This window comes from Pseudomonas protegens (assembly GCF_013407925.2).
GTDB classification, from domain to species: Bacteria; Pseudomonadota; Gammaproteobacteria; order Pseudomonadales; family Pseudomonadaceae; genus Aquipseudomonas; species Aquipseudomonas fluorescens_AP.
This window is the reverse complement of record NZ_CP060201.1, coordinates 1,238,668-1,463,551: the sequence shown is the minus strand read 5'-3', so window position 1 is coordinate 1,463,551 and position 224,884 is coordinate 1,238,668. Positions and strand designations below refer to the sequence as shown.

Sequence of the window (224,884 nt, the reverse complement as noted above, 5' to 3'; positions counted from 1 at the left end):
GTGTGCCTGAAGGGGTTTTGTATTGCGTGCGCGCGGCTTTGCAGTCGGAGTTTGAAATTTGAGGGGGTGCGTCAATGTTGTAACGATTCAGTCCCTTACAGGCCTTGCCTCCGGGCAAGGGGCATGCTTAGCTGACTAATAATTAGGTTTTCTTTATTTTCAGTCTGATCATGAGTGTTTTATGCCGTTAACCGATGAACACCGTTTTGGTATGCAGCTGGCGCATATGTCTCGCGGCTGGCGTGCCGAACTGGATCGCCGCCTGGCCGGGCTCGGCCTGTCCCAGGCCCGTTGGCTGGTGCTGTTGCACCTGGCCCGTTTCGAAGACGCGCCAACCCAGCGTGAGCTGGCGCAAAGCGTTGGCGTGGAAGGTCCAACCCTGGCCCGTCTGCTGGACAGCCTGGAAACCCAGGGTCTGGTTCAACGCCAAGCAGTAATGGAAGATCGTCGGGCGAAGAAAATCGTCCTCTGTCCTTCCGCCCGGCCCCTGATCGAACAGATCGAAACCATTGCTACCGCCCTGCGCCATGAATTGTTCATTGGCGTCGACGATGAAGACCTGCGGGTCTGCATGCGCGTTCATGGGCGCATCCTGGCCAATCTGGAAAAGTCCTGACGCCTTGCGCCGGGGTTGCCTGACCCCGGTTCGTCCTGTTTTCGCCTACCCCTGAATATTGCTGATGGTGCCACCCGGTGCGGCACTTGCGCGTCTATCAGAAAGTCTGGCCGAGGTTCAGCGACAGGGCCTTCTGGTTGTCGTCATTGAAGCCGTAGCTGAAATTCAAGGGCCCCAGCGGCGTGTCAAACCCGAGGAAGATGCTCGCGGCGTTGATATAGCCGCTGTCGAAGGCGTTGTCGTTGTTCCATACCCGGCCACGCTCCAGCGAGCCCCCCAGGTACAGCGGGAAGTCCAGCGGCAGGTAGGAGCGTGGCGTGAGCCGGCGCAAGTACACCGCGCGGGCCAGGGTGAGGTTCTGCCCGGACAACGCGTCCTGGCGGAAGCCCGACAACTGCCTGGCGCCACCCAGGAGGAAGCTGGATGTCACCACCTCGGCGTTGTCCAGGGTCCGGCCGTAGCGTCCGCCCAGGACGAAGGTGTTGGGGCCGCTGCTCAGGGCCTTGTCCAGCTTGAATTCCCACTGACGGTAGCGGTTGTCCGAGCCCAGGCTGGGTTCGAACTGGCGCAGGGTCAGTCCGATGTCCTCACCGGAGTGCGGGAAGTAGACGTTGTCCAGTGAGTCGAAGGAATACTGCAACTGGTAATAGCCTTCGTTGAAGTGCTCGCTGGGCAAGTCGTGATCGCCGATGCGCACATCGGCCTTGCCCCAGGCCTCGCCGACACCGAAGCGGACTTCGCCGCTGTTGCCGATCTGTCGTCCCAGGTTGAGGCCGAGGCCGTAGCGTTCCACGCGATACTCGGCGATCGGATCGTTATCCAGCACTGCTTCAACGTTCTGGGCTTCGGCGGCGATGAAGGGCGCAATGAAGTAGCGCGAGCCGGCGTCCAGTGGCTGGTAGAACTCGCTGTAGATTTCCTGCTGGTCGCCAAGTTGCACGCGGGTCAGCCACTCCGCGCCGAGGCTGTTGATTCCGTTCATGCGGTAGCTGGCGCCGATATTGAAGGCGCTGTCGCCACGCATGTCATCGGACAGGTTCAGGCCCAGGCGCAGGTAGTCGGTGCCGCTGCGCTTGCCGCGGGCACTGATCACCAGGGTGTTGTCCTGGCCCTTGTGGGTCACGCGATACTGCACCTGCTCAAAGAAATCCAGGCCGTACAGGGTGCCCATGTCGGTCTCCAGACGGCCCAGGTCCAGGGGCTCGCCGATCCGCTGGCGGATGTAGTAGCGAATGACTTCATCGCTGACCTTGGAGTCGTTCTCCACCTTGATCGCGCTGATGATCGGCGTGCGCTGGCTGGGCTGGCGCGCGGCCGTCAACTGCGCGTCCTGCGGCTCGGCGGGGCGCAGGCGAGCCAGGCGTGCGTCGAGGATGCGGGTGGCGCGATAGCCGGCGTCGATCACTTCCTGGGCGCGACCGAAGTCGGTGACGCCGAAGCTCGACAGCGAAGGTTGGATCAGCACGTCGTCCTTGTGCAGGGTCGCCAGCTGTTCTTCGGAGTTGCGTCGAGTCATCAGGGTGATGGACTGATTGAGCACATCCACTACGGTATTGAGTTGCTTGCGCGAGCGCAGCGGGGTGCCGATGTCCACCACAATGGCAATGTCGACCCCCATGTCACGGGCCACATCCAGGGGAATGTTGTCGGTCATGCCGCCGTCCACCAGCAGTCGGCCATCCAGTTCCACCGGGGCGAATACTGCCGGAATCGACATGCTGGCGCGGATGACCTGGGGCAGGTGGCCTTTGCGGAACACCACCTTTTCGCCGCTGGCGATGTCAGTGGCCACGGCCCTGAAGGGGATCGGCAGCTTGTCGAAGTCCCGGGTGTCACTGGCGTGGGCCAGTTTGCTTTCCAGCAGCAACGCCAGGTTCTGGCCCTGGATCACCCCCAGGGGCAGGCCGAGACTGCCGTCGTCACGGAAGCTGAGTTTCTGCTTGACCAGAAAATCCCGATCGTCCTGCTTGCGCCGAAAGGGCACGTCTTCCCGGGGCGGGGCATCGGACAGGGCCTGTTTCCAGTCAATGTTCAGAGCCAGTTTCTCCAGCTCGTCGATCTTGTAGCCCGACGCGTAGAGCCCGCCAATCACCGCGCCCATGCTGGTGCCGGCGATCGCGTCGATGCGGATGCCTTGCTCCTCCAGGGCCTTGAGCACGCCGACGTGGGCCAGGCCACGGGCCGCGCCCCCTGACAGCACCAGGCCGATTTTCGGTCGCGGCGCTTCACTGGATTGAGCGATCAGGGGCAGCAGACAGAGCAACAGGCAGGACAGCAGGCGGCGCATCGTGGATCTCGGGACAGGCGATAAAGCCGGCTATTATAGCGACGCCCTTGAACCCAGGAGTCCGCCGTACCATGACTGAACGTAAACCCGAAGTGGTCATCACCTATTGCACCCAATGCCAGTGGCTGCTGCGGGCGGCCTGGCTGGCACAGGAGCTGCTGAGCACCTTCAGCGACGATCTGGGCAAGGTGTCCCTGGTGCCTGCTACCGGGGGAACCTTTCATATCAGCTGCGATGGCGTGCAGATCTGGGAGCGCAAGGCCGATGGCGGCTTTCCCGAAGCCAAGGTGCTCAAGCAAAGGGTTCGCGACTGCATCGATCCCGAGCGCGACCTGGGACACAACGATCGGGGTCAGTGAGAGCCGACCGGCGCCGTGGTGGCCTGCTTGTTTGAACCGGTCGAGAGTCGGCTCGACACCACGATCGCGACGATGATCAAGGCGCCGCCCATCAGCATGCGCAGCGTCGGATTCTCGCCGAACAGCAGCCAGGCCAAGGTAATCCCGTAGACCGGTTCCAGGGCGAAGACCACCGCCGCGGTGCGCGCCTTGATCACCGCCAGGCTGGCGACAAACAGGCTGTGGGCCAGACCGGTGCAGAAAATCCCCAGCAGACTGATCCACAGCCAATCCATGGCCCGCACCTGAGCAAGCTCGGGGGCCGCCACCGGCAACAGGCACAGGGCGACCACCAGGTTCTGGCAGAGGGCCGCCTGCACCGCAGGAATGCGCCCGGAGCTGGCGCGGTTGTTCAAGGACAGTAGGGCAAACAGCAGACCCGAACCCACGGCCCAGAGCAGGCCGGTGGTGGCCTGGCTGGCCAGATCGAAATCCGGGGTCACCAGCACCAGTCCGACACTCACCAGCACCACCAGCAGCATCTCATTGAGGCGGATCCGCTCGCGGAAGATCAGCCCTTCGAGAATCACCGTAAAGGCCGGAAAACTGGCAAAGCCCAGGGTCGCGATGGCCACGCCGGCGACCTTCACTGCAACGAAAAAGCTGACCCAGTGTCCGGCCAGCAACAGGCCACTGAGCAGCAGGCGCCGGCAATCGGTGGCGGCCAGTTTGTGCCAGGGCGTGGCGCGGGCCAGGCGCGCGAAGCCAGCCAGGGCCAGCACGGCAAAGGCCGCGCGGCCGAACACGATAACGGCAGGCGAGGCGACGGCCAGTTTGCCGAACACGCCGGTCAGGCCGAACATCAGGGCGCCGATATGCAGGGCACCAAGGGCGGTACGCGGAGTCATCTTGATCCTTGGGTAAAAGACGGTGATGGCCTTGAAGGGCTGCGGCTGAGTTTAAGAAGGGCCGGTGCCTGCGTCTGTCGCGATCCTGGGTTTTTTTGTCGAGAGATTAGCCTGGGCTCCCTGCCTGAGCCGGCGCGGGGAGTGACCGAATTGGCGCAGCATGGCGGCGGCGAAGGCGCTCTGTGAGCTGTAGCCCACCCGACTGGCGATCTCACCGACTGGCAGGGTCGAGCCGCGCAGCAGTTCCAGGGCCATGTGCAGGCGTCGTCGCCGCACGTACTCCATGGGCGTGTCGCCACACTCGGCGATGAACCGTGCGTGCAAGTGGGCGCTGGAAAGACCGACCACTCGTGCCAGATCGGCCACCTGCAGCGGATGGGCGGCGTGGCGCTCTATGTGGGCGTTCATGGCGGCGTAGGGCAACCGTCGCTCGCCAGGGTTAACCGATGTGCAGTGGTTGAGACTGGCCAACAGCAGCACCGCGCCCTGCTCGGCGATCAACGGGTCGTCCACCGGGCTGTCCGCCAGCCAGTTGACCAGGCGGCTCTGGCTTGGCCCAAGGGTCAGGCGCCCGGGCTGGTCGAGCAAGCGCTGGCTGGCTTCGGCGTGTTGGCCCAGGGACTGGCGCAGCCATGGCTCGCCGGGCACGTCCAGTACCAGGCACTGGCTGCCACTGGGGCTGCCGCAGACATGCCGTGCGCCTGCCGGGACCACCATCAGGCTCTGTTGCTGCACCTGGCCGCCTTGCCCTTCGACTTCGAAGTCGAGCTTTCCGCACAGGCCAAACACCAGTTGCGCGTGCTCATGGCTGTGGGCGATCAGGTCGTGAGTGTAATGGCGCAGAGTGAGGATAGATCCCATCACGGTCTCCTTGGCAGAGGCGCAGTCTACACCGCCAGTCGGGCGGTTCGGGCTGTCATTGCATTGCCGCATTTTTGTCATGGGCTATTAATCGCTGGGGCGCAAGCTCGCAAAAAATCCCGGAGAGCGTCCATGACCCATGTCGAACTCGCCAAGCCCAGCCGCAAGCAACGGGTACGCACCTTATGGATTTCCGATGTGCACCTGGGGACCCGGGATTGCCAGGCAGAGCACCTGGCGCAGTTTCTCAAGGGCTACCAGGCCGATCGCATCTACCTGGTGGGGGACATTATCGACGGCTGGAAGCTGCGCGGCGGCATGTACTGGCCCCAGGCCCATACCAATGTGATCCGCCGCCTGCTGACCATGAGCAAGCGCGGCACCGAGGTGATCTACGTCACCGGCAATCATGACGAGTTCCTGCGTCGTTACTCCAAGCTGATCCTGGGCAATATCCAGCTGGTGGACGAAGCGGTGCATGTCACGGCGGACGGTCGCCATTTGCTGGTGATTCACGGCGACCAGTTCGACGTCATCACCCGCTATCACCGTTGGCTGGCCTTTCTCGGCGACTCGGCCTACGAGTTCACCCTGACCCTCAACCGCTGGCTCAATCACTGGCGGGCGCGTTATGGCTACGGTTACTGGTCGCTGTCGGCCTACCTCAAGCACAAGGTCAAGACCGCGGTGAGCTTTATCAGTGACTTCGAGGAGGCCATTGCCCACGAGTGCGTCAAGCGCGAGCTGCACGGGGTGGTCTGTGGCCACATTCACCATGCCGAGATCCGCAAGGTCGGCGAGGTGGACTATCTCAATTGCGGTGATTGGGTCGAGTCCTGCACCGCCTTGATCGAACATTGGGACGGCAGCATCGAACTCTATCGCCTGGCCGACGCCCAGGCCCGGGAAGCCCAACTCAAGGCCGAGCTCACGAAAATGGCGGAGCCGGCCTGAGCAAGAGCGGTCGGGCCTCAGTCGGCGGCGGACTGTTCCATGGCGGCCTTGTAAAGGGACTGCCGGGGCTTTGCGAACAGCCGTTGCAGCATGGGTTCGAAGAAGCTCAGGGGCAGGCTTTCATAGGCCGGATCGAAGGCTGCGGCATCGTATTTGGCGCAGAATTCGGCAGTGCGCTGGTACAGCGGATGCTCGCAGAATTGCTCGCGCAGATGGCGGTCCATGCCCAGATGGTGGAAGAAGTAGTAGCCCTGGAAGATTCCGTGCTTTTCCACCATCCACAGGTTCTCCGGGCTGACGAAGGGCTTGAGGATGGCGGCGGCGATATCCGGATGATTGTAGGAGCCCAGGGTGTCGCCGATGTCATGCAGCAGGGCGCAGACCACGTACTCCTCGTCGCGCCCGTCATGCCAGGCGCGGCTGGCGGTCTGCAGTGAATGGGTCAGACGGTCCACCGGGAAACCGCCAAAGTCGCCTTCCAGCAGTTGCAGGTGGGCGAGGATTCGGGCGGGCAATTGCTTGGCGTAGGCACTGAAATCCGCGGCGATGATCGCCCAGTCTTCTTGGGTGCCGTCCTGCATGTGGGTGAAGCGCGCGTGAGCCTTCATCGTTCGGCCTCTGGTTATCAGGGGAAGTCGAGCCTGGCCATGGCAGTGGCCGCAGGGTCGCGGGGACGGATGGCCGGTCGGCTCTAGAACGGCACCTTGCCCAGGATTATGTCGCGGTACATGACGAAGTCCCCCAGCAGGCTGTACAGCGGATGCTGAAAGGTGGCCGGGCGATTTTTCTCGAAGAAGAAATGCCCGATCCAGGCAAAGCCATAGCCGGCCACCGGCAGCGCCAGCAACAGCAGCCAGGCTCCCTTGCCGATGGCCAGGGCCAGGAGGAAGATCACCAGGCTGGTGCCGATAAAGTGCAGGCGACGGCAGGTGCTGTCGCTGTGTTCGCTCAGGTAATAGGGGTAGAACTCGGCGAAGCTGCTGAACTGTCTGATGTTTTCCATGGCCGCGATCTCGGTTGTTTGTTGTTGTGCGGGCGCAAGTTCTGCGGAAGCTTAGGTGAGTCTAGAGTCCCTGGCAGCGCTGGCCAGTGACAATAGGCGCCACTTTAGTATCCTTGGAAAATCGGCCGTAGCATGCGGCTTGTCATGTAAGAAACCCTCATGAGCGAACGAACGACTTCTGCAAGCTGGGCCTTGGGAATAGTCAAGGCTCTGGAGATGGATGGCCTGGACTGCCGCGCTTTGTTCAAGCAGTTGGGGCTCGACTACGGCGCTCTCGAAGATCCCGACGCGCGCTTCCCCCAGGATTCGATGACCCGGCTCTGGCAGCGCGCCGTCGAGTTGTCCGGCAACCCGGCGATTGGCCTGAACATGGGCAAGGTGGTGCGTCCTGCGTCCTTTCATGTGGCCGGTTACGCCTTGATGTCGAGTCGGACCCTGGTGGAAGGCTTTCAGCGTCTGGTGCGCTATCAGCGGATCATCGCCGAAAGCGCCGACCTGAGCTTTCGTCTTTTACCTGAGGGTTATGCGCTGATTCTGACCGTGCATGGTGATCATCTGCCGCCCACCCGGCAAAGCGCGGAGGCCTCGCTGGCCTGTGCGCTGGCCCTGTGCAGCTGGTTGACCGGACGTGCGCTGCAGCCACGCAAGGTGCTGCTGCAGGGCGAGCAGCCCGAGAACGTGCAGCCTTACAAGGAGATGTTCCGTGCTCCGCTGGCATTCGCCGCGCCCTTTGATGCGCTGATCTTCGAACCTGCCGACATGGAGGCGCCGCTGCCCACGGCCAACGAGGCCATGGCCTTGCTGCACGATCGTTTCGCCGGCGAGTACCTGGCGCGCTTCTCGGAAAGCCGGGTGACCCACAAGGCGCGGCAGGTGCTGTGCCGCCTGTTGCCCCAGGGCGAGCCCAAGCGCGAGGTGGTGGCGCAGACCCTGCACCTGTCCCAGCGCACCTTGCAGCGTCGCCTGCAGGAGGAGGGCACCAGCTTCCAGACCCTGCTGGATGACACCCGCCGGGAGTTGGCCGAGCAGTATCTGGCGCAGCCGCGCATGACCTTGCTGGAAATTGCCTACCTGTTGGGGTTCGCCGATCCGAGCAATTTCTTCCGGGCGTTCCGCCGCTGGTTCGACATCACACCCGGTGAGTACCGGGCACGCCTGCTGGCGCTGCCGGGCTCGGTCAATGACGCCAGAACGCCGGAATGCACAACACGAACACCGTGATGATCTCCAGTCGGCCCAGGAGCATGCCCAGGGACAGGATCCACTTGGCGGCATCCGGCAGGGTCGAGAAGTTGCCCGCCGGGCCGATGGTTTCGCCCAGCCCCGGGCCTACGCCGGACACGGTGCTGGCGGCGCCGGTCAGGGCGGTCATCCAGTCCAGGCCCAGCAGCGACAGGGCCAGTGCAATCATGCAGATGGTGATGGCGAAGAAGAACGAGAAGGTCAGGATCGAACGGACGATTTCCTCGTCCAGGCGGTGGCCGTTGTACTTCTGCTTGATCACCGCCCGGGGGTGGATCAGCTGATTGAGGTTGGCCTTGAGCAGGATGTAGGCCACCTGGAAGCGGAAGATCTTGATTCCCCCGGCCGTGGAGCCCGAACAGCCGCCGACGAACCCCAGATAAAAGAACAGCATCAGTGAGAAATTGCCCCAGAGGCTGTAGTCACCCAAGGCGAAGCCGGTGGTGGTGACCACCGAAGTCACGTTCAGCGCCACGTGGCGCAGGGCGTCCAGCCAGTGCAGGTCGGTGGTCCACCAGTACCAGGTGCCCAGCACCAGCCAGGTCACCAGCAGCATGCCGAGCAGGCCCTGGACCTGCTGATCCTTGATCAATGCCTTGCGGTTGCCGCGCAGCGTTGCCACATAGAGGGCGAAGGGCAAGCTGCCAAGAATCATCACCACCACCGCCACCCAGTGCACCGCCGGCTGCTGCCAGTGGGCCAGGGAGTCATCCGAGGTGGAGAAACCGCCGGTGGAGATGGCCGACATGGCGTGGTTGATGGCGTCGAACACGTTCATGCCGGCCCACCAGAACGCCAGGCTGCCGAAGATGGTGATGCCGACGTAGGTGGCGACGATCAGGCGCGCCACCATGTGCGAGCGCGGCATGACCTTTTCCGAGCGGTCCGAGGACTCGGTCTGGAACAGGCGCATGCCACCAATGCGCAGCAGCGGCAGGATCGCCACCGCCATGCCGATAAAGCCGATGCCCCCCAGCCAGTGCAGCATCGAGCGCCAGATCAGGATGCCCGGGGACATGCTGTCCAGGCCGCTGAGCACGGTGGCACCGGTGGCGGTGATGCCGGACATGCTTTCGAAGAACGAATCGGTGTAGCTGATGTGCTGGGTCAGCAGGAACGGCAGGGCGGCGAAGATGCACACCACCACCCAGCTGGACACCGTCAGCAGGTACATGTCTCGCGGGCGCAGGTGGATGTGCTCGGGGCGCCCCGGGATCACCAGGGCCAGCCCGGCGATGAAGGTGATCATGCTGGCCCAGAGGAAGGACGGCAGGTCGCCGGTGCGTTCGAAGATCACCAGTGTCGCCATCGGTACCACCATGGCGATGGCCAGGGTGATGAGGAAGATGCCGATGATGAAGCCAATGATTCTTAAAGTCGGCAACGCCATGTATTGCGCTCGGGCTGGTAGCTGAAGGGCGCTCATTCTACCTGCGGGGCAGGGCATGTAAACCGGCACCCCGGCGGCAGATGCCGTTAGAATGGCCGGACATTTTTTTCAGGAGGTGGCCGATGGAGGCTCTCGACGCTTTGCTCAACCGTGTTTCCGTGCCGCGCCTGGTGGAGCCCGCGCCCAGCGCCGCGCAGCGCGAGGCACTGTTCGCCGCCGCCCTGCGGGCGCCGGACCACGGGCAATTGCGCCCTTGGCGGTTCCTCACCGTCGAAGGCCAAGCCCGTGAGCAGTTGGGCGAGCTGCTGGTCGAAGCGGTACAGCAGCAGGGCGGCGAGGTGACTCAGGCCGCCTTGGACAAGGCCCGGGCCATGCCCCTGCGTGCACCGCTGGTGGTCGTGGTCGTGGCGCGGTTGCAGGAACACTTCAAGGTGCCCAAGTCCGAGCAATTGCTGGCGGCGGGCTGTGCAGCCCACGGCATTTTGCTGGCGGCCTATGCCCAGGGCATTGGCGCGGTGTGGCGCACCGGCGAGTTGTCCTATTCGCCGCACGTGGCCAAGGGGCTGGGCCTGACTGAAGGGGAAGAGATCATTGCCTTCCTGTACCTGGGGACGCCGCTGAATGAGCCTCGGGTGGCTCCGACAGTCGATACCAGCGAGTTTGTCAGCGCCTGGACCGCCAAAGCCTGATTGGCTCCAGCAGCCTCTTTGTGGCATCGCGGGCAAGCCCGTTACCGCCGGACCTGGCGTTAGCGGCTTGCCCGCGCTGGTTTCAGGCTGGCGCTGGGGCGCCGGGCAGCAGCGGCAATTCCAGGGTGGCGATGAAGCCGCCCTGGGAATGATTGTCCAGTAACAGGCTGCCACCGTGACGCTCCGCCGCCCGGCGGGCAATGGCCAGGCCCAGGCCGTGACCGGGCGCGCTTTGCCCTGGCGCGCGGAAGAACGGCTCACCCAACTGTTTCAGGTGTTCGGCGTCCACCCCCGGCCCGTGGTCGCGCACGCTGATCAGGATCCTGTCGCCCTGACGCCGGGCCTGTACCTGGATCGGCTGTCCTGCGGGGTTGAAGCGCTGGGCGTTGCGCAGCAGGTTGTCCACCGCCCGTTCCAGCATGGTCGGCCAGCCCCGCAGGCTCAGCTGCGGCTGGGCGTCGATCTGCACCTGTTGCTCCGGACAGGCCAGTTGCGCGTCTTTTTGCAGGGTCAGCAACAAGGCATTGAGGTCCACGTCCTCGGCACTGGCGTTGTCCGCGTCGACCCGGGCCAGCACCAGGATCTCGCTGATCAGCGCCTCCAGGCGATCGCATTCCCGGGTCAATCGGGGCCAGAGCCTTTCCCGCTCTTCGGGGGCGGCCCGCTCGGCCAGGGCCAGGGCGATGCGCAGCCGTGCCAGGGGGGAGCGCAGTTCGTGGGACACATCCCGCAGCAACTGGCGCTGGCTGCCAATCAGGCTTTGCAGGCGCGAGCCCATGCGGTTGAAGTCCCGGGCCAGGACGCCGAACTCATCGCGCCGATTGGCCAGGCGCGCCAGGCTGTTCTGCTGATAGCTGGCCTGGCCCAGATCGTGTACCGCGCCGCGCAGGCGGCTCAGCGGGCGGGTGATGGACAAGGTCACCAGCAGGCTGAACAGGGTCAGCACCACCAGGGCGATGGCCAGGGCGCTGAGGGGCCAGGTCAGGCTGTCGCGGTGCCAGGCGTCCAGCTCCGGATGGGGGATGCGGTAGATGAACAGGTAGGTGTCGCCGGTGGTCGGGCTGGTGTATTCCGCGGTCAGGCGGCGCCAGGGCAGGTGCCGGTCGTCATTGTTCTGCCGAGCCTCGAAGGCCGCCGCGCGGCGCGGGAAAGTCCCGCGGACCACCGGGTCGCCGCTCTCATTGAGGACCTGAACATCGATGTGGTACTGGCGCTTGCGCTGCTGGAGGATGTCCTGGGCGGCGTCTTCGCCCTGAGTTTCGTAGGTTTGCGTCCACTCCGAGGTGAGGCTGTTGAGCCCCGGATGGCGGCTGAGGATCCAGGCGTCCTGATTGAGCATGTGCCCGAGCAGGATCGACAACCCGGCAACCAGGGTGATGGCCAGCCAGAAGCTGGCCAGGATGCGCCAGAACAATGAACGCACAGAGACTCCTCGAACGCGAAAGCCCAGTGGCGCGGGCCACTGGGCTGGGGGATGAACGCTAACGCATTATTGCGCTTTTTGCGGTTGTTGCGCTTTCCAGGCCTTGAACTCGGCCCATTCGGCGCGACGTTCCTCTTGTTTCTTGACGATGGCGTCGAACTCTTTCTGCTGCTCGGGCTTGAGCAGGGCGCGGATGTCGGCCTGGGTCTTCTGCTGTTTGGCGGCCAGTTCGTCTTTCATGGCTTTCTGGTCGGCTGGCGAGAGTTTCTCCAGGTATTTTTCCACCACGGCCTTGCGGTCGTGCATTTGCTCGCCCATCAGCTTGCCGATCTGCTGACGTTGCTCACGGCTCAGGTCCAGTTGACCGAAGGGGCCTTTGCCGCGCATGTGCTCGCTGTGCCGAGGGCCGTCCATCGGCCCCATCGGGCCGTTGCCTTCAGGCATGGCCATGGCCACGGTTGGCAGGGCGGCGGCGAACAGCAGGGCGATCAGGGTCTTGCGCATGGTGTGTCTCCTTGTCTCATTCCCGGTAAGTTCCGGATGAGTTCAGGTTACCCAGATCAAGGTCAGCGGCGGTCAGTGGAGGGTAAAGCTTGGGTAAAGACGCCGGGCCGGCGCCCTGACAATGGCGTCGGGACGCGGTTACAGGCTGTAGTAGTAGCCGCGGCTGCGCAGGGCAACGATGCGCGGGCGACCATCGGGATGGGGGCCGATCTTCTTGCGCAGGTTGCTCACGTGCATGTCCAGGCTGCGGTCGTACAGGGTCAGCTTGCGGCCCAGCGCGATCTGCGCCAGTTCCTGCTTGTCCAGCGGCTCGCCGGGTTGCTTGAGCAGGGCCTCCAGCAGGCGACTTTCGGAAACCGTGAGGCTGATGTCCTGTTCGTCGATGGTGGCCACGCCGCGAATCGGGCTGAAGCACAGGTCGCCCAGTTCCAGCTGGCTGGAGGCCGCCACCGGGTGGCTGCGGCGCAGGACGGCGCGCAGGCGGGCGGTGAGTTCGCGAGGGTCGCAAGGCTTGGCCAGATAGTCGTCGGCGCCCAGTTCCAGGCCAAGTATGCGGTCCAGGGGCTCGCCGCGGGCCGAGAGCATCAGCACCGGCAGGTCGGGGTGGTCGTTGCGCAGTTGCTTGAGCAGTTCCAGGCCGCTGCCGTCGGGCAGCATGACGTCCAGCACCACGGCTGCCGGGGCCGCTTCGGCCAGGGCCCGGCGTGCGCTCAGGCCGTCGTGGCAGGCACGTACTTGAAAGCCTTCCTGGCCGAGCCAGCTGCTCAGGAGCTCGCACAGCTCCTGGTCATCATCAATCAGTAACAGGTCGCTCATGAATCACTCAATTTAGCCATTGTCGACGCTTGCGATGCCCACCACTGGCGAAGATACCGCAGAGCAGGGCGATGAGGGCCACGCCGCCGCCGGTGACGAACCATTGCTGCTGATCGGTCAGCAGTCGCGGCACCGGGTTGGCCTGGGCCTCTTTGAGCTGCAGCTTGAGGCGCTGGTTCTCCTGGCGCAAGCGGGCCAGCTGTGGGCTTTCCCGTTCAGCGTCGGCGCTTTGCAATTGTTTGCTCAGCTCTTCTCGCAGGCGCTCGCTTTCTTTCAAGCGTTGCTGCAACTCGGTGATCTGACTGCCGGCGCTCAGGGACAGCGGCGTCGAATGACCGGTTTCCTGGGTTTCTTCGGCAAGGGCCGGAGCCCCGATCGACAACATGACCAACAGCAGACACAGCGGACCTTGGCGCATCGAAACTCCTGATTCCAATCGAGTGTTGGGCAGGTTGTCGGCCGTCAAACGAGAATAATGAGCGATTGAGAACGCGATGGACCCTGAAGGTTCATCGCGCCGGGGAGGATTTACGGCATCGATTGCCTGAACGGCTTGACCAGCACATTGGCGTAGACGCCAGCGCTCACGAAGGGGTCGGCCTCGGCCCAGGCCTGGGCGGCTTCCAGGGATTCGAACTCGGCCACGATAAGGCTGCCGGTGAAACCGGCGGCGCCAGGGTCATTGCTGTCGATCGCTGGGTGCGGGCCGGCCAGCACCACACGCCCTTGCTCCTTGAGTACTTGCAGTCGCTCCAGGTGCGCCGGGCGCGCGGCCAGGCGTTTTTCCAGGGAATTGGCGACGTCTGTGGCAATGATTGCGTAAAGCATGTCAGTCCTCGGTTTTCGGGGTGGTGGGATCGGCGTCATGCAGGTGGCGCGACAGGTAGATGCCCTGGCCCACCAGGAACAATACGGTCATGCCCAGGCTGCCGAAGACCTTGAAGTCGACCCAGATGCTCTGGAACGTGAAGGCGACGAACAGGTTGGCGGCGCCGCAGAACAGGAAGAAGGCGATCCAGGCGATGTTCAGGCGGGTCCATACCGGCTCAGGCAGGGTCAGGGCGTGGCCCATGATGCGCTTGATCAGCAGGCGGTCGCCGATGAAATGGCTGCCGATGAAGGCCAGGGCGAACAGCCAGTTGACCACCGGGGCTTTCCATTTGAGGAAGGTTTCGCTGTGGAAGGCCAGGGTCAGGCTGCCGAAGACCAGGCAGGCGACCAGGGTCAGCCACTGGCTCTTTTCCAGTTTGCGCTGGGAAATGAACAGCGCGCCGTACACCACCAGGGAACTGATGATCAGCACCGCCGTGGCGCTGTAGATGCCGCCCACGCTGACTTCGTGCCCAGCCAGGTCGACGACTCGGGGATCAATTTTGTAGACGATGAAAAACAGGAACAGCGGGATGAAGTCGATGAATTGTTTCACAGTGGCAGCCAGAAGCAGGATGTGGCGGCATAATAACAAACATCCTTGGTCGCGAAAGCGCCAGCTGACTTGAGGTTTTAACATCCTGTGAATGTCGATTTGCACTGCCATAGCACGGCCTCCGACGGCGCCCTGGCGCCCGCGGTTCTGGTTGCGCGTGCGTACGAGAGAGGCGTGCGAATCCTGTCCCTGACCGACCACGACACCCTCGAGGGGCTGGACGAGGCTCGTCAGGCAGCGGCGCAACTGGGCATGCAGTTGGTCAACGGCGTCGAGCTGTCCTGCACCTGGGGCGGCGCCACTATTCATGTGCTGGGCTACGGATTCGATACCCGAGCCCCGGCCCTGGTGACCGCCATCGAGAAACTTCACGCGGGGCGCTGGCTGCGTTCCGAGGAGATCAGCCGCAAGCTGGCCCTCAAAGGCATGCCGGGCGCCTTGGAAGGCGCCCGGGCCATCCAGCAGGAACTGGGCGACAGCGGCAACGCCCCGGCGCGGCCGCATTTTGCCGATTACCTGGTGCGTGCCGGCTTCGTCAAGGACCGCGCCGAAGCCTTCCGCAAGTGGCTGGGGGCGGGAAAGCTGGGTGACGTCAAGCTGCACTGGCCCACCCTGGAGGAAACGGTCGGCACCCTGCGCGAGGCCGGTGCCTGGGTCAGCCTGGCCCATCCCTGGCACTACGATTTCACCCGCAGCAAGCGTCGCCGTCTGATTGCCGACTATATTCAAGCCGGTGGTCATGCCATTGAAGTGGTCAATGGCCATCAACCTGCGGAGCAAGTGGGCAGTCTGGCTATTCTTGCTCGTGAATTCGGACTGCTGGTCAGCGCCGGCAGTGACTTTCATGGTCCAGGAGGCTGGTCCGAGATCGGCGAATACCGTCCGGTCCCCGAGGATCTGCCGCCGCTATGGTGTCGCTTCAAACATGAGCCAATTATTGCCGCCTGAACAGGTAGAGACAGTGAGTCAATTTTTCCAGATCCACCCGGAAAACCCCCAGCCGCGCCTGATCAAACAGGCCGTCGAGATCATCCGTGGCGGTGGCGTGGTGATCTATCCCACCGATTCGTCCTACGCCGTCGCCTGCCAGATGGGCGACAAGGCCGCGATCGAGCGGGTGCGCCGCTTGCGCCAGCTGGACGACAAGCACAACTTCGCGCTGATCTGCAGCGACCTCTCGCAGTTGGGCCTGTTCGCCAAGATCGACACCGGCACCTTCCGCCTGCTCAAGGCCCATGTGCCGGGGCCCTATACCTTTATTCTCAACGCCACTCGGGAGGTGCCGCGCCTGCTGTTGCACCCCAAGCGCCGCACCATCGGCCTGCGGGTGCCGAGCAACCCGATTGCCCTGGCGCTGCTGGCCGAGCTGGGCGAGCCGCTGATGAGCGTCAGCCTGATCATGCCCGGCGACACCGAGGCCCTGAGCGATCCCTACGAGATGCGCCAACTGCTGGAGCACCAGGTGGACCTGATCATCGACGGCGGCTTTGGCAGCACCGAGTCGTCCACGGTGATCAGCCTGGCCGACGGTGAGCCGGAAGTGATCCGCGTCGGTTGCGGCGACCCAGCGCCGTTCATGGCCGAGGCCTAGATGTCCGCAGTAGAAACCGTCGACGAACAGGCCGGCGCCCAACAGGAGCTGCCCTTCGCCATGGTCTACGGCCAGGCGGTCATGGAAATGCCCCTGGACCTGTACATCCCCCCGGATGCCCTGGAAGTCTTCCTCGAAGCCTTCGAAGGCCCGCTGGACCTGCTGCTGTACCTGATCCGCAAGCAGAACATCAACATCCTCGATATCCCGGTGGCGGAAATCACCCGCCAGTACATGGGTTATGTGGAACTGATGCAGTCGGTGCGCCTGGAGCTGGCCGCCGAGTACCTGGTGATGGCGGCGATGCTGGCCGAGATCAAATCGCGCATGCTGCTGCCGCGTTCCGCCGAGGTCGAGGAAGAAGAGGACGATCCGCGCGCCGAACTGATTCGCCGCCTGCAGGAGTACGAGCGCTTCAAGGCCGCCGCCGAAGGCATCGATGGCCTGAGCCGGGTCGGCCGCGACGTGGTGGTGCCCAAGCTCGATGCGCCCGAGGCCCGGGTGCGCAAGCTGTTGCCGGATGTGGCCCTGGAAGAGTTGCTGATGTCCATGGCCGAGGTGCTGCGCCGTGGCGACATGTTCGAAAGCCATCAGGTCAGCCGCGAGGCCTTGTCCACCCGCGAGCGCATGAGCGATGTGCTGGAGCGGCTCAAGGGCGGCGGTTTCGTGCCCTTTGTCGAGCTGTTCACCGCCGAGGAAGGGCGCCTGGGGGTGGTGGTGACCTTCATGGCGATCCTCGAACTGGTCAAGGAATCCCTGGTCGAGCTGGTGCAGAATGAGCCCTTTGCGGCCATCCACGTACGGGCACGCGCCGAATAACGAGCTTAAATCATGAACCTGAATGAACCCCGCGAGCTGGCTTCCCTGCTCGAAGCCTTTCTGTTGGCCTCGGGAAAACCCCAGTCCCTGGAACGTCTGTTCGAGCTCTTCGAAGAAGCCGAGCGGCCGGACCCGGCCGTCTTCAAGAAGGCCCTGACCCTGCTCGGCAAATCCTGCGAGGGGCGGGCCTTCGAACTCAAGGAAGTGGCTTCCGGCTATCGCCTGCAGATCCGCGAAAAGTTCGCGCCCTGGGTCGGCCGCCTGTGGGAGGAGCGCCCGCAGCGCTACTCCCGTGCCCTGCTGGAAACCATGGCCCTGATCGCCTACCGCCAGCCCATCACCCGCGGCGAGATCGAGGACGTGCGTGGCGTGGCGGTCAACAGCAACATCGTCAAGACTCTGCTGGAGCGCGAGTGGATTCGGGTGGTGGGCTACCGCGATGTGCCGGGCAAACCGGCGATGTTCGCCACCACCAAGGCCTTTCTCGACCATTTCAACCTGAAGAACCTCGACGACCTGCCGCCCCAGGCCGAACTGCGGGAGATCGAGGCCGAGCCGGTGCTGGAGTTCGATGACGCCCCCGTGCCCGAGCACCTGCAGCAACTGGCCGACGCCAGCGCCGAGCAGGAGGAGCCCAAGGAGGAAACCAGCTTCCATACCCTGTTGCTGGAGCTGGATTCGATGGAAGAGGGGATCAAGACCGACTTCGACGACCTGCATCGCGATGCTCCGGTAGCGCTGGAACAGGGGGAGCAGCAAGAACCGGTGCTGGATCTCCCCCAGGAAGAGGTTCAGGCCGAAGCTGACATCCCCGTTGATGAAGCCGATGAACTCCCGGTCGAGCCCGAGGATGAGCCGCTGCTCGACGCGCAGGACGATGTGCTGGGTGTCGCCGAGGCCCGGGCCAAGTTGCTGGCCGCGGTAGCCGCGCTGGAACCTTCTGCACCGGAGCTGAGTGAAGAAGAGGCCGAAGCCCTGGCCGAAGCCATCGAAAACGAACGCCGCCTGCTGGACGACTGATCTTGTAGGAGCTGGCTTGCCAGCGAAGGCGTCAACCGGTTCGGTGCAAGGCCTGCGGCCTTCTTCGCCAGCAAGCCGGCCCTGCGCTGCATCACCGGTGGGCGGAAAAAAAACGGGCGGCGACTTATCAACTAGTCTGTGATGCGCAATCGCCGCCATGAGCGTATGATTCGCGACCCTTTGGCGATCCCTTCGCCACAGAACCTGTTTTCACGTCTTCAGGCCGCTCAAGCCTGAAGCGCTACACCGGGAGGTGCCCAGATGAGCGATACCGATCAGAACGACCAGGAAATCCGTCCAGCCGGCGAGAAACTGCAGAAAGTCCTCGCCCGCATCGGCGTCGGCTCGCGCCGCGACGTCGAGTCCTGGATCAGCCAGGGCCGGATCAAGGTCAACGGCAAAGAGGCCACCCTGGGCCTGCGCGTTGACCTGCATGACGCCATTTCCATCGATGGCAAGGTGATCAAGCGCGAAGAGGCCGCCGAATCGGTGCGCCGCGTGATCATGTACAACAAGCCCGACGGCGAGATCTGCACCCGTGACGACCCGGAAGGCCGTCCGACCGTGTTCGACAAGCTGCCGCGTCCGCGCGAAGGCCGCTGGATCAACATCGGCCGCCTGGACATCAACACCACCGGCTTGCTGATGTTCACCACCGACGGTGAGCTGGCCAACCGCCTGATGCACCCGTCCTACGAGATGGACCGCGAGTACGCGGTGCGTGTGCGCGGCGAAGTCGACGACGAGATGATCGAGCGCCTCAAGGCCGGGGTCATGCTCGAAGACGGCCCGGCCAAGTTCACCGACATCCAGCAGGCGCCCGGTGGCGAAGGCTTCAACCACTGGTATCACTGCGTGGTGATGGAAGGTCGCAACCGTGAAGTGCGTCGCCTGTGGGAATCCCAGGGCCTGGTGGTCAGCCGCCTGAAGCGCGTGCGCTTCGGTCCGGTGTTCCTCAACTCCGACCTGCCGATGGGCCGCTGGCGCGAAATGAGCCAGTACGAAGTCGACGTGCTCAGCGCCGAAGTCGGCCTGACCCCGGTGGCCTTGCCGCAGCTCAACGCCAAGTCCAAGGACAAGCTGGAGCGCATGCAGCGTAAATCCTCGCGTCCGGTGGGCAAGAGCGAGCGCGTGCGCACCCTGCGTCCGGCCAACGGTGCAGCGGCCAACCCGCGTGTCTCCCGTGAGCCGCAGATCGAAGGCGAGCGCCCAGGGCGCAAGCCGGCGGCCCGTCAGGATGGCGAGCGCGCTCCACGCGCGCCGCGCCCGGCCACTGGCCGTGGCACCCCGGTAGCCGAGCGTCCGGCGGACACCAAGCGCCCGGCCAAGCCGGCATCGAAGTCCAAGCGTCCCAGCCTGGTGCTGGACAAGGACGCGCCGTCCGGCAAGCGTCGTGGCGCCCCGGCCGGCACGGGCCAGCGTCCTGGCTTCGGTCGTCGCAAGCCGGAGTAAGCTTCGGCCCGCCGACAAGAACGCCAACCCTCGGGTTGGCGTTTTTTTTTTGCCTGCAACTGCGTAGCAGCCAGCTTGCCGGCGAATAGGCTCTCACCTCCTGGGCAAGGCTTGTGATCGCCTTCGCTGGCCAGCCAGCTCCGACACAAGCCAGCGTCTACGCAAGGAGGGTTAAAAGGCGAACTGGCCGTCGAACACCGGCTTGTTGTCCACCGCCAGCACTCCTGAGCTGAAGATCAGATCCAGGTGGTGGCTGCCCTTGGCGCTGCCTCCCAGCCCCAGGTGCAGGCCGCAGTGGCGTTCCTCGAAGCCGGAATTGCGCCCGTAGAGGGACTTGATGCCCTCGTTGGTGCCGATGCCCAGCTCCTCGATGCGCCGGTTGGACGGGTTGGCATCCAGGTATTTGTTGAAGTCATTGGCCAGCCCGGGCACCTCGGTGGCAACGCGGGTGATGGTCGAGTTGTCGATCCACAGCTCCAGCGGTGCCTGCAGTACCCCGTATTTGCGGGCAAAGGGGATGGTGCTGAGGAAGGTCCCGAGAAACTTCACATGACCGTTGATGGCCTCGCTGTGGGTCGCGATTTCCCCGGGTGCCAGGTCGTAGTTGCCGACGCCGTTGATGTCGGTCCATTTCTTCACGCTGCTCAAGGGCGCTTCGAAATAGGAGCCCTGGGGGTCGCTGAAGCTCAGGATCGAGGCCTGGGACAGGCGGCGGATCAAGGTGGCGTTGAGGTCGGCGATACGCTGCGGCTCGACGCTGAAGGTGTCGTAGAAGTACTCGCCGTAATCCTTGAACAGCAGCGACTTCTTCCAGTGTTCGGCCATCAACCCGTGCAGCGGGCGGAGAAATTCCGGGCCGTCGGGGCGCGGCTGGGCCAGGGTCGAGGAGTCGTAGAAAAAAATGTACAGGTCGCAGTCGATGATCGCCCGGGCCAGGCGTTCGGCCGGCTCAAGGTCCAGGCGCAGGGCGCTGAGCGCCAGCGGCGTGGCCTGGTGCGACTGTTCGATGATGGCGCTGACCATGGCCTGGTAGTCGGCGGTGTGGCCGATCACCACCTGCGGCGCCCGGGCGTTGCTCAGGGCCGGGTGGCGTTCGAGGTAGTACAGGAAATGGCGGATGGCGCGGCTCTGGTCCATAAAACCTCCCTGGAGGACAAAGGTGACCGGAGCAGGCGCACGGCCCGCTCCGGTCCGGGCGCCTTACATCGGCCACATCGCCGTGCCGAACGGCACCACGGCGTCGGCCTGCATCATTTCCACGGCCGCATCATGAGTGGCCGCTTCGAACCACTCGTCCAGTTGCAGTTCGGTTTCCAGGTCTTGTTCCAGTGTTTGCATGGTGACTCTCCTAGATGACATAGCGCATAGCAGTCCATTGGCGGAGCGGTTCAACAGCGCTGAACGGGATGCTTGCAAAGGCTGCCCAGCCGCTCCTCGTACCTGTCGGACGAGGCATCCGGCAAGTGGCTGGAAACCTAGTTCAGGGCATTTTGAAGTGCAAAAAAATAATTAGATTATTTTCTACTGAACTTTATTTTCTATTTTTTGCGCGGAATATTTTTCGCCTGAAAACAAAAAGCTGAGGCCTTCCCGGGGCCGCCGTGGCCAGCGCGTCAATTTGCAGTCGCGGGGCCGGATGATCTGTCCCGGCAAGTTGGCGTTACGCGTTGTAAAGAAAAAATTACGAAATGTTGCGTGTTGCGCCCTGAAACCGCGCAGGTCACGGCGCTGTAAGGAAAAGCTGCCGCCGGGCCGTGAGCTTCCCGCTTGCCGAGGCTCTGGCCCGCTTGTTCCAGAGCGCCAAGGCGGGTGAGATGCACACCTGCCTGCGTACAGGTGCATAACAAGAAGGAGGCGCAATGAACGCCGTAACCGACTTTCACCGACACCCTTCGAAGGGCGATGGTCATCGCACCTTCATCGACGACCCCACGCGGTCCGTCCCATGTTCCGCCGCCGATGTCGAGCATCGAGCAGGCCCCGCAAGATCCCGGTTACCGGCACGCTGATACAGCAGTGTCTGGCGGCAGGGGGTCAGGGGTGTACAATGCGCGGCGTTTTAACTGTGACCCAACTGCGTACCCGCGCATTTTGCGTCTGCGCCGCGCGTTTCAGCCTGCCCCGAGGGCGCTGAAAGCACCGCTGCCGGGCCAATAAACTCAAGGTTATCCACCTTGTTCACTCCGCCGCGTCACGAGCGTGGTGGGTTCGATTTCGTCACAGATAAAAACAAACAGGTGACGCATGACCGTTAGAAAAACGCTGAATTTCGGGTGCCTGCGCTGGGGTTTGCTCCGCGCCGCTTAAGCCTCACCGGGCGGCAACGTCTTGCAAACATCATCAAACCTTGCGTGAGAACCTTTTCATGAGTGGACAAAACTCGCATTCGGGCGAGCTGAAACGCGGCCTGAAAAATCGTCATATTCAACTGATCGCCCTGGGCGGCGCGATCGGCACCGGTTTGTTCCTGGGCTCGGCCGGGGTACTCAAATCCGCCGGTCCGTCGATGATCCTCGGCTACGCCATCTGCGGTTTCATCGCCTTCATGATCATGCGCCAACTGGGCGAGATGATCGTCGAAGAGCCGGTGGCCGGTTCTTTCAGCCACTTCGCCCACAAATACTGGGGCGGCTTCGCCGGTTTCCTTTCCGGCTGGAACTGCTGGATTCTCTACATCCTGGTGGGCATGTCGGAGCTGACCGCGGTCGGCAAGTACGTGCACTACTGGTGGCCGGACGTCCCGACCTGGGCCTCGGCGGCGGTGTTCTTCGTGATGATCAACGCCATCAACCTGGCCAACGTCAAGGTGTTCGGCGAGGCCGAGTTCTGGTTCGCCATTATCAAGGTGGTGGCCATCGTCGGCATGATCGCCCTGGGCAGCTACCTGCTGGTTAGCGGTAACGGCGGCCCGCAGGCCTCGGTGAGCAACCTCTGGTCCCATGGCGGCTTCTTCCCCAATGGGGTCAACGGTCTGGTGATGGCCATGGCGATCATCATGTTCTCCTTCGGCGGCCTGGAAATGCTCGGCTTCACCGCCGCTGAAGCCGACAAGCCGAAGACCGTGATCCCCAAGGCGATCAATCAGGTGATCTACCGCATCCTGATTTTCTACATCGGCGCCCTGGTGGTGCTGCTGTCGCTGACGCCATGGGACACCCTGCTGGTGACCCTGAACGCCTCTGGCGATGCCTATAGCGGCAGTCCGTTCGTCCAGGTGTTCTCGATGCTGGGCAGCAACACCGCGGCGCACATCCTCAACTTCGTGGTCCTGACTGCAGCGCTGTCGGTGTACAACAGCGGCACCTACTGCAACAGCCGCATGCTGCTGGGCATGGCCGAGCAGGGCGATGCGCCGAAAGTCCTGGCCAAGATCGACAAGCGCGGCGTGCCGGTGATGTCGATCCTCGCCTCGGCGGTGGTGACCTTCGTCGCCGTGGTGCTCAACTACCTGATCCCGCAGCACGCGCTGGAGCTGCTGATGTCCCTGGTGGTGGCGACCCTGGTGATCAACTGGGCGATGATCAGCTACTCGCACTTCAAGTTCCGCCAGCACATGAATCGCACCGGCCAGACCTCGTTGTTCAAGGCCTTGTGGTACCCCTATGGCAACTACATCTGCCTGGCGTTCGTGGTGTTCATCCTCGGCATCATGCTGATGATCCCGGGCATCCAGATTTCGGTGTACGCGATCCCGGTATGGGTGGTGTTCATGTGGGTCTGCTACCTGATCAAGAACAAGCGCAGTGCCCAGCAACCGCTGCAGGCGGCCAGTGCTTCGCTGAAGTAAGTGCGGCCCTGGCCATGACTAACCCGGCTGCGGCCGGGTTTTTCATGCCTGTGATTTTTCTGCGGGTTGAGATCGCTTGCGCCGGCCAGCGAAGAGGCCCGCCAGAGCCGGGGGAATGGGGGTATCCTGTGCGCCCTGAAGACGGATTCCTGTTCCATGCTGGTGATTTCCAACAACGTGCATCTGCCGGATGCCGAGATCGAGCTGACCGCCATCCGCGCCCAGGGCGCCGGTGGGCAGAACGTCAACAAGGTGTCCAGCGCGGTGCATCTGCGCTTCGACATTCCGGCCTCGTCCTTGCCGCCGTTCTACAAGGAGCGGCTGCTGGCGCTGCGCGACAGTCGCATCACCAGTGATGGCGTGATCATTCTCAAGGCCCAGCAATACCGCACCCAGGAGCAAAACCGCGCCGATGCCCTGGAGCGTCTCACCGAGCTGATCCTCAGCGCCATCAAGGTGGAAAAGAAACGCCGCCCGACCAAACCGACCCTGGGTTCGAAGAAGCGTCGGCTGGAGAGCAAGGCCAAGCGCGGCAACATCAAGGCCGGTCGCGGCAAGGTGGACTTCTAGCCGAGCGCGCGTTCCTTGCGTTGCCTGGGTGCCTGACGGTACAGGTACAGGCTCAGTACCAGGCCGCTGCAGGCGGCGATGGCGGCGAAGAGGAAGATCGAGGCAAAGCCGAAGCCGGCGGCAATCGCCCCGGCCAGGGGCCCGGTGATGCCCAGCGACAGGTCGATGAACAGCGAGTAGGCGCCCACCGCCGCGCCACGGCTGGAGGCCGGCACCAGGTTCACCGCTTCCACCCCCAGCGCCGGGAACACCAGAGAGAAGCCGAAGCCGCTCAAGGCCGCGCCAGCCAGTGCCCAGTGGGCGTCGGGGGCCTGCCACAGCAGCAACAGGCCGAGGGTTTCCACCGACAGGCAGGCGATCGCCACGCGAAAGCCGCCGAGGCGGTTGATCAGGTTGCCGAACAGCAAGCGCGCACCGATGAAGCTGGCGCCGAACAGGCTCAGGCACAGCACCGCGTTGTCCCAGTGCTGGGTGGCGTAGTACAGGGTGATGAAGGTGGCGATGGTGCCAAAGCCTATGGAGCCCAGGGCCAGGCCGCAGCCGTGGGGAAAGACTTTGCCCAGCACATGGATGAAGGGCAGGCGTTCGCCGGCGACGATCGGCGCCGCGAGTTTTGGCCAGGCCAGCAGCAGGCCGAGCACGGCCAGCAGGATGATGCTCACGCCCATGCTCCACAAGCCGAGATGATCGACCAGCCAGGCGCCCAGGGGCGCGCCGATGGCCAGGGCGCCGTAGCTGGCGATGCCGTTCCAGGAAATTACCTTGGCGGTGTTGGCCGCGCCGACCCGACCGATGCCCCAGCCAATCGAACCCGAGCCCACCAGGCTTTCCGCGCTGCCCAGCACCAGGCGGCCAGTCAGCAGGCTGAGCAGGCTCAGGATCGGCAGGTGTTGCAGCCAGGCCGAGAGCAGCATGAACACGCCGCTTAGTCCGCAGCCGGCCAGGCCGTACATGACTGCGCGCTTGCTGCCCAGGTTGTCGATGATGCGTCCGGCGTAGGGGCGGCTGAGCAGGGTGGCCAGGTATTGCACGCTGATCACCAGGCCGGCGATCACCGCGCCAAAACCCAGATCGCTGTGCACATAGCCCGGCAGCACCGCCAGGGGAATGCCGACATTCAGGTAGCCGATAAAGGTGAACAGGACGATGGAGACGACTTGCAGCGTGACCGCCAAGGGGCGCTGGGAATCTGGCATGGGGATGGGTCCACGGCGACAGCTGAATAGATAGGCTGCTTATGATACCGATGTGGACGCTGGCGCAGGGGGAGAATTCGACGCGTTGTGCAGATCTTTCGGGCCAGGGTTTTGACTCAGGCGTCGTTGTCTTGCAGCAGGCGCGTGGTGACCAGGGCGGCGATAGCGTTTTCCTGGGTGCCGAAACGGGCCAGCAGGGCGGCCTGTCTTGGCGCGCTCAGGCGGTTCCACACCTCGATCATTTTTTCCGCGGTGCCGATCAGCACGCTGGCCTGGGTTTCGCTGAAGGAGTCGGTCATGGCTGGGTAGGGCTCGGGGGGGGGAGGTTTCAGGCGGTGTGGAAAGCGCTTGAGTAGCGCTTTCCACACGGTCTGGTTACAGCGTTTTTCAGTCGTCGCTGTCGGCCTTGCGGCTGTCGGCGGCTTCTTGCACTACAGGCTTTTCAGCGCTGGCTTGGGGCGGGGTGGTCTGCTCAGTTTCGTGCAGGCTTGGGAAGGGGAGATTCGGGATCTCATGCATGTCGTTGCTCCTCGCAAAGTCTGTTTTTTAAATCGCTGGGTAGGTCCGCGCTTTTAAAAAGCCTGGGCAGGATACAGCAGTACAAATGACAGAAAGATTTTTATTTCCCCTAGGTTGAGGGTTATTGGTCGGCTTTCGTGTGCTTTGGCGGCCCATGAACCTGCACTTGCGCGCCGGCCACGGCGGCCCTGTGCGGCGCCGCACAGGGCGCGGCACTGGGCTGGTTGCCTAGGGTTGTGGTGGGCTGACGATGATCTTGCCGATCATCTGTGGGTGCAGGACGCAGAAGTACTGGTAGGTGCCGGGGGTATCGAATTGGTAGGAAAAACGGTCGTTGGTGTCCAGTGCCGCGGAACGGAACAGCTTGTGGGTTTCAGTCACCGTGTGCGGTATCTGGTCGTCATTGACCCAGGTGACCCGGGTGCCCGCGGTGATTTGCACATCCTGGGGGTTGTACATGAACGCGCGGATATCGATCGTCACCTCCTCGGCCCAGGCGGGTGTTGCCAGGCAGCCCAGAAGCAGCAGTGTGAGCCATGTCTTCATCGCACGAGGACCTCAGACCAGGGTGGAGTCGAGCAGGGCCAGGGGATGCTCGCCCTGGGTCGCGCGGACATCGGTGATGCCCAGGTAATTGCGCAACTGGTCGGCGGCCACGGTCATCGGCCCGGGGTTGGCCGCGGCGCCGGGAGCCGGTTGCGGGTAGGCCGTGCCGCGAGCGGTATGGAAAGTGATGTTGCCCTCGACCTTTTGGATGACCTGGTGGATATGGCCGTTGAGGACGGTCACCGAGCCGAAGCGGCGCAACAGGGCGATGGCCTGGTCGCCGTCTTCGGTGCCCCAGCCCCAGGGCTGGTAGATGGTCCACAACGGGATATGGGTGAAGACCACGATTGGCGTGCTGCTGGCCACTGCCCGCAGGTCATCCGCCAGCCAGGCCAGTTGCTCGGCGCCCAGGCTGGCTTCATGACCGGGCTGCAGGTTGAAGACATTCACCAGGGCAATGAAGTGCACGCCTTGCTGGTCGAAGCTGTACCAGCCGTTACCCCGGGTGCCCTTGCCATAGCGTTGCAGGTAGAGCTGGCCGCCGCCTTCATCCAGGGTGTCATGCTCGCCCGGTACGTAGTGCACGGTGGACGGCAGGCCCTTGAGCAATTGGGCGGCGGTGTCGAACTCTTCGGCTCGGGACAGGTGGGTGATGTCCCCGGTGTGGAGGATCAGCGCGGGCCGCTTGGGCAGGGCAATGACCTTGTCGATGGCTACTTGCAGGGTCTTCACCGGTTCCGGGTTGGCTTCCTTGTTGAAGCCGATATGCGAATCGCTGATCTGCACGAAATGAAAGCTGCTGTTCAGGACGCTGGGGTCGCTCGGTTGGCCTGCCTGGTCCAGGGCGAAGGCACGAGGAATTCCTCCGCTCAAGGCCCAGATGACGCCGGCGCCGGCCCAGGCCGAGCACTTGAGCAGGGTGCGCCGGTCGGGATTCTGCGGGCCTTCGGTGGCTTGGGTATGCGATGTGGCAGGAGTGTCCATGGTGCGCCCTCGGTAGCGGTCTACAGTGATGGGTCTCACATCTGTAAAACCGCGCGGTGCCGGGCTTTATTCCGGGGAAGGCGAATTTTTATTTCGGGAATAAAACGCCGGCTTTCACCGTTATAGGCTGCAAAGGAAACGGAGCCACCATGACGCGATTCGAGGAACTGTTCCTGCCGCATCTGAAGGCGGCCTATAACCTCGCGCGCTGGCTGACCGATAACGACAGCGCGGCCCAGGACGTGGTTCAGGAAAGCGCGTTTCGCGCGGTGAAGTTCCTCCATCGTTTTGACGGCGGCAATCCCAAGGCATGGTTTCTGACCATCGTGCGCAACGAAAGCTACAACTGGCTCAAGGCTGCGGCGCGCCAGGGGGCGGTGGCTTTCGACGAGGCCTGTGGCGAGGACGAGCCGGCCCTGGCCGATGGGCGCACCCCGGAATGGCAACTGATCCAGGGGCAGGAGGCGGCGCAGTTGCAACAGGCGTTGCTGGCCCTGGCTCCGGTGTTTCGTGAGGTGATAGTGCTCAAGGAGTTGGAAGACATGCCCTACAAGGACATTGCGAAGATCGTCGACATCCCCCTGGGGACGGTCATGTCGCGCCTGGCCAGGGCTCGCGCCATGCTCCGGCAGCAACTGCAGAAGTCCCGGCCATGATCCACGCCATCGACTGCAAGACCTGTCGGGCCTGGCTGCATGGCTACCTCGACAACGAGTTGGAAACCAATGCCGCCGCCGAGGTGGCCGAGCACCTGCATCACTGTGCCGAATGTGCCGGTGAATATGCCGATGCCCGGCGCCTGGTGGCGCAGCTCAAGGCTCACCTGCCCTATCACCAGGCGCCGGCAGGCTTGGCCCGGCGCCTGCGGGCCAGTATCGAGGCCCCGGCGTCGCCTCCTGCGGGGTTGCTCCAGCGCTGGCTGGGACCTGGCGGCCGGCGCTGGCTGGCCCCGGGATTTTCGACCCTGGCGCTGGCCCTGTCCCTGGTGCTCTACCTGGCGGCGCCTTCTGCCGAGCGGCCATGGCTGGATGAGGCGGTGTCCAGCCATGTGCGTTCGCTGATGGTCGATCACTTGAATGACGTGGTGTCCTCGGACCGGCATACGGTCAAGCCCTGGTTCACCGGCAAGCTGGATTTTGCCCCGCCGGTCTTCGACTTCAGTCAGCAGGGCTATGTGCTGTTGGGCGGGCGCCTGGACTACCTGCAGCAGCAAAGTACGGCGGCCCTGACCTATGGCCATGGGCGGCATTTGATCAACCTGTTCATCCTGCCTACGGCGGATGCCGATGCAGCGGCGCAAAACCTCTCCTTGCGCGGTTATAACCTGGTGGCCTGGCGGCGCAATCACCTGCGCTTCATCCTGGTGTCGGACCTGGAGCAGGGCGAGCTGGCGGCGCTGGGGCAGTTGATCCAGAAAGATCTTTGAGGCGGGGGCGTTGTTGCGAGGGTGGAGCCAGGGCTTGCGAACTGGGGCAGCAAGCCCGGCCTCGGCACCGCGGTGCAGAGGCCGGGCATGCCGGCAGAGGGATCAGCCCTTGCAGACGCTGGCGATGGCGCGGGCCAGCAGGTCCAGGCGGGTGGCGTCGATCCCGGCCACGTTGGCGCGGCCGGAGCTGACCATGTACACGCTGTGCTGTTCACGCAGCGCCTGCACCTGAGCCGGGCTCAGGCCGGTGTAGGAGAACATCCCGCGTTGCACGCCGATATGGGCGAAGCGCTCGGCCAGACCATGGGGTTGCAGGGCTTCCACCAGACCAGCGCGCAGTTGCGCGATGCGTTGGCGCATGGCTTCCACTTCGTCGATCCACAGGCGCTTGAGCTCGGCATCGCCGAGGATGGTGGCGACCACTGCGGCGCCATGATCCGGTGGCGTGGACCACAGGTTGCGGGCGATGTGGGCCAGCTGGCTGCGCACGTCGAGCAGCTTCTCGGCATCCTGGGTGCAGACGATCAGGGCGCCGGTGCGATCGCGGTACAGGCCGAAGTTCTTCGAGCAGGAACTGGTGACCAGCACTTCCGGCAGTTCGGCGGCGAACAGCCGCACGGCCCAGGCATCCTGCTCCAGGCCGTCGCCAAAGCCCTGGTAGGCGAAGTCGATCAGCGGCAGCAGCTGGCGGCGGCGCACCACCTCCAGCACCCGTTGCCAGTCGGCCTGGCCGAGGTCGAAGCCGGTCGGGTTGTGGCAGCAGGCATGCAGCAGCACCACATCGCCCTCTGGCACCTGATTCAAGGTGGCCAGCATGGCCTCGACGTCCAGGCGGTTGTCGCTGCCCACGTAAGGGTAGTGACTGACCTTGACCCCGGCCGCGGCGAAGATGGTTTCGTGAATCGGCCAGGTCGGATCGCTCAGCCACACGCCACGGCCCGGCAGGCAGTGGGCGATGAAGTCGGCGCTCAGGCGCAGGGCACCCGTGCCGCCCGGGGTCTGGGTGGCGCCGGCGCGCTGGCTGGCGATCAGTGGCGAATCGCTGCCCAGCACCAGTTCATTGATCACCTTGCCGAAGGCCGCATCGCCGTGGCCGCCGATGTAGATCTTGGTGTCCTGGCGATCCACCAGGCGCTGTTCGGCCAGCTTCACCGAGCGCGGGATCGGCGTCAGGCCCTGGGCGTCCTTGTAGACCCCCACGCCGAGGTCGAACTTGTTCGGGTTGGGATCGCTGGCGTAGGCCCCCATCAGGCCGAGAATCGGGTCGCCGGGTACCCGGCCGATGGCGTCGAAATGCATTACTTGCGTCCTTCTGCGGTCTTGGCCACTTCGTCGGTACGAGCCGCCATGATGAAGTCGTTGCGGTGCAGGCCCTTGATCGAGTGGCTCCACCAGGTCACGGTGACCTTGCCCCACTCGGTGAGCAGGCCTGGGTGGTGGCCTTCGGCCTCGGAGATCTCGCCCATGGCATTGGTGAAGGCCAGGGCGAACTTGAAGTTCTTGAACAGGAAGACTTTCTCCAGCTGCATCACGCCGTCGCGAACTTCGATGTTCCAGTCAGGGATCTGCTTGATCAGTACCGGCAGTTCTTCGTCGCTGACTTGTGGGGCATCGGCGCGGCAGGCTTCGCAATGGGCTTGGTTCAGAGCGGTCATGGTGTGTTCCTGAGTTCGATTCTTGTTGGAAGTTACTATCTTTCGCAGCGGCTCGCGAGTGCGAACCGCTCAGGCCGCCTTGGGTTTTGGCGGGAACTTGGGCGCGTGCAGGCCCAGCTGCATGCCTTGGTGGACCAGGGCCATGATGTCTTCATGGGCCAGGTCGAACAGGCGCTTGAGGTTGGGCAGGACGAAATAGATCGGTTGCAGGATGTCGATGCGATAGGGCGTGCGCATGGCTTCCAGCGGGTCGAAGGCCTGGTGTTCCGGCGCTTCGGAGAGGCTGTACACGGTTTCCTTGGGCGAGGAGAGGATGCCGCCGCCATAGATGCGCCGACCAGCCGGGGTTTCTACCAGGCCGAACTCGATGGTCATCCAGTACAGGCGCGCCAGGTACACCCGCTCTTCCTTGGTGGCTTGCAGGCCGAGCTTGCCGTAGGTGTGGGTGAATTCGGCGAACCAGGGGTTGGTCAGCAGCGGGCAGTGGCCGAAGATCTCGTGGAAGATGTCCGGTTCCTGCAGGTAGTCCAGCTCTTCAGGGGTGCGAATGAAGGTCGCCACTGGAAAGCGCTTGCTGGCTAGCAGTTCGAAAAAGGTCTGGAAAGGAATCAGCGCCGGCACCCGAGCCACTTGCCAGCCGGTGGTTTCGCCGAGGACCTTGTTGATTTCGCTCAACTGCGGGATGCGGTCGTGGGGCAATCCGAGCTTGTCGATGCCATCCAGGTACTCCTGGCATGCACGACCCTCGATGACTTTCAGCTGACGCGTGATCAGGGTGTTCCACACCGCGTGTTCTTCGGGTGGATAGTCGATAAAACCTTGCGCGTCGGGCTCGCGGGCCACGTACTGCGTCTGCTTCATGCTGCTCTCCTGCCAGGGGATGCGTTCTTGTTATGTGTGACCCCAGTGATACCCGAGGGTGCGACGCTTTGCAGCAGGCGGCGGGTGTCTGTGAGGGGCCACTCGGCGCCTATTCGTAAAGTATTCGTTACGAATTTGCCCGAATGGCCGGCATGTTGTGGGTTTCCAGGTTTGAAAAAGCCCATGGCTGTCACATAATCTTGACGATTATCTGCATCACCCAGCAGAAACTTTGCAAGTGTCGACGTCAAAAGCGTCGGCTTTCGGCGTTTATGCCTTCCCTTATCCGTTTCGGGCCTTTCTTCATGCGCATCAAAGTTCACTGCCAGAACCGCATCGGCATCCTGCGGGACATTCTCAATCTGCTGGTGGAGTACGGGATCAACGTGGCCCGGGGCGAGGTGGGCGGCGAGCATGGCAATGCCATCTATCTGCATTGCCCGAACCTGATCAATCTGCAGTTCCAGGCGCTGCGCCCCAAGTTCGAGTCCATCGCCGGGGTCTTCGGTGTGAAGCGTGTCGGGCTGATGCCCAGCGAGCGCCGGCACATGGAACTCAACGCACTGCTGGGCGCCCTGGAGTTCCCGGTGCTGTCCATCGACATGGGCGGTTCCATCGTGGCCGCCAACCGGGCGGCGGCGCAGTTGCTGGGGGTACGGGTGGATGAGGTGCCGGGGATTCCCCTGTCGCGCTACGCCGAGGATTTCGACCTGCCGGAGCTGGTGCGGGCCAATCAGTCGCGGATCAATGGGCTGCGGGTCAAGGTCAAGGGCGATGTGTTCCTGGCGGACATCGCCCCGCTGCAATCCGAGCACGACGACAGCGAGGCCATGGCCGGCGCGGTATTGACCCTGCACCGGGCGGATCGGGTCGGTGAGCGCATCTACAACGTGCGCAAGCAGGAGTTGCGCGGTTTCGACAGTATTTTCCAGAGTTCGAAAGTCATGGCGGCGGTGGTGCGTGAGGCGCGGCGCATGGCGCCGCTGGACGCGCCGCTGCTGATCGAGGGCGAAACCGGCACCGGCAAGGAACTGCTGGCCCGCGCCTGCCACCTGGCCAGCCCGCGGGGGCAGTCGCCACTGATGGCCCTCAATTGCGCCGGGTTGCCGGAGTCCATGGCCGAAACCGAGCTGTTCGGCTACGGCCCCGGGGCCTTCGAAGGGGCGCGGGCGGAGGGCAAGCTCGGGCTGCTGGAGCTGACCGCCGGTGGCACCCTGTTTCTCGACGGCGTGGGGGAGATGAGCCCGCGTCTGCAGGTCAAGTTGCTGCGCTTTCTGCAGGATGGCTGCTTCCGCCGGGTGGGCAGCGATGAAGAGGTGTACCTGGATGTACGGGTCATTTGCGCGACCCAGGTCGACCTGTCCGAGCTCTGTGCCCGGGGCGAGTTTCGCCAGGATCTCTATCACCGGCTGAATGTGCTGTCGCTGCACATACCGCCCTTGCGTGAATGCCTTGATGGCCTGACCCCGCTGGTGGAGCATTTCCTCGATCAGGCCAGCCGGCAGATTGGCTGCCCGCTGCCGCGGCTGGCGCCGGCCGCCATGGAGCGTCTGAGTCACTACCACTGGCCGGGCAACGTCCGGCAGTTGGAGAACGTGCTGTTTCAGGCGGTCTCGTTGTGTGATGGCGGCGTGGTCAAGGCCGAGCACATCCGCCTGCCGGACTACGGTGCCCGCCAGCCCCTGGGGGATTTCTCCCTGGAAGGCGGCCTGGAGCAGATCGTCGGGCGTTTTGAAAAGGCCGTGCTGGAAAGCCTGTACGCCGAACATCCCAGCAGTCGGCAGTTGGGCAAGCGCCTCGGGGTGTCCCACACCACCATTGCCAACAAGCTGCGCGAATACGACGTCGGCAAGCCGTAATCCTTGCCGCAGCCTTGAGTAGCGGTGGCAGCCGGGCATGTATCCGGGCCGTTACTTGCCGTTTGCGGCATAAGGCCGCCGTTTTTCCGTCTCCGCTACCACCCTCTGCATTCCCTGTGGACCGGGCAAAGCCCTGTCCCGCCTGGGGATAAACCTTCTCGAAAAAACTTGGTGCGCTTATTGCTTATGGCTTCGCAGTACAGCGGTGGGCGGCAAACGTCCGGCAGATGAGGAACGATTGTGGACAAGTACCTTTATGTGGCAATGACCGGCGCCAGCCAGAATGCACTGGCGCAAAAGGCTCATGCCAACAATCTGGCGAACATCTCCACCAACGGTTTTCAGCGCGACCTGGAGCAGGCGCGTGCGATGCCGGTGTTTGGTGACAGTTTTCCGGCGCGGGCCTTTGCCATGGGCGAGCGGCCGGCGACGGATTTTACTCCCGGCTCCATGGTGGAAACCGGTCGTGACCTGGACGTGGCCGTCAGCGGCAAGGGCTGGATCGCCGTGCAGAGCCCCGATGGCAGCGAAAGCTATGTGCGCACCGGCAGCTTGAACGTCGACGCCCTGGGTGTGCTGCGTGCCGGCAACGGCATGCCGGTCATGGGCAATGGCGGTCCGATTGCCGTGCCGCCTGAGCAGAAGATCGAAGTGGGCCAGGACGGCACCATCAGCATCCGGGCCATGGGTGAGGGGCCGCGTGTCATGGCCGAGGTCGATCGCATCAAGCTGGTCAATCCGGACATCAAGAACCTGACCAAGGGGCTCGATGGCTCGATCAAGACCAAGGACGGCCAGCCGGCGCCAGCCGATGCCAATGTGCAGCTGGTGTCGGGGTTCCTGGAGTCGAGCAACGTCAATGCCGTGGAAGAGATGACGGCAGTGCTGGCCTTGTCCAGGCAGTTCGAATTGCACATCAAGATGATGAACAGCGCCAAAGAAGACGACCAGGCCATGGCTCGGGTCTTGCAGATCAGCTAATTACCAGTACCTAGCGCCGTAAAACAGGCGCGAGAGGAGAATCGAATGCTTCCGGCTCTATGGGTTGCCAAAACCGGTCTGTCCGCCCAGGACACCAACCTGAGTGTGATTTCCAACAACCTGGCGAACGTCTCGACCACGGGTTTCAAACGTGATCGCGCCGAGTTCCAGGACCTGCTGTACCAGATCAAGCGTCAGCCGGGTGCCCAGTCGACCCAGGACAGTGAACTGCCAACCGGCCTGCAGGTCGGTACCGGTGTGCGCATCGTCGGCACCCAGAAGAACTTCACTGCCGGCAGCCTGCAAACCACCGAGCAGCCGCTGGACCTGGCGATCAACGGCCGTGGTTTCTTCCAGATCCTGCAGCCCGATGGCACCACGGCCTATACCCGTGACGGCACCTTCCACCTCAATTCCAATGGCCAGATCGTCACCGCCAGCGGCTTTGCCCTGGAGCCGGCGATTGTCGTGCCCAACGACGCGCAGACCTTCACCGTGGGTCAGGACGGCACGGTGTCCATCACCATCGCCGGCAACCCGGCGTCCCAGGTGATCGGCAACTTGCAAACCGCCGACTTCATCAACCCGGCCGGCCTGCAGGCCCAGGGCAACAACCTGTTCCTGGAAACCGCCGCCAGCGGCGCGCCGCAGATCGGCACCCCGGGTCTCAACGGTTTCGGCACCACTCTGCAGAACACCCTGGAAGCGTCCAACGTCAGCACGGTCGAGGAGATGGTCAATATGATCACCACCCAGCGTGCCTACGAGATGAACTCCAAGGTGATCTCCACCGCCGACCAGATGCTCTCGTTCGTAACGCAGAAGCTGTAATCAAGTCTTGAGGTCGCCACGGGTCTGACGTGGCGTGCCGGCAACATCGTGAGGAAGGGTCATGAATCGGTTTATTTGTGTTCTAGCGCTGAGTGGGAGTGCCGTGCTTGCGGGCTGTGTTGCCCCGCCGCCCAAGCCCAATGACCCTTACTACGCGCCGGTATTGCCGCGCACGCCGCTGCCTTCCGCGTCCAACAACGGTTCGATCTACCAGGCCGGCTTCGAGCAGAACCTGTACAGCGACCGCAAGGCGTTCCGGGTCGGTGACATCATCACCATCACCCTCAATGAGAAGACCGCGGCCAGCAAGGGCGCCAACTCGGCGCTGACCAAGACCAGCTCCAACAGCGTTGGCCTGACCTCGCTGTTCGGTGCCGTGCCCAATACCAACAACCCCCTGGGCAGCGGTGACCTGACCCTGAACGCCGGCTACAGCGGCAACCGCGCCACCAAGGGCGACAGCAAGGCCGCCCAGAGCAACAGCCTGACCGGTTCGATCACCGTCACCGTGGCCGATGTATTGCCCAACGGCATCATCGCGGTACGCGGCGAGAAGTGGATGACCCTCAACACCGGCGACGAGCTGGTGCGGATCGCCGGCCTGGTGCGGGCGGACGATATCGCCACCGACAACACCGTGTCCTCGACCCGGGTCGCGGATGCGCGCATCACCTACTCGGGCACCGGCTCCTTCGCCGATGCCAACCAGCCTGGCTGGTTCGACCGTTTCTTCCTCAGTCCGCTGTTCCCTTTCTAGGTGATGAGAAGCCTCATGTTCAACTTCAAGCACCTGATGGCGGCGGCCTTGTTGCTGTCCACTTCCCTCGGCGTTCAGGCCGAGCGGCTGAAGGACATCGCCAGTATTTCCGGCGTGCGTTCCAACCAGTTGATCGGCTACGGCCTGGTGGTCGGGCTTAACGGCACCGGCGACCAGACCACCCAGACCCCGTTCACCCTGCAGACCTTCAACAACATGCTGTCGCAGTTCGGCATCAAGGTGCCGGCCGGTTCCGGCAACGTGCAGTTGAAGAACGTTGCGGCAGTGTCGGTGAGTGCCGATCTGCCGGCGTTCGCCAAGCCGGGCCAGCAGGTGGACATCACTGTTTCGTCCATCGGTAACTCCAAGAGCCTGCGTGGCGGCACCCTGTTGCTGACGCCCCTGAAGGGGATCGACGGCAACGTCTATGCCATCGCCCAGGGCAACCTGGTGGTGGGTGGTTTCGACGCCGAAGGGCGCGATGGTTCGAAGATCACCGTCAACGTTCCATCGGCCGGGCGGATTCCCGGCGGCGCTTCGGTGGAGCGGGCCGTACCCAGCGGTTTCAACCAGGGCAACAGCCTGACCCTGAACCTCAACCGTTCGGACTTCACCACCGCCAAGCGCATCGTCGACAAGATCAACGACATGCTCGGCCCGGGCGTGGCCCAGGCCATCGATGGCGGTTCGATTCGGGTCACCGCGCCCCTGGACCCAAGCCAGCGCGTGGATTACCTGTCGATCCTGGAGAACCTGGAAGTCGATCCGGGGCAGGCGGTGGCCAAGGTCATCATCAACTCCCGGACCGGCACCATCGTCATCGGCCAGAACGTCAAGGTGTCGCCGGCGGCGGTGACCCACGGCAGCCTGACCGTAACCATTACCGAGGATCCGATCGTCAGCCAGCCCGGTCCGCTGTCCAATGGACAGACCGCGGTGGTGCCGCGTTCGCGGGTCAATGCGCAGCAGGAAGCCAAGCCGATGTTCAAGTTCGGCCCGGGCACCACCCTGGATGAGATCGTTCGCGCGGTGAACCAGGTGGGCGCGGCCCCGGGCGACCTGATGGCGATTCTCGAAGCCTTGAAACAGGCCGGCGCGCTGCAAGCCGACTTGATCGTGATTTGAGGTGGCGGCCATGGATATACGTAAGAGCGGATTGATTGGCAGCGGCGATTCCGGGTCCTATTCCGACCTCAATCGCCTGCAGCAACTCAAGGTCGGTGACAAGAACGGCGAGGCCAACGTGCGCAAGGTGGCGCAGGAGTTCGAGTCGCTGTTCCTCAACGAAATGCTCAAGTCCATGCGCAAGGCCACTGATGTCATCGCCCAGGACAACCCGCTCAATACTCCGGCCGCCAAGCAGTATCAGGACATGTACGATCAGCAGCTCGCGGTGTCCCTGTCGCGCGAGGGCGGCGGTATTGGCCTGGCCAATGTGCTGATGCGCCAGATGATGAAGAACAAGCCGGCCACGCCGGGTGCCACGCCACCCGCGGCGGCTGCGCCGGTGGTGGCAGCGACGCCGACGCCGATTGCCGCGGGCACCAGCGCCCAGGATGGTCCCTTGAGCCGGTCCAACGGCCAGCGGCCGTTGTGGGCTTCGCGAGCCCATGATCCGTTGCGGACCAGCGTGGCCCATAACGACATGGTCCTGCTCAACCAGCGTCGCCTGTCGCTGCCAAGTAAGCTGACCGATCGCCTGTTGACCGGGATCGTGCCGTCGGCCGGCGGTGTTGCCGATGCTTCCACTCAGAACGCTGCGCCGAGTCGCACCACGGCGGCCGCGGATGCGGTGCTGCGCGGCGAATGGCGGGTCAACCAGGGCTATGCCGCGTCCCAGGGCAAGATGCGCGTGTATGGCCGGGCCATGGCTCAGCCGCCGCTGGCACCTGCCAAGCGTGCCTTCAGCTCCGCCGACGACTTCGTCGCCACCATGCTGCCAATGGCGCAGCAGGCGGCGCAGCGGATCGGCGTCGATCCACGCTATCTGGTGGCCCAGGCCGCGCTGGAGACCGGCTGGGGCAAATCGGTGATGCGCCAGCAGGATGGCACCAGCAGTCACAACCTGTTCGGCATCAAGGCCGGCAAGAGCTGGCAGGGCGCTCAGGCCCGGGCGATCACCAGCGAGTTCCGCGATGGGCAGATGGTCAAGGAGACGGCGGCGTTCCGTTCCTACGATTCCTATCAGGACAGCTTCCACGATCTGGTGACCTTGTTGCAGAGCAACAATCGCTATCAAGAAGTGCTGAAGGTGGCCGATAAACCAGAACAGTTTGTTCGCGAGTTGCAAAAAGCCGGGTATGCAACGGACCCGGATTACGCTAGCAAGATTTCGCAGATAGCCAAGCAGATGAAGCATTACCAGAACTACGCTGCGGCGGGCGTTTCCACGAATTTATAAGGTCTGAATCATGAGTTTGCTCAATATCGGGATGTCGGGGCTGGCCGCCAGCCAAACGTCGTTGATGACCACGGGTAACAACATTGCCAACGCCGACACCGCCGGGTACTCGCGCCAGCAGACCGTGCAGGGCACCAAGGCCTCCGCTCAATTCGGCAATGTCTTCATCGGCACCGGTACCACCCTGGCCGACGTGCGCCGGGTGTACAACAGCTTCCTCGATGCCCAGTTGCGCACCGCCACGTCCCTCAACAGTGACGTCGCGGCCTACCAGGGCCAGATCAGCCCGATCGACCAGTTGCTGTCGGACAACGGCACCGGCATGAACGGCGCCCTGACCAAGTTCTTCGCCTCGCTGCAGAACCTCAACGCCAAGCCCACCGACGAGGCCTCCCGACAGTTGCTGCTCAGCGATACCCAGGCCTTGAGCAACCGTTTCAACTCGGTGTCCAGCCAGCTCAACGAGCAGAACAGCAACATCAATGGCAACTTGGCGAGCATGGCCGACCAGGTCAACAAGCTGGCCAACACCGTGGCTCAGCTCAACCAGAAGATTTCCGAGCTGTCGACCAACGGCAACGGCATGCCCAACGACTTGTTGGATGCTCGTAACGAAACCGTGCGCCAGCTTTCGACGTTCATCGGCGTTCAGGTGTCGGAGCGCGGCTCGAGCCTCGACCTGTACCTGGGCAGCGGCCAGCCGCTGGTGATGGGCAACTCCGCCAACACCCTGGAAGTGGTGCAGGGCAAGAATGATCCGACCCGCTCCATGCTGCAGATCAATCGTGGTACCAGCACCGCGGACATCACCAACGTCACCACGGGTGGCGAGATTGGTGGCCTGTTGCGCTATCGCAGCGAAGTGCTGGACCCGGCCATGAATGAACTGGGGCGCGTGGCCCTGGTGGTTGCCGACCAGATGAACAGCCAGATGGCCCAGGGCATCGACAAGAACGGTGAGTTCGGCGGCAACCTGTTCAACGACATCAACAGCTTGCGGATGATCAGTCAGCGCAGTATGGCCAGCGCCGCCAACAGTGCCGGCTCGGGCAACTTCAATGTGACGATCAAAGATACCGGCAAGCTGAGCACCAGTGACTACACGGTGACCTTCAGCAGCGCCACGGATTACAGCGTCAAGCGTTCCGACGGTACCGACATGGGCAGCTTCAGCACGACCACCAGCCCTGCGCCGGTGATCGACGGTTTCTCGCTGAACCTCACGGGTACGGTGGCCGCCGGTGACAGCTTCAAGATCATCCCGACCCGCAATGCCGCGGCCACCATCCAGACGGAAATGACCGACTCCAAGCGCCTGGCTTTGGCTGCACCGTTGAAGGCCGAGCTCGGCGCCGGGGTCAAGAGCTCCCTGAGCATTTCTGCGCAGCCGTCCCTGGCGGTGCCGATCGACAACTCCGATGCCGCCAGCAAACTGGAAATGCAGACCGCCCTGAAGAACTCCGGCCCGGTCAAGGTGGTGTTCAATACGGCGTCCGGCGGCAGTCAGACCTACGACTACTTCGACGCCAAGGGCGTCAAGATGGGCAGCGGCTCCATCGTGCCGGGGCAGAGCAATGTCCTGAACCTGCAAGTCAATATGCTCGACGCCAGCGGCAACCCGATCACCGACGGCGGCACGCCACCGGTGACCAAGACCTTCACGGTGCAGATGACCGTTGCCGGTTCGCCCAATGCTGGCGACAACATGAGCATCTCGGTGAATGGCGCCGGCTCTTCCGATAACCGCAACGGCCTGGCGTTGTCGGGCCTGCAGACCAAGCAGACCGTGGACACCGGCTCGGCGAGCAAGGGCATCACCCTGGTGGATGCCTACGGCAAGCTGATCGAGAACGTCGGCGCCAAGGCCAGTCAGGCCAAGCTCGACACCGCTGCCAACGGATCCATCCTGGCCAACGCCAAGGGCGCCCGGGACTCGTTGTCCGGAGTCGACCTGGATGAAGAAACCGGCAATCTGGTCAAGTTCCAGCAGTACTACACCGCGTCTTCGCAGATCATCAAGGCTGCGCAGGAAACCTTCAGCACGCTGATCAACAGCCTTTAAGGAGCCGTAGCCCATGCGCATTTCTACCGCCCAGTTTTACGAGTCTTCGGCTGCCAACTACCAGAAGAACTTCTCCAACGTAGTCAAGAGCAGCGAAGAGGCCAGCAGCCTGGTCCGGGTCAAGACCGCCGCCGACGATCCGGTGGGTGCTGCCCGCCTGCTGCAATTGGGTCAGCAGGCCTCCTTGCTCGATCAGTACAAGGCCAACAGCAACTCGATCAAGGCCTCCCTGGGCCAGGCCGAGTCGGTGATGACCAGCATCAACAACGTCCTGGCCCGGGCCAAGGAACTGGCCACCGGCGCGGGCAGCGCCGGTTACACTGATGCCGACCGGCAGGCCAATGCTTCCGAGCTGGGGCAGATCGAAGAGCAGCTGCTGAGCCTGATGAACTCTCAGGACGAAAACGGCAAGTACCTCTTCGGTGGCTCCAAGGACGATGTTCCGCCGTTCAGCCGCAACTCCGATGGCACCTACAGCTACAACGGTGACCAGAGCAGCCTGAAGCTGCCGGTGGGCGACACCATGATGATGGCGGCCAACAGTACCGGTTGGGATGTGTTCCAGCAGGCGCTCAACACCAGTCGTAGCCAGGTCACCATGACCTCGCCGGCGGTGGATGATGGACGGGTTTCCCTGTCCAACGGCCAGATGAGCAACAGTGGCGCCTACAACAGCCAGTTCCGCGCTGGCGAGCCCTATACCGTGTCGTTCGTCAGCGGTACCCAGTTGAAGATCCTCGATGGCAGCGGCAACGATGTGACCGCTGAGGCCAGCAAGGGCGGCGTGGTGGATACTTCGCCGAATCAGACGGTGAGTTTCCGTGGTGTCGATCTGACCCTGAACGTCAACCTCAAGTCCGGCGATGTCGCTAACACGGTGCTGCCGGGACACAGCTTCACCTTGGCGTCGAAACCGGACACCTTCAACGTTGCGCGTTCTCCGGGCAACCCGAGCATGACTCAGGTTTCAGCCACCAGCGTGACTGATCCGGTGGCCTACAACTCGACATTCCCGAGCGGCAATGCGGTGCTCAAGTTCACCAGCGCCACCAACTTCGACCTGTATGCCGCGCCGCTGACCGCTGACAGCAAGCCAGTGTCCTCGGGGGTGGTCGGTCCGGGCAATATTGCCACTGCGGCAGGCGTGAGCTTCACCCTGACGGGCGCTCCTTCGCCGGCTGCCAACGATCAGTTCAGCGTGGCGGTTAACAATCACGAAACCCAGAACGTCCTGGACACCGTGAGTCAGTTGAAAAGCGCGTTGAACACGCCCACTGACGGTAACCTCCTGGCGACCCAGAAGCAGTTGGCCGACCTCGCCTCGGGGATAGCCAACCTGGCCAGTGGTGTCGATCAACTGTCCATCGGTATCAGCTCCATCGGTGGTCGGGGCTCTGCGTTGGCCACCCAGAACGAAATCAACGAAAGCCTGGCGTCAGCCAACGCCACCACCCGTTCTGCGATCAGTGATTCCGATCCGGCCGAAGTCATGACCCGCCTGACCCTGCAACAGACCATGCTGCAGGCCTCGCAGTTGGCCTTCAGCAAGATCACTCAGCTCGGCCTGTTCAACAAGGTCTGAGTGCACGGCGTTCGAGCCCCGCCTCGAATGCCGTGATCGTCGAGCCGTCAGCCGTCTTTTTTAAGCGGTTTTGCAGCCCTGGTCTTTCTGGCCGGGGCTCGCCGCTCGAGAGTTTGCAACCGTGAACCAAGCCCCTCTTGTCAGCATCGTTATCCCCGCCTTCAACCCACGCTTCTTCAGTCAGGCTCTGGACAGTGCCCTGGCGCAGACCTACCAGCCGCTGGAGATCGTCATCTGCGATGACAGTGCCGACGATGAGATCCAGCGGATAGTCGAAGCCATCGGCGAGCCTGTGCATCCCGTGCGTTACCTGCGCAACCCGCAACGCCTGGGTTTGCAGAAGAACATCCTGCGTTGCGTTGAGGAGGCTCGTGGCGAGCTGATCAAGGTCTTGTGCGATGACGACCGGCTGTTTGCGCCGAGTGTTGCCTTGCAGGTTCCCGTGCTGCTGGAGAACCCCGATGTCAGCCTGGTGTGTGCGTTGCGAGTGTTTGGCGATGCGGGAAACTTCATCCTGCCGTCGCGAATTGAAAACTGCCGTTTCACCCGAGAGGATGCATTGCTCAAGGGAAGTGACTTGCTGGCACTCTTCGAGGGTACTCGGAAAAATTTCCTGGGTAATTTCAGTGCTGCCTTGATGCGCCGTGCCGACGTGCTGGAGTTGCTGCCGGCGTTGATTCAGGACAGTGGCGGATTTGTTGCCTTGCTGGACCTGGCGCTGTTCATCTGCCTGATGCGCCGTGGCAATTTCGCCGCGCTGACCAGTGTGTTGAGCTGCGAACGGCTCTACCCAGAACGGCTTAGCAGCACCCCGGAAATGCTCAGTCTTGCCACGACTGAATGGCAATGGCTGGCGCAGATGCTGGCGGTACGCAGTGGCGAGTCCGCCCCTGCCTCAGGCTGGGTGCGCTATGTCGATCTGCTTCAGGCTCATGAGCGGCCACGTCAGTGGCAAGAGTTGTTCGTGGCTCGGGTTCTGGGCAATCGCAATACTGTGGTCAACGGGCGGGTGGGTGGCGAGAGCCAGAGCTACGATGAGTTCTATCGAGAATGGCTGGCGGTGCGCAAGTTTTCGGTGTCGGAGCAGCGGCTGATGGCACAGCGCATCGACAGTTGGCCGCGCCGGGTGCGTATCGTTCCGGTGATCATCGACTACCAGGTGGACAGTGCCGCGCTTCGGCTAACCCTGGACAGTCTGGACAATCAGCTCTACGCGCCCCAGGCCGTGGTGGTTCTGTCCGAGGCCGAGTGTGGCGTCCGCGAGCGGGTTCTGCAGCAGCCGCTGCGCGCCGATTGGGCTGGACAGCTGAACGAACTGGTGCCGCAACTGGAGGGATGTGACTGGTTCTATTTGCTGCAGGCCGGTGATCGTCTGCGGGATTCCGCCCTGCTGGTGCTGGCCGAGCGGATCGCCAATACCCCGGCCATGCTCTGTGCCTACAGTGATGAAGGTGCCTTGCTTCGGGGGGAGTCCTGCGAGCCGGTGTTCAAGCCCGACTTCAATCTCGACTTGATGCGCACTTATCCCTATGTCGGACGTGCCCTGGCGTTTTCCCGTGAGCGTTTCATGCTTGAGGGCGGGTTCGATTCGGTGCGCGGCGAGCTGGCTCCCCATGATTTGCTGTGGCGGTTGGTGGAAGCCGCTGGCCCGCAGACCATCGAGCATATTGCCGATATCCAGCTGGAATCCGAGTTCAGCTTTGCTCAGTGGTTGTCCCGGCCACAGGTGATCGAGGCCAGTGAAGGCCTGGTGGCTGCGCATTTGCGCCGTATCGGCGTGCAGCACCAGATCGGTCATGATGACTTGCCCTTGCTCAACCGAATCGACTACTTGCACGAGACGCGAGCGCTGGTGTCGATCGTGGTGACCTGTGGTGACTCCCTGGCGGCCTTGCAGCTCTGCATCGAAGGCCTGATAGAGCAGACCGCCTACAACCATTATGAAATTCTTCTGGTGGATGGCGGCAGCCGAGACCCGGCCATGGCTGACTGGCTGGTGGCCATGGCGCAATTGGGCGGCTCCATGTTGCGGGTGCTGCCGTATCGCGGTCCTGACAACCGGGCAAGTCTGGTCAACGCTGTTGCAGCGCACGCGCGTGGTGAATACCTGCTGCTGCTCAGCCATCATGCGCGGATCTGCAGCGGGGACTGGCTGGACGAGCTGCTCAATCAGGCCCAGCGCCCGGAGGTCGGTGTGGTGGGCGCGCGGATTCTGAGCACTGACGGTTCCGTCCTGCATGCCGGACATATCCTGGGCTTGGCCGGTCCCGTGGGTTCGCCCTTTGTTGGCGAGGCACTGGGTGTCCGGGGGTATATGCAGCGGTTGCAAGTGGTGCAGAACTGGAGTTCGGTCAGCGGCGATTGCTTGATGGTGCGCAAGGAGGTATTCGACAGCCTTGGTGGCCTGGACGAGCAAGGGATCAATGGCGAACTCAGTACTGCTGACCTGTGTCTGCGGGTCGATCGAAATGGCTATCTGGTGGTCTGGACGCCACATGCCATCTTGATGCTGGCGCAGGCCGACACGCCGCCGGAGGCGATCGAACAGCAGGCCGTGGAGGCCGAGCATGAAGCCTTCTACCGTCAGTGGTTGCCGAAGATCGCTCGCGACCCGGCTTACAATCCGGCCCTCAGTCTGGGTTTCTCCAGCTTCAGCCTGGAGCCGAGCCTGCGTGACAACTGGAGTCCGTTCTGCGCCCGCAACTTGCCGTTGGTGCTGGGCTTGCCGGTCAATACCAGCGCGGTTGGGCACTACCGGGTCACTGGGCCTCTGAGTGCGCTCGAGGCAGCGGGCAGGGTCATCGCGCGGGTAGCCTATGAGTCGCCATCGACGGTGGAAATCGAACGTCTGTCTCCCGATACCATCGTCCTTCAGGGGCGTTATAGCGAAGGTGCCGTCGGCGATATCCTGCGGATGAAAAAGTACTCCCGGGCGCTGCGCATCTTTGAGATCGACGACTACATCGTCAGCGCGCCGAAGAAGAACGTCCACACGCGAAACCAACCGCTCAATACCGAACAACTGCTGCGCGAGGGCATTGCCTTGTGTGATCGGGTGGTGGTCACCACTCAGCCGCTGGCCGAGGCCCTGTCCGGTATGCACGGTGATATTCGGGTCGTGCCCAACATGCTGGCGCCGGATCCATGGGCCACGCTCAGCAGTCGTCGAGGCACTTCCAGCAAACCGCGGGTTGGATGGGGGGGCGGTACCAGTCACACCGGCGATCTGGAGATCATCGCCGAGGTGGTGCGCGAGCTGGCCAATGAAGTGGAGTGGGTGTTCTTCGGCATGTGCCCGGATGCATTGCGCCCCTACGTGCATGAGTACCATCCGGCGATTGGCCTGCGAGGCTATCCCTTCAAGCTGGCCAGCCTGAACCTCGATCTGGCTCTGGCTCCCTTGGAGTTCCATATCTTCAACGACTGCAAGAGCAACCTGCGGTTGCTGGAATACGGGGCCTGCGGTTATCCGGTGATCTGCACCGATACCGAGGCCTATCGTGGCTTCCTGCCTTGTACCCGGGTCCGCAGCAATAGCACCGAGGAGTGGTTGCAGGCGATCCGCATGCACCTGGCCGATCCGGTAGCCAGCTATCGCATGGGTGATGAGTTGCGTGAGGCGGTGCATCGCGACTTCATGCTGCGCAGTGACAACCTGCAGCACTGGTTATGGGGTTGGTTGCCGGACTGATTCCATCGCTGGCCGGGACGTTCCGTAAGGTGACCGGCTGCTCTGCCAAGCCCCTGTCGCAGGTAACGGCCAGGGGCTTTCTTTTGCCGCGTCCCAAGGCGTCGCCTGCGCAATTGGCGCACTTCCTGCAAGTCCCTCGCATATCGCCATAAAACCTTCGCAGCGAGGCTGTGCAAGGTATCTGGCTGCGAATGAATGATCTGCGGCTGGTGCTCAGCCAGGTCTCAGGAGGGCTGATTCAGCCCGCGAAGAGCAAGAGGACAGCGATGAAGGCCGTAATTCTGGCTGGTGGACTGGGTACGCGAATCAGCGAAGAGTCCCACCTCAAGCCCAAGCCCATGATCGAGATCGGCGGCAAGCCAATTCTTTGGCACATCATGAAGCAGTATTCCGCTCACGGGATTCATGATTTCGTGATTTGCCTGGGCTACAAGGGCTACGCGATCAAGGACTTCTTTGCTAACTACTTCCTGCATACCTCGGACGTAACCTTCGACATGCGCAACAACCGCATGGACGTGCATCAGAACTACAGCGAGCCCTGGAGCGTGACGCTGATCGATACCGGCGAGGAAACCATGACCGGCGGTCGTCTGCGCCGTGCCGGGCGCTACCTGCAGGATGAAGAGGCGTTCTGCTTTACCTACGGCGATGGTGTGTCCGACCTGAACATCGGCGCCCTGGTGGATTTTCATAAGGCCCACGGCAAGCTGGCCACCGTCACTGCAGTCCAACCGCCTGGCCGTTATGGCGCCCTGGAGCGTGATGGCGACCGGGTCCTGGGGTTCACTGAAAAACCCCGTGGCGACGGCGGCTGGATCAATGGCGGGTTCTTCGTGTTGTCGCCCAAGGTGCTGTCTTACATCGATGGCGACAGCACCACCTGGGAAGCCGAGCCGCTGATGCAACTGGCCAGGAACCAGCAATTGCGTGCATTCGAGCACGGTGGGTTCTGGCAGCCGATGGACACCCTGCGCGACAAGAACCATCTGGAACAGCTCTGGCAAAGCGGGGAGGCCCCGTGGAAGCAGTGGGACTGAGTCCGGAGTTCTGGCGCGGCAAGCGGGTCCTGCTGACCGGCCATACCGGCTTCAAGGGCAGTTGGCTGAGCCTGTGGCTGCAGAGCCTGGGCGCAGAGGTCAGCGGTTTCGCCCTGGACCCGAGTACCGAGCCCAGCCTGTTCGAACTGGCCCGGGTGGCCGAAGGGATCAATGATCATCGTGGCGACCTGCGGGACCTGGGCAGCCTGCTGGAGCTGATCGCCCAGGTCGAGCCGGAAATCGTCCTGCACCTGGCGGCCCAGCCCCTGGTGCGTGAAGCCTATCGTGATCCGCTGGGAACCTACTCGAGCAATGTCATGGGCACCCTCAACCTGCTGGAGGCGATCCGCCAGGTCGGTGGGGTGCGCGCCTGCGTCCTGGTGACCACCGACAAGGTCTACGCCAATCAGGAATGGCTGTGGCCCTATCGGGAAAACGAACCCTTGGGTGGCCATGATCCCTACAGCAGCAGCAAGGCCTGTTGCGAGCTGCTGGCCCAGTCCTATGCCTCCTCGTTCTTTGCCGCCGAGCGTTACGCCGAGCACGGCCTGGCCCTGGCCACGGCCCGCGCCGGTAACGTCCTGGGTGGGGGCGACTTCGCGCCCGAGCGGCTGATTCCCGATGTGCTCAGGGCCTGGTCCGCCGATGAACCTGTGACCCTGCGTTTTCCCCAGGCGGTGCGCCCCTGGCAGCACGCCCTGGAGCCGTTGGCCGGCTACCTGCAACTGGCGGCTGGTTTGTATGAGCAAGGTCCGCAATACGCGGGGGCCTGGAACTTCGGCCCCGGCGAGCAGGACATGTGCAGCGTCGGTGACGTGGTGGGGCTGCTGGCCCGGCACTGGCCCGAAGCCCCGGGGCTGCTGATCGAGCCCAGTGAGTTGCACGAAGCCGGCCTGTTGCGCCTGGACAGCAGTCGCGCCCGCCAGTTGCTGGGCTGGATGCCACGCTGGACCCTGGAGCAGTGCCTGGTGCAAACCCTGGACTGGCACCTGGCCTGGAAGAGCGGCGCGGACATGCGCGCCGTGACCCTCGGGCAATTGAATCTGTACCGGGGGGCGCTGTGAGCGAGTTCCAGGTACTGGCCCTGCCATTGGCCGGGTTGTTCGAGGTACGCCACAAGCGTTTCGAGGACCAGCGTGGGCACTTTTCCCGCCTGTTCTGCGAAGGCAGCCTGAGTGCCTTCGGCCAGCCGTTTCATATCCGTCAGATCAACCACTCCTGCACCCGGGAACGGGGCAGTGTGCGTGGCCTGCACTATCAAACCGCCGCGCGTCCCGAGGCCAAGCTCATCACCTGTCTGCGGGGCGAGGTCTGGGACGTGGCAGTGGACCTGCGCCCCGAGTCGCCGACGTTCCTCCACTGGCACGCTGAGCACCTGAGGGCGGGCGACGGCCGCAGCCTGTTGTTGCCGGCGGGCTTCGCCCATGGTTTCCAGACCCTGAGCGAGGATGCCGAACTGCTCTACCTGCACAGCGCCGACTACGCCCCCGAGCACGAGGCCGGGTTGTCGGTGCTGGACCCGCGCCTGGCGATCAACTGGCCGTTGCCTGTCAATAATCTGTCGACCCGGGATGCCAGCCACCCCTTGCTCGATGCTGCTTTCGCTGGAGTGAGTCTATGAATTGCCGCGGTTGTGGCGCCTGCCTGAGCCTGCCTCTGATCGACTTGGGCACTTCGCCGCCGTCCAACGCTTACCTGCGGGCCGAGCAATTGGATCAGGCCGAGCAATGGGTGCCGCTCAAGGTCCAGGTCTGCCAGCAATGCTGGCTGGTACAGACCGAGGACTACACCCGCGCCGACCACTTGTTTGACGCCGACTACGCCTATTTCAGCTCGTTCTCCAGTACCTGGCTGCAGCATGCCCGGGACTACGTGGCGCAGATGGTCGAGCGTTTCGGCCTGGATGCCCGGAGCCGGGTGGTGGAAGTGGCGGCCAATGATGGCTACCTGCTGCAGTACGTGGCCCAGCGTGACATCCCTTGCCTCGGGGTCGAGCCGACCCACAGCACCGCCCAGGCGGCGCGGGCCAAGGGCCTACAGATCCGTGAGCTGTTCTTCGGCCGTGGCACTGCCGCGCAGTTGCTGGAGGAGGGCTGGGCTGCGGACCTGATGGCGGCCAACAACGTGCTGGCCCACGTGCCGGACATCAACGATTTCCTCTGCGGTTTCGCTACTTTGCTCAAGCCGACGGGCGTGGCGACTTTCGAGTTTCCTCAGCTGCTGACCCTGATGGCCGGGCAGCAGTTCGACACCCTGTACCACGAGCACTACTCCTACCTGTCGCTGACCGCGGTCCAGGGCTTGTGCCAGCGCAACGGCCTGGAAATCTTCGATGTCGAAACCCTGTCGACCCATGGCGGCTCGCTGCGGGTGTTCGTGCAGCGTGTCGATGGCCAGCGCCGTCCCGTACTGGACAGCGTGGCGCGTCAGCTGCAGCTGGAACAGCAGGCCGGGGTGAGTACCCCCGAGTACTACCAGACCCTGGCGCCGGCCGCCGAGCGGATCAAGCACGAGCTGCTGCGTTTCCTGCTCCAGGCCAAGGCCGAAGGCAAGCGCGTGGTGGGTTATGGCGCGGCGGCCAAGGGCAATACCTTGCTCAATTACGCCGGGGTCAAGCCCGACCTCCTGGCCTGGGTTGCCGATGCCAGCCCGCACAAGCAGGGCAAGTACCTGCCGGGCAGCCGTATTCCCGTGGTCGCGCCCGAGCGTATCGATCAGGAGCGTCCGGACTATGTGCTGGTCCTGCCGTGGAACCTGCTCGGCGAAGTCAGCGAGCAATTGGCCCAGGTGCGGCAATGGGGCGGGCGCTTCGTGATCGCCGTGCCCGAGTTGCAGCTGCTGTGAAGGGCAGGACGGTGCTGGTCACCGGCGCCACCGGCTTTGTCGGTCGGCATCTGGTCGCGGCCTTGCTGGCCCGGGGATGCCGCGTGCGCGCGGTGGCGCGGGATGCTGACAAGGCGCGACAGCTGTCCTGGTTCGACGCGGTGGAGTTTCGCGCCCTGGACGTGCACGCCCCACAGCTCGATATCGCGGCGCTGGTGGATGGCGTCGATGCCTTGGCCCATCTGGCCTGGCCGGGGCTGCCCAACTATCAGGCGCTGTTTCATCTGGAACACAACCTGATGGCCGACTACCGCTTTATCAAGGCGGTGGTCGAGGCCGGGGTGAGCCAGGTGCTGGTCACCGGCACCTGCTTCGAGTACGGCATGCAGAGCGGGCCCTTGAGTGAAGAGGTCGAGGCGCGCCCGAGCAATCCCTACGGTTTGGCCAAGCACAGCCTGCATCTGTTTCTGCAAGCTCTGCAGCAGCAGTTGCCCTTCAGTTTGCAGTGGGCGCGGCTATTCTACCTGCATGGCCCGGGGCAGAACCCCAAGAGCCTGCTGGCGGCGCTGGACCGAGCGATCGATGCCGGTGACGAGGTTTTCAACATGTCCGGCGGCGAACAACTGCGGGACTACCTGGCCATCGAGGCGGCCGCCGGCTACCTGGCGGCGTTGCTCGAGCAGCGAGGATTTTCCGGGGTGGTCAATTGCTCCAGTGGCCGGCCGATAGCCGTGCGTTCCCTGGTGGAGCAGCGTATTGCTCAGCGCGGCGCGGCGATCCGCCTGAACCTGGGGCATTACCCGTATCCGGACTACGAACCCATGGCGTTCTGGGGCTTGAACCAGCGCTTGTTGGACATAACAGGAGCCGAACATGGCGCATGAGTTGTATCGGGTTGCCGACTTGCCGGTGCTGCAGAACCGCACCTTCGCCGATGCCCAGAGTGCCCGGGCCTCGGCGTCTGCGGACATCGTGCTGGTGCAGGACCTGCAGAGCGGGCTGATCTTCAATCAGGCCTTCGATGCCGACAAGCTCAGCTACGACAGCGACTATCAGAACGAGCAGGCTCACTCGGCGCAGTTCCAGCAGCACCTGACGGACGTCGAGGGCATCATCGCCCGCCACTTCAAGGGCCAGGAACTGATCGAGGTCGGTTGCGGCAAGGGCTATTTCCTTGAGCTGTTGCGCGGCAAGGGCTATGCCATCACCGGCATTGACCCGGCCTACGAGGGGAGCAACCCCGAGGTGATCAAGGCGCCGTTCACCCGCGGCCTGGGGCTGGCGGCCGAGGCCATCGTGCTGCGGCATGTGCTGGAGCATATTGCCGATCCGCTGGCCTTTCTGGCGGAGATTGCCGATGCCAACCAGGGCGGGCAGATCTACATCGAAGTGCCGTGTTTCGACTGGATCCTTGAACATCGCGCCTGGTTCGACGTGTTCTATGAGCACGTCAACTACTTCCGTCTAGAAGACCTGCAGCGCATGTTCGGCACCGTGCATGAAGCCGGGCATCTGTTCGGCGGCCAATACCTGTATGTGGTGGCGGACCTGGGCAGCTTGCAGTCGACATTGCCGGCGCCGCTGCAGCCGCTGCAGATGCCGGCGGATTTCACCGCCAGCATCGAGTCTGCCAAGCGCATCATCCAGTCGGCGCCGCACACCGCCGCCGGGATCTGGGGCGCATCGTCCAAGGGCGTGATCTATTCGCTGTTTTTGCAACGCGCGGGCGTGGCAGTGGATCAGGTCGTCGATATCAACCCGGCCAAACAGGGCCGCTACCTGCCGCTCAGTGGCATGCGCGTGTCCTCGCCACAAGAAGCCATGCAGGCACTGCCGGCGGGCGCCAACCTGTTCGTGATGAATTCCAACTACCTCGAAGAAATCAAGCGCATGACCGACGGCCGTTATGTCTATCACGCCGTTGACAGCGCTTCGTTCAGCTAATTTGCCATTGAGAACCGAACATGACCGAGCACAACGTCATTCAAGCCTTTGAACAAGAATGCCAGGCGCAGATCAGCGCCCAGGGCCAGGATGAAAAGCTCAAGGGCCTGGCCCGCGATTTTTTCAATGAATCCGCGGCGCACAAGTACAGCTATCACTTTTCCTGGATGGGCCGGCCGATCATCCAGCTGCCCCAGGACATGATGGCGATGCAGGAGATCATCTGGCGGGTCAAGCCGGACCTGGTGATCGAATGCGGCATCGCCCATGGCGGTTCGATCATCTACTACGCCTCGCTGCTGGAGCTGCAGGGTCATGGCGAAGTGCTGGGCATCGACCTGGACATCCGCCCGCACAACCGCGAAGCCATCGAGCAGCATCCGATGAGCAAGCGCATCCGCATGATCGAAGGCTCGAGCATCGATCCGGCCATCGCCGAGCAGGTGCGGGCCGCGGCGGCGGGCAAGAAGGTGATCCTGGTTCTGGACTCCAACCACACCCACGAGCACGTGCTCGAAGAGCTGCGCCTGTATGCGCCGCTGGTGTCGGTCGACAGCTACTGCGTGGTCATGGACACCGTGGTCGAGGATATGCCGCCGGAGTTCTTCCCGGATCGTCCCTGGGGCCCGGGCGACAACCCAAAAACCGCGGTCTGGGCCTATCTGGAGGAGAACCGCGATTTCGAGATCGACCAGCAGATGCAGAACAAGCTGCTGATCACCGTGGCACCGGACGGTTACCTGCGTCGGGTTCGCTGAATATCAATGGTTGCAGTTCCGGACGTGTGGCCGGTGGTGGGGAAGGTTTTATGTGGGGTGAAGACAAAGTGATGAACAACAGCGCAACGCCGATGAGCGAACGTTTCACCCTCGTGGTGATGACCCACAACCGCAAGGCGTTCCTGCAACGCACCTTGCAGTACTACAGTACTTACCCCTGTTCGATCCTGGTTCTGGATTCCTCCCTGGAGGCGAATCAGGCATTGGCCGAGCGCTACCCTCAGGTCGACTACCGGCACCTTCCGCAGTTCAACTACAAGGGGTTGCAGGACAAGCTCACCTACGGTGTGAACCAAGTCACTACCCCTTACATGGTGTTTGCCGCCGATGACGACTTCCTGATCCATGATGCGCTGACCGCATCGGTGGAGTTTCTCGAAGCCAACCCGGATTACGGTGTGTGCCATGGGTACGGAATGATGTACCTGGCTCGGGCTTCGGAAACCAACTTCTACCGCCGCGATCGTCGGGTGATGGAGGACTACGCCTCTGATGATCCCGAAGATCGGGTGATGAGTTTCATGGGGCAGTTCCTGCCGCCGTTCTATGCGGTGACGCGCACCGATCTGCTGCGCCAGTGGTACAACCAACTGCCGCCGGGAGTCAGTTTCGAGTGGCAGGAAATTGGCCATAGCTTCTACCTGCTGGCCTGCGCCAAGGCGCGTATCCTGCCAATTCCCTTTGCCGTGCGGGAAGCCAATTACGGGGTTTCGGATCACGACACCGATGTGTTGACGGTGCTGGCCTACCAGGACGCCCGGTCGATGGCGCAACGCGAGGCTTTTGCCGAGTTCCTGGCCTCGCTGCCCACGGGCTTCAGTGGTCGTGACCCGCAGCAGGTGAAGCAGATCGCCCTGGACAGTTTTGCCGCCTTGGCCGATTGCCTGCTGTCGAGACGCTCCCTCAAGGGCGCGATCATTTTCCGTTCGGCCTGGGTCGAGGTGGGGGCTGAGCCGATACGTTCTTTCGCTCCTGAGCAGTTCGTCGAGATGCCGTTCTATAACCAGCCGATGTTCGATCTGTTGACCCAGTTCGAATTCCTCATGCATGCCATGCCGGCGGGTCGGGTTCAGCTTCAGGAGCTGGAAGGCGTGCTACTGCGTCAGGAAGAGCTGATGCGCGAGCACCCCAATGACACCGTGCAGACCCTGCGCAGTCGGCTCTGGGAAGCCTTGACCCTGAATCTGTTCAATCGCCGGGTTGTAAAGCGCCTGGCCGAATCGATGCGCGACAGTGACGAACCCGATGAGGCACGCAAGCTGCAGGCCTGGGCTGAGCGTCTGGAGTCGGTGCCGGGACCGGACAGCCTGGAACTGCTCAGTGCTACCCAGTCGGGCCGACTGCTTGAATGGCTGCAGGCGCGTGAGCCGCAACCAGCTCAGTTGAAGGCCATCAATGCTCATCTGGCGCGCCATGCTGGCGGCCCTCAGGTGCAGATCCTGCTGCTCGACCTCGATGCCGACATGGTCAAGCTGCAAGCCACGTTCGACAGCCTGGTAGCCAGCCATTTCAGGGCGTTCAAGCTGGTGGTGCTGACCACCGGCGACTTGCCGGCGACCACCCGGGCCGAGGACACCCTGCACTTCGTCAAGGTGACCGAGAGCAACTACGTCGAGCGGCTTAATCAGATCGTCGAGCAGTCCCGCGCCGACTGGGTGCTGCTGGCCGAAGCAGGTGATCAGTTCACCCGCAGCGGGTTGTTGCGAGCCAGCCTGGAACTGTTGGGCGCTGAAGGCATCCGTGCGGTGGCGATGGATGAGGTCCAGCGTCGAGAGGATTTCACCTTGAGTGCGGTGTTCCGCCCTGGGGTCAATCTGGATCAGCTACAGAGTGCCCCGTCGCTGATGGCGCGGCACTGGCTGCTGCAGCGCGAAGCTTTGCAGCAGGTCGGTGGCTTTTCCCGGGATCTGAAGCAGGCGCTGGAGTTCGATCTGTTGTTGAAACTGATCCAGGACGGCGGCCTTGGTGGATTGGCGCATCTGGCCGAGCCGTTGCTGATCTGCCGGGAGCCGGGGCGCGCAGCCGCGGCTGAAGAGGCTCAGGTGCTGACCCGGCATCTGGCCGCGCGGGGCTACCGCGCCCAGGTCAGCTCGGCGCAGCCGGGCACCTATCAGATCGATTATCAGCATGCCGAGCGGCCGCTGGTGTCGATCATCCTGCCCAGCCAGGACAACTTCGCCGAACTGCAGCGCTGCCTGGTCAGCGTGCTGCAGCGTACCCGCTACCAGCGCTACGAAGTGCTGATTGCCGAGAACCACAGTCAGAATGTCGCGCTTGATAGTTGGCTGACCAGCCTGGAGAACCGTGGCGAGCGCATTCGCGTGCTGCGCAGCGGCCAGCGCCTGAGCACGTCGGCCCTGCACAACCTGGCTTGCCAGGAAGCGCGTGGCGAGTACCTGGTGCTGCTCTCGGCGGAGGCTGAAGTGGTCAATGCCAATTGGCTCGAAAGCCTGCTCAACCAGGCCCAACGGCCGGAAGTGGGGATTGTCGGCGCCAAACTGGTGAATGCCAGCGCAGAGACCACCCAGGCTGGCTTGATCCTCGGCCTCAATGGTCACCTGGGCGCAGCTTTTGCCGGCGAGGCCAAGGACGCCGCGGGCTACATGAACAGCCTGTGGGTGGAGAAGAACTACTCGGCGGTGTCCGGTGCCTGCCTGATGATCGCCAAGACCCTGTTCGAGGCGGTGGGCGGACTGGACGAAGAGCATTTCGACCAGGCCTTCGCCGATGTCGACCTGTGCCTGAAAGCCTCCGATGCCGGATACCTCACCGTAGTGACTCCCCAGGCGCAGATTCAGCATCCGGGCACCCTGGCGCAGGATCCACAAGCCGCAGCGGCGCTGCGGGACAAGTGGGCGGCGCGCTTTGCCCAGGATAGTGCCTATAACCCGAACCTTTCATTGAGCGGCAAGGGCTTTGCCCTGGGCGTTGCTGGCGCGGTGAACTGGGCTCAGTTGCTCGGATAAGGATTCAGTCATGTTCAACGGTAAGTCGATTTTCATTTCCGGTGGCACCGGTTCGTTCGGGCGCAGCTTCATTCGACGTCTGCTGGAGCAGTACCAGCCCAAGCGGGTTGTGGTGTTTTCCCGCGACGAGCTCAAGCAGTACGAAATGCAGCAGACCTTCAATGCGCCCTGCATGCGTTACTTCCTTGGTGATGTGCGCGATGCCGAGCGTTTGCGCCAGGCCATGCGCGGCATCGACTATGTGGTGCATGCCGCAGCACTGAAACAGGTGCCGGCCGCCGAATACAACCCCACGGAATGCATTCGCACCAACGTCAATGGTGCGGAGAACATCATCGCCGCGGCCATCGACAACGGGGTGAAAAAGGTCGTGGCCTTGTCCACCGACAAGGCGGCCAGTCCGATCAACCTGTACGGCGCCACCAAGCTGCTGTCGGACAAGCTGTTTGTGGCGGCGAACAACATCGCCGGTGAGCAGCCAACCCGGTTTGCCGTGGTGCGCTACGGCAATGTCGCCGGCTCCCGTGGTTCGGTCGTGCCGTTTTTCAGCAAGCTGATTGCCGAGGGAGCCAGGGAACTGCCGATCACCGATGAGCGCATGACGCGTTTCTGGATCACGCTGGATCACGGTGTGCAGTTTGTTCTGGATAGCTTTGCCCGCATGCACGGCGGTGAGATCTTCGTGCCCAAGATTCCTTCGATTCGCATTGTCGACCTGGCGTCAGGCATGGCCGCCCATCTGCCGCACAAGCAGGTCGGCATCCGCCCAGGAGAGAAGCTCCATGAGTTGATGGTGCCGCTGGATGATGCGCGCATGACCCTGGAGTTTGCCGATCACTACACGATTCAACCGTCCATTCGCTTTACCAGCGTCAATGTCGACTTTGCCGTTGATGGCGTGGGGGAGCGGGGCGTTTCGGTCGCCGAGGATTTCGAGTACCGCTCCGATACCAATCCGCACTTTCTCTCGGTGGGGCAGATTGCCGAGTTGCATGACGGAATTTCGGCATGATTCCTTACGGTCGCCAGAGTATCGACCAGGCGGATATCGATGCCGTCGTGGCGGTTCTGCAGTCCGACTGGCTGACTCAGGGGCCGGCCATCGAAGCCTTTGAGCAGGCCATGGCCGCGCGCTGCGAGGCGGCCCATGGCGTGGCCGTCTGCAATGCCACGGCGGCTTTGCATATCGCTTGCCTGGCGGCCGGCCTGGGGCCAGGTGATTGGCTGTGGACCAGCCCCAATACCTTTCTGGCGTCGGCCAACTGTGGGCGTTACTGCGGCGCGGATGTGGATTTTGTCGATATCGATCCGCAGACCTGGAATCTTGATGTCGAGGCCCTGGCCGACAAGCTGCAGGCTGCCCAGGCTTGTGGGCGGTTGCCCAAGGTGGTGGTGGCGGTGGCTTTTTCCGGGCAGAGCTGCGACATGCGCCGGTTGGCGCAGTTGGCTGAGCGATATGCCTTCACCGTGATCGAGGATGCCTCCCACGCGGTGGGCGCGCGCTATGCGGGCCGGCCAGTCGGTTGCGGTGAGTTTGCCGCGATGACCGTGTTCAGCTTTCATCCGGTGAAGATCATTACCAGCGCCGAGGGCGGGATGGTTCTGACCAATCGCCCCGAACTGGCGGATCGCCTGCGACGCCTGCGCAGCCATGGCATGACCCGTGATCCGGCACAGATGAGCGAGGCCAGTCATGGTCCCTGGTACTACCAGCAGGTGGAGCTGGGCTTCAACTATCGGATGACCGATCTTCAGGCTGCGCTGGGTTTGTCCCAGTTGAACAGGCTGGATGACTTTGTGCGCCGCCGCCAATATCTGGCGGCTCGCTATCAGCGCCTATTGCAGGACCTGCCATTGACGCTGCCCCAGGCCGATGCACAGTCGGCCTGGCATCTGTATGTGGTGCGGTTGCAGCTCGAAGGACTGAAGCACTCTCATCGACAGGTTTTCGAGGGGCTGCGTGAGTCGGGAGTTGGGGTCAATCTGCATTACATTCCGGTGCATCTGCAGCCGTATTACCAGGCGCTGGGTTTTGCTCAAGGGGACTTTCCCCAGGCCGAGCGCTATTACGCAGAAGCCATCAGCCTGCCGATTTATCCCGGGTTGAGTGACAGCGAACAGGATTTCATTGTCCAGCAGGTACGGCGTTGGGTGCAGGAGTCGTTAGCATCGTGAGTGCGGTTGCCATCATTCCTGCCCGAGGCGGCAGCAAGCGTATTGCACGCAAGAACCTCAAGGCCTTCGATGGCGTGCCGATGCTCGCGCGCTCCATCGACAAGGCGCTGAGTTGCGGGTTGTTCCGGCAGGTGGTGGTCAGTACCGATGACCCGGAGATCGCGGAGTTGGCGCTCGCCTGTGGGGCCGAGGTGCCCTTTATCCGGCCGCAGGCCCTGGCGGATGACTTCACGGGCACCGCGGCGGTGATTGTCCATGCCTTGCAGGCGTTGCGGGAGCTGGGGCGGGAATTCGAGTACGCCTGTTGTATCTACGCCACGGCGCCCTTGCTGCAGGCGCGTTATCTGCGTCAGGGGCTGGAGATATTGATGCGGCACCCGGACAAGGGGTTTGCCTTTTCGGTGTGCGGTTTCGGCTTTCCCGTGCAACGGGCTTTGATCCTCGATGAGCAAGGGGCGCTCGATGCGCTGTACCCGCAGTTTCGCCAGAGCCGTTCCCAGGATCTGCCAGCGGCCTATCAGGATGCGGCGCAGTTCTATTGGGGGCGGAGCCAGGCCTGGCTGCAAGGTGAGGCGCTGTTCTCGCCTCGCAGCCTGCCGGTGATCCTGCCCCGGCACCTGGTGCAAGACATCGATACCGAAGAGGACTGGCGGCGCGCTGAATACCTGTACGCCGCGCTCAAGGCCGGGGGAGAGCTGGAGTGAGGGTGCTGATTCGCGCCGACGCTTCGCCGGCCATCGGCAGTGGCCATGTGGCCCGCTGCCTGACCCTGGCTCAGGAGCTGCGCCGCCAGGGCGCCAGCGTGGCATTTGCCTGTCGGCGTCTGCCCGGGCATCGCCTGGAGGCGCTGCAGGCCGAGGGGTTCCAGACTTTCGAATTGCCAGAACGCTATGCCGACGAGCATCCCGAGTTGGGGATCGAGACGCCCTTGCCCTGGCAGGCGGACATCGCCGCGTTGCAGCAGGCACTGGCCACTGAGCCAGCCTTCGATTGGGTGCTGGTGGACCATTACGGCCTTGATCATCAATGGCAGTGTGCGGCTCGGCAGTGGGCGCCGAGGATCGCCGCCATCGACGACCTGGCCAACCGTAGGCACGCCGTGGACCTGTTGCTGGACCAGAATTTCAGCGGCAGCGCCCAGGCTTATGCCGGGTTGCATGACGAGCACTGCCGGACCCTGTTCGGCCCGCATTTCGCCTTGCTGCGTGACGAGTTCCGACGTCCCGCTATCCCGATTCGCCCCCAGCCGCGGCGGGTGCTGGTGAACTTCGGTGGCTTCGATGCCGCCGGCCAGACCCACAAGGCCATGTTGGCGCTGGCGGATTTCCACCAGTTGCAGGTGGATTTCGTCGCCGGCAGCGGCAATCCGGACTGGCAGGCCATGCAGGCCTTGGCCGCCGAGCGGCCGCACTGGCGCCTGCACAGCTATGTGAAGAATTTTGCCGCTCTGCTGGCCGAGGCCGATCTGTGCCTGGGCGCCGGGGGCGGTACCAGTTGGGAACGCGCGGTGCTGGGCGTGCCCACGCTGTGCATCACCGTGGCCGGCAACCAGGAGCTCAATGCGCGCTTGCTGGCCGAAGCCGGCGCCCACTTGTATCTGGGGCCTTGTGAGCAGGTCAGTGTGGAGCAGGTGCGGCAGGCCGTGAGCCTGCTGCTGGACAACCCATGGTTGCGTCATAGCCTGGCCCGGCGGGCCCGCGAGCTGGTGGATGGCCTGGGCGTGCAGCGCGTGGCGGCGGCGTTGTTTGCCGCCGCGCTGCGCTTGCGTCCGGCGACCCTGGATGATGCCCGCCTGCTGTTCGACGGGCGCAATGCCGAGCTTGTCAGGCGTTGGTCGCAGCAGCCCGGGACGCTTGAGTGGCCGGACCATCTGCGTTGGCTGGAGGCTTGTCTGAAGGATCCGCAGCGCTTGTTGCTGATTGCGCAAGTGCCCGAGGGGCCGGTGGGGGTGCTGCGTTATGACCGCCAAGGCGTCCAGGCCGAAGTTTCGATCTACCTGTTTGCCGAGCGCCTGGGGCTGGGCTGGGGGGCTGCGTTGCTGGAGCAGGGCGAGGCTTGCCTGGTGCGCCATTGGCCTGATGTACGGCGCCTGCGGGCGCAGGTCATGGCAGAGAATCAGGTGTCGCTGCATTTGTTTCGCCGAGCCGGCTATCACCAGGGCATCTGCGAATTCACCCGAGTATTGAAGGAACATCTAGATGACTAGCTTCAAGATCGGTTCGCGCCCTGTGGGCGCCGGCCATGCGCCGTTGATCATCGCCGAGATGAGCGGCAACCATAATCAGTCACTGGATGTGGCCTTGCAGATTGTCGAGGCGGCGGCCAAGGCCGGTGCCCATGCCCTGAAATTGCAGACCTACACTGCGGACACCATGACCCTGGATCTGGATCAGGGCGAATTCTTCATCAAGGATGCGGATAGCCTCTGGGCTGGCTCATCGTTATACAACCTGTACCAGAAGGCCCATACGCCCTGGGAATGGCACCAGCCGATTTTTGCCCGGGCCAAGGCCCTGGGCATGCTGGCGTTTTCCACGCCGTTCGATGAAAGCGCGGTGGATTTTCTTGAAAGCCTTGACGTTCCTGCCTACAAGATCGCCAGCTTTGAAAACACCGATCTGCCGTTGATTCGCCGGGTCGCCGCCACCGGCAAGCCGCTGATCATCTCCACCGGCATGGCCAGCATCGCCGAGCTGGACGAAAGTGTCCGCGCTGCCCGTGAAGCAGGCTGCCGTGACCTGGTGCTGCTCAAGTGCACCAGCACCTACCCGGCCTCGCCGGAGAACAGCAATCTGCTGACCATTCCCCATCTGCGGGAGCTGTTCGGCTGCGAAGTGGGGTTGTCCGACCACAGCATGGGGGTTGGCGTCTCGGTGGCGGCGGTGGCGCTGGGTGCCACGGTGATCGAAAAGCACTTCACCCTGGATCGCGCCGCTGGCGGGGTCGATGCCAGCTTCTCTCTGGAGCCTGCGGAACTGGCCAGCCTGGTGCTGGAAACCGAACGCGCCTGGCAGGCCATGGGGCAGGTGCGCTACGGCGCCACCCAGGCCGAGAGCAAATCACTGGTTTACCGTCGGTCGCTGTATGTCACCCGCGACATGCAGGCCGGAGAGCTGTTCAGCGCCGACAATGTACGGGCCATCCGTCCCGGGCTGGGGCTGGCTCCCAAGCACTACGACGCGCTGCTTGGCCGTCGCGCGCGTCAGGCCCTCAAGCGCGGTACCGCACTGGACTGGGCATTCGTCGAATAGGTCTTTGTGGGGCTGATTCGGCAAAATGGCGTGACCTGTGAGTCATAACGTGCATCTTCACTGTATTGTATTGCCCGGGAAGATGGCGCCAGCCCTGCGTGACAGGACCCGTGACAGCCCTTGGTTCTTCCCGATGCCGTTGTGTTCGGCGCAAGTATCTGTATTTTTTTCGGCAGCCCCTGCTCAGTGACTGAGCGGGGGTATTGAGCTGTTTATTATTGGGAAGCCGTAATGATTGGCATAAAAAGCATTGCGAGCTACGTGCCTGTAGCCGGCGTGGACAATTACGCACAAGGTGCAAAATTCGCCAAGGATGAAGACTTCATCCTGGGCAAGATCGGTTCTGCTTTTCTGCCGCGCAAAGACGCCGGACAAGAAACCTCCGATCTGTGTGTTGAAGCGGTCAATGCCCTGTTCGCCAGTAACCCGGATCTCAAGCGCGAAGCCGTCGACGTATTGATCGTGGTCACCCAGAACGGTGACGAGGAAGGGTTGCCCCACACCGCCGCGATCGTGCAGGACAAATTGGGCCTGCCGACCACCGTCGCCGCTTTCGATATCTCCCTGGGCTGTTCCGGGTATGTCTACGGCATCTATGCCATCAAGGGCTTCATGGAAGCCGCGGGCCTGAAGAACGGCCTGTTGGTCACCGCCGATCCCTATTCGAAGATCGTCGATCCCGAAGACCGCAACACCACCATGCTGTTCGGCGATGCCGCCACCGCCACCTGGCTCGGCGAGGGGGCGACCTGGCAATTGGGCAAGGCCAAGTTCGGCACCGACGGTTCCGGCGCTCCGCACCTGAAGGTCAGCGATGGCGTGTTCTTCATGAACGGTCGTCAGGTGTTCAACTTCGCGTTGCTCAAGGTGCCGGCGCATCTGCATGAGTTGCTGGCCGAGTCGGGCTTGCAGCCGGACGACATCGATGCGTTCTGCATTCACCAGGGCAGTGCGGCCATTGTCGATGCCGTGGCCCGGCGCTTTGAGGGCGATCCGGACAAGTTCATCAAGGACATGGTGGAAACCGGCAATACGGTTTCCTCGAGCATTCCGCTGTTGCTGGAAAAACACATGTTCGATTCCAGCTGGAAGCGCGTGGCCTTGAGTGGTTTCGGCGTTGGCCTGTCCTGGGGCTCGGCGATCATCTATCGCGCCTGAGTTGCCGTTCCCGGCGGTACATATAGCGCTCAAGGTGTAATCTTGAGCGCTATTTTTTTGCGCGAGTGATAAGCGAGGCAGCATGAGCGATAGCTTGGAAGACAATGCCCAGGTACTGAGGGAGCGCTGGCCGGCCCTGCTGGAGCGGCTGTTGGCTGAGGACAGCGCTGCATTGCAGGCGGACCTGGTGGAAGGCCTGGGGTCGACCCTGAGCGTCGCCGGTATCCAGCTCACCAGTCGCCATGATCGCGCTCGTGAGGCTCGTACCCAGGCGGCCAGTCTGCCCGAGGCGCCGGTCCTGCATCTGTATGGCTGTGGCTTGGGGGATCTGCAACAGGTGTTGCTTGAGCGGCCGGGGCTGACGCGACTTTACGTGCATATTCTCAACGGCGCGCTGTTCAAGCTGGTGCTGCAGTTGCTCGATCAGCAGTTCTGGTTGACCGATCCGCGGGTCGAGCTGCTCTATGCCGGCGACCTGTCGGAGATTCAGTTGCCGTTCTTTGCCCTGCCGGCCGAGTTGGTGCTGGCCGATGACTACAACGCGAAGATCCGCGACCGCTTGGTCAGTGAAACTCATGTGTCGTTCAACAACCGCCTGTTCACCGAGGAGGCGGGTGTCGCCGAGCGCCTGGCTGCCGTTGAGCCCTGGGTGCGGGCTGATGCCGATGTCGCCGAGTTGTTTGGCCGCGACAGTGGGCGCGAGGTTTTTGTGATCGCGACCGGTCCGAGCCTGGAGCAGCATTTTGCGGCCTTGCAGGCGTTGCGCGAGCGACCGCAACGACCGTTGCTGATCTGTGTCGACACCGCTTATCAGCCCCTGCAGCGCCACGGTATTGAGCCGGACGTGGTGGTGAGTATCGATCAGCGTATTTCCAGCCGGCATCTTCCGGCTCAGGGGAGTGCCAACACGACCCTGGTGTATATGCCTCTGGCGGATCCGCTGGTGCTTGCAGGCTGGCAAGGGCCGCGTTACGTCGCTTACTCGGCCAGCCCGGTCTTTGCGCCTATGCGCCAGCGATGGCCGAAGGCGCTGTTGCACGCTGGAGGTAGCGTGATCCATCCCGCGGTGGACCTGGCGGTGAAGATGGGGGGGCGGCGGATCACGTTGTTCGGTGCGGATTTTGCCTTTCCGATGGATCGAACCCATGCCGGCTGGCAGGACGGCGACCTGGGGCCGCAACTCAAGGCCGCCAAGCATTGGGTGCTGGACGGCAACGGGCAGCGAGTCAAGACTCAGCTCAATTTCCGCAGCTACCTGTGCGAGCTGGAGCGCTACATTCAGAGTCAGCCCGAGGTCAGGTTTTTCAATACCAGTCGTAGCGGCGCAATGATCGCGGGCACCACCTTCCATGAGGATTTTGTTCAATGAGCCGGCTTGAGTCTTTGATTGCCCGTGCCCGGGAGGTTGCCGATCTGTTCCGCCTGGGACGGGATGTCGAAGCGGCGGTAAACATGATCGAGCTGTTCGACCCGGTGCAAGGCCTGGTCGATGTCGCGCCCCTGGAGGTTCAGCAGGATTGGGCTGGGTTGCTGAGTCTGATGCTCAAGTGTCAGGAGTCGCAGGACTGGCTGGGGTTGGCTGACTACCTGGAGTATGAGCTGGTGGAGTGGCTGTCCATGGCATTTGGAGACTGAGGAGCGGATGCATCAAGCGGGTTCTGGTTGGGGTTTTTCTGGCGTCATTTTTTAGTTGGGCAGGGGTTTAAGCCCTTGTTTTTCAAGGGGTGGCAGGGTGATGGCAAATATTTTTGAAAAAGCCCTAAAGCAACTTGCATTACCGACGATAACTATTACGAAGGTTCTCTAGGCCATTACCCGGCGGTTGCCAGGGCCGGAAGCCGCAGTACCCAACCAACGAGGAATTCGTCATGGCTTTAACAGTAAACACTAACGTCACGTCGTTGAACGTTCAGAAAAACCTGAACCGCGCTTCCGACGCTCTGTCGACTTCGATGACTCGCCTGTCTTCCGGCCTGAAAATCAACAGTGCAAAAGACGACGCCGCCGGCCTGCAGATCGCTACCCGTATGACTTCGCAGATCCGTGGTCAGACCATGGCGATCAAGAACGCCAACGACGGTATCTCCATCGCCCAGACCGCTGAAGGCGCGATGCAAGAATCCACCAACATCCTGCAGCGTATGCGTGAACTGGCTGTTCAGTCGCGAAACGACTCCAACGGTACTCAAGACCGTGTTGCTCTGAACAAAGAATTTGCTCAGATGTCGGACGAGCTGACTCGTATCGCCAAGTCGACCAACCTGAACGGCAAGAACCTGATCGACGGTTCCGCTGGCACCATGACCTTCCAGGTTGGTTCCAACACTGGTGCTACCAACCAGATCACCATCACCCTGGCTAGCGGTTTCGACGCTACCACCCTGGGTGTTGCTTCCGGCACCATCAACATTACCGGTAACGACTCCGCTACTGCTGAAACCAACACTTCGGCTGCAATGAACGCGATCGACACCGCTCTGGCTACCATCAACTCCAGCCGTGCTGACCTTGGTGCTGCCCAGAACCGTCTGACCAGCACCATCTCCAACCTGCAGAACATCAACGAAAACGCCAGTGCTGCACTGGGTCGCGTACAAGATACCGACTTCGCTGCTGAAACTGCCCAGCTGACCAAGCAGCAGACTCTGCAACAAGCTTCGACCGCAGTTCTGGCCCAGGCCAACCAACTGCCATCCGCTGTACTGAAACTGCTTCAGTAATAGCTGGCTAAGCTTTGGCGGGGGAGTGCGCTGGTCGTGCTCTCTCGCTTTTTTACTTTAAGAGGTGGTGGACATGGATATGAGCGTGAAGCTGAACTTGTCTTATCCTGCGGCCAAGCCGGTGACGCCAGTCACTGACAAGCCCGTCGAGAAGCCTCGAGAGGTGGTCCCGGCTGTGGTCGAAACCACCAGTCAGGACAGTAAGAAGGAAGCTCGGACCGAGCAGGAAAAGTTGAAGATGGCCGTCCAGGAAATCGAAAAATTCGTCCAGTCGGTCAAGCGTAACCTGGAGTTCTCTATCGATGAGCCCTCCGGCCAGGTTGTGGTCAAGGTCATTGCCAGTGATTCGGGTGAGGTGGTTCGTCAGATCCCCAACGAAGAAGTGCTGAGATTGGCTCACAGCTTGAATGACGCCAGTAGCCTGCTGTTCAGCGCGAAAGTCTGATAGCTGGCATGAAATTTGTTGCTGGGTTCTTTTGGGCGCTCTAGTGGTCAAAAGACTGGCGGCACTATGAAGGGAGACACACATGGCAAGTCCAATTCTACCGGGTACTGGTTTGGGTTCTGGTCTCGACACAGGTGCTATCGTCAAGGCGCTTGTGGCGTCTGACAAAGCGGCCAAGCAGGGTCAGATCGATCGTGCGACCACCACCAATAGCGCCAGTATTTCTGGTATCGGGACCTTGCAGTCGCTGCTGTCGACCTTTCAGAGCACCTTGTCGGTCGCCGGATTGGGAAGTGCTGTCAATCCTGCCTTTGCCGGCTTTGCTGCAACCTCCAGCGACAGCAAGACCGTGGATGCCACGGCGGACAACTATGCGGTTGCCGGCAAATACACGGTTACCGTTAAAAATCTTGCAACCTCCTCAAAAGTGGCCAGCGCTGCTTTTTCCGGAGGCAATACCAGTGCCATTCCGAGTGGTACGTTAAACATCACTCAAAATGGCATTAACTATCCGCTGACCATCGGCGCCAATGCGACGTTGCAGTCGGTGCGCGATTCGATCAACGCTGATTCGAAGATGAACATGGCTGGGCTCAGCGCGAACATCGTGACTGATTCGTTCGGTTCACGACTGGTGATCGGCTCCGACAAGACGGGCGTCGGCTCTGATATTTCGGTCAGCGGTATTGCCGGGCTGGAGATCGATGGCACCCAGTCCATGTCGACTGATGCCAATCCAGCCACGGCAACCTCGTCCGGTAATATCGGCGGGTTGGCCAAGGACGCGGTTTTCACCGTCGACGGCATGCAGCTGACCAGTAAAACCAATACGGTGACCCAGGCCATTTCCGGTCTGAAGCTTAACCTTGTTGCTCCGACCGCGGCTAACACGCCTATCACCGTGACGGTCGCGACCAACACCGAGGGTTTGAAAACCTCGATCCAGAAATTTGTCGATGCCTACAACGCTGTGGCCAACGGTATTACTACTCTGACCAAGCCTTCTCTGGACGACAGCGGCAACCCGACAGTACCGGCGCAGTTGACTGGTGACTCGCTGCCTCGCTCGATTCTGTCAGCCATTCGTGCGCCGCTGTCCGAGACCGGCGCAGGCGATAAGCTCACCGTACTGGCGCAGTTGGGGATTACCACCAACCAGAAGACCGGTGCGCTGGATTTCGACGACAAGAAGTTCACTGCCGCCATGACCGACAAGAAGCTCGGTGGTGAAGTGCAGAAGCTGTTTACCGGTGATGGCACCAACCCGGGCCTGCTGGACCGCATGACCAAGGCGATCAAGCCGTTCACTGAGGGCGTAGGCGGTAAAGAGGGGATCTTGACCACTCGGAGCAAGACCCTGGATCTGACCAAGAAAAAGCTTTCTGATCAGCAGGATGCTCTGGATCGTCGAGTAGCAACACTGACGGCGGTGCTGACCAAGAAGTACAACGATATGGATACCCTGGTGGGCAAGTTGAAGGCCACTGCCAGCAACATCACGTCGATGTTCGATGCGTTGAACGCACAGAAAAAAGGCTAATATCCGGCCTGTGCCAAAAGCCCGGCAGCGTTTTTTAAGCGCTCCGGGCTTTTGCATTTGACCTAAAGTTTTTTGACGTTACGTCGATACATTGCATATACGAACCCTTGAGTTTTGAAGAGGTATCACATGAATCCGATGTTAGCCCTTCGGCAGTATCAGAAAGTCGGCGCGCAGGCGCAGACCTCCGAAGCCAGTCCACATCGTCTGGTGCAGATGTTGATGGAAGGCGGCCTGGATCGTATCGCGCAGGCCAAGGGTGCGATGGAACGCAAGGATATTGCCAACAAGGGCGTGTTCATCAGCAAAGCCATCGGCATCATCGGCGGCTTGCGCGAAGGCTTGGATCTGGAAAACTCCCTGGACACTCTGGGTGATCTAGACGCTCTGTACACTTACATGATGAAGCGTTTGGCTGAAGCCAACATCAAGACCGATCCGAAGATTCTGGACGAGGTCGCCGATCTGCTGCGTACGGTCAAAGAGGGCTGGGACGCCATCGCCGCACCGGGTCCGCAGTTTTAAGGAGAAATTCCATGAGCGCTGTCCTGCAACGTATCGAAGAAACTCGCGAGGCATTGGTCGACGCCCTTGCTGAGCGCAATTGGCAAGCCATTGGTGAGTTGGATCTGGCTTGTCGTTCGTGCATGGAGGACGTGCTCAGCGAGGCTCAGGTCGATGAGGTCGCCTTGCGTGACAATCTGGAGGAGTTGTTGGGGGTTTACCGGCAGCTGCTTGAGGTGGCAACCGGCGAGCGCCAGGCGATAGTCGACGAGATGTCGCAGATCACCCAAGCGCAGAACGCGGCAAAGGTTTACCATTTGTTCGGTTGATGTTGAGTTAATCCGAACGTTGCGCGCCATAAATTTGACTGTGCACGCATTTTTGACTTAACTAGTGGCTGTTTTCAGATTTCAGGCGTCTATAAGGCAGAAAATGCCTACAAGCGCGTCTAGCTTGCCCCTTATTCTGGGCATTGAGTTGACTAGGGAAGTTGCTATTGCATGTGGCGTGAAACCAAAATTCTGCTGATCGATGACGATAGCGTGCGCCGCCGCGACTTGGCGGTGATTTTAAATTTTCTCGGCGAAGAAAATTTACCCTGCGGTAGCCATGACTGGCAGCAGGCTGTCGGCTCTTTGTCGTCAAGTCGTGAAGTAATTTGCGTCCTCATCGGGACCGTAAATGCTCCTGGCGCGCTTCTGGGTCTGCTAAAGACACTCTCGACCTGGGATGAGTTCCTTCCGGTTTTGCTAATGGGCGAAAATTCTTCCATTGATTTACCGGAAGACCAGCGGCGTCGAGTGCTTTCCACCCTGGAAATGCCGCCCAGCTACAGCAAATTGCTTGATTCCCTGCACCGCGCCCAGGTCTATCGTGAAATGTACGATCAGGCCCGCGAGCGCGGCCGTCACCGCGAGCCCAATCTGTTCCGTAGCCTGGTAGGCACCAGTCGCGCGATCCAGCATGTGCGGCAGATGATGCAGCAGGTCGCGGATACCGACGCCAGCGTGTTGATCCTTGGGGAGTCGGGAACCGGCAAGGAAGTGGTGGCGCGCAATCTGCACTATCACTCCAAGCGCCGTGATGCGCCTTTCGTACCGGTCAATTGCGGAGCCATCCCTGCCGAGCTGCTGGAAAGCGAGTTGTTCGGTCACGAGAAGGGCGCGTTCACCGGGGCGATTACCAGTCGTGCCGGTCGCTTCGAGTTGGCCAATGGCGGCACTCTGTTCCTCGATGAAATTGGCGATATGCCGTTGCCGATGCAGGTCAAGCTGCTGCGGGTGCTGCAGGAGCGGACCTTCGAGCGTGTGGGGAGCAACAAGACCCAGGGTGTCGATGTGCGAATCATTGCCGCCACCCACAAAAACCTGGAAAGCATGATCGAGGTCGGGACCTTCCGTGAGGATCTGTACTACCGCCTCAACGTGTTCCCTATCGAGATGGCGCCGCTGCGTGAGCGTGTGGAAGATATTCCGCTGCTGATGAATGAATTGATTTCGCGCATGGAGCATGAGAAGCGCGGTTCGATTCGTTTCAACTCCGCCGCCATCATGTCGCTGTGCAGGCATGGCTGGCCGGGCAACGTCCGAGAGCTGGCCAACCTGGTGGAGCGCATGGCGATCATGCATCCGTACGGGGTGATCGGTGTGGTCGAGCTGCCCAAGAAATTCCGCTACGTCGATGATGAAGACGAGCAATTGGTGGACAGCTTGCGTAGTGACCTGGAAGAGCGGGTGGCAATCAACGGTCATGCGCCGGACTTCGCTGCCACCGCCATGCTGCCGCCGGAAGGCCTGGACCTGAAGGATTACCTCGGTAGCCTGGAGCAGGGGTTGATCCAGCAGGCTCTGGATGACGCCAATGGCATCGTGGCGCGCGCCGCAGAGCGCCTGCGCATCCGTCGCACGACCCTGGTGGAGAAGATGCGCAAGTACGGCATGAGCCGTCGTGAAGGTGATGAACAGGCGGATGATTGACGCCTGTTTTTCAAGTCGTTGAAAACTGGGTGGTTTTTTTTAGGCACGGGTATTGCTAAGTCTCTTGCAACGTTCCGTTTAACTGACGGTCAGCCAAGCGAGAGAGCACGATGCCCCAAGCCGCCCAGATGTCTCCTGCCCCCGATGCTGCGGGGCAATCGTCGTCCGTAGAGCAGGCAAGCCGGCTAGGTCTTGAGCAGGCCTTCGCCTTGTTCAACCAGATGTCGAGCCAACTTACTGACTCCTACAGCATGCTTGAGGCCAGGGTGACCGAGCTCAAGGGCGAGTTGGCCGTGGTCAGCGCCCAGCGCATGCAGGAGCTGGCGGAAAAAGAGCGCCTGGCCAACCGTCTGCAGAATCTTCTCGACCTGTTGCCGGGTGGCGTCATCGTCATCGACGGCCAGGGCATCGTCAGCGAAGCCAACCCGGCGGCGTGTGACCTTCTGGGCTTGCCCCTGGAAGGGGAGCTGTGGCGCAACATCATCGCCCGCAGTTTTGCGCCCCGTGAGGACGACGGTCATGAAATTTCCCTGCGCGACGGTCGGCGCCTGTCGATTGCCACCCGTTCGCTGGATGCCGAGCCCGGGCAACTGGTGTTGCTCAACGACTTGACTGAAACCCGCCATCTGCAGGATCAACTGGCTCGTCACGAGCGCCTGTCCTCCCTGGGTAAGATGGTCGCCTCCCTGGCGCACCAGATTCGCACCCCCCTCTCGGCAGCCTTGTTGTATGCCAGTCACCTCACCGAACAGGAGTTGCCACTGGCCACCCATCAGCGGTTCGCTGGGCGGCTCAAAGAGCGCTTGCATGAGCTGGAGCATCAGGTGCGCGACATGCTGGTATTCGCCCGTGGCGAATTGCCCCTGACCGATCGCCTGTCCCCCAAGTCGCTACTGCAGTCGTTGCAGGCGGCGGCCCAGACCCACGTCCAGGATGTTGCCGTGCGCTGGCAGTGCGACAGTCATCAAGGGGAATTGCTGTGCAATCGCGACACCCTGGTCGGTGCCTTGCTCAATCTGATCGAAAACGCCGTGCAGGCCAGTGCGGGCGCGGCGCGGCTCAAAGTGCATCTGTATACCCGCGGCGACACCCTCAGGTTGTGTATCAGTGACAGTGGCAGCGGCATAGACGCTGCGGTTCTGGAGCGCTTGGGCGAGCCGTTTTTCACCACCAAGGCCAATGGCACCGGGCTTGGCCTGACGGTGGTCAAGGCGGTGGCCCGTGCTCATCAGGGAGAATTGTCCCTGCGTTCGCGTCCTGGGCGCGGTACTTGTGCGCTGGTGACACTGCCTCTGTTCTCCAGTGCTCATGGAGTGGAGTGAAGGCAATGGCAATCAAGGTTCTACTGGTTGAAGACGATCGCGCTTTGCGCGAGGCCCTGGCGGATACCCTGCTGCTGGCCGGTCATGACTACAAGGCGGTCGGCAGCGCGGAAGAGGCGTTGGACGCGGTCGCTGTCGAGTCCTTCAGCCTGGTGGTCAGCGATGTGAACATGCCGGGCATGGATGGCCACCAGTTGCTGGGGCTGCTGCGTGCCCGTCAGCCGCAATTGCCGGTGTTGCTGATGACTGCCCACGGCGCCGTCGAGCGTGCCGTGGAGGCCATGCGTCAGGGGGCTGCCGATTATCTGGTCAAACCCTTCGAGCCCAAGGCGCTGCTGGAACTGGTGGCTCGTCATGCCTTGGGCTGTCTGGGGGCGAGTGACGGCGAAGGGCCGGTGGCATTCGAGCCGGCCAGTGCGCAGTTGCTGGAGTTGGCCGCGCGCGTTGCTCGCAGCGATTCCACGGTGCTGATCTCTGGCGAATCCGGCACCGGCAAGGAAGTGCTGGCGCGCTATATCCATCAGCATTCCCATCGGGCCAGCCAGCCTTTCATCGCCATCAACTGTGCGGCGATTCCCGACAACATGCTTGAAGCCACCCTGTTCGGGCATGAGAAAGGATCCTTTACCGGTGCCATTGCGGCCCAGCCCGGCAAGTTCGAGCAGGCCGACGGCGGCACCATCCTTCTGGATGAAATCTCCGAAATGCCCCTGGGACTGCAGGCCAAGTTGCTGCGGGTGTTGCAGGAGCGCGAGGTGGAGCGGGTCGGCGCCCGTAAGCCCATCACTCTCGATATCCGCGTGGTGGCCACCACCAACCGCGATCTGGCGGTGGAGGTGGCGGCCGGGCGCTTCCGTGAAGACCTGTACTATCGCCTGTCGGTATTTCCCCTGGCGTGGCGCCCACTGCGGGAGCGGACCGCCGATATCCTGCCGCTGGCCGAGCGATTGTTGGCCAAGCACGTCAATAAAATGAAGCATGCCGCCGCCAGACTCTCTGCCGAGGCCCAGGCCTGTCTGCTGGCCTATCCCTGGCCGGGCAATGTTCGCGAACTGGACAATGCCTTGCAGCGAGCCCTGATCCTGCAGCAAGGAGGGTTGATCCAGCCGGAGGACTTCTGTCTGGCCGGGCCGGTCGCCTGTGCGCCACTGCCGGCGTTGGCGGTGGCCGCTCAGTCGGCGCCGCGCAGCGTGGTCAATGCCGGTGAAGGCGCGCCCCAGGAATCGGGTGGCCTGGGCGATGATCTGCGGCGCCGGGAATTCCAGATGATCATCGATACCTTGCGTTCCGAACGCGGGCGTCGCAAGGAGGCGGCGGAGCGATTGGGGATCAGTCCGCGCACCCTGCGTTACAAGTTGGCGCAGATGCGTGACGCCGGAATGGATGTCGAAGCCTATCTGTTTGCCACTTGATCGTTCATGGGCGAAGCCACGGAGAGGCTTTTGTCGCGCAAGGCCATGGAGCTGGCACCCTTGTTGCTAACACCTCACTAACCGCACAGTGAGTGTCAAAAAATTGCGGGCCGTCAGAGAGAGTAGACCATGAGCCAAGGTGTTGAATTTAATCGGTTGATGCTGGATATGCGGGCCATGCAGATGGACGCGATGTCGCAGCCTAAATCCGCCGCAGTGGCAGAAGTCGGCGGCAGCAGCTTCGCTGACATGCTTGGTCAGGCTGTGAACAAGGTCAATGACACTCAGCAGGCTTCCAACCAGCTGGCCAGCGCTTTTGAAATTGGCAAAAGCGGCGTCGACCTGACTGACGTAATGATTTCCTCGCAAAAGGCCAGTGTGTCTTTTCAAGCTTTGACCCAGGTGCGCAACAAGCTGGTTCAGGCGTATCAAGACATCATGCAGATGCCGGTTTAAGGACGAGATTGAGTCATGGCAGAAGCAGTCGCCGATAACGTACCGGCCAAGGCCACCCCGATAGACGGTAAACCGCCGCTGTTCGGTCTGTCCTTCCTGGAAAACCTGTCCCAGATGACCATGCTGCGTCAGGTTGGCCTGTTGGTAGGCCTGGCCGCCAGCGTGGCGATCGGCTTTGCCGTGGTGCTCTGGTCGCAGCAGCCCGATTACCGGCCGCTGTATGGCAGCCTGGCCGGTATGGATGCCAAGCAGGTCATGGATACCCTGGCTTCTGCCGACATTCCTTACACCGTCGAGCCCAATTCCGGTGCCTTGCTGGTCAAGGCCGATGATCTGTCCCGGGCCCGCATGAAGCTGGCGGCCGCTGGCGTGGCGCCGGGAGACGGTAACGTCGGATTCGAAATCCTCGATAAGGACCAGGGCCTGGGCACCAGCCAGTTCATGGAGGCGACCCGCTATCGTCGCGGCCTGGAAGGCGAGCTGGCCCGGACCATCTCCAGCCTGAACAACGTCAAGGGTGCCCGCGTGCACCTGGCGATCCCGAAAAGCTCGGTGTTCGTCCGCGACGAGCGCAAGCCCAGCGCATCGGTACTGGTAGAGCTTTACTCTGGCCGCTCTCTGGAGCCGGGTCAGGTCATGGCCATCGTCAACCTGGTGGCCACCAGTGTCCCTGAGCTGAGCAAGTCCCAAGTCACAGTGGTCGACCAGAAGGGCAACCTGCTCTCCGATCAGGCGGAAAACTCCGCATTGACCATGGCCGGCAAGCAGTTCGATTACAGCCGCCGTCTGGAAAGCATGCTGACCCAACGGGTGCACAACATTCTGCAGCCGGTGCTGGGCAACGATCGCTACAAGGCTGAAGTCTCGGCGGACGTCGACTTCAGCGCAGTGGAGTCCACTTCCGAACAGTTCAACCCCGATCAGCCGGCCCTGCGCAGCGAGCAATCGGTCAACGAGCAGCGCTCCAGCAGCAATGGCCCGCAAGGCGTGCCAGGCGCTCTGAGCAACCAGCCGCCGTCACCGGCGTCCGCGCCGCAAACCACTGGTGGCGCCACCGCTTCTGCGGGCATGGTGCAACCCGGCCAGCCGCTGCTGGACGCCAATGGTCAACAGGTCATGGATCCGGCCACCGGTCAGCCGATGCTGGCACCGTACCCGGCGGACAAGCGTCAACAATCCACCAAGAACTTCGAGCTCGATCGCTCCATCAGCCACACCAAGCAGCAGCAGGGGCGAGTCAATCGCCTGTCGGTAGCGGTGGTGGTGGACGATCAGGTCAAGGTCAATCCGGCCAATGGCGAAACCACCCGTGCTCCCTGGAGCGCCGACGAATTGGCGCGTTTCACCCGACTGGTGCAGGACGCGGTAGGTTTCGACGCCAGCCGTGGCGACAGCGTCAGTGTGATCAACGTGCCGTTCTCCGCCGAGCGTGGAGAGGTGGTCGCCGATATTCCGTTCTATTCGCAGCCCTGGTTCTGGGACATCGTCAAGCAGGTCCTGGGCGTGCTGTTCATCCTGGTGCTGGTGTTCGGCGTGCTGCGTCCGGTGCTCAACAACATCACTGGCGGCGGCAAGAACAAGGAACTGGCAGGGCTGGGCAGCGACGTCGAGCTGGGCGGCATGGGCGGCCTGGATGGCGAGCTGGCCAACGATCGCGTCAGCCTCGGTGGCCCGCAAAGCATTCTGTTGCCGAGCCCGAGCGAGGGTTATGACGCTCAGTTGAACGCAATCAAGAGTCTGGTGGCTGAAGACCCGGGTCGTGTGGCTCAGGTCGTGAAAGAGTGGATTAACGCAGATGAGTGATAACCGAGCCGCTACCGCCAAACTGACCCGGGTCGACAAAGCCGCGATTCTGCTGCTGTCCCTGGGTTCCACCGATGCCGCGCAAGTGCTGCGCCACATGGGGCCCAAAGAGGTCCAGCGTGTGGGCGTGGCCATGGCGCAAATGGGCAACGTGCACCGCGAGCAGGTCGAGCAGGTGATGAGCGAGTTCGTCGACATCGTCGGCGATCAGACCAGCCTCGGCGTGGGTTCCGATGACTATGTGCGCAAAATGCTCACCCAGGCCCTGGGCGAAGACAAGGCCAACGGCCTGATCGACCGCATCCTGCTGGGTGGCAACACCAGCGGCCTGGACAGCCTGAAGTGGATGGAACCCCGGGCCGTGGCTGACGTGATCCGCTACGAGCACCCGCAGATCCAGGCGATCGTCGTGGCCTATCTGGATCCGGATCAGGCCGGCGAAGTGCTGGGCAACTTCGACCACAAGGCGCGTCTGGACATCATTTTGCGGGTTTCCTCGCTCAATACCGTGCAGCCGGCGGCGCTCAAAGAGCTAAACCAGATTCTCGAGAAGCAGTTCTCCGGCAACTCCAACGCTTCTCGTACCACCTTGGGTGGTATCAAGCGTGCGGCCGACATCATGAACTTCCTCGACAGCTCGATCGAAGGCCAGTTGATGGATTCGATCCGCGAAGTCGACGAAGACCTGTCCGGTCAGATCGAAGACCTGATGTTCGTGTTCAACAACTTGGCCGATGTCGACGACCGTGGCATTCAGGCGCTGTTGCGCGAAGTGTCCTCCGACGTGCTGGTACTGGCCCTCAAGGGGTCGGACGAAGGGGTCAAGGAAAAGATCTTCAAGAACATGTCCAAGCGTGCGGCGGAGCTGCTGCGCGACGATCTGGAAGCCAAGGGGCCGGTTCGCGTCAGCGACGTGGAAACGGCGCAGAAGGAAATCCTCACCATTGCCCGCCGTATGGCCGAAGCCGGAGAGATCGTTCTCGGCGGGAAGGGCGGCGAAGAAATGATCTAAGGTCGCTTTATGTCGTCCAGCAGTGATGAGTCCCACAGCGAACTGATTCGTGCCCGGGACGTCGAGGGTTTTGACGTCTGGGCGCTGCCCAGTTTCGACCCCGAGCCGCCCGAGCCCGAACCGGAGCCTGAAGAGATTCCGGAAGAGATCGAGGAGGTGCCGCTGGATGAAGTCCAGCCGCTGACCCTCGAAGAGCTCGAGAGCATTCGTCAGGAAGCCTATAACGAAGGTTTCGCCACCGGCGAGAAGGAAGGCTTCCACAGCACGACGCTCAAGGTCCGGCAGGAGGCTGAGGTGGCTTTGAACGCCAAGCTGCAGGCCCTCGAGCAACTGATGGTCAACCTGTTCGAGCCGATTGCCGAACAGGACACGCAGATCGAGAAAACCCTGGTGGAGCTGGTCAAGCACGTTACCCGTGAGGTGATTCAGCGTGAACTGGCGATGGATTCCAGCCAGATCGAGCACGTCATGCGCGAAGCTCTCAAGCTGCTGCCCCTGGGTGTTGGCAATGTGCGTCTCTACGTCAATCCCCAGGACTTCGAGCAGGTCAAGAGCCTGCGCGAGCGGCACGAGGAAAGCTGGCGCATCGTCGAGGACGAAGCGCTGCTGCCTGGCGGCTGTCGGGTCGAAACCGAGCACAGCCGCATCGATGCCAGCGTCGAAACCCGCATCACCCAGGCCATGGATCAGTTGTTCGATCAGATGCACGAGCAATCGCTGCACCCGGCGGCCGCGGACCTGAGCCTGGATCTTGGTCCACGGACGCCATCGTTGCCGGATATCGATGCCGAGCAATCTTTGCTCACCGAGCACCCCGAGCCTGCGGAAACTGCTGATGCGCCTTGAACGCACCAGTTTCGGCAAGCGTCTGGGGGGCTACGCCGGCGCCGTCAAACTGCCGGGGCAGCCCATCCTGGAAGGGCGCCTGCTGCGCATGGTCGGCCTGACCCTGGAGGCGGAAGGGTTGCGTGCGGCCATGGGCACTCGTTGCCTGGTGATCAACGATGACAGCTATCACCCGGTCCAGGTCGAGGCCGAAGTCATGGGGTTCTCCGGGGGCAAGGTGTTCCTGATGCCGGTGGGCAGCGTGGCCGGGATTGCCCCGGGTGCCCGCGTGGTCCCGCAGGCCGACACCGGGCGCCTGCCCATGGGCATGAGCATGCTCGGGCGCGTGCTGGATGGTGCCGGTCGGGCGCTGGACGGCAAGGGCTCCATGCGCGCCGAAGACTGGGTGCCGATGGATGGTCCGACCATCAACCCCCTCAAGCGCGACCCCATCAGTCAGCCGCTGGATGTGGGGATCCGCAGCATCAACGGTTTATTGACGGTGGGCCGCGGCCAGCGTCTTGGCCTGTTCGCCGGTACCGGCGTGGGCAAGAGTGTGCTGCTGGGCATGATGACTCGCTTCACCGAGGCCGACATCATCGTGGTCGGGCTGATCGGTGAGCGGGGGCGTGAGGTCAAGGAGTTCATCGAGCACATTCTCGGCGAAGAAGGCCTCAAGCGTTCGGTGGTGGTGGCTTCGCCAGCGGACGACGCGCCGTTGATGCGTTTGCGGGCGGCGATGTACTGCACGCGGATCGCCGAATATTTTCGCGACAAGGGCAAGAACGTCCTGCTGCTGATGGACTCCCTGACCCGTTTCGCCCAGGCCCAGCGGGAAATCGCCCTGGCCATTGGTGAGCCGCCCGCTACCAAGGGTTATCCGCCTTCGGTGTTCGCCAAGCTGCCCAAGCTGGTGGAGCGGGCCGGTAATGCCGAGGCCGGCGGGGGTTCGATCACGGCCTTCTATACCGTGCTGTCCGAGGGCGATGACCAGCAGGACCCTATCGCCGACTCGGCCCGAGGCGTGCTCGACGGGCATATCGTGCTGTCCCGGCGCCTGGCGGAGGAGGGGCATTACCCCGCCATCGACATCGAAGCCTCCATCAGCCGGGTCATGCCGGCGGTGATCAGCCCTGACAACATGGCGCGCGCCCAGTACTTCAAGCAGTTGTGGTCGCGTTATCAGCAGGCGCGGGATCTGATCAGCGTCGGCGCTTATGTGGCCGGTGGTGATCGCGACACCGATACCGCGATTTCCCTGCAGCCGGCCATGGTTGCCTACCTGCGCCAGGGGCTGAACGACAACGTCAGCCTGGGCCACAGCCAAACCCACCTGGAGATGCTTTTCGCTCCGGCGACGGGCGGTTAACCGGCCATGGCCGATAGCCGTGCGGCGCGCCTGGCGCCAGTGGTGGACATGGCTGAAAGCGCCGAGCGTACCGCTGCCCAGCGCCTGGAGTACTTCCATGGGCAGGTGCGCGTGGCCGAGAGCAAGCTGGGGGATCTGGAGCGCTTTCGCGGCGATTACCAGGAGCAGTGGGTCGAGCGCGGCAAGCTGGGCGTCAGCGGTCACTGGCTGATGAACTACCAGTACTTTCTCAGTCAGTTGGACACGGCGGTGGCCCAGCAACGGCAGAGCCTGGCCTGGCATCAGAACAACCTCGATCGCGCGCGGGAGGCCTGGCAGCAGGCCTATGCCCGGGTAGAGGGGCTGCGCAAGCTGGTGCAGCGCTACATCGACGAGGCTCGGGCGCTTGAGGACAAGCGCGAGCAGAAGCTGCTGGATGAACTTTCCCAGCGGCTGCCCCGTCAGAATCCTTACTGATAGCGCTCATTTTCGGTCTGCAGGTTGTTCGACTGCCAGCTGGGTGCTACACCTTTTAGACGTCGTCAATGACAAGGAAGCAGTCACATGTCGGTCGTTACAGAAATATCCCCGGACGGTCAGAAACTCACGATTTCCATTCGCGGGCGCTTTGATTTCGGGCGTCATCAGGAGTTTCGCGAATCCTACGAGCGGCTCAACCGGACGCCGGAGTCCATCGTGGTGGACCTCAAGGAGGCCACCTACCTCGACAGCTCTGCCCTGGGCATGCTGCTCCTGTTGCGTGACCATGCCGGCGGCGACAACGCCGATGTCCGGGTGATCAACAGCAACTCGGATGTGCGCAAGATTCTCGCCATTTCCAATTTCGACAAGCTTTTCGACATCAGTTAAGCGGGCCGCGCTCCATGGCCGAGCCCCTGTGTGTGCTGATTGCCGAAGATGGCGCGGCGGATCGTCTGCTGCTGTCCAGCATTATCCGGCGCCAGGGGCATCAGGTGCTGGCGGCCAGCAATGGCGCCGAGGCCCTGGCGTTGTTCGAGCAGCAGCGACCACAAATCGTCTTGATGGATGCGCTGATGCCGGTGATGGACGGCTTCGAGGCCGCGCGGCGGATCAAGGCCCTGGCGGGCGAGACGCTGGTGCCGATCATCTTTCTGACCTCCCTCAGCGAGAGCGAGGCGCTTGCCCGTTGTCTGGAAGCGGGCGGCGACGACTTTCTGGCCAAGCCCTACAACCCGGTGATCCTTGGCGCCAAGATCAATGCCATGGACCGGCTGCGCCGCCTGCAGGAAACCGTGCTGGCGCAGCGCGACCAGATCACCCGCCACCACGATTACCTGCTCAACGAGCAGCGCGTGGCCAAGGCCGTGTTCGACAAGGTGGCCCATTCCGGCTGCCTGGACGCGCCGAATATCCGCTATCTGCAATCGCCTTATGCGCTGTTCAACGGCGATCTGTTGCTGGCGGCCTATACCCCGGCGGGGGACATGCATGTGCTGCTGGGGGACTTCACCGGGCACGGTTTGCCTGCGGCCGTGGGGGCGATGCCCCTGGCTGAGGTGTTCTATGGCATGACCGCCAAGGGCTACGGTTTGCCGGAAACCCTGCGGGAGATGAACGCCAAGCTCAAGCGCATCCTGCCGGTGGACATGTTCTGTTGCGCGACCCTGTTGTGCCTGAGCTACCAGCGACGGTCGGTGGAGGTGTGGAACGGCGGCATGCCCGAGGGCTACCTGTATCGTCATGCCAGTGACGCGCGCACGCCCCTGGTGGCACGGCATCTGCCCCTTGGAATATTGAGCGCCGAGGCGTTCGAGGATCGTACCGAGGTGTTCTCCATGATGCCCGGGGATCGGGTGTTCCTGTTGTCCGACGGGGTGATCGACACCTGCAATGCCGACGAGGAGCTGTTTGGCGTGGAGCGGCTGTATCGGGTGTTTGCCGCCAACCGCCAGCCGGAGCGGCTGTTCGAGGAGGTCCAGCAGGCCCTGGAGCGCTTTGGTGGCAGTGCCCGGGACGATGTGAGCATGGTCGAGGTCGGGTTGCCGGAGTTCCCCAGGTTGGCGCCGCCGGCCCCGGTGTACTCCGACAGCGGTCAGTCCTGTCCACTGGACTGGTCGGTGAGTTTCGAGTTTCGCGCGGCCACTCTCAAGCGCTTCAATCCGCTGCCATACCTGCTGCAACTGTTGCTTGAAGTGCACGGCCTGCGCTCCCAGAGCGGGGTGCTCTACAGTGTTCTGGCCGAGCTTTATTCCAATGCTCTGGAGCATGGCGTGCTCAAGCTCGATTCCCGGCTCAAGCGCGATGCCGAGGGGTTTACCCGCTACTACCGCGAGCGCGCGTTGAGGCTGGAGCAGTTGCAGGAAGGTTTTGTCCGGGTGCACCTGCAGGTGCAGCCTCTGGAAACCGGAGGGCGCTTGGTGGTTCGGGTCGAAGACAGTGGTGATGGGTTTGATGTGGCGGCCGTTATGGCCCGTCCCAACGATGCCGGACGGTTTTCGGGGCGTGGCGTCAGCCTGATCCGACAGATGAGCCGTCAGGCGCAGTGGTCGGACGATGGGCGCAGTGTCTGCGTGGAGTTTTCCTGGGACGCTCTGGCATAATCCCGCGGGTTCTTGATCAAGGAGTGAACAAGTGGCTGAGATACATCTGGACCACACGGTGCTCAATGCATTGCAGGAAGTGATGGAGGATGAATACCCCGTCCTGCTGGACACTTTCGTCTGCGATTCCGAGGAGCGGGTGCGGCTGCTGCACAAATCCGAGGACGCTTTGCAATTGGTGGCCACCGCTCACAGCCTCAAGGGCAGCAGTAGCAACATGGGTGCCATCCGCCTGGCGGAACTCTGCCATGAGCTGGAGTTGCGGGCCGGGCAGTCCGCCACCGATGGCATCGCCCGCCTGGTGGGAGAGATCGACGGCGAGTTCGCCATTGTCCGGCGCCTGTGCGAGCAGGAACTGCAACGCTTTCACTGTTGAGCAATATTTTTTCAGCGGGTTGACGAAACTGGCTCGACCCTTGCAATCAAGTCTCGTGACTGTACCTATGATCCCCGTGCAGCGGAGACTGTCCCATGGCTGTTACCCCCAATACGCTTCTTCAGGCCGCCGCTCAGGCCAGCGCTAAGTCCAAGACTCAAGCGACTCCTGCCAGCCCCCTGGCAAGCGTTGCCGAGCCTGGTGACAAGGCGCCCAGCTTCGCCCAGCTCTATGCCAAAGAGGCCCAGAGCAAGCCGCAGAACAAGTCGCTGACCTTTGCCGACAACTCGCCCAAGCCGGTGCGCGACAAGGGTGCCGACAATAGTCCAAAGAAAGATGTCGCCAGCGATCAGTCTGCCGCGTCGCAGCCCGTGGTTGCCGATAGCGGCAAATCCTTGCCTGCCGACAAAGCGACGAGCAGCGACAGCAAACCGGCCAGCGCCGCCAGTGACGCCAGTAAGCCGGCCGACAGCAAGTCGGCTGATAGCCAGCCGGTCGACAACACCCAGGCTGATGCCCCGGTCAATCCGGTGCCGCTGGACCCTAGCCTGTTGCCGGCCATCCAGCCGCAACCTCAGGTCGCGGAAGTGCCGCCGCCGGTGGTGGCGCCGCAACCTCAGGTGGAAGTACCCGTGGTGGTGCCGCCAGTGGTGGCCGCGGCAGTGCCGGCGGTGCCCCCTGCGGCCGAGCCGCCCGAGGCGGTGTTCGATCCCGAAGCCGATCCTTTGGATGCCATGCCGGCCGTGCGTCTGGCCATGGAGCAGGGCGGTCACGTCTCGGCTTCCAGTCAGGCGCAGCCCAAGGCCGCCCCTGCAAGCGCCAATGCCGAGGGCCAGTTGACGTCGGTGCAGAACTTCGCCAATGCCATGGTCGGCATGCTGGAGCAGCAGGCCGGCAAGGGCAGTACCGAACAAGGTGGCGAAAAAGCCTTCACCGGTCTGATTGCCGATGGCCTGAAAGACCTCAAGGGCGCGTCCAGCGATACCCGGGTGGATGATTTCGCCAATCGCCTGGCGGCCCTGATGCAGGCGGCAACGCCCAAGACCGCCAACGCGGTGCCGGTCAACCAGCCCCTGGCCATGCACCAGAGCGGCTGGACCGATGAAGTGGTCAACCGGGTGATGTACCTGTCCAGTACCAATCTCAAGTCGGCGGACATCCAGTTGCAGCCTGCGGAACTGGGGCGCCTGGATATTCGCGTGCACATGATTCCGGACCAGCAGACCCAGGTCACCTTCATGAGCGCCCATGCTGGCGTCCGCGAAGCCCTGGAAGGGCAGATGCACCGCATGCGCGACATGTTCAACCAGCAGGGCCTGGGGCAGGTGGACGTCAACGTGTCCGATCAGTCCCGTGGCTGGCAGGGGCAGGAACAGGCGCAACAGGAGCAGAATCGTCGCAGCGGTTCCAGCACCAGCGGTGGGCGCCTGGACGCTGGTGATGATGAGTTGTCGCCTGCCGTGGCAGAAGTGCAGGCTCCGGTACAGACAGTGATTGGTAGCAGCGCCGTCGACTACTACGCTTGACCCTTGTCGGGGGCCGGTTCCCGGTCCCCACGCCGATCCCTGCGGTGTGGCTGCCGCCGCAGGTTTCCCCTCGCAGCCTTGCCCTTGGCCGTTCATCCCCGGCTTTCTGACAAATCTGGCATAACACTTGCTCTTGCCTTGCCGTGCGACTGTGAACCCCCGAATAGTGACGGATTATTGGCATGGCGAAGAGCGAAGCAGCAGAGAAACCCACCGCAGGGAAAAGCAAACTCAAGCTTATCCTCTTGATTGTCCTGGCGTTGTTGCTGGCCATCGGCCTGTCGGTCGGCGCCACCTGGTACTTCATGCACAGTGCTCAGAGCAAGCCCGCACCGGTTGCGGAAACCGCCAGCAACGTCAAGCCGGCGGCGATCTACGAGCCCATGGCCCCGGCCTTTGTCGCCAACTACACGCAGAATGGCCGGCAGCGCTACATGCAGGTGAGCATTACCCTGCTGGCGCGCAACCAGGCTGATCTGGACGCGCTGAAAGTGCACATGCCGGTGATCCGCAACAACCTGGTGATGCTGTTCTCCGGACAGAATTTCGACACCCTGGCGACTCCGGTCGGCCAGGAAATGCTCCGCCAGAAAGCCACGGCCAGCGTCCAGGAAGTGGCGCAGAAAGAGGTGGGCAAAGTGGTGGTCGAACAGTTGCTCTTTACTAACTTCGTACTGCAGTAGGAACACGACATGGCCGTGCAGGACCTGCTGTCCCAGGATGAGATCGACGCGCTGTTGCATGGTGTCGACGACGGTCTGGTACAGACCGAACATGCTGCCGAACCCGGCAGTGTCAAAAGCTACGACCTGACCAGCCAGGATCGCATCGTCCGCGGACGCATGCCGACCCTGGAAATGATCAACGAGCGTTTCGCCCGCTACACCCGTATCAGCATGTTCAACATGCTGCGGCGTTCCGCCGATGTGGCGGTAGGTGGCGTGCAGGTCATGAAGTTCGGTGAGTACGTGCACTCGCTGTACGTGCCCACCAGCCTCAACCTGGTGAAGATCAAGCCGCTGCGCGGCACGGCGTTGTTCATTCTTGACGCCAAGCTGGTGTTCAAGCTGGTGGACAACTTCTTCGGCGGCGATGGCCGCCACGCCAAGATCGAAGGGCGTGAGTTCACCCCTACCGAGCTGCGGGTGGTGCGCATGGTGCTGGAACAGGCCTTCATCGACCTCAAGGAAGCCTGGCAGGCGATCATGCCGGTCAACTTCGAGTACATAAACTCCGAAGTGAACCCGGCCATGGCCAACATCGTCGGCCCCAGCGAAGCCATTGTGGTGTCGACCTTTCATATCGAACTCGATGGCGGTGGCGGCGACCTGCACGTGACCATGCCGTACTCGATGATCGAGCCGATCCGGGAAATGCTCGACGCCGGCTTCCAGTCCGACCTGGACGACCAGGACGAGCGCTGGAGCAAGGCCCTGCGCGAGGACGTGCTGGATGTGGCCGTGCCGCTGAGCGCCACCGTGGCCCGGCGTCAGCTGCGCCTGCGCGACATCCTGCACATGCAGCCGGGCGATGTGATCCCGGTGGAGCTGCCGGAAGACATGATCATGCGCGCCAACGGCGTGCCGTCGTTCAAGGTCAAGCTGGGTTCCCACAAGGGCAATCTGGCGCTGCAAGTGATCGAGCCGATCGAGCGCCGTTGAGCGGCGCACCAACCTGTTTGCTGTTCAATGAATTTTTGCCCGTCGAGGACCCATGATGGCTGACGAAATTAACTCCCAGGACGACCAGGCTCTGGCCGACGAATGGGCTGCTGCGCTGGAAGAAACCGGTGATGCCGGTCAAGCGGATATCGACGCTCTGCTGGCGGCGGACGCGGGGGCTGCGTCAAGTTCCGGGCGTTTGCAGATGGAAGAGTTCGGCAGCGTGCCCAAGAGCCACGAGCCGGTCACCCTGGATGGTCCCAACCTGGATGTGATTCTCGACATTCCGGTGTCGATCTCCATGGAAGTGGGCAGCACCGACATCAACATCCGCAACCTGTTGCAGCTCAACCAGGGGTCGGTGATCGAGCTTGACCGCCTGGCCGGCGAGCCGCTGGACGTGCTGGTCAACGGCACCCTGATCGCTCACGGCGAGGTGGTGGTGGTCAACGAAAAGTTCGGCATTCGCCTGACCGACGTGATCAGCCCCAGCGAACGCATCAAGAAGCTGCGCTAAGTGAACAAGCTGCTTGGCATTGCGCTCGCGCTGCCCCTGAGCGCCCTGGCCGCAGAGCCGGCGGCCACCGCTGCGGTGGCTGCGGCCGCGCCGGCAACGGGCAGCGTCAGTGGCCAGTTGACCCAGCTGGTGCTGGGCCTGCTGCTGGTGATCGGGCTGATCTTCTTCCTCGCCTGGCTGTTGCGCCGGGTGCAGCAGGCCGGTCCTGCGGGCAAGGGCCAGGTGATCGAGCTGATCGGTTCCCGGGCCCTGGGGCCGCGGGATCGCCTGGTGCTGGTGCAGGTCGGCAATGAGCAGATTCTGCTGGGCCTGACCCCGGGCACCATCACGCCGTTGCATGTACTCAAAGAGCCGGTGCAGGTGCCCACTGCCGAGCAGGCGACGCCCGAGTTCGCCCAGCGCCTGATGGAGCTGTTGGGCAAGGATCAGAAGGATAAGAAGTAATGCCGTTGCGCATCATCTTGACGTTGGCACTGATGTTGGCGGCGCCACTGGCGCTGGCCGCCGACCCGTTGTCGATCCCGGCGATCACCCTTGGCACCAACGCCAGCGGCCAGCAGGAGTACTCGGTCAGCCTGCAGATCCTGCTGATCATGACCGCGCTGAGCTTCATCCCGGCGTTCGTCATGCTGATGACCAGCTTCACCCGGATCATCATCGTCTTCTCGATCCTGCGTCAGGCCCTGGGCCTGCAGCAGACCCCGTCGAACCAGATCCTCACCGGCATGGCGCTGTTTCTGACGATGTTCATCATGGCGCCGGTATTCGATCGGGTGAACCAGGACGCCTTGCAGCCGTACCTGGCGGAAAAGCTCACGGCCCAGGATGCGGTGGCCAAGGCGCAGGTGCCGATCAAGGACTTCATGCTGGCGCAGACCCGCAGCAGCGATCTGGAGCTGTTCATGCGCCTGTCCAAGCGCACCGACATCGCCAGTCCCGACCAGGCGCCGCTGACCATCCTGGTGCCGGCCTTCGTCACCTCCGAGCTCAAGACCGCGTTCCAGATCGGCTTCATGATCTTCATCCCGTTCCTGATCATCGACCTGGTGGTGGCCAGTGTGCTGATGGCGATGGGCATGATGATGCTCTCGCCGCTGATCATTTCCCTGCCGTTCAAGATCATGCTGTTTGTCCTGGTGGATGGCTGGGCCCTGATCATCGGCACCTTGGCGGGCAGTTTCGGTGGTGTCTAAAACCTTGTTGGCGGGTATTCGACAATGACTCCTGAAGTCGCGGTAGACCTGTTTCGCGAAGCGCTCTGGCTGACCACCATGATGGTGGCGGTGCTGGTGGTGCCCAGCCTGCTGGTGGGCTTGATGGTGGCCATGTTCCAGGCGGCCACCCAGATCAACGAGCAGACCCTGAGCTTTCTGCCGCGCCTGCTGGTGATGCTGGTGACCCTGATCGTCGCCGGCCCCTGGCTGGTGCAAACCTTCATGGAATACATCCGTCAGTTGTACGGCAGTATTCCTCAGCTGATCGGCTGAGCCGATGTCCCTGCTGGCGTTGACCGACACCCAGATCAGTACCTGGGTGGCGAGCTTCATGCTGCCGCTGTTCCGGGTCACTTCCTTGCTGATGGTGATGCCGATCTTCGGTACCACCCTGGTGCCGCGCCGGGTGCGTCTGTACTTCGCCCTGGCGATTACCGTGGTCATCGCCCCGGGCCTGCCGCCCATGCCCGAGGTGCATGCCCTGGACCTCAGCGGCCTGCTGCTGATTGCCGAGCAGATCCTGATCGGCGCGGTGCTCGGCTTCTCGCTGCAGTTGTTCTTCCAGTCCTTCGTGATTGCCGGGCAGATCGTGGCGATCCAGATGGGCATGGGCTTCGCCTCCATGGTCGACCCCACCAACGGCGTGTCGGTGGCGGTGATCGGGCAGTTCTTCACCATGCTGGTCAGCCTGCTGTTCCTGGCCATGAACGGCCATCTGGTGGTGTTCGAGGTGCTCACCGAGAGCTTTACCACGCTGCCTGTTGGCGGTGGCCTGATGGTCAATCACTACTGGGAGCTGGCGGGCAAGCTGGGCTGGGTGCTGGGGGCGGCGCTGCTGCTGGTGCTGCCGGCGATCACCGCCTTGCTGGTGGTCAACATCGCCTTTGGCGTGATGACCCGGGCGGCGCCGCAGTTGAACATCTTCTCCATCGGCTTCCCGCTGACCCTGGTGCTGGGCATGGCCATTGTCTGGATCAGCCTGGCCGACATTCTCAACCAGTATCAACCGCTGGCCTCCGAGGCCCTGCAGTTCTTACGCGAACTGGCAAAGGCGCGCTGAGCCATGGCGGAAAGCGAGAGCGGTCAGGACAAGACAGAAGACCCCACGGAGAAGCGCAAGAAGGACTCCCGGGAAAAGGGCGAGATCGCCCGTTCCAAGGAGCTCAATACCCTGGCGATCATGTTGGCGGGGGCGGGCGGCCTGCTGGTGTATGGCGGTGGCCTGGCCCTGGACCTGCTGGAAATCATGCGTCTGAATTTCTCCTTGCCCCGGGAGGTGCTGCTGAGCCCGGGATCCATGGGGCAGTACCTGCTGCACTCGGGCAAGATCGCCATCCTGGCGGTGCAGCCGGTGCTGTTGACCTTGTTGCTGGCGGCCATCATCGGCCCGATTTCCCTAGGGGGCTGGCTGTTCGCGGGCAAGAGCCTGGCGCCCAAGTTCAGTCGGATGAACCCGGCCGCTGGTCTCAAGCGGATGTTTTCTTTCTCGGCGGTGATCGAGCTGCTCAAGGCCCTGGCCAAGTTCGGCCTGGTGCTGTTCGTGGCGCTTTCGGTGTTGTCGTCGGACATTGACGACCTGCTGCGGATCGCCCACGAACCCCTTGAGCTGGCGATCATCCACAGCGTCCAGGTGGTGGGCTGGAGCACCTTGTGGATGGCGTGCGGGCTGATCCTGATCGCGGCGGTGGATGTGCCGGTGCAGATCTATCAGGCCCACAAGAAGCTGTTGATGACCAAGCAGGAAGTGCGTGACGAGCACAAGGACCAGGAGGGGCGGCCCGAGGTCAAGCAGCGGATTCGCCAGACTCAGCGCGAGATGTCCCAGCGACGGATGATGGCGGCGATTCCCGAGGCCGACGTGGTCATCACCAACCCGACCCACTACGCCGTGGCTCTCAAGTACGACGCCGAGAAGGGCGGGGCGCCGGTGCTGCTGGCCAAGGGCAGTGATTTCCTGGCCTTGAAGATCCGCGAGATTGCCGTGGCCCATGAAGTGATGCTGCTGGAATCCCCGGCCCTGGCGCGTTCGATCTACTACTCCACCGAGCTTGAGGAAGAGATTCCTGCGGGCCTGTATTTGGCGGTGGCTCAGGTCCTGGCCTACGTCTATCAGATCCGCCAGCATCGCGCGGGCAAGGGCAAGCGCCCCGATCCGCTCAAGGACCTGCCGATTCCGCCGGACTTGCGGCGTGACACGTCCGGCAAGCAATCCCCCGGTGGTCCCGTCGAGCCGCTCTAGTCACAGGCATTCAGGTCCGGCCTGGTCGGCGACCAGGTCTTGTCTTTGTCAGAAAAATGGCTAATTGCCATTATTTGACTTCGTAACCCTGGCTCCTTTGGCTGGCCTTGCGCCGTCCCATCTGGCGGTTAAGAGCAGACCCGCGATCCTGTCCGTCGATACCCGGATTGCTTCAGGTTTGGCGCACGTTTGCGCCGCCTCGGCAAAGTTGGAAGGCTTCTTGCAGTAGCAGCCCCGTGCCGCTTCAGGCGTCAAAAGTTTGCTTTACGGAACGGGGTAAATCGGTGGATCGCTCTCAGTTAATCAGCACGGCTCGCAGTAACCTGGCTGACCTCGGTCGAGGCAACCTGGGTGTACCGGTGCTGCTGTTGGTCATGCTGGCCATGATGATGCTGCCGGTGCCGGCGTTCCTGCTGGACGTGTTCTTCACCTTCAACATCGCCCTGTCGATCGTGGTCCTGCTGGTCTGCGTGTACGCCCTGCGGCCGCTGGATTTCGCGGTATTCCCGACCATCCTGCTGGTGGCCACCCTGTTGCGACTGGCGCTCAACGTCGCCTCGACCCGGGTGGTGATGCTCCACGGCCAAGAGGGCCACGCAGCTGCGGGCAAGGTGATCCAGGCCTTCGGTGAGGTGGTGATCGGCGGCAACTACGTGGTCGGTATCGTGGTGTTCGCGATCCTCATGATCATCAACTTCGTGGTCGTGACCAAGGGCGCCGGGCGGATCTCCGAGGTGAGCGCGCGCTTCACCCTGGATGCCATGCCCGGTAAGCAGATGGCCATCGACGCCGACCTCAACGCCGGGCTGATCGACCAGAACCAGGCCAAGCTGCGCCGTCTGGAAGTGGCCCAGGAGGCCGAGTTCTACGGTTCCATGGACGGTGCCAGCAAGTTCGTCCGCGGTGACGCCATCGCCGGTCTGCTGATCCTCTTCATCAACCTGATCGGCGGCATGGCGGTCGGTATCTTCCAGCACAACATGACCTTTGCCGACGCCGGCAAGGTCTACGCCTTGCTGACCATTGGTGACGGTTTGGTGGCGCAGTTGCCATCGCTGTTGCTGTCCACCGCGGCGGCCATCATGGTCACCCGAGCTTCGGGCTCCGAAGAGATGGGCAAGCAGATCAACCGGCAGATGTTCGCCTCGCCCAAGGCGCTGGCGGTGGCTGCGGGCCTGATGGCGGTGATGGGGCTGGTGCCGGGCATGCCGCACTTCTCCTTCCTCAGCCTGGCGGCAGTGGCCGGCGGCGCAGCGTACCTGGTCTGGCGGAAGCAGAATCTGGTCAAGGTCAAGGCGCAGGAAGAGATCCAGCGTCAGCAGGACCTGCTGCCGTCTCCGGCCCGCGCCATGGAAACCAAGGAGCTGGGCTGGGACGACGTCACTCCGATCGACATGATCGGCCTGGAAGTGGGGTATCGCCTGATTCCCCTGGTGGACCGCAACCAGGGTGGGCAGTTGCTGGCGCGGATCAAGGGGGTGCGCAAGAAGCTCTCCCAGGACCTGGGTTTCCTCATGCCCACCGTGCATATCCGCGACAACCTGGACCTGGCGCCCAGCGCCTATCGCCTGACGCTGATGGGGGTGATCCTGGCCGAGGCCGAGATCTACCCGGATCGCGAGCTGGCGATCAATCCGGGGCAGGTCTACGGCACGCTCAACGGTATCTCGGCCCGGGACCCGGCGTTCGGCCTGGAGGCGGTGTGGATCGAGATCAGCCAGCGGCCCCAGGCGCAGTCCCTGGGCTACACCGTGGTGGACGCCAGTACCGTGGTCGCCACCCACTTGAACCAGATTCTCTACAAGCACTCCAGCGAGCTGATCGGCCACGAGGAAGTGCAGCAATTGATGCAACTGCTGGCCAAGAGTTCGCCAAAGCTGGCGGAGGAGTTGGTGCCGGGGGTGCTGTCGCTGTCGCAACTGCTCAAGGTGCTGCAGGCGCTGCTGGCCGAACAGGTGCCGGTGCGCGACATCCGCAGCATCGCCGAGGCCATCGCCAACAATGCCGCCAAGAGTCAAGATACTGCCGCTTTGGTCGCGGCGGTTCGCGTCGGACTGTCCCGTGCAATCGTCCAAAGCATTGTAGGCACTGAGTCTGAGCTGCCTGTGATCACCTTGGAGCCAAGGTTGGAACAAATTTTGCTCAGCAGTTTGCAGAAGGCAGGACAAGGCCAGGAAGAAGGCGTTCTGCTGGAGCCAAGCATGGCTGAGAAGCTGCAACGTTCGCTGATCGAAGCGGCGCAGCGTCAAGAGATGCAAGGTCAACCGGTGATTCTGTTGGTAGCGGGTCCGGTCCGCGCCATGCTTTCGCGGTTCGGGCGTCTCGCCGTTCCAGGTTTGCATGTGCTGGCGTACCAGGAAATTCCTGACAACAAGCAAGTGACCATCGTTGCGACAGTAGGGCCCAACGGCTGAGGTAGTGGGTTATGCAAGTTAAGCGTTTTTTCGCCGCCGATATGCGTCAGGCCATGAAACTGGTTCGTGATGAGTTGGGCGCTGAAGCTGCCATCATCGGCAACCGGCGGATTGCCGGCGGGGTCGAGCTGACGGCTGCGCTGGATTACAAGTTGTCGGCCCTGTCGCCGCGGGTTCCGAACATGGAGCTTGAGGACGAGTTGCGCAAGACTCAGTCGCGGATCGTCACCGCTCAGGCCGAACTGAGCCTGCGGGGCGAGGGCGACAATGCCTCGATCACCAATCGCCAGCTGTTCGCCGGCCTGCCGCTGACCGCTGCCGAACCACTGATCGAGCCGACCCTGACCGAGCGTCCGCGCCCGGCCCCGGCGCCAGCCGCACCGGCTGCTGATTCCCGTGCGCTGGACTCGATGCGTTTCGAGCTCAACGGCCTGCGCGAGCTGCTGGAAGTGCAGCTCGGTTCCCTGGCCTGGAGCCAATTGCAGGGGAGTCGTCCGGAGCAGGCCAACCTCTGGCGCCGTCTGCAGCGCATCGGCCTGTCCGGTCCGCTGGCCCGTGATCTGCTGGCACTGATCACCGATATCGATGAGCCGCGCCAGGCCTGGCGCATGCTGCTGGCGCACCTGGCGCGGATGATCCTCACGCCGGAAGTCGAGCCTCTGGAAGAAGGGGGCGTGATTGCCATGGTCGGCCCCGCCGGCATGGGCAAGACCACCACCCTGGCCAAGCTGGCCGCGCGCTATGTACTCAAGTACGGCGCACAGAACATTGCTCTGGTCAGCATGGACAGCTTCCGTATCGGTGCCCAGGAGCAGCTCAAGACCCTGGGGCGCATCCTCAATGTCTCGGTGACCCATGTCGATCCTGGCCAGTCCCTGGCCCAGGCCCTGGATCCGCTGCTGCGCAAGCGCGTGGTGTTGATCGACACCGCCGGCCTGCAGGCCAGCGACCCGGCATTGCGCATGCAGTTGGAGAGCCTGGCCGGTCGCGGGATCCGCGCGAAGAACTATCTGGTGCTGGCGACCACCAGCCAGAAGCAGGTGCTGACCGCCGCCTACCACAGCTACAAGCGCTGCGGTCTGGCCGGCTGCATCCTGACTAAACTGGATGAAACAGCCAGTCTTGGCGAGGTCTTGAGCCTGGCCATCAGTCATGAATTGCCGGTTGCCTATCTGACCGATGGCCCGCGGATTCCTGACGATTTGCACCTGCCTCGCCGGCATCAACTGGTGAGCCGCGCCGTGAGCGTGCAGATGCAGGAAGAACCCAGCGAAGAAGCCATGGCCGACATGTTCGCTGATCTCTATCACAGCCCGACCAAGCGGGTCGGCTGAGTTAGACATGAATAGATTGCAGTGTATCTACATCGATGGTCTGCCATGCATTGTTCCAACGGTGAACGCGCAGCCAGTTATGTGGCCCCGTCTAAGTAAGACAAGGTAAAGAAAGAACATGGGCAGCATGCATCCCGTACAGGTGATTGCGGTGACCGGCGGCAAGGGTGGCGTCGGCAAGACTAATGTGTCAGTGAACTTGTCCCTGGCTCTGGCTGAGCTCGGCCGGCGGGTCTTGCTGCTGGATGCCGACTTGGGACTGGCCAACGTCGATGTCCTGTTGGGCCTGACACCCAAACGCACCCTGGCGGATGTCATCGAAGGGCGCTGTGAGTTGCGCGATGTGCTGCTCCAGGGTCCTGGCGGTATCCGTATCGTCCCGGCCGCCTCCGGCACCCAGAGCATGGTGCACCTGAGTCCCGCCCAGCACGCCGGCCTGATCCAGGCCTTCAGCGACATCGGCGACAACCTCGATGTGCTGGTGATCGATACTGCTGCGGGTATTGGTGACTCGGTAGTCAGTTTTGTCCGCGCGGCCCAGGAAGTGTTGCTGGTGGTCTGCGACGAACCGACTTCGATCACCGACGCCTATGCGCTGATCAAGTTGCTCAACCGTGACTACGGCATGAACCGTTTCCGGGTCCTGGCCAACATGGCCCAAAGCCCTCAGGAAGGGCGCAACCTGTTTGCAAAATTGACCAAGGTCACGGATCGCTTTCTGGACGTGGCCTTACAATACGTCGGCGCAGTTCCCTACGACGAAAGCGTGCGCAAGGCCGTGCAAAAGCAGCGTGCGGTCTATGAAGCCTTTCCTCGTTCGAAGTGTGCATTGGCGTTCAAGGCCATCGCGCAAAAAGTCGATACCTGGCCGTTGCCGGCGAACCCACGCGGGCATCTGGAGTTTTTTGTCGAGCGCCTAGTGCATCAAACAGCGGGACCGGTGCTATGACTGCCAGCGGCTACAACCTCTACAAGAAGTCCGCGCGTGACAGCCAATATGAATTGATCGAGCGCTACGCGCCCCTGGTCAAGCGTATTGCCTATCACCTGCTGGCGCGGTTGCCGGCCAGTGTTCAGGTGGAAGACCTGATTCAGGCCGGGATGATCGGTTTGCTCGAAGTGTCGACCAAGTACGACGCGAGCAAGGGGGCGAGTTTCGAAACCTATGCGGGTATCCGTATCCGCGGGGCGATGCTCGACGAGGTTCGCAAAGGCGACTGGGCACCGCGTTCGGTGCACCGTAATACACGCATGGTCAGTGATGCCATTCGTGCAATTGAAGCTAAAACCGGTCGTGACGCTAAAGATCACGAAGTTGCGGCCGAACTTCAATTGAGTCTCGACGATTATTACGGGATTTTGAACGACACCCTGGGCAGCCGCCTGTTCAGTTTCGACGACCTGTTGCAGGACGGCGAACATGAAGGGCTGCATGAGGATGGCGCCAGTGCTCATCTCGAGCCGTCACGGGACCTGGAGGATGAACGCTTCCAGGCCGCCTTGGCGGATGCGATTGCCAATTTGCCGGAGCGCGAGCGACTGGTGTTGGCGCTGTACTACGACGAAGAACTGAATCTCAAGGAAATCGGTGAGGTCCTGGGGGTCAGCGAATCGCGGGTCAGCCAGTTACACAGCCAGTGCGCGGCCCGTTTGCGGGGGCGTTTGGGGGAGTGGCGAGCGCGCTGACAGGCAGTGTGGGGACACTGCGATCGGGACCGGTAAGGCAAGCGCTGCGCCGGTCTTGCAGTATGTGCTCCATGCAGTCGTTGTGTGTTATGCCGAATTGATTGAATGGCGCGTTCAGGTGCTGGATGCGTTTAAGACTGCTTGGAGGTCGAATTGGACAAGAACATGAAAATCCTCATCGTTGATGACTTTTCAACGATGCGGCGGATCATAAAAAACCTGTTGCGTGATCTGGGTTTCACCAACACGGTCGAGGCCGACGATGGCACTACCGCCATTCCGGTACTCAACAGCGGGAGCATCGACTTTCTGGTAACGGACTGGAACATGCCGGGCATGACCGGGATCGACCTGCTGCGCCACGTGCGTGCCGATGAAAAGCTCAAGCACCTGCCGGTGTTGATGGTGACTGCGGAAGCCAAGCGCGAGCAGATCATCGAAGCGGCCCAGGCCGGCGTTAACGGCTATGTAGTCAAACCATTCACGGCTCAGGCGTTGAAAGAGAAGATCGAAAAGATCTTCGAACGCATCGGTTGATGTACGTAGCCATTCCGCCACGGGGGAGCTATGGAGCATAACGAATCTTCACTGGGCGACTTTGAGTCGACCCTGAAAAAACATGCGCTGGAACTGGTCGAAAGCCTGGAAAAGGGCAAGTTCGGCGAAGCGGTGCAATTGATCCATGAGCTCAATCAGACCCGTGACCGCGGCCTGTATCAGGAAGTGGGCAAGCTCACCCGCGAGCTGCATAGCGCGATCGTCAATTTCCAGATTGACCCGCACATGCCGCAAGCCGAGGAAGTTTCACAGATCACGGATGCCACTGAGCGCCTGTCCTATGTGGTCCGGCTCACGGAAGCCGCCGCCAACCGCACCATGGACCTGGTAGAGAGCAGCACCCCGCTGGTCAATGGCCTGAGCACTGAAGCCCAGGCCCTGAGCGCAGATTGGGGGCGCTTCATGCGGCGCGAGGTCGGTGCTGAAGAGTTTCGCGAACTGGCGCGCCGGGTCGACAGTTTCCTGACGCGCAGCGAGCAGGAAACCCGTACCGTTTCCGGCCACCTCAACGACATTCTGCTGGCGCAGGATTACCAGGACCTGACCGGTCAGGTGATCAAGCGTGTGACCCAGTTGGTCACGGAAGTCGAAAGCAATCTGCTCAAACTTGTCTTGATGGCCAGTCAGGTCGATCGTTTCGCCGGTATCGAACATGACCGTGAATCGATCCTCGCGGAAAAAGATCCGCAAAAACATCTCGCCAAGGGTGAAGGTCCGCAGATTCATGCCGATAAACGGGAAGACGTTGTGTCCGGTCAGGACGATGTAGACGATTTGCTTTCCAGCCTTGGATTCTAGGAGCACCCATTAATGAGCTTCGGCGCCGATGAAGAGATCCTTCAGGATTTCCTGGTTGAGGCCGGCGAGATTCTAGAGCAACTGTCCGAACAACTGGTCGAGCTGGAAAGCCGACCGGATGATGCGGACCTGCTCAATGCAATTTTTCGCGGTTTTCACACTGTTAAAGGGGGCGCCGGCTTCCTCCAGCTCAATGAGCTGGTGGAGTGCTGCCACATCGCCGAGAACGTCTTCGACATCCTGCGCAAGGGTGAGCGACGGGTCGATTCGGAGCTGATGGACGTGGTGCTCGAGGCGCTGGACGCGGTGAACGGCATGTTCAGCCAGGTCCGTGAGCGCAGCGAAATCACTGCCGCGACACCGGAACTGCTGGCCGCCTTGGCGCGTCTGGCCGAACCTGCCGGTGCCGAGCCTGCAGCGCCGGTGGTCGAAGAAGTGGCCGAAGTTGCTGTCGAGCCTGAGCCTGAGGCCCCGTCAGGGGATATCACCGATAACGAATTCGAACTCTTGCTCGATTCGCTGAATGCCGCCAAGGCCGACGCCGAAGCCGCACCTGCTGCCGCGCCGGCGGCCGAGGGCGAGCCCGCCAGCGACGAGATCACCGACGCCGAGTTCGAGTCCCTGCTGGACCAGTTGCATGGCAAGGGGCAGTTCGCTCCCGATGCCGTAGCTCCCGCAGCACCTCCTGCTGCCGCTGGCGCTGCCGCGGCGGGCGACGAAATCACCGATGACGAGTTCGAAGCGCTGCTGGACCAGTTGCATGGCAAGGGCAACTTTGCCGTGGACGCACTGGAGTCGGCAGTGGCCGCCGTGCCTGCCGCGCAGGCGCCCAGCGCCGCCGCAGCCGGTAGCGATCTGATCACCGATCACGAATTCGAATCCCTGCTCGATGAGCTGCACGGCAAGGGCAAGTTCTCTGAAGCTCCGGGTGCGGCCAAACCGGCAGCGGCAGTTGCCGCGGCACCGGCTGCGGCAACCAGCGCCGCCGTCGCCAAACCCGTGGCCAAGAAGCCCGAAGCCAAGGCCGAGGCGCCAAAACCGGCTGCGGCAGCGGCTGCAGCGCCGGCACCGGCTCGTGCCGCCGCGGCGCCGCCGGCAGAAAAACCGGCCAGCGAAGCGGAAACCACGGTGCGGGTCGATACCGCGCGCCTGGACGAAATCATGAACATGGTGGGCGAGCTGGTGCTGGTGCGTAACCGTCTGGTGCGCCTGGGCCTGAACAGCGGCGACGAAGCCATGTCCAAGGCGGTGTCCAACCTGGACGTGGTGACCGCCGACCTGCAGACCGCGGTGATGAAGACCCGCATGCAGCCGATCAAGAAGGTCTTCGGGCGCTTCCCGCGCCTGGTTCGCGACCTGGCCCGGCAGCTCAAGAAAGAGATCAACCTGGAACTGGTGGGGGAAGAAACCGACCTCGACAAGAACCTGGTCGAGGCCCTGGCCGACCCGCTGGTGCACTTGGTGCGCAACGCGGTGGACCACGGCATCGAATCCCCCGAAGAGCGCGAAGCCTCGGGCAAGGCCCGTGGCGGCAAGGTGGTGCTGGCGGCGGAGCAGGAAGGTGACCACATCCTCCTGTCGATTTCCGACGACGGCAAGGGCATGGACCCCAACGTTCTGCGCGCCATTGCCGTCAAGCGCGGCGTGATGGACAAGGACGCCGCCGACCGCCTGAGCGATACCGAGTGCTACAACCTGATCTTTGCCCCGGGCTTCTCCACCAAGACCGAGATCTCCGACGTCTCCGGCCGTGGCGTGGGCATGGACGTGGTGAAGACCAAGATTTCCCAGCTCAATGGCTCGATCAACATCTACTCGACCAAGGGCCAGGGTTCGAAGATCGTCATCAAGGTGCCGTTGACCCTGGCGATCATGCCGACCCTGATGGTGATGCTGGGCAACCAGGCGTTCGCCTTCCCTCTGGTCAACGTCAACGAAATCTTCCACCTCGACCTGTCCCGCACCAATGTGGTGGACGGCCAGGAAGTGGTGATCGTGCGTGACAAGGCATTGCCCCTGTTCTACCTCAAGCGCTGGCTGGTCAGTTCCGCCGCTCATGAAGAGCAGCGTGAAGGCCACGTAGTGATCCTTTCGGTGGGCACTCAGCGGATCGGCTTTGTCGTCGATCAGTTGGTGGGCCAGGAAGAAGTGGTCATCAAGCCCTTGGGCAAAATGCTCCAGGGAACCCCAGGCATGTCCGGCGCCACCATTACCGGTGACGGCCGCATCGCTCTGATTCTCGATGTTCCGAGCATGCTCAAGCGTTACGCCGCACGGCGTATTTGATTCGGCGGGGAGGGGCGGTTGGCCTCGCCCCACCTAACGGAGTGTTTATGGCAGTCAAAGTCCTGGTGGTGGACGATTCGGGTTTTTTCCGCCGCCGCGTCTCGGAAATTCTTTCAGCGGATTCGAATATCCAGGTCGTCGGTACGGCGACCAACGGTAAAGAGGCGATCGATCAGGCCCTGGCCCTCAAGCCGGACGTGATCACCATGGACTACGAGATGCCGATGATGGATGGCATCACTGCAGTGCGGCATATCATGCAGCGCTGCCCGACGCCGGTCCTGATGTTCTCTTCCCTGACCCACGAAGGCGCTCGAGTGACCCTCGATGCGCTGGATGCCGGGGCCGTGGATTTCCTGCCGAAGAATTTCGAGGACATCTCGCGCAATCCCGAGAAGGTCAAGCAACTGCTGTGCGAGAAGGTCCACAGCATCTCGCGCAGCAATCGTCGTTTCAGCAGCTACAGCGCCCCGGCGCCGCAACCGGCTGCACCGGCTCCGACCCCGTCGAGCTTTGGCAGCAGTCGTCCGGCGCCAGCGCCGGCTCCGGTTCGTGCTCCGGCAGCGGCTGCAGGTCCTGCATCGCCGGCGCCCAAGCGCAAGGCCTACAAGCTGGTGGCGATCGGTACCTCCACTGGCGGTCCGGTGGCTTTGCAGCGGGTCCTGACCCAGCTGCCGGCCAACTTCCCGGCCCCCATCGTGCTGATCCAGCACATGCCCGCGGCGTTCACCAAGGCCTTTGCCGAGCGCCTGGACAAGCTCTGCCGCATCAGCGTCAAGGAAGCCGAGGATGGCGACATCCTGCGCCCAGGCTTGGCGCTGCTGGCGCCGGGCGGCAAGCAGATGATGATCGACGGTCGTGGCGCGGTGAAGATCCTGCCCGGCGACGAGCGTCTGAACTACAAGCCGTGCGTGGACATCACCTTCGGTTCTGCGGCCAAGTCCTACAGCGACAAAGTTCTGGCGGTGGTACTCACCGGCATGGGCGCCGACGGTCGTGAAGGCGCGCGCTTGCTCAAGCAGGGCGGCAGCGCGGTCTGGGCCCAGGATGAAGCCAGCTGCGTGATCTATGGCATGCCCATGGCCATCGTCAAGGCCAACCTGGCGGACGCGGTGTACAGCCTGGACGACATCGGCCGGCACCTGGTCGAGGCCTGTCTCTGATGGATGTACTCAGCCTAATCGGGATCATCATGGCGTTTGTCGCCATCATCGGCGGCAACTACCTGGAAGGTGGCCACCTGTCGGCACTGGCCAATGGCCCGGCCGCGCTGATCGTGCTCGGCGGCACCATCGGCGCGGCTTTGCTGCAGTCGCCGTTGAGCGCTTTCAAGCGAGCCATGCAGATCCTGGTGTGGATCCTGTTTCCGCCCCGGGTCGATCTGCCTGGCGGCATTGACCGGGTGGTCAACTGGAGCCTGACCGCGCGCAAGGAGGGCCTGCTGGGCCTGGAAGGCGTGGCCGATGCCGAGCCGGACACCTATTCGCGCAAGGGCTTGCAGCTGTTGGTGGACGGCGCCGAGCCGGAAGCCATCCGCAGCATCCTCGAAGTGGATTTCTACACCCAGGAAAGCCGTGATATCGAGGCCGCCAAGGTTTTCGAGAGCATGGGCGGCTATGCGCCGACCATCGGCATCATCGGTGCGGTCATGGGGCTGATTCACGTCATGGGCAACCTGGCCGATCCGTCGCAGCTGGGCAGCGGCATTGCCGTGGCCTTCGTCGCCACCATCTACGGGGTGGCCAGCGCCAACCTGGTGTTGCTGCCGATCGCCGCCAAGCTGAAGTCCATCGCCCTGCGTCAGTCCCGTTACCGGGAAATGCTGCTCGAAGGCATCCTGTCGATCGCCGAAGGCGAAAACCCCCGCTCCATCGAGTTGAAGCTGCAAGGCTTCATGGACTGACTATGGCTCGTCGTCGCCAGCAAGAAGAACACGTCAACCACGAACGCTGGTTGGTTTCCTACGCCGACTTCATCACCCTGCTGTTCGCGTTTTTCGTGGTCATGTACTCGATTTCCTCGATCAACGAGGGCAAGTACAAGGTGATTTCCGAGGCGCTGATCGGGGTCTTCACCGACTCCGACCGCAGCCTCAAGCCGATTCCCATCGGTGATGAACGGCCCAAGACCGTGACCCCGGCCAAGCCGCTGGTCAAGGACAGCGAGCAGACCGACGCCGGGATTTCCGGCGGCAGCGATCCGCTCAAGAGCATCGCCGATGACATCAGCGCGGCCTTTGGCGACCTGATCAGCTCGAACCAGATGACCGTGCGCGGCAACGAGCTGTGGGTGGAGATCGAACTCAACTCCAGCCTGTTGTTCGGCAGTGGCGACGCCATGCCCAGCGACCAGGCGTTCACCATCATCGACAAGGTGGCGAAGATCCTCAAACCCTTCGACAACCCGATCCATGTCGAAGGCTTCACCGACAATCAGCCGATCCAGACCGCGCAGTACCCGACCAACTGGGAACTGTCCTCGGCTCGTTCGGCGAGCATCGTGCGCATGCTGGCGATGCAGGGCGTCAATCCGGCGCGGATGGCTTCCGTGGGCTATGGCGAGTTCCAGCCGGTGGCCAACAACGCCACCGCCGAAGGCCGGGCGCGCAATCGGAGGGTGGTGCTGGTGGTGTCGCGCAACCTCGATGTGCGGCGCAGCCTGACCGGCACCGGCACCGCCAATGCAACGCCGGATGCGGCACTCAAGCGTGCTGGCACACAAACTGCACCAACCCCGGTCAAAACGCCGGTACAGGGAAGCGCCGTCAATTCTCCGTCACCCGCTTTATAACTTAGCGCTATGTCTCGCCCTGCTGTGGCCGGGCGGGAGGAACCAACCGAATGAGAGTCTGGGCAGTCGCCAATCAAAAGGGTGGTGTTGGTAAAACCACCAGTTCCATCGCTTTAGCCGGCTTGCTGGCCGAGGCGGGCAAGCGCGTGGTCGTGGTCGATCTCGACCCCCACGGTTCCATGACCAGCTACTTCGGCTATGACCCGGACAGCCTGGAGCACAGCAGCTACGACTTGTTCCTGCACAAGGGCAACGTGCCCCAGGACCTGCCGGGCCAATTGCTGCTGGGCACCAGCCACGAACACATTTCCCTGTTGCCGTCGAGCACCGCCCTGGCCACCCTCGAGCGCCAGTCGCCGGGGCAGAGCGGCCTGGGCCTGGTGATCGCCAAGAGCCTGGCGCAGCTGTGGCAGGATTTCGACTATGCAGTGATCGACAGTCCGCCGTTGCTCGGCGTGTTGATGGTCAACGCCCTGGCGGCCAGCCAGCAGCTGGTGATCCCGGTGCAGACCGAACACCTGGCGGTCAAGGGCCTGGAGCGCATGGTCAACACCCTGGCCATGGTCAACCGCTCGCGCAAGCAACCACTGCCGTTCACCATCGTGCCGACCCTGTTCGATCGCCGGACCCAGGCGTCCCTGGGCACGCTGCGGATCCTGCGGGACAAGTTTCCCGACGAAATCTGGCAAGGCTACATCCCGGTGGATACCCGCCTGCGGGACGCCAGCCGGGCCGGCGTCACGCCTTCCCAGTTCGATGGCAAGAGTCGCGGCGTATTGGCCTACAAGGCCTTGCTCAAGCACTTGCTGGCCCAGCAACTCGTGGCGCAGGTGGCTTGACGTGAAGGCTTATTCAAGTCGCCCGACGGCCTGGCCGATAACCTCCACAGGTCACTGTGTCGAGGTTTGCGCGTGGGTATCCTTATGAACCGTCCGCTGGATATCAAGAGCCGGCCCCAGCTGGCGCTGCAGTCGTACCTGGACGCTTTGCTGCAGGATGCCACCGAAGAAGAATTGATCCCGGAACCTGCGGTTGCGGTCGAAGTCGCGCCGCCAGCTGCGCCGACCACGGCCGAGGTCGGCAGCGCAGTGCTGGACGAGTTCCAGGCGGCAGTGCTGGAAGAGCAGGCGCGCGATGCACTGATTCAGCGGCAGGCGGCTCCGCTCCCCCGGGTGGCGGACCCGATGCCGGCGCCAGCCGTTCTGGAAGCACCGCCGCCGGTGCTGACTTCGATCTCCCCCGTGGTGCCGATGCTCCAGGCGCTGGTGCCGCCGGTGGTCGAAGTGCACCTGCCACCGAGCAATCCACCGCCTCCGGTCACCGGCAGCGACCGTCCCAGCTGGGCGGCGGAGCCTTTCGAATGCCTGTTGTTCGATGTCGCCGGCCTGACCCTGGCGGTGCCGCTGGTGTGCCTGGGTTCGATCTATTCTCTGGCAGGGCAAGAGCTGACGCCGCTGTTCGGTCAGCCCGAGTGGTTCCTCGGTATCCTGCCGAGCCAGGCCGGTAACCTGAAAGTGCTGGATACCGCCCGTTGGGTCATGCCGGATCGTTACCGCGATGATTTCCGCCAGGGCCTGCAGTACGTGATCTCGGTCCAGGGCTACGAGTGGGGGTTGGCGGTGCATCAGGTCAGCCGTTCCTTGCGCCTGGACCCCAATGAAATCAAGTGGCGCAGTCATCGTGGCCAACGCCCGTGGCTCGCCGGCACCGTGATCGAACACATGTGCGCCTTGCTCGACGTGGCCGAACTGGCGGAGTTGATCGTCATCGGTGGTGCCAAGCAGCTGGCGATCAGTCAAGCGGCCCACAAGCCGAAGTGAAGCAAACACAGGCGGCGTCCGTTGGACGCAGCCACACAGAACACACGCCGTTTTCAACGGTTTTTTGAGGGGTCAGGGTATGAATAAGTCGTCGTCTGCACAGGGTTCCGAAGATCCGATCCTGCAATGGGTCACCTTCAAGCTGGATAACGAGTCCTACGGCATCAACGTGATGCGCGTCCAGGAAGTGCTGCGCTACACCGAGATCGCTCCGGTGCCGGGTGCGCCGAGCTACGTGCTGGGGATCATCAACCTGCGGGGCAATGTGGTCACCGTGATCGACACCCGCCAGCGTTTCGGCCTGGTGCCTACCGAAGTCAACGACAACACCCGGATCGTCATCATCGAAGCCGACAAGCAAGTGGTCGGGATCATGGTCGACAGCGTGGCGGAAGTGGTTTACCTGCGTCAGTCGGAAGTCGAAACCGCACCCAATGTCGGTAACGAAGAGTCGGCCAAGTTCATTCAAGGCGTCTGCAACAAGAACGGCGAACTGCTGATTCTGGTGGAGCTGGACAAGATGATGAGCGAAGAGGAATGGTCGGAACTGGAGAGTATCTGATTGATCCTCGAGGTAGCGGTGATTGTCCTGGCGATCCTCTGGGTCGCCACTGTGGCGCTATTCCTGTCGTACACCCGCAATCAGCGGCAGATCGCCGCCCAGCAGGCCGAAGGCGATGCCGTGCGCGATCAGCGGATCAAGGAGCTGGCCAAGCGCGTCGACCATTACCAGAACGGTACGGTACGCATGGGCGAGGATCTGCACGAACTGCGGGCGGTGGTGGCGCCGTTGCCGGACAAACTGGCCCAGCTGGAGCAGCGTGACCCCTCCAGCCTGTCCTTTGCCCAGGCCGCGCGCCTGGTGGGCATGGGCGCCAGCGTCGACGAACTGACCCAGTCCTGTGGCCTGACCCAGGCCGAAGCGGAACTGGTCAGCAAGCTGCACAAAGGTTGACTAGCAGCTGCAAGCTCCAAGACGCGAGCTGCAAATTGCAGCTCGCCAGCTTGAAGCTTGCGGCTCGCAACTTGTAGCTGTTTCCCTTCAGTAATCGTCGCCGCGCGCGGTGATGTCTTTCTCCTGTTCGACCTGTTGCGGATCCTGTCCGGCTGGGAACTTGCCCTTGAGGTTCCAGGCGAAGGCGATGATTTCGGCGATGGTCCGGTACAGCTCCGGCGGAATGCTCTCGCCCAGCTCCAGGCGTGCCAGCAGCTTCACCAGTTCGGCGTTCTCATAGATCGGCACTTCATAGTCCCGGGCGATCTTCAGGATGGCTTCGGCCAGTTCATCGTCGCCCTTGGCGGTGAGGGTCGGGGCTTGCTGGCCGTCGTACTTGAGGGCAATGGCCTGGCGTGGTGCGGGTGTGTGTTTCATGCGGTTTCGTCGACCCAGCGTTGTTCCAATCGGGTTTGCGGGCCCCGGGGCGGGATGCCCAGGTGGCAGTCCAGATCGCCGACATCCAGTCCCGAGGCCAGCAGGCGTTCGCGCAGGTGGCCCAGGTGGCTCTCGATCAGGCTTGCCGTGTAGGGACGCTCGGCCCACAGCTGGCTGGACAGGCGCCCTTGAATCAGTTGCGCCTGGACCTGCAGCGGGCCCAGGGGGTCGAGGTCGAATGCCAGGTCGACCCGCCACAGCGCCTGCTTGGACGGACGCTCTTCGCGCTTGTGCGAGGATTCGGGTTCTGGATCCGCTGTCTCTTCCCGTTGCAGCTTGACCTGCAAGGGCACGATGTCCTGCAGGTTGCGCATGGGGATTTCCAACTGCCAGATGGTCAGTGGCCGACCATCGTCGGTCAGGCCGCTCTGTTCCAGGCTCGCCAGCTGGTGGCTTTGCAGGCGTGATACCGCCGCAGCGGCCAGGCGCAGCAGATGTTGCAGATCGCCTTCGCCTTCCAGGCTTTGCAGCAGTCGCTCCGGCAGTGGGAAGCCGCCGGGCGGTGTCTTGGCGCTGACTTGACCCAGGGTGCCCAGAGCGCTGCGCACGAAGCTGGGCAGCGATTGCGCCAGGGTGTTGGCGGCGATGATTGCATTGAAGCTGCTGGAGGAGGGCAGCCCCGGGGTCAGCTGGGCGATCAGGCGCAGCAGGTCGCCCTTCAGGTCTGGCGTCTGGCCGGGATTGCTTGCGGCCAGCAGCTTGGCTTCCAGAAACAGGCCGCTGCCCAGCAGGGCCTGGGCCACTCCTCGCGCGGTGCTCAACTGCTGCAGGTCCGGCAGGCCGGCCAGCAAGCGCTCCACGGCGGCCCGCAGGTCGGCCGATGCAGTGGACAGTTCGCTGTCGGCGGGCAGGTTCTGCAGGAGGTTGAGCAGTCCGTTCAGGGAACCCTGGCGGCTTTGCTGGCTGGCCAGTTGGGCGGCGATGGCCAGCTGTTCCTGGCGGTTGCCCAGGGGGACGAAGTTGAGGGTCTGTGCATCCGAGACCAGGGCGCTGAGCAGGCTGCCGATACGCAGCGGCTGCGGGCTGTCGATGCTCAGGGTGGCGCCGCTTTGAGCGGTATTGAGCAGGCTGACCAGTGAGCGGTAGATCGCCGGCTGGTTGGCGCCCTGGGGCAGGAGCTGGGTCGTCAGGACCTTGCCCTGGAGCAGGGTGCCCGCTGGCAGTTGGCTGGTGTCCAGGCGGGTCAGGGCGGCGACGCTGGAGGCAATGGCCTGCTGCACGGTGATCGCCAGGTTGCCCGCCGAAGGCTGGATCACCGCCAGGCTGGTGCCCTGGGGCAAGGGCTGGCTGCTGGTGGCCTGCACGGTGGTTTGCCGGCCGTTGTCCAGGGTCACCTTGAGCAGCAGCTGGAAGCTCTGGTCGGTCTGCTTGAGCGACAGCACTTCGGCCTTGGCGCTCTGACCGGCGGCTATCAAGCCTTCCAGGGGCGGCACCAGCTTGAGCAATTCGCCGCTGATCGGCTGAGGGCGCGAGGCGCCGGGAGCGGGCGCCTGGGGCAGTGGCAGGATGTTTATTTCGCCAGTCATTCGGACACAACCTGTGGAAATTAGCCCTCTTGAGAGTAGGGCTTCGCATGTATAATGCCGCCCGTCTTTGGGGGAGTGGGGAAAACATTGCAAATGTTTGACGCAGCTCTCTAGAACAGGCCGCCAATGCATTTATCCTGCATCCCTTTAACGGCCGCTCCACCGCCGACTTGAACCCGTAAAGGCCCGCCATCCCTTGACCAGCCCCCTTCTCGAAGCCGTAGCACTCGCCTGTGAGCGTGACTGGCGGATGCTGTTTGAACACCTGGAGTTGCGTCTGACTGGCGGAGACATGGTGCAGATCAGCGGTCCCAACGGCAGTGGCAAGACCAGCCTGCTGCGTTTGCTCGCCGGCCTGATGCAACCCACCAGCGGCCAGGTCCTGCTCAATGGCCAGCCCCTGCGCGCCCAGCGCGCCGAACTGGCGCGCAACCTGTTGTGGATTGGCCACGCCGCCGGCATCAAGGATGTCCTGACCCCCGAGGAAAACCTCAACTGGCTCTGTGCCCTGCACCAGCCGGCCACGCGCGATGCCATCTGGCAGGCCCTGGCGGCCGTCGGCCTGCGCGGTTTCGAGGACGTCGCCTGTCACACCCTGTCCGCCGGCCAGCAGCGTCGCGTGGCCCTGGCCCGGCTGTATCTGAATGGCCCGCCGCTGTGGATCCTCGACGAACCCTTCACCGCCCTGGACAAACAGGGGGTGGCCCAGCTCGAGGAACACCTGGCCAATCATTGCGAACGTGGCGGCATGGTGGTCCTGACCACTCACCACACGCTGACCCGCATGCCCTCGGGCTACCGCGATCTGGACCTGGGGCGGTGGGCAGCATGAGCGTCTTTGCCCAATTGCTGGCCCGTGAAGCGCGCTTGCTGTTCCGACGCCCGGCGGAGTTGGCCAACCCCCTGGTGTTCTTCGCGATCGTCGTCGCACTGTTCCCTTTGGCCGTGGGACCTGAGACAAATCTGTTGCAAACCTTGTCTCCGGGGCTGGTCTGGGTAGCGGCCTTATTGTCCGTCCTGCTCTCGCTGGACGGGCTTTTTCGCAGTGATTTCGAGGACGGATCCCTGGAGCAGTGGGTCCTTTCGTCGCACCCCCTGGCTCTTCTGGTTTTGGCCAAGGTACTGGCACACTGGGCCTTTTCCGGCCTGGCACTGGTATTGCTTGCCCCCTTGCTGGCCTTGATGCTCGGCTTGCCTACCGCCTGCCTGCCGGTGTTGTTGCTGTCATTGCTGCTGGGCACTCCGGTGCTGAGCCTGCTGGGCGCAGTGGGCGCGGCATTGACGGTGGGTTTGAAGCGTGGCGGCTTGCTGCTGGCGTTGCTGATCCTGCCTTTGTACATCCCGGTACTGATTCTCGGCAGCGGCGCCTTGCAGGCCGCGTTGCAGGGCATGCCGGCGACCGGTTATCTGCTGTGGCTTGGGAGCCTGACCGCCCTGGCAGTGACCCTTACACCCTTTGCAATAGCTGCTGGCCTGAAGATCAGCGTCGGCGAATAATGAGGTCTGGTTGTTTTTTGACCAGTAAGGACCCTGGCTGTTCGTGAACGCGAAGAGCAACCGTGATGGAAACAACGAATGAACTGGACCTGGTTTCACAAGCTCGGCTCGCCTAAATGGTTCTATGGCATCAGCGGAAAAATGCTGCCCTGGCTCAGCGTCGCGGCGTTCTTGCTGATTGCTGTCGGCGTGGCCTGGGGCCTGGCCTTCGCGCCACCGGACTACCAGCAGGGCAACAGCTTCCGCATCATCTATATTCATGTCCCGGCGGCCATGCTGGCGCAGTCCTGCTACGTGATGCTGGCGGTCTGCGGCGTGGTTGGGCTGGTGTGGAAGATGAAGCTGGCGGACGTGGCGCTGCAATGCGCGGCGCCAATCGGTGCCTGGATGACCGCCGTGGCCCTGGTGACCGGTGCCATCTGGGGCAAGCCGACCTGGGGTTCATGGTGGGTCTGGGATGCACGACTTACGTCGATGCTCATTCTTCTGTTTCTGTACTTCGGTCTGATTGCCCTGGGCAACGCCATCAGCAATCGTGACAGCGCCGCCAAGGCCTGCGCGGTACTGGCCATTGTCGGCGTGGTGAACATCCCGATCATCAAGTACTCGGTGGAGTGGTGGAACACCCTGCACCAGGGCGCGACCTTCACCCTTACGGAAAAGCCGGCGATGCCAGTGGAAATGTGGTTGCCGCTGCTGCTCACGGCCCTTGGTTTCTACTGCTTCTTCGGCGCCGTGCTGTTGCTGCGCATGCGCCTCGAAGTGCTCAAGCGCGAAGCCCGGGCCAGTTGGGTCAAGGCCGAAGTACAAGGTTGCCTGGAGACCGTTCGATGAGTTTTGCATCCTTCAGCGACTTTCTTGCCATGGGCCATCACGGCCTCTATGTCTGGTCGGCTTATGGCATCTGCCTGGCAGTCCTGGCCATCAACGTGGCGGAGCCGATCCTGGCCCGCAAGCGCTATCTGCAACAAGAGGCGCGTCGTCTGCGCCGGGAGAACGGTAAGTGAATCCGCTGCGTAAAAAGCGTCTTTTGATCATCCTGGCGATCCTGGTGGGCGTCGGCATTGCCGTGGGCCTGGCCCTCAGCGCGCTGAAGGAAAACATCAACCTGTTCTACACCCCGACCCAGATTGCCAACGGCGAAGCGCCGCTGGACACGCGGATTCGCGCCGGAGGCATGGTCCAGGCCGGCTCCCTGGAGCGCTCCGCCGATTCCCTGGACGTCAAGTTCGTGGTCACCGACTTCAACAAGTCGGTGACCATCACGTACCGCGGCATCCTCCCGGACCTGTTCCGCGAAGGGCAGGGCATCGTTGCCCTGGGCAAGCTCAACGCCGACGGCGTGGTGGTGGCCGATGAAGTGCTGGCCAAGCACGACGAGAAGTACATGCCGCCGGAAGTCACCAAGGCCCTGAAAGACAGCGGCCAGTCGGCGCCGACACCAGCGAAAGAGGGTTAAGCCATGAGTTCCGCACTGTTCATTCCTGAACTCGGCCAACTGGCGATGATCCTCGCCCTGTGCTTTGCCCTGGTCCAGGCCGTGCTGCCGCTGCTGGGCGCCTGGCGTGGCGATCGGCTGTGGATGAGCCTGGCCCAGCCGGCGGCCTGGGGGCAGTTCGCCTTCCTGGTGTTCGCCTTCGGCTGCCTGACCCATGCCTTCATGACCGACGACTTCTCGGTGGCCTATGTGGCCCACAACTCCAACAGCGCCTTGCCCTGGTACTACAAGTTCAGCGCGGTCTGGGGCGCCCACGAAGGATCACTGCTGCTCTGGGCGCTGATTCTCGGTGGCTGGACCTTCGCCGTGTCGGTGTTCTCGCGCCAGTTGCCCCAGGTCATGCTGGCCCGGGTACTGGCGGTGATGGGCCTGATCAGCACCGGCTTCCTGTCGTTCCTGATCGTCACCTCCAACCCGTTCGCGCGGATCCTGCCGCAAGTGCCGGCCGATGGGCGTGACCTCAATCCGTTGCTGCAGGATATCGGCCTGATCGTGCACCCGCCCATGCTCTACATGGGCTACGTCGGTTTCTCGGTGGCCTTCGCCTTCGCCATCGCGGCCTTGCTCGGCGGTCGCCTGGACGCTGCCTGGGCCCGCTGGTCGCGGCCCTGGACCATCGTTGCCTGGGCCTTCCTCGGCATCGGTATCACCCTGGGCTCGTGGTGGGCCTACTACGAACTCGGCTGGGGCGGCTGGTGGTTCTGGGACCCGGTGGAAAACGCCTCGTTCATGCCCTGGCTGGTGGGCACGGCGCTGATCCACTCCCTGGCGGTCACGGAAAAGCGCGGCGTATTCAAGAGCTGGACCGTCTTGCTGGCGATTGCCGCCTTCTCCCTGAGCCTGCTGGGAACCTTCCTGGTGCGTTCCGGGGTCCTGACCTCGGTGCACGCCTTCGCCGCGGATCCCGAGCGTGGCGTGTTCATCCTGATCTTCCTGCTGTTCGTGGTAGGCGGCTCGCTGACCCTGTTCGCCCTGCGCGCGCCGGTGGTCAAGAGTCATGTGGGCTTCAATCTGTGGTCCCGGGAAACCCTGCTGCTGGGCAACAACCTGGTGCTGGTGGTGGCGGCCTCGATGATCCTGCTGGGCACTCTGTATCCACTGGTGCTGGACGCCCTGACCGGTGCCAAGCTGTCGGTCGGCCCGCCGTACTTCAATGCCCTGTTCATTCCGCTGATGGCCTTGCTGATGGTGGTGATGGCGGTGGGCGTGCTGGTGCGCTGGAAAGACACCCCGGTGAAATGGCTGATGGGCATGCTCGGTCCGGTATTGCTGGGCAGCGTGGCCCTGGCCGTGGTGGCGGGCATTGCCTACGGCGATTTCAACTGGGCGGTGCTGGCAACCTTCCTGCTGGCGGCCTGGGTGCTGCTGGCCGGGGTGCGCGACATCTTCGACAAGACCCGGCACAAGGGCCTGATCAAGGGCCTGCCCGGCCTGACCCGCAGTTACTGGGGCATGCAGCTGGCGCACCTGGGCATCGCGGTCTGCGCCCTGGGGGTGGTGCTGTCGAGCCAGAACAGCGCCGAGCGCGACCTGCGCCTGGAACCGGGTGAGTCCATGGAACTGGCCGGTTATCACTTCATCTTCGAAGGCGCCAAGCACTTCGAAGGGCCGAACTTCACCTCCGACAAGGGCGCCGTGCGCGTGGTGCGCAATGGCAAGGAAGTGGCGGTGCTGCATCCGGAAAAACGCCTGTACACCGTGCAGAGCTCGATGATGACCGAGGCCGGGATCGATGCCGGTTTTACCCGTGACCTGTATGTCGCCCTGGGCGAACCCCTGGGTGAAGGCGCCTGGGCGGTGCGGGTGCACGTCAAGCCGTTCGTGCGCTGGATCTGGTTCGGCGGCCTGCTCACCGGCTTCGGTGGCTTGCTGGCGGCCATGGACCGGCGTTATCGGGTCAAGGTTAAAAGCCGCGTGCGCGAAGCGCTGGGCATGACAGGAGCCACCGCATGAGACGCTGGATGATGATGTTGCCCCTGGCGGTGTTCCTGGTGGTGGCGGTGTTTCTCTATCGCGGGTTGTACCTGGACCCGGCCGAGCTGCCATCGGCAATGATCGGCAAGCCGTTCCCCGAGTTCTCCCTGCCGTCGGTGCAGGGCGACAAGACCCTGACCCGCGCCGACCTGCTGGGCAAGCCGGCGCTGGTCAACGTCTGGGGCACCTGGTGCATTTCCTGCCGGGTCGAGCACCCGGTGCTGAACAAGCTGGCCGAGAAGGGCGTGGTGATCTACGGCATCAACTACAAGGACGTCAACGCCGACGCCCTGAAGTGGCTGGCCGAATTCCACAACCCCTACCAGCTGGACGTGCGCGACGAGGAGGGCTCCCTGGGGCTCAACCTCGGCGTCTACGGCGCCCCGGAAACCTTCTTCATCGATGCCAAGGGCATCATCCGCGACAAGTTCGTCGGGGTGATCGACGAAGTGGTGTGGCGTGAACAACTGGCTGCCAAGTACCAGGCACTGGTCGATGAGGCCAAGCCATGAAGCGCTGGTTAGCCGCCGCCCTCCTGGGCCTGAGCATCGCCGGCGTGGCCCACGCGGCTATCGATACCTATCAGTTCGCCAGCGACGCCGACCGCGAAAGGTTTCACCAACTGACCAAGGAACTGCGCTGCCCCAAGTGCCAGAACCAGGACATCGCCGACTCCAACGCGCCGATTGCCGCCGACTTGCGCAAAGAGATTTTCCGCATGCTCGGCGAGGGCAAGGACAATCAGCAGATCATCGATTTCATGGTCGACCGCTACGGCGACTTCGTGCGCTACCGGCCGGCCCTGACCGGCAAGACCGCGCTGCTCTGGTTCGGTCCCGCCGGGCTGCTGCTCGGCGGTCTGGTGATCATTGCCGTGATTGTCCGGCGTCGTCGCCTCGAACTGCGCGACAGCCCGCACACGCTTTCCGTCGAAGAGCGTCAGCGCCTCGACCAACTGCTGGATAAAAACCACCCATGATTGATTTCTGGCTTGCAGCAGGCCTGCTGCTCCTGATCGCCCTGAGTTTCCTGTTGATCCCGGTATTGCGCGAGCGTCGTGCCCAGCGTGAAGAGGATCGTACCGCGCTGAACGTGGCGCTTTATGAAGAACGAGTGGCCGAGCTCAACAGTCAGCAAGCCGAAGGCGTGCTCAGTGCCGAACAGATGGACGCCGGGCGCGCCGAAGCGGCCCGCGAGCTGCTGGCCGACACCGAAGGCAGCGGTCCGCAGCGCACCTCGCGCCTGGGCAAGCCGCTGCCGTTGCTGGCGGCGCTGCTGGTGCCGGTGCTGGGGCTGGGCCTCTACCTGCACTTTGGCGCCAGCGACAAGGTCGAGCTGACCCGGGAGTTTGCCCAGGCGCCGCAGTCCATGGAGGAAATGACCCTGCGCCTGGAGCGCGCGGTGGCGGCCCAGCCGGATTCTGCCGAAGGCCTGTATTTCCTCGGGCGCACCTACATGGCCCAGGATCGCCCGGCGGACGCGGCGAAGATCTTCGAACGCACCGTGGCCGTGGCCGGTCGTCAGCCTGAACTGTTGGGGCAATGGGCCCAGGCCCAGTACTTCGCCGACAACAAGCAATGGTCGGACAAGGTCCAGGGCCTGACCGACGAAGCGCTGAAAGCCGATCCCAATGAAGTCACCAGCCTCGGGTTGCTAGGGATCGCCGCCTTCGAAGGCGAGCGCTACCAGGACGCCATCGATTACTGGAAACGGCTGCAGGCGCAATTGCCGCCGGACGACAATTCCCGCGCCGCGCTGCAGGGCGGGATCGACCGCGCCAGCGAGAAGCTGGTGGCCGGTGGCGGCAAGGTTGCCAGTGAACCTGTGGCCAAGGCCCAGGCCAAGGGCGCCTTGCTCAAGGTCCGGGTCGATTTGGCGGCGCAGCTCAAGGCCAAGGTCCAGCCGGGCGACAGCGTGTTCATCTTTGCCCGTGCCACCCAGGGTCCGCCTGCGCCGCTGGCGGCCAAGCGCCTGACGGTGGCCGATCTGCCGGCCACGGTCGAGCTGGGCGATAGCGACGCGATGATGCCGCAATTGAAACTGTCGAACTTCCCTGAAGTCCAACTGGTGGCGCGCATTTCCCGCGCTGGCAAACCCACCGCCGGCGAGTGGGTGGGGCGTAGCCAGCCATTGCCCAGCAGCACCACCGCCGCGCAACAGCTGACCATCGACAGTCCGGATCAATAACCAGAGAAGCCGCCATGACCGCCATCGCTCGTATCACCCTTTTGTCACTGGTTCTGGGGTTGAGCGCTTGTACGGTCCAGCGGCCGGCGCCAACCTCCTCTGAACCCATTCCGCCCGCGGGGCCGAGCACACGCCCGGCGCCGTCCACGGCCCCGGGCAAGCCCAGTGCGCCGATCCCGGCGGCCAAGCCCCTGCCTCGCACCTCCGCCAGTTTTGCTCCGCCGCCGGGTGGGCACAGCCACTGGGACGCCCGGCTCGGGGTCTACGTGCTGGACGACCAGAGCAACACCTTCTACCGCCAGCGCACCTATTACCGCTGGAACAACGGTTGGAGCCGCTCCATCAGCCCCGACGGACCTTGGGAAGACACCGATGTTCATGGGGTGCCCGCAGGGCTGGGGCGTCAGTTCCAGTAGCTGCCGGGCCCCTGGCCTGATTGATTGCACCGGCGGCGCTGCACGGCGGCGTGCGCCTTGCCGCGACCAGCGGATGATTTAAGCCCCGGGTCGGCTGGCCGATACAGCGGGGTGTTCCTGAGTATCTGCCGTTGAGCGCCCGATGAAGAAAGACCTGAACAAACCCTATGTCGCGCCGATGGTGTTTTGGCTGGCCGTGGTCGTTGTCCTGCTGTTGCTGTATGGCCTGGGACCGGCAGAGGTGCCGGAACTGATCTACCTGTCCCTGGCACCGCTGTACCTGCTGGTGGCCTTCGCCTTCATGTATTACTTCTTCTGCTGGAGCCTGATCTCGGTGTTGCGCCTGGGTGAGATCGGCTGGAAGAAGGTCGACTACGGCTGGCTGCTGCTGGCTTCCCTGGCGTTGATCAGCGCCACCCAGGCGGTTCGGGTGGACTGGTTCCAGAGCGACTATCAGTGGGCGCAAAGCGAGCAGGCCGGCTTGCAGCGCCGGGTGCTGGCCGAGATCGACGACATGCTCGGCAGCGCGCACTGTCAGGCCGCGCTTGAACTGCACGAGCCCCAGGACGCGGCCCAGGTCAGCAGCCTGTGCGAGCGTTTTGGCGCGCTGGAGCGCAGCGCCGATGGGCGTCCGTCGACCCTGGCGGTGAGCAAGCTGCAGCAGGCTCTGGATGACCTGCGCGGTGAGTATTCAGCACCCCTGGTGCAGCAATGGTTGCAGCGCCTGGGACAGACATTCGGCGAATTGGAGCGCCAGCGCGCCGAGGTCCACCGCCTGCATGGGCTGACCCAGGTCAGCCAGGCCGAACGGCTTTACGGCTACTGCGCGCCCTTGTTGCTGGTGATTGCCCTGGCCTTGCGCGCCGCCAAGGTCACGGGCGAGGTGCTGCTCAAGGCGCCCCAGCGGCGCCGGCTGTGGCTGATCGTCAACCGGCGCGTGGTGCTCGATGGCCTGGGCTTTGTCCGCGGCGCCCGGGCGCGACTGGACGAAGCCCTGAGGAACTGGCGCGTGGCTCGTTGGGGCGTGGTGCACCTGTCCTGTGACTTCATCACTGCGGCCAGTCCCCAGGACACACCGGTGGCGGTGGTCCCGGGGTTCTATGAAAACGAATTCCGCCTGGCGACCCTGGCCGCTTTCGATGGCAGCGAGTTCGTGCAGTGGGCCGCCACCCAGACCATCGACATCCTGTACCTGGTCGGCGAAACCGATCAGGGCCTGATCGAGCGCCTGCGGCGCTGGGGCGAGGCGCTGAACATCGAGGTGCTGGTCCGCGAGCGCATCTGAAGCCCGTTTCAGAGGCGCTCCAGCAGCTGCTCCACGTACTCGACGAAGGCCCGGGCCTTGGCACTCACCAGGCGCCCTCCGGGAAACACCGCCCACAGTTGCTGCCGAGGCAGCTGCCAGTCGGTCAGCAGCGCCTTGACCGCGCCGCTGGCCAACTCCGGGGCGAACATCCATTGCGAGGCGGTCGCCAGGCCCTGATGGGCCAGGACCGCCGCACGCAAGCCTTCCGCGGCATTGACCCGAATCCTGCCGCTGACACTCACCTGCTGTTCTTGGTCGCCCTGGGAAAAGTGCCAGAAATGGCCGGGCCCCCGGTTGTAGATCAGGGCCTGGTGTTGGCTCAGGTCGGCCGGATGCCGGGGCTCGCCGTGCGTGGCCAGGTACGCCGGGGTGGCCAGCAGCAGGCGGGGGCATTCGGCGATTTTGCGCGCGTTGAGGGACGAGTCGGCCAGGTTGCCCATGCGCAGCGCCACATCCACCCCGGCTTCCACCAGATTGATGTGCTGATCGTCCAGCACCACGTCGACCTGCAGGCCGGGGTGACGATCAAGAAAGGCCCCCAGGTGGGGCACGATGTGCATGCGAGCGAAGGTCACTGCGGCGCCGATGCGCAGGGTGCCGTGCAATGCCGCAGCCGACCCGCGGGCGGCGTTCTCCGCCTCGCAAGCCTCCTCCAGGGTGCGCCGGGCCCGTTCGAAATAGGCCAGGCCGGCCTCGGTGGGGGTCAAGCCACGGGTGGAACGCAACAACAGCCGCACCTGCAGGTGCGCCTCCAACTGGGCAATGCTTTTCGATACGGCAGGCTGGCCCAGGTTCAGGCGTCGGGCGGCAGCGGAGAAGGAGCCGCTTTCCACCACATGCACAAAGGTCTCCATCGCGGCTAGGCGGTCCATCGGTTGTCCTTGCAGGAGAGGGGAGGAGGGCGCCCGGGAGCGGGCGCCGAGACTATCGCCGGGTTCGGCCCGAGTTGCCTAGGCACGCGCTGCTCGGCGGTTGTCCGCCACCAGCAGGAAACGCAGCAGCGCCAGCAGTGGGAAGGCGCTGCCCACCAGCGCCACGCCCAGCCAGCCGCTGTGTTCGTACACCGCACTGGCAATCGATGAGCCGAAGGCGCCACCGATGAAGATGCTGGTCATGTACAGCGCGTTGAGGCGGCTGCGGCTGTGGGCGTCCAGGGCATACACCGCCCGTTGCCCGAGCACCATGTTCATTTGTACGCAGAAGTCCAGGACCACCCCGGTCACCGCCAGGCCAATCACGCTGTAGGCGGGATGGATCAGCGTCGGGACAAAGCTCAGGGCCGCCAGGAGCATGGCCAGCAGCGAGGCGATACGGGTGTGGCCGGCATCCGCCAGGCGCCCGCTGATGGGGGCGGCGACGGCACCGATGGCGCCGACCAGGGCGAAGATTGCGATCTGGCTTTGCGACAGGCCGTGATGCCGGGCCAGCTCCAGGGGCGCCGCGGTCCAGAACAGGCTGAAGCTGGCGAACATGCAGCCCTGGTAGAAGGCCCGCTGGCGCAAGACCGGTTGCCGGCGCAGCAGGCTTCCCAGTGAGCGCAGCAGTTGGCCGTAAGTGGCGCTATGGGCCGGTTGGCGCTGGGGCATGGTCAGCATCAGGACCAGGCTGATGGCCGCCATCAGCACGGCGGCCGCAACGAACATCGCGCGCCAGCCAAACAGATCGGCCACCACGCTGGACACCGGACGGGCCAGGAGAATCCCCAGCAGCAGGCCGCCCATGATCCCGCCCACCACACGGCCGCGGGACTCTTCCGGGGCCAGGTGCGCGGCCAGGGGAATGAGGATCTGCACCGACACCGAGCTGAAGCCGATCAGCAGCGACACCAGGAGAAAGACGTTGGGCTGCTGGGTCCAGGCCGCTCCCAGCAGGCTGGCGATGGCCACCAGGGTGGTGATCACCATCAACCGGCGGTTTTCCAGCAAGTCTCCCAGGGGCACCAGGAAGAACAGGCCCAGAGCGTAGCCGATCTGGGTCAGGGACACGATCAGGCTGGCCAGGGAGCTGGACAGGCCGAGGTCCGGGGCGATCAGCTCGATGATGGGTTGTGCGTAGTAGATGTTGGCGACGATGGCCCCGCAGCAGAAGGCGAACAGCAGCACCATGCCTCGGGTCATTGTCACGCTGCGCAGGGGCAGCGCCTGGGTCGTTGAACTCATCGGAATTCTCTTGGCGGCGAAAAGAGGGGGCAAGGTTAAGAGGCGGCGCGCTAACGCAGTAGAGAGGGCCGGGCAATAGCATTTATTCCTGCGGGGAATAAATGACCGATTCAAGGCGTTGCGCTGCCGGCCGGGACGGATGCCGCTGACGAGGGCTGATGATACATTTACTTACATCTTGTTCGATAGCATGCTCATGTTCGCCATCCGCCCCGGAAGTGGCCTGGGGCCCCCTTTTCAATCGAGGAAATCCATCCCATGAATCGGTCTTTGCGTGGTTTGTTGTGCGCCGCTCAGGGCGTTGTCCTGGCGCTCACCCTGGTGGGCGCCGCGGCCCGGGCCCAGGATGCTCCGGGCATGCGCATGGGTGTGCGCGGCGAGATCACCGGGGTCAGCGGCGACTTGGTGCGGGTGCATGTCAACAGCGGTGAAAACGTCAGCGTCGAGCTGACGCCACAGACCCAGGTGCGCGGGGTGACCCTGGCCAACATCGAGGACATCAAGCCCGGCAGCTACATCGGCTCGGCGGCAATGCCGATGGCCGACGGCACGCTCAAGGCCCTGGAAGTGCATGTCTTTCCCGCGCAGATGGCCGGCACCGGGGACGGTCATCGGCCCTTCGACCTGGCCAAGGGCAGCAGCATGACCAACGGCAGCGTCGGTGATCTGGTGGTCAGTAATGGCCGCACCCTGACCGTCAATTACAAGGGCGGGCAGCAGAAGATCCTGGTGCCGGACGACGTTCCCATCGTCAATCTCACCCCCGGGGATCGCAGCCTGCTCAAGGCCGGGGTCAAGGTGGTGATGTTCGTCACCCAGAGCGCCGACGGCAAACTCATCGCCCAGTCGATTTCCGCCGGCAAGGATGGGGTGGCACCGCCTATGTAAGGCGGTTGTCGGCGGCGTGCAATCGCCCGTTCCGGCCCTGCCGTGCCCAGGCTTGCATTGCCAAATGTTGCCGTGCCGCGGTTGCGGTGGCACTCGCTGAAACCTTGGTTTAGGGTTTGCGGTCGTTCAGTGCGGCGGGAGTGCCTTCTTATGGAAAAGTCGACGTTTAACCCAGCCAGTGTGTTCAATTCCCTGCAATACGGTTTCAGTCAGGCCGTGGAAGTGCGAGGCGGCCGGCGCCTGCTGCTGTCCGGGCAGGTGGGGGTGGATGAACAGGAGCGGACGGTCGGCCCCGGCCTGCGCGAGCAGACCGAGCGGGCCTTCGACAACATCGAAAGGGTCCTGGCCGCGGCAGGCGGCCAGATGGCGGATGTGGTGATGCTGCGCATCTACATCGCCGAGGCGGCCCGGGATCAGCAGGAGCACATCAGTGCGGTGCTGCTGGAGCGCTTTGCCAGCCAGCCACCGGCGTCCTCATGGATCATCGTCAGTGGCCTGTCCCTGCCCGAGTGGCTGATCGAGGTCGAGGCCGAGGCGGTGCTGGAGGAGCGCCACCAGGTGGCCGAGGCGGCTTTGTTCAATCCGGCGCGAGCCCTTTGAACTGGGCGATCAGGGCCTAAAAAAAGCGACCGCCAGGGTCGCTTTTTTCATTCAGCCGCGAGGGCTCATTTGGCGTTGGTGTAGATCTGGTCGAAGATCCCGCCGTCGTTGAAGTGGGTCTTCTGCACGCTGCGCCAGTCGCCGAAGGTCTTCTCCACCGAGAGGAAGTCGACTTTCGGGAAGCGGTCGGTGTACTTGGCAAGCACCTTCGGGTCCCGTGGGCGCAGGTAGTTGTTGGCGGCGATTTCCTGGCCTTCCGGCGACCACAGGTACTTCAGGTATTCCTCGGCCGCGGCGCGGGTGCCTTTCTTCTCCACCACCTTGTCCACCACCGATACCGGCGGCTCGGCTTCGGCGGACACGCTCGGGTAGATCACCTCGAACTGATCGCGGCCGAATTCGCGGGCGATCATTTCCGCTTCGTTCTCAAAGGTCACCAACACGTCGCCGATCTGGTTGGTCATGAAGGTGGTGGTGGCGGCGCGGCCACCGGTGTCCAGCACCGGTGCCTGCTTGAACAGCTTGCCGACGAAGTCCTTGGCCTTGTTCTCGTCGCCGCCGTTCTTCAGCACGTAGCCCCAGGCCGAGAGGTAGGTGTAGCGGCCGTTACCCGAAGTCTTGGGGTTGGGCACAATCACTTGCACGCCATCCTTGAGCAGGTCCGGCCAGTCTTTCAGGGCCTTGGGGTTGCCCTTGCGCACGATGAACACGGTGGCCGAGGTGAAGGGCGCGCTGTTGTTCGGCAGGCGCGTGACCCAGTTGTCCGGCACCAGTTTGCCGTTGTCCGCCAGGGCGTTGATGTCGGTGGCCATGTTCATGGTGATGACATCCGCCGGCAGGCCGTCGATCACCGAGCGTGCCTGTTTGCTGGAGCCGCCGAAGGACATCTGCAGGGTGATGTTCTCGTTGTGCTCGGCTTTCCAGTGTTTCTGGAAGGCGGCGTTGTAGTCCTTGTAGAAGTCGCGCATCACGTCGTAGGACACGTTGAGCAGGGTCGGGGCGGCCTGGGCGACGCTGCCCAGGGCCAGGCCGGCCGCCAGAAGCGAAGCGCTGAAGAGTTTTTTCACTGCACATTCCTTTTGTTCGAGAGTGAAGGCAATTTGCCGCCGACTATAGCCGGGGCGCTATATCTCTTTAAAGATTAAAAAGAACTTTGCTTATTCCAGTTTCTTGAACAGCGCATTGCCGCAGCGCGAGCAGAAGGCCGCGGACGGTTCGTGGCTGTTCTTGCGGCACACCGGGCAGTCATGCTTGAGCTGTTCGCCACGCATGGCGCTGGCCAGTTCTGCGGTGAAGATCCCGGTGGGCACGGCGATGATCGAGTAACCGGTGATCATCACCATCGACGAGATCATCTGGCCGATCACGGTCTTGGGCACGATATCGCCATAACCGACGGTGGTCAGGGTGACGATGGCCCAGTAGATGCCCTTGGGGATGCTGGTGAAGCCATGCTCCGGGCCTTCGACCACGTACATCAGGGTGCCGAACACCGTGACCAGGGTGCAGACGCTGAGCAGGAACACCAGGATCTTCTGCTTGCTGCCGCGCAAGGCGTCCAGCAGGTAATGGGCCTGTTTCAGGTAGGGCGCCAGCTTGAGCACGCGGAAGATCCGCAGCATGCGGATGATACGGATGATCAGCAGGTACTGGGCGTCGCTGTAGTACAGGGCAAGGATGCCGGGGACGATCGCCAGCAGATCCACCAGGCCATAGAAACTGAAGGCGTAGCGCAGCGGCTTGGGCGAGCAGTACAGGCGCAGCCCGTACTCGATGGCGAAGATCAGGGTGAAGCCCCATTCGATGAAGGCCAGGACGTTGGCGTAGTTGCTGTGCACCTCGTCGATGCTGTCGAGAATCACGATCACCAGGCTGGCGAGGATGATCAGCAGCAAGGCAGTGTCGAAGCGTCTTCCGGCCACCGTATCGGTCTGGAAGATCATTACGTAGAGGCGCTGGCGCCAGTTGTCGCTGTTACCCATGGGAATCGCCTGAATCAAAGATCAGCGCAGCCTAGGGGGAGAGGATGGGGGAGCGCAAGGTGTGTTGTCCCGGGGCGTGCGGTCCAGAACCCGGGCGGCGGCATGCACCAGCCAGCAGGCGATGACGAAGGGCGCGGTGAGGGGCGCAAGACCCAGGGTGACGATCCCGGGGGTGATCAGCAGGGCCAGGATCATCCCCGCCAGGGGCCGCCACGGAGCACGGGCCTGCTGACCCAGGGCCAGGGCCACCAGCGCGCAGTTGTAGCCGCCCAGGCCCGACAGGGCCTGAGCCTGTTGCTGCTGCATCAGAGCCAGGGCCAGGCCGCAGGCCGAACCGATCAGGGCCCAGGCCGCCGCCCGGCGGTTGGCCAGCAGCAGGCCGAGGAGAATCAGCAACCCGGCCAGCGGCTGGCCGAGGAACATGATCTGGCCCAGGCCCTGGAGCAGGCCGCCCAGCAGGCTTCCCGGGGACAGGTCGGGTGTCGCCAGGGGCAGCGCTGCCTGGGGGGGCATCAGGCTCAGCAACAGCCAGCCAAGGCCGACGAAGGGCGCGGTGTAGGCCGGCAGGCTCTGCGGCTGGCGAGCGCGCTTGAGCCACTGCTGGGTGAGGATCGCGCTGAGGCCGGCGGCGGCGATGATCAGCGGCGGCAGCAGCACCGACCAGGGCAGGTACAGGCTCAGCAGCAGGCCCAGGAGCACACCGTTGTAGCTGAAGAGCCCGGCTTGCCGGTCGGCCTTGGCGTAGCCCCGGCGTTGTGCCGTGAGCAGGCCGGCCAGGGCGCCGAGCAGGGCTCCGCCGAGTTGGGCCGGGGCGCCGACCAGGATCGCCAGCAGGCACAACAGGCCGCACAGCGGATGGCGCTGGAGGAAAATCTGACTGAAACCGTTGAGCAAGGCAGTGGCCCAGTCGGGGCAGAAGGCATTGAAAGACTGTGCAGGCATGGTGGAAGTCGATGGATGCGGCACCTACCGCGTGCAGCGTTCGCTGCCGGTGGCCGCCTCTTCGGGCGGCTTCCGGCAGGTCGAGTGCGCTGCGGCGGCAGTGGCTACGGGTCAGAGAAGGGTTTCGACACGCAGGGAGTTGGTGGTCCCCGGCTGGCCGAACGGCACGCCGGTGGTGATCACCACGGTATCGCCGCGCTTGGCCAGGCCCTGGGCCTGGGCGATCTCCAGCGCCGTGGCGCACACCTCGTCCACCTGGCGCAGGCGGTCATTGACCACCGAGTGCACGCCCCAGGTCAGGGTCAGGCGGCGCGCGGTGGCCAGGTTCGGCGTCAGGTTGAGGATGGGCACCGATGGCCGTTCCCGGGCGGCACGCAGGGTCGAGCTGCCCGATTCGCTGTAGTTCACCAGTACCGCCACCGGCAGGATGCTGCACACCCGGCGGATCGCGCAGCTGATGGCGTCGGACACCGTCGCCTCGGCCTGGGGCCGGCTGACATCCAGTTGGGTCTGGTAATCGGGACCGCTCTCTACCTGGCGGATGATCTTGCTCATCATCTGCACCGCTTCCAGCGGGTACTCGCCAGAGGCGGTTTCCGCCGACAGCATCACCGCATCGGCGCCTTCGGCCACGGCGTTGGCCACGTCGGTGACCTCGGCCCGGGTCGGGGCGGGGGAAAAGCGCATGGATTCGAGCATCTGGGTGGCCACCACCACCGGTTTACCCAACTGGCGGCAGGTGCTGATGATGGTTTTCTGGATCTGCGGCACGCTTTCCGCCGGCACCTCGACCCCCAGGTCGCCCCTGGCCACCATGATCGCGTCGCTCAGTTCGGCGATTTCCCGTAGCTGGGTCACCGCTGAAGGCTTCTCGATCTTGGCCATCAGGTAGGCCTTGTCGCCGATCAGCGTGCGGGCTTCACGGATGTCTTCCGGGCGCTGCACGAAGGACAACGCCACCCAGTCTACCCCCAGTTCCAGGCCGAAGCTCAGGTCGCAGCGGTCCTTGGCGGTCAGCGGGCTGAGGTCTAGCACGGCCTGGGGCACGTTGACTCCCTTGCGGTCCGACAGTTCGCCGCCATTGAGCACGGTGGTCTCGATGGCGTCGGCGTGCTTGGCGATGACCCGCAGGCGCAGCTTGCCGTCGTCCAGCAGCAGGTCCATGCCCGGCTCCAGGGCGGCGATGATTTCCGGGTGCGGCAGGCTGACCCGCTGGGCGTTGCCAGGGGTCGGGTCGAGGTCCAGGCGCAGGGCTTGCCCGCGCACCAGTTGCACCTTGCCTTCGGCGAAAGTGCCGACCCGCAGTTTCGGCCCCTGCAGGTCCATGAGGATGCCCAGGGGGTAGTTCAGTTCACGCTCGACCTGGCGGATCCACTCAAAGCGTTGGGCATGGTCGGCATGGGCGCCGTGGCTGAAGTTGAGCCGGAAGATATTCACCCCGGCTTGTACCAGCTCGCGGATGTCCTCGATGCCATCGATGGCCGGGCCCAGGGTGGCGAGGATTTTGACCTTCTTGTCAGGCGTCATGTTTGGGGGTCTCAAGAATCAGGATGGCGCGGAAGTCGTTGACGTTGGTGCGGGTCGGCTCGGTGACGATCAGGTCGCCCAGCGCCGCGAAGTAGCCGTAGCCGTTGTTGTTGTCCAGCTCGTCGCTGGCGCTCAGGCCCAGGGCCGCGGCGCGGGCGTAGCTGTCCGGGGTCATGATGGCCCCGGCGTTGTCTTCGGAACCGTCGATGCCGTCGGTATCGCCAGCCAGGGCGTAGATGCCCGGGTGGCCCTTGAGGCTGTCGGTGAGGCTCAGGAGGAACTCGGCATTGCGTCCGCCACGGCCATTGCCGCGCACGGTGACCGTGGTTTCACCGCCGGAGAGGATCACGCAGGGCGCCGCCAGGGGTTGGCCGTGCAAGGCCACCTGACGGGCGATGCCGGCGTGAACCTTGGCCACCTCGCGGGATTCGCCTTCCAGGTCGCCGAGGATCAGTGGGCTGTAGCCGGCCTGGCGGGCTTTCACCGCGGCGGCTTCCAGGGATTGCTGGGGCCGGGCGATCAACTGGAAATGGCTGCGCTCCAGGCACGGGTCGCCGGGCTTGATGGTTTCCGACTCGGGGCTGTGCAACCAGCTGCGCACAGCGGCCGGAACCTGAATCTCGTAGCGCTTGAGAATCGCCAGGGCTTCAGCCGAGGTGCTCGGGTCGGCCACGGTGGGGCCGGAGGCGATGACTGTCGCCAGATCGCCGGGGACATCGGATATCGCGTAGGTGTAGACCGTGGCCGGCCAGCAGGCCTTGGCCAGGCGGCCGCCCTTGATCGCCGAGAGGTGCTTGCGCACGCAGTTCATCTCGCCGATGGTGGCGCCGGATTTGAGCAGGGCCTTGTTGATGGCCTGCTTGTCGGCCAGGGTGATGCCGGCGGCGGGCAGGGCCAGCAAGGCCGAGCCGCCGCCGGACAGCAGGAAAATCACCCGGTCCTGTTCCGACAGGTTGCTGACCAGTTCCAGCACGCGCTTGGCCACGGCCAGGCCGGCGGCGTCGGGCACCGGGTGGGCGGCTTCGACCACTTCGATCTTGCTGCAGGGGGCGCCGTGACCGTAGCGCGTGACCACCAGTCCGCTGACCTCGCCCTGCCAGCTGTGCTCCACCACCTGGGCCATGGCCGCCGCGGCCTTGCCGGCACCGATGACGATCACTCGACCGCTGCGGTCGCTGGGGAGATGGGCTTGCAGAACCTGTTGTGGATGGGCGGCGTCGATGGCTGTGGCGAACAGCTCACGGAGGAATTGTTGCGGATCGACCGACATGGCGGGCTCCCGGATTTCTTGTTATGGGGGGGGCTTGAAGCGGGAGTAGCCGCCACCTCAGGCGGCGACAAGGTTGGCAGGGCCTGTCCCTGGCCCGCCGTGAGGCGTTTCCTGCGAACCTTGGTACAGCCTGAGGCAGCGGCTACATAGGGTGGTTATTTTTTCTCGCGGATCGAGAAGTTGGCCATGTGTTCCAGGCCCTTGATCAGCGCCGAGTGGTCCCAGTTGGCGCCACCGATGGCGCTGCAGGTGCTGAACACTTGCTGGGTGCCGGCGGTGTTGGGCAGGTTGATGCCCAGCTCGCGGGCGCCGCTGAGGGCCAGGTTCAGGTCCTTCTGGTGCAGGTTGATGCGGAAGCCCGGATCGAAGGTGCCCTTGATCATCCGCTCGCCGTGCACTTCGAGGATCTTCGAGGAGGCGAAGCCGCCCATCAGTGCTTCGCGCACCTTGGCCGGGTCGGCGCCGTTCTTCGCGGCGAACAGCAGGGCTTCGGCCACGGCCTGGATATTCAGGGCGACGATGATCTGGTTGGCCACCTTGGCGGTCTGGCCGTCACCGTTGCCGCCGACCAGGGTGATGTTCTTGCCCATGCTCTGGAACAGCGGCAGGGCGCGTTCGAAAGCCTGGCTGTCGCCGCCGACCATGATGCTCAGGGTCGCGGCCTTGGCCCCGACTTCGCCGCCGGATACCGGGGCGTCCAGGTACTGCGCGCCTTTCTCGTTGATCTTGGCGGCGAAGGCCTTGGTCGCGGTGGGGGAGATGGAGCTCATGTCGATGACGATCTTGCCCTTGCCGATCCCGGCGGCAACGCCGTCGGCACGCAGCAGTACGTCTTCGACCTGAGGGGTATCGGGCACCATGATGATGACGAATTCGGCTTCCTGGGCCACTTCCTTGGGCGAGGCCAGGGCCACCGCGCCAGCGGCGATCAGATCGGCCGGGGCCTTGCCGTGGTGTTCCGAGAGCAGCAGCGAGTGACCGGCTTTCTGCAGGTTGGCGGCCATGGGGTGGCCCATGATGCCGGTGCCGATAAATCCGATTTTAGCCATGATAAAAATCCTCTATTCAACGGGACCCTGTAGGCGCTGGCTGGCCAGCGAAGGCGCAGCACTGCTTGCGGGCCTGTTCGCCGGCGAGCCGGCTCCTACAGGGGGACGGGTTCAGATTGCGTTGTGGGTTTTCAGCCAGCCGAGGCCGGCCTCGGTGGTGGTCAGCGGCTTGTACTCGCAGCCGACCCAGCCCTGGTAGCCGATGCGGTCCAGGTGCTCGAAGAGGAAGCGGTAGTTGATCTCACCGGTGCCCGGCTCGTTGCGCCCGGGGTTGTCCGCCAGCTGGATGTGGTTGATCTGGCCCAGGTGGTTGGCCATGGTCCGGGCCAGGTCACCCTCCATGATTTGCATGTGGTAGATGTCGTACTGCAGGTACAGGTTGGCGCTGCCCACCTGTTCGCGAATCGCCAGCGCCTGGGCGGTGTTGTTGAGGTAGAAGCCTGGAATGTCGCGGGTGTTGATCGCTTCCATCACCAGCTTGATGCCCACCGCTTGCAGCTTGTCGGCGGCGTACTTGAGGTTGGCGACGAAGGTCTTTTCCAGCAGGGCCTCATCGGCGCCTTGTGGACGGATGCCGGCCAGGCAATTGATCTGGGTGTTGCCCAGGACCTGGGCGTAGGCGATGGCCAGGTCGACCCCGGCCCGGAATTCCTCGACCCGGTCGGGCAGGCAGGCGATACCGCGCTCACCCTTGGCCCAGTCACCGGCCGGCAGGTTGAACAGCACCTGGGTCAGGCCGTTGGCATCGAGTTGCGCCTTGATCTCGGCGGAGCTGAATTCGTAGGGAAACAGGTATTCGACGCCGCTGAAGCCGGCATCGGCGGCAGCCTTGAAGCGGGCGAGGAAGTCCTGTTCGGTGAACAGCATGGACAGGTTGGCGGCAAAACGCGGCATGGTGGTCTCCTGTGAAACGGTGATGCCTGTGGTGGGCGCTCAGGCGGCAGTCGGGCTGCCCCGGCGACCTCTCTGGACAAGAGGGCGAGCGGGGCAATCCCGGCAAGGTTCGGGTAAACCCGATGACAGCCTGTGGCCGCGGCTACAGGGGTTAGTCGAGCAGGGAAATCGCGGTAGGGGCGTCGTTGCCCACCAGCGCCAGGTCTTCGAACTCGTTGACTGCGTTGATCTCGGTGCCCATGGAAATGTTGGTCACGCGCTCCAGGATGATCTCCACCACCACCGGCACCTTGTAGGTCTGGAGCATTTCCTGGGCCTGGCGCAGGGCCGGCTGGATGTCCTTGGGTTCGAACACCCGCAGGGCCTTGCAACCCAGGCCTTCGGCGACCGCTACGTGGTCGACGCCGTAGCCGTTGAGTTCCGGCGCGTTGAGGTTGTCGAAGGACAGCTGCACGCAGTAGTCCATGTCGAAACCGCGCTGGGCCTGGCGGATCAGCCCCAGGTAGGAGTTGTTCACCACCACGTGGATGTAGGGCAGGTTGAACTGCGCGCCCACCGCCAGCTCTTCGATCATGAACTGGAAGTCGTAGTCGCCGGACAGCGCCACCACCTGGCGATTCGGGTCGGCCTTGACCACGCCCAGCGCCGCGGGAATGGTCCAGCCCAGCGGGCCGGCCTGGCCGCAGTTGATCCAGTGGCGTGGCTTGTAGACGTGGAGGAACTGCGCGCCGGCAATCTGCGACAGGCCGATGGTGCTGACGTAGCAGGTGTCCTTGCCGAACACCTGGTTCATCTCTTCGTACACGCGCTGCGGCTTGACCGGCACGTTGTCGAAGTGAGTCTTGCGATGCAGGCTGGCCTTGCGCTGCTGGCAGTCATGCAGCCAGGCACTGCGGTCTTTCAACTTGCCGGCGGTCTGCCATTCACGAGCCACTTCCAGCAGCACGGTCAGGGCGCTGCCAGCGTCGGAGACGATGCCCAGGTCCGGGGTGAAGACACGGCCGATCTGGGTCGGTTCGATGTCCACGTGGATGAACTTGCGGCCTTCGGTATAGACGTCCACCGAGCCGGTGTGGCGGTTGGCCCAGCGGTTGCCGATGCCCAGCACGGTGTCGGACTTGAGCAGGGTGGCGTTGCCGTAGCGATGGGAGGTTTGCAGGCCGACCATGCCCACCATCTGGGGGTGATCGTCAGGGATGGTGCCCCAGCCCATCAGGGTCGGGATCACCGGGATACCGGTCAGTTCGGCGAACTCCACCAGCAGTTCGCTGGCGTCGGCGTTGATCACGCCACCACCGGCCACCAGCAATGGACGCTCGGCCTGGTCCAGCAGGGCCAGGACCTTTTCCGCCTGCAAGCGGGTTGCCGCGGGCTTGGCCAGGGGCAGGGGCTGGTAGGCGTCGATGTCGAATTCGATTTCCGCCATCTGCACGTCGAACGGCAGGTCGATCAGCACCGGGCCGGGACGGCCGGAGCGCATTTCGTAGAAGGCTTTCTGGAAGGCGTAGGGCACCTGGCCCGGCTCCAGCACGGTGGTGGCCCACTTGGTCACCGGCTTGACGATGCTGGTGATGTCCACGGCCTGGAAGTCTTCCTTGTGCAGGCGGGCCCGGGGTGCCTGGCCGGTGATGCAGAGAATCGGGATCGAGTCGGCCGAGGCGCTGTACAGGCCGGTGACCATGTCGGTGCCGGCCGGGCCGGAAGTGCCGATGCACACACCGATGTTGCCGGCCTTGGTGCGGGTGTAGCCCTCGGCCATGTGCGAGGCGCCTTCAACGTGGCGGGCGAGGACGTGATCGATGCCACCGACCTTCTGCAGCGCGGAATACAGCGGGTTGATGGCGGCACCCGGGATGCCAAAAGCGGTATCGACCCCTTCGCGGCGCATCACCAGAACGGCGGCTTCGATTGCTCTCATTTTGCTCATGGTTTTGTGCCTCTTACGTTTTGTAATTGTATACAAGTGGCTTTTCACAAAGTGTATTCACGGCGAGCGACGCAGGTCAATGGATTTTCTTGAGCTACAGTGGCTTTTGCCGAAGCCCCGATAAACCGGCGTCCATTTGTCGCATGTGGTGATTTTCACGATTTATTGTATACAAAAAATAAATTCATTGTGTTCTATTTGCCGTATCGGACTTCTCCTACCAGAAGCATTCCTCAGGCTTCCTCAATAACAAGATAAGGACGGCACCCATGAGCGCTTTAACCTTGAAAGTCGCAGTCAACCTGGCCAATCAGGCCATCAGTGCGGGGCGCCAGATCAGTGCGGCGCCCTTGACCATCGCCGTGCTGGACGCCGGTGGGCATCTGGTGACCCTGCAAAGGGAAGATGGCGCCAGCCTGCTGCGTCCGCAGATCGCCATCGGCAAGGCCTGGGGCGCGATTGCCCTGGGCAAGGGGTCGCGCCTGCTGGCCCTGGACGCGCAGCAGCGCCCGGCCTTTATCGGCGCGTTGAATGGTCTGGGGCAGGGCAGCGTGGTGCCGGCGCCGGGCGGGGTCCTGATCCGGGATCAGGCGGGGGCGGTGATTGGGGCGATCGGCATCAGTGGCGACACCTCGGACATCGACGAGCAATGCGCCATCAGCGCCATCGAAGCTCAGGGCCTGGCGGCGGACGCCGGCGTCAGCGCGTAGTCCTCAACCTTGCGGGCCCGGCCCCGGCCCGTAGCCGCTGCCGAGCCCGCGAGGCGGCGAAAAGGTCCGCAGGACCTTGCTGGTGTCTTGATATTCCTGCGCGCAGTTTGCCGCAACAACAGAAATGCACGGGGAGGGGCGCAAACGCGATCAGCGATCCGGTTCGCAGCCCTTGAGCACCAGGCGGATGATGGTCTGCGCCGCGGCCTCGTAGTCTTCTTCGGTGAGTTTGGCCTTGCCGGTGACCACCGAGATCTGCCAGTCGAAGTCGGCGTAGGTCTGGGTCGCGGCCCAGATGCTGAACATCAGGTGGTTGGGGTCGAGCGGGGCGATCAGGCCGCGATCGATCCAGGTCTGGATGCATTCGATGTTGTGCTTGGCCTGGGCGTTGAGCTGTTGCACCTGCTCCGGGCTCAGGTGCGGCGCGCCATGCATGATTTCGCTGGCGAACACTTTGGAGGCGAACGGCAGGTCGCGGGAGATGCGGATCTTCGAGCGGATATAGCCGCTGAGCACTTCGCTGGGCACACCGTCGGCATTGAACGGCGTGGAGGCCTGGAGAATCGGTTCGATGATGCTTTCCAGCACCTCGCGATAGAGGTTTTCCTTGGACTTGAAGTAGTAGTAGACGTTGGGTTTGGGCAATCCGGCCTTGGCGGCGATGTCGCTGGTCTTGGTCGCGGCAAAGCCCTTGTCGGCAAACTCTTCGCTGGCGGCCCGCAGGATCAGTTCTTTATTGCGCTCGCGGATGGTGCTCATAAACCGGGGGATTCCTTGCCTGTTCGGGCGGTTGCGCATGGTAGCACCGGCTTTGCGAGAGGCTCAAGAATGCCGGGTAGGGCCCGTTTTTCCTGCTTGTGGGCGCTCGCTGCGCGCTCGGTGGCGCGGTATGCTGCGCGCCTTATTTTCATGCAGGGAAGCCTGGCCCATGGCAGGAAGCAGTTTGCTGGTATTGATCGACGACATCGCCGCGGTCCTCGATGACGTGGCCTTGATGACCAAGGTGGCGGCGAAGAAGACCGCCGGGGTATTGGGCGACGATCTGGCGCTTAACGCTCAGCAGGTTTCCGGGGTGCGCGCCGAGCGGGAACTGCCCGTGGTCTGGGCGGTGGCCAAGGGCTCGTTTCGCAACAAGCTGATCCTGGTGCCGGCGGCCCTGGCCATCAGTGCCCTGGCGCCCTGGCTGGTGACGCCGTTGCTGATGGTCGGTGGCGCCTATCTGTGTTTCGAAGGCTTCGAGAAGCTGGCGCACAAATACCTGCCGCATGCCGATGACGCGGCCGAACATGAGCAGAGCCTGCAGGCCCTGGCCGATCCCCAGGTGGATCTGGTGGCCTTTGAAAAGGACAAGATCAAGGGCGCGATCCGTACCGATTTCATCCTCTCCGCCGAAATCATCGCCATCACCCTGGGCACGGTGGCGGGCGCTTCCCTGAGCCAGCAGGTGGTGGTGCTGTCGGGGATTGCGATCATCATGACCGTCGGCGTCTATGGCCTGGTGGGCGGCATCGTCAAGCTGGACGACCTGGGGCTGTGGCTGGCGCAGAAGCCCGGAGCCCTGGCCAGGCGCATCGGCGGCGCCATTCTGCGGGCGGCGCCGTGGATGATGAAGAGCCTGTCGGTGATCGGCACCGCGGCGATGTTCATGGTTGGCGGCGGCATCCTCACCCACGGCGTACCTGCCGTGCATCATCTGATTCAAGGCCTGGCCGAGCGCAGCGCCGGGGTCATCGGCGCGGCCTCGGTGATCATGCCGACCCTGCTCAATGCCGTGGCCGGGATTATTGCTGGCGCAGCGGTGCTGCTGGCCGTGAGCCTGATTGGCAAGGGCTGGCGTGCGCTGCGCGGCTGAGGCCTGACTCACCCCGTGGCGGTTATGACAGCCGGCGGCCTGGCGTAGAGCGATCGATGGCATCCGTGATGCCCGGTGAACTGCACTTGCGTGGGTTGTGCTGCGCGGATGTGCCGCCCCGCCGGATGGCGGGGCGAGGCGGGATTACTCGGCGATCTGCAGTTTGCGTGACTCGGTGTACACGTAGCGCACCTTTTCGTATTCGAACGGCGAGTTCAGCTGGCCATAGCGGAAGCTGGTCTGGTAGCGCTTGTCGACCCCGCGCAAGACCCAGATTTCCGGGTGATTGCTGCTGACTTCCGAGACGTTGAGGAAGTTGATCGCCGATTCGGTGGTGTAGTCCACGGCCAGCCCCGCGGTGTCCCGCAGGTTCGACGGGCCGAGGATCGGCAGCACCAGATAGGCCCCCGCGGGCACGCCATAGAAGCCCAGGGTCTGGCCGAAATCTTCGGTTTGGCGCGGCAGGCCCATCTTGGTTGCCGGATCCCATAGCCCGGCGACACCGATGGTGGTGTTGAGCAGCAGGCGCGCGGTGGTTTCCATCGAGCGCTGGCCCTTGAACTGCAACAGGCTGTTGACCAGGTTCGGCACGTCGCCGAGGTTGTTGAAGAAGTTGCTCACCCCGCTGCGCAGGAACCCCGGGGTCACATAGCGGTAGCCGTCCACCACCGGCAGGAACACCCACTGGTCGAAGCGGTAGTTGAAGTGGTAGACCCGGCGGTTCCAGGACTCCAGCGGGTCATAGACATTCAGCGCATTGAGGGTCGAGCGCTCGAACTCGCGCTGGTCCAGGCCCGGGTTGAACTTGAGTTTCTTCAACGGCTCGGTGAAGCCGTCGGGATCGGGCGTGACCGGGGTGTTGGCCTTGCTGTTGTCGGCTTGGGCATAGCCTGCGCAGAGCAACGCAGCGATAAGCAGGAGATGTTTAGCCACGGAAGAACTCCAGCATGGCGTCGCTGTTGACGCGGTAGTTGAGGTTGCCGCAGTGCCCGCCATGGGGGTAGACGGTCAGGCGGTCGCCAAAGGTTTTACGCAGGAAGCCCAGGTCGCCGGGGCCGAGGATCACATCGTCGGCGTTGTGCATCACGGCAATCTTCGGGCTGGCCTTGAGGTAGTCCTGCAGGGCGTAGAGGCTCACCTGGTCGATCAGTTGCAGCAGGCTGCCGCCGTCGGTCCGGGCGCGCCACATGGGGATCACTTGCTCGGTCAGGTAGCAGTCGAAGTCGCACTGCAGGGCGCGCTTGAGAAACGGCGTGAGGCTGGTGCCTTCGCGGATCGGGTACTTGGGCGGGGTGATCAGGCCGCGGCGGTTGATCAGGTCCGAGGTGAAGGCGATGTCCGCCGCCGAGAAGCGGAAGGAGGTGCCGATCAGCATCGCCATCTGTTCGTTGCTCAGGTGTTGCTTGGACTGCTGGAAGTCATAGAGCAGGGCGTCGTTGAGGTCGATGTAGCCTTTCTGCTGGAAGTAACGGGTCAGCTTGCCCAGCACCAGTTCATAGAAGGTGGTGCTGTTGTTGATGCCCTTGACCTCGGTCTGCACCAGCTTGTCGAGGTTGGTGATCGAGGTGTAGAGGTTGACCGGCGGGTTGAGCAGCAGGACTTTCTTGAAGTTGAAGCTGCGCCGGGTTTCATCCAGTTTGCTGACGAAGGCCGCGTCCAGGGCGCCGAGGCTGTAGCCGGTGAGGTAGAACTCGCTGATTGGCAGCTTCGGGTGCTGCGCGCGCACGGCCTGCATGACCCGGTACATGTCTTCGGCGTCTTCCTGGGTCACCCCGGGGGTGGCAAAGCGCGAGGCGGCGCTGATGAAGTCGAAGCTGGTGGGCGAGGACAGCTGCACCACGTGGTAGCCGGCCTTGTAGTAGAGCTTCTTCAGGTATTCGTTGAGGCTGCTGTCGTAGCGTGCGCCGGTGCCGGCAATCAGGAAGATCAGCGGCGCGGCGTGATCCTGGGTGGCGATGCGGTAGGTGAGTTTCTTCACCGCCCAGAAGTTGTCCGGGAGGATGAACTCGCGCTCGGGGCGCAGGGTCAGGCTGTAGTCGGACTGGCGGATGTCTTCGCTGGCGGGCAGCTCCGGACGCAGCTCTGGCGGTGTGGTGGCGATGGTGGCTTCGAACGGGTTGGTCAACGGGTAGCCATAGCTGGCCGGGTCGACATCGACCGCCAGTGCGGACGCACTCAGGATAAGGCCGCCAAACAGGGCAGCGAAGCGCAAGGAACGAAGCATGACTGTATCCCTAGAAGGAAGGTGCCGAATGAGGTTTGCAGGCTATGACCACCGCGCTGCTGCCGAAGTGCCATGGGGTAGCACAAATATCCCTGCCGCAGGCGTGGCGCAGGTTGCTGGTAGGCGGACGATACACGTTGCCGGCATTTGCTGAATAGTTATCTGTGCATCGCCCTTGCCAAGCGTTTGTGGAGGATTATGCTGGGCGCCGTTTTGATTGTTCGGAGTGTTCCATGTCTCGCCGCTTGCCCGTGATTGTGCTGCTCATCGTCCTGCCGTTGTGGCTGGCCGCCAGTTATGGCTTGCTCTACGGTTTTATGGAGGACGCGCGCTGGGTGGGCGCCTGTGTCGACGAAGCCGCGCGTTGGGAATGCTCGCTGCGCTCCAGCCTGGGCTGGATGATCCACTTCAAGGTGCTGGGCTGGAGTGCCCTGGGCGCCGCGCTACTGGCCTTTGTGCTGCCGGGGCGCAGCGGCTGGTGGCTGGCGGTGCTGGCGATGCTGGCCGGTATTCCGGCGCTGGCGCTGTACAACACGACCCTGGCGGTGTTCGCGGTGGTGATTGCCGCATTGCGCCTGGTACGGGCTGCGCGACCCTGACCTGTCGGCCGCGGACGCCATCCAGGCGCGCCCGCGGCCACAGTTGAAGAGTCAGGCGATACGGGCCCGGAGGCTGCGCCACAGCGCGGCCACCATCAGCAGGCTGACCAGGGCCCAGCCCCAGGCTTGCTGGTTGGCCAGGCCTTCCTGGTACAGCTGGGGAGCGATGCCGGCCCCCAGGATAAAGGTCAGCAGGGCAATCTCGCGGCGCGCTACGCGGACCGGACGGCACAGGTAGACCAGCGCCGGCAGGATCAGGGCCGCGCTGGGGAAGCTGCGGTAGCGTGGGTCGAACACCAGTTCCAGCATCATCACCGCCGCGGCGAAGCCCGCTGCCGCCAGGAGCCAGCCGGCGCGCTGTTCCAGGGCGTTGAAGGCCCGTTGGCGCCAGCCTTGGCGTGGGCTCAGGGTCAGTGCGGCATGGGCCAGCACCAGCAGGTTCAAGCCCAGCAGCAAGGCAGCCCACACCCATTCCCCGGTGAAGCGGCTGGTGACCCGCGCCAGTTCGGCCCAGGTGCCGATGGCGCAGGCCGCCAGCGTCCCCAGCAGTGGCAGCAACAGCGCTGCGCGCCGGGTCCGGACCGACCCACCCAGCACCAGGGTGCCGAGGAAGATCACGCCGCCCACGCCCAGCCACAGCGGCCAGTGAGGCAGGTTGGAAACCGGGCCGGCGAGGATGCCCTTGTCCTGGCGATCGGCGTCGAACAGTCCCCAGTAGCCGCCGACCGCACCTTCGCTGGCGCGTTTCCAGGGTTGGTCGAAGGCTTCGATCAGGTTGTAGTGCCAGCCATTGTGTTCTGCCAGGGCGACGAAGCCGCGAATGAACTTGGCTTCGTTGACCCGGCTCGGCAGCGCGGTTTCGCGCTGGCGGCCTTCGCTGGGCCAGCCGGTTTCACCGATCAGCACGTCCTTGGGGGCGAAACGGTTGCCGAACACCTGGCGCACTTCGGCCACATGGTTGAGGGCGGCGTCGATGTTCGACGGATCGTCTTCCCAGTAGGGCAGCAGGTGGATGGTGAGAAAGTCCACCGCCGGGGCGATTTCCGGGTGCTTGAGCCAGAACTCCCAGACGTCGGCGTAGGTCACCGGCTGCTTGACCCCGGCCTTGACCTTGAGAATCAGCCGCGCCAGTTGCGCGCCGGTGACTTCCTTGCGCAGCAGGGCTTCGTTGCCGACGATCACCGCGCTGACCACGTCCGGGTTGGCGTTGGCCGAGGCGATCAGCAGATCGACTTCCTTCTCGGTGTCCACCGGGTTGCTGTTGACCCAGGCGCCGATCATCAGTTTCAGGCCGTGCTTGCGCGCCAGCTCCGGCAGTGCTTCTAGGCCGGTCATGGAGTAGGTGCGGATGCATTCGAAGCGGGTGGCCAGCAGCGCCAGGTCGGCATCCATGCGCTCGGGGCGCAGTTTGAATGGTTGGTCGAAGGGCGACTGATCCTTGTCGAACGGCGTATAGGACGCGCATTGCAGTTTGTGGTTGGCGCTGGCGACGTCGGCCAGGTGCACTGGCTGGCCAAGGCCGTACCAGTAGCCACAAAGGGCCAGCAGGCCGATCAGGCAGGCAAACAGATAAGCGAGGGCAGGGAAGCGGGCAGAAGCGGGCATGGTCGGGCCGTAGCAGAGCAAAGCCCGGCATCTTACCCGTATTTGTCCGGGGCTTGGTGGTCGGCATGCGCTTGCCATGCAAAGTTCGGGCGGGCCTGCGGCGGGGGATCTGGGGTGGGCTGGTTAATGGCTATCTGATGTCGTTGCTGGTTGTCTTGAGGTCGCAGACAGAGCAGGTCGTGGGCGAAGGCGGGTTGATGATCGAAGCATCAGTACTCCGCTGATGATCGAACGCGTTCGCGGTGAGGCGTGATGGGGGCGCTGTGCACCATAACCATACGTTGACGTGCCTGGCAGCCGCCCGGCACTGCACTTTTCGGGGAAGTAACGATGAAGATGCGACGACTCTTAGGCGCAGGTGCCGCACTGGTACTTGCCGTCAGCTCCACTCTGGCCAGTGCCGACAGCAAGACCCTGAGCATCGGCTACGTCGACGGCTGGTCCGACAGCGTGGCGACGACCTATGTGGCTGCGGAGGTGATCAAGCAGAAGCTCGGTTATGACGTCAAGCTGCAAGCGGTGGCGACCGGGATCATGTGGCAGGGCGTGGCCACCGGCAAACTCGACGCCATGCTCTCGGCCTGGTTGCCGGTGACTCACGGCGAGTACTGGGCCAAGAACAAGGACAAGGTGGTGGACTATGGCCCCAACTTCAAGGACGCCAAGATCGGCCTGATCGTGCCCGAGTACGTCAAGGCCAAGAGCATCGATGATCTCAAGACCGACACCAGCTTCAAGAACAAGATCGTGGGCATCGACGCCGGGTCCGGGGTGATGCTCAAAACGGATCAGGCGATCAAGGACTACGGTCTGGACTACAAGCTGCAGGCCAGTTCCGGCGCGGCGATGATCGCCGAATTGACCCGGGCCGAGGAGAAGCAGGAATCCATCGCCGTGACCGGCTGGGTGCCGCACTGGATGTTCGCCAAGTGGAAGCTGCGTTTCCTCGAAGACCCGAAAGGCGTCTACGGCGCTGCTGAAACCGTCAACAGCATCGGCAGCAAGGGGCTGGAGAAGAAGGCGCCGGAAGTGGCGGCGTTCCTGAAGAAGTTCCAGTGGGCGTCCAAGGACGAAATCGGTCAGGTCATGCTGGCCATTCAAGACGGTGCAAAACCGGACGTAGCGGCCAAGGACTGGGTTGCCAAGCACCCGGAACGGGTTGCCGAGTGGACGGCTAAATAGTCGCCAGGCGTCTAGATCGAGGGTCCCAGGGCCGCCCGCTGCTATCAGCGGGCGGCCCTGGTTTTTTTCGGGGGGAAAGTTGGCGAGGTGGTTAATGTCGTTCTAATACTAAGGTCGTCTGGAACCTGCTCCATAGCCGCATAGAGTGGATTGCGTTCCATCTAAAATCTGTGCTGCGAGGATAAAAACAATGAACGACAGCATTTACCTCTCGATTCAAAACAGCCCGCGTTTCAAGGAGCTGGTCAGCAAGCGAGAGCGGTTCGCCTGGATTCTTTCGGCGATCATGCTTGGGCTTTACTCGGGTTTCATCCTGTTGATCGCCTACGGGCCCCAGATCCTGGGTGCCAAACTCAGTCCAACGTCATCCATCACCTGGGGCATTCCCATTGGTGTCGGCTTGATTGTCTCGGCCTTCGTCCTGACGGCCATCTATGTGCGACGCGCCAACGGTGAGTTCGACGAGCTGAACAACGCGATCCTGAAGGAGGCTCAGCAATGATCCGACGTCTATTCGCAGCACTCGGTCTTGCCGCTTTCGCTCCTGCCCTCTGGGCCGCAGACGCTTTGACCGGCGAAGTCCACAAGCAACCCCTCAACGTTTCGGCGATTGCCATGTTCGTGGTGTTTGTCGGGGCAACGCTGTGCATCACCTACTGGGCCTCCAAGCGCAACAAGTCGGCTGCCGACTATTACGCGGCGGGCGGCAAGATCACCGGCTTCCAGAACGGCCTGGCGATTGCCGGTGACTACATGTCCGCGGCGTCCTTCCTGGGGATTTCCGCCCTGGTGTTCACTTCCGGCTATGACGGCCTGATCTACTCCATCGGCTTCCTGGTGGGCTGGCCGATCATTCTGTTCCTGATCGCCGAGCGCCTGCGCAACCTGGGCAAGTACACCTTTGCCGACGTGGCGTCCTACCGCCTCGGGCAGACCCAGATCCGCACCCTGTCGGCCTGTGGCTCGCTGGTGGTGGTGGCGTTCTACCTGATCGCGCAGATGGTCGGTGCCGGCAAGCTGATCCAGTTGCTGTTCGGCCTCGATTACCACGTGGCAGTGATCCTGGTGGGGATCCTGATGTGCCTGTACGTGCTGTTCGGCGGCATGCTGGCCACCACCTGGGTGCAGATCATCAAGGCGGTGCTGCTGCTGTCCGGTGCGTCCTTTATGGCGCTGATGGTGATGAAGCACGTCAACTTCGACTTCAACACCCTGTTCTCCGAGGCGGTCAAGGTTCACCCCAAAGGTGAGGCGATCATGAGCCCGGGCGGACTGGTGAAGGATCCGATCTCGGCGTTTTCCCTGGGGCTGGCGCTGATGTTCGGTACAGCCGGCCTGCCACACATCCTCATGCGCTTCTTCACCGTGAGCGATGCCAAGGAAGCCCGCAAGAGCGTGCTCTACGCCACTGGCTTCATCGGCTACTTCTACATCCTGACCTTCATCATCGGTTTTGGCGCGATCCTGCTGGTGAGCACCAATCCGGACTTCAAGGATGCCGCTGGCGCCTTGCTGGGTGGTAACAACATGGCGGCGGTGCACCTGGCCAATGCGGTGGGTGGCAGCGTGTTCCTCGGCTTCATCTCGGCGGTGGCCTTCGCCACCATCCTGGCGGTTGTGGCAGGGCTGACCCTGGCGGGTGCTTCGGCGGTGTCCCACGACCTGTATGCCAGCGTGATCAAGAAGGGCAAGGCCAACGAGAAGGACGAGATTCGCGTTTCCAAGATCACGACCGTGGCCTTGGGCGTGCTGGCCATCGGCCTGGGCATCCTCTTCGAAAGCCAGAACATTGCGTTCATGGTGGGCCTGGCGTTCTCCATCGCTGCCAGCTGCAACTTCCCGGTGCTGCTGCTCTCGATGTACTGGAAGAAGCTGACCACCCGTGGCGCCATGATTGGCGGCTGGCTGGGTCTGGTCAGTGCGGTGGCGCTGATGGTGCTGGGTCCGACCATCTGGGTGCAGATCCTGCATCACGAGAAGGCGATCTTCCCGTATGAGTACCCGGCGTTGTTCTCGATGATCATTGCCTTCATCGGTATCTGGTTCTTCTCCATCACTGACAAGTCGGCTTCGGCGGTCAACGAGCGGGCCCTGTTCTTTCCGCAGTTCGTGCGTTCGCAGACCGGCCTGGGGGCCAGTGGGGCGGTGTCGCACTAAGCCCATCCGGTGTATCGGCTTCTATACAGACGCTGAGTAATAGCCAAATGCCTCGATCGAAAGATCGGGGCATTTTTTATGCCTGCCAGCCCTGTCCAAATACCCCGACAGCAGGCGCACTGCTGTAGGCGCTGGCTTGCCAGCGAAAGCCTAATTGAAGGGTGGGGAGCGGGGTTTGCGGGGCTCCTGGCCGGTAAGCCGGCGCCCGCGGGATGTAGGTCAGGGGAGGGCAGAAACAAATACGACCTCTATCAGAGGCCGTATTCGGTGCAGCTAAGACGTGTGCGCAAGGCAGGTCTTATTTGCGGTCTTCCAGCTTGGTGATGTCGCGCGACTCGTAGCCGGTGTACAGCTGACGTGGGCGGCCGATCTTGTAAGGGCTGGAGAGCATTTCCTTCCAGTGCGAGATCCAGCCGACGGTCCGCGCCAGGGCGAAGATCACGGTGAACATGCTGGTTGGAATACCGATCGCCTTGAGGATGATCCCCGAGTAGAAGTCGACGTTCGGGTACAGCGAGCGCTCGATGAAGTACGGGTCGGTCAGGGCGATCTCTTCCAGGCGCATGGCCAGTTCGAGTTGCGGATCGTTGTTGATGCCCAGTTCTTTCAGGACTTCGTCGCAGGTCTGCTTCATCACGGTGGCGCGTGGGTCGCGGTTCTTGTACACGCGGTGACCGAAGCCCATGAGCTTGAACGGATCGTTCTTGTCCTTGGCCTTGGCGATGAACTTGTCGATGTTCGAGACATCGCCAATTTCGTCGAGCATGGTCAGCACGGCTTCGTTGGCGCCGCCGTGGGCCGGGCCCCAGAGTGCCGCGATACCGGCAGCGATACAGGCGAACGGGTTGGCACCCGAAGAGCCGGCCAGGCGCACGGTGGAGGTCGAGGCGTTCTGTTCGTGGTCGGCGTGGAGGATGAAGATCCGGTCCATTGCCTTGGCCAGTACCGGGCTGATCGGTTTGATCTCGCACGGGGTGTTGAACATCATGTGCAGGAAGTTTTCCGCGTACGACAGGTCGTTGCGCGGGTACATCATCGGCTGGCCCATGGAGTACTTGTAAACCATCGCTGCCAGGGTCGGCATCTTGGCCACCAGGCGTACCGCGGAGATTTCGCGGTGCTGCGGGTTATTGATGTCCAGAGAGTCGTGGTAGAACGCCGACAGGGCGCCGACTACGCCACACATCACCGCCATTGGGTGAGCGTCGCGACGGAAGCCGTTGAAGAAGCTCTTCAGCTGTTCGTGAACCATGGTGTGGTTCTTTACGGTGCTGACGAACTGAGCCTTTTGTTCGGCGGTGGGCAGTTCACCGTTGAGCAGCAGGTAGCAGGTTTCCAGATAGTCCGACTTTTCAGCCAGTTGTTCGATCGGGTAGCCGCGATGCAGCAGAATGCCGTTGTCGCCGTCGATGTAGGTGATTTTCGACTCGCAGGAGGCGGTCGACATGAAACCCGGGTCAAAAGTGAAGCGGCCCGTGGCCGTCAGGCCCCGAACATCGATTACATCGGGACCAACGGTGCCGGTTAAAATGGGCAGCTCGACGGGGGCTGCGCCCTCGATGATCAACTGCGCTTTTTTGTCAGCCATGTGGCCTCCTATTTATGCTTGAAATCATCAGACAGACCCCCCACGCAGGGCCCGCACCACTATAGTGAGATAAATCTGAATGTCAATTTGCCTAAAGTCTTGTCCCAGAAGGCTTTGGGAGGGTTTTTTTAGCGAAATTCAGCGCCATTTACGCCTTTTATATGGCTAACGCAATCAGCTATTAGGGGAAGGCGTTTGCGTTGTCATTAGTAGCCTAACTGTCTATACTCGGCCACCGACCTCCGTAGGCTTCTGGGCCCGCTTTATTGGGGGTCGCACTCCCTGGGTAGTGGTGACCTGACCAGTGCACTCCCCAACAACTTTGCCCTGATTGTTAGGGGCTCTTCAGTGTGAAAAAAAGCCGTGAATAGCCAACGACCTGTAAACCTAGACCTAAGGACCATCAAACTCCCCATCACCGGCGTTACGTCGTTTCTTCACCGTGTTTCCGGCATCATCCTCTTCCTGGGCATCGGCATCATGCTTTATGCATTGAGCAAATCCCTGGGGTCCGAGGAAGGCTATGCCGAGGTGAAGGCGTGCTTGACCAGTCCGCTGGCCAAATTCGTTGCATGGGGCCTCTTGTCCGCCTTGCTGTATCACTTGGTGGCCGGTGTACGCCATCTGATCATGGACATGGGCATCGGTGAGACGCTGGAAGGCGGCAAGCTGGGCTCGAAAATCGTTATCGCCGTATCCGTGGTGGTAATCGTTCTGGCGGGAGTTTGGATATGGTAACCAGCGTTACGAACCTGTCGCGTTCGGGCCTTTATGACTGGATGGCACAACGTGTGTCTGCGGTCGTTCTCGCGGCTTATTTCATTTTCCTGATCGGATACCTCGTAGCGAATCCGGGCATTGACTACACCCAGTGGCATGGCCTGTTCGCAAACAACTGGATGCGTATCTTCAGTCTGCTGGCCATGGTGGCCCTGGGCGCTCACGCCTGGGTCGGCATGTGGACCATCTCGACTGACTACCTGACGCCGATGGCGCTGGGCAAGTCGGCGACAGCAGTGCGTTTCCTTTTCCAGGCAGTATGCGGCGTCGCGATGTTCGCTTACTTCGTCTGGGGTGTGCAGATTCTCTGGGGTATCTGATTCATGGCTAACATTCCAACCATTTCTTTCGACGCCATCATCATTGGCGGCGGCGGCGCCGGCATGCGTGCCGCACTGCAGTTGGCCCAGGGTGGCCACAAGACTGCCGTGATCACCAAGGTGTTCCCGACCCGTTCGCACACAGTGTCTGCCCAGGGCGGCATCACTTGCGCGATCGCCTCGGCGGACCCGAACGATGACTGGCGCTGGCACATGTACGATACCGTCAAGGGTTCCGACTACATCGGTGACCAGGACGCTATCGAATACATGTGTCAGGAAGGCCCGGCTGCGGTCTTCGAACTGGACCACATGGGCCTGCCGTTCTCCCGTACCGAAACCGGTCGTATCTACCAGCGTCCTTTCGGCGGTCAGTCCAAGGACTACGGCAAGGGCGGCCAGGCGGCTCGTACCTGCGCTGCTTCCGACCGTACCGGCCACGCGCTGCTGCATACCCTTTATCAGGGCAACCTGAAAGCCGGTACCACCTTCCTCAACGAGTGGTACGCAGTCGATCTGGTGAAGAACCAGGATGGCGCCTTTGTCGGCGTAATCGCTATCTGCATCGAAACCGGCGAAACCACCTACATCCGCTCCAAGGCCACCGTTCTGGCTACCGGCGGTGCAGGTCGTATCTACGCTTCCACCACCAACGCCCTGATCAACACCGGTGACGGTGTAGGCATGGCGCTGCGTGCCGGCGTTCCGGTGCAAGACATCGAAATGTGGCAGTTCCACCCGACCGGCATCGCCGGCGCCGGTGTACTGGTGACCGAAGGTTGCCGTGGTGAAGGTGGTTACCTGATCAACAAGCACGGCGAGCGTTTCATGGAGCGTTATGCTCCGAACGCCAAGGACCTGGCTGGTCGCGACGTTGTGGCGCGTTCCATGGTCAAGGAAATCATCGCCGGCAACGGCTGTGGTCCGAATGGCGACCACGTGATGCTCAAGCTCGATCACCTGGGCGAAGAAGTGCTGCACAGCCGTCTGCCGGGTATCTGCGAACTGTCCAAGACCTTTGCGCACGTTGACCCGGTGGTTGCTCCGGTGCCAGTGGTTCCAACCTGCCACTACATGATGGGCGGCGTTGCCACCAACATCCATGGTCAGGCGATCACTCAGAACGCGGCTGGCGAAGACACCATCATCCCTGGCCTGTTCGCAGTGGGTGAAGTGGCTTGCGTATCGGTGCACGGTGCCAACCGTCTGGGCGGCAACTCGCTGCTGGACTTGGTGGTTTTCGGTCGTGCGGCAGGTCTGCACCTGGAAAAAGCGCTGACCGACGGTATCGAATACCGCGACGCCAGCGACACCGACGTCGACGTGGCCCTGAACCGTCTGGCCAAGCTCAACGAGCGCACCACCGGTGAAGACGTGGCGACCCTGCGTCGCGAACTGCAGAGCTGCATGCAGAACTACTTCGGTGTATTCCGTACTGGCGAATACATGCAGAAGGGTATCGCCCAGCTGGCCGATCTGCGCGAGCGTATCGCCAACGTCAAGATCAACGACAAGTCTCAAGCTTTCAACACTGCACGTATCGAGGCACTTGAGCTGCAGAACCTGCTGGAAGTGGCTGAAGCCACCGCCATCGCTGCTGAAGTGCGTAAAGAGTCCCGCGGCGCTCACGCCCGTGAAGACTTTGAAGACCGTGACGACGAAAACTGGCTGTGCCACACCCTGTACTTCCCGGGTGAGAAGCGCGTTGCCAAGCGTGCGGTCAACTTCTCGCCGAAGACTGTTCCGACTTTTGAACCAAAAGTCCGGACTTACTAAAGGGTGATCGATATGTTGCAAGTTGAAGTTTATCGTTACAACCCAGATACCGACTCGGCTCCGAAAACCCAGGTTTTCCAGGTCGATACCGGTGGCAAGGACCTGATGGTGCTGGACGTGCTGGCGCTGATCAAAGAGCAGGACGAGGGTTTCTCCTACCGTCGTTCCTGCCGCGAAGGCGTTTGCGGTTCCGATGGCATGAACATCAACGGCAAGAACGGCCTGGCGTGCATCACGCCACTGTCTGCCGTGGTCAAGAAGAACAAGCTGGTTATTCGTCCTCTGCCAGGTCTGCCGGTTATCCGTGACCTGGTCGTCGATATGAGCATCTTCTACAAGCAATACGAGAAGGTGAAACCATTCCTGCAGAACGATACGCCGGCTCCGGCCATCGAGCGTCTGCAGTCCCCGGAAGAGCGCGAGAAGCTCGACGGTCTGTACGAGTGCATCCTGTGCGCTTGCTGCTCGACCTCCTGCCCGTCCTTCTGGTGGAACCCGGACAAGTTCCTGGGTCCGGCTGCTCTGCTGCAAGCCTATCGCTTCCTGGCAGATAGCCGTGACACCAAGACAGCCGAGCGTCTGGCTTCCCTGGATGACCCGTTCAGCGTATTCCGCTGCCGGGGAATCATGAACTGCGTCAACGTTTGTCCGAAGGGCCTGAACCCGACTAAGGCCATCGGTCACATTCGTAACATGCTGCTGCAGAGCGGCGTGTGATTCAGCTGTTGTACCCGTAGGACCGCTGTACCCGTAAAAGCCAAGGCGCGGGCTTCAACCCGCGTCATGGCTCTAACCTGAGCAGCAGCTCACAAAGTGGCTGCTCTTATTTTTGAAGAAATGAGACAAGCAGGGGCATCCGGGCTGGTACCCGGACTATCAGCGTGATCCTAAGTGGCTTGTTTTGGTCGCTGCATTCGGACTTCTGCAAGCTTGCTCGGTGTCTTCGCCGATGGTGTTCCCCTAACCGAGGGTGACCAAGCATGCAAGAAAGCGTGATGCAGCGCATGTGGAACAGCGCCTACCTATCCGGTAGTAACGCTGCCTATGTGGAAGAGCTCTACGAGCTCTACCTGCACGACCCTAACGCTGTGCCAGAAGAGTGGCGCACTTACTTTCAGAAGTTGCCTACCGACGGCAGCACTGCCATCGATGTTTCGCACTCGACAATCCGCGATCATTTCGTCTTGCTGGCAAAGAACCAGCGCCGCGCCCAACCGGTATCCGCCGGCAGCGTGAGCAGTGAGCACGAGAAGAAGCAAGTTGAAGTGCTGCGATTGATCCAGGCCTATCGGATGCGTGGCCACCAGGCAGCCCAGCTGGACCCGCTGGGGCTGTGGCAGCGTCCTGCACCTGCAGACCTGTCGATCAATCATTACGGCTTGACCAATGCCGATCTTGATACGACCTTCCGTGCCGGCGACCTGTTCATCGGCAAAGAGGAAGCGAGCCTACGCGAAATTCACGAAGCGTTGCAGCAGACATATTGCCGCACCATCGGCGCTGAATTCACGCACATCACCGATTCCGAGCAGCGCCAGTGGTTCCAGCAGCGTCTGGAAAGCGTGCGCGGCCGTCCGACCTATTCCGCCGACATCAAGAGCCACCTGCTCGAGCGCGTCACCGCCGGCGAAGGCCTGGAAAAATACCTGGGTACCAAATACCCGGGCACCAAGCGTTTCGGTCTGGAAGGCGGCGAGAGCCTGATTCCGATGCTCGACGAGTTGATCCAGCGTTCCGGTTCCTACGGCACCAAGGAAGTCGTGATCGGCATGGCCCACCGTGGCCGTCTCAACGTGCTGGTCAACACCTTCGGCAAGAACCCGCGCGAGCTGTTCGACGAGTTCGAAGGCAAGAAGAAGGTCGAGCTGGGTTCCGGTGACGTTAAATACCACCAGGGCTTCTCGTCCAACGTGATGACCACCGGCGGTGAAGTTCACCTGGCCATGGCGTTCAACCCGTCCCACCTGGAAATCGTTTCGCCAGTGGTCGAAGGTTCGGTGCGCGCCCGTCAGGACCGTCGCAACGACCAGACCGGCGACAAGGTTCTGCCGATCTCGATCCACGGTGACGCGGCATTCGCCGGTCAGGGCGTGGTGATGGAAACCTTCCAGATGTCCCAGACCCGCGGTTTCCGTACTGGCGGCACTGTGCACATCGTGATCAACAACCAGGTTGGTTTCACCATCAGCAACCCGCTGGACTCGCGTTCCACCGAGTACGCCACCGACGTTGCGAAGATGATCCAGGCGCCGATCCTCCATGTGAATGGTGACGATCCGGAAGCCGTGTTGTTCGTGACCCAGCTGGCCATCGACTACCGCATGCAGTACAAGCGCGACGTGGTGATCGATCTGGTCTGCTACCGTCGTCGTGGCCACAACGAGGCCGACGAGCCAAGCGGCACCCAGCCACTGATGTATCAGCAGATCACCAAGCAGCGCACCACCCGTGAGCTGTATGCCGATCGCCTGATCCAGAGCGGTGTACTTGACGCAGAGCGTGTTCAGGCGAAAGTCGATGAGTACCGCAACGCGCTGGACAACGGTCTGCATGTGGTGAAGAGCCTGGTCAAGGAACCGAACAAAGAGCTGTTCGTGGACTGGCGCCCTTACCTGGGCCACACCTGGACCGCGCGTCACGACACCACCTTCGATCTCAAGACCCTGCAGGAACTGTCCGCCAAGCTGCTGGAACTGCCAGAAGGCTTCGTGGTTCAGCGTCAGGTCGCGAAGATCTACGAAGACCGTCAGAAGATGCAAGCCGGCGGCCTGCCGATCAACTGGGGTTACGCTGAAACCATGGCGTACGCGACCCTGGCGTTCGAAGGTCACCCGATCCGCATGACCGGCCAGGACATCGGCCGCGGCACCTTCTCGCACCGCCACGCCGTTCTGCACAACCAGAAAGATGCCAGCACCTACGTGCCGCTCAAGCATCTGTTCGAAGGCCAGCCGCGCTTTGACCTGTACGACTCCTTCCTGTCGGAAGAGGCGGTACTGGCATTCGAATACGGCTACTCGACCACCACGCCGAACGCGCTGGTGATCTGGGAGGCCCAGTTCGGCGATTTCGCCAACGGTGCGCAAGTGGTGATCGACCAGTTCATCACCAGCGGCGAGCACAAGTGGGGCCGTCTCTGCGGTCTGACCATGCTGCTGCCTCACGGTTATGAAGGTCAGGGCCCCGAGCACTCCTCGGCGCGCCTGGAGCGTTACCTGCAGCTGTGCGCCGAGCACAACATTCAGGTGTGCATGCCGACCACGCCGGCGCAGATCTACCACTTGCTGCGTCGTCAGGTGATCCGTCCTCTGCGCAAGCCGCTGGTGGTGCTGACTCCGAAGTCGCTGCTGCGTCACAAGCTGGCCATCTCGACTCTGGAAGATCTGGCCGAAGGTTCGTTCCAGACCGTTATTCCGGAAATCGACGCACTGGACCCGAAAAAGGTCGAGCGCCTGATTCTGTGTAGCGGCAAGGTCTACTACGACCTGTTGGAAAAACGCCGTGCCGAAGGTCGTGAAGACATCGCCATCGTGCGTATCGAGCAGTTGTACCCGTTCCCTGAGGACGACCTGAACGAAGTCCTGGCTCCGTACACCAACCTCAAGCACGTGGTCTGGTGTCAGGAAGAGCCGATGAACCAGGGCGCCTGGTACTGCAGCCAGCACCACATGCGTCGCATCGTAGGCAATCACGACAAGTCGCTCGTACTCGAGTACGCCGGCCGTGACGCCTCTGCTGCGCCTGCTTGTGGCTACGCGTCGATGCACGCCGAGCAGCAGGAAAAACTGCTGCAAGATGCCTTCACTGTTTAACGCCTTCGCGCACCTGAAACCGAATTTAAGGAACCACAGATAATGGCTATCGAGATCAAAGCCCCCACTTTCCCGGAATCGGTTGCCGATGGCACCGTTGCCACCTGGCACAAGCAACCGGGCGAAGCCGTCAAGCGCGACGAGCTGATCGTCGACATCGAGACCGACAAGGTTGTGCTGGAAGTTCTGGCCACCGCTGACGGCGTGTTGGGCGCTATCGTCAAGAACGAAGGCGACACCGTTCTGTCCGACGAAGTTCTGGGCTCCATCGTTGAAGGCGGCGCTGCTGCCGCTGCTCCTGCTGCCGCCGCCGCTCCGGCCGCTGCCGCTGCTGCCCCGGCTGCCGCTGACGGCGAAGACGATCCAATCGCCGCTCCGGCCGCGCGCAAGCTGGCTGAAGAAAACGGCATCAACATCGCCTCCGTTGCCGGTACTGGCAAAGGCGGTCGTGTGACCAAGGAAGACGTAGTGGCTGCCGTTGCCGCCAAGAAAGCCGCTCCGGCCGCCGCGCCTGCCAAGGCTCCGGCCCCGGCTGCCGCTGCTCCGGTGTTCGCTGCCGGCGATCGCGTCGAGAAGCGCGTGCCCATGACCCGTCTGCGGGCCAAGGTTGCCGAGCGTCTGGTTGAAGCCCAGTCGAACATGGCGATGCTGACCACCTTCAACGAAGTCGACATGACCGAAGTCATGGCTCTGCGTTCGAAGTACAAGGACCTGTTCGAGAAGTCCCACAACGGCGTGCGCCTGGGCTTCATGTCGTTCTTCGTCAAGGCCGCTACCGAAGCGCTGAAGCGCTTCCCTGCGGTCAACGCCTCGATCGACGGTTCCGACATCGTCTACCACGGCTACGCCGACATCGGTGTTGCGGTGTCCAGCGACCGTGGCCTGGTGGTTCCGGTTCTGCGTAACGCCGAGCTGATGAGCCTGGCCGAAATCGAAGGCGGCATTGCCACCTTCGGCAAGAAGGCTCGCGACGGCAAGCTGTCGATGGAAGAAATGACCGGTGGTACTTTCACCATCACCAACGGTGGTACTTTCGGCTCGATGATGTCGACCCCGATCGTTAACCCACCGCAAGCCGCTATCCTGGGCATGCACAACATCCTGCAACGTCCTATGGCGATCAACGGTCAGGTCGTAATCCGTCCGATGATGTACCTGGCGCTGTCCTACGATCACCGTCTGATCGACGGTAAAGAAGCTGTGACATTCTTGGTAACCATCAAGAACCTGCTGGAAGACCCGGCGCGTCTGCTTCTGGACATCTAAAAAGCAGCTGCAAGCTGCAAGCGACAAGCTCCAAGCCCCTAGGGCGAGGGGCTTCAAGCTTGCGGCTTGCGGCTTCTAGCTTGCCGTTAAAAGGAACCTTTTTATGACTCAGAAATTCGACGTAGTAGTGATTGGCGCGGGCCCAGGCGGTTATGTAGCTGCAATCAAGGCAGCACAGCTTGGTCTGACGACTGCTTGCATCGAGAAGTACACCGATAAAGAGGGCAAGCTGGCCCTCGGCGGTACTTGCCTGAACGTCGGTTGCATTCCTTCCAAGGCGCTGCTGGACAGCTCCTGGAAATTCCACGAAGCCCAGGACGGTTTTGCCATCCACGGTATCCAGCACGCTGGCGTGACCATGGACGTGCCGGCCATGATCGGTCGCAAGGCCAATATCGTCAAAGGCCTGACCAGCGGTGTTGCCACCCTGTTCAAGGCCAACGGCGTCACTTCGATCCAGGGCCACGGCAAGCTGCTGGCCGGCAAGAAGGTCGAAGTCACCAAGCCGGACGGTTCGGTTGAAGTGATCGAAGCCGAAAACGTGATCTTGGCTCCAGGTTCGCGTCCGATCGACATTCCACCGGCTCCGGTCGATCAGAACGTCATCGTCGACTCGACTGGCGCGCTGGAATTCCAAGCTGTTCCAAAACGTCTGGGCGTGATCGGCGCTGGCGTCATCGGTCTGGAACTGGGTTCGGTCTGGTCGCGTCTGGGCGCGCAAGTGACTGTCCTCGAAGCACTGGACACTTTCCTGATGGCAGCCGACACCGCTGTTTCCAAGGAAGCGCTGAAAACCCTTACCAAGCAAGGTCTGGACATCAAGCTGGGCGCTCGCGTGACCGGCTCCAAGGTCAACGGCGAAGAAGTCGTGGTGACCTACACCGACGCCAATGGCGAGCAGACCATCACTTTCGACAAGCTGATCGTTGCCGTTGGTCGCCGTCCGGTGACCACCGATCTGTTGGCTGCCGACTGCGGCGTGACTCTCGACGAGCGCGGTTTCGTGCACGTTGACGATCATTGCGCCACTACCGTACCGGGCGTTTACGCCATTGGTGACGTGGTGCGCGGCATGATGCTGGCTCACAAGGCCTCGGAAGAGGGCGTCATGGTTGCCGAGCGCATCAAGGGTCACAAGGCCCAGATGAACTATGACCTGATCCCTTCGGTTATCTATACTCACCCGGAAATTGCATGGGTCGGTAAAACCGAGCAGGCCTTGAAAGCTGAAGGCGTTGAAGTTAACGTCGGCACCTTCCCGTTTGCCGCCAGCGGCCGTGCCATGGCAGCCAACGACACCGGCGGTTTCGTCAAAGTCATCGCCGATGCCAAGACTGACCGCGTATTGGGCGTCCACGTGATTGGCCCAAGCGCTGCGGAACTGGTTCAACAAGGTGCGATCGGCATGGAATTCGGCACCAGCGCCGAAGACCTGGGCATGATGGTTTTCTCCCATCCGACCCTGTCCGAAGCCCTGCACGAAGCAGCTCTGGCTGTGAATGGCGGCGCCATCCACATTGCCAACCGCAAGAAACGCTAAGCAATAATAAGAAACCACGGCGGTTGGCCCGTCGTGAGCCTTGTGCGCAAGACTCACCGCGGAATATCCGCTGGACTCGACCTCTTGAGGTAGCGCCACACACTGGATCGGGGCCCAGGCTCCGGGTTCAGGGTGTGGCGCTGGTTTGAGAGTAGCGGTCACAGGTGGTGCGGCACTCAATATTGAGCGCAGCGCCGAATGCGCAGTACCTAACGAAGACGGTAAAAAGCATGAATCTTCACGAGTATCAGGGTAAGCAGCTGTTCGCTGAATACGGCCTGCCAGTATCCAAAGGCTACGCGGTAGACACCCCGGAAGAAGCAGCAGAAGCTTGCGACAAAATCGGCGGCTCCGAGTGGGTTGTCAAAGCCCAGGTTCACGCCGGTGGTCGCGGTAAAGCGGGCGGCGTTAAGCTGGTTCGCAGCAAAGAAGACGCTAAGGCATTCGCTCAGCAGTGGTTGGGCAAGCGTCTGGTGACCTATCAGACTGATGCCAATGGCCAGCCTGTCACCAAGATCCTGGTTGAATCGTGCACTGATATCGCTAAAGAGCTGTACCTGGGCGCTGTCGTTGACCGTTCGAGCCGTCGCATCGTGTTCATGGCTTCCACCGAAGGTGGCGTGGACATCGAGAAAATCGCTCACGACACTCCAGAAAAAATTCTCAAAGCCACTATCGATCCACTGGTTGGCGCTCAGCCATTCCAGGGTCGCGAACTGGCTTTCCAACTGGGTCTGGAAGGCAAGCAAGTTGCCCAGTTCGCCAAGATCTTCGTGGGTCTGGCCAAACTGTTCCAGGATCACGATCTGGCCCTGCTGGAAGTGAACCCGCTGGTGATCAAGGCTGACGGCGATCTGCACTGCCTGGACGCCAAGATCAACATCGACGCCAACGCCATGTACCGTCAGCCTAAGCTGAAGACTTTCCACGATCCGTCGCAAGACGATCCGCGCGAAGCGCACGCTGCCAAGTTCGAACTGAACTACGTAGCCCTGGAAGGCAACATCGGCTGCATGGTCAACGGTGCCGGCCTGGCCATGGGTACCATGGACATCGTCAACCTGCACGGCGGTAAGCCAGCCAACTTCCTCGACGTAGGCGGTGGTGCTACCAAAGAGCGCGTGACCGAAGCCTTCAAGATCATCCTGTCCGACACCAACGTCGCTGCAGTACTGGTCAACATCTTCGGCGGCATCGTTCGTTGCGACATGATTGCCGAAGGTATCATCGGCGCCGTGAAAGAAGTCGGCGTGAAAATCCCGGTTGTTGTTCGCCTTGAAGGCAACAACGCGGAACTGGGCGCTAAAGTACTGGCAGAAAGCGGCTTGAACATCATCGCTGCTACCAGCCTGACCGACGCTGCTCAACAAGTTGTCAAAGCTGCGGAGGGCAAATAATGAGCGTCCTGATCAATAAAGACACCAAAGTTATCTGCCAGGGCATTACCGGTTCGCAAGGTAGTTTCCACACCCAGCAAGCCATCGAATACGGCACCAAGATGGTTGGCGGCGTAACTCCTGGCAAAGGCGGCACCGAGCACCTGGGTCTGCCAGTGTTCAACACCGTGAAAGACGCTGTAGCTGCCACTGGCGCCACCGCTAGCGTGATCTACGTTCCAGCTCCTTTCTGCAAGGACTCGATCCTGGAAGCAGCGTTCGGCGGCATCAAGCTGATCGTCTGCATCACCGAAGGCATTCCTACCCTGGACATGCTGGATGCCAAGGTTAAGTGCGACGAACTGGGTGTGACCCTGATCGGCCCTAACTGCCCAGGCGTGATCACTCCAGGCGAATGCAAGATCGGCATCATGCCAGGTCACATTCACTTGCCAGGCAAGGTCGGTATCGTTTCCCGTTCCGGCACCCTGACCTACGAAGCCGTTAAGCAGACCACTGACGCCGGTTTCGGTCAGTCCACCTGCGTCGGCATCGGTGGTGACCCGATCCCGGGCTCCAACTTCATCGACATCCTGAAGCTGTTCCAGGAAGACCCGAAGACCGAGGCGATCGTGATGATCGGCGAGATCGGCGGTTCGGCTGAAGAAGAAGCGGCTGCCTACATCAAGGCTCACGTGACCAAGCCGGTTGTTTCCTACATCGCTGGTGTGACTGCTCCTCCGGGCAAGCGCATGGGCCATGCTGGCGCAATCATCTCCGGCGGCAAAGGCACTGCAGACGAGAAATTCGCTGCGCTGCAAGACGCAGGCGTGAAAACCGTGCGTTCGCTGGCAGACATCGGCAAGGCCCTGGCCGAGCTGACCGGTTGGGCGGTCAAGTAAGCCTCGCGCTTAGCTTGTAGCTCTTCCAGCAAAGGCCACCTTCGGGTGGCCTTTGTGCTTTCTGGCGTAGGGGCCCGCTTGCCGGCGAAGGGGCCGCTGAGCCGGGTGTTGTTCTGCAACTGCCTTCGCTGGCGGGCCAGCTCCTACACGAGTCGGCGCCTAGGCGAACGAGGCGTTGCGCAGGAGATTCATTGCGGTGGAAAAATAGTTTCAGAAAGGCGACATACCGATGTCGCATATCAGAAAATTCTCATTGCGCCGGTGCGTTCGTCTTACAGATTCGGTAGGCTAGCCGCCTCTTTATGCGTCTGCTGCCCACAAGGTATCGGCGCGCTAAACGGGTCAGTCTTATACGGACTGACAGCATTTCCCTCACCCATAAGGGAAATCCCTCTCTAAATTCCGATTCAGTAGTGTGGTATTTCCTTAATGAAAGTGTTGAAAGGCCAGGACATTCTGGCGCTCGGCTTCATGACTTTTGCCCTGTTCGTCGGGGCTGGCAACATCATTTTCCCACCCATTGTCGGCTTGCAGTCCGGACCCCATGTCTGGATGGCGGCGCTGGGCTTTCTGATCACTGCAGTGGGCTTGCCGGTGATCACCGTGGTCGCCCTGGCCAAGGTCGGTGGCGCCATGGATGCGTTGAGCAGCCCCATCGGTAAAGTCGCTGGTGGTCTGTTGGCGGCGGTCTGCTACCTGGCGGTGGGTCCGCTGTTCGCCACGCCGCGCACGGCCACTGTGTCCTTTGAGGTGGGCCTGGCGCCACTGACCGGTGAAAGCCCGCTGGCACTGTTCCTCTACAGTTCGGCGTATTTCCTGCTGGTGTTCTTCATCTCGCTGTATCCAGGTCGTCTGCTGGATACCGTTGGCCGTTTCCTGGCGCCGCTGAAGATCATTGCCCTGGCGGTGCTGGGGATCGCAGCGTGCGCCCTGCCGGCCGGCAGCGTTGGCGAGGCCACGCCCGAGTATGTTGCCGCGCCATTCTCCCAGGGATTCATCAATGGCTACCTGACCATGGATACCTTGGGCGCCCTGGTGTTCGGCATCGTCATCGTCAATGCCATTCGCTCGCGCGGGGTCGAGTCGCCGCGACTGATCACCCGCTATGCGGTGATCGCCGGCCTGATTGCCGGGGTCGGCCTGGCGCTGGTGTACATCAGTTTGTTCCGCCTCGGTTCGGGCAGCCATGAAGTGGCAGCCGGTGCCACCAACGGCGCAGCGGTGCTGCATGCCTATGTGCAACACACCTTCGGCTCCCTGGGCAGCGGTTTCCTCGCGGTGCTGATCTCCCTGGCGTGCCTGGTGACCGCCGTGGGCCTGACTTGCGCCTGCGCCGAGTATTTCAGCCGCGTAACCCCTTTGTCTTACAAGACGCTGGTGGTCATCCTCGCGGTTTTCTCGCTGCTGGTATCCAACCTTGGCCTGACCAAGCTCATCGCCTTCTCGATCCCGGTGCTGACCGCCATCTATCCGCCCTGCATCGCCCTGGTGGCCCTGAGCTTCTGCAAGGAGTTCTGGCGGGACCAGCGCCGCATCGTCGGTCCGGTGATGCTGGTGTCCTTTGTCTTCGGCCTGATCGACGCGCTTAAGGGCGCCGGCCTGGCCGATGGCCTGCCTAGCCAGTTGGCTCACCTGCCGTTGAGCGAGCAAGGCCTAGCCTGGCTGGTGCCTTCGGTGATCATCCTGGCGGTTGCCGTGATCTTCGACCGTATCCTGGGCAAACCGGCCGAAGCGCTGGCTTGATCCGTCGGCAAGGGTCCAGGGCCGCCACAAGCGGCTCATGAGTCTCCAGAACAATGCCCCGTATCGATCGATACGGGGCATTTTTTTATGGGGCTCGGGCAGTGCCTTTTTCCTCGGTGTGGCGTCGAAGCTGTGTCCTCTGCCACGCCTTACAGGAATTTGCATGTCGTTCGTCCAAGCCAACCTGATCCATTTATTGGCCGCTTTGTGGTTCGTTATCTGCTGGGGCGGCTACACCCGCTATGCCACCTGGAAGGGGCGGGACACCGCCTGCCTGGCCAGTGTCCTGCACCTGTATCGCGAGGACTGGATGCGCCGGATGCTGTTGCGTGACAACCGTATCGCCGACGCCAGTGTGATCGGCAATCTGGAACGCAACGCATCGTTCTTCGCCTCCAGCACCCTGATCATCCTGGCGGGCATTCTTACCGTGCTTGGAGCCTCGGAACGCGCGGTGTCGCTGCTGGCGGACATTCCCATGGTCCAGCAGGCTTCGCAGGGCATGTCGGAGATCAAGCTGCTGTGTCTGGCGCTGGTATTCGTCTACGCCTTCTTCACCTTCAGTTGGTGCATGCGCCAGTACAACTTCGCCGCGGTTCTGGTGGGCTCGGCGCCGATGATCGGTGAGCGCCAGGTGTCAGAGCAGGAGCGCAAGGCTTTCGCTTCCCGGGCGGCGCGGGTCATTTCCATGGCGGCCAACCAGTTCAACTTCGGCCTGCGCTCCTATTACTTCGGCATGAGCATGCTGGCCTGGTTTGTCAGTCCCTGGCTGTTCATGGTGATGAGCGCGGGGGTGGTGCTGGTGCTCTATCGTCGCGAGTTTCATTCCGACGTGCTGGATGTGATGGTCTATACCCCTACGGAGGCGCCATTGCCCGAGACAAACAAGGAGATAGGCTGATGAGTATTGCGTTCTGGTGCGTGTTTGTCAGTGCGCTGCTGATTTTCATCGCTCGCATCCCGGTGGCCAAGGCCATGAAAGAGCAGGGCGGTTACAACAACCATCTGCCGCGTCAGCAACAGGCCCAACTGACCGGGCTTGGCGCGCGGGCGCTGGCGGCGCATCAGAACAGTTTCGAGGCCTTCATGCTGTTTGCGGTCGGGGTGCTGATGGCGCATGTCACCCAGACCCAAGGCTGGTTGATCGATGCCCTGGCCATCACCTTTGTGATTGCCCGGATCTTCTACCTGGCGTGCTATCTGGCGGATCTGACCCGGCAGCGAAGTCTGTTCTGGGCAGTGGGGATCTTGTGTTCCTTGTTATTGATGCTTAGTCCAACTTTTCGCTGGCTGCTGATGTAGTCATTATTAGTGGACACAATAAAGCCCGCACTTGGCGGGCTTTATTTTTATCTGGCGCTAAAACCGAGTTAGTTGGTTTTAGGGGCGGCTTCCTTGGCGCTTTCTTCGGCTGCGGCTTTGTTGGATTCAGCCTGATCTTTGGCAGCTTCGGCGTTTTCCTTGGCAGCTTCGTTCACTTTATCCTGAGCTTCGTTCATTTTTTGTTGAGCTTGCTCAGCATGTTGGTTGGCATCTTGAGCTTTGTCCTCGGATTTTTTGTCACAGGCAGCCAGACCGAGGGAAGCGGTCAGCATCAGGGCAATAGCTAAAGTCTTACGCATGGGGTGTTTCTCCTTAGTGAAGATATCTACTGGCCTTTCGATCATGGCCTTGTGATTTAAGTTCCTTGGGCGGCCTAGATATATTAAGTATTTGTTGTACGGAACTTTTATCGACCAGGCCAACCGCTGATTCCTGACACTAACAAGAGAGATAATCCATGGCGCAGAATCCTGTTTTCGAGCGTGCGATGCGCTTTCTTTCCGCCTTGCGACACTGCCAGGTGCTGGGGATCAGCGTGCACAGTGCCTCACCGGAGGGCATGACCCTGACCTTGCCCTACAGCCCGCAGATCGTTGGCGATCCCCACACTGGAATCATTCACGGTGGCGCCCTGACCACCCTCATGGACACGGCCTGTGGCATGGCCACGCTGTGTGTATTGCCGGAGTTCGAGGTCTGCCCGACCCTGGACCTGCGCATCGACTACATGCACCCGGCGGTGCCTCATCACGACGTGCATGGTTTTGCCGAGTGTTATCGGGTCACCACCGATGTGATCTTTGCCCGCGGTTTTGCCTATCAGGACGACCCGCAGCGCCCGGTCGCCCATGTGGTCGGCACGTTCATGCGCATGGGCAAGGGCCTCAAGGGCACCCCGGGTTTCGCCTCAGCCCTCAAGGGAGCGCGTCCATGAGCGAAGATCTCAAGCTATTGCTGGAACAGGCTCACCAACAGGGCGACTACGCTCCCTTGCTGCAGAAGATTCCTTACGCCGCCCTGATCGGCATCGAGTGCTCGCGCCTGGGAGACGAGTTGCTGTTTCGCTTGCCGGCCAACAAGGACAACATCGGCAATCCCTTGCTGCCGGCACTGCATGGCGGTGTGATCGCCGGTTTCATGGAGTTGGCGGCGGCTGTGCACCTGTTGATCTTTACCGGTTCTCCCGGGGTGCCGAAGATCATCGATTTTTCCCTGGATTACCTGCGTGCCGGGCAGTTTCGTGACACCTTCGCCCGCTGCCAGGTCTGGCGTCAGGGGCGACGCGTGGCCAACGTCGCGATCACCGCCTGGCAGAGCACCGCCGACGAACCGATTGCCACCGCCCGCGCACATTTCAAGATCGAAGAGACACCCGCCCCTTGAAATCCGGCGAGCTACCCCCACTTCCATGTCATCCCGCCGCTCTCCGCTTCCGGAGCGCGACCACAGCCATCTGATTGGAGTTTGATGACCATGAGTGTGGAAACTCAAAAGGAAACCCTGGGCTTCCAGACCGAGGTGAAGCAACTGCTGCACCTCATGATCCATTCGTTGTATTCCAATAAGGAAATCTTCCTTCGCGAATTGATCTCGAACGCCTCTGACGCCGTCGACAAATTGCGTTTCGAAGCCCTGTCCAAGCCCGAGTTGCTGGAAGGTGGCGCGGAACTGAAAATCCGTGTGAGCTTCGACAAGGACGCCAAGACCGTCACCCTCGAAGACAACGGTATCGGCATGAGCCGTGAAGATGTCATCACTCACCTGGGGACCATCGCCAAGTCCGGCACCGCCGACTTCATGAAAAACCTCACCGGCGACCAGAAGAAGGACTCGCACCTGATCGGTCAGTTCGGCGTGGGCTTCTACTCCGCGTTCATCGTCGCCGACCAGGTTGAAGTGTTCAGCCGCCGTGCCGGTCTGCCGGCCAGCGAGGGTGTGCACTGGTCGTCCAAGGGCGAAGGCGAGTTCGAAGTGGCGACCATCGACAAGGCCGAACGCGGCACCCGCATCGTCCTGCACCTGAAATCCGGTGAAGACGAGTTCGCCGATGGCTGGCGCCTGCGCAACATCATCAAGAAGTACTCCGACCACATCGCCCTGCCGATCGAGCTGCCGAAACAGGCCGCTGCCGCCGAAGGCGAAGAGAAACCGGCACTGGAATGGGAAACCGTCAACCGCGCCAGTGCCCTGTGGACCCGTCCGCGTACCGAGATCAAGGACGAGGAATACCAGGAGTTCTACAAGCACATCGCCCATGACTTCGAGAACCCGCTGAGCTGGAGCCACAACAAGGTTGAAGGCAAGCTGGAATACAGCTCGCTGCTCTACGTACCGGCTCGCGCGCCGTTCGACCTGTACCAGCGCGAAGCGCCGAAGGGCCTCAAGCTCTACGTGCAGCGCGTGTTCGTCATGGATCAGGCCGAGTCCTTCCTGCCGCTGTACCTGCGCTTCATCAAGGGCGTGGTGGATTCCAACGACCTGTCGCTGAACGTCTCGCGGGAAATCCTGCAGAAAGACCCGATCATCGATTCGATGAAGTCGGCGCTGACCAAGCGCGTGCTGGACATGCTGGAAAAACTGGCGAAGAACGAGCCCGAGCAATACAAGGGCTTCTGGAAGAACTTTGGCCAGGTGATGAAGGAAGGCCCGGCCGAAGACTTCGCCAACAAGGAAAAGATCGCCGGCCTGCTGCGCTTCGCTTCCACTCAGGGCGACGACGGCGAGCAGACCGTGTCGCTGGCCGACTACCTGGCTCGCGCCAAGGAAGGTCAGGACAAGATCTACTTCCTCACCGGCGAATCCTACGCCCAGGTGAAGAACAGCCCGCACCTGGAAGTCTTCCGCAAGAAAGGCATCGAAGTGCTGCTGCTCACCGACCGCATCGACGAGTGGCTGATGAGCTACCTCAACGAGTTCGACGGCAAGAGCTTTGTCGACGTGGCGCGTGGCGACCTGGACCTGGGCAACCTCGACTCGGAAGAGGACAAGAAGGCTGCCGAGGAAGTTGCCAAGACCAAGGAAGGCCTGGTTGAGCGGATCAAGACCGCCCTGGGCGAGAGCGTCAGCGAAGTGCGGGTTTCCCACCGCCTGACCGACTCGCCGGCGATCCTGGCCATCGGCGAGCAGGACCTGGGGCTGCAAATGCGTCAGATCCTTGAAGCCAGCGGGCAGAAGGTTCCGGATTCCAAGCCGATCTTCGAATTCAACCCGACTCACCCGCTGATCGAGAAACTCGACGGCGAGCAGAACGAAGAGCGCTTTGGCGACCTGTCGCACATCCTCTTCGATCAAGCGGCCCTGGCGGCCGGTGACAGCTTGAAAGACCCGGCGGCCTATGTGCGCCGACTGAACAAGCTGCTGGTTGAACTGTCGGTTTAATCAGGTTGCAGGAAAAACCCGCTTCGGCGGGTTTTTTCATTCTGGTGTCCCCCTACTGGAGAAGATGAGTCATGAGTCAAATCACCGTGCGTTCCGTGGTCTATCAGATCGATGGCCAGCCCTATGAAGGCCGCCTGGCCTTCGATGCCGCCCATAAAGGCGCGCTCCCGGGGTTGCTGATGGCGCCGAACTGGATGGGTGTCAGCGCCGGCGCGGAGAAGCTCGCCGAGTCGGTGGCGGCCAAGGGCTATGTGGTGCTGATCGCCGACTTGTATGGCCAGTCGGTGCGTCCCAGCGATGCCAGCCAGGCCGGTGCCGCGATGATGCCGCTCAAGGATGACCGGGCGCTGCTGCGTAAACGCATGCAGGCGGCCTTTAGCGCGCTGCAGAGCCAGACCGAGGCCGCAGTGGACACCTCGAAGCTGGCCACCTTCGGCTTCTGCTTTGGCGGCTGCTGCGCGCTGGAGCTGGCCCGCAGCGGGGCGCCGGTAAAGGCCGCGGTGTCGTTCCACGGCACCTTGGATACGCCCACCCCGGCTGACGCGCAAAACATCAAGGGCTCGGTGCTGGTGTTGCACGGTGCGGCCGATCCGTTCGTGGCCAGGGAGCAATTGCCGGCCTTCGAAGCGGAAATGGATGCGGCGGGGGTGGACTGGCAACTGGTCAGCTACGGTGGCGCGGTGCATTCCTTCACCGACACCCACGCCAACCTGCCGGGCAAGATGATGTACGACGCCAAGACCTCCGCCCGAGCCTTCGCCGCCATGCATTACCTGTTGGATGAAGTGTTCCAGGGCTGAGCGCAACCCCACTGATCCGTAGGCGCAGGCTTCTGCGGGTCAGTGGCGGGAGGCGGGCAGTTCGATGCGCTCGCTTTCTCCTGGCACCTGCGGCCAGTCTCCGGCCGCCCAGCGCTTGCGTGCGGCATCGATCAACAGTGGGTCGCTGGCGACAAAGTTCCAGTTGATCCGTCGCGGCCCGTCCAGCGGCGCACCGCCGAGCAGTACTGCATGGCAGTCGCTCTCGGCGAACAGCGTGGCGTTTTCTCCTTCCGGCAACAGCACCAGCGAGTGCGGGGGCAATGGCTCGCCGTCCAGTTGTGCCTCGCCGTCCAGTACATACAGCGCGCGTTGCTGATGCTCGGTGGGAATCAACAGGCTGGTGGCGGTCTGCAGGCGCAGTTCGGCATACAGGGTCGGGGAGAGCACCGGCACCGGCGATTCCAGGCAGAAGCCGCTGCCGGCGATCATGCGGATCATGACCCCGAGGTTGTCGCTCACCGGCAGTGTGGCTGCGGGGTGATGGCTGTAGTGCCCAGGCCCTTGTTCATGTTCCTTGGGCGAGGCCAGCCAGACCTGCAAGCCATGCATTGCAAAATCCTCGCCCAGCAAAGCCTCGGGTGTGCGTTCGACGTGAGCGATGGCGCTGCCGGCGGTCATCCAGCTGACATCTCCGGGCAGGACGATCTGGTCCGAGCCGAGGCTGTCCTTGTGCTGGATCTGTCCTGCGAACAGGTAGGTCAGGGTGGACAGGCCGATATGCGGGTGCTGGCGGATGTTCATGCCTTTGCCGGCCGGGTAGGAGGTGCTCAGCATGTGGTCGAAGAACACGAAAGGCCCGACGCTGCGGCATTGCGCCGAAGGCAGGGGGCGCAGGATAGGCTGGCCTTCGACGTCCTCGACGCGGGGGCGGATCACTAGGGGCGAATTCATGGCGGACTCCAGGCTGATCGGGGTTATGCCCGCCAGCATAACCCCCGGGTGCCAGCCTTGCCGCTACTGGCTGAAGGCGCCTTCGGACAGGTGAGTCTCGATGCTGACTTCACTGGTGGTCATCAGCTTGTGGATCGGGCAGCGGTCCGCTACCCGGTGCAACTCTTCACGCTGGGCGTCGGTGAGCACGCCCTTGAGGGTCAGCTTCACGTGCAGGGCGTACTTGCCTTGCTGTTCCTGGCTGTTGTCGTGCTTGAGCTCCACGGTGACGCCGGTGAGCGGGATGTTCTTCTTCTGTGCGTAGAGCTTGAGGGTCAGGGCCTTGCAGGCCCCCAGGGCGGCATCGAAATAATCGTGGGGTTCGGGGGCGGTGCCTTCGCCACCGGCGTACTGCGGCAGGTCGGTGAACAACTGATGGTCGTCGACCTGGATGCTGTGGCGGAAACCTTCGCTGGACTCGGTATTGACGGTAATGGTCATGGCAAACCTCAGGCAGTGATGAATGTCGGATCGGGTAGTAAAGGTGCTGAAGTTATAGAGCATTCGCCGGCGCAGGCGTTCAGGTTTTTACTTCCGGTAGTCAGTGGCCAGTGTCGCGCCGATGAAGGTGCAAGCAGCGCTGAATCAGCCGGTTTCGCGGTGCCAGCTGCACCGTTTGATCGGAAAAGTGCCGACTTTCGCCGAGCTGAATCGTTTTACTCTCAGGTATCGAAGTCATAGGGCGTTTTGATATCACGTTTTTGTCTTACGCAAATTTCCGCCAGCCCGATACCGTCTAAGAGCACCCTGCTGCAAGCTCTTGCAGCGCTCTAGGAAGGAGCCAAAGGAATGAGTCTCAGAAGTCTCAACATTGCCCCCCGCGCCAGCCTGGGTTTTGGCTTGCTGGCGCTGATGGTGTTTGTCCTCGGCGCATTTGCCCTGATGCAGATGGCCAACATGCGCCAGCAGTCCGATGAAGTGGAAAGCAACTGGTTGCCCAGCGTCATGTCGGTGGGCGACATGAGCCAGGACTTGCTGCGGCTTCGCGCCTTGACCCTGCGCCTGCTGATCAATCGCGACCCTCAGGCCCTGGCCCAGAACGAAGCCAAGATCAATGACATCAAGAGTGGCCTGGGCGCTGCCCAGGGGCGCTATGAGTCGCTGATCGTGCTGCCCCAGGAGCGGGTCCTGTTCGATCGCTTCAAGGACGTGGAGAAGCAATACCTGCAGCGTCAGGCCCAGGTCATGGCCTTCTCCAGCCAGAACCAGCTGGAGGAGGCGGTCAAGGTGGTCAACGGTGAAATGAACCAGTTGGCCGATGAAATGGCCGCGACACTGCATGACCTGATCGAGTTGAACAAGCAAAGTGCGACCCAGGCCACGGATCTGGCCCAGGCTGTCTTCAGCAAGTCGCGAGTCTGGGTGGTGGGGATGATCGTGGTGGCGGCACTGGTGACCATCGGCCTGGCCTTGTTGTTGACCCGCAGCATCGTCCTGCCGCTGGCGCAGTCCTTGCGCGTCGCCGAGGTGGTGGCCGGCGGCGACCTGACCGGGGAGATCACCGTGATCGGCAAGGACGAGCCGGCGCGCCTGTTGCTGGCGCTCAAGGCCATGCAGCACAGCTTGCGCGAAACCATCCGGCGCATTTCCGACTCCTCCAGCCAGCTTGCCTCGGCTTCCGAGGAGCTCAGTTGCGTCACCGAGGACGCCACTCGCGGCTTGCACCAGCAGAGCCAGGAGATCGAACAGGCGGCCACGGCGGTGAATCAGATGACTGCCGCGGTGGAGGAGGTGGCGAGCAACGCGGTGGCCACTTCCGAAGCGTCCCGGGAGTCGGATCGGATCGCCCAGCACGGGCGCGAACAAGTGCATCAGACCGTGCTGTCCATCGAGTCGCTGGCCGAGGATGTGACCGCCAATGCCAGTCAGGTGGAGCAGCTGGCGCAGAAGGTCTACGGCATCAGCAAGGTGCTGGAGGTGATTCGCTCCATCGCCGAGCAGACCAACCTGCTGGCCCTGAACGCGGCCATCGAGGCGGCGCGGGCAGGAGATGCCGGGCGCGGCTTCGCTGTGGTGGCCGATGAAGTGCGAGCCCTGGCCCACCGGACCCAGCAATCGACCCAGGAAATCGAGCAGATGATCGGCGGTATCCAGCAGGGCACCGATCAGGCGGTCAGCTCCATGCAGCAAAGCAATAGTCGCGCTCATTCGACCCTGGAAGTGGCCAAGGCGGCGGGGCAGGCACTGGAGGAAATCGCTTCGGCCTTCACCCTGATCAACGAGCGCAACATCGTGATCGCCAGTGCCTCGGAGCAACAGGCCGCGGTGGCGCGGGAAGTGGACCGCAACCTGATGAACATCCGCAACCTGGCGTTGCAGACCTCGGCGGGGGCCAATCAGACCAGCGCCGCCAGCCAGGAGTTGTCACGGCTGGCGGTGGACCTGAACAGCATGGTGGCGCGCTTCTCGGTGTGAGGCTGTTTCGCCGGCAATCCGTTTCATGCAGGAGGCGCAGGAGTCGGCTTGCCGGCGAACGCCAGGCGAAAAAAAGCCCCGAACCGGTCGGGGCTTTTTCATTCAGCGAAGCGGCGAGGCTTACTTGCCCTGCCAGCGCTTCAGTACCAGGGTGGCGTTGGTGCCACCGAAGCCGAAGCTGTTGCTCATCACGGTGTTGATGGTGGCGTCTTCGCGAGTCTTGGTCAGGATCGGCATGTCGGCCACTTCCGGGTCCAGCTCGTCGATGTTGGCCGAACCGGCCATGAAGTTGCCTTCCATCATCAGCATGCAGTAGATCGCTTCGTGAACGCCGGCGGCGCCCAGGGAGTGACCCGACAGGCTCTTGGTGGAGCTGATGGCCGGAGCCTTGTCGCCGAACACTTCACGCACGCCTTTCATTTCCGCGACGTCGCCGACCGGGGTCGAGGTGCCGTGGGTGTTCAGGTAGTCGATCGGGGTGTCGACGGTGGACATGGCCATCTGCATGCAGCGGATCGCGCCTTCGCCGCTTGGAGCCACCATGTCGTAGCCGTCGGAAGTGGCGCCGTAGCCGACGATTTCCGCGTAGATCTTGGCACCACGGGCCAGAGCGTGTTCCAGCTCCTCGACCACCACCATGCCGCCACCGCCGGCGATGACGAAACCGTCACGCTTGGCGTCGTAGGCGCGGGAGGCTTTTTCCGGGGTTTCGTTGTACTGGGTGGACAGGGCGCCCATGGCGTCGAACAGGAACGACTGGGTCCAATGCTCTTCTTCACCGCCGCCGGCGAAGACGATGTCCTGTTTGCCCATCTGGATCTGTTCCATGGCGGTGCCGATGCAGTGGGCACTGGTGGCGCAGGCAGAAGCGATGGAGTAGTTCAGGCCCTTGATCTTGAACGGTGTGGCCAGGCAGGCGGAAACGGTGCTGCTCATGGTCCGCGTGACGCGGTATGGGCCAACGCGCTTGACGCCTTTCTCGCGCAGGATGTCCAGCGCTTCCATCTGGTTCAGGGTCGAAGCGCCACCGGAGCCGGCGATCAGGCCGGTACGCGGGTTGGACACTTGTTCTTCGCTCAGGCCGGAATCGGCGATGGCGTCTTTCATGGCCAGGTAGGCATAAGCCGCCGCGTGGCCGACGAAGCGATAGATCTTGCGATCGATCAGTTCTTCGAGGTTCAGGTCAATGGAGCCGGAAACCTGGCTACGCAGACCCATTTCGGCATATTCCGGGTTGAAGCGGATGCCAGGGCGACTTGCACGCAGGTTAGCGGAGACGGTCTCTTTGTCATTGCCCAGGCACGAAACAATGCCAAGACCAGTGATAACGACGCGGCGCATGCGGATAACCCTTAGAAGTTGTCAGTGGAGGTAAACACGCCGACCCGGAGGCCTTCGGCGGTATAGATTTCGCGGCCGTCAACGCTGACCGAGCCATCGGCGATGGCCATGTTCAGCTTGCCCTTGAGCACGCGCTTGATATGAATGTTGTAGGTGACCTTTTTTGCCGTCGGCAGAACCTGGCCGAAGAACTTCACTTCTCCCGAACCCAGGGCGCGACCGCGGCCCGGCAGGCCTTGCCAGCCAAGGAAGAAACCGACCAGCTGCCACATGGCATCCAGGCCCAGGCAGCCCGGCATCACCGGATCGCCTTCGAAGTGGCAAGCGAAGAACCACAGGTCTGGAGTGATATCCAGCTCAGCGACCAATTCACCTTTACCGTACTTGCCACCCTCTTCGCTGATATGGGTGATGCGATCCACCATCAGCATGTTGGGGGCGGGCAGTTGCGCGTTACCTGGGCCGAACAGCTCACCGCGACTGCAGCGCAGCAGGTCTTCCCGAGTAAAGGCGTTTTGTTTGGTCATGCGAGCTCCTCAATAGTCCCGTGCGGCAGGGTTGGGCAATCTTCCCGGCCGATCGAAGCGTTCATGCCTCGAGCCGGCAGCCTACTCATAGACTATTGCGTTGTAGTGAAAGTCACAGCGCCAAGGGTATGAAAGTACACTTGTTCACTGAAATTTTTTTTGAGGGCCTTTTCAGGGCCCCGTCGGGTGCCTAAGACTGCCGCACTTTCGCCCGTCACGCCAGTCGCACCTGTTGGAAAATAGCCTCTTACTGCACCCAACGTTGGAGAATTTGCTGCAGATCAGCGCGCTTGAACGGCTTGGCCAGGTAGTCGTTCATGCCCGCTGCCAGGCAGGCTTCGCGGTCGCCCTGCAAGGCGTTGGCGGTCAGGGCGATGATCGGCAGATCGGCGCAGCCGGGCAATTGGCGGATCTGCCGGGTGGCTTCATAACCATCGACCAGCGGCAGTCGGCAATCCATCAGAATCGCTTCGAAAATCAGGCTCTCGGCGCTGCGCACCGCCTGGGCGCCGTCGGTGACGACGCTCACGGTGAAGCCCAGGCTGCGCAGCATGGCCTGGATCACGGTCTGGTTCACCGGGTTGTCTTCCACCAGCAGCACATTGCGCCCTTCGCCCGGGTGAGCGGCGGTGCTGACTCGCGGCGCCAGCACCGGCAAGCTTTGCTGGAACAGTGCCAGGGGGATCTCCAGGGTGAACACCGAGCCGCGGCCTTCCTCGCTCTGGGCCCGCAGGGTGCCGCCCATGCGCTCGGCCAGGGTGCGGGCAATGGGCAGGCCCAGGCCGGTGCCGCCGTACCGCCGGGAGATGCTGCTGTCGGCCTGCTGGAAGGCATCGAACATCAGCTCCAGGCTGGCGGGGCTGATGCCGATTCCGCTGTCGCGTACCGCACAGGTGAACCACAGCAGCTCGTGATCCAGAGCCTGCCACTGCGCTTCGATGACGACGCTGCCTTGTTCGGTGAACTTCAGGGCGTTGCCGATCAGGTTCACCAGAATCTGCCGGATCCGCGTCGGGTCGCCCTTGACCTGCAGCGACTCCATGCCCGGCGGCAGGCGCAGTTGCAGGTCCAGGCCGCGCTGCAGGGCGCTGTGCTGGAAGGCCTGGGCCGAGCTGCTGATCAGTTCGGCGAGGTTGAATGGAATGTGTTCCAGCTCCAGGGCCGAGCGTTCGATGCGGGAGAAATCGAGGATGTCGTTGATCACCTTCAGCAGGTGTTCGGTGGATTCCGAGGCCAGGGCCGCGTACTCGCTCTGCTCCTGGGTCATCTCGGTGGTTTCCAGCAGCTGCAGCATGCCCAGCACGCCGTTCATCGGGGTGCGCAGTTCGTGGCTCATCATCGCCAGGAAATCCGATTTCGCCTTGTTCGCCCGTTCCGCTTCTTCCCGGGTCTGGATCAGTTGTGACATGGCCTGTTGCTGCTCGCGGCTGGCCAGTTCCAGGCCGGCGGCGAGGTTGTTGATGTGGCGTGCCAGATTGCCCAGCTCGCCGTCGTCGACAATCGGCAGCGGCGCCTTGAAGTCGCCTTCCTGGATCGCCTTGACCGCGTGACCCATGGCGCTGATGGGTTGCGCCAGGCCGGCAGCCAGGCGCCGGGCCAGGAGGAAGGTGAAGAGCAGGGCGAACAGGGCGAGGATCGCGGCCTTGAGGAGAATTTCCTGCTGGCGCTGGCTGAAGGCGTCGTTGGACATGCCGACAATGACCCGGCCCAGATACCCGTCGCCCTGGGGGCCCAGGTTGGTCGGGTCATTTTCCAGGAAGTCGTTGTGCACCTGGATCCGCTGCAAGCGCACCGGCGCCTGGAACACCTTGATCTGTTGCGCCTGTTTATGGCTGGCCGATGCTTGCTCGACATACACCAGGATGTTGTTGGCGCTGTCCTGCACCTCCAGGAACTGCACGTGGGGCGTGGCCAGGGTGGCCTGCAATAGGCTTTCCAGGCCTTCGTTGTTGCCGGAGATCACGCCGTACTCGGTGGCCGGCGCCAGTTGGTTGGCAATCAGCTGGCCGGTGTGGTTCAGCTCCTGGCGCAGGTCCTGAATGCGCACGAAGGTAAAGAAGCTGATCAGCAACAGGGTCAGGAGCAAGGCCGGGCCGAGGCTGATGAGCTGCGTGCGGGTGTGGATGTCCCATCGGCGACGCAATTTCATGGGCGTTGCTCTCCTTCACTCAGTTGGCGCGCGACGGCTTGTGGGTCGATTTCCTCGATGCCCAGTGAGCGTGCCACCTGTGGATTGCTCAGTACTTTGAAGTCCGCCGGGTACAGCGCCCGGGGCCAGCGGTTCGGCGCCTGTTCCAGCAGGCTGTCCAGGGTCTTGAGCCAGTCTTGCTGGTCGCTGTAGGTGCTGGCCAGGCTCCCGGCCCTGACGAAGCCGGCATTGGGGCCGATCAGCGCGCGTTGCTGGGCGTAGCTGCTGAGCAGCAGGTTCTTCACGGTTTTCGGGTTGTACAGCTTGGGGTCATCCAGGCCCAGCAGCACGTCGCTGTTGCGCAACAGGTTTTGCAATGGGCGGCTGTCATGGGTGCTGTCCCAGGGTTCGGCGACGATCTCCAGGCCCAGGGATTGCGCGGCGCCACGCAGCTCGTTGAGCAGGAACTGGCTGTCCTCGCTGTAGAGCACGCCAACCCGGCGCGCCTGGGGCAAGACCTTGCGGATCAGGCGCAACTGACGACTTGGCGGCGGATCGCTCCAGAGCAGGCTGAGCCCGGGGGGATGCGTGCCCTGCAGGCGCTGCTGGGCTTGCAGGCGGCTGATGCGCAGGACCAGGGTGGCCGGGCCCCGGGGATCTTGCAGGCGCCAGTCGAGGCTTTGCGGGTCCAGCAGAATCAGGCGCGTGGCGCTGGGCAGTTGGCCCGGCGCCGGCAGTTGCTCCAGCGCAACGAAGCGCACCTGGTCCTGGGGGCGCTGGGCGGCCAGTTCGGCGGTGAAGGTGCGTACCGCCGGGTTGTCCTCGCTGGCGGTCAGCAAGACGTCGGCGGCGCGCAGCGGCGTGCACAGCAGTAGGCTCAGCAGGAACAGGCCCCAGCCGAGTCGGCGACGCATGCCCAAGGCCCCCGAGGGCCGCTGCCGGGCCACGCTAGAACTCCAGCTCGGCGCTGAAATAGACCACGTGCCGCGAGTCGTAGCGGTTGTCGGCGAAGGTGCTGGGCTGGTGGTCGAGTCGTTGCTGCAGCGTGCCCGCCAGTTCCAGGTTGGCCTTGCCCAGGGCCAGGTGCTTGGCGAGGCGGGTGTCGATCCGTTCGAAGCGGTAGCCGTTGAGGGCGCTGTCGCCATAGTAGAAGAGCGCGCTGGACCAGCCCTGGCCCCATTGGCGCAGCCAGCCGGCGGAGCCGCTGTTGCTGGCGGTCAGGCGCTGGTCCAGGCGGTTGCTGGCTTGGGCGTGGACATAGGCGTAGGTCAGGCGCAGGCGGTCGGCGCGGCTCAATTGCCAGTCCAGCTGGCTTTCGCTGCCGGAGAAGCGTGATGAATTGCTGTTGCTGGCGATGTATTGGTTGTTGCGCAGCGGCTCGCTGATCATGCCGCTGATCTCGTCGTAGAACAGCTTGATGTCGAGGTTCAGGGCCTGGTCGACGAAGTAGCCGTTGTAGCCCAGTTCGCGGGAGCGCATGTGTTCCTGGTCGAGGTTGCCCGGGCCGCGGGTCCTGACGAAGTACTGGGCGCTGCTCTGGCCGTAGACCGGGCTGCTCAGGCCGGTGACCCGGTAGCTCCAGTTGACGTTGTTCTCGAACATGTCCGGGGAGCGGATGGCTTCCGAATACACCGCCCGCAGCCCGTGGCGCGGGTTGATCAGGTAGTTGACGGCGATCCGTGGCGTCAGCGAGTTGCCGGTCAGCTGGGTGTCTTCGTACATAGCCCCGCCCTGGATCAGCCAGTGTTCGCTGGCTCGCCATTCCAGCTGGCCGAACAGGCGCCAGGTGGTGTCGTCGAGGGTGCCGTTGAAATAGGTTTCGGAGTCGGCCCGGTCGTAACGATAGTTCATGCCGCTGACCAGCCGCAGGTTATCGCTGAGGCTCAGGGTGTCCTGCAGTTCCAGGTCGTAGCGGGTTTCGCGGGTGCTCTGGTCGATGTTGCCGCAGACGGTTTGCTTGCCGCCGGCGTTCCATTGGGTGAGGACCTGCTGGGCTATGGCCTGCTCGGCGGAAGATCCCGGGGGAGGGGCACCGGCATCGCTGAAACCTTTAATGCCGCGCGCCAGGCGCTCGGCGTAATTCGGGTTGATTTGCCACAGTCGGGTCAGTTCGGGGCTGAAGGAAATCGCCGCGTCGCAGGCACGCCAGGTCTGCTGGCGATCCCAGTGTTGGGCCGAGCCCTGGATATAAAGGCTGTGCTGCGCATTGAGCTCCAGGTTCCAGCGCAGTGACCCGGCGTAGTCCTTGGCGATTACATCGGAGTCTTTGCCTTGTTGGGTCACGCCGTAGAACACCGGCTTATAGGTATAAGGCCGCTGGTTGGTGCCTTCCTTGGCATTCAACTGCCAATCGATGCTCTGTTGTTCGTTGAGCAACTGGCTGACCGACAGGCTAAAGCGGTTCAAGCGCTTGCTGTCGCGGTAATCGGCGCCCAGGCGATCCTTGTCGAAGCCGTCATCTTCCTGCCCCGACAGCGACAGGCGCAGGTCGCCGGTTTCCCAGCCGGTGCCCTGGCTGGCGTACCAGTCGCTGATGCCGCGCTGGCCCCGGGTCACCTTGAACCGGGTGCCGTGGCTGTTGGCCGGTGCGCGGGTGATGATGTTGACCACCGCCATCAGCGCGTTGGCGCCGTAGCTGACGGTGTTGGGGCCGCGAAACACCTCGATGCGTTCGATGTCCTCCATGGCCACCGGAATGTCGCTCCAGTCCACCGTGGCCAGGCCCGCGCGATACACCGAGCGTCCGTCGATCAGCACCTGCATGCGCCGGGCTTCGCTGGCGTTGGTGCCGTGGTAGTTGACCGTGGCCTGGTTGCCGCTGATGGCGCCGACCATCATCCCGGGCACCAGGCGCAGCAGCTCGCTGATGTCCCGGGCGCCGCTGGCCCTGATCAGTTCGTTGTCGAGCACGGTCATGCTGCCCGGCACGGCGGCGGGGGATTGTTTCAGGCGTGTGGCGGTCAACACCTCGGGCAGTGCGCTGCCGTCGAGAAACAGATCGTCGGCCAGCACCGGGAGGCCGATGAGCATGCCCAGCAGCAGTGACAGACGCAGAGGTGAGGGGCCCACGGACACGGCATAGCCTTGAATCTTGAAAGATGGCGCGCATGTTAACCGAGATAGTCGAGTTTTCCAGTCGATAAGCCCGACATTCCCCGAATGACTGCGCGTGTTCCCGACAGGTTGCTTGAATGGCCGGTGGGGCTGGTGGTGACAAAAGCGCCCCGTATAATGCCGCCATCGCCACTGCTATGGATAAACGGATTGCATATGACACAACAGCGCCCTATTGCGGTCCTGGGAGGCGGAAGTTTTGGTACCGCCGTGGCTAATCTGCTGGCCGAAAACGGTCACCCGGTGCGGCAATGGATGCGCGATCCCGAGCAGGCCGAGGCCATTCGGGTCAATCGCGAGAATCCGCGCTATCTCAAGGGCATCAAGATTCATCCGGCGGTGGAGCCGATCACCGACCTGCTGGCCACCCTGAATGACTGTGACCTGTGCTTCGTCGCCTTGCCTTCCAGCGCCCTGCGCTCGGTGCTGGCGCCCCACGCGCAGCTGCTGAGCGGCAAGCTGCTGGTCAGCCTGACCAAGGGCATCGAGGCCCAGACCTTCAAGCTGATGAGCGAGATCCTCGAGGACATTGCCCCGGCGGCGCGCATTGGCGTGCTTTCGGGCCCCAACCTGGCCCGGGAAGTGGCCGAGCATGCGCTGACCGCCACCGTGGTCGCCAGTGAAGACGAAGAGCTGTGCCAGCGGGTCCAGGCGGCGTTGCACGGGCGCACGTTCCGCGTCTATGCCAGTGCCGACCGCTTTGGCGTCGAGCTGGGCGGGGCGCTGAAGAACGTCTACGCGATCATCGCCGGCATGGCGGTGGCCCTGGGCATGGGGGAAAACACCAAGAGCATGCTGATTACCCGTGCCTTGGCGGAGATGACCCGTTTTGCCGTCAGCCAGGGCGCCAATCCCATGACCTTCCTCGGCCTGGCCGGGGTCGGCGACCTGATCGTCACCTGTTCCTCGCCCAAGAGCCGCAACTACCAGGTGGGCTTTGCCCTGGGGCAGGGCCTGAGTCTGGAGGACGCGGTGACCCGTCTGGGCGAGGTGGCGGAGGGCGTCAACACCCTCAAGGTGCTCAAGGCCAAGGCCCAGGAACTGGGGGTCTATATGCCGCTGGTAGCCGGCCTGCATGCGATTCTGTTCGAAGGGCGGACGCTGAATCAGGTGATCGAGCTCTTGATGCGTGGCGAGCCGAAAACCGACGTCGACTTTATCTCCACCAGCGGATTCAACTGAGTAGCACAGGAGCCAGACATGAACGATACGAATTCCGAAGCCAAATACGAATCCATCCTCCTGCGCGTGCTGTGGATGCTGGTGTTCGTGATGGTGTGGCAGGTGGCGCAGTTTCTCCTGGGCGCCCTGGTCCTGGTGCAGTTGATCTACCGCTTGATCTACGGTGCACCGAATGCCGGGCTGATGAACTTTGGCGACAGCCTGAGCCAGTTCCTGGCGCAGATCGGTCGGTTCGGCAGCTTCCACTCCGAGCAGAAACCCTGGCCGTTCGCCGATTGGCCAACGCCTCGGGCGCCAGAAGGCGAAGCGCCCCACAGCGTGCCGCCAGCGCCGCACCCGGTGCGTGACGAGGAGCCCAAGCTGTGAAGCTGTGGGTGTTGCGTCATGGCCAGGCCGAGTCCCATGCGGCCAGCGATGACCAGCGCAACCTTACGGCCCACGGTCGCCAGGAAGTGCTGGGCAGCGCCGCGCAGCTGATTGGCCAGCCCATCAGCGTGATCATCGCCAGCCCTTATGTGCGGGCCCAGCAAACGGCGCAACTGGTGCGTCAGGCCCTGGGTTTTGAAGGCGAGATCCGCACCGTGCCCTGGTTGACGCCGGAGGCCAACCCGTTGCAGGTGCTGGAGCATCTGGACAGTGCGGACAACCTGTTGCTGGTCAGTCACCAACCCTTGGTCGGCAACCTGATCGGCCTGCTGCAGCATGGTCATCTGCGTGATCCCCAGCCCATGAATACCGCCAGCCTGGCGGAGCTGGAAGGCGACTGGCCGCTGGCGGGGCTGATGACCCTAAAGAGCCTCAAGCACCCCTAGAGCGCCTCGGCGGCCAGGCGGTTCCTGGCCGCCGCAGGTTCATCGGGGTGACCGACATCCGGTTGTGCGGCGCTACATTTCTTAACTTGCAGCCCTCCTTTGTGCGTGGAATAGTCGGCCGAGCAAGTGCTTGGTTGGTGTCGCGAACAGAATAAAAACAAAGGAGCGAGTCATGGCTGCTGCTTTTCGTTTGCCGCTGCAAGTGTTCTACGAGCGTGAAGCTCGTCATCCCCAGCAACTTTTCCTGGTTCAGCCCAGCGCCGGAGGGCAGGTGCAGGAGCTGAGCTGGTCCGATGTCGGCCAGCAGGCCCGTCGCGCCGCCCAATGGCTGCGCGAGCGCCAGTTGCCTCCCGGCAGTCATATCGCAATCATCGGCAAGAATTCCGCGCACTGGATCATCAGCGACCTGGCGATCTGGATGGCCGGGCATGTGTCGGTGCCGCTGTATCCCAACCTCACAGCCGATTCGGTGGCCCAGGTACTGGAGCATTCCGAGTCGGCCCTGGTGTTCATCGGCAAGCTCGATGACTGGCCGGGCATGGCTCCGGGGATCAGGCCCGGCTTGCCCACCGTGCGCCTGCCGCTGGCCCCCGAAGGCACTTTCGACTGCACCTGGGACGATCTGCAAGGCTGTCAGCCGTTGGCTGATAGCCCGAGTCCGCCGGCCGATCAGTTGGCCACCATCATCTACACCTCCGGCACCACGGGCCTGCCCAAGGGGGTGATGCACAGCTTCGGCAATCTGGGTTTTGCCGCCACTCACGGGACACAACTCTTCGGCCTGGGCCCGGGGGATCGGCTGCTGTCCTATCTGCCGCTGTGTCATGTGGCCGAGCGCATGTTTGTCGAGATGGCGGCGATCTATACCGGGCAGACCGTGTTCTTCGCCGAGAGCCTGGATACCTTCCTGGCTGACCTGCGGCGGGCCCGGCCCACGGCGTTGTTCGGCGTGCCGCGAATCTGGACCAAGTTCCAGATGGGGGTCTACAGCAAGGTGCCGGCCAGGCGCCTGGACTTTCTCTTGAGCCTGCCGCTGATCGGCAAGCGCGTCGGTCACAAGGTGCTTGCCGGGCTTGGGCTGGACGCGTTGCGCGTGGCCTTGTCGGGGGCGGCGCCGGTGCCCCAGGCGCTGTTGCACTGGTATCGCCGGCTGGGCCTGGACGTACTGGAGGTCTACGGCATGACCGAGAGTTGCGGCTATTCCCATATCGGGCGCTCCGGGGAGCAGGTGCCGGGCTGGATCGGCCGGCCCTGTCCCGGGGTAGAAGTGCGTATCGATGAGACGGGGGAGGTCCAGGTGCGCAGCGGGGCGACCATGCAGGGCTACTACAAGGACCCGCAGAAAACCGCCGAGACCATCACCGAGGACGGTTTTCTGCGCACCGGCGACAAGGGCGAACAGGACGGGGCCGGCAACCTGCGCCTGACCGGCCGGCTCAAGGAAATCTTCAAGACCAGCAAGGGCAAGTACGTGGCCCCGGCACCCATCGAAAATCGCCTGGCGGTGCATGCCCATATCGAGCAGGTGTGTGTGGTGGGAGACGGCCTGAGCGCTCCTCTGGGGTTGTGCGTGCTGTCGGCGGCGGGCTGGCAGGCCGCCGCGGGCAGTGCCCGGGAAGGTTTGCACAGCAGCCTGGAAAGCCTGCTGGCCCAGGTCAATGGTAACCTGGACAAGCACGAGCGCCTGCACCGGCTAGTGGTCGTCAAGGACAACTGGGCGGTGGAGAACGGCTTTCTGACCCCGACCCTGAAGATCAAGCGCAATGTGATCGAGGCCACCTATGGCGCCAGTTTTCAGAGCTGGAGCGAGCGCAGCGAAGCCGTGCTGTGGCAGGATTGATCGACAAAAAACCACCCAGAAGGGAAGCAGCGATGAGCCTATGGCGTACCACTCCGAACATCGAGCAATTGAACGCGGCACAGAAGAACACCATCGGCGAAGTGCTGGATATTCGCTTCGAGTCATTTGATGAGCAGTCGCTGACCGCAAGCATGGTCATCGACCATCGCACTCACCAGCCCTACGGGTTGCTGCATGGCGGAGCCTCGGTGGTGCTGGCGGAAACCGTCGGCTCCATGGCCAGCTACCTGTGTATCGATGCCAGCAAGTTCTATTGCGTGGGCCTGGAGATCAATGCCAACCACCTGCGGGGCTTGCGCAGCGGCCGGGTGACGGCGGTGGCCAGGGCCATTCATATCGGGCGCACCACCCATGTCTGGGATATCCGCTTGAGCAGCGACGAAGGCAAGGCCAGCTGTATTTCGCGTCTGACCATGGCCGTGGTGCCTCTGGGGCAAACGCCGCCGGCACAATGAGTTAGCGCGCCATAGGCTGAGCCTGGGTGTCAGTATTCCTGTCCGTTACGGTCATTGCCCTGGTGCAAGGGCCTGCGGACAATCGGTGTTGGTTTGATGGATGGATAGGTCGGTATGTCGCAACAGGTGTTTTTCGCTCACGCCAATGGGTTTCCCTCCGGCACCTACGGCAAGCTGTTTGCCGCCCTGGCGCCGGAGTTCGAGGTGGCTCATTTGCAGCAGCACGCCCATGATCCGCGCTTTCCGGTGGACGATAACTGGCGCAGCCTGGTGGATGAATTGATTCACCACCTGCAGCAGCAGGCGCAGCCGGTGTGGGGCGTCGGGCATTCCCTGGGGGGCGTGCTGCACCTGCACGCCGCCCTGCGTTGTCCGCAGTTGTATCGGGGCGTGGTCATGCTCGATTCGCCGGTGCTGACCCGGGCCGACCAATGGGTGATCCGTGCGGCCAAGCGTTTTGGCTTCATCGACCGCCTGACTCCGGCCGGGCGGACCCTGGGTCGTCGCGAGGAGTTTGCCGATCTCGAATCGGCGCGCAGCTACTTCGCGCGCAAGAGCCTGTTCCGCGCCTTCGACCCGGATTGCCTGGATGCCTACCTGCAGCACGGCCTGCAACCGGTGGGCGACAGGTTGCGCCTGCGCTTCGACCCGGCGACCGAGATCAGCATCTATCGCGGCGTACCGCACACCAGCCCCGGCAGTGCTCGCCAGCTCCAGGTGCCCCTGGCCGTGGTGCGTGGCCAGCAGAGCCGGGTGGTGATGCGGCATCACACCAGTGCCGTGGGGCGCATGCCTCTGGGCGAGTCCCTGACCATGCCCGGCGGCCACATGTTTCCCCTTGAGCGGCCCGAAGCCACCGCCACCCTGCTCAAGGAACTCTTCACCCGCTGGGAACAGCGCCGGAGCTGTGCATGAGCCAGGTCGTCGAGGAAGTGCGCCTGAACCTGCCCCACATTGAGCTGGCGGCCCATCTGTTCGGGCCCGAGGACGGCGTGCCGGTCATCGCCCTGCATGGCTGGCTGGACAACGCCAACAGCTTCGCCCGGCTGGCGCCCAAGCTCAAAGGCCTGCGCATCGTGGCCCTGGACATGGCCGGCCACGGGCATTCCGGGCACCGTCCGCCGGGCGCGGGTTATGCCCTGTGGGATTACGTCTACGACGTGCTGCAGGTGGCGGAACAGCTGGGCTGGAAGCGCTTTGCCCTGATGGGCCACTCGTTGGGGGCAATCGTGTCCCTGGTGCTGACGGCGGCGCTGCCGGAGCGTGTCAGCCATCTGGCCCTGATCGACGGCGTGATTCCGCCGACCGCCAGCGCCGCAGGTGCCGCCGAACGGCTGGGCATGGCCTTGCAGGCGCAGCTGGACTTGCAGGACAAGCGCAAGCCGGTCTACAGCACGCTGGAACGGGCCATCGAAGCGCGCATGAAGGGGCTGGTGGCGGTCAGTCGCGAAGCCGCCGAGCTGCTGGCTGTGCGTGGGCTGATGCCGGTGCCCGGTGGCTATACCTGGCGCAGCGACAGTCGCCTGACCCTGCCGTCGCCGCTGCGTCTGACCGAGGAGCAGGCCATGTCCTTCGTCGAGCGGGTCAGTTGCCCGACGCAGCTGGTGGTGGCTGCCGACGGCATGCTGGCCCGGCACGAGTCGCTGCTGCAGCGTCTACCCTTTAGCCGGGAACAGCTGCCGGGCGGCCACCATCTGCACCTCAACGACGAGGCCGGTGCAAGCTCTGTCGCAGACTGTTTCAATCGGTTTTTCGCCGTTCCTTGACTTGACGGGGTCAACTGTCGAGGCTGGGCGGGTTGAAATGGGAGACAACCATGATAGATCTGTACACCGCTGCGACCCCCAATGGCCACAAGGTTTCCATCCTGCTTGAAGAACTCGGATTGCCCTACACGGTGCATGCCTTGAGTTTCGACAAGCGCGAGCAAAAGGCGCCGGCGTTTCTGAAGATCAATCCCAATGGGCGTATTCCGGCCATCGTCGACCGAGACAATGGCGATTTTCCCGTATTCGAATCCGGCGCGATCCTGGTGTATCTGGCCGAGCGCAATGGCCAACTGCTGCCCACCGATGCCAAGGGCCGCTCGATCGTCATGCAGTGGCTGATGTTCCAGATGGGCGGTATCGGGCCCATGCAGGGCCAGGCCAACGTGTTCTTCCGCTATTTTCCGGAAAAGCTCCAGGGCGCCATCGATCGCTATCAGCATGAAACTCGACGCCTCTACGAAGTCCTCGACACCCGCCTGCAACAGGTCGAGTACCTGGGCGGGGACTACAGCATTGCCGACATCGCCACCTTCCCCTGGGTGCGCGGTCATGAGTGGTCCGGTGTTTCGGTACAGGGCTTGCCGGCCCTGCAACGCTGGATGGCGGCCCTGGAGGCCCGGCCTGCGGTCCAGCGTGGCTTGCAGGTTCCGCAACGCAGTGACGACGCCAGCGTCGTCAAGGGTGCCCAGGCCATGCTTATCCGATGAGAGTTTCCATGCGTTCAATCAGTGTTCTGGGCTTGTCCTTGCTAAGCACCCTGGCCCTTGCCGCCGATCTGCCCGGCAGTCATGACCTGCCCCTGGTGCCCCGTCTGACCGATGCACAAATCGTCGACTACCGCCCGCAAGTGGAGCAGGAGCGTGTCTACCCGCTGGGTTCGATCCGCAGAATCAGCGGCCAACTGCGCTTTGACGGTCAGGTCAATGCCCGGGGCAAGCTCACGGCCATCACCTACCAATTGCCCGCCGAACGCACTTCCAACGAAGCCTTCACCCTGGCTCGCGAAGCCTTGCAGAAGCAGGGCGCAGAGCTGCTGTTCTGGTGCCAGGCCCGGGATTGTGGCGAGAGCAGCCTGTGGGCCAATGAAGTGTTCGGCAACGCCAAGCTGTTTGGCGCCGACGAGCAGCAGGCCTATCTGCTGTTGCGCCTGGCGGCGCCCCAGGACAACTCCCTGGTAGCCCTGTACAGCATTACCCGGGGTAACCGCCGGGCCTACCTGCACGTGGAGCAGTTCGATGCCAGCGCGGCCCTGGGTGACTTGTTGCCCACTTCGGCCACCCTGCTGCGGCAATTGAAGGACACCGGCAAGCTGGATCTGCCCAAGCTGACCGATCCCCAGCCCGTCTGGCTCAACCTGCTCTCCCGCGGGCTGAACCTGGACACCACGCTGCGGGTCAGCCTGTCCGGTCAGCAGGCCGAAGCCTGGCGCCAGGCCCTGATTGGCCAGGGCGTGCTGGCGACGCGCATGGAAACCGGCGACACCCAAGTGGCCGGGCTGCACTTCGAACTGCTGCGTTAAGCTGTTTCAGGCGGCCTGCACTCGCGGGTTCGCCTACTCTTCTCCGTTTACCCTTGTGCGAGACATTTCATGCCCAATAACGATCGCCTGCTGGTGCAGATTCTGCTCCTGGTGTTGTTTGGTGCCAGCTTCTGGGTGATGGCGCCTTTCTGGTCGGCGCTGTTCTGGGGCGCGGTGCTGGCCTTTGCCAGCTGGCCGCTGATGCGTTTGCTGACCCGCTGGCTCAACGGCCGCGAATCCCTGGCGGCGGCCCTGCTGACCCTGGGCTGGATGCTCCTGGTGGCTGCGCCGCTGGTCTGGCTCGGGCTCAACCTGGCCGACCACGTGCGCGATGCCACGGCCTTTATCAAGGACGTGCAAGTCGACGGCCTGCCGGAGGCGCCGGCCTGGCTGGGCAGCCTGCCATTGGTGGGGGAGCGCCTGGTCGGACTGTGGAACAGCATCGATCAACAGGGCGCGGCGCTGATGCTGGCCGTCAAGCCCTATCTGGGGCAGGTAGGCAACTGGCTGCTGGCCCGCAGCGCACAGATCGGCGGCGGTATTCTCGAACTGACCCTGAGCATTGTCTTCGTGTTTTTCTTCTACCGCGACGGTCCGCGCCTGGCGTTGTTCGTGCACAAATTGCTGGAGCGGCTGATCGGCGAACGGGCCGGCTACTACATCGATCTGGTCGCCGGCACCGTGCAGCGGGTGGTCAACGGGGTGATCGGCACCGCTGCGGCCCAGGGCCTGCTGGCGCTGATCGGCTTTCTGATTGCCGGTGTGCCAGGAGCGCTGGTGCTGGGGATCGTCACCTTCCTGCTCAGCCTGATTCCCATGGGGCCGCCCCTGGTGTGGATTCCGGCCACGGCCTGGCTGGCCTGGAAGGGCGAATACGGCATGGCGGTGTTTCTGGGGATCTGGGGCACCTTCATCATCAGCGGCGTCGACAACGTGCTCAAACCCTACCTGATCAGTCGCGGCGGCAACCTACCCCTGGTGATTGTGCTGCTCGGGGTGTTCGGCGGTCTGATCGCCTTTGGCTTTATCGGTCTGTTTATCGGGCCGACCCTGCTGGCGGTGGCCTACAGCCTGCTGCTGGACTGGAGCGCCAGTCAGGCCCGGACCCAGGAGCCGCGCTAAGGCGCGGCTTGCCGCTCTACCAAGGAGCGGCAAGCGTCCATCAGGCGGCGACGTTGACGCTGTTGCCGACGCTGCTGGCAGGGTTCAACTGATACTGCTTGTTGAGGTTGGCGATCATCTTGCCCAGGGCTTCGGCCAGGTTGGCCTGCGGGTTCTGAGTCTCGCTGTCCTGGTTGCGTCCGGCTTGCAGCGCGGCCTTGAGTTCATCGCTGCTGATGCCGCCGCTGCTGTCGCTGTCGAGTATTTTCAGCAATGCCGAACTGGTGTCGTTGCTGGCTGAGTTCTGGTCGCCGGACTGCAGGGCGCTGCTCAGCTCGTCGGCACTGATGCTGGCGTTGCCGTCGCTGTCGAGCTGGCCGAACAGTTGCTCGCCGGAGAGCTGTTGCGGGGGCGGAGGCGGCGTCAGGCTGGCGGCCAGTTCGTCTGCACTGATGTTGCCATCCTGGTTCTTGTCCAGGGCCGAGAAGAGTTGCTTGCTGTCTGCACTGCTACCGGTACTGCTCAAGCCGCTGCTCAGTTCGTCGCTGTTGATGACGCCGTCGCCGTCGCTGTCCAGAGCGCTGAGCAGGGCGTCCGCCAGTTCGGTGCCGGGCGCCTGGCCGTGATGCGCCGGTGGTGCCATGGCGGCCATTTCATCGCTGCTCAGGCTGCCGCTGCCATCGCTGTCCAGCTCGCTGAAGTTCTTGCTCAGGCTGACCAGGACACCCTTGTCGCCTTTTTGCGACAGAGCGTTGTTCAACTCGTCCTGGTTCACCGCGCCGTCGCCATTGCTATCGAGCTTGGCGAACAGTTCCTTCTGCAACTGTTGGCCGCGGCTGGTGCTGGAGGTACTGCTGCTGGAGCTGTAATAGCTCGAATAGTTGCTGCTGACACTACCAATCATGGGATTCGCTCCTTGGGGATGAATGGATCCGGCGGGGAACCGGCTCATGCAGCCTCAAGGCTGGAGTTGTCCTGGGTATCGGCGCTTTGTACCCGTGGCTACACAAGGGGCTCAGGGGCGTGGCAGGCGCAGCACTGCGGTCAGGCCGCCGCCAGGGGTTTCCTCCAGCAGCAGTTGTCCGCCCATGCGCTCCGCCGCTTCACGGGCGATGGTCATGCCCAGGCCGACGCCGCCGGAGTTGCGGTTGCGTGAGCCTTCGAGGCGGAAGAAGGGTTCGAACACCGCCTCGCGCTTGTCGGCGGCGATACCGGGACCCTGGTCGATGACCCGGATCAGCAACTGATCCCGCTGGTCCTCCAGGGCCAGGGTGGCGTGGCCGGCGTAGCGCAGGGCGTTGTCCAGCAGGTTGTTGATGCACGATTGCAGGGCCATGGGCTGGACCAGCAGTGGCGCGCAATGGCCCTGGGCCTGGACCTGGGCGCCCTGGTCCTGGGCGTTCTCGCACAGCGATTCCACCAGCGCCTGCACGTCCATCCATTGCTCGGCCTCGCTGGTGCGCTGTTCATGCAGATAGCTGAGGGTGGCGTCGAGCATCTTGATCATGTCGTCCAGGTCCTGGCGCATCTGCCCCTGCAGCTTGCTGTCCTCGATCTGCTCCAGGCGCAGTTTCAAGCGTGACAGCGGGGTACGCAGATCGTGGGACACGGCGCCGAGCATGCGTCCCCGCTGCTGGACCTGTTCCCGTATGCGTTTCTGCATCTGGTTGAAGGCGCTGGCGGCCTGCCGTGCTTCCCGAGGGCCGTCCTCGTCCAGGGGCGGGCTGTCGAGGTTTTCGCTCAGGCGTTCGGCGGCGTCGCTCAGGCGCTGGATCGGCCGCGAGAGCAGCTTGGCGCCGTACCAGGCGGCAATGACCAAGGAGATCAGCTGGAAGGTCAGGGGCACCAGCGGTCCGCCAAACCAGGGGCGTGGCGGACGTTGCGGGAAGTTCGGCGGCGGCCCGGGGGGAGGGCCATTGCCGAGGGCCACCGGCGGCGGTGGTGGTGGTGGAGGGGGCGGCGGGTGTCCGTAATGGTGGAACCAGAAGAACGCCAGCAGGTGGGCGAGCACGATCGCGATCAGCAAGACGCCAAACAGGCGGCCGAACAGCGTATCGAAGCGCCCGCGCATCAGCCGATGTCTCGTGCGTCGAACAGGTAGCCTTCGCCACGCACGGTCTTGATCAGTTGCGGCGATTTCGGGTCGTCGCCGAGCTTCTGCCGCAGGCGCGACACCAGCAGGTCGATGCTGCGATCGAAGGCCTCGATCGAGCGACCCCGGGCGGCGTCCAGCAGCTGTTCGCGGCTCAGCACCCGGCGCGGGCGTTCGATGAAGACCCAGAGCAGGCGGAACTCGGCGTTGGACAACGGCACCACCAGGCCATCGGCGGAGATCAGCTGGCGCAGCACGCTGTTCAGGCGCCAGTTGTCGAAGCGGATATTGGCCCGCTGTTCGCTGCGATCGTCGCGCACCCGGCGCAGGATGGTCTGGATCCGCGCCACCAGCTCCCGCGGTTCGAAGGGCTTGGCCATGTAGTCGTCGGCCCCCAGTTCGAGGCCGATGATGCGGTCGGTGGGCTCGCAGCGGGCGGTGAGCATGAGAATCGGAATGTCCGATTCACTGCGCAACCAGCGGCACAGGGACAGGCCGTCTTCGCCGGGCAGCATCAGGTCGAGCACCACCACGTCGAAGTGCTCGGCCTGCAAGGCCTGGCGCATCGCCGCGCCGTCGGTGACGCCGCTGGCGTGGATGTTGAAGCGCGCCAGATAGTCGATCAGCAGTTCGCGGATCGGCACGTCGTCATCGACGATCAGGGCCCGGGTGTTCCAGCGCTTGTCGTCGCCATTGGCCACGGCTTTGGAGTCGTCGTTCAGAGGGGCTGGAGTGTTATGCATGGGTGCGTTCATCTGCCAGGTAGGCTGCCGGTCATCAGGAGACGACGGCGAGGTTGTGGCTTCAGCATAGGCGTCCGGCTTGGGGGCTGGAAGTGCTGTTCGAAGGTGTTGCGGCTGGCGAGGGTAGCGCCGGGGATTGTTGTCGGCGTGTCGTCAGTGTATCGAGGTTGATACAAATGCCGTTGCACCGCAGGGGATTGTCCGGGGTGTTCAGGTGGCTTGCACACCGTTGAGGAGGATTTACCGTTGATCGGGTCCCGGAGCGGCGCGGCTTGCGCTACAATCCGCGCCGATTTCGACTTGCCTGAGAGCCCCTTCATGTCCGCCTGCCAGACTCCTATCATCGTCGCCCTGGATTTCCCCACCCGTGACGCCGCACTGAAACTGGCCGATCAACTGGACCCGAAACTGTGCCGGGTCAAGGTCGGCAAGGAGCTGTTCACCAGCTGCGCCGCCGAGATTGTCGGGACCCTGCGCGACAAGGGCTTCGAAGTGTTCCTGGACCTGAAGTTCCACGACATTCCCAACACCACCGCCATGGCGGTCAAGGCCGCCGCGGAAATGGGCGTGTGGATGGTCAATGTGCACTGCTCCGGCGGCTTGCGCATGATGGCTGCCTGCCGCGACGTGCTGGACCAGCGCAGCGGTCCCAAGCCGCTGCTGATCGGCGTTACCGTGCTCACCAGCATGGAACGTGAAGACCTGGCCGGCATCGGCCTGGACATCGAGCCCCAGGAGCAGGTGCTGCGCCTGGCCGCTCTGGCGCAGAAAGCCGGAATGGACGGCCTGGTGTGCTCGGCCCTGGAAGCCCAGGCCCTGAAGAGCGCCCATCCGAGCCTGCAACTGGTGACGCCGGGGATTCGTCCTGCGGGCAGCGCCCAGGATGACCAGCGGCGGATCCTCACCCCGCGCCAGGCCCTGGATGCCGGTTCCGACTACCTGGTGATCGGTCGTCCCATCAGCCAGGCGGCCGACCCGGCCAAGGCCCTGGCCGACGTGGTGGCCGAAATGGCCCTGTAACACGCCTGCTCTTGTAGGAGCCGGCTTGCCGGCGATAGCGGTTTTGCGGTTGGCGGCCCTTTCCGGCCGCCGTCGCGGATCGCCGGCCAGCCGGCTCCTGCGGATTCAGACTTTCAGCACCAGCTTGCCGAAGTTCTCGCCGCTGAACAGCTTGCCCAGCGTCTCGGGGAAAGTCTCCAGGCCTTCGACAATGTCCTCCTTGCTCTTGAGCTGCCCCTTGGCCATCCAGCCGGCCATCTCTTGCCCGGCCGCCGCAAACTGGCTGGCGTAGTCCATCACCACAAAACCTTCCATGCGTGCCCGGTTGACCAGCAGCGACAGGTAGTTGGCCGGGCCCTTGACCGCTTCCTTGTTGTTGTACTGGCTGATGGCGCCACAGATCACCACCCGCGCCTTGAGGTTCAGGCGGCTGAGCACCGCATCGAGGATGTCGCCCCCGACGTTGTCGAAATACACATCGACGCCTTTCGGGCATTCGCGCTTGAGCCCGGCGTGGATGTCTTCGCTCTTGTAGTCGATGGCGCCGTCAAAACCCAGTTCGTCGATGAGGAACTTGCACTTGTCCTGGCCGCCGGCAATCCCCACCACGTGGCAGCCTTTGATCTTGGCGATCTGCCCGGCAATGCTGCCCACAGCGCCGGCGGCGCCGGACAGCACCACGGTGTCGCCGGCCTTGGGCGCGCCGACGTCGAGCAGGGCGAAGTAGGCGGTCATGCCGGTCATGCCCAGGGCCGACAGGTAGCGCGGTAGCGGTGCCAGCTTGGGGTCGACCTTGTAGAAGCCACGGGGTTCGCCAAGAAAATAGTCCTGCACGCCCAGCGCGCCATTGACGTGGTCACCCACCGCGAAGCCGGGGTGGTTGGAGGCGATCACCTGGCCCACGCCCAGGGCGCGCATGACTTCACCGATGGCCACCGGCGCGATATAGGACTTGCCCTCGTTCATCCAGCCGCGCATGGCCGGGTCCAGGGACAGGTATTCGTTCTTCACCAGAATCTGCCCGGCGGCGGGCTCGCCCACGGCTACCTGCTGGTAGGTGAAAGTGTCGCGGGTAGCCGGGCCGACGGGGCGTTTGGCGAGCAGAAACTGGCGATTGGTCAGGCGGGTCATGGCAGGCACTCAAGGGGTGGATGAAGCCCTAGTTGATAGACCCTCGCGTGGGTTGCCGCAAGGTTTGCCGATTCAGCGAATGGGTGTCGATCCAGTGCGGTGATGAACGCCCCGGTATTTTCATCACCAGGATGCATAAGGCCTCAACCGGCCTTCTGATAATGCTGACGCCGACCGGGACGGCTATGGCTAGATGGGCCCCACAGCTGACCCGTATCTGATCGAGGATCTTTGCAATGAGCATGACGTTTTCCGGCCAGGTGGCCCTGGTGACCGGCGCGGCCAATGGCATCGGCCGGGCGACGGCCCTGGCGTTTGCCGCAGAAGGCTTGCAGGTGGTGGTGGCGGATCTGGATGTGGCCGGGGGCGAAGGCACCGTGGCGCTGATCCGCGCGGCGGGAGGCGAGGCCGTGTTCGTGCCCTGCAACGTCACCCAGGAAGCGGATGTGCAGCAACTGATGGCCCGGACCCTGGAGGCCTATGGCCGCCTGGACTATGCCTTCAACAACGCCGGGATCGAGATCGAGAAGGGCCGCCTGGCCGAGGGGAGCCTGGACGAGTTCGACGCCATCATGGGGGTCAACGTCAAGGGCGTCTGGCTGTGCATGAAGTACCAGTTGCCGTTGCTGCTGGCCCAGGGCGGCGGGGCCATCGTCAATACCGCCTCGGTGGCGGGCTTGGGCGCGGCGCCGAAAATGAGCATCTATGCGGCGTCCAAGCATGCGGTGATCGGTCTGACCAAATCGGCGGCCATCGAGTACGCCAAGAAAAAGATCCGCGTCAACGCGGTCTGCCCGGCGGTCATCGACACCGACATGTTCCGTCGGGCCTATGAAGCGGATCCGAAGAAGGCCGAGTTCGCTGCGGCGATGCACCCGGTGGGGCGTATCGGCACGGTCGAGGAAATCGCCAGCGCCGTGCTTTACCTGTGCAGCGATGGCGCGGCCTTCACCACCGGTCATGCGCTGGCGGTGGATGGTGGTGCCACCGCGATCTGAGCCTTCGGCCGGCCCCCTTGGCGGCAGTCGCCGCGGGGGCTGGATGGAATCGACCTCTAATGTCCTGAAAACGACCTCCGCCTAGCTTTTTGCCATTATTGGCGCCTCGAAGACTTGTGCGTCGGTGCGCGCCGTTGCGACCCTTCGCTCACACGGATGGCCCTATGGCCATTGGGGATTGGAAGGGGACTGCGCACCATGACTTCGGCCGCGAGTGGACGTTTTGCCAACCTGGGCATGGCAAAGAAACTGGGTATCGGGTTTGCCCTGGTGTTGCTCTTGACGGCCCTGGTGGCCGGTATCGGCGTCTGGTCGCTGCAGACCATCAGCCAGCGTTTCGATGGCCTCAAGCAAATGTCCCAGCTCAACAGTGGCGTGCTCAAGGTGCGACTGCTGGAGCAGGATTATGCCCTGCATGGCAACAGCCAGACCGTGGACAGCCTGCACGAGAGCCTGGAGGGGTTGCTGGGGCTGGCCCAGCAGCTCAAGGGGCAGTCGGCGGCCAACCAGACGGCGATGGCTGATGTCGAGTTGGCGCTGGCGGACTATCGCAAGGCCTTCGACGAGTTCGTCGAGTTGACCCAGGCCAAGGACCTGGCCCTGGAAATGGCCAGTTGGTCGGTGTCCAGCGTGGCCAACAACCTCGACGTACTGCAGGCCGGGCTGGCGGATGACGGCGCCTACACCCTCAAGGATTCCCAGGGCAAGGAGGGCGCGGAGTTCATCGAGCAGGCCAACCAGATCAGCCAGGTTTCACGCCTGATGCTGCAGGCCATGAACGAAGCGCGAGTGCGCCTGGACCAGAATCGCAAGGGCGATGAGCAGGCAGGCGCCGAGCAGGGCAAGATCGAGCAGGCCGAGCAGGCGCTGGCCCAGGCCGAACAGCTGAAGACCGCAGTCAAGGATGCGGGTTACCAGACGGTGCTCAACGAGGTGTCGGGGCACATCGGCAACTTCAGCGAAAAACTCAACGAATACACCGGCCTGCTGACTCAGGAAAAACAGGTCTATCAAAAGCTGCATGAGCGTGCGGCCCAGGTAATGGCGCGGGTCGACCAGGCCTATGTCGCCCAGGACCTGGCGATGCAGGGCGAGCTGGACAAGAACTCCTTGCTGATCATCGGCTCCTCGGCCCTGGCCCTGCTGGTGGGGCTGTTGGCGGCCCTGAGCATCACGCGCCTGATCGTGCGGCCGCTGCGCAGCGTGATGCATGTGGCCCAGCAGATCGCCGCCGGCGACCTGACGGCCAGCGTGGCCGTGACCCGGCGGGACGAGATCGGCCAGTTGATGCAGGCGATGCAGCAGATGGGCAGTGGCCTGAGCGGCATCGTCAGCGGCTTGCAGGCCGGGATCGAGCAACTGGCCAGTTCGGCCCAGTCGCTGTCCTCGGTCACCGAGCAGACCAACCTGGAAGTCAGCAGCCAGAAAGAAGAAACCGAGCAAGTGGCCACCGCCATGAACCAGATGACCGCCACGGTGCACGACGTGGCGCGTAACGCCGAGCAAGCCGCCCAGGCGGCTCAGGCCGCAGATGACAAGGTCGAGAGTGGACAGCAGGTGGTGCGCCAGAGCATGCAGCGCATCGAGCAACTGGCGGACTCCGCGACCCGGGCCAGCAGCGGTATCGAAAGCCTGAGCGCCGAGATCGACAACATCGGCAGTGTGCTGGATGTGATCAAGAGCGTGGCCGAGCAGACCAACCTGTTGGCCCTCAACGCCGCCATCGAGGCGGCCAGGGCGGGGGAGCAGGGCAGGGGCTTTGCCGTGGTGGCCGACGAAGTGCGGGCCCTGGCCAAGCGGACCCAGCAGTCCACCGAGGAGATCGCGCGTCTGGTGACCGCGTTGCATGCCGCCGCCGATGCTTCGGTGCAGCAGATCAAGGGCAGTGGCGAGTTGGTGAAGCTGGCGGTCAGTGATGCCCTGCAGACGGAGAGCGCCCTGGGCAGCATCGCCGCGGCGGTGTCGTTGATCCAGCAGATGAACCAACAGATCGCGGCTGCCGCCGAGCAGCAGAGTTCGGTGGCGGAAGAGATCAACCGCAGCGTCACCAGCATTCGTGCCAGTGCCGATCAGTCGTCACTGGCCATGCAGGGCAATGCCGCGTCGAGCATCGAGCTGGCGCAGTTGGGGGGGGAATTGAAAGGGATGGTGGGGCATTTCCGCTTGTAGCGGCGGGGACGGCGTAGCGGCATCGAACCCTTGTCCGGCGCGGGTTGCGCCGGACAAGGGTTTTTTATCTCAGTCGTAGATGGCTTTCTTTTTCCAGTCGGCGTCGGCTTCCACGGTCTTAAGGCCCTGGGTCAGCTCGTTGACTTCATCTTCCGCCGGCTCCAGGGTCGACAGCACCATGGAGTTGGCGCGAACCAGGAGCTTATCCAGGTACTCCAGCTGTTCCTTGTAGACCGCCGGATCCGGTTGCTTGCGCAGGTATTGCACGCCGCGCTCGAAGGCCAGGCGGGCCTGGCCCGGCTGGTTCTGCTGCAGGGCGTATTGCCCCAGGTTGTTGAAGAACTCGATGTGCAGCAGCACCAGGATATGGCGGATTTCCTTGATCCAGCGCTTGGCTTCATTGGGTTGCAGGAACCCGTCGTGGGCGGCACGGGTGACCTGGCCGTGCATCGCCTCCAGCAGGAAGCGCACGTCCTTGGCCTTGGCTTCGGTCTGGATCGGCGCAGGCGGGTTGTTCACCGGAATCGATTCGCCCTGGCCAATCAGGGGATTGAGTTCGGCCTGGCGCGCCTTGAGCGCGTTGTCGGTCTTGTCGAGACTGAGCATGCGCTGCACCACGTTGAGCTCCAGGCGGGTCAGCAGCAGTTTGAGGGCCGGGGTCATGAACTGGCCGGGAAAGGTTTCGGTGATCTCGCCGCAGCGGCGCAGGCGGTCATTGAGTTCGACCTTGGTGCGGGCCTTCTCCAGTTTGTTGTTTTCCACCACATGGTTCATGTAGCCAATGGCGATCAATAGTGCGATCCCGGCTATTACCAGCAGGGTGATCATGAGTGGTGTCACCGTTAAAACCTCGTTATAGGATTCGCGTGCGAGTGTAGTGGCTTGGCATTTAGACGCATAGCGCCGCTCGACGAGCCGGGTATGGCGGGTGCTGCTTATATAGGTGGCAATGGTCCGGGCAGAACCTCGGGTGCAAATTGCCATTACCGGCTGCGGAGGACTATAACGCCTTGTCGAGTGACAGAATATAGGCGTCAAAGCCTGGACCACAGAAAACCCCGCAGCGGGCCTTAAACTGCCCCGAAGTCATTGATTTAAATAAAATTATATCTGGGGGTTGACGGCCTCCCAAAGCATCCATAGAATGCGCGCCACTTTCAACGGAAAGCAAAGCGCGAAACGTTGAAGGCAGTGAATGTTGTAGTGTGTCCCCTTCGTCTAGTGGCCTAGGACACCGCCCTTTCACGGCGGTAACAGGGGTTCGAGTCCCCTAGGGGACGCCAATGCGGGAATAGCTCAGTTGGTAGAGCACGACCTTGCCAAGGTCGGGGTCGCGAGTTCGAGTCTCGTTTCCCGCTCCAATTTTAAACGGCACTGCTTTCGGGCGGGGTCGAGTGAAACCAGAACCAAATCCTCGGATACGGATCTGGAACACCGAAACACACACCATGTGTTCCGGGTAGCGTGTCCCCTTCGTCTAGTGGCCTAGGACACCGCCCTTTCACGGCGGTAACAGGGGTTCGAGTCCCCTAGGGGACGCCATTTGCGGGAATAGCTCAGTTGGTAGAGCACGACCTTGCCAAGGTCGGGGTCGCGAGTTCGAGTCTCGTTTCCCGCTCCAATTTTAAACGGCACTGCTTTCGGGCGGGGTCGAGTGAAACCAGAACCGAATCCTCGGATGCGGATCTGGAACACCGAAACACACACCATGTGTTCCGGGTAGCGTGTCCCCTTCGTCTAGTGGCCTAGGACACCGCCCTTTCACGGCGGTAACAGGGGTTCGAGTCCCCTAGGGGACGCCATTTGCGGGAATAGCTCAGTTGGTAGAGCACGACCTTGCCAAGGTCGGGGTCGCGAGTTCGAGTCTCGTTTCCCGCTCCAAATTCACGAAAACGCCGCTCAATGAGCGGCGTTTTTGTTTGTCTGCGATTCGGCCTTTCGCCCGTTTATGCATCAATTGGCCCGCCAGTCAGACTGCGCGGGCCTTTGGTACATAGCACTTAAAGTGACAGCAACAGACGTCCGGCGAACAGCAGCAGGATCAACCCCATGCAGCGCTCGAACCAGTGCCCCAGGCGCATGAACAGCAGGCGGACCCGGGCGCTGGAAAAGAACAGCGCGACCATAACGAACCACAACGCATTGACCAGGCACATCCAGGCTCCATACAGGGCCTGAATGCTCAGCGGCGTGGTGGCGCTGACCAGGGTGGTGAAGATCGCCAGGAAAAACAGGGTCGCCTTGGGGTTGCTGGCGTTGGTCAGGAAACCGGTGGTGAAGGCCCGCAGCAAGGTCTGCTGTGGTTCATCCTCTGCTGTTTCGCCCGGGATGCCGGTCTTGGCCTTGCTGCGCAACAGGCTGGCGCCCAGGTACAGAATGTAGGCGGCGCCCAGCAGTTTGGCGGCGCTCAGCAGCCAGGGCGTCGCGTGCATCAATGCGCCGACCCCCAGCAGCGTGTAGAGCACGTGCACCGAAATGCCGGCGCCGATCCCCAGGGCGGTGCAGACCCCGGTCATCCGCCCGAAGCGCACGCTCTGGCGGATGGTGACGGCAAAATCCGGCCCCGGGGCGACCACGGCGAGAAAGTGAACCAGGGCCAGGGCGAGAAACTCGCCAAGATAATTGGACAGCATGCTGACTCCGCAAAGCAGTTGGGGGGTAAGGGCGTGGGCGTTTTCAGTCGAGGCTGTAGCTGACCGAGAGAACGCCTTTTTTCTGCGCGATCGAGTCGATGCTCAGCCGTCCCAGTTGTTGCAGGTGCTGGACGTGGGTGCCACCGCAACCATAGGCGGGCAGCGGGCCAAAACTGACCTCGCGGGTTCCGGCGGCCAGGGAAATGTGCCGCGGCCAATCCTCGCCAATCCAGTGTTCCAGGGCGTTCTGCACCCGGGCACAGTCGATTTCCTCAGGTTGTTCGCCCGGCTTGAACGACACTCGGCCCTCTCCGGGCCAGTGATGGGCCTTGATCGGCGTCCAACCCTGGCTTTGCACAAAGTGGCCGATCAGGTGCCCGGCGGAATGCATGCGACTGTTGAACAGGCGCTGCGGCTCATCCACGCGAGCCTCATGGCTGCCCGGCGTCAGCGACTGGTTCAGGTAATGCACGATCTGCTCATCTTCCTGGGCGACCCGCAGCACCTGAGCCGCGCCGATCCAGCCGCTGTCGCTGGGCTGGCCGCCGCCCTGGGGGTGAAAGGGCGTGGCGTGCAAGATCGCGGCAAACAGCCCGTCCCGGGGGATGCAACTCAGCAGTTCGACCTGGGCGGTCAGCAGGTCATGTTCGTAGTACAGGCGAAGCGTCATTTCTCAAACCCTGAATCCAGATGATTTTTTATTATGAGGCTTGGGTAATTGCGTGATAATCCGTTCACAACTCAATGGACTATTGCGTCATGAGCATAAATCTCCCCCTGCCTTTACTGGCAGAAATGGCCATCTTCGTCAGGGTCGTTGAAACCGGCAGCTTTTCCGAAGCAGCGCGTCAGCTGGGTTCCTCGCCGTCGGCGGTGAGCCGCAGCATCTCGCGTCTGGAGAAGGCCCTGGCGACTCGCCTGCTGCAACGTACTACCCGCAAGTTGCGCTTGAGCGACGGCGGCGAAGAGGTGTTCAAGCGCTGCAGCGAGATGGTCAGCGCGGCCCGATCGGTCATGGAAATCAGCGGTCAGTTCACCCACGAGGCCGAAGGCGTGGTGCGGGTCAGCGTGCCCAAGGCGGTGGGACGCTTCGTGGTGCATCCCCATATGCCGGAGTTTCTTCGGCGTTACCCCAAGGTGGATGTCGAACTGCTGCATGAAGACCGGGATATCGACCTGATCGAAGACAATGTCGACCTGGCTATCCGCATCACCGACCGCCCGCCGCCGGGCTTGATCGGGCGCCAGTTGTTGCGCATCGATCACCTGCTGTGCGCCACCCCGCAGTATCTGGCGGAACAGGGCACGCCGTTGCACCCTCAGGATCTGCGCCAGCACAGTTGCATCTATCTCGGGGAAACCCCCAGCGACGCCCGCTGGAAGTTCACCCAGGGCGGCAAGGCGGTGACCGTCGGCGTGCGCGGGCGTTACGCCGCCAACCACACCGGGGTGCGCCTGGACGCGGTGTTGCAGCATCTGGGCATCGGCAGCCTGCCGTATTTCACCGCGCGTCATGCCCTGGAGCAGGGGCTGATCGTCCAGGTGCTGCCGGAGTGGACCTTTCTTGCCTCCTACCACGGCGGTGCCTGGCTCCTGCATTCACCGACCCGCTACCTGCCACCCAAGCTGCGGGTGTTCATCGACTATCTGGTGGAATGCCTGGCCAGGGAGCCGACCCTGAACCGCCCGGGCAAAGGTGAACGCAGCTTGTAGGCGCTGGCTTGCCAGCGAAAATGTCTCTGAGGGCGATGCAAGACCCAAGGGCTTCTTCGCCAACAAGCCGGCTACGAGGACGACGCGATAAGGCGGGCACAAAAAAGGCCCGCCGGGCAAACCGGGCGGGCCTTGGTGGCGCCAGGGCTGCAATCAGTGCTTGCTGTCCTGGGCGGAGAGCGCCAGCAGCTGTTTTTCCTGGTTCCAGTCGAAAGGCTCGTCGTTCTGCTCGGCTTCGAAGCGGCGTTCTTCCAGGGCCTGGTACAGGTCGATTTCTTCATCGGGCATGTAGTGCAGGCAGTCGCCGGCGAAGAACCACAGCAGGTCGCGAGGCACCAGATGAGCGATCTGCGGATAGCGCTGCATGATCTGGCACAGCAGGTCCTGGCCCAGGTACTGGCTTTCGATCGGGTCGATCGGCAGCGAGGCGCGCAGTTCATCGAAGCGCTCCAGGAACAGCGCATGGCTTTCTTCGGGAACCTGTTCGGCTTCTCCCACCGCCACCAGGATGCTGCGCAGGTGGTCCAGGAGGACGAGATGATCGGCGACGACGTTGGACATGACAGGGTCCTCAAGAGCAAAACGGGCGCGGGAGTATATAGCCCCCGCGCCCGGTTTCATAATCGACCTGCCCCGAGGGGCCTGCTTAGCGGACCTTGCCCTCGCTCAAGGTCAGTTCCTCCTTGGCGAAGTCGTCCACGTCGATGACTTTGCGTCGCGCCGCTTCGGCCTCCCGCAAGCTCTGGGCTTCGGCCGCTTGCAGCACGCCGGCCTCCAGGGCTGCATCGATGGCCGATTCGCCGGCCGCCGGTTTGACCTGGCCGCTTTTCAGCGCTTCGTGGAGTTTCTTCTGCAGTGGATGGGCTGCGCTCAGCAGGTTGCAGGCGTGCTGCAGGGCGCCTACCGGATCGTCCGTGGATTGCGGGCGATAGCAGCCGGCGAGCACCGCTTCCAGGGCCGGGTCGCCCTGGGCGCGGCCAATGATTTCCGCCACTTCGGCATCCAGGCGGTCCGACGGTCCGGTATGGCGCCGGCCGAAGGGGAACACCAATACCCGTAGCAGGCAGCCGAACACCCGGCTGGGGAAGTTGCTGAGCAATTCGTCCAGGGCGCGTTCGGAGTGGCCGAGGCTTTCCTCCATGGCCCAGGCCAGCAGGGGGCGCAGGTACTCCGGTGAGTCCAGATCGTGATAGCGCTTGAGCGCCGCCGAGGCCAGGTACAGGTGGCTGAGCACATCGCCCAGGCGCGCCGACAGCCTTTCGCGACGCTTGAGCTCGCCGCCCAGGAGCATCATGGAAAAGTCGGCCAGCAGGGCAAAGGCCGCGGCCTGGCGGTTCAGGGCGCGGAAATAGCCCTGACTGAGCTTGTCGCCCGGGGTGTGTTCGAAGTGGCCCAGGCCCAGGTTCAGCACCAGGGTGCTGGCGGCGTTGCTCACGGCAAAGCCAATGTGCTGCAGCAGCAGGGCATCGAACTCCTTCAGCGCCTGGTCATGGTCCTCGCGTGCGGCCAAGGCCATTTCCTTGAGCACGAACGGGTGGCAGCGGATCGCCCCCTGGCCAAAGATCATCAGGTTGCGCGAGAGGATGTTGGCGCCTTCCACGGTGATGAAGATCGGCGCGCCCTGCCAGCTGCGGCCCAGGTAGTTGTTGGGCCCCATGATGATGCCCTTGCCGCCGTGCGCGTCCATGGCGTGGCTGATGCACTCGCGCCCGCGCTCGGTGAGGTGGTACTTGAGGATCGCCGACAGCACCGAGGGCTTTTCCCCCAGGTCCACGGCATTGGCGGTGAGCATGCGTGCGCTGTCCATCAGCCAGGCGTTGCCGCCGAGGCGGGCCAGGGCTTCCTGAATACCCTCGAAGGCCGCCAGTGGTACGTTGAACTGCTCGCGCACCTGGGCGTACTGGCCAGTCACCAGGCTGGTGAACTTGGCGGCGCCGGTGCCCACCGCCGGCAGCGAGATCGAGCGTCCCACCGACAGGCAGTTCATCAGCATCATCCAGCCTTTGCCGAGCATTTCCCGGCCGCCGATCAGGTAGTCCAGGGGAATGAACACGTCCTTGCCGGAGTTCGGGCCGTTCATGAAGGCCGCGCCCAGGGGCAGGTGGCGGCGGCCGATTTCCACGCCGGGGGTGTCGGTGGGAATCAGCGCCAGACTGATGCCCAGGTCTTCCTGGTCGCCCAGCAGATGGTCCGGGTCGTGGGCCTTGAACGCCAGGCCCAGCAGGGTGGCCACCGGGCCCAGGGTGATGTAGCGCTTTTCCCAGTTCAGGCGCAGGCCCAGGGTTTCCTCGCCTTGCCATTGGCCCTTGCAGATGATCCCGGTGTCGGGCATCGCCCCGGCGTCGGAGCCTGCCAGCGGGCCGGTGAGGGCGAAGCAGGGAATGTCATCGCCCCGTGCCAGCCGCGGCAGGTAGTGATTGCGCTGTTCGTCGGTGCCGTAGTGCAGCAGCAGTTCGGCCGGGCCCAGGGAGTTGGGGACCATGACGGTGGAGGCCAGGTCGCCGCTGCGGGTTGCCAGTTTCATCGCCACCTGGGAGTGGGCGTAGGCGGAAAAGCCTTTGCCGCCGTACTCCTTGGGGATGATCAGGGCGAAGAAGCCGTGCTCCTTGATATGGGCCCAGGCAGCGGGCGGCAGGTCCATGTGCTGGCCGATCTGCCAGTCGCTGACCATGGCGCAGAGTTCTTCGGTGGGGCCGTCGATGAACGCCTGCTCTTCCTCGGTCAGTTGCGCCTTGGGGTAGGCCAGCAAGGTGTTCCAGTCCGGGCGACCGCTGAACAGCTCGCCGTCCCACCACACGGTGCCGGCATCGATGGCGTCGCGCTCGGTTTGCGACATGGGCGGCAGGACTTTCTGCAACCAGGAGAACAGCGGGGCGCTTAAGTATTTGCGGCGCAGGTCGGGCAGCAACAGCGGCGCGGCAACGGCCGCCAGCACAATCCAGAAAATCAGCAGCAGCCAGCCGGGAGCCCGGCTGAAGGCGCCCATGGCCAGCAGGTAGACGGCAACGACGCCCAGGGCGGGCAGGGGGGCGGTGCGGCGGTGCGCCAGATAGGCGACCCCAACCAGCAAAACCAGTATCCACAACAACAGCATATTCAATCCTCCATGAAGCCAGGGGCCAAATCACCCTCAGAGCTTAGTCGGCCTCCGACAAAGCGGGTGATCGTGGCGGTGCGGGTGCAACGGTTGACTTTGCCGGCCAGCGGGGGCGTTGAAGAACGGCGGGTAGTGCTCGGGCCGACCCTGATCTTTGGCTGAAACGTCGTTATCGCCAGGGCGGACGTCTCGATAGACTCCAGGCTTCGCTTGGAGGTTTTGCCCATGAACCAGTACTTGCGTCCCAGCCGCTTCATCGATAGTGACCACCCTGCGGTGGTGGAGTTCGCCGAATCTCATCGCGGTGCCGGCGGCGATCCGCGGCAGCAGGCGGTGAATCTTTATTACGCGGTGCGTGAGGCCGTGCGTTACAACTTCTATTCCTTCAGCCCCGATCCGCAAACCCTGCGGGGCAGTCATGCCCTGATCGCCGGCGAAAGCTACTGTGTGCCCAAGGCCACGCTGCTGGCCGGTTGTGCCCGACATTGCGGGATTCCCGCGCGCATCGGTCTGGCGGACGTGCGCAATCACTTGTCGACCCCGCGTCTGCTGGAGTTGTTGCGCAGTGATGTATTCGCCATGCACGGCTATACCGAGCTGTACCTGCAGGGGCGTTGGGTCAAGGCCACGCCGGCATTCAACCAGAGTCTGTGCGAGCTGTTCGATGTGGCGCCGCTGGAGTTCGACGGGGTGCAGGACAGTGTCTTTCACGCCTTCAACCGTCAGGGCGACCAGTCGATGGAGTACCTGGTGGACCATGGGCGCTTCGCCGATGTGCCGCAGGAGCTGTTCTTCAGCCACCTGGAAAAATGCTATCCCCATCTGTTCGGCGAGCAGGGGGGCGCGCTGCTGGGGGACATCCGCAGTGATTTGAGTCGCGGCTGATCCGGCGTAGACTGCCCCGGCATTCATAACTGAGGGATGGTCATGCTGAAGATCTGGGGTCGCAAGAACTCGTCGAATGTCAGAAAGGTGCTGTGGTGTGCCCAAGAGCTGGGGCTGGCCTATGAGTCCCTGGATGCAGGTGGCGCCTTTGGCGTGGTGGACACCCCCGCCTACCGGGCGCTGAACCCCAACGGGCGCATCCCGCTGATTGAAGACGATGGCTTCGTGCTCTGGGAGTCCAACACCATCGTGCGTTACCTGGCCGCTCGGCATGCCGCCGACAGCCACTGGTACCCGGCCGACGTACAGGCCCGGGCCAGCGCCGAGAAGTGGATGGACTGGACCACCTCGACCTTCGCCGAACCTTTCCGCCTGCTGTTCTGGGGCATATTGCGCACTCCGGCGGCGCAGCAGGACTGGCAGCAGATCAATGCCGCCAAGGCGACCTGCGTCGAGCTGCTGGCCCGGGTGGATCAGGCCCTGGCCGGGCAGCCCTATCTCTCGGGAGCGGAGATCGGGGTCGGTGATATCCCCCTGGGCAGCTTTATCTATGCCTGGTTCGAGATGCCCATCGAGCGGCCGTCGATGCCCCATCTGCAAGCCTGGTATGAGCGTTTGAAGCAGCGCCCGGCCTATCGTCAGGCGGTGATGACCGCGTTGACTTAATACCCACTATCGATACGCGTGACTGTACTTGCGTGGCCTCGACCCGCAACATGGCGAGCGCCTGGCGTCGTTGCAATCCAGCCAGGCTGCCCTCACTTATAAAATTCCCTCTTCTTGGTGCATGAATCCGATATGAGTTCCGCTCTGTCCATCCGGCAGCTAACCAAAACCTACGGCAACGGTTTCCAGGCCCTGAGTGGTATCGATCTGGACGTCGCCGAAGGTGATTTTTTCGCCCTGCTCGGCCCTAACGGCGCCGGTAAATCCACCACCATCGGCATTCTTTCGACCCTGGTGAACAAGACCAGTGGCACTGTGAATGTCTTTGGCCACGACCTTGATCGTGAGCCGGCGGCGCTCAAGCGCTGCATCGGCGTGGTGCCGCAGGAATTCAATTTCAACCAGTTCGAGAAGACCTTCGACATCGTCGTGACCCAGGCTGGCTACTACGGCATTCCGGCACGAATCGCCAAGGAACGGGCCGAGCAGTACCTGACCCAGCTCGGCCTGTGGGACAAGCGCGATGTGCCTTCACGCTCCCTGTCCGGTGGCATGAAGCGGCGCCTGATGATCGCTCGGGCCCTGGTCCACGAGCCGCGCCTGCTGATCCTCGACGAACCCACCGCCGGGGTCGACATCGAGCTGCGTCGTTCGATGTGGACCTTCCTCACCGAGCTCAACCAGAAAGGCATCACCATCATCCTCACCACCCATTACCTGGAAGAGGCTGAGCAGCTGTGCCGCAACATCGGCATCATCGACCACGGCACCATCGTCGAGAACACCAGCATGCGTCAGCTGCTGAGTCAGCTGCATGTGGAAACCTTCCTGCTTGATCTCAAGCACGACCTCAGCATGGCGCCACAGTTGGCCGGCTATCCGACCCGGCTGGTGGACAGCCGCACCCTGGAAGTCCAGGTGGACAAGGCCGTGGGCATCACCGCGCTGTTCGGTCAACTGGCCCTGCAGAACATCGAGGTCTTGAGCCTGCGTAACAAAACCAACCGACTTGAGGAGCTGTTCGTGTCCCTGGTGGAGAAGAATCTGTCGAAGGTGGCGGTATGAGTTCGGAGTTGAAACCCAACCTGGTGGCACTCAACACCATCGTCTATCGCGAGATCCGCCGTTTCACCCGAATCTGGCCGCAGACCCTGCTGCCGCCGGCCATCACCATGGTTCTGTACTTCGTCATCTTCGGTAACCTGATCGGGCGACAGATCGGCGATATGGGTGGTTTCACCTACATGGAGTACATCGTGCCGGGGCTGATCATGATGTCGGTGATCACCAACTCCTACGGCAACGTGGTGTCGAGTTTCTTCGGCAGCAAGTTCCAGCGCTCCATCGAGGAGTTGATGGTATCGCCGGTGTCGCCGCACACCATCCTGATTGGCTACACCTTGGGCGGGGTTCTGCGCGGCCTGATGGTGGGGATCATCGTGACCCTGCTGTCGCTGTTTTTCACCACATTGCAGGTGCATCACCTGGGCGTCACCGTGCTGGTGGTGGTGCTGACGGCGACCATCTTCTCGCTGCTGGGGTTCATCAACGCGGTGTTCGCGCGCAACTTCGATGACATCTCGATCATCCCGACGTTCGTGCTGACCCCCCTGACCTACCTGGGCGGGGTGTTCTACTCGATCAACCTGCTGCCGCCGTTCTGGCAGACCGTGTCCCTGGCCAACCCGGTGCTGCACATGGTCAACGCCTTCCGCTTCGGCATCCTCGGGGTGTCGGACATCAAGATCAGCGTGGCCATCACCTTCATGCTGGTGGCCACCGTGGTGCTGTACATCGGCTGTGCCCGGCTGCTGGTCAGCGGGCGTGGCATGCGTCAGTAAACCGCTTCAGCGCCTGATGAAAACGGCCTCCCTCGGGAGGCCGTTTTCGTTGGTCACAGGCGCTGCTGCTTGCGCCTGCGCCACTGGCGAGCCACCCACCAGCGCCAATAGAGCATGGTCAGGCAATAGGCCGTGGCGCCCAGCGCCAGACCGGCCACCACCGACCCCAGGAGAAAGGGTTGCCACAGGGTGCTGAGCTGACCGCTGATCCACTCCCAGGTCAACTCGTCGGGCAGGGTGCGGGCCGGTACGTTCATCAGCCAGGCCCCCAGTTGGTAGGTGCAGAAGAACACCGGCGGCATGGTGATGGGATTGGTCAGCCAGACCAGGCTGACACTGATGGGCATGTTGGCCCGCAGCCAGACAGCCAGCACCGCCGCCAGCAGCATCTGCATCGGAATCGGGATGAAGGCGGCGAACAAACCCACGGCCATGGCGCGGGCTACGGAGTGTCGATTGAGGTGCCAGAGGTTGGCGTCATGCAACAGCGTGCCAAGAAAGCGTAAGGACTTGTGTTCCCGGATGCTGGCCGGATCTGGCATGTAACGTTTGAATAAGCGCCGGGGCATAAGGGTTCTCGGTTGGATCAGGTCGCGATTATGAACGGATTCTAGTCAGGGCAAATTCAGACATTGTGACAAATGATAAAACCGCGCCGCCGATCCTCGGCTAAGCCCAGAGTAGGGACTGCCAAGGAGGGGCTGGCTGATGGGCACGGGTTTGCTGGCGTTGGCCGCGGGGCTGCTGGCGCTGGGTTTTCTGCCGGTGTTGCCGCCGGTCTGGCTGTTGCTGGCGCTGGCGGTCGTGGGGATGATGCTGCTGCCGTTTCGTACACATCCCGTGGCATTTTTTCTGTTCGGTTTCGCCTGGGCTTGCGTCTCCGGGCATTGGGCCCTGGATGATCGCCTGGCGCCTGGCCTGGAGGGGCAAACCCGCTGGCTGGAGGGGCAGGTCAGTGGTTTGCCGGAGCAGGGCCAGGGCGTGGTGCGCTTCGAACTGCAGGCCGCCCAGGCGCGGCGCGAGCGTCTGCCGCAGCGGATGCGTCTGGCCTGGCATGACGGCCCACCGCTGCACAGTGGCGAGCGCTGGCGCTTGGCGGTCAAGCTGCGGCGTCCCGCCGGGCTGCTCAATGTCCAGGGATTCGATTACCAGGCCTGGCTGCTGGCGCGGCGCATCGGGGCCACCGGTACGGTCAAGGCCGGGCAATTGCTCAGGCCCGCCCGGCTGGCCTGGCGTGAGGGGCTGCGCCAGCGCCTGCTGGGGGTCGAGGCACAAGGACGTGGCGCCGGGCTGGCGGCACTGGTGATGGGCGACGGCTCGGGCCTGACGCGCCAGGACTGGCAGGTGTTGCAGGACACCGGCACGGTGCACCTGATGGTGATTTCCGGTCAGCACATCAGTCTGCTGGCCGGGGTGATCTACCTCGGGGTGGCCGGGCTCGCCCGCTGGGGCATCTGGCCCGAGCGCCGGCCATGGCTGCCCTGGGCCTGTGCCCTGGCCTTTCTCGGGGCTCTGGGCTATGGCCTGCTGGCCGGGTTCGATGTGCCGGTGCAACGGGCTTGCGTGATGGTCGCCCTGGTCCTGCTCTGGCGTCTGCGCTTTCGCCATCTGGGCGTCTGGCGACCCTGGCTGCTGGCGTTGAATGCGGTGTTGCTGTTCGAGCCCCTGGCCAGTTTGCAGCCGGGATTCTGGCTGTCGTTTGCCGCGGTGGCGATCCTGATTCTCACCTTCGCCGGGCGCCTGGGGCGCTGGCGCTGGTGGCAGGCCTGGAGCCGGGCCCAGTGGCTGATCGCCATTGGCCTGCTGCCGCCGCTGCTGGCCCTGGGGTTGCCCATCAGTTTCAGCGGTCCCCTGGCCAATCTGCTGGCGGTGCCCTGGATCAGCCTGTTGGTGCTGCCGCCGGCCCTGCTGGGGTGTCTGCTGCTGCCGGTGCCCCATCTGGGCGAGGGCTTGCTGTGGTTGGCCGGGGGGCTGCTGGATGGGCTGTTTCGCCTATTGGGGATGATCGCCAGTGCCTGGCCGGCCTGGGTGGCGCCGTTGCTGCCCTGGTGGCTTTGGGGGCTCAGTGCCCTGGGGGCCTTGCTGTTGCTCCTGCCCACTGGTGTGCCGCTGCGGGTGCTGGGGTGGCCGCTGCTGCTATTGGCTGTCTGGCCGCCCGAGCCCGTGCTGCCCGAGGGTGAGGTGGAGGTCTGGCAACTGGACGTGGGGCAGGGGCTGTCGATGCTCCTGCGCACCCGCGATCACGCCATGCTCTACGACGCTGGCGCCCGGGTGGGGGATTTCGACCTTGGCGAGCGGGTGGTGCTGCCAACCTTGCGCAAGTTGGGGATCAGGCGGTTGGACCTGATGCTGCTCAGTCACGCTGACAACGATCATGCCGGTGCCGCCCTCGCGGTCTGGCGCGGAATCGAGGTGGCACGGGTGCGCAGCGGCGAGCCCGGGGCATTGCCCGACGCCTTGCAAGCCCAGCCTTGCGAGTCCGGCCTGGGCTGGCAATGGAATGGGGTGCGCTTTCGGCTGTGGCAATGGCCGGCGGCGACCGATGGCAACCAGGCCTCCTGCGTGTTGCAGGTCGAGGCCCGTGGCGAGCGTCTGCTGCTCACCGGCGACATCGACCTGCAGGCCGAACGGGCCTTGCTCGCCAGTGCGCTGGCGGTTCACACCCACTGGTTGCAGGCGCCCCATCATGGCAGTCGCACGTCTTCGTCCATGGCCCTGCTGCAACGCCTGCGACCGACGGCGGTGCTGATTTCCCGCGGGCGAGGCAATGCCTTCGGTCATCCCCATGCCGAGGTGCTGGCGCGCTATCGACGGTTGGGGGCGGCTGTTCATGACAGCGCCGATCAAGGTGCGCTGAAACTGCGCCTGGGGACTTTCGGGCCCGTGCAAAGCCTGCGCGCGCAGCGGCGTTTCTGGCGCGATTGAGCACTAATGCCTTAAATAACCGTGATTTATTAAAGCCTGTGAGCATGCGACATCACGGTCTTCGGTGCGTCCGGCCCCTATGTTAGAGTGGCGCACTTTTTCGAGGGGACTGTCACTGTGTGGGAATTGGTCAAATCCGGCGGCTGGATGATGTTGCCGATCATTCTGAGTTCCATCGCGGCTGTGGGCATCATTGCCGAGCGTTTGTGGACCCTGCGGGCCAGCCGGGTTACCCCGCCCCATCTGTTGGGGCAGGTCTGGCGCTGGATCAAGGACAAGCAGCTGAACAAGGAAAAACTCAAGGAACTGCGCGCCGATTCGCCCCTGGGCGAGATCCTGGCCGCGGGGCTGGCCAACTCCAAGCATGGTCGCGAGATCATGAAGGAATGCATTGAAGAGGCGGCAGCCCGCGTGATTCACGAGCTGGAGCGCTACCTCAATGCCCTCGGCACCATCGCCGCCATGGCCCCGCTGCTGGGCCTCTTGGGCACGGTGCTGGGCATGATCGACATCTTCAGTTCGTTCATGGGCTCGGGCATGACCACCAACGCCCACGTGCTGGCCGGCGGTATTTCCAAGGCCTTGATCACCACTGCCGCGGGGCTGATGGTGGGCATTCCTTCGGTGTTCTTCCATCGCTTCCTGCAACGTCGGGTCGATGAGCTGGTGGTGGGCATGGAACAGGAAGCGATCAAGCTGGTGGAAGTGATCCAGGGTGACCGCGATGTCGACCTGGCCGAGGGCAAAGCGTGAAATTCCGTCGCAAACCCCGGGAAACCGTGGACATCAACCTCGCGTCATTGATCGACGTGGTGTTCATCCTGCTGCTGTTTTTCGTCGTCACCACCACCTTTACCCGGGAAACCCAGTTGCGGGTCGACCTGCCGGAAGCGGTCAGCGGCTCGCCCGCCGAAGACCAGGAGGTCAAGCAGCTGGACATCGCCATCAGCGCCGACGGGGTGTTCTCGGTCAACAATCAGGTGCTGCCGAAAAATGACCTGGCCACCCTGATGGACGCCCTGCAGAAGGAGTCGGCAGGGGACACCCATCTGCCGCTGTCCATCAGCGCCGACGGCAAGACTCAACATCAAGCGGTGATCACTGCCATGGACGCGGCCGGCAAGCTCGGTTTCAGCCACTTGCGCATGACCACCGTCGAGGCGGCGCCGGCACCCTGATGGCACTCTCCGATCGCTTGCTCGCCGCCTGGTACAACGGCCACCCCGCGCTGAAACTGCTGCAGCCTCTGGAGTACTTGTACCGCCGGGTGGTGATGGGCAAGCGCCAGCGCTTTCTGGCGGGCGAGGGGGCGATCTATCAGCCGCCGGTGCCGTTGATCGTGGTGGGCAACATCACCGTCGGCGGCACTGGCAAGACGCCATTGATCCTGTGGCTGGTGGCGCACTGTCAGCGCCTCGGCCTGCGGGTCGGGGTGGTCAGTCGCGGCTATGGCGCCAAGCCGCCGCAACTGCCCTGGCGGGTGACGGCCGACGACAGCGCCGCGGTGGCCGGTGATGAACCGCTGCTGATCGTCCAGCGCTGTGGCGTGCCGCTGATGATCGATCCGGATCGCAGCCGCGCGGTACAGGCCTTGCTGGCCGCCGAACCGCTGGACCTGATTCTCTCCGACGACGGTCTGCAACATTACCGCCTGGCCCGTGACCTGGAACTGGTGCTGATCGACGCCGCCCGTGGCCTGGGCAACCGCCGTTGCCTGCCGGCCGGGCCCCTGCGCGAGCCGGTGGAACGCCTGCAGAGCGTCGATGCACTGCTCTACAACGGCGCCGCCGATGACCGCGCCGACGGTTTTGCCTTTCACCTCAAGCCTTCGGCGCTGGTCAATCTGCAGAGCGGCGAGCGCCGCCCGGTGGAGCACTTCGCGCCGGGGCAGGCGCTGCACGCGGTGGCCGGAATCGGCAACCCGCAGCGTTTCTTCAACACCCTTGAAACGCTACACTGGCGGCCTGTCCCCCATGCATTTGCCGATCACGCCCAATACAGTGCGCAGGCCCTGGCCTTCACCCCGTCGTTGCCGTTGGTCATGACCGAGAAAGATGCGGTCAAGTGCCGTGACTTCGCGGCTGCCGACTGGTGGTACCTGGCGGTGGATGCGGTGCCGTCCGCGGCCTTCATCGTCTGGTTCGATACCCAGCTGATGCGCCTGCTGCCTGATCGTCTGTTGCCTTAATCGCTTTTATCCAGGGAAACCTCATGGACACCAAACTGCTCGACATCCTGGCCTGCCCGATCTGCAAGGGCCCGCTCAAACTCAGCGCCGACAAGACCGAGCTGATCAGCAAGGGCGCCGGCCTGGCCTATCCGATCCGCGACGGCATCCCGGTGATGCTGGAAAGCGAAGCCCGTACCCTGACCACCGAAGAGCGCCTGGACAAATGAGCAGCGCCTTCACCGTGGTCATTCCGGCGCGCTTTGCCTCCACTCGCCTGCCGGGCAAGCCCCTGCAACTGATCGCCGGCAAGCCGATGATCCAGTGGGTCTGGGAGCAGGCCTGCAAGAGCAGCGCCGAGCGGGTAGTGGTGGCCACCGACGACCCGCGTATCGTCGAGGCGTGCCAGGGCTTTGGCGCGCAAGCGCTGCTGACCCGGGACGACCACAACTCGGGCACCGATCGCCTGGCGGAAGTCGCCAGCCAGCTTGGCCTGGCGGCGGATGCCATCGTGGTCAACGTTCAGGGCGACGAACCGCTGATCCCGCCTTCGGTGATCGACCAGGTGGCGGCCAACCTGGCAGCCCACACCGAAGCGCGCATGGCCACCCTGGCCGAGCCGATCGAGGATGTGCAGACGCTGTTCAATCCCAACGTGGTCAAGGTGGTCACGGACCTCAACGGCCTGGCCCTGACCTTCAGCCGTGCCACCTTGCCCTGGGCGCGGGATGCCTTCGCCAAGAGTCAAGAGCACCTGCCGGAAGGCGTGCCTTACCGCCGCCACATCGGCATCTATGCCTATCGCGCTGGGTTCCTTCATGACTTCGTCAGCTGGGGCCCGTGCTGGCTGGAAAACACCGAATCCCTGGAGCAGTTGCGTGCCTTGTGGCACGGCGTGCGGATTCATGTCGCCGATGCCCTGGAGGCCCCACCCACCGGCGTCGATACCGCCGAAGACCTTGAGCGCGTCCGGCGCCTGCTGGAGGCCTGATGCGGGTTCTGTTCGTCTGCCTGGGCAATATCTGTCGCTCGCCGACCGCCGAGGGCGTGCTGCGCCACAAGTTGCGCGCGGCCGGCCTGGGCGATCAGGTGCAGGTCGCGTCCGCCGGCACCAGCGACTGGCATGTCGGCAAGGCCCCGGATAAGCGCAGCCAGCAGGCGGCCTTGCGCCGTGGCTACGACCTTTCGGCGCAACGGGCGCAGCAGGTCGGCAGCGCCGATTTCGCCGTGTATGACCTGATCCTGGCCATGGACCAGAGCAACCTGCGCCACCTCAAGGCCCTGCAACCGGCCCGGGGCAAGGCCGAGCTGGACCTGTTCCTGCGCCGCTACGAGTCGGTACTGGATGAAGTGCCCGATCCCTACTACGACGGCGAGCAGGGCTTCGAGCAGGTACTGGACCTGATCGAAGCGGCCTGCGACCGGCTGGTGATCGAATTGAAGGGGCGGTTATGACCCTGCACATTCAATCCGATGTCTCGCTCAAGCCGTTCAACAGTTTCGGGGTCGAGGTCAAGGCCCTGCGCTTTGCCCAGGCCCATAGCGATGACGACGTGCGCGAAGCCCTGGCCTATTGCGCCGCGCAGCAGTTGCCGTTGCTGGTGATCGGTGGCGGCAGCAACCTGCTACTGACCGCGGATATCCAGGCCCTGGTGCTGCGCATGGCCAGCCGCGGCATCCGTCTGCTCAGCGACGACGGGCAACGGGTGGTGGTGGAAGCCGAGGCCGGGGAAACCTGGCATCCCTTTGTGCAGTGGACCCTGGAGCAGGGCTTGTCCGGGCTGGAGAACCTGAGCCTGATTCCCGGCACCGTCGGCGCTGCGCCGATGCAGAACATCGGCGCCTATGGCGTGGAGATCAAGGACGTGTTCGCCGGCCTGACCGCCCTGGACCGGCAAACCGGTGAATTGCGCGACTTTGACCTGGCCCAGTGCCAGTTCGCTTACCGCGACAGCCTGTTCAAGCATGAGGCCGGCCGCTGGTTGATCCTGCGGGTGCGTTTTGTCCTGAATCGCGTCGATCATCTGCACCTTGAGTACGGTCCGGTGCGTCAGCGCCTGAGCGAGCAGGGCATCGAGCAGCCGACGGCCAGCGATGTCAGCCGGGCGATCTGCAGCATTCGCAGCGAGAAACTTCCGGACCCGGCGGTGCTTGGCAATGCCGGCAGTTTCTTCAAGAACCCGGTGGTCCCGGCGCTGCTGGCGGCGCAGATCAAGCAGGCCTACCCGGGGCTGGTGGGTTATCCCCAGGCCGACGGGCAGGTCAAGCTGGCGGCCGGCTGGCTGATCGAGCAGGCCGGCTGGAAGGGCTTTCGTGAAGCCGATGCCGGGGTCCATCGCCTGCAATCCCTGGTGCTGGTGAACTACGGCGCGGCCACTGGCCTGCAACTGTTGGAGTTGGCCCGGCGGATCCAGCACGATATCGCCGAGCGCTTTGGCGTCGAGCTGGAGATGGAGCCGAATCTGTATTGAGGCGACTCTTGAACTAAGCTCAACGCTTGAGTCCACAGCCTTGCAGGGTGCACAGCCTGCAAGGCTTTTTTATGTCCGGCGGCTTAACTTAGCTTGCTAACAATGTAACTATTTGTCGTCGCCAAAGGCCCGGTGAAGCCCTGTCTTCACAAGAGAGCCCGATTAGCCTGAGCCCATCTGCGCGCCCCGCAGCCGCACTGCCGCGTGGCAGATGGCTCGACCCCATCACCTCATAGAATGCGGGCGTGCCCATGATTACCCTGAAGCTCAACGGTCAAGATCACCCCCTGGACGTCACCGAGGACATGCCACTGTTGTGGGCCATCCGCGATGTGGCGGGTTACAGCGGCACCAAATTCGGCTGCGGCATGGGCCTGTGCGGTGCCTGCACCGTGCATGTCGATGGCGACCCGGCGCGCAGTTGCATCACCCCGGTCGGTTCGGTGCTGGGCAAGAATGTCAGCACCATCGACTACCTGCACAACGATCCGGTGGGCCAGGTGGTGCAGCAAGCCTGGCTGGATACGGCGGTGGCCCAGTGCGGCTACTGCCAGGGCGGGCAGATCATGTCCGCCACGGCCCTGCTGAAGATCCATCCCAATCCCAGTGACGAACAGATCGAAGAGGCGATGCTCGGCAATATCTGCCGCTGCGGCACCTACAACCGGATCAAGACCGCGATTCGCCAGGCGGCCAACCATCTGCAGGAGGCCAAGGCATGAGCTCTTTACCCAGTGATTTTGCCCTGAGCAACCTCAGTCGCCGCGGTTTTCTCAAGGGCGTGGGCGCCACCGGAGCCCTGGTGCTGGCGGCCAGTTGGGGTTGGCAGCAGGCGTTTGCCGAAGACAAGAAGTTTGGTGCCGATGGCATGCCCCACGGCTGGGTCGACGATCCCAAGGTCTATGTGAGCATCGCCAGCGACGGCAGCGTGACGGTGATCTGCAACCGTTCGGAGATGGGCCAGGGGGTGCGTACCAGCCTGAGCATGGTGGTGGCCGATGAGCTGGAGGCTGATTGGGCGCAGGTCAAGGTCAAGCAGGCGCCCGGTGACGAGGCGCGGTTTGGCAACCAGGACACCGACGGCTCGCGCAGCATGCGCCATTGGTACGAACCCATGCGGCGTTGCGGGGCCGCGGCGCGGACCATGCTGGAGCAGGCGGCTGCCGAGCAGTGGCAGGTGCCCCTGAGCGAGTGCCGGGCGCAGCTGCACAAGGTGGTTCACGCCCCCAGCGGGCGCGAACTGGGCTATGGCGCGCTGGCCGCGGCGGCAGGGGCTCGGGCGGTGCCGGCCCGGGACAGCTTGCGTCTGAAGCAGCCTTCGGAGTTTCGCTATATCGGCAAGGAGGCGACCCGCGCCATCGACGGTCAGGACATCGTCAACGGGCGCGCGGTGTACGGCGCCGACGTGCACTTTGAAGGCATGCTGTTCGCCGCCGTGGCGCGGCCCCGGGTCTATGGCGGCAAGGTCAAGTCGGTGGATGACAGCGCAGCGCTGAAGGTGCCTGGGGTGATCCGGGTGATGCCCATCGACAGTCGCCCCGTGCCTTCCGAGTTCCAGCCCCTGGGGGGCGTGGCGGTGGTGGCGAGCAATACCTGGGCAGCGATCAAGGGGCGCGATGCGTTGAAGATCGAGTGGGACGATGGGGTCAATGCCGGCTACAACTCCGTCGACTACCGCAAGGAGCTGGAGGCCGCGGCCCAGAAACCGGGCAAGGTGGTGCGCAGCAGCGGCCAGCTGGATGAGGCCATGGCGGCGGCCGAGAGCAGCCTGGAAGCCACCTATTACCTGCCGCACCTGGCCCAGGCGCCGATGGAGCCGATGGTGGCGGTGGCGCGCTTTCAGGACGGTCGCTGTGAAGCCTGGGCGCCGAGCCAGGCGCCTCAGGTGACCCGCGAGCGAATCGCCGAGCGCCTGGGCATCGGCTTTGACCAGGTCACCTTGAACGTCACCCTGCTGGGCGGTGGTTTCGGGCGCAAATCCAAGCCGGATTTCATTCTGGAGGCGGCCATCCTGGCCCAGGCCTTTCCCGGCAAGGCGTTGCGGGTGCAGTGGACCCGGGAAGACGATATCCACCACTCCTACTTCCATACGGTGTCGGCGGAGTACCTCAAGGCCGGGTTGAGCAAGGACGGCCTGCCCGCCGCATGGCTGCATCGCACCGTGGCCCCGAGCATCACCGCGCTGTTCGCCCCGGGGATGAACCATGAGGGCGCTTTTGAGCTGGGCATGGGCTTCACCAACATGGCCTATGCGATTCCCAATGTGCGCCTGGAAAACCCCGAAGCGGCGGCCCATACCCGGGTCGGTTGGTACCGCTCGGTGTCGAACATTCCCCACGGTTTCGCGATCCAGAGTTTTGTCGACGAACTGGCTCACAAGGCGGGCCAGGACCCCCTGAAATACCAGCTCAAACTGCTGGGACCGGATCGTCAGATCGATCCGCGAACCCTGAGCGAAGAGTGGAACTACGGTGAGTCCCCGGAGCGTTACCCGATCGATACCGGGCGTATGCGCGCGGTGCTGGAAACCGCGGCCAAGGCCGCCGGCTGGGGGCGCCCGCTGCCCAAGGGGCGCGGCCTGGGGCTGGCGGTGCATTACAGCTTCGTGACTTATGTGGCGGCGGTGCTCGAAGTGGAGGTCAAGGACGACGGCACCTTGATCGTGCACAAGGCCGACATCGCCGTGGATTGTGGTCCGCAGATCAATCCGGAGCGTATCCGCTCGCAGTTCGAGGGCGCCTGTGTCATGGGCCTGGGCAATGCGGTGCTGGGGGAAATCAGCTTCAAGGACGGCAAGGTCCAGCAGGACAACTTCCACATGTACGAGGTGGCGCGCATGTCCCTGGCGCCCAAGCAGGTGCAGGTGCACCTGGTGACGCCGCCGGGGGATGTGCCGTTGGGCGGTGTCGGTGAGCCTGGTGTGCCGCCGATTGCCCCGGCCCTGTGCAATGCGATCTTCGCTGCCACCGGCAAGCGCATCCGCAACCTGCCGGTGCGTTATCAGTTGCAAGGCTGGCAGCAGGCGGGTGCCTGATGGACAGTGTTGACCTGAATGTCCTGCGCAGCGTGCTGGAGTGGCGCCGTACCGGGCGCGGGGTGGTGCTCTACAGCGTGGTGCAGACCTGGGGCAGCGCGCCCCGGCCGCCTGGGGCCATGCTGGCCTTGCGCGATGACGGCGTGGTGATCGGCTCGGTGTCCGGCGGCTGTATCGAGGACGACCTGATCAGCCGCCAGGGGGACGGGCGTCTTGCACCGCAGGGGCCGCCGGTGCAACTGGTGACTTACGGTGTGACGGTGGAAGAGGCGGCGCGTTTCGGACTGCCTTGTGGCGGCACCCTGCGCTTGACCGAGGAGCGGGTCGGCGATCCGTCCTGGGTCGCCGAGTTGCTGCAACGTTGCCAGGCGCATCAGATCGTGGCCCGGGAGTTGAACCTGAGCACCGGCCAGGTGCTGCTCAAGGCGGCAGGCCAGCGGGATGAACTGACGTTTGACGGTGTCACCCTGCGAGCAATCTACGGACCGCGCTGGCGTCTGCTGCTGATCGGGGCCGGGCAGCTGTCTCGCTATGTGGCGCAAATGGCTCGCATGCTGGATTTCGAGGTGCTGGTCTGTGATCCGCGCCAGGAGTTCGTGCAGGGCTGGGAGCAGCAGGATGGACGCTTTGTCGCCGGCATGCCGGACGATGCGGTGTTGAGCATCGAGCCTGATGAGCGCACGGCGGTGGTGGCCCTGACCCATGATCCGCGTCTGGACGATATGGCCCTGCTGACGGCCCTCGACTCCCCGGCGTTTTATGTCGGCGCCCTGGGTTCCCGGGTCAATAGCCAGAAGCGCCGGGACAATCTGGCCCTGCTGGGATTGTCGAGGGCGGCCATTGAGCGCTTGCACGGGCCGGTGGGCTTGCACATCGGCAGTCATACTCCGGCGGAGATTGCCCTTTCGCTGATGGCGCAGATCGTGGCGCTGAAAAATGGTGTCGAGCCCCTGTCCAAGCAGGCGCCGCCGCGCGTGACCGAGGCGGCCAGATGAGTCCCAGGCCTTGCGCGATCATCCTGGCGGCGGGGCAGGGCAGTCGTTATCGGCAGGTGCTCGCAGACGATCAGGACAAGCTGCTGGCGCCTTGCGTGGGGCGCGATGGTGTGCTGCGACCGGTATTGGAACAGGTGCTGGTCAACCTGCCTGCCGAAGTGGTTCGGCGGGTGCTGGTCACGACGCCGGGGCGGCCGCAGGTGGCGCAGCTGGGGCGGGCTTATGGTTGTCAGGTGGTGGTGCTGGACTCCCCGGGCATGGGGCACAGCCTGGCGGCTGCCGTAGCGGCCAGTGCCGACGCCAATGGCTGGGTGGTGCTGCTGGGGGATATGCCCTTCATCCTGCCTGCCAGCGTCAGGCGGGTGATCGCGGGGTTGACTGAGGAGAGCATCAGCGTGCCGCGGCTGGGCGACGATCTAGGGCATCCGGTGGGGTTTGGCCGGGCTTATGCTGCCGCCTTGCAGGGGTTGTCCGGTGATCGTGGGGCCAGGTGCCTGTTTGCTGCGGGCAAGGTGGTCGAAGTGCCTCTGAGCGACCCGGGCGTGGTGTGGGATGTGGATCTGCCAGAGGCGCTGGTGTTTCGGGACCGCTGAATGGCAGGCATGAAAAAGCCCCGCCCGGTTACCCGGACGGGGCTTTTTCATTGCCGGTGGAGTCAGACGAGAGGTTTAGGCTCGTGCTGCTTTTCCTCGGCGTGGGCTACGTGCTCAACGGCCTGTTCGGCGTTGTGCGCAGCCTCTTCCACCACCGGGGCAGGTTGCTCTGCCACAGGCTCGGTGACTGGCGCAGGTGCTGCTTCAGCCGCCTCGACAGGAGCAGGAGCGGCTTCGACCACCACTGGCGCTTCGACCGGAGCGGGCTCGGCAGCAGCTACCGCTGCAACCGGGGCGGCAGCGGCAGCCAGCTCGGCTTCCTTCTGCAGACGCTCGGCTTCACGCTTGCGACGACGCACTTCGCGTGGATCGTTCGGTGCGCGACCGTTGCTGGTCAGGGCGCTCACCGGAGCCGCTTCAACCACGGGAGCCGGGGCTTCAGTGACTGCTGGGGCAACAGCCGGTGCGGGCTCTTCAGCCTGTGCAGGCTGCTGGGCAATCACTGGCTGCTCGATGGCAACAGGTTCAGCGGCCGGGGCCGGAGCTTCCTGAGCAGGCTCGATGGCTTTTTCCTCAACCACTGGCGCCTGGACTGCAGGTTCTGCAACCGGCTGCTCGGCTACCACAGGTTGTGCTTCGACAGTCACGGCGGGTTCGGCGGCGACTTCAACCTGAGGCTGCTCTGCCACAACCGGGGCAACTTCGGCCACTGGAGCCTGTTCAGCCGGGGCCAGTTCAACAGCTGGAGCAGCCGGCGTTTCCACTTCAGTAGTGGCTTCGAACACAGGCGCTTGCGGAGCCTGCTCTGCAACAGCGGCGGTCGCGCGTTCGGCTTGCTGATGCGCTTGGGCTTCAGCGTTGGCGCTGATGGCGGTGCTGGCAACAGCGGCAGTGACCGCGAGGCCGGCGGCCAGATCGGCGCTGCCTGGCTCTTCGGCGTTCTCTTCCGAACCTTCGATCACGTTGCCGTTGGCATCACGCTGACGCTCGCGACGGTTGCTGCGACGACGCTGGCCGCGGGAACGACGGCGTGGACGTTCGCCGTCGGCGGTGTCCTGGCCTTCTTCCTGCAGTTGCTCTTCGTTCGGCAGTGCTTCTTCTTCGCTGGCGGCAGCGGCCTGAGCCTGTTCGGCGCGTGGCTGACGCTCTTCACGCGGCGGACGCGGCTGGCGCTCTTCCCGCGGTGGACGAGCTGGGCGTTCTTCGGCAACGGCAACGGCGGCAGTAGCAGCGGCTGCCGCCGGAGCGGCATCCAGAGGCTCGCGCAGTTCGCGAACACGCTCTTCACGCTCGCCACGTGGCTTGCGGTCTTCACGTGGGGCGCGCGGTTGACGCTCTTCACGCGGAGCGCGAGGTGCGCGTTCTTCGCGAGCTACGCCTTGGACTTCTTCGCGTGCTTCACGCACTTCCCGAGGTTGACGTTCTTCCCGTGGTGCGCGCTCTTCGCGCGGCGCACGTTCTTCACGTGGCTTGCGCTCTTCGTCGCGGCGACCGTTACGGTTGCGGCTCTGCTGGCGGCCGTTGCGGCGCTGCTCTTCGTTGTTGCGGGCAGGACGCTCGGTTGCCGGCTTCTCGACCACAACCGGAGCGGCCGGCTCTTCCTTGGAGGCGAACAGGCTGACCAGGGACTTGACCAGGCCTTTGAACAGGCTTGGCTCGGCAGCAACCGGGGCTGGAGCGGCAACCGGGGCGACGGCTCCGGTCGGCACTGGGGCGTTGGCGCGGGCCGGCGCGGTCTTCACCGCAGCTTCCTGGCGAACCAGGGTGCGGGTGGCGGCGGCTGGCTGGACTTCTTCGGCTTCGGCTGCGGCCGCGGCGATTTCGTAGCTGGACTGGTTGGTGTTGGCTTCCGGGCTGTCATCGCGCAGACGCTGGACTTCGAAGTGCGGCGTTTCCAGGTGATCGTTCGGCAGGATGACGATGCGGGCACGGGTGCGCAGTTCGATCTTGGTGATCGAGTTGCGTTTTTCGTTGAGCAGGAAGGCCGCGACCGGAATCGGCACTTGGGCGCGAACTTCGGCGGTGCGGTCTTTCAGGGCTTCTTCTTCGATCAGGCGCAGGATCGCCAGGGACAGCGACTCGACGTCACGGATGATGCCGGTGCCGTTGCAGCGTGGGCAGACGATGCCGCTGCTTTCGCCCAGGGATGGACGCAGGCGCTGACGGGACATTTCCAGCAGGCCGAAGCGCGAGATGCGGCCGATCTGCACGCGGGCGCGGTCGGCTTCCAGGCATTCGCGGACTTTTTCTTCCACGGCGCGCTGGTTCTTGGCTGGGGTCATGTCGATGAAGTCGATGACGATCAGGCCGCCGATATCACGCAGGCGCAGTTGGCGAGCGATTTCTTCCGCGGCTTCCAGGTTGGTCTGCAGGGCGGTTTCTTCGATGTCGCTGCCTTTGGTGGCGCGGGCCGAGTTGATGTCGATGGACACCAGGGCTTCGGTCGGGTCGATGACGATGGAGCCGCCGGAAGGCAGTTCGACCACGCGCTGGAAGGCGGTTTCGATCTGGCTTTCGATCTGGAAGCGGTTGAACAGCGGCACGCTGTCTTCGTACAGCTTGATCTTGCTGGCGTACTGCGGCATCACCTGGCGGATGAAGGTCAGGGCTTCGTCCTGGGCTTCAACGCTGTCGATCAGCACTTCGCCGATGTCCTGGCGCAGGTAGTCGCGGATCGCGCGGATGATCACGTTGCTTTCCTGGTAGATCAGGAATGGCGCGGAGCGATCCAGGGAAGCTTCCTTGATGGCGGTCCAGAGTTGCAGCAGGTAGTCGAGGTCCCACTGCATCTCTTCGCTGCTGCGGCCCAGGCCGGCCGTGCGCACGATCAGGCCCATGTCGGCAGGTGCCACCAGGCCGTTCAGCGCTTCGCGCAGTTCGTTGCGCTCTTCGCCTTCGATGCGGCGGGAAATACCGCCGGCACGCGGGTTGTTCGGCATCAGTACCAGGTAACGACCGGCGAGGCTGATGAAGGTGGTCAGGGCGGCGCCCTTGTTGCCACGCTCTTCTTTTTCGACCTGGACGATGACTTCCTGGCCTTCGCTCAGGACGTCCTTGATGTTGACGCGGCCTTCGGGGGCTTTCTTGAAGTATTCGCGGGAGATTTCTTTGAGTGGCAGGAAGCCGTGGCGCTCAGAGCCGAAATCGACAAAGGCAGCCTCGAGGCTTGGTTCGATACGAGTGATTCGGCCTTTATAGATGTTGGCCTTTTTCTGCTCGCGTGCACCGGACTCGATGTCCAGATCGTAGAGGCGCTGGCCGTCTACCAGGGCAACACGCAACTCTTCGGGTTGAGTTGCGTTAATCAGCATTCTTTTCATGTAGTACCGTCGGTTTCCGGGCTGCCGGAAACGGCGTTCGGCACACACGACTTCTCACGGTCGGTGTCAGGTGCGTCAGGAGTGGTTGACCACTCGAGTGTCTAGCGAGGTTCGTCCAAGTAACTAAGAACGAAGTCGCGACTCACGCGTCCTGCTTGCTGTGGTGACTAAGGCACCGCTTAAGCAAAAGTCTGTCAGGAGGAGGAATCAACCGGCGACTGTGGACGAGATGAAGCGTCTTGAATAAAGCCTAATGCTACACAGTCCGACGGTTGTGCATCTCCACCCTACACGTATCCCTGATAATTCGGGTGCTGCCGCGCGCAGAATCCGCAGCGGGTTGGCATTTACCGTGAACTCCGAAAGGGGAGGTCACGCATCATGGCTAAAGGCGTTGTTTCCGCAACCTTCGCTTGGGGTTGTCAGGCGCTGACTGCACTTTGTGAACTGGCCGTTAATCGCTGCATAGAAGGCGAGTGATAACTCTGCTTTCTACGGGTTTCAGGCCTCATGTCACCTGCGCTTGTTACAGCGTCAGACTCTTCCGGTATGTAGCGAGAGCTGCGTAGGACGGCCTTGCGTCCTGATGAATTGCGTTGGTCAGGGCCGGCTAGTTGCCGCTGTTCCGCTGTCCAGCCGCTTTTGGCGGCGTTCGCGACTATAGCAGCAATCATTAAGTGCTTCAAATCCATAAAAAATTGTTATCATTCGCGCCATGACGACTACTGCCCCCTCGACTCCAGGCGTTCAATTGCTTGAGGTCTCGCCGGAATATGCCGGCCAACGTATTGATAACTTCCTTCTCGCGCGACTCAAAGGCGTGCCCAAGACCTTGATTTATCGCATTTTGCGTAAAGGCGAAGTGCGGGTGAACAAGGGGCGGATCAAGCCCGAGTACAAGCTGCAGGCGGGTGATGTGGTGCGCGTGCCGCCGGTGCGCGTGCCCGAGCGTGACGAACCGGTGCCGCTGGCTCAAGGGTTGTTGCAGCGACTGGAAGCCTCGATTGTCTTTGAAGACAAGGCGCTGATTGTGATCAACAAGCCTGCCGGCATTGCCGTGCACGGCGGCAGCGGCCTGAATTTCGGGGTGATCGAAGCTTTTCGTCAGTTGCGTCCGGATGCCAAGGAGCTGGAGCTTGTGCATCGCCTCGACCGCGACACCTCCGGTCTGCTAATGATCGCCAAGAAGCGCAGCATGTTGCGCCACTTGCATGCCGCGCTGCGTGGCGACGGTGTGGATAAGCGCTACATGGCGCTGGTCCGTGGTCATTGGGCAACGGCTCTGAAGCAGGTGCGCGCGCCTCTGCTCAAGAGCAACCTGCGTTCCGGCGAGCGCATGGTCGAGGTCAATGAAGAGGGCAAAGAGGCCTTGACGGTGTTCAAGGTGCTGCGCCGCTTCGGCGAGTTCGCCACCATGGTCGAGGCCAAGCCGGTGACTGGCCGCACTCACCAGATTCGCGTGCACACCCTGCATGCCGGGCACTGCATTGCCGGTGACAGCAAGTACGGTGACGATGATTTCACTCGTGAGATCCGCGAGTTGGGCGGCAAGCGTCTGTTCCTTCACGCCTACATGTTGACCGTGCCGCTGCCTGATGGCGGCGAGCTGAAGCTGCAGGCGCCCGTGGATGAAATGTGGGCCAAGACCGTGGAGCGCTTGAGTGCACCCTGATTACCAGCTGTTGATCTTCGATTGGGACGGCACTCTGGCGGATTCCATTGGTCGGATTGTCGAGTCGATGCATGTGTCGGCCGATCGCTCCGGTTTTCCCCGGCGCGACGATTTTGCCGTCAAGGGCATCATCGGTCTTGGCTTGCCAGAGGCGATTCGCACCTTGTATCCGGAAATTGACGATGGTCAGTTGGTGGCCTTTCGTCAGCATTACGCGGATCACTACATTGCGCTGGAGGCTGAGCCTTCACCGTTGTTTGCTGGCGTGGTGCAGTCTCTCGAGGCTTTCCGGGCCGAGGGGTATCGGTTGGCGGTTGCCACGGGCAAGGCTCGGCGCGGATTGGATCGGGTGCTGAAGGCGCACGGCTGGGAAGAGTATTTCGATATCACTCGGGCGGCCGACGAAACCGCCAGCAAGCCTCATCCGTTGATGCTGGAGGAAATTCTTGCGCATTGCGGAGTCGGGCCAAGGCAGGCGCTGATGGTGGGCGATTCCTCCTTTGATCTGTTGATGGCGCGTAATGCTGGGATGGATTCGGTGGCCGTGAGCTACGGCGCCCAGTCCATCGAGGCGTTGCAGGCATTCGAGCCGCGCTTGTCCATCGACCGTTTTCCTCAATTGCATGCCTGGCTGAGTCAGGCTGCCGAATAAGTTTTTGCTGGGGTAGCAGGCATGAGCGACGAATGGAAAGCGCCAAGCAAGGCGGGCGCTGAAGGGAGTGATGATAAGAGCTGGAAGCTGCTGGAAAAGACACTCCTGGCCGGTGTCAAGGAGCAGCGTCGTTCGCGGCGCTGGGGGATCTTCTTCAAGCTGCTGACCTTTGTGTATCTGTTTGTGGCGTTGGCGTTGTTTACGCCGCTGATGACCATGGAAAAGAATGCGGCTCGCGGCGGCAGCTATACCGCGGTGATCGATGTCACTGGAGTGATCGCCGATAAGGAGTCGGCCAGTGCGGACAATATTGTCGGCAGTCTGCGTACTGCCTTCGATGATCCCAAGGTCAAGGGCATTGTCTTGCGCATCAACAGTCCTGGTGGCAGTCCGGTGCAGTCTGGCTATGTCTATGACGAGATCCGTCGTCTGCGGGCGTTGCACAAGGACACCAAGGTCTATGCGGTGATCTCTGATCTGGGGGCTTCCGGTGCTTACTACATCGCCAGCGCGGCCGATGAGATCTATGCCGACAAGGCGAGTCTGGTGGGTTCCATCGGCGTTACGGCGGCCGGGTACGGTTTTGTCGGCACCATGGAGAAGTTGGGGGTCGAGCGTCGTACCTACACCTCCGGCGAGCACAAGTCGTTCCTCGATCCGTTCCAGCCGCAGAAGCCTGATGAAACTCAGTTCTGGCAGGGCGTGCTGGACACCACTCACCGTCAGTTCATCGCCAGCGTCAAGCAGGGTCGTGGCGAGCGCCTCAAGGACAAAGAGCATCCTGAGCTGTTCTCGGGGTTGGTCTGGTCCGGTGAGCAGGCGTTGCAACTGGGCTTGATCGACGGCCTGGGCAATACCAGTTCGGTGGCGCGGGACGTGATTGGTGAGAAAGAGCTGGTGGACTTCACTGTCCAGGAGTCGCCACTTGATCGCTTCTCGAAGAAGCTGGGTGCCAGCGTGGCCGAGCAGATCGCCCTGTGGATGGGCTTTCAAGGGCCGACCTTGCGCTGATTGTGTGGTGCTGAACAAACCAAGCCGGCCAGAGTGCCGGCTTTTTAGTGTCGGGTCAGGGGATCGCCACGCCTTCGGCTAGCAGCATGTCCACCAGGCGGATCAATGGCAGGCCCACCAGGCTGGTGGCGTCACTGCCGGCGGTGCTCTGGAACAGGCTGACGCCCAGGCCTTCGGCCTTGAAGCTGCCGGCGCAGTCGAAGGGTTGCTCGGCGTGCAAGTAGCGCTCGATGCGCTGCTGGTCGAGGGTGCGCATATGTACGGTGAAAGGTACGCAGTCGACCTGGCAGCGGCCTGTCCGGCTGTTGAGCAGGGCCAGGCCGGTGAGGAAGGTCACGCTGGCGCCGCTGGCATCCAGCAGTTGCTGGCGTGCCTTGTCGAAGGTGTGGGGTTTGCCGATGATGCGCTCCCCCAGCACGGCGACCTGGTCCGAGCCGATGATCAGGTGATCCGGGTGGGTGGCTGCAAGGGCGCGGGCCTTTTCTTCTGCCAGGCGTTTCACCAGTGCTAGGGCGGGCTCTCCTGGGCGGTGGCTTTCGTCGATATCAGGAGCGCTGCAGGTGAAGGGCAGTTGCAGGCGGGACAGCAATTCCCGGCGATAGGCCGAGCTTGAGGCAAGTAATAAAGGCAGCATGCGCATCTCCTGGGATGGGGCGCAAATTCTAGCGGGGCTGGCAAGTGACGGACAGGGCTGAATTTCCTTTGACATGGCTGGGGGCATCCCTATAATGCTGCGCCTATGTTGAATGACCCGATTCCACCTCACGTTGACCCGCGCAAATTGGCTGACCGTGGCACCACCCTTCAAGGTGAACTGCTGCTGGCCGATTTGGAGAGACTCTGCGACCCGCTTTCCGACAATGTCGGTACGGTGCAGGCTAAATTCGTTTTCGAGCGTGACGAGCGTAAAGCTGTAGTTATCCACAGCTCCATCGACGTCGAAGTCAAAATGGTTTGCCAGCGTTGTCTTGAGCTGGTCACCCTGCCGATCCACAGCGAGTGCAGTTACGCCGTGGTGAAGGAGGGTGCGAATACCCAGTCGTTGCCGAAAGGTTATGACGTGCTGGAACTGGGCGAAGATCCTTTGGATCTGCAGGCGTTGGTTGAGGAAGAGCTTTTGCTTGCCTTGCCCATCGTGCCTGCTCATCATCCGGAAGAATGCCAGCAGCCGGCGGGGCTCGATGAGCCCGAACCGAGCGAGGACGAGGTAACGCGGTCCAACCCGTTCAGTGTATTGGCGCAGTTAAAGCGTGACCCAAACGTTTAGGAGTTAATCAATTATGGCTGTTCAGCAGAACAAAAAATCCCGCTCTGCCCGTGACATGCGTCGCTCCCACGATGCTCTCGAGGCAAGCACTCTGTCCGTAGAAAAGACCACTGGTGAAGTTCACCTGCGTCACCACGTATCGCCAGAAGGCGTATACCGTGGTCGTAAAGTGATCGACAAGGGCGCTGACGAGTAATCCTTGTCCGCTCAAGTCATCGCGATTGACGCAATGGGCGGGGACTTCGGTCCCCGCAGCATTGTTCAGGCCAGTATTGCTTGCCTGTCTGCTACCCCCTCGCTGCATCTGACCCTGGTGGGTCAACCCTCCCTTCTTGAAGAACTGCTTTCCGGCCATTCGGCTGTGGATCGCGCGCGCCTGACAATCGCTCCTGCCAGCGAAGTGATCACCATGGACGAGAAGCCTGCCCAGGCTCTGCGCGGCAAGCCCGATTCTTCGATGCGGGTGGCGCTTGAGCTGTTGCGCGATGAAAAGGTCCAGGCCTGCGTCAGTGCCGGCAATACCGGAGCGCTGATGGCCCTGTCGCGTTACGTGCTCAAGACACTTCCCGGCATTGATCGTCCGGCGATGGTGGCGGCCATTCCCACTCAGCGTGGCTATTGCCAGTTGCTGGACCTGGGGGCCAACGTCGATTGCAGTGCCGAGCACCTGTTGCAATTCGCAATCATGGGTTCGGTTGCGGCGGAAAGCCTGGGGGTTGTCCGGCCACGGGTGGCTTTGCTGAACATTGGCACCGAAGACATCAAGGGCAACCAGCAGGTCAAGCTGGCAGCGAGTCTGCTCCAGCAGGCGCGGGGCCTGAACTACATAGGCTTCGTCGAAGGTGACGGGCTGTATCGCGGCGAGGCGGACGTGGTGGTGTGCGACGGTTTTGTCGGCAATATCCTGCTCAAGTCCAGCGAGGGTCTGGCCACCATGATCGCTGCCCGTATCGAGGCGTTGTTCAGGCGCAATCTGCTGTCCCGGGTTGCGGGGGCGCTGGCCTTGCCACTGATGCGGCGATTGCAGGCGGACCTGGCGCCGGCTCGGCACAACGGTGCGAGCTTTCTCGGGTTGCAGGGAATAGTGGTGAAAAGCCACGGTTCTGCGGGTGTTCAAGGGTTTCAGAGTGCGATTCAGCGTGCGCTGATCGAAATCCAGGAAGACCTGCCGCGACGCCTGCACGGGCGCCTTGAAGATCTGTTGCTTTAGGCGTTTATTCCGTGGAGTGCTTAAATGTGACCGCTCAGTTCAATTGGCCATCCAACTGTCAGTTTCTTGCGTCCACCGCGGTGTGACGTCAATTCTCCGACGACAAGATCATTAGGGGCTTGTTACATGTCTGCATCCCTCGCATTCGTCTTTCCAGGACAGGGCTCGCAGTCCCTCGGCATGTTGGCCGAGTTGGGCGCGCAGTACCCACTGATCCTCGACACTTTCAAAGAAGCCTCCGATGCTCTGGGCTACGACCTCTGGGCGCTGACCCAGCAAGGTCCCGAAGAGCTGCTCAATCAAACCGACAAGACTCAACCGGCCATCCTCACCGCCTCCATCGCCCTGTGGCGCGTCTGGTTGGCCGAGGGTGGGGCGCGTCCAGCCTTCGTTGCGGGTCACAGCCTGGGTGAATACAGCGCCCTGGTGGCTGCAGGCAGTCTGACTCTGGCCGAAGCGGTCAAGCTGGTCGAACGTCGTGGTCAGCTGATGCAGGAAGCCGTGCCGGCAGGTCAAGGCGGTATGGCGGCCATTCTTGGTCTGGACGACGCCGATGTCGTGGCGGCCTGTGCGGAAGCGGCGCAAGGTGAAGTGGTCAGTGCGGTGAACTACAACTCCCCGGGCCAGGTGGTCATCGCCGGTGCCAAGGCGGCAGTGGATCGCGCCATCGAGGGCTGCAAGGCGCGCGGTGCCAAGCGTGCCATGCCGCTGCCGGTCAGCGTACCGTCCCATTGCGAGCTGATGCGCCCTGCGGCTGAGCGTTTTGCCGAGTCGATCGCGGCAATCAACTGGCAGGCACCGCAGATTCCGCTGGTACAGAATGTCAGCGCCGCCGTGGCGGTCGACCTCGATACTCTCAAGCGCGACTTGCTGGAGCAGCTGTACAAGCCTGTGCGCTGGGTCGAGTCGGTGCAGACTCTGGCGGCCCAAGGCGCCACCCAATTGGTGGAATGCGGTCCGGGCAAGGTCCTGGCCGGTCTCAACAAGCGCTGCGCCGAAGGCGTGTCGACCTCTAACCTGAATACCCCAGATGCCTTCGCTGCCGCCCGTGCAGCGTTGGCCTGAACTAGGAGAAGCTTGCATGAGTCTGCAAGGTAAAGTTGCACTGGTGACCGGCGCCAGCCGTGGTATCGGCCAGGCCATCGCGCTTGAGCTGGGTCGTATGGGCGCCACAGTGGTGGGTACCGCCACTTCCGCCTCCGGCGCCGAGCGCATCGCCGCTACCCTCAAGGAAAACGGCATTCAGGGCACTGGCCTTGAGCTCAATGTCACCAGCGACGAATCCGTGGCTGCAGTGCTGGCCAGCATCACCGAGCAGTTCGGTGCGCCGGCGATTCTGGTGAACAACGCCGGCATCACCCGCGACAATCTGATGATGCGCATGAAAGATGACGAGTGGTACGACGTGGTCGATACCAACTTGAACAGCCTGTATCGCCTGTCCAAGGGCGTTCTGCGCGGCATGACCAAGGCGCGTTGGGGCCGAATTATCAGTATTGGCTCGGTTGTGGGTGCCATGGGCAACGCAGGCCAAGTAAACTACGCCGCCGCCAAAGCCGGTCTGGAAGGTTTCAGCCGTGCCCTGGCGCGTGAAGTGGGTTCGCGGTCGATCACTGTGAACTCGGTTGCTCCAGGTTTTATCGACACCGATATGACCCGCGAGCTGCCGGAAGCACAGCGTGAAGCCCTGCTGACGCAAATTCCGCTGGGTCGTCTGGGCCAGGCTCAAGAGATCGCGCAAGTGGTCGCTTTTCTGGCATCCGACGGTGCGGCATACGTTACTGGGGCTACAATCCCGGTCAATGGCGGGATGTATATGTGAGTCAAATGTGACGGATTGCTTCAAAAAAATGTCATACGAGCTGTCTAAAATCCGTTATAAAGCTGCAATCAATTTATAGGCAGATGGCCGAAGGGTTTGAGGGACGAAGCTTTCAGTTGAAAAGCTGAAAAGCCTTTCTATACACTTACCCACTGGCCAGCTGCCTGAATTTGTCCATTAGGAGTGAAAACAAGGTATGAGCACCATCGAAGAGCGCGTCAAGAAAATCGTTGCTGAGCAACTGGGCGTTAAAGAAGAAGAAGTTGTGAACACCGCTTCCTTCGTTGAAGACCTGGGTGCCGACTCCCTTGACACCGTTGAGCTGGTGATGGCTCTGGAAGAGGAATTCGAGACCGAAATCCCTGACGAAGAAGCTGAAAAGATCACTACCGTTCAAGCAGCTATCGACTACGTTACCAGCCACCAGGCTTAATCGTTTGTAGTCGTCTTTTGCTGTCATGGAAAAACCGCACTGCCGTTACGGCGTGCGGTTTTTTCTTTAGGCCTGATACAAAGTGTCGTCATTAGAAAAAGGAGAGTGCTGTGTCGCGTAGACGCGTCGTAGTCACCGGTATGGGTATGTTGTCGCCACTGGGTACGGATGTGCCGAGTAGCTGGCAGGGCATTCTGGCTGGCCAAAGTGGCATTGGTCTGATCGAACACACCGACCTTTCTGCCTATTCCACCCGTTTTGGCGGCTCGGTAAAGGGCTTCAATGTCGAGGAGTACCTGTCGGCCAAAGAGGCCCGCAAACTCGACCTGTTCATTCAGTACGGTCTGGCGGCCGGATTTCAGGCGGTGCGCAACGCCGGCCTGGAAGTCACCGATGCCAACCGTGAGCGCATTGGCGTGGCCATGGGCTCGGGTATTGGCGGTTTGACCAATATCGAAGAAACCAGCCGCACCCTGCACGATTCCGGCCCGCGACGGATCTCTCCGTTCTTCGTGCCGGGCTCGATCATCAATATGATTTCCGGTTTCCTGTCCATCCACCTGGGTGCCCAGGGGCCGAACTACGCCATTTCCACGGCGTGCACCACCGGCACCCACTGCATCGGCATGGCCGCGCGCAACATTGCCTACGGTGAAGCCGACGTGATGATTGCCGGCGGTGCCGAGATGGCCGCCTGCGGCCTGGGCATGGGCGGCTTCGGCGCGTCCCGTGCGCTGTCGACCCGTAACGACGAGCCGACCCGCGCCAGCCGTCCCTGGGACAAGGGGCGTGATGGCTTCGTGTTGTCCGACGGCGCCGGCGCCCTGGTGCTGGAAGAGCTGGAACACGCCAAGGCCCGTGGCGCCACCATCTACGCCGAGCTGATTGGTTTCGGCATGAGTGGCGATGCCTATCACATGACTTCGCCGCCCGCCGATGGCGCCGGTGCCGCTCGCTGCATCGCCAATGCCCTGCGCGACGCCAAGCTCAATGTCGATCAGGTGCAGTACATCAACGCCCATGGCACGTCGACCCCTGCCGGTGACCTGGCAGAAGCCGAAGCGATCAAGACGGTGTTTGGCGATCACGCCTACAAGCTGGCGGTCAGTTCCACCAAATCCATGACCGGTCACCTGCTAGGTGCCGCCGGGGCGATCGAGGCGATCTTCAGCGTGCTGGCCATCAACAGCCAGGCGGCGCCGCCGACCATCAACCTGGATGAGCCGGATGAGGGCTGCGACCTCGACTTCGTGCCGCACACCGCGCGCAGCATGGACATCGATGTGGTGCTCTCCAACTCCTTCGGCTTTGGTGGCACCAACGGCTCCCTGGTGTTCCGCCGGTTCTCCGAGTGATGCACTGCTGGGTCGACGGTCGGCCGGCTGACGCACTGTCGCTCAAGGACCGCGGCCTGGCTTATGGCGATGGTCTGTTCGAGACCATCGCCGTCAGATCCGGTCAGCCGCAACTGTTGGAGCGGCACTTGCAGCGCCTGGCCGAAGGCTGCCGACGTCTGGCGCTGAATGCGGATCAGGTGCTGATTCGCAACGAAGTGCTGGCCTATGCGGCGGCCCTGGGTGAGGGCGTGCTCAAGCTGATGCTGACCCGTGGCGACAGTCTGCGGGGCTATGCGGCAGACCCGGCAGCCACGGCGCGCCGCATTCTCCAGGGCGCTGCCTTGCCGGCCTATCCCCCGGCCAATGCCGAGCAGGGGGTCGTGCTGTTTCCCTGCGCCACGCGTTTATCCGAGCAGCCGTTGCTGGCTGGCCTCAAGCATCTCAACCGTCTCGAACAAGTGCTGGCTCGCGCCGAATGGCTTGATTCCGAGCATGCCGAAGGCTTGATGCTCGATCGGGCTGGGCGGGTGATCGAAGCGGTATTCAGCAATCTGTTCCTGGTCAGCCAGGGGCGCTTGCTGACAGCCGACCTGAGCCGTTGCGGGGTGGCCGGGGTGATGCGCGCGGAAATTCTGTTTCAGGCCGCGTCGCTGGGGATTTCCGTGGACGTCACGGACATCAGTCTCGATCAGCTGCAGCGGGCGGATGAAGTCTTCGTCTGCAACAGCGTCTATGGCATCTGGCCGGTGCGTGCCTGTGCCGGGATGCGCTGGTCGGCGGGACCGCTCACCCGTAAACTGCAGGGCATTACCCGCGCACTACTGGATGCTTGATTCGTGAGACGTAAATTACTGCTCCTGCTGGAAACCGGACTGGTCCTGGCAGGTCTGCTGCTGGGCGCGAGTGCCTGGAAACTGCACTCGGCCCTGGAACAACCGCTGAACCTCTCCCAGGAGCAGTTGCTTGATGTTCCCGCCGGTGCCACGCCCACCGGCACTTTCAATCGTCTGCAAGCCGATGGCGTGATCCGGGATGGCTTCTGGTTGCGTCTGTACTGGCGTTTCAATCTGCAGGGCCAGCCGCTGCACAGTGGCGAGTACCGCATGACGCCGGGCATGACGGCCGAAGGCCTGATCGGTCTCTGGCAGCGCGGCGAGGTGGTGCAGTACAGCCTGACCCTGGTGGAAGGCTGGAACTTCCGCCAGGTGCGCAATGCCTTGGCCAAGAGCGACAAGCTGCAGCAGACCCTGACAGGCCTCAGCGACAGTCAGGTGATGGAAAAACTCGGTCACGGCGGGGTGTTTCCCGAAGGGCGTTTCTTCCCCGATACCTATCGTTTTGTAAAGGGCATGACCGACGTCGAGCTTCTGGAAAAAGCCTACGACCGTCTGGATGATGTGCTGGCCAAAGAGTGGAGCAAGCGGGCTGATGACGCGCCTTACAGCGATCCTTATCAGGCGCTGATCATGGCGTCGCTGGTGGAAAAGGAAACCGGCGTGCCCCAGGAGCGTGGACAGATCGCCGGAGTCTTTGTGCGGCGCATGCAGATCGGCATGCTGCTGCAGACCGACCCGACGGTGATCTATGGCCTGGGCGAGCGCTACACCGGCAAACTGACCCGGGCTCACCTCAAGGAAGCCACGCCCTACAACACTTACGTGATTGCCGGGCTGCCGCCGACGCCGATTGCCATGGTCGGGCGCGAGGCGATTCACGCCGCGCTCAATCCGGTGCCGGGCAAGAGCCTGTATTTTGTTGCCCGGGGCGACGGCAGCCATGTGTTCTCCGATGACCTGGATGCCCATAACAGTGCCGTGCGCGAGTTCCAGCTCAAGCGTCGCGCCGACTACCGTTCCAGTCCGGCGCCGCAGGCCACGCCGGCCACACCCGAGGCCCAGAGCCCGGCACCAGCCGTTACTCCGGGTTCGGACAGCGCGTCGCCCGCGCCCGTCGAGGTTCCCGCTGCGGCGGAACCTGCGCCCGCGCCGAAAAGCCCGCAATGACTTTGATTAAGGACTGCCTGTGACTGGCTTGTTTATTACCCTGGAAGGCCCGGAAGGGGCCGGTAAAAGCACCAACCGCGAGTACCTCGCCGAGCGCCTGCGCGCCGCGGGCATCGAGGTGGTGTTGACCCGCGAGCCCGGCGGCACGCCCTTGGCCGAGCGGATTCGCGAAGTGCTGCTGACCCCGGGCGAGGAAGTCATGAATGCCGACACCGAGCTGCTGCTGGTGTTCGCGGCCCGCGCCCAGCATCTGGCCACGGTGATTCGCCCGGCACTGGCCCGCGGCGCGGTGGTCCTGTGTGACCGTTTCACCGATTCGACCTATGCCTATCAGGGCGCCGGTCGTGGCCTGAGCCTTGAGCGCATCGAGGCCTTGGAGCGTTTCGTGCAGGGTGAATTGCGTCCGGATCTGACCCTGGTGTTCGACTTGCCGGTGGATGTCGGTCTGGCTCGGGCCAGTGCTCGCGGTCGGCTGGATCGCTTCGAACAGGAAGGCCAGGCGTTTTTCCAGAAGGTGCGCCAGGCGTACCTGACCCGCGCCGCCGCTGCGCCCCAGCGTTATTGCCTGGTGGATGCGGCGCAGCCCCTGGCCCGGGTCCAGCAGTCCCTGGATGCCTTGTTGCCGCAACTGCTGGAGCGCGCCCGTGGCTGAAGTCTTTCCCTGGCAGGACGGCCTCTGGCAGCAGTTGGCCGGGCGCACGCAACATGCCCACGCCTATCTGCTGCACGGCCCGGCGGGCATCGGCAAGCGAGCCCTGGCAGAACGCCTGATGGCGCGTCTGCTGTGCCAGCGTCCGAACGGGCTGGATGCCTGTGGCCAGTGCAAGTCCTGCCTGCTGCTCCAGGCCGGTAGTCATCCGGACAACTACGTGCTGGAGCCCGAAGAGGCGGACAAGGCGATCAAGGTCGACCAGGTGCGTGAGTTGGTCAGCTTCGTGGTGCAGACCGCACAGTTGGGGGGGCGCAAGGTGGTGCTGATCGAGCCGGTGGAGTCGATGAACATCAATGCGTCCAACGCCTTGCTGAAAAGCCTTGAGGAGCCTTCCGGGGATACCGTGCTGCTGTTGGTGAGTCATCAGCCGAGCCGTTTGCTGCCGACCATCAAGAGTCGCTGTGTCCAGCAGGCCTGTCCCTTGCCCAGCGCGGCGATGAGCCAGCAATGGTTGGCCGGGGCGCTGCCCGAGTGTTCCGATGAAGAGCGCCTGGAGCTGCTGACGCTGGCCGCCGGATCGCCGCTGGCCGCCGTCGGCTTGCAGGCCCAGGGGGTTCGCGAGCAGCGGGCGCTGGTGGTGGACGGGGTGAAGAAGTTGCTCAAGCAGCAACAGTCGCCGACCCAGCTGGCCGAGGCCTGGAATGCCATCCCTCTGTTGCTGTTGTTCGACTGGTTCTGTGACTGGTCGAACCTGGTCTTGCGTTACCAGTTGACCCAGGACGAGGACGGCCTGGGTTTGCAGGACATGCGCAAGGTGTTGCAGTACCTGGCGCAGAAGTCCGGCCAGGACAAGGTGTTGGCGATCCAGGACTGGATCCTGGCCCAGCGACAAAAGGTCCTGAGCAAGGCCAACCTCAACCGAGTGTTGCTGTTGGAGGCGCTGTTGGTGCAATGGGCGGCGTTGCCGACCCGGCACTGAGCGGCCTGTCCCTGAATCAGGCCGGTATCCGGCCGGACGACAACGCCCGGCCCTTTCATTGATCGGATGTAGTTGTAGGCTCCCATGCTCGTAGATTCCCATTGCCACCTTGATCGTCTCGACCTTGCCGCCCATGACGGCTCCCTGGATGCGGCACTGGCCGCGGCCCGCCAGCGCGGTGTCGGGCACTTCCTGTGCATTGGCGTCAGCGCCGACAACGCCGCGGACGTCAAGGCCCTGGCCGAGCGTTACGAGGATGTCGATTGCTCGGTGGGGGTGCACCCGCTGGACCTGCAGCCCGGCGCTGCCCCGGCCCTGGACTGGCTGTTGCAGGAGCTGAGCCACCCGCGGGTGGTGGCCATTGGCGAAACCGGCCTGGACTATCACTACGAGCCGGAAGCGGCCGAGCTGCAGCAGGCGTCTTTCCGTCTGCATTTGCAGGCCGCGCAACAGACCGGCAAGCCGGTGGTGGTGCACACCCGCGGTGCTCGCGCCGACACCCTGGCGCTGCTGCGGGAAGCGGCATTGCCCAATGCCGGCGTGCTGCATTGCTTCACCGAGGACTGGGACATGGCCAAGGCGGCGCTGGACCTGGGGTTCTATATCTCTCTGTCGGGCATCGTCACCTTCCGCAATGCCGACGCCCTGCGCGATGTGGCTCGCCAGGTGCCTGCCGATCGGCTGCTGGTGGAAACCGACTCGCCGTACCTGGCGCCCATCCCTTATCGCGGCAAGCCCAACCTGCCGCAGTACGTGCGCGAAGTGGCGGAGTTCCTGGCGATGCTGCGTGGCGAGGCCTACGAGGCCTTTGCCGAACAGACCACGGCCAACTTCAAGCGCCTGTTTCCCCAGGCTCGGGTCAAGAGCGGGGCCTGATCGGTTACTGGAAAGCTTGAATTTCAGGCAAAAAAAACCCGGGTTCTGGGGGGTGAATCCGGGTTAAGACCATTAGGAGTAAAACTAAGGCACGCGGTCCATCGGTACCTAAATCGGCGTTTCACTTGGGGGAGATGTCGCGCCGACAGTTGAAGTATTGATCACTATTGGATTCAGTCCAGTTGCCCCTGCCTGGTTTTTAAACAAATTTGGAATACAGGCGCTTCGCTTGAGTTCTCATTTTTCGAGGTTCGGCGCTTTTCTTGCTGGAATTTCCCGCGTTTTCGCTGTTTTTAGCGAAATTCAGCGTAAAACGGCGATTGTTGTCGCGCGTTTTGCACACAAGCCGTTGCAGTTTAGTCCGCCAGTCAGCCTGATCCTGATCAATGGCATCGGCACTTTCAGAATGTTCGCCCGTTCTCGATGTCTTTTCGCTGCTTTGCAGGGCTTTTTCTAATCTCTATAAAGCAACGATGCTGAAGCGCAATGACGTCATTGCGACTCATGAATGTATTTTCGTCGAGTAGGGGGCGCGGATGAGTGTCGGGAGCCGGTTATGGAAAAGACCCGGACTTTGCGGTCTGATCCGAGGCTCGCGGGCGCTGGGCGTTTGCTATGTGAACCGTGCGCCGAGCCCGTATTCACGGGATTTCGCAGGTTTCGGCGACCCATTCAGCGGCGTGCGTCAGGCGGGCTTTTGCGCCAGAAACAGCTGCAACGAAGGATGATCCGTGCATTTTGGCGCAAGTTAGGCATAATACGCGGCTTCGATTTTGACCCCGAACAGACCTTTTCTTATGCAGAAAGAACCTCGTAAGGTCCGTGAGTTTCGTCGCCGCGAGCAAGAAATTCTCGATACCGCGCTCAAGCTGTTCCTCGAACAAGGTGAAGACAGTGTCACCGTCGAGATGATTGCGGATGCCGTGGGTATCGGCAAAGGGACCATCTACAAGCATTTCAAGTCCAAGG

223 protein-coding genes, 6 tRNA genes and 2 pseudogenes (2 of these 231 running past the window's edge) are annotated in these 224,884 nt (G+C 62.8%); 171 read left to right on the top strand and 60 right to left on the bottom strand.

The genetic code is table 11. The features are described 5' to 3' along the window. Window positions 1-62, top strand: partial view of a DNA helicase RecQ gene (gene recQ, locus GGI48_RS06890; protein WP_016962629.1) — the 3' portion only. It extends 2,065 nt beyond the left edge of the window; the window shows 62 of its 2,127 coding nt (coding positions 2,066-2,127); its start codon lies off the left edge, out of view; it ends in the stop codon at window positions 60-62. Window positions 63-181: 119 nt separating this feature from the next. Continuing rightward, window positions 182-616, top strand: a complete 435-nt coding sequence (locus GGI48_RS06885; RefSeq protein WP_016962630.1) for a MarR family transcriptional regulator — start codon at window positions 182-184, stop codon at window positions 614-616. A gap of 97 nt (window positions 617-713) precedes the next feature. On the opposite strand, the gene GGI48_RS06880 is transcribed toward GGI48_RS06885, so the two are convergent. Continuing rightward, window positions 714-2,903 carry a patatin-like phospholipase family protein gene (locus tag GGI48_RS06880; RefSeq protein ID WP_179597587.1) on the bottom strand — a complete coding sequence of 730 codons (2,190 nt, stop codon included), beginning with the start codon at window positions 2,901-2,903 and terminating at the stop codon, window positions 714-716. Between the two features lie 71 nt (window positions 2,904-2,974). Between GGI48_RS06880 and GGI48_RS06875 the strand changes: the two genes are divergently transcribed. Further along, on the top strand, window positions 2,975-3,262 hold the full coding sequence (locus GGI48_RS06875) for a SelT/SelW/SelH family protein (RefSeq protein ID WP_016962631.1): 288 nt from the start codon (window positions 2,975-2,977) through the stop codon (window positions 3,260-3,262). Here GGI48_RS06875 and GGI48_RS06870 read toward each other — a convergent pair. Together GGI48_RS06870 and GGI48_RS06865 are read right to left on the bottom strand one after the other, a co-directional pair. Beyond that, complete coding sequence (locus tag GGI48_RS06870) at window positions 3,256-4,149, bottom strand: DMT family transporter (protein WP_103742139.1); 894 nt, start codon at window positions 4,147-4,149, stop codon at window positions 3,256-3,258. The genes GGI48_RS06875 and GGI48_RS06870 overlap by 7 nt on opposite strands. A 51-nt stretch (window positions 4,150-4,200) precedes the next feature. Continuing rightward, complete coding sequence (locus GGI48_RS06865; RefSeq protein ID WP_179597585.1) at window positions 4,201-5,010, bottom strand: helix-turn-helix transcriptional regulator; 810 nt, start codon at window positions 5,008-5,010, stop codon at window positions 4,201-4,203. A gap of 132 nt (window positions 5,011-5,142) precedes the next feature. Between GGI48_RS06865 and GGI48_RS06860 the strand changes: the two genes are divergently transcribed. Continuing rightward, window positions 5,143-5,964 carry a UDP-2,3-diacylglucosamine diphosphatase gene (locus GGI48_RS06860; protein WP_016962634.1) on the top strand — a complete coding sequence of 274 codons (822 nt, stop codon included), beginning with the start codon at window positions 5,143-5,145 and terminating at the stop codon, window positions 5,962-5,964. 17 nt (window positions 5,965-5,981) lie between these two features. On the opposite strand, the gene GGI48_RS06855 is transcribed toward GGI48_RS06860, so the two are convergent. Then, the gene (locus GGI48_RS06855) at window positions 5,982-6,572 is read right to left on the bottom strand and encodes an HD domain-containing protein (RefSeq protein ID WP_016962635.1); all 591 of its coding nucleotides are present in this window, start codon (window positions 6,570-6,572) and stop codon (window positions 5,982-5,984) included. Window positions 6,573-6,655: 83 nt separating this feature from the next. Continuing rightward, entirely contained in the window at window positions 6,656-6,967 is a 312-nt protein-coding gene (locus tag GGI48_RS06850; RefSeq protein ID WP_179597583.1) for a DUF962 domain-containing protein, read from the bottom strand. 159 nt (window positions 6,968-7,126) lie between these two features. On the opposite strand from GGI48_RS06850, the gene GGI48_RS06845 reads away from it, so the two are divergent. Next, complete coding sequence (locus GGI48_RS06845; protein WP_179597581.1) at window positions 7,127-8,188, top strand: AraC family transcriptional regulator; 1,062 nt, start codon at window positions 7,127-7,129, stop codon at window positions 8,186-8,188. Here the strand turns inward: GGI48_RS06845 and GGI48_RS06840 are convergent. Continuing rightward, complete coding sequence (locus tag GGI48_RS06840) at window positions 8,145-9,599, bottom strand: TrkH family potassium uptake protein (protein ID WP_016962638.1); 1,455 nt, start codon at window positions 9,597-9,599, stop codon at window positions 8,145-8,147. The genes GGI48_RS06845 and GGI48_RS06840 overlap by 44 nt on opposite strands. A gap of 122 nt (window positions 9,600-9,721) precedes the next feature. Between GGI48_RS06840 and GGI48_RS06835 the strand changes: the two genes are divergently transcribed. Further along, a complete protein-coding gene (locus tag GGI48_RS06835) occupies window positions 9,722-10,288 on the top strand; it encodes an NAD(P)H nitroreductase (protein ID WP_047302619.1) in 567 nt (188 codons plus the stop codon). A gap of 82 nt (window positions 10,289-10,370) precedes the next feature. Here the strand turns inward: GGI48_RS06835 and GGI48_RS06830 are convergent, their stop codons facing one another. The 6 genes from GGI48_RS06830 to GGI48_RS06805 all read right to left on the bottom strand — a co-directional run bounded on the left by GGI48_RS06830 (window position 10,371) and on the right by GGI48_RS06805 (window position 14,457). Further along, window positions 10,371-11,711, bottom strand: a complete 1,341-nt coding sequence (locus GGI48_RS06830; protein ID WP_047302621.1) for a sensor histidine kinase — start codon at window positions 11,709-11,711, stop codon at window positions 10,371-10,373. 66 nt (window positions 11,712-11,777) lie between these two features. Further along, window positions 11,778-12,215 carry an LTXXQ domain-containing protein gene (locus GGI48_RS06825; RefSeq protein WP_016965847.1) on the bottom strand — a complete coding sequence of 146 codons (438 nt, stop codon included), beginning with the start codon at window positions 12,213-12,215 and terminating at the stop codon, window positions 11,778-11,780. A 138-nt stretch (window positions 12,216-12,353) separates the two neighbouring features. Beyond that, window positions 12,354-13,031, bottom strand: coding sequence for a response regulator transcription factor (locus tag GGI48_RS06820; protein ID WP_016965848.1), 678 nt, complete (start codon window positions 13,029-13,031; stop codon window positions 12,354-12,356). Window positions 13,032-13,038: 7 nt separating this feature from the next. Next, window positions 13,039-13,449 (bottom strand): translation initiation factor 2, encoded by a 411-nt coding sequence (locus tag GGI48_RS06815; protein ID WP_016965849.1) that lies wholly within the window; start codon window positions 13,447-13,449, stop codon window positions 13,039-13,041. A gap of 110 nt (window positions 13,450-13,559) precedes the next feature. Then, window positions 13,560-13,859 (bottom strand): YciI family protein, encoded by a 300-nt coding sequence (locus GGI48_RS06810; protein ID WP_179597579.1) that lies wholly within the window; start codon window positions 13,857-13,859, stop codon window positions 13,560-13,562. 1 nt (window position 13,860) lies between these two features. Further along, window positions 13,861-14,457, bottom strand: a complete 597-nt coding sequence (locus GGI48_RS06805; protein WP_016965851.1) for a septation protein A — start codon at window positions 14,455-14,457, stop codon at window positions 13,861-13,863. An 87-nt stretch (window positions 14,458-14,544) separates the two neighbouring features. On the opposite strand from GGI48_RS06805, the gene GGI48_RS06800 reads away from it, so the two are divergent. The 5 genes from GGI48_RS06800 (at window position 14,545) to rluB (ending at window position 19,339) form a co-directional block, all read left to right on the top strand. Beyond that, a complete protein-coding gene (locus GGI48_RS06800; protein WP_016965852.1) occupies window positions 14,545-15,405 on the top strand; it encodes a PHP domain-containing protein in 861 nt (286 codons plus the stop codon). A gap of 13 nt (window positions 15,406-15,418) precedes the next feature. Further along, window positions 15,419-16,048, top strand: a complete 630-nt coding sequence (locus GGI48_RS06795) for an L-threonylcarbamoyladenylate synthase (RefSeq protein WP_042941347.1) — start codon at window positions 15,419-15,421, stop codon at window positions 16,046-16,048. Between the two features lie 120 nt (window positions 16,049-16,168). Beyond that, window positions 16,169-16,867 (top strand): segregation and condensation protein A, encoded by a 699-nt coding sequence (locus GGI48_RS06790; protein ID WP_173655933.1) that lies wholly within the window; start codon window positions 16,169-16,171, stop codon window positions 16,865-16,867. Window positions 16,868-16,879: 12 nt separating this feature from the next. Continuing rightward, a complete protein-coding gene (scpB, locus tag GGI48_RS06785) occupies window positions 16,880-17,887 on the top strand; it encodes an SMC-Scp complex subunit ScpB (protein ID WP_179597577.1) in 1,008 nt (335 codons plus the stop codon). A gap of 261 nt (window positions 17,888-18,148) precedes the next feature. Further along, on the top strand, window positions 18,149-19,339 hold the full coding sequence (gene rluB, locus GGI48_RS06780) for a 23S rRNA pseudouridine(2605) synthase RluB (RefSeq protein WP_179597575.1): 1,191 nt from the start codon (window positions 18,149-18,151) through the stop codon (window positions 19,337-19,339). Window positions 19,340-19,510: 171 nt separating this feature from the next. Here rluB and GGI48_RS06775 read toward each other — a convergent pair whose 3' ends face one another. From GGI48_RS06775 to GGI48_RS06765, 3 genes are all read right to left on the bottom strand, one after another. Continuing rightward, window positions 19,511-20,476 (bottom strand): leucyl aminopeptidase, encoded by a 966-nt coding sequence (locus tag GGI48_RS06775; protein ID WP_179597573.1) that lies wholly within the window; start codon window positions 20,474-20,476, stop codon window positions 19,511-19,513. A 63-nt stretch (window positions 20,477-20,539) separates the two neighbouring features. Beyond that, entirely contained in the window at window positions 20,540-20,677 is a 138-nt protein-coding gene (locus GGI48_RS06770; protein ID WP_016964425.1) for a hypothetical protein, read from the bottom strand. 275 nt (window positions 20,678-20,952) lie between these two features. Beyond that, window positions 20,953-21,309 (bottom strand): hypothetical protein, encoded by a 357-nt coding sequence (locus tag GGI48_RS06765; protein WP_179597571.1) that lies wholly within the window; start codon window positions 21,307-21,309, stop codon window positions 20,953-20,955. Between the two features lie 395 nt (window positions 21,310-21,704). Between GGI48_RS06765 and GGI48_RS06760 the strand changes: the two genes are divergently transcribed. Further along, on the top strand, window positions 21,705-23,126 hold the full coding sequence (locus GGI48_RS06760) for an amino acid permease (RefSeq protein WP_016964426.1): 1,422 nt from the start codon (window positions 21,705-21,707) through the stop codon (window positions 23,124-23,126). 156 nt (window positions 23,127-23,282) lie between these two features. After that, window positions 23,283-23,696, top strand: coding sequence for an alternative ribosome rescue aminoacyl-tRNA hydrolase ArfB (gene arfB / locus GGI48_RS06755; protein ID WP_016964427.1), 414 nt, complete (start codon window positions 23,283-23,285; stop codon window positions 23,694-23,696). On the opposite strand, the gene GGI48_RS06750 is transcribed toward arfB, so the two are convergent. From GGI48_RS06750 to GGI48_RS06735, 5 genes are all read right to left on the bottom strand, one after another. Further along, complete coding sequence (locus tag GGI48_RS06750; protein WP_016964428.1) at window positions 23,693-24,892, bottom strand: MFS transporter; 1,200 nt, start codon at window positions 24,890-24,892, stop codon at window positions 23,693-23,695. The two genes, arfB and GGI48_RS06750, sit on opposite strands and share 4 nt — an antisense overlap. 116 nt (window positions 24,893-25,008) lie before the next feature. Then, window positions 25,009-25,191, bottom strand: a complete 183-nt coding sequence (locus GGI48_RS06745; protein WP_016964429.1) for a hypothetical protein — start codon at window positions 25,189-25,191, stop codon at window positions 25,009-25,011. A gap of 88 nt (window positions 25,192-25,279) precedes the next feature. Beyond that, window positions 25,280-25,411 (bottom strand): hypothetical protein, encoded by a 132-nt coding sequence (locus tag GGI48_RS31120; RefSeq protein ID WP_016964430.1) that lies wholly within the window; start codon window positions 25,409-25,411, stop codon window positions 25,280-25,282. A 228-nt stretch (window positions 25,412-25,639) separates the two neighbouring features. Beyond that, window positions 25,640-25,957, bottom strand: coding sequence for a plastocyanin/azurin family copper-binding protein (locus GGI48_RS06740; RefSeq protein WP_016964431.1), 318 nt, complete (start codon window positions 25,955-25,957; stop codon window positions 25,640-25,642). 12 nt (window positions 25,958-25,969) lie between these two features. Further along, window positions 25,970-26,941, bottom strand: a complete 972-nt coding sequence (locus GGI48_RS06735) for a metallophosphoesterase family protein (RefSeq protein WP_179597569.1) — start codon at window positions 26,939-26,941, stop codon at window positions 25,970-25,972. Between the two features lie 149 nt (window positions 26,942-27,090). On the opposite strand from GGI48_RS06735, the gene GGI48_RS06730 reads away from it, so the two are divergent. Both GGI48_RS06730 and GGI48_RS06725 read left to right on the top strand, forming a co-directional pair. Beyond that, window positions 27,091-27,597, top strand: a complete 507-nt coding sequence (locus GGI48_RS06730; protein ID WP_179597567.1) for a sigma-70 family RNA polymerase sigma factor — start codon at window positions 27,091-27,093, stop codon at window positions 27,595-27,597. After that, entirely contained in the window at window positions 27,597-28,367 is a 771-nt protein-coding gene (locus tag GGI48_RS06725) for an anti-sigma factor (protein WP_179601934.1), read from the top strand. The genes GGI48_RS06730 and GGI48_RS06725 overlap by 1 nt, the downstream gene beginning before the upstream one ends. Window positions 28,368-28,469: 102 nt before the next feature. Here GGI48_RS06725 and GGI48_RS06720 read toward each other — a convergent pair whose 3' ends face one another. The 3 genes from GGI48_RS06720 to phhA all read right to left on the bottom strand — a co-directional run bounded on the left by GGI48_RS06720 (window position 28,470) and on the right by phhA (window position 30,883). Then, window positions 28,470-29,666, bottom strand: coding sequence for an amino acid aminotransferase (locus tag GGI48_RS06720; protein ID WP_179597565.1), 1,197 nt, complete (start codon window positions 29,664-29,666; stop codon window positions 28,470-28,472). After that, window positions 29,666-30,022, bottom strand: coding sequence for a 4a-hydroxytetrahydrobiopterin dehydratase (locus GGI48_RS06715; RefSeq protein WP_007930096.1), 357 nt, complete (start codon window positions 30,020-30,022; stop codon window positions 29,666-29,668). Before GGI48_RS06715 ends, GGI48_RS06720 begins: the two co-directional genes overlap by 1 nt. Window positions 30,023-30,091: 69 nt before the next feature. Continuing rightward, complete coding sequence (gene phhA / locus GGI48_RS06710) at window positions 30,092-30,883, bottom strand: phenylalanine 4-monooxygenase (protein ID WP_047302636.1); 792 nt, start codon at window positions 30,881-30,883, stop codon at window positions 30,092-30,094. A gap of 305 nt (window positions 30,884-31,188) precedes the next feature. On the opposite strand from phhA, the gene GGI48_RS06705 reads away from it, so the two are divergent. The 65 genes from GGI48_RS06705 to GGI48_RS06385 all read left to right on the top strand — a co-directional run bounded on the left by GGI48_RS06705 (window position 31,189) and on the right by GGI48_RS06385 (window position 101,302). Beyond that, entirely contained in the window at window positions 31,189-32,742 is a 1,554-nt protein-coding gene (locus tag GGI48_RS06705; RefSeq protein ID WP_179597563.1) for a sigma-54-dependent transcriptional regulator, read from the top strand. A 240-nt stretch (window positions 32,743-32,982) separates the two neighbouring features. Further along, on the top strand, window positions 32,983-33,723 hold the full coding sequence (locus GGI48_RS06700; RefSeq protein WP_016965788.1) for a flagellar basal body rod protein FlgF: 741 nt from the start codon (window positions 32,983-32,985) through the stop codon (window positions 33,721-33,723). Between the two features lie 45 nt (window positions 33,724-33,768). Next, a complete protein-coding gene (gene flgG / locus GGI48_RS06695; protein WP_016965789.1) occupies window positions 33,769-34,554 on the top strand; it encodes a flagellar basal-body rod protein FlgG in 786 nt (261 codons plus the stop codon). A gap of 61 nt (window positions 34,555-34,615) precedes the next feature. Next, window positions 34,616-35,311: a flagellar basal body L-ring protein FlgH gene (flgH, locus tag GGI48_RS06690; RefSeq protein ID WP_047302642.1), complete on the top strand. Its 696-nt coding sequence runs from the start codon at window positions 34,616-34,618 to the stop codon at window positions 35,309-35,311. 15 nt (window positions 35,312-35,326) lie between these two features. Beyond that, window positions 35,327-36,436: a flagellar basal body P-ring protein FlgI gene (locus GGI48_RS06685; protein ID WP_016963126.1), complete on the top strand. Its 1,110-nt coding sequence runs from the start codon at window positions 35,327-35,329 to the stop codon at window positions 36,434-36,436. Between the two features lie 10 nt (window positions 36,437-36,446). Then, entirely contained in the window at window positions 36,447-37,712 is a 1,266-nt protein-coding gene (flgJ, locus tag GGI48_RS06680) for a flagellar assembly peptidoglycan hydrolase FlgJ (protein WP_179597561.1), read from the top strand. A gap of 10 nt (window positions 37,713-37,722) precedes the next feature. After that, window positions 37,723-39,774 carry a flagellar hook-associated protein FlgK gene (flgK, locus tag GGI48_RS06675; RefSeq protein WP_016963128.1) on the top strand — a complete coding sequence of 684 codons (2,052 nt, stop codon included), beginning with the start codon at window positions 37,723-37,725 and terminating at the stop codon, window positions 39,772-39,774. Between the two features lie 13 nt (window positions 39,775-39,787). Further along, window positions 39,788-41,356 carry a flagellar hook-associated protein 3 gene (locus tag GGI48_RS06670; protein ID WP_103741593.1) on the top strand — a complete coding sequence of 523 codons (1,569 nt, stop codon included), beginning with the start codon at window positions 39,788-39,790 and terminating at the stop codon, window positions 41,354-41,356. A gap of 121 nt (window positions 41,357-41,477) precedes the next feature. Next, window positions 41,478-45,047 (top strand): glycosyltransferase, encoded by a 3,570-nt coding sequence (locus GGI48_RS06665; RefSeq protein WP_179597559.1) that lies wholly within the window; start codon window positions 41,478-41,480, stop codon window positions 45,045-45,047. A 266-nt stretch (window positions 45,048-45,313) separates the two neighbouring features. Continuing rightward, window positions 45,314-46,087 carry a glucose-1-phosphate cytidylyltransferase gene (rfbF, locus tag GGI48_RS06660; protein WP_179597557.1) on the top strand — a complete coding sequence of 258 codons (774 nt, stop codon included), beginning with the start codon at window positions 45,314-45,316 and terminating at the stop codon, window positions 46,085-46,087. Further along, complete coding sequence (gene rfbG, locus GGI48_RS06655) at window positions 46,069-47,151, top strand: CDP-glucose 4,6-dehydratase (RefSeq protein WP_179597555.1); 1,083 nt, start codon at window positions 46,069-46,071, stop codon at window positions 47,149-47,151. The genes rfbF and rfbG overlap by 19 nt, the downstream gene beginning before the upstream one ends. Beyond that, window positions 47,148-47,708, top strand: a complete 561-nt coding sequence (locus GGI48_RS06650; protein WP_179597553.1) for a dTDP-4-dehydrorhamnose 3,5-epimerase family protein — start codon at window positions 47,148-47,150, stop codon at window positions 47,706-47,708. Before rfbG ends, GGI48_RS06650 begins: the two co-directional genes overlap by 4 nt. After that, the gene (locus tag GGI48_RS06645) at window positions 47,705-48,931 is read left to right on the top strand and encodes a class I SAM-dependent methyltransferase (protein ID WP_179597552.1); all 1,227 of its coding nucleotides are present in this window, start codon (window positions 47,705-47,707) and stop codon (window positions 48,929-48,931) included. Before GGI48_RS06650 ends, GGI48_RS06645 begins: the two co-directional genes overlap by 4 nt. Continuing rightward, on the top strand, window positions 48,928-49,794 hold the full coding sequence (locus tag GGI48_RS06640; protein ID WP_260620629.1) for an NAD-dependent epimerase/dehydratase family protein: 867 nt from the start codon (window positions 48,928-48,930) through the stop codon (window positions 49,792-49,794). Before GGI48_RS06645 ends, GGI48_RS06640 begins: the two co-directional genes overlap by 4 nt. Then, on the top strand, window positions 49,784-50,854 hold the full coding sequence (locus tag GGI48_RS06635; RefSeq protein ID WP_016963136.1) for a class I SAM-dependent methyltransferase: 1,071 nt from the start codon (window positions 49,784-49,786) through the stop codon (window positions 50,852-50,854). The genes GGI48_RS06640 and GGI48_RS06635 overlap by 11 nt, the downstream gene beginning before the upstream one ends. 20 nt (window positions 50,855-50,874) lie before the next feature. Further along, window positions 50,875-51,612, top strand: coding sequence for a cephalosporin hydroxylase family protein (locus tag GGI48_RS06630; RefSeq protein WP_016963137.1), 738 nt, complete (start codon window positions 50,875-50,877; stop codon window positions 51,610-51,612). A 50-nt stretch (window positions 51,613-51,662) separates the two neighbouring features. Next, window positions 51,663-54,599: a TIGR00180 family glycosyltransferase gene (locus GGI48_RS06625; protein ID WP_179597548.1), complete on the top strand. Its 2,937-nt coding sequence runs from the start codon at window positions 51,663-51,665 to the stop codon at window positions 54,597-54,599. 10 nt (window positions 54,600-54,609) lie between these two features. After that, a complete protein-coding gene (pseB, locus tag GGI48_RS06620; RefSeq protein ID WP_179597546.1) occupies window positions 54,610-55,611 on the top strand; it encodes a UDP-N-acetylglucosamine 4,6-dehydratase (inverting) in 1,002 nt (333 codons plus the stop codon). Then, window positions 55,608-56,774 (top strand): UDP-4-amino-4,6-dideoxy-N-acetyl-beta-L-altrosamine transaminase, encoded by a 1,167-nt coding sequence (gene pseC / locus GGI48_RS06615; protein WP_179597544.1) that lies wholly within the window; start codon window positions 55,608-55,610, stop codon window positions 56,772-56,774. The genes pseB and pseC overlap by 4 nt, the downstream gene beginning before the upstream one ends. Beyond that, entirely contained in the window at window positions 56,771-57,478 is a 708-nt protein-coding gene (gene pseF / locus GGI48_RS06610) for a pseudaminic acid cytidylyltransferase (protein WP_179597542.1), read from the top strand. Before pseC ends, pseF begins: the two co-directional genes overlap by 4 nt. Further along, window positions 57,475-58,980 carry a UDP-2,4-diacetamido-2,4,6-trideoxy-beta-L-altropyranose hydrolase gene (gene pseG / locus GGI48_RS06605; RefSeq protein WP_179597540.1) on the top strand — a complete coding sequence of 502 codons (1,506 nt, stop codon included), beginning with the start codon at window positions 57,475-57,477 and terminating at the stop codon, window positions 58,978-58,980. Before pseF ends, pseG begins: the two co-directional genes overlap by 4 nt. Next, window positions 58,973-60,025 (top strand): pseudaminic acid synthase, encoded by a 1,053-nt coding sequence (gene pseI, locus GGI48_RS06600; RefSeq protein ID WP_179597538.1) that lies wholly within the window; start codon window positions 58,973-58,975, stop codon window positions 60,023-60,025. The genes pseG and pseI overlap by 8 nt, the downstream gene beginning before the upstream one ends. Before the next feature lie 231 nt (window positions 60,026-60,256). Then, the gene (locus GGI48_RS06595; protein WP_047302672.1) at window positions 60,257-61,183 is read left to right on the top strand and encodes a ketoacyl-ACP synthase III; all 927 of its coding nucleotides are present in this window, start codon (window positions 60,257-60,259) and stop codon (window positions 61,181-61,183) included. An 82-nt stretch (window positions 61,184-61,265) separates the two neighbouring features. Further along, window positions 61,266-62,552, top strand: coding sequence for a motility associated factor glycosyltransferase family protein (locus GGI48_RS06590; RefSeq protein ID WP_179597536.1), 1,287 nt, complete (start codon window positions 61,266-61,268; stop codon window positions 62,550-62,552). Continuing rightward, window positions 62,549-62,818, top strand: coding sequence for a hypothetical protein (locus GGI48_RS06585; RefSeq protein WP_179597534.1), 270 nt, complete (start codon window positions 62,549-62,551; stop codon window positions 62,816-62,818). The genes GGI48_RS06590 and GGI48_RS06585 overlap by 4 nt, the downstream gene beginning before the upstream one ends. 233 nt (window positions 62,819-63,051) lie before the next feature. Beyond that, a complete protein-coding gene (locus tag GGI48_RS06580; RefSeq protein ID WP_016963144.1) occupies window positions 63,052-63,903 on the top strand; it encodes a flagellin domain-containing protein in 852 nt (283 codons plus the stop codon). Window positions 63,904-63,976: 73 nt separating this feature from the next. Then, entirely contained in the window at window positions 63,977-64,348 is a 372-nt protein-coding gene (locus GGI48_RS06575) for a flagellar protein FlaG (RefSeq protein WP_016963146.1), read from the top strand. An 82-nt stretch (window positions 64,349-64,430) separates the two neighbouring features. Continuing rightward, entirely contained in the window at window positions 64,431-65,888 is a 1,458-nt protein-coding gene (fliD, locus tag GGI48_RS06570; protein ID WP_103741583.1) for a flagellar filament capping protein FliD, read from the top strand. Between the two features lie 129 nt (window positions 65,889-66,017). Beyond that, window positions 66,018-66,413, top strand: coding sequence for a flagellar export chaperone FliS (fliS, locus tag GGI48_RS06565; RefSeq protein WP_179597533.1), 396 nt, complete (start codon window positions 66,018-66,020; stop codon window positions 66,411-66,413). Window positions 66,414-66,424: 11 nt separating this feature from the next. Beyond that, entirely contained in the window at window positions 66,425-66,721 is a 297-nt protein-coding gene (locus GGI48_RS06560) for a hypothetical protein (protein ID WP_016963150.1), read from the top strand. A 171-nt stretch (window positions 66,722-66,892) separates the two neighbouring features. Beyond that, window positions 66,893-68,368 (top strand): sigma-54 dependent transcriptional regulator, encoded by a 1,476-nt coding sequence (locus GGI48_RS06555; RefSeq protein WP_016963152.1) that lies wholly within the window; start codon window positions 66,893-66,895, stop codon window positions 68,366-68,368. Between the two features lie 128 nt (window positions 68,369-68,496). After that, window positions 68,497-69,690 carry a PAS domain-containing sensor histidine kinase gene (locus GGI48_RS06550; protein WP_177435169.1) on the top strand — a complete coding sequence of 398 codons (1,194 nt, stop codon included), beginning with the start codon at window positions 68,497-68,499 and terminating at the stop codon, window positions 69,688-69,690. Window positions 69,691-69,695: 5 nt separating this feature from the next. After that, window positions 69,696-71,102, top strand: a complete 1,407-nt coding sequence (locus GGI48_RS06545; RefSeq protein ID WP_179597531.1) for a sigma-54 dependent transcriptional regulator — start codon at window positions 69,696-69,698, stop codon at window positions 71,100-71,102. A gap of 129 nt (window positions 71,103-71,231) precedes the next feature. After that, on the top strand, window positions 71,232-71,558 hold the full coding sequence (gene fliE, locus GGI48_RS06540; RefSeq protein ID WP_016963157.1) for a flagellar hook-basal body complex protein FliE: 327 nt from the start codon (window positions 71,232-71,234) through the stop codon (window positions 71,556-71,558). A gap of 15 nt (window positions 71,559-71,573) precedes the next feature. Next, window positions 71,574-73,361, top strand: coding sequence for a flagellar basal-body MS-ring/collar protein FliF (gene fliF, locus GGI48_RS06535; protein WP_016963158.1), 1,788 nt, complete (start codon window positions 71,574-71,576; stop codon window positions 73,359-73,361). Further along, window positions 73,354-74,373, top strand: coding sequence for a flagellar motor switch protein FliG (gene fliG / locus GGI48_RS06530; protein WP_011059975.1), 1,020 nt, complete (start codon window positions 73,354-73,356; stop codon window positions 74,371-74,373). The genes fliF and fliG overlap by 8 nt, the downstream gene beginning before the upstream one ends. A 9-nt stretch (window positions 74,374-74,382) precedes the next feature. Further along, window positions 74,383-75,219 (top strand): flagellar assembly protein FliH, encoded by an 837-nt coding sequence (gene fliH / locus GGI48_RS06525; RefSeq protein ID WP_047302685.1) that lies wholly within the window; start codon window positions 74,383-74,385, stop codon window positions 75,217-75,219. Continuing rightward, window positions 75,209-76,567, top strand: a complete 1,359-nt coding sequence (gene fliI / locus GGI48_RS06520) for a flagellar protein export ATPase FliI (protein WP_103741581.1) — start codon at window positions 75,209-75,211, stop codon at window positions 76,565-76,567. Before fliH ends, fliI begins: the two co-directional genes overlap by 11 nt. 6 nt (window positions 76,568-76,573) lie before the next feature. Then, entirely contained in the window at window positions 76,574-77,023 is a 450-nt protein-coding gene (gene fliJ / locus GGI48_RS06515; protein WP_016963162.1) for a flagellar export protein FliJ, read from the top strand. Between the two features lie 87 nt (window positions 77,024-77,110). After that, window positions 77,111-77,416, top strand: coding sequence for an STAS domain-containing protein (locus GGI48_RS06510; protein WP_011059979.1), 306 nt, complete (start codon window positions 77,111-77,113; stop codon window positions 77,414-77,416). Window positions 77,417-77,430: 14 nt separating this feature from the next. Next, a complete protein-coding gene (locus GGI48_RS06505; protein ID WP_179597529.1) occupies window positions 77,431-79,128 on the top strand; it encodes a fused response regulator/phosphatase in 1,698 nt (565 codons plus the stop codon). 31 nt (window positions 79,129-79,159) lie between these two features. Continuing rightward, the gene (locus GGI48_RS06500; protein WP_016963166.1) at window positions 79,160-79,504 is read left to right on the top strand and encodes an Hpt domain-containing protein; all 345 of its coding nucleotides are present in this window, start codon (window positions 79,160-79,162) and stop codon (window positions 79,502-79,504) included. A gap of 95 nt (window positions 79,505-79,599) precedes the next feature. Continuing rightward, on the top strand, window positions 79,600-81,030 hold the full coding sequence (locus tag GGI48_RS06495; protein ID WP_179597527.1) for a flagellar hook-length control protein FliK: 1,431 nt from the start codon (window positions 79,600-79,602) through the stop codon (window positions 81,028-81,030). A gap of 182 nt (window positions 81,031-81,212) precedes the next feature. Next, the gene (gene fliL, locus GGI48_RS06490; RefSeq protein ID WP_179597525.1) at window positions 81,213-81,713 is read left to right on the top strand and encodes a flagellar basal body-associated protein FliL; all 501 of its coding nucleotides are present in this window, start codon (window positions 81,213-81,215) and stop codon (window positions 81,711-81,713) included. Between the two features lie 9 nt (window positions 81,714-81,722). Beyond that, window positions 81,723-82,691 (top strand): flagellar motor switch protein FliM, encoded by a 969-nt coding sequence (gene fliM, locus GGI48_RS06485; RefSeq protein ID WP_016963172.1) that lies wholly within the window; start codon window positions 81,723-81,725, stop codon window positions 82,689-82,691. A gap of 55 nt (window positions 82,692-82,746) precedes the next feature. Next, the gene (gene fliN, locus GGI48_RS06480; RefSeq protein ID WP_042940599.1) at window positions 82,747-83,208 is read left to right on the top strand and encodes a flagellar motor switch protein FliN; all 462 of its coding nucleotides are present in this window, start codon (window positions 82,747-82,749) and stop codon (window positions 83,206-83,208) included. Beyond that, complete coding sequence (fliO, locus tag GGI48_RS06475) at window positions 83,209-83,652, top strand: flagellar biosynthetic protein FliO (protein WP_016963175.1); 444 nt, start codon at window positions 83,209-83,211, stop codon at window positions 83,650-83,652. Beyond that, window positions 83,652-84,401: a flagellar type III secretion system pore protein FliP gene (gene fliP, locus GGI48_RS06470; protein WP_011059987.1), complete on the top strand. Its 750-nt coding sequence runs from the start codon at window positions 83,652-83,654 to the stop codon at window positions 84,399-84,401. The genes fliO and fliP overlap by 1 nt, the downstream gene beginning before the upstream one ends. Before the next feature lie 24 nt (window positions 84,402-84,425). Continuing rightward, window positions 84,426-84,695, top strand: coding sequence for a flagellar biosynthesis protein FliQ (fliQ, locus tag GGI48_RS06465; protein ID WP_011059988.1), 270 nt, complete (start codon window positions 84,426-84,428; stop codon window positions 84,693-84,695). Between the two features lie 4 nt (window positions 84,696-84,699). Next, window positions 84,700-85,482, top strand: a complete 783-nt coding sequence (fliR, locus tag GGI48_RS06460) for a flagellar biosynthetic protein FliR (protein ID WP_047302698.1) — start codon at window positions 84,700-84,702, stop codon at window positions 85,480-85,482. Window positions 85,483-85,485: 3 nt separating this feature from the next. Then, the gene (gene flhB / locus GGI48_RS06455; RefSeq protein WP_047302700.1) at window positions 85,486-86,661 is read left to right on the top strand and encodes a flagellar biosynthesis protein FlhB; all 1,176 of its coding nucleotides are present in this window, start codon (window positions 85,486-85,488) and stop codon (window positions 86,659-86,661) included. A 284-nt stretch (window positions 86,662-86,945) separates the two neighbouring features. Further along, a complete protein-coding gene (gene flhA / locus GGI48_RS06450) occupies window positions 86,946-89,075 on the top strand; it encodes a flagellar biosynthesis protein FlhA (RefSeq protein ID WP_016963178.1) in 2,130 nt (709 codons plus the stop codon). Between the two features lie 11 nt (window positions 89,076-89,086). Continuing rightward, a complete protein-coding gene (gene flhF / locus GGI48_RS06445) occupies window positions 89,087-90,409 on the top strand; it encodes a flagellar biosynthesis protein FlhF (protein ID WP_047302702.1) in 1,323 nt (440 codons plus the stop codon). 118 nt (window positions 90,410-90,527) lie between these two features. After that, window positions 90,528-91,358 carry a flagellar synthesis regulator FleN gene (fleN, locus tag GGI48_RS06440; protein WP_016963180.1) on the top strand — a complete coding sequence of 277 codons (831 nt, stop codon included), beginning with the start codon at window positions 90,528-90,530 and terminating at the stop codon, window positions 91,356-91,358. Further along, window positions 91,355-92,095 (top strand): RNA polymerase sigma factor FliA, encoded by a 741-nt coding sequence (gene fliA / locus GGI48_RS06435; RefSeq protein ID WP_011060003.1) that lies wholly within the window; start codon window positions 91,355-91,357, stop codon window positions 92,093-92,095. Before fleN ends, fliA begins: the two co-directional genes overlap by 4 nt. A 165-nt stretch (window positions 92,096-92,260) precedes the next feature. Further along, the gene (locus tag GGI48_RS06430; RefSeq protein ID WP_003183998.1) at window positions 92,261-92,632 is read left to right on the top strand and encodes a chemotaxis response regulator CheY; all 372 of its coding nucleotides are present in this window, start codon (window positions 92,261-92,263) and stop codon (window positions 92,630-92,632) included. Window positions 92,633-92,662: 30 nt separating this feature from the next. Beyond that, a complete protein-coding gene (locus tag GGI48_RS06425; protein ID WP_016963182.1) occupies window positions 92,663-93,451 on the top strand; it encodes a protein phosphatase CheZ in 789 nt (262 codons plus the stop codon). Between the two features lie 12 nt (window positions 93,452-93,463). Next, window positions 93,464-95,737 (top strand): chemotaxis protein CheA, encoded by a 2,274-nt coding sequence (locus tag GGI48_RS06420; RefSeq protein WP_179597523.1) that lies wholly within the window; start codon window positions 93,464-93,466, stop codon window positions 95,735-95,737. 47 nt (window positions 95,738-95,784) lie between these two features. Further along, a complete protein-coding gene (locus GGI48_RS06415; protein ID WP_179597521.1) occupies window positions 95,785-96,900 on the top strand; it encodes a chemotaxis response regulator protein-glutamate methylesterase in 1,116 nt (371 codons plus the stop codon). Continuing rightward, complete coding sequence (locus GGI48_RS06410; RefSeq protein WP_016963185.1) at window positions 96,900-97,640, top strand: flagellar motor protein; 741 nt, start codon at window positions 96,900-96,902, stop codon at window positions 97,638-97,640. Before GGI48_RS06415 ends, GGI48_RS06410 begins: the two co-directional genes overlap by 1 nt. Before the next feature lie 2 nt (window positions 97,641-97,642). Beyond that, window positions 97,643-98,527 (top strand): flagellar motor protein MotD, encoded by an 885-nt coding sequence (motD, locus tag GGI48_RS06405; protein ID WP_016963186.1) that lies wholly within the window; start codon window positions 97,643-97,645, stop codon window positions 98,525-98,527. A 50-nt stretch (window positions 98,528-98,577) separates the two neighbouring features. Further along, entirely contained in the window at window positions 98,578-99,366 is a 789-nt protein-coding gene (locus GGI48_RS06400; protein ID WP_047302706.1) for a ParA family protein, read from the top strand. A gap of 84 nt (window positions 99,367-99,450) precedes the next feature. Next, window positions 99,451-100,347 (top strand): CheW domain-containing protein, encoded by an 897-nt coding sequence (locus GGI48_RS06395; protein WP_179597519.1) that lies wholly within the window; start codon window positions 99,451-99,453, stop codon window positions 100,345-100,347. Window positions 100,348-100,426: 79 nt separating this feature from the next. Next, entirely contained in the window at window positions 100,427-100,909 is a 483-nt protein-coding gene (locus GGI48_RS06390; RefSeq protein WP_011060011.1) for a chemotaxis protein CheW, read from the top strand. Then, window positions 100,910-101,302: a DUF2802 domain-containing protein gene (locus tag GGI48_RS06385; protein WP_016965424.1), complete on the top strand. Its 393-nt coding sequence runs from the start codon at window positions 100,910-100,912 to the stop codon at window positions 101,300-101,302. Between the two features lie 87 nt (window positions 101,303-101,389). Here GGI48_RS06385 and GGI48_RS06380 read toward each other — a convergent pair whose 3' ends face one another. Together GGI48_RS06380 and GGI48_RS06375 are read right to left on the bottom strand one after the other, a co-directional pair. Beyond that, the gene (locus GGI48_RS06380; RefSeq protein WP_016965423.1) at window positions 101,390-101,719 is read right to left on the bottom strand and encodes an EscU/YscU/HrcU family type III secretion system export apparatus switch protein; all 330 of its coding nucleotides are present in this window, start codon (window positions 101,717-101,719) and stop codon (window positions 101,390-101,392) included. Next, window positions 101,716-103,305, bottom strand: coding sequence for a flagellar hook-length control protein FliK (locus tag GGI48_RS06375; protein ID WP_179597517.1), 1,590 nt, complete (start codon window positions 103,303-103,305; stop codon window positions 101,716-101,718). Before GGI48_RS06375 ends, GGI48_RS06380 begins: the two co-directional genes overlap by 4 nt. 196 nt (window positions 103,306-103,501) lie before the next feature. Here GGI48_RS06375 and ccmA point away from each other — a divergent pair, with 196 nt between their 5' ends. From ccmA to GGI48_RS06320, 11 genes are all read left to right on the top strand, one after another. Further along, entirely contained in the window at window positions 103,502-104,137 is a 636-nt protein-coding gene (gene ccmA, locus GGI48_RS06370) for a cytochrome c biogenesis heme-transporting ATPase CcmA (protein WP_016965421.1), read from the top strand. After that, window positions 104,134-104,802: a heme exporter protein CcmB gene (gene ccmB, locus GGI48_RS06365; RefSeq protein WP_042941197.1), complete on the top strand. Its 669-nt coding sequence runs from the start codon at window positions 104,134-104,136 to the stop codon at window positions 104,800-104,802. The genes ccmA and ccmB overlap by 4 nt, the downstream gene beginning before the upstream one ends. A 78-nt stretch (window positions 104,803-104,880) precedes the next feature. After that, window positions 104,881-105,636, top strand: a complete 756-nt coding sequence (locus tag GGI48_RS06360; RefSeq protein WP_016965419.1) for a heme ABC transporter permease — start codon at window positions 104,881-104,883, stop codon at window positions 105,634-105,636. Beyond that, window positions 105,633-105,809, top strand: coding sequence for a heme exporter protein CcmD (gene ccmD, locus GGI48_RS06355; protein WP_016965418.1), 177 nt, complete (start codon window positions 105,633-105,635; stop codon window positions 105,807-105,809). The genes GGI48_RS06360 and ccmD overlap by 4 nt, the downstream gene beginning before the upstream one ends. Further along, window positions 105,806-106,261 carry a cytochrome c maturation protein CcmE gene (gene ccmE / locus GGI48_RS06350; RefSeq protein WP_016965417.1) on the top strand — a complete coding sequence of 152 codons (456 nt, stop codon included), beginning with the start codon at window positions 105,806-105,808 and terminating at the stop codon, window positions 106,259-106,261. Before ccmD ends, ccmE begins: the two co-directional genes overlap by 4 nt. Window positions 106,262-106,264: 3 nt before the next feature. Continuing rightward, complete coding sequence (locus tag GGI48_RS06345) at window positions 106,265-108,253, top strand: heme lyase CcmF/NrfE family subunit (RefSeq protein ID WP_179597515.1); 1,989 nt, start codon at window positions 106,265-106,267, stop codon at window positions 108,251-108,253. Further along, window positions 108,250-108,786 (top strand): DsbE family thiol:disulfide interchange protein, encoded by a 537-nt coding sequence (locus tag GGI48_RS06340; protein WP_016965415.1) that lies wholly within the window; start codon window positions 108,250-108,252, stop codon window positions 108,784-108,786. The genes GGI48_RS06345 and GGI48_RS06340 overlap by 4 nt, the downstream gene beginning before the upstream one ends. Continuing rightward, complete coding sequence (locus GGI48_RS06335) at window positions 108,783-109,253, top strand: cytochrome c-type biogenesis protein CcmH (protein ID WP_016965414.1); 471 nt, start codon at window positions 108,783-108,785, stop codon at window positions 109,251-109,253. Before GGI48_RS06340 ends, GGI48_RS06335 begins: the two co-directional genes overlap by 4 nt. Next, window positions 109,250-110,461, top strand: coding sequence for a c-type cytochrome biogenesis protein CcmI (gene ccmI / locus GGI48_RS06330; protein WP_179597514.1), 1,212 nt, complete (start codon window positions 109,250-109,252; stop codon window positions 110,459-110,461). Before GGI48_RS06335 ends, ccmI begins: the two co-directional genes overlap by 4 nt. 14 nt (window positions 110,462-110,475) lie before the next feature. Beyond that, on the top strand, window positions 110,476-110,877 hold the full coding sequence (locus tag GGI48_RS06325; RefSeq protein ID WP_016965176.1) for a hypothetical protein: 402 nt from the start codon (window positions 110,476-110,478) through the stop codon (window positions 110,875-110,877). Between the two features lie 142 nt (window positions 110,878-111,019). Next, a complete protein-coding gene (locus GGI48_RS06320) occupies window positions 111,020-112,162 on the top strand; it encodes a hypothetical protein (protein ID WP_179597512.1) in 1,143 nt (380 codons plus the stop codon). A gap of 8 nt (window positions 112,163-112,170) precedes the next feature. Here the strand turns inward: GGI48_RS06320 and GGI48_RS06315 are convergent, their stop codons facing one another. Together GGI48_RS06315 and GGI48_RS06310 are read right to left on the bottom strand one after the other, a co-directional pair. Continuing rightward, window positions 112,171-113,055, bottom strand: coding sequence for a LysR family transcriptional regulator (locus GGI48_RS06315; protein ID WP_179597510.1), 885 nt, complete (start codon window positions 113,053-113,055; stop codon window positions 112,171-112,173). Between the two features lie 78 nt (window positions 113,056-113,133). After that, window positions 113,134-114,342, bottom strand: coding sequence for an MFS transporter (locus GGI48_RS06310; RefSeq protein WP_016965173.1), 1,209 nt, complete (start codon window positions 114,340-114,342; stop codon window positions 113,134-113,136). 258 nt (window positions 114,343-114,600) lie between these two features. On the opposite strand from GGI48_RS06310, the gene GGI48_RS06305 reads away from it, so the two are divergent. Together GGI48_RS06305 and GGI48_RS06300 are read left to right on the top strand one after the other, a co-directional pair. Beyond that, the gene (locus GGI48_RS06305) at window positions 114,601-115,230 is read left to right on the top strand and encodes a hypothetical protein (RefSeq protein WP_179597508.1); all 630 of its coding nucleotides are present in this window, start codon (window positions 114,601-114,603) and stop codon (window positions 115,228-115,230) included. A 150-nt stretch (window positions 115,231-115,380) separates the two neighbouring features. Next, on the top strand, window positions 115,381-115,830 hold the full coding sequence (locus GGI48_RS06300; RefSeq protein WP_179597506.1) for a RidA family protein: 450 nt from the start codon (window positions 115,381-115,383) through the stop codon (window positions 115,828-115,830). 65 nt (window positions 115,831-115,895) lie between these two features. On the opposite strand, the gene GGI48_RS06295 is transcribed toward GGI48_RS06300, so the two are convergent. The 8 genes from GGI48_RS06295 to gcl form a co-directional block, all read right to left on the bottom strand. Continuing rightward, window positions 115,896-116,897 (bottom strand): sulfate ABC transporter substrate-binding protein, encoded by a 1,002-nt coding sequence (locus GGI48_RS06295; RefSeq protein ID WP_011060028.1) that lies wholly within the window; start codon window positions 116,895-116,897, stop codon window positions 115,896-115,898. A gap of 90 nt (window positions 116,898-116,987) precedes the next feature. Beyond that, the gene (locus tag GGI48_RS06290; RefSeq protein ID WP_016965169.1) at window positions 116,988-117,812 is read right to left on the bottom strand and encodes an ion transporter; all 825 of its coding nucleotides are present in this window, start codon (window positions 117,810-117,812) and stop codon (window positions 116,988-116,990) included. A gap of 21 nt (window positions 117,813-117,833) precedes the next feature. Further along, window positions 117,834-118,754 carry an urea transporter gene (locus tag GGI48_RS06285; RefSeq protein WP_179597504.1) on the bottom strand — a complete coding sequence of 307 codons (921 nt, stop codon included), beginning with the start codon at window positions 118,752-118,754 and terminating at the stop codon, window positions 117,834-117,836. Between the two features lie 111 nt (window positions 118,755-118,865). Continuing rightward, the gene (gene pyk, locus GGI48_RS06280; protein ID WP_016965182.1) at window positions 118,866-120,281 is read right to left on the bottom strand and encodes a pyruvate kinase; all 1,416 of its coding nucleotides are present in this window, start codon (window positions 120,279-120,281) and stop codon (window positions 118,866-118,868) included. Then, on the bottom strand, window positions 120,271-121,551 hold the full coding sequence (locus GGI48_RS06275; protein WP_047302731.1) for a glycerate kinase: 1,281 nt from the start codon (window positions 121,549-121,551) through the stop codon (window positions 120,271-120,273). Before GGI48_RS06275 ends, pyk begins: the two co-directional genes overlap by 11 nt. Before the next feature lie 155 nt (window positions 121,552-121,706). Then, window positions 121,707-122,600, bottom strand: a complete 894-nt coding sequence (locus tag GGI48_RS06270) for a 2-hydroxy-3-oxopropionate reductase (protein ID WP_047302733.1) — start codon at window positions 122,598-122,600, stop codon at window positions 121,707-121,709. A gap of 111 nt (window positions 122,601-122,711) precedes the next feature. Then, window positions 122,712-123,494, bottom strand: a complete 783-nt coding sequence (hyi, locus tag GGI48_RS06265; protein ID WP_016965185.1) for a hydroxypyruvate isomerase — start codon at window positions 123,492-123,494, stop codon at window positions 122,712-122,714. A gap of 151 nt (window positions 123,495-123,645) precedes the next feature. Beyond that, window positions 123,646-125,421, bottom strand: a complete 1,776-nt coding sequence (gene gcl / locus GGI48_RS06260) for a glyoxylate carboligase (RefSeq protein ID WP_179597502.1) — start codon at window positions 125,419-125,421, stop codon at window positions 123,646-123,648. 269 nt (window positions 125,422-125,690) lie between these two features. Between gcl and GGI48_RS06255 the strand changes: the two genes are divergently transcribed. Further along, window positions 125,691-126,131 carry a GlcG/HbpS family heme-binding protein gene (locus GGI48_RS06255; RefSeq protein ID WP_016968076.1) on the top strand — a complete coding sequence of 147 codons (441 nt, stop codon included), beginning with the start codon at window positions 125,691-125,693 and terminating at the stop codon, window positions 126,129-126,131. Window positions 126,132-126,281: 150 nt separating this feature from the next. Here the strand turns inward: GGI48_RS06255 and GGI48_RS06250 are convergent, their stop codons facing one another. Further along, on the bottom strand, window positions 126,282-126,890 hold the full coding sequence (locus tag GGI48_RS06250) for a TetR/AcrR family transcriptional regulator (protein WP_016968077.1): 609 nt from the start codon (window positions 126,888-126,890) through the stop codon (window positions 126,282-126,284). 169 nt (window positions 126,891-127,059) lie between these two features. On the opposite strand from GGI48_RS06250, the gene GGI48_RS06245 reads away from it, so the two are divergent. Then, window positions 127,060-127,983, top strand: a complete 924-nt coding sequence (locus GGI48_RS06245; protein WP_179597500.1) for a DUF808 domain-containing protein — start codon at window positions 127,060-127,062, stop codon at window positions 127,981-127,983. Window positions 127,984-128,127: 144 nt separating this feature from the next. Here GGI48_RS06245 and GGI48_RS06240 read toward each other — a convergent pair whose 3' ends face one another. Next, entirely contained in the window at window positions 128,128-128,916 is a 789-nt protein-coding gene (locus tag GGI48_RS06240; RefSeq protein WP_016968079.1) for a VacJ family lipoprotein, read from the bottom strand. Further along, window positions 128,909-130,207 carry a serine protein kinase PrkA gene (locus GGI48_RS06235; protein ID WP_016968080.1) on the bottom strand — a complete coding sequence of 433 codons (1,299 nt, stop codon included), beginning with the start codon at window positions 130,205-130,207 and terminating at the stop codon, window positions 128,909-128,911. The genes GGI48_RS06240 and GGI48_RS06235 overlap by 8 nt, the downstream gene beginning before the upstream one ends. Before the next feature lie 233 nt (window positions 130,208-130,440). On the opposite strand from GGI48_RS06235, the gene GGI48_RS06230 reads away from it, so the two are divergent. Beyond that, window positions 130,441-130,806 (top strand): hypothetical protein, encoded by a 366-nt coding sequence (locus GGI48_RS06230; protein WP_179597499.1) that lies wholly within the window; start codon window positions 130,441-130,443, stop codon window positions 130,804-130,806. Window positions 130,807-130,857: 51 nt separating this feature from the next. On the opposite strand, the gene GGI48_RS06225 is transcribed toward GGI48_RS06230, so the two are convergent. Continuing rightward, window positions 130,858-132,411: a beta (1-6) glucans synthase gene (locus GGI48_RS06225; protein WP_179597497.1), complete on the bottom strand. Its 1,554-nt coding sequence runs from the start codon at window positions 132,409-132,411 to the stop codon at window positions 130,858-130,860. A 330-nt stretch (window positions 132,412-132,741) separates the two neighbouring features. On the opposite strand from GGI48_RS06225, the gene GGI48_RS06220 reads away from it, so the two are divergent. The 3 genes from GGI48_RS06220 to GGI48_RS06210 all read left to right on the top strand — a co-directional run bounded on the left by GGI48_RS06220 (window position 132,742) and on the right by GGI48_RS06210 (window position 135,750). After that, window positions 132,742-133,593, top strand: coding sequence for a glycine betaine ABC transporter substrate-binding protein (locus tag GGI48_RS06220; RefSeq protein ID WP_016968083.1), 852 nt, complete (start codon window positions 132,742-132,744; stop codon window positions 133,591-133,593). A gap of 190 nt (window positions 133,594-133,783) precedes the next feature. Next, window positions 133,784-134,095 (top strand): DUF485 domain-containing protein, encoded by a 312-nt coding sequence (locus GGI48_RS06215; RefSeq protein WP_016968084.1) that lies wholly within the window; start codon window positions 133,784-133,786, stop codon window positions 134,093-134,095. After that, window positions 134,092-135,750: a cation acetate symporter gene (locus GGI48_RS06210; protein WP_016968085.1), complete on the top strand. Its 1,659-nt coding sequence runs from the start codon at window positions 134,092-134,094 to the stop codon at window positions 135,748-135,750. Before GGI48_RS06215 ends, GGI48_RS06210 begins: the two co-directional genes overlap by 4 nt. 298 nt (window positions 135,751-136,048) lie before the next feature. Here the strand turns inward: GGI48_RS06210 and gltA are convergent, their stop codons facing one another. Beyond that, complete coding sequence (gene gltA, locus GGI48_RS06205) at window positions 136,049-137,338, bottom strand: citrate synthase (protein ID WP_011060047.1); 1,290 nt, start codon at window positions 137,336-137,338, stop codon at window positions 136,049-136,051. Window positions 137,339-137,701: 363 nt separating this feature from the next. Here gltA and sdhC point away from each other — a divergent pair, with 363 nt between their 5' ends. From sdhC to GGI48_RS06145, 12 genes are all read left to right on the top strand, one after another. Next, complete coding sequence (gene sdhC / locus GGI48_RS06200) at window positions 137,702-138,076, top strand: succinate dehydrogenase, cytochrome b556 subunit (protein WP_011060048.1); 375 nt, start codon at window positions 137,702-137,704, stop codon at window positions 138,074-138,076. Continuing rightward, on the top strand, window positions 138,070-138,438 hold the full coding sequence (gene sdhD / locus GGI48_RS06195) for a succinate dehydrogenase, hydrophobic membrane anchor protein (RefSeq protein WP_011060049.1): 369 nt from the start codon (window positions 138,070-138,072) through the stop codon (window positions 138,436-138,438). Before sdhC ends, sdhD begins: the two co-directional genes overlap by 7 nt. 3 nt (window positions 138,439-138,441) lie before the next feature. Beyond that, window positions 138,442-140,214 carry a succinate dehydrogenase flavoprotein subunit gene (sdhA, locus tag GGI48_RS06190; protein ID WP_016968086.1) on the top strand — a complete coding sequence of 591 codons (1,773 nt, stop codon included), beginning with the start codon at window positions 138,442-138,444 and terminating at the stop codon, window positions 140,212-140,214. A 12-nt stretch (window positions 140,215-140,226) separates the two neighbouring features. Further along, the gene (locus GGI48_RS06185) at window positions 140,227-140,931 is read left to right on the top strand and encodes a succinate dehydrogenase iron-sulfur subunit (RefSeq protein WP_016968087.1); all 705 of its coding nucleotides are present in this window, start codon (window positions 140,227-140,229) and stop codon (window positions 140,929-140,931) included. Between the two features lie 263 nt (window positions 140,932-141,194). After that, window positions 141,195-144,026 (top strand): 2-oxoglutarate dehydrogenase E1 component, encoded by a 2,832-nt coding sequence (locus GGI48_RS06180; protein ID WP_016968088.1) that lies wholly within the window; start codon window positions 141,195-141,197, stop codon window positions 144,024-144,026. A 42-nt stretch (window positions 144,027-144,068) separates the two neighbouring features. Further along, window positions 144,069-145,292: a 2-oxoglutarate dehydrogenase complex dihydrolipoyllysine-residue succinyltransferase gene (gene odhB / locus GGI48_RS06175; protein ID WP_016968089.1), complete on the top strand. Its 1,224-nt coding sequence runs from the start codon at window positions 144,069-144,071 to the stop codon at window positions 145,290-145,292. A gap of 103 nt (window positions 145,293-145,395) precedes the next feature. Further along, window positions 145,396-146,832, top strand: coding sequence for a dihydrolipoyl dehydrogenase (gene lpdA, locus GGI48_RS06170; protein ID WP_016968090.1), 1,437 nt, complete (start codon window positions 145,396-145,398; stop codon window positions 146,830-146,832). 230 nt (window positions 146,833-147,062) lie between these two features. Beyond that, window positions 147,063-148,229 (top strand): ADP-forming succinate--CoA ligase subunit beta, encoded by a 1,167-nt coding sequence (gene sucC, locus GGI48_RS06165; RefSeq protein WP_009047768.1) that lies wholly within the window; start codon window positions 147,063-147,065, stop codon window positions 148,227-148,229. Beyond that, window positions 148,229-149,110 carry a succinate--CoA ligase subunit alpha gene (gene sucD, locus GGI48_RS06160; protein ID WP_003223019.1) on the top strand — a complete coding sequence of 294 codons (882 nt, stop codon included), beginning with the start codon at window positions 148,229-148,231 and terminating at the stop codon, window positions 149,108-149,110. The genes sucC and sucD overlap by 1 nt, the downstream gene beginning before the upstream one ends. A 429-nt stretch (window positions 149,111-149,539) precedes the next feature. Then, window positions 149,540-150,853, top strand: a complete 1,314-nt coding sequence (brnQ, locus tag GGI48_RS06155; RefSeq protein ID WP_179597495.1) for a branched-chain amino acid transport system II carrier protein — start codon at window positions 149,540-149,542, stop codon at window positions 150,851-150,853. A 163-nt stretch (window positions 150,854-151,016) separates the two neighbouring features. Next, entirely contained in the window at window positions 151,017-151,754 is a 738-nt protein-coding gene (locus tag GGI48_RS06150) for a DUF599 domain-containing protein (protein ID WP_016968092.1), read from the top strand. After that, entirely contained in the window at window positions 151,754-152,155 is a 402-nt protein-coding gene (locus GGI48_RS06145) for an MAPEG family protein (protein WP_179597493.1), read from the top strand. The genes GGI48_RS06150 and GGI48_RS06145 overlap by 1 nt, the downstream gene beginning before the upstream one ends. 68 nt (window positions 152,156-152,223) lie before the next feature. Here the strand turns inward: GGI48_RS06145 and GGI48_RS06140 are convergent, their stop codons facing one another. After that, entirely contained in the window at window positions 152,224-152,475 is a 252-nt protein-coding gene (locus GGI48_RS06140; protein ID WP_016968094.1) for a hypothetical protein, read from the bottom strand. Window positions 152,476-152,633: 158 nt separating this feature from the next. Between GGI48_RS06140 and GGI48_RS06135 the strand changes: the two genes are divergently transcribed. The 4 genes from GGI48_RS06135 (at window position 152,634) to GGI48_RS06120 (ending at window position 156,354) form a co-directional block, all read left to right on the top strand. Then, a complete protein-coding gene (locus tag GGI48_RS06135) occupies window positions 152,634-153,110 on the top strand; it encodes a PaaI family thioesterase (RefSeq protein WP_179597491.1) in 477 nt (158 codons plus the stop codon). After that, the gene (locus tag GGI48_RS06130) at window positions 153,107-153,559 is read left to right on the top strand and encodes a PaaI family thioesterase (protein ID WP_016968096.1); all 453 of its coding nucleotides are present in this window, start codon (window positions 153,107-153,109) and stop codon (window positions 153,557-153,559) included. The genes GGI48_RS06135 and GGI48_RS06130 overlap by 4 nt, the downstream gene beginning before the upstream one ends. Before the next feature lie 90 nt (window positions 153,560-153,649). Continuing rightward, window positions 153,650-155,554, top strand: a complete 1,905-nt coding sequence (htpG, locus tag GGI48_RS06125) for a molecular chaperone HtpG (protein ID WP_042942141.1) — start codon at window positions 153,650-153,652, stop codon at window positions 155,552-155,554. Window positions 155,555-155,625: 71 nt separating this feature from the next. Continuing rightward, window positions 155,626-156,354 carry a dienelactone hydrolase family protein gene (locus GGI48_RS06120; RefSeq protein WP_047302752.1) on the top strand — a complete coding sequence of 243 codons (729 nt, stop codon included), beginning with the start codon at window positions 155,626-155,628 and terminating at the stop codon, window positions 156,352-156,354. 39 nt (window positions 156,355-156,393) lie between these two features. Here GGI48_RS06120 and GGI48_RS06115 read toward each other — a convergent pair whose 3' ends face one another. Both GGI48_RS06115 and GGI48_RS06110 read right to left on the bottom strand, forming a co-directional pair. After that, window positions 156,394-157,266, bottom strand: a complete 873-nt coding sequence (locus GGI48_RS06115; protein WP_179597489.1) for a pirin family protein — start codon at window positions 157,264-157,266, stop codon at window positions 156,394-156,396. Window positions 157,267-157,329: 63 nt separating this feature from the next. Continuing rightward, a complete protein-coding gene (locus GGI48_RS06110) occupies window positions 157,330-157,746 on the bottom strand; it encodes an OsmC family protein (RefSeq protein WP_042942143.1) in 417 nt (138 codons plus the stop codon). A gap of 348 nt (window positions 157,747-158,094) precedes the next feature. Here GGI48_RS06110 and GGI48_RS31420 point away from each other — a divergent pair. Both GGI48_RS31420 and GGI48_RS31415 read left to right on the top strand, forming a co-directional pair. Continuing rightward, window positions 158,095-158,817, top strand: a pseudogene (locus GGI48_RS31420) (MCP four helix bundle domain-containing protein); the annotation flags it as partial. Window positions 158,818-158,856: 39 nt separating this feature from the next. Beyond that, window positions 158,857-159,720 (top strand): methyl-accepting chemotaxis protein, encoded by an 864-nt coding sequence (locus GGI48_RS31415; RefSeq protein ID WP_375136255.1) that lies wholly within the window; start codon window positions 158,857-158,859, stop codon window positions 159,718-159,720. Window positions 159,721-159,840: 120 nt separating this feature from the next. Here the strand turns inward: GGI48_RS31415 and fabB are convergent, their stop codons facing one another. The 5 genes from fabB to GGI48_RS06080 form a co-directional block, all read right to left on the bottom strand. Beyond that, the gene (gene fabB / locus GGI48_RS06100; protein ID WP_016963486.1) at window positions 159,841-161,061 is read right to left on the bottom strand and encodes a beta-ketoacyl-ACP synthase I; all 1,221 of its coding nucleotides are present in this window, start codon (window positions 161,059-161,061) and stop codon (window positions 159,841-159,843) included. An 11-nt stretch (window positions 161,062-161,072) separates the two neighbouring features. Next, window positions 161,073-161,588, bottom strand: coding sequence for a 3-hydroxyacyl-[acyl-carrier-protein] dehydratase FabA (fabA, locus tag GGI48_RS06095; RefSeq protein WP_011060067.1), 516 nt, complete (start codon window positions 161,586-161,588; stop codon window positions 161,073-161,075). Window positions 161,589-161,835: 247 nt separating this feature from the next. Further along, window positions 161,836-163,737, bottom strand: a complete 1,902-nt coding sequence (locus tag GGI48_RS06090; protein WP_047302759.1) for an ATP-binding protein — start codon at window positions 163,735-163,737, stop codon at window positions 161,836-161,838. Further along, window positions 163,734-164,630 carry an ABC transporter substrate-binding protein gene (locus GGI48_RS06085; protein ID WP_181956941.1) on the bottom strand — a complete coding sequence of 299 codons (897 nt, stop codon included), beginning with the start codon at window positions 164,628-164,630 and terminating at the stop codon, window positions 163,734-163,736. Before GGI48_RS06085 ends, GGI48_RS06090 begins: the two co-directional genes overlap by 4 nt. Window positions 164,631-164,664: 34 nt before the next feature. Continuing rightward, a complete protein-coding gene (locus tag GGI48_RS06080; protein WP_179597485.1) occupies window positions 164,665-166,791 on the bottom strand; it encodes a TonB-dependent receptor plug domain-containing protein in 2,127 nt (708 codons plus the stop codon). 195 nt (window positions 166,792-166,986) lie between these two features. Here GGI48_RS06080 and GGI48_RS06075 point away from each other — a divergent pair, with 195 nt between their 5' ends. The 10 genes from GGI48_RS06075 (at window position 166,987) to GGI48_RS06030 (ending at window position 175,550) form a co-directional block, all read left to right on the top strand. After that, window positions 166,987-168,012, top strand: a complete 1,026-nt coding sequence (locus tag GGI48_RS06075; RefSeq protein WP_179597483.1) for an NAD(P)H-dependent glycerol-3-phosphate dehydrogenase — start codon at window positions 166,987-166,989, stop codon at window positions 168,010-168,012. Between the two features lie 18 nt (window positions 168,013-168,030). Continuing rightward, window positions 168,031-168,378, top strand: coding sequence for a DUF4389 domain-containing protein (locus tag GGI48_RS06070; RefSeq protein WP_016965783.1), 348 nt, complete (start codon window positions 168,031-168,033; stop codon window positions 168,376-168,378). Further along, entirely contained in the window at window positions 168,375-168,824 is a 450-nt protein-coding gene (gene sixA, locus GGI48_RS06065) for a phosphohistidine phosphatase SixA (protein WP_179597481.1), read from the top strand. The genes GGI48_RS06070 and sixA overlap by 4 nt, the downstream gene beginning before the upstream one ends. A 172-nt stretch (window positions 168,825-168,996) precedes the next feature. Further along, entirely contained in the window at window positions 168,997-170,664 is a 1,668-nt protein-coding gene (locus GGI48_RS06060; RefSeq protein ID WP_179597479.1) for an AMP-binding protein, read from the top strand. Window positions 170,665-170,696: 32 nt separating this feature from the next. Beyond that, on the top strand, window positions 170,697-171,140 hold the full coding sequence (locus GGI48_RS06055) for a hotdog fold thioesterase (RefSeq protein ID WP_047302765.1): 444 nt from the start codon (window positions 170,697-170,699) through the stop codon (window positions 171,138-171,140). A 114-nt stretch (window positions 171,141-171,254) separates the two neighbouring features. Continuing rightward, entirely contained in the window at window positions 171,255-172,055 is an 801-nt protein-coding gene (locus GGI48_RS06050; protein ID WP_016965161.1) for an alpha/beta fold hydrolase, read from the top strand. Continuing rightward, window positions 172,052-172,906 (top strand): alpha/beta hydrolase, encoded by an 855-nt coding sequence (locus GGI48_RS06045; protein ID WP_047302767.1) that lies wholly within the window; start codon window positions 172,052-172,054, stop codon window positions 172,904-172,906. Before GGI48_RS06050 ends, GGI48_RS06045 begins: the two co-directional genes overlap by 4 nt. Before the next feature lie 50 nt (window positions 172,907-172,956). Continuing rightward, window positions 172,957-173,616, top strand: a complete 660-nt coding sequence (locus GGI48_RS06040; protein ID WP_179597477.1) for a glutathione S-transferase family protein — start codon at window positions 172,957-172,959, stop codon at window positions 173,614-173,616. A gap of 8 nt (window positions 173,617-173,624) precedes the next feature. After that, on the top strand, window positions 173,625-174,428 hold the full coding sequence (locus tag GGI48_RS06035; RefSeq protein WP_042941099.1) for a DUF4892 domain-containing protein: 804 nt from the start codon (window positions 173,625-173,627) through the stop codon (window positions 174,426-174,428). Window positions 174,429-174,497: 69 nt separating this feature from the next. Next, window positions 174,498-175,550, top strand: coding sequence for an AI-2E family transporter (locus GGI48_RS06030; protein ID WP_179597475.1), 1,053 nt, complete (start codon window positions 174,498-174,500; stop codon window positions 175,548-175,550). A 40-nt stretch (window positions 175,551-175,590) separates the two neighbouring features. On the opposite strand, the gene xopAW is transcribed toward GGI48_RS06030, so the two are convergent. The 3 genes from xopAW to GGI48_RS06015 form a co-directional block, all read right to left on the bottom strand. Next, window positions 175,591-176,433, bottom strand: a complete 843-nt coding sequence (gene xopAW / locus GGI48_RS06025) for an EF-hand domain-containing protein (protein ID WP_179597473.1) — start codon at window positions 176,431-176,433, stop codon at window positions 175,591-175,593. 111 nt (window positions 176,434-176,544) lie between these two features. Continuing rightward, a complete protein-coding gene (locus GGI48_RS06020) occupies window positions 176,545-177,600 on the bottom strand; it encodes a cell wall metabolism sensor histidine kinase WalK (RefSeq protein WP_179597471.1) in 1,056 nt (351 codons plus the stop codon). Continuing rightward, window positions 177,600-178,364 (bottom strand): response regulator, encoded by a 765-nt coding sequence (locus tag GGI48_RS06015; protein WP_047302778.1) that lies wholly within the window; start codon window positions 178,362-178,364, stop codon window positions 177,600-177,602. Before GGI48_RS06015 ends, GGI48_RS06020 begins: the two co-directional genes overlap by 1 nt. A 318-nt stretch (window positions 178,365-178,682) precedes the next feature. Between GGI48_RS06015 and pyrF the strand changes: the two genes are divergently transcribed. Next, on the top strand, window positions 178,683-179,384 hold the full coding sequence (gene pyrF / locus GGI48_RS06010) for an orotidine-5'-phosphate decarboxylase (RefSeq protein ID WP_179597469.1): 702 nt from the start codon (window positions 178,683-178,685) through the stop codon (window positions 179,382-179,384). 105 nt (window positions 179,385-179,489) lie between these two features. On the opposite strand, the gene GGI48_RS06005 is transcribed toward pyrF, so the two are convergent. Beyond that, a complete protein-coding gene (locus tag GGI48_RS06005) occupies window positions 179,490-180,494 on the bottom strand; it encodes an NADP-dependent oxidoreductase (protein ID WP_179597467.1) in 1,005 nt (334 codons plus the stop codon). Between the two features lie 236 nt (window positions 180,495-180,730). Here GGI48_RS06005 and GGI48_RS06000 point away from each other — a divergent pair, with 236 nt between their 5' ends. The 3 genes and pseudogenes from GGI48_RS06000 to GGI48_RS31405 all read left to right on the top strand — a co-directional run bounded on the left by GGI48_RS06000 (window position 180,731) and on the right by GGI48_RS31405 (window position 183,661). Next, complete coding sequence (locus tag GGI48_RS06000; RefSeq protein ID WP_016968249.1) at window positions 180,731-181,492, top strand: SDR family oxidoreductase; 762 nt, start codon at window positions 180,731-180,733, stop codon at window positions 181,490-181,492. A 156-nt stretch (window positions 181,493-181,648) separates the two neighbouring features. Continuing rightward, window positions 181,649-182,752 (top strand): annotated as a pseudogene (locus GGI48_RS31410) (HAMP domain-containing protein); the annotation flags it as partial. A 27-nt stretch (window positions 182,753-182,779) separates the two neighbouring features. Further along, window positions 182,780-183,661: a methyl-accepting chemotaxis protein gene (locus GGI48_RS31405; RefSeq protein WP_409565396.1), complete on the top strand. Its 882-nt coding sequence runs from the start codon at window positions 182,780-182,782 to the stop codon at window positions 183,659-183,661. Between the two features lie 69 nt (window positions 183,662-183,730). On the opposite strand, the gene GGI48_RS05990 is transcribed toward GGI48_RS31405, so the two are convergent. Then, window positions 183,731-184,489 carry a hypothetical protein gene (locus GGI48_RS05990; RefSeq protein ID WP_179597465.1) on the bottom strand — a complete coding sequence of 253 codons (759 nt, stop codon included), beginning with the start codon at window positions 184,487-184,489 and terminating at the stop codon, window positions 183,731-183,733. Between the two features lie 379 nt (window positions 184,490-184,868). Between GGI48_RS05990 and GGI48_RS05985 the strand changes: the two genes are divergently transcribed. The 6 genes from GGI48_RS05985 (at window position 184,869) to GGI48_RS05960 (ending at window position 185,542) form a co-directional block, all read left to right on the top strand. Further along, window positions 184,869-184,944, top strand: a tRNA-Glu gene (locus GGI48_RS05985). A 2-nt stretch (window positions 184,945-184,946) separates the two neighbouring features. Next, window positions 184,947-185,022, top strand: a tRNA-Gly gene (locus GGI48_RS05980). A 105-nt stretch (window positions 185,023-185,127) separates the two neighbouring features. Continuing rightward, window positions 185,128-185,203 (top strand) — tRNA-Glu (locus tag GGI48_RS05975). Window positions 185,204-185,206: 3 nt separating this feature from the next. After that, window positions 185,207-185,282: transfer RNA gene (locus GGI48_RS05970), tRNA-Gly, on the top strand. Between the two features lie 105 nt (window positions 185,283-185,387). After that, window positions 185,388-185,463, top strand: a tRNA-Glu gene (locus GGI48_RS05965). A gap of 3 nt (window positions 185,464-185,466) precedes the next feature. Beyond that, window positions 185,467-185,542, top strand: a tRNA-Gly gene (locus GGI48_RS05960). Between the two features lie 119 nt (window positions 185,543-185,661). Here the strand turns inward: GGI48_RS05960 and GGI48_RS05955 are convergent. Both GGI48_RS05955 and GGI48_RS05950 read right to left on the bottom strand, forming a co-directional pair. Further along, entirely contained in the window at window positions 185,662-186,294 is a 633-nt protein-coding gene (locus GGI48_RS05955; RefSeq protein WP_016968252.1) for a LysE family translocator, read from the bottom strand. A gap of 43 nt (window positions 186,295-186,337) precedes the next feature. Further along, on the bottom strand, window positions 186,338-186,964 hold the full coding sequence (locus tag GGI48_RS05950) for an alanyl-tRNA editing protein (RefSeq protein ID WP_179597463.1): 627 nt from the start codon (window positions 186,962-186,964) through the stop codon (window positions 186,338-186,340). A gap of 89 nt (window positions 186,965-187,053) precedes the next feature. Here GGI48_RS05950 and GGI48_RS05945 point away from each other — a divergent pair, with 89 nt between their 5' ends. Further along, on the top strand, window positions 187,054-188,007 hold the full coding sequence (locus GGI48_RS05945) for a LysR family transcriptional regulator (RefSeq protein ID WP_103741198.1): 954 nt from the start codon (window positions 187,054-187,056) through the stop codon (window positions 188,005-188,007). Window positions 188,008-188,160: 153 nt separating this feature from the next. On the opposite strand, the gene GGI48_RS05940 is transcribed toward GGI48_RS05945, so the two are convergent. Continuing rightward, complete coding sequence (locus GGI48_RS05940) at window positions 188,161-188,568, bottom strand: PA2817 family protein (protein ID WP_016968255.1); 408 nt, start codon at window positions 188,566-188,568, stop codon at window positions 188,161-188,163. 85 nt (window positions 188,569-188,653) lie between these two features. Beyond that, window positions 188,654-191,101, bottom strand: coding sequence for an acyl-CoA dehydrogenase (locus GGI48_RS05935; protein WP_179597461.1), 2,448 nt, complete (start codon window positions 191,099-191,101; stop codon window positions 188,654-188,656). 228 nt (window positions 191,102-191,329) lie between these two features. On the opposite strand from GGI48_RS05935, the gene GGI48_RS05930 reads away from it, so the two are divergent. The 4 genes from GGI48_RS05930 to GGI48_RS05915 all read left to right on the top strand — a co-directional run bounded on the left by GGI48_RS05930 (window position 191,330) and on the right by GGI48_RS05915 (window position 194,496). Continuing rightward, the gene (locus GGI48_RS05930) at window positions 191,330-191,989 is read left to right on the top strand and encodes a transglutaminase family protein (protein WP_179597459.1); all 660 of its coding nucleotides are present in this window, start codon (window positions 191,330-191,332) and stop codon (window positions 191,987-191,989) included. A 42-nt stretch (window positions 191,990-192,031) separates the two neighbouring features. Next, window positions 192,032-192,655, top strand: coding sequence for a glutathione S-transferase family protein (locus GGI48_RS05925; protein ID WP_179597457.1), 624 nt, complete (start codon window positions 192,032-192,034; stop codon window positions 192,653-192,655). A gap of 132 nt (window positions 192,656-192,787) precedes the next feature. Beyond that, window positions 192,788-193,720 (top strand): ABC transporter ATP-binding protein, encoded by a 933-nt coding sequence (locus GGI48_RS05920; RefSeq protein ID WP_179597456.1) that lies wholly within the window; start codon window positions 192,788-192,790, stop codon window positions 193,718-193,720. Beyond that, entirely contained in the window at window positions 193,717-194,496 is a 780-nt protein-coding gene (locus GGI48_RS05915; RefSeq protein ID WP_016968258.1) for an ABC transporter permease, read from the top strand. The genes GGI48_RS05920 and GGI48_RS05915 overlap by 4 nt, the downstream gene beginning before the upstream one ends. A 53-nt stretch (window positions 194,497-194,549) precedes the next feature. Here the strand turns inward: GGI48_RS05915 and GGI48_RS05910 are convergent, their stop codons facing one another. Beyond that, window positions 194,550-195,065, bottom strand: coding sequence for a DUF2062 domain-containing protein (locus GGI48_RS05910; RefSeq protein ID WP_016968259.1), 516 nt, complete (start codon window positions 195,063-195,065; stop codon window positions 194,550-194,552). A 139-nt stretch (window positions 195,066-195,204) separates the two neighbouring features. On the opposite strand from GGI48_RS05910, the gene GGI48_RS05905 reads away from it, so the two are divergent. The 12 genes from GGI48_RS05905 (at window position 195,205) to GGI48_RS05850 (ending at window position 206,681) form a co-directional block, all read left to right on the top strand. Next, window positions 195,205-197,421: a DNA internalization-related competence protein ComEC/Rec2 gene (locus GGI48_RS05905; RefSeq protein WP_179597454.1), complete on the top strand. Its 2,217-nt coding sequence runs from the start codon at window positions 195,205-195,207 to the stop codon at window positions 197,419-197,421. Window positions 197,422-197,538: 117 nt separating this feature from the next. Next, window positions 197,539-198,174, top strand: a complete 636-nt coding sequence (locus GGI48_RS05900; RefSeq protein WP_016968261.1) for a MotA/TolQ/ExbB proton channel family protein — start codon at window positions 197,539-197,541, stop codon at window positions 198,172-198,174. Continuing rightward, window positions 198,171-198,599, top strand: coding sequence for an ExbD/TolR family protein (locus GGI48_RS05895; protein WP_016968262.1), 429 nt, complete (start codon window positions 198,171-198,173; stop codon window positions 198,597-198,599). The genes GGI48_RS05900 and GGI48_RS05895 overlap by 4 nt, the downstream gene beginning before the upstream one ends. Then, window positions 198,599-199,609: a tetraacyldisaccharide 4'-kinase gene (gene lpxK / locus GGI48_RS05890; protein WP_016968263.1), complete on the top strand. Its 1,011-nt coding sequence runs from the start codon at window positions 198,599-198,601 to the stop codon at window positions 199,607-199,609. The genes GGI48_RS05895 and lpxK overlap by 1 nt, the downstream gene beginning before the upstream one ends. Before the next feature lie 23 nt (window positions 199,610-199,632). Next, entirely contained in the window at window positions 199,633-199,818 is a 186-nt protein-coding gene (locus GGI48_RS05885) for a Trm112 family protein (protein WP_011060103.1), read from the top strand. Further along, entirely contained in the window at window positions 199,815-200,579 is a 765-nt protein-coding gene (gene kdsB, locus GGI48_RS05880) for a 3-deoxy-manno-octulosonate cytidylyltransferase (RefSeq protein WP_179597452.1), read from the top strand. The genes GGI48_RS05885 and kdsB overlap by 4 nt, the downstream gene beginning before the upstream one ends. Next, the gene (locus GGI48_RS05875) at window positions 200,579-201,043 is read left to right on the top strand and encodes a low molecular weight protein-tyrosine-phosphatase (RefSeq protein ID WP_016968265.1); all 465 of its coding nucleotides are present in this window, start codon (window positions 200,579-200,581) and stop codon (window positions 201,041-201,043) included. The genes kdsB and GGI48_RS05875 overlap by 1 nt, the downstream gene beginning before the upstream one ends. Next, window positions 201,040-202,059, top strand: coding sequence for a UDP-N-acetylmuramate dehydrogenase (murB, locus tag GGI48_RS05870; RefSeq protein WP_179597450.1), 1,020 nt, complete (start codon window positions 201,040-201,042; stop codon window positions 202,057-202,059). The genes GGI48_RS05875 and murB overlap by 4 nt, the downstream gene beginning before the upstream one ends. A gap of 251 nt (window positions 202,060-202,310) precedes the next feature. Continuing rightward, complete coding sequence (locus GGI48_RS05865; protein ID WP_016968267.1) at window positions 202,311-202,781, top strand: (2Fe-2S)-binding protein; 471 nt, start codon at window positions 202,311-202,313, stop codon at window positions 202,779-202,781. After that, window positions 202,778-205,093, top strand: a complete 2,316-nt coding sequence (locus GGI48_RS05860) for a xanthine dehydrogenase family protein molybdopterin-binding subunit (protein ID WP_179597448.1) — start codon at window positions 202,778-202,780, stop codon at window positions 205,091-205,093. The genes GGI48_RS05865 and GGI48_RS05860 overlap by 4 nt, the downstream gene beginning before the upstream one ends. Next, window positions 205,093-206,088, top strand: a complete 996-nt coding sequence (locus GGI48_RS05855) for an XdhC family protein (protein WP_179597446.1) — start codon at window positions 205,093-205,095, stop codon at window positions 206,086-206,088. Before GGI48_RS05860 ends, GGI48_RS05855 begins: the two co-directional genes overlap by 1 nt. Further along, entirely contained in the window at window positions 206,085-206,681 is a 597-nt protein-coding gene (locus GGI48_RS05850; RefSeq protein WP_179597444.1) for an NTP transferase domain-containing protein, read from the top strand. The genes GGI48_RS05855 and GGI48_RS05850 overlap by 4 nt, the downstream gene beginning before the upstream one ends. 62 nt (window positions 206,682-206,743) lie before the next feature. Here GGI48_RS05850 and rne read toward each other — a convergent pair whose 3' ends face one another. Then, window positions 206,744-210,001, bottom strand: a complete 3,258-nt coding sequence (gene rne, locus GGI48_RS05845) for a ribonuclease E (RefSeq protein WP_179597442.1) — start codon at window positions 209,999-210,001, stop codon at window positions 206,744-206,746. A 715-nt stretch (window positions 210,002-210,716) separates the two neighbouring features. On the opposite strand from rne, the gene rluC reads away from it, so the two are divergent. The 3 genes from rluC to sppA are packed head-to-tail and all read left to right on the top strand — an operon-like array spanning window position 210,717 to window position 213,336. Next, entirely contained in the window at window positions 210,717-211,673 is a 957-nt protein-coding gene (gene rluC, locus GGI48_RS05840; RefSeq protein WP_016965316.1) for a 23S rRNA pseudouridine(955/2504/2580) synthase RluC, read from the top strand. Further along, window positions 211,663-212,325: an HAD-IA family hydrolase gene (locus GGI48_RS05835; RefSeq protein ID WP_016965317.1), complete on the top strand. Its 663-nt coding sequence runs from the start codon at window positions 211,663-211,665 to the stop codon at window positions 212,323-212,325. The genes rluC and GGI48_RS05835 overlap by 11 nt, the downstream gene beginning before the upstream one ends. Before the next feature lie 21 nt (window positions 212,326-212,346). Beyond that, window positions 212,347-213,336: a signal peptide peptidase SppA gene (sppA, locus tag GGI48_RS05830; protein WP_179597441.1), complete on the top strand. Its 990-nt coding sequence runs from the start codon at window positions 212,347-212,349 to the stop codon at window positions 213,334-213,336. A gap of 55 nt (window positions 213,337-213,391) precedes the next feature. Here sppA and GGI48_RS05825 read toward each other — a convergent pair whose 3' ends face one another. Beyond that, a complete protein-coding gene (locus GGI48_RS05825) occupies window positions 213,392-213,970 on the bottom strand; it encodes a nucleoside triphosphate pyrophosphatase (RefSeq protein ID WP_179597439.1) in 579 nt (192 codons plus the stop codon). 105 nt (window positions 213,971-214,075) lie between these two features. Between GGI48_RS05825 and GGI48_RS05820 the strand changes: the two genes are divergently transcribed. The 14 genes from GGI48_RS05820 to GGI48_RS05755 form a co-directional block, all read left to right on the top strand. Next, window positions 214,076-214,603, top strand: coding sequence for a YceD family protein (locus GGI48_RS05820; protein ID WP_011060115.1), 528 nt, complete (start codon window positions 214,076-214,078; stop codon window positions 214,601-214,603). A 13-nt stretch (window positions 214,604-214,616) separates the two neighbouring features. Then, complete coding sequence (gene rpmF / locus GGI48_RS05815; RefSeq protein ID WP_003179396.1) at window positions 214,617-214,799, top strand: 50S ribosomal protein L32; 183 nt, start codon at window positions 214,617-214,619, stop codon at window positions 214,797-214,799. Window positions 214,800-214,802: 3 nt separating this feature from the next. Beyond that, window positions 214,803-215,813, top strand: coding sequence for a phosphate acyltransferase PlsX (plsX, locus tag GGI48_RS05810; RefSeq protein WP_179597437.1), 1,011 nt, complete (start codon window positions 214,803-214,805; stop codon window positions 215,811-215,813). Window positions 215,814-215,939: 126 nt separating this feature from the next. Next, entirely contained in the window at window positions 215,940-216,878 is a 939-nt protein-coding gene (gene fabD, locus GGI48_RS05805; RefSeq protein WP_179597435.1) for an ACP S-malonyltransferase, read from the top strand. A gap of 16 nt (window positions 216,879-216,894) precedes the next feature. After that, window positions 216,895-217,635, top strand: coding sequence for a 3-oxoacyl-ACP reductase FabG (gene fabG / locus GGI48_RS05800; protein WP_011060118.1), 741 nt, complete (start codon window positions 216,895-216,897; stop codon window positions 217,633-217,635). Window positions 217,636-217,831: 196 nt separating this feature from the next. Then, complete coding sequence (gene acpP, locus GGI48_RS05795; protein ID WP_003175607.1) at window positions 217,832-218,068, top strand: acyl carrier protein; 237 nt, start codon at window positions 217,832-217,834, stop codon at window positions 218,066-218,068. 110 nt (window positions 218,069-218,178) lie between these two features. Continuing rightward, window positions 218,179-219,423 carry a beta-ketoacyl-ACP synthase II gene (fabF, locus tag GGI48_RS05790; RefSeq protein WP_016968272.1) on the top strand — a complete coding sequence of 415 codons (1,245 nt, stop codon included), beginning with the start codon at window positions 218,179-218,181 and terminating at the stop codon, window positions 219,421-219,423. Further along, entirely contained in the window at window positions 219,423-220,238 is an 816-nt protein-coding gene (gene pabC / locus GGI48_RS05785) for an aminodeoxychorismate lyase (protein ID WP_179597433.1), read from the top strand. The genes fabF and pabC overlap by 1 nt, the downstream gene beginning before the upstream one ends. Before the next feature lie 3 nt (window positions 220,239-220,241). Further along, entirely contained in the window at window positions 220,242-221,408 is a 1,167-nt protein-coding gene (mltG, locus tag GGI48_RS05780) for an endolytic transglycosylase MltG (RefSeq protein ID WP_179597431.1), read from the top strand. Window positions 221,409-221,427: 19 nt separating this feature from the next. After that, window positions 221,428-222,060 carry a dTMP kinase gene (gene tmk / locus GGI48_RS05775; RefSeq protein WP_016968275.1) on the top strand — a complete coding sequence of 211 codons (633 nt, stop codon included), beginning with the start codon at window positions 221,428-221,430 and terminating at the stop codon, window positions 222,058-222,060. After that, window positions 222,053-223,039: a DNA polymerase III subunit delta' gene (locus GGI48_RS05770; RefSeq protein WP_016968276.1), complete on the top strand. Its 987-nt coding sequence runs from the start codon at window positions 222,053-222,055 to the stop codon at window positions 223,037-223,039. Before tmk ends, GGI48_RS05770 begins: the two co-directional genes overlap by 8 nt. An 84-nt stretch (window positions 223,040-223,123) precedes the next feature. Then, entirely contained in the window at window positions 223,124-223,915 is a 792-nt protein-coding gene (locus GGI48_RS05765; protein WP_179597429.1) for a TatD family hydrolase, read from the top strand. A 229-nt stretch (window positions 223,916-224,144) separates the two neighbouring features. Continuing rightward, window positions 224,145-224,372: a hypothetical protein gene (locus GGI48_RS05760; RefSeq protein WP_179597427.1), complete on the top strand. Its 228-nt coding sequence runs from the start codon at window positions 224,145-224,147 to the stop codon at window positions 224,370-224,372. Window positions 224,373-224,712: 340 nt separating this feature from the next. Further along, a protein-coding gene (locus GGI48_RS05755) for a TetR/AcrR family transcriptional regulator (RefSeq protein ID WP_011060125.1) crosses the window boundary here: on the top strand, window positions 224,713-224,884 show its 5' end (the start). 467 nt of this gene lie beyond the right edge of the window; 172 of the gene's 639 nt are visible here — the first part of the coding sequence; it begins with the start codon at window positions 224,713-224,715; its stop codon lies beyond the right edge, outside the window.

Bases quoted from the DNA above. Each gene is read 5' to 3' on its own strand.
- GGI48_RS06885 (WP_016962630.1), top strand. From the start codon at position 182: ATGCCGTTAACCGATGAACACCGTTTTGGTATGCAGCTGGCGCATATG.
- GGI48_RS06880 (WP_179597587.1), bottom strand. From the start codon at position 2,903: ATGCGCCGCCTGCTGTCCTGCCTGTTGCTCTGTCTGCTGCCCCTGATC.
- GGI48_RS06875 (WP_016962631.1), top strand. From the start codon at position 2,975: ATGACTGAACGTAAACCCGAAGTGGTCATCACCTATTGCACCCAATGC.
- GGI48_RS06870 (WP_103742139.1), bottom strand. From the start codon at position 4,149: ATGACTCCGCGTACCGCCCTTGGTGCCCTGCATATCGGCGCCCTGATG.
- GGI48_RS06865 (WP_179597585.1), bottom strand. From the start codon at position 5,010: ATGGGATCTATCCTCACTCTGCGCCATTACACTCACGACCTGATCGCC.
- GGI48_RS06860 (WP_016962634.1), top strand. From the start codon at position 5,143: ATGACCCATGTCGAACTCGCCAAGCCCAGCCGCAAGCAACGGGTACGC.
- GGI48_RS06855 (WP_016962635.1), bottom strand. From the start codon at position 6,572: ATGAAGGCTCACGCGCGCTTCACCCACATGCAGGACGGCACCCAAGAA.
- GGI48_RS06850 (WP_179597583.1), bottom strand. From the start codon at position 6,967: ATGGAAAACATCAGACAGTTCAGCAGCTTCGCCGAGTTCTACCCCTAT.
- GGI48_RS06845 (WP_179597581.1), top strand. From the start codon at position 7,127: ATGAGCGAACGAACGACTTCTGCAAGCTGGGCCTTGGGAATAGTCAAG.
- GGI48_RS06840 (WP_016962638.1), bottom strand. From the start codon at position 9,599: ATGGCGTTGCCGACTTTAAGAATCATTGGCTTCATCATCGGCATCTTC.
- GGI48_RS06835 (WP_047302619.1), top strand. From the start codon at position 9,722: ATGGAGGCTCTCGACGCTTTGCTCAACCGTGTTTCCGTGCCGCGCCTG.
- GGI48_RS06825 (WP_016965847.1), bottom strand. From the start codon at position 12,215: ATGCGCAAGACCCTGATCGCCCTGCTGTTCGCCGCCGCCCTGCCAACC.
- GGI48_RS06820 (WP_016965848.1), bottom strand. From the start codon at position 13,031: ATGAGCGACCTGTTACTGATTGATGATGACCAGGAGCTGTGCGAGCTC.
- GGI48_RS06815 (WP_016965849.1), bottom strand. From the start codon at position 13,449: ATGCGCCAAGGTCCGCTGTGTCTGCTGTTGGTCATGTTGTCGATCGGG.
- GGI48_RS06810 (WP_179597579.1), bottom strand. From the start codon at position 13,859: ATGCTTTACGCAATCATTGCCACAGACGTCGCCAATTCCCTGGAAAAA.
- scpB (WP_179597577.1), top strand. From the start codon at position 16,880: ATGAACCTGAATGAACCCCGCGAGCTGGCTTCCCTGCTCGAAGCCTTT.
- rluB (WP_179597575.1), top strand. From the start codon at position 18,149: ATGAGCGATACCGATCAGAACGACCAGGAAATCCGTCCAGCCGGCGAG.
- GGI48_RS06775 (WP_179597573.1), bottom strand. From the start codon at position 20,476: ATGGACCAGAGCCGCGCCATCCGCCATTTCCTGTACTACCTCGAACGC.
- GGI48_RS06770 (WP_016964425.1), bottom strand. From the start codon at position 20,677: ATGCAAACACTGGAACAAGACCTGGAAACCGAACTGCAACTGGACGAG.
- GGI48_RS06765 (WP_179597571.1), bottom strand. From the start codon at position 21,309: ATGCTCGACATCGGCGGCGGAACATGGGACGGACCGCGTGGGGTCGTC.
- GGI48_RS06760 (WP_016964426.1), top strand. From the start codon at position 21,705: ATGAGTGGACAAAACTCGCATTCGGGCGAGCTGAAACGCGGCCTGAAA.
- arfB (WP_016964427.1), top strand. From the start codon at position 23,283: ATGCTGGTGATTTCCAACAACGTGCATCTGCCGGATGCCGAGATCGAG.
- GGI48_RS06750 (WP_016964428.1), bottom strand. From the start codon at position 24,892: ATGCCAGATTCCCAGCGCCCCTTGGCGGTCACGCTGCAAGTCGTCTCC.
- GGI48_RS06745 (WP_016964429.1), bottom strand. From the start codon at position 25,191: ATGACCGACTCCTTCAGCGAAACCCAGGCCAGCGTGCTGATCGGCACC.
- GGI48_RS31120 (WP_016964430.1), bottom strand. From the start codon at position 25,411: ATGCATGAGATCCCGAATCTCCCCTTCCCAAGCCTGCACGAAACTGAG.
- GGI48_RS06740 (WP_016964431.1), bottom strand. From the start codon at position 25,957: ATGAAGACATGGCTCACACTGCTGCTTCTGGGCTGCCTGGCAACACCC.
- GGI48_RS06735 (WP_179597569.1), bottom strand. From the start codon at position 26,941: ATGGACACTCCTGCCACATCGCATACCCAAGCCACCGAAGGCCCGCAG.
- GGI48_RS06730 (WP_179597567.1), top strand. From the start codon at position 27,091: ATGACGCGATTCGAGGAACTGTTCCTGCCGCATCTGAAGGCGGCCTAT.
- GGI48_RS06720 (WP_179597565.1), bottom strand. From the start codon at position 29,666: ATGCATTTCGACGCCATCGGCCGGGTACCCGGCGACCCGATTCTCGGC.
- GGI48_RS06715 (WP_007930096.1), bottom strand. From the start codon at position 30,022: ATGACCGCTCTGAACCAAGCCCATTGCGAAGCCTGCCGCGCCGATGCC.
- phhA (WP_047302636.1), bottom strand. From the start codon at position 30,883: ATGAAGCAGACGCAGTACGTGGCCCGCGAGCCCGACGCGCAAGGTTTT.
- GGI48_RS06705 (WP_179597563.1), top strand. From the start codon at position 31,189: ATGCGCATCAAAGTTCACTGCCAGAACCGCATCGGCATCCTGCGGGAC.
- flgG (WP_016965789.1), top strand. From the start codon at position 33,769: ATGCTTCCGGCTCTATGGGTTGCCAAAACCGGTCTGTCCGCCCAGGAC.
- flgH (WP_047302642.1), top strand. From the start codon at position 34,616: ATGAATCGGTTTATTTGTGTTCTAGCGCTGAGTGGGAGTGCCGTGCTT.
- GGI48_RS06685 (WP_016963126.1), top strand. From the start codon at position 35,327: ATGTTCAACTTCAAGCACCTGATGGCGGCGGCCTTGTTGCTGTCCACT.
- flgJ (WP_179597561.1), top strand. From the start codon at position 36,447: ATGGATATACGTAAGAGCGGATTGATTGGCAGCGGCGATTCCGGGTCC.
- flgK (WP_016963128.1), top strand. From the start codon at position 37,723: ATGAGTTTGCTCAATATCGGGATGTCGGGGCTGGCCGCCAGCCAAACG.
- GGI48_RS06670 (WP_103741593.1), top strand. From the start codon at position 39,788: ATGCGCATTTCTACCGCCCAGTTTTACGAGTCTTCGGCTGCCAACTAC.
- rfbF (WP_179597557.1), top strand. From the start codon at position 45,314: ATGAAGGCCGTAATTCTGGCTGGTGGACTGGGTACGCGAATCAGCGAA.
- GGI48_RS06645 (WP_179597552.1), top strand. From the start codon at position 47,705: ATGAATTGCCGCGGTTGTGGCGCCTGCCTGAGCCTGCCTCTGATCGAC.
- GGI48_RS06635 (WP_016963136.1), top strand. From the start codon at position 49,784: ATGGCGCATGAGTTGTATCGGGTTGCCGACTTGCCGGTGCTGCAGAAC.
- GGI48_RS06630 (WP_016963137.1), top strand. From the start codon at position 50,875: ATGACCGAGCACAACGTCATTCAAGCCTTTGAACAAGAATGCCAGGCG.
- GGI48_RS06625 (WP_179597548.1), top strand. From the start codon at position 51,663: ATGTGGGGTGAAGACAAAGTGATGAACAACAGCGCAACGCCGATGAGC.
- pseB (WP_179597546.1), top strand. From the start codon at position 54,610: ATGTTCAACGGTAAGTCGATTTTCATTTCCGGTGGCACCGGTTCGTTC.
- pseC (WP_179597544.1), top strand. From the start codon at position 55,608: ATGATTCCTTACGGTCGCCAGAGTATCGACCAGGCGGATATCGATGCC.
- pseI (WP_179597538.1), top strand. From the start codon at position 58,973: ATGACTAGCTTCAAGATCGGTTCGCGCCCTGTGGGCGCCGGCCATGCG.
- GGI48_RS06595 (WP_047302672.1), top strand. From the start codon at position 60,257: ATGATTGGCATAAAAAGCATTGCGAGCTACGTGCCTGTAGCCGGCGTG.
- GGI48_RS06590 (WP_179597536.1), top strand. From the start codon at position 61,266: ATGAGCGATAGCTTGGAAGACAATGCCCAGGTACTGAGGGAGCGCTGG.
- GGI48_RS06585 (WP_179597534.1), top strand. From the start codon at position 62,549: ATGAGCCGGCTTGAGTCTTTGATTGCCCGTGCCCGGGAGGTTGCCGAT.
- GGI48_RS06580 (WP_016963144.1), top strand. From the start codon at position 63,052: ATGGCTTTAACAGTAAACACTAACGTCACGTCGTTGAACGTTCAGAAA.
- GGI48_RS06575 (WP_016963146.1), top strand. From the start codon at position 63,977: ATGGATATGAGCGTGAAGCTGAACTTGTCTTATCCTGCGGCCAAGCCG.
- fliD (WP_103741583.1), top strand. From the start codon at position 64,431: ATGGCAAGTCCAATTCTACCGGGTACTGGTTTGGGTTCTGGTCTCGAC.
- fliS (WP_179597533.1), top strand. From the start codon at position 66,018: ATGAATCCGATGTTAGCCCTTCGGCAGTATCAGAAAGTCGGCGCGCAG.
- GGI48_RS06560 (WP_016963150.1), top strand. From the start codon at position 66,425: ATGAGCGCTGTCCTGCAACGTATCGAAGAAACTCGCGAGGCATTGGTC.
- GGI48_RS06555 (WP_016963152.1), top strand. From the start codon at position 66,893: ATGTGGCGTGAAACCAAAATTCTGCTGATCGATGACGATAGCGTGCGC.
- GGI48_RS06550 (WP_177435169.1), top strand. From the start codon at position 68,497: ATGTCTCCTGCCCCCGATGCTGCGGGGCAATCGTCGTCCGTAGAGCAG.
- GGI48_RS06545 (WP_179597531.1), top strand. From the start codon at position 69,696: ATGGCAATCAAGGTTCTACTGGTTGAAGACGATCGCGCTTTGCGCGAG.
- fliE (WP_016963157.1), top strand. From the start codon at position 71,232: ATGAGCCAAGGTGTTGAATTTAATCGGTTGATGCTGGATATGCGGGCC.
- fliF (WP_016963158.1), top strand. From the start codon at position 71,574: ATGGCAGAAGCAGTCGCCGATAACGTACCGGCCAAGGCCACCCCGATA.
- fliG (WP_011059975.1), top strand. From the start codon at position 73,354: ATGAGTGATAACCGAGCCGCTACCGCCAAACTGACCCGGGTCGACAAA.
- fliH (WP_047302685.1), top strand. From the start codon at position 74,383: ATGTCGTCCAGCAGTGATGAGTCCCACAGCGAACTGATTCGTGCCCGG.
- fliI (WP_103741581.1), top strand. From the start codon at position 75,209: ATGCGCCTTGAACGCACCAGTTTCGGCAAGCGTCTGGGGGGCTACGCC.
- fliJ (WP_016963162.1), top strand. From the start codon at position 76,574: ATGGCCGATAGCCGTGCGGCGCGCCTGGCGCCAGTGGTGGACATGGCT.
- GGI48_RS06510 (WP_011059979.1), top strand. From the start codon at position 77,111: ATGTCGGTCGTTACAGAAATATCCCCGGACGGTCAGAAACTCACGATT.
- GGI48_RS06505 (WP_179597529.1), top strand. From the start codon at position 77,431: ATGGCCGAGCCCCTGTGTGTGCTGATTGCCGAAGATGGCGCGGCGGAT.
- GGI48_RS06495 (WP_179597527.1), top strand. From the start codon at position 79,600: ATGGCTGTTACCCCCAATACGCTTCTTCAGGCCGCCGCTCAGGCCAGC.
- fliL (WP_179597525.1), top strand. From the start codon at position 81,213: ATGGCGAAGAGCGAAGCAGCAGAGAAACCCACCGCAGGGAAAAGCAAA.
- fliM (WP_016963172.1), top strand. From the start codon at position 81,723: ATGGCCGTGCAGGACCTGCTGTCCCAGGATGAGATCGACGCGCTGTTG.
- fliN (WP_042940599.1), top strand. From the start codon at position 82,747: ATGGCTGACGAAATTAACTCCCAGGACGACCAGGCTCTGGCCGACGAA.
- fliP (WP_011059987.1), top strand. From the start codon at position 83,652: ATGCCGTTGCGCATCATCTTGACGTTGGCACTGATGTTGGCGGCGCCA.
- fliQ (WP_011059988.1), top strand. From the start codon at position 84,426: ATGACTCCTGAAGTCGCGGTAGACCTGTTTCGCGAAGCGCTCTGGCTG.
- fliR (WP_047302698.1), top strand. From the start codon at position 84,700: ATGTCCCTGCTGGCGTTGACCGACACCCAGATCAGTACCTGGGTGGCG.
- flhB (WP_047302700.1), top strand. From the start codon at position 85,486: ATGGCGGAAAGCGAGAGCGGTCAGGACAAGACAGAAGACCCCACGGAG.
- flhF (WP_047302702.1), top strand. From the start codon at position 89,087: ATGCAAGTTAAGCGTTTTTTCGCCGCCGATATGCGTCAGGCCATGAAA.
- fleN (WP_016963180.1), top strand. From the start codon at position 90,528: ATGGGCAGCATGCATCCCGTACAGGTGATTGCGGTGACCGGCGGCAAG.
- fliA (WP_011060003.1), top strand. From the start codon at position 91,355: ATGACTGCCAGCGGCTACAACCTCTACAAGAAGTCCGCGCGTGACAGC.
- GGI48_RS06430 (WP_003183998.1), top strand. From the start codon at position 92,261: ATGAAAATCCTCATCGTTGATGACTTTTCAACGATGCGGCGGATCATA.
- GGI48_RS06425 (WP_016963182.1), top strand. From the start codon at position 92,663: ATGGAGCATAACGAATCTTCACTGGGCGACTTTGAGTCGACCCTGAAA.
- GGI48_RS06420 (WP_179597523.1), top strand. From the start codon at position 93,464: ATGAGCTTCGGCGCCGATGAAGAGATCCTTCAGGATTTCCTGGTTGAG.
- GGI48_RS06415 (WP_179597521.1), top strand. From the start codon at position 95,785: ATGGCAGTCAAAGTCCTGGTGGTGGACGATTCGGGTTTTTTCCGCCGC.
- GGI48_RS06410 (WP_016963185.1), top strand. From the start codon at position 96,900: ATGGATGTACTCAGCCTAATCGGGATCATCATGGCGTTTGTCGCCATC.
- motD (WP_016963186.1), top strand. From the start codon at position 97,643: ATGGCTCGTCGTCGCCAGCAAGAAGAACACGTCAACCACGAACGCTGG.
- GGI48_RS06400 (WP_047302706.1), top strand. From the start codon at position 98,578: ATGAGAGTCTGGGCAGTCGCCAATCAAAAGGGTGGTGTTGGTAAAACC.
- GGI48_RS06395 (WP_179597519.1), top strand. From the start codon at position 99,451: ATGAACCGTCCGCTGGATATCAAGAGCCGGCCCCAGCTGGCGCTGCAG.
- GGI48_RS06390 (WP_011060011.1), top strand. From the start codon at position 100,427: ATGAATAAGTCGTCGTCTGCACAGGGTTCCGAAGATCCGATCCTGCAA.
- GGI48_RS06380 (WP_016965423.1), bottom strand. From the start codon at position 101,719: ATGAAACACACACCCGCACCACGCCAGGCCATTGCCCTCAAGTACGAC.
- GGI48_RS06375 (WP_179597517.1), bottom strand. From the start codon at position 103,305: ATGACTGGCGAAATAAACATCCTGCCACTGCCCCAGGCGCCCGCTCCC.
- ccmB (WP_042941197.1), top strand. From the start codon at position 104,134: ATGAGCGTCTTTGCCCAATTGCTGGCCCGTGAAGCGCGCTTGCTGTTC.
- GGI48_RS06360 (WP_016965419.1), top strand. From the start codon at position 104,881: ATGAACTGGACCTGGTTTCACAAGCTCGGCTCGCCTAAATGGTTCTAT.
- ccmD (WP_016965418.1), top strand. From the start codon at position 105,633: ATGAGTTTTGCATCCTTCAGCGACTTTCTTGCCATGGGCCATCACGGC.
- GGI48_RS06345 (WP_179597515.1), top strand. From the start codon at position 106,265: ATGAGTTCCGCACTGTTCATTCCTGAACTCGGCCAACTGGCGATGATC.
- GGI48_RS06340 (WP_016965415.1), top strand. From the start codon at position 108,250: ATGAGACGCTGGATGATGATGTTGCCCCTGGCGGTGTTCCTGGTGGTG.
- GGI48_RS06335 (WP_016965414.1), top strand. From the start codon at position 108,783: ATGAAGCGCTGGTTAGCCGCCGCCCTCCTGGGCCTGAGCATCGCCGGC.
- ccmI (WP_179597514.1), top strand. From the start codon at position 109,250: ATGATTGATTTCTGGCTTGCAGCAGGCCTGCTGCTCCTGATCGCCCTG.
- GGI48_RS06325 (WP_016965176.1), top strand. From the start codon at position 110,476: ATGACCGCCATCGCTCGTATCACCCTTTTGTCACTGGTTCTGGGGTTG.
- GGI48_RS06320 (WP_179597512.1), top strand. From the start codon at position 111,020: ATGAAGAAAGACCTGAACAAACCCTATGTCGCGCCGATGGTGTTTTGG.
- GGI48_RS06315 (WP_179597510.1), bottom strand. From the start codon at position 113,055: ATGGACCGCCTAGCCGCGATGGAGACCTTTGTGCATGTGGTGGAAAGC.
- GGI48_RS06310 (WP_016965173.1), bottom strand. From the start codon at position 114,342: ATGAGTTCAACGACCCAGGCGCTGCCCCTGCGCAGCGTGACAATGACC.
- GGI48_RS06305 (WP_179597508.1), top strand. From the start codon at position 114,601: ATGAATCGGTCTTTGCGTGGTTTGTTGTGCGCCGCTCAGGGCGTTGTC.
- GGI48_RS06300 (WP_179597506.1), top strand. From the start codon at position 115,381: ATGGAAAAGTCGACGTTTAACCCAGCCAGTGTGTTCAATTCCCTGCAA.
- GGI48_RS06290 (WP_016965169.1), bottom strand. From the start codon at position 117,812: ATGGGTAACAGCGACAACTGGCGCCAGCGCCTCTACGTAATGATCTTC.
- GGI48_RS06285 (WP_179597504.1), bottom strand. From the start codon at position 118,754: ATGCCTGCACAGTCTTTCAATGCCTTCTGCCCCGACTGGGCCACTGCC.
- pyk (WP_016965182.1), bottom strand. From the start codon at position 120,281: ATGACGCCTGACAAGAAGGTCAAAATCCTCGCCACCCTGGGCCCGGCC.
- GGI48_RS06275 (WP_047302731.1), bottom strand. From the start codon at position 121,551: ATGTCGGTCGATCCGCAACAATTCCTCCGTGAGCTGTTCGCCACAGCC.
- GGI48_RS06270 (WP_047302733.1), bottom strand. From the start codon at position 122,600: ATGGCTAAAATCGGATTTATCGGCACCGGCATCATGGGCCACCCCATG.
- hyi (WP_016965185.1), bottom strand. From the start codon at position 123,494: ATGCCGCGTTTTGCCGCCAACCTGTCCATGCTGTTCACCGAACAGGAC.
- gcl (WP_179597502.1), bottom strand. From the start codon at position 125,421: ATGAGCAAAATGAGAGCAATCGAAGCCGCCGTTCTGGTGATGCGCCGC.
- GGI48_RS06255 (WP_016968076.1), top strand. From the start codon at position 125,691: ATGAGCGCTTTAACCTTGAAAGTCGCAGTCAACCTGGCCAATCAGGCC.
- GGI48_RS06250 (WP_016968077.1), bottom strand. From the start codon at position 126,890: ATGAGCACCATCCGCGAGCGCAATAAAGAACTGATCCTGCGGGCCGCC.
- GGI48_RS06245 (WP_179597500.1), top strand. From the start codon at position 127,060: ATGGCAGGAAGCAGTTTGCTGGTATTGATCGACGACATCGCCGCGGTC.
- GGI48_RS06235 (WP_016968080.1), bottom strand. From the start codon at position 130,207: ATGCTTCGTTCCTTGCGCTTCGCTGCCCTGTTTGGCGGCCTTATCCTG.
- GGI48_RS06230 (WP_179597499.1), top strand. From the start codon at position 130,441: ATGTCTCGCCGCTTGCCCGTGATTGTGCTGCTCATCGTCCTGCCGTTG.
- GGI48_RS06225 (WP_179597497.1), bottom strand. From the start codon at position 132,411: ATGCCCGCTTCTGCCCGCTTCCCTGCCCTCGCTTATCTGTTTGCCTGC.
- GGI48_RS06220 (WP_016968083.1), top strand. From the start codon at position 132,742: ATGAAGATGCGACGACTCTTAGGCGCAGGTGCCGCACTGGTACTTGCC.
- GGI48_RS06215 (WP_016968084.1), top strand. From the start codon at position 133,784: ATGAACGACAGCATTTACCTCTCGATTCAAAACAGCCCGCGTTTCAAG.
- GGI48_RS06210 (WP_016968085.1), top strand. From the start codon at position 134,092: ATGATCCGACGTCTATTCGCAGCACTCGGTCTTGCCGCTTTCGCTCCT.
- gltA (WP_011060047.1), bottom strand. From the start codon at position 137,338: ATGGCTGACAAAAAAGCGCAGTTGATCATCGAGGGCGCAGCCCCCGTC.
- sdhD (WP_011060049.1), top strand. From the start codon at position 138,070: ATGGTAACCAGCGTTACGAACCTGTCGCGTTCGGGCCTTTATGACTGG.
- sdhA (WP_016968086.1), top strand. From the start codon at position 138,442: ATGGCTAACATTCCAACCATTTCTTTCGACGCCATCATCATTGGCGGC.
- GGI48_RS06185 (WP_016968087.1), top strand. From the start codon at position 140,227: ATGTTGCAAGTTGAAGTTTATCGTTACAACCCAGATACCGACTCGGCT.
- GGI48_RS06180 (WP_016968088.1), top strand. From the start codon at position 141,195: ATGCAAGAAAGCGTGATGCAGCGCATGTGGAACAGCGCCTACCTATCC.
- odhB (WP_016968089.1), top strand. From the start codon at position 144,069: ATGGCTATCGAGATCAAAGCCCCCACTTTCCCGGAATCGGTTGCCGAT.
- lpdA (WP_016968090.1), top strand. From the start codon at position 145,396: ATGACTCAGAAATTCGACGTAGTAGTGATTGGCGCGGGCCCAGGCGGT.
- sucC (WP_009047768.1), top strand. From the start codon at position 147,063: ATGAATCTTCACGAGTATCAGGGTAAGCAGCTGTTCGCTGAATACGGC.
- sucD (WP_003223019.1), top strand. From the start codon at position 148,229: ATGAGCGTCCTGATCAATAAAGACACCAAAGTTATCTGCCAGGGCATT.
- brnQ (WP_179597495.1), top strand. From the start codon at position 149,540: ATGAAAGTGTTGAAAGGCCAGGACATTCTGGCGCTCGGCTTCATGACT.
- GGI48_RS06150 (WP_016968092.1), top strand. From the start codon at position 151,017: ATGTCGTTCGTCCAAGCCAACCTGATCCATTTATTGGCCGCTTTGTGG.
- GGI48_RS06145 (WP_179597493.1), top strand. From the start codon at position 151,754: ATGAGTATTGCGTTCTGGTGCGTGTTTGTCAGTGCGCTGCTGATTTTC.
- GGI48_RS06140 (WP_016968094.1), bottom strand. From the start codon at position 152,475: ATGCGTAAGACTTTAGCTATTGCCCTGATGCTGACCGCTTCCCTCGGT.
- GGI48_RS06135 (WP_179597491.1), top strand. From the start codon at position 152,634: ATGGCGCAGAATCCTGTTTTCGAGCGTGCGATGCGCTTTCTTTCCGCC.
- GGI48_RS06130 (WP_016968096.1), top strand. From the start codon at position 153,107: ATGAGCGAAGATCTCAAGCTATTGCTGGAACAGGCTCACCAACAGGGC.
- htpG (WP_042942141.1), top strand. From the start codon at position 153,650: ATGAGTGTGGAAACTCAAAAGGAAACCCTGGGCTTCCAGACCGAGGTG.
- GGI48_RS06120 (WP_047302752.1), top strand. From the start codon at position 155,626: ATGAGTCAAATCACCGTGCGTTCCGTGGTCTATCAGATCGATGGCCAG.
- GGI48_RS06115 (WP_179597489.1), bottom strand. From the start codon at position 157,266: ATGAATTCGCCCCTAGTGATCCGCCCCCGCGTCGAGGACGTCGAAGGC.
- GGI48_RS06110 (WP_042942143.1), bottom strand. From the start codon at position 157,746: ATGACCATTACCGTCAATACCGAGTCCAGCGAAGGTTTCCGCCACAGC.
- GGI48_RS31415 (WP_375136255.1), top strand. From the start codon at position 158,857: ATGCAGCACAGCTTGCGCGAAACCATCCGGCGCATTTCCGACTCCTCC.
- fabB (WP_016963486.1), bottom strand. From the start codon at position 161,061: ATGCGCCGCGTCGTTATCACTGGTCTTGGCATTGTTTCGTGCCTGGGC.
- fabA (WP_011060067.1), bottom strand. From the start codon at position 161,588: ATGACCAAACAAAACGCCTTTACTCGGGAAGACCTGCTGCGCTGCAGT.
- GGI48_RS06090 (WP_047302759.1), bottom strand. From the start codon at position 163,737: ATGAAATTGCGTCGCCGATGGGACATCCACACCCGCACGCAGCTCATC.
- GGI48_RS06085 (WP_181956941.1), bottom strand. From the start codon at position 164,630: ATGCGTCGCCGACTCGGCTGGGGCCTGTTCCTGCTGAGCCTACTGCTG.
- GGI48_RS06075 (WP_179597483.1), top strand. From the start codon at position 166,987: ATGACACAACAGCGCCCTATTGCGGTCCTGGGAGGCGGAAGTTTTGGT.
- GGI48_RS06070 (WP_016965783.1), top strand. From the start codon at position 168,031: ATGAACGATACGAATTCCGAAGCCAAATACGAATCCATCCTCCTGCGC.
- GGI48_RS06060 (WP_179597479.1), top strand. From the start codon at position 168,997: ATGGCTGCTGCTTTTCGTTTGCCGCTGCAAGTGTTCTACGAGCGTGAA.
- GGI48_RS06055 (WP_047302765.1), top strand. From the start codon at position 170,697: ATGAGCCTATGGCGTACCACTCCGAACATCGAGCAATTGAACGCGGCA.
- GGI48_RS06050 (WP_016965161.1), top strand. From the start codon at position 171,255: ATGTCGCAACAGGTGTTTTTCGCTCACGCCAATGGGTTTCCCTCCGGC.
- GGI48_RS06045 (WP_047302767.1), top strand. From the start codon at position 172,052: ATGAGCCAGGTCGTCGAGGAAGTGCGCCTGAACCTGCCCCACATTGAG.
- GGI48_RS06040 (WP_179597477.1), top strand. From the start codon at position 172,957: ATGATAGATCTGTACACCGCTGCGACCCCCAATGGCCACAAGGTTTCC.
- GGI48_RS06035 (WP_042941099.1), top strand. From the start codon at position 173,625: ATGCGTTCAATCAGTGTTCTGGGCTTGTCCTTGCTAAGCACCCTGGCC.
- GGI48_RS06030 (WP_179597475.1), top strand. From the start codon at position 174,498: ATGCCCAATAACGATCGCCTGCTGGTGCAGATTCTGCTCCTGGTGTTG.
- xopAW (WP_179597473.1), bottom strand. From the start codon at position 176,433: ATGATTGGTAGTGTCAGCAGCAACTATTCGAGCTATTACAGCTCCAGC.
- GGI48_RS06020 (WP_179597471.1), bottom strand. From the start codon at position 177,600: ATGCGCGGGCGCTTCGATACGCTGTTCGGCCGCCTGTTTGGCGTCTTG.
- GGI48_RS06015 (WP_047302778.1), bottom strand. From the start codon at position 178,364: ATGCATAACACTCCAGCCCCTCTGAACGACGACTCCAAAGCCGTGGCC.
- pyrF (WP_179597469.1), top strand. From the start codon at position 178,683: ATGTCCGCCTGCCAGACTCCTATCATCGTCGCCCTGGATTTCCCCACC.
- GGI48_RS06005 (WP_179597467.1), bottom strand. From the start codon at position 180,494: ATGACCCGCCTGACCAATCGCCAGTTTCTGCTCGCCAAACGCCCCGTC.
- GGI48_RS06000 (WP_016968249.1), top strand. From the start codon at position 180,731: ATGAGCATGACGTTTTCCGGCCAGGTGGCCCTGGTGACCGGCGCGGCC.
- GGI48_RS31405 (WP_409565396.1), top strand. From the start codon at position 182,780: ATGCAGGCGATGCAGCAGATGGGCAGTGGCCTGAGCGGCATCGTCAGC.
- GGI48_RS05990 (WP_179597465.1), bottom strand. From the start codon at position 184,489: ATGATCACCCTGCTGGTAATAGCCGGGATCGCACTATTGATCGCCATT.
- GGI48_RS05955 (WP_016968252.1), bottom strand. From the start codon at position 186,294: ATGCTGTCCAATTATCTTGGCGAGTTTCTCGCCCTGGCCCTGGTTCAC.
- GGI48_RS05950 (WP_179597463.1), bottom strand. From the start codon at position 186,964: ATGACGCTTCGCCTGTACTACGAACATGACCTGCTGACCGCCCAGGTC.
- GGI48_RS05945 (WP_103741198.1), top strand. From the start codon at position 187,054: ATGAGCATAAATCTCCCCCTGCCTTTACTGGCAGAAATGGCCATCTTC.
- GGI48_RS05940 (WP_016968255.1), bottom strand. From the start codon at position 188,568: ATGTCCAACGTCGTCGCCGATCATCTCGTCCTCCTGGACCACCTGCGC.
- GGI48_RS05935 (WP_179597461.1), bottom strand. From the start codon at position 191,101: ATGCTGTTGTTGTGGATACTGGTTTTGCTGGTTGGGGTCGCCTATCTG.
- GGI48_RS05930 (WP_179597459.1), top strand. From the start codon at position 191,330: ATGAACCAGTACTTGCGTCCCAGCCGCTTCATCGATAGTGACCACCCT.
- GGI48_RS05925 (WP_179597457.1), top strand. From the start codon at position 192,032: ATGCTGAAGATCTGGGGTCGCAAGAACTCGTCGAATGTCAGAAAGGTG.
- GGI48_RS05920 (WP_179597456.1), top strand. From the start codon at position 192,788: ATGAGTTCCGCTCTGTCCATCCGGCAGCTAACCAAAACCTACGGCAAC.
- GGI48_RS05915 (WP_016968258.1), top strand. From the start codon at position 193,717: ATGAGTTCGGAGTTGAAACCCAACCTGGTGGCACTCAACACCATCGTC.
- GGI48_RS05910 (WP_016968259.1), bottom strand. From the start codon at position 195,065: ATGCCCCGGCGCTTATTCAAACGTTACATGCCAGATCCGGCCAGCATC.
- GGI48_RS05905 (WP_179597454.1), top strand. From the start codon at position 195,205: ATGGGCACGGGTTTGCTGGCGTTGGCCGCGGGGCTGCTGGCGCTGGGT.
- lpxK (WP_016968263.1), top strand. From the start codon at position 198,599: ATGGCACTCTCCGATCGCTTGCTCGCCGCCTGGTACAACGGCCACCCC.
- GGI48_RS05885 (WP_011060103.1), top strand. From the start codon at position 199,633: ATGGACACCAAACTGCTCGACATCCTGGCCTGCCCGATCTGCAAGGGC.
- kdsB (WP_179597452.1), top strand. From the start codon at position 199,815: ATGAGCAGCGCCTTCACCGTGGTCATTCCGGCGCGCTTTGCCTCCACT.
- GGI48_RS05875 (WP_016968265.1), top strand. From the start codon at position 200,579: ATGCGGGTTCTGTTCGTCTGCCTGGGCAATATCTGTCGCTCGCCGACC.
- murB (WP_179597450.1), top strand. From the start codon at position 201,040: ATGACCCTGCACATTCAATCCGATGTCTCGCTCAAGCCGTTCAACAGT.
- GGI48_RS05865 (WP_016968267.1), top strand. From the start codon at position 202,311: ATGATTACCCTGAAGCTCAACGGTCAAGATCACCCCCTGGACGTCACC.
- GGI48_RS05860 (WP_179597448.1), top strand. From the start codon at position 202,778: ATGAGCTCTTTACCCAGTGATTTTGCCCTGAGCAACCTCAGTCGCCGC.
- GGI48_RS05855 (WP_179597446.1), top strand. From the start codon at position 205,093: ATGGACAGTGTTGACCTGAATGTCCTGCGCAGCGTGCTGGAGTGGCGC.
- GGI48_RS05850 (WP_179597444.1), top strand. From the start codon at position 206,085: ATGAGTCCCAGGCCTTGCGCGATCATCCTGGCGGCGGGGCAGGGCAGT.
- rne (WP_179597442.1), bottom strand. From the start codon at position 210,001: ATGAAAAGAATGCTGATTAACGCAACTCAACCCGAAGAGTTGCGTGTT.
- rluC (WP_016965316.1), top strand. From the start codon at position 210,717: ATGACGACTACTGCCCCCTCGACTCCAGGCGTTCAATTGCTTGAGGTC.
- sppA (WP_179597441.1), top strand. From the start codon at position 212,347: ATGAGCGACGAATGGAAAGCGCCAAGCAAGGCGGGCGCTGAAGGGAGT.
- GGI48_RS05825 (WP_179597439.1), bottom strand. From the start codon at position 213,970: ATGCTGCCTTTATTACTTGCCTCAAGCTCGGCCTATCGCCGGGAATTG.
- GGI48_RS05820 (WP_011060115.1), top strand. From the start codon at position 214,076: ATGTTGAATGACCCGATTCCACCTCACGTTGACCCGCGCAAATTGGCT.
- rpmF (WP_003179396.1), top strand. From the start codon at position 214,617: ATGGCTGTTCAGCAGAACAAAAAATCCCGCTCTGCCCGTGACATGCGT.
- fabD (WP_179597435.1), top strand. From the start codon at position 215,940: ATGTCTGCATCCCTCGCATTCGTCTTTCCAGGACAGGGCTCGCAGTCC.
- fabG (WP_011060118.1), top strand. From the start codon at position 216,895: ATGAGTCTGCAAGGTAAAGTTGCACTGGTGACCGGCGCCAGCCGTGGT.
- acpP (WP_003175607.1), top strand. From the start codon at position 217,832: ATGAGCACCATCGAAGAGCGCGTCAAGAAAATCGTTGCTGAGCAACTG.
- pabC (WP_179597433.1), top strand. From the start codon at position 219,423: ATGCACTGCTGGGTCGACGGTCGGCCGGCTGACGCACTGTCGCTCAAG.
- GGI48_RS05765 (WP_179597429.1), top strand. From the start codon at position 223,124: ATGCTCGTAGATTCCCATTGCCACCTTGATCGTCTCGACCTTGCCGCC.